The sequence below is a fragment of the Ottowia flava genome, assembly GCF_008017535.1.
Taxonomy (GTDB): Bacteria; Pseudomonadota; Gammaproteobacteria; order Burkholderiales; family Burkholderiaceae_C; genus Ottowia; species Ottowia flava.
In genome coordinates, this window is the sequence record NZ_VRUA01000004.1 from 1 (window position 1) to 225,085 (window position 225,085).

Genomic DNA, 225,085 nt, shown 5'->3' on the forward strand with positions numbered 1-225,085 from the left:
TGGGCAGCAAGACGCCTGTGCAGGCCATGAAACAGTCGTACCAGGAGCACCCCCAGCTATTCCACAAGCGACCCTATGATCGTCCGGGATGCGACATGTAGGCTACGAGGTTCAATGACTCGGTGGATTGCAGTGCTTCAGCCCAAGTCAGTTGGCCCGTGCTGATGGTGACGGGGCAACGCGCGTCACTGAGGCTCTGGCCGAGATAGCACCGATCCCAGGTCAGACCGGTGGCGGCGTCGGTCGCGGTGCCGTCAGCATGGATGGTGAAAGGCGCAGCCCAGGCAACGGGCGCCATCGCCGCTAGAGCGATCGCGCCCGCAAAAAAGCGGGTGACAGGCATGGCGATGGTGAACATGGTTGTCACAGTCCGCTGGGCAGTACAAGCCGCACGTAGGCCGCACTGAGGGTGTTGTAGAGGTTGTTGCCCCAGGTGGCGAAATCGACCACCCACGCAGTATTGGGGCTGGAGGAAGTGGTGGATGTCCAGTAGGCACTGCCCTCTGTCAGCGGAAAGTGGCCCTGATCGATGGCCGGGCTGCTGCCGCCATAGGTGCCCAGCGTCAGAAGTTCGGCCACGGTGGGCAGCCGCCAGCCCGTGGTGCTGCCGCAGCGGTTGATCGCGTTGTGTCCGGTCGCGGCGAAAGCGGGCGTGACGGCCGTAGGCCAAAACTCCAGCCTCGTCTGCAGCGACCACACCAGACCGGTCACGTTGTCACGGGTGCACGCCCATTCCGTGGCGGGAGGGTTGGCGCCGGTGTTGTATGCGGGGCTCGTGGCGCAACTACCCGTTCCCGCCGCTTCGCCGTTCATGCAGATTTTGGTGAAGTCAAAACCTGCACTGCCCGCGCCTTGCTTGACCAACGCGCCGGCCGCGATCGCGGCATCGCGGCCATGGCGGCCATCCTGCCCTGGCCGCCCCGCAACAGCGGCGTTGCAAGCCACGGCAGCGTGGCTGGCGTCGAAGCACTGCGTTTGACCGGTGTCGTTGAGCTGCAGCGCCTGCGCGTCCACATGGCCTGCCGCGGCCGTCAGCGTCAGCGCTGCGAGAAGCGGCCGCACGCGCAGCACGTTCGGGTTGAAATCGCGGTGAGCCCTCATTTCATTCTCTGCATGATTGGCAATGCCGCCAATGTAGGGATCGCGCAGAGGCCATGTAACTCCACCCAGGTGGAGGGTTGCTGGGCAGCCGGTCGTGGCATGCTGCACAGCTGGAACAACCTGAAAGATCACCCTTGCGCTACCAGCTCAGCGGCTTGCCAGCTGTGGAAATCGTTCCAGGTTTCGCGCGCAAGCGCGACTGGTTGGCCCACCTCGATCTGCTGGCGGAACTGCCCTATCCCAGTCTGGCATTGATGCCGAGCATCCTCGCCGCGGTGCGCAGCCGCATCGACTGCACCGTAGGCGGTTTCGGCTGGACCGACGGCAGCTTGAATCCCACAGCGTTCATGACTGAGCACATGAGCCTGCGCGCTTACCAATGGTGGATCGACAACGCCAGCGAGTTTTTTACCCTGTGTCCCATCCAGACACAGTGGAGCAGCGGCGGAGAATCGTTCCGACGGCTCATCGCTGAGCCAGCGTTCGCGCGGACAACGTTCTTCGATGAGGTATTCGGCTCACAGGGCTTGCGCTGGGCGACGCTGGCACCGGTTCGCATCGGCGGAGGTTATGGTTTTCTGAGCGTGTACCGTCCGCTCGAAAGCGGCGCGTTCACTGACGATGAGCACGTCCTCCTGGGGCGCGGTGCACAGGCGCTCGGCGGGCTCGATCGGCGTCAACACCCCTGGCAGACACCAGCACCCGTAGAGACAGCTCTCGCAGGAGAGGCCACGCTGCTGGTGCAAGCCGATGGCGCACTGGCGGCGCGCAGCCAGGAAGCCGCCCGCTTGCTGTACCTGCAGGGTGGCGCCAATATGCACACACTCGAATGGGCACGCATGGACTGGCACGCTCTGCCGACGCTGGTGAAAGAGGCTGTACGCACCCTGTTCGAGCAGCCGGCACCTGAACTAAAGCGACGCATGTCGCTGTACCAGCCCTGGGGCCGGTTCGAATTTGTTCTGGAGAAGATGCCCCATCAGGCCGCGTGCACTGAGCCTCTGGTGGTGGTGGGCATCCGCTATTTCGAGGCGACCGACATCACCGTCGCCCGTCGGCTGGCCGCTCAGCCCCCGCGAAAAGCGGCTGGTGGTGGCCGCCACGCGAAGCACCAGTCTGGCCGAGTTGGCACAGACGCTCGGCATCACCGTGCTGACGCTCAAGACCTACAACCGTGAGCTGATGAGTCGCCTGGGCCTGGGATCGCGCCAGCAACTGATCGAATGGCTGCTTTCCGAAGAAGCCGGACGACGGGATCCGCTGTTCCGGCCACCTTGAAGAGCCGCGCCGACCCTCTTCAGTGCTGCAGGATCTTGCTCAGGAAGTCCTTGGTACGCGGCTGGCGCGCTTCGGGGTTGCCGAAGAACTCGTCCTTCGAGCAGTCTTCCAGGATGCGGCCGCCCACGTCGATGAAGATCACGCGGTTGGCCACCTTGCGCGCAAAGCCCATTTCGTGCGTGACCACCATCATGGTCATGCCTTCCTTGGCCAGCGTGACCATGACGTCCAGCACCTCGCCCACCATCTCGGGGTCGAGCGCGGAGGTGGGCTCGTCGAACAGCATGACGATCGGGTCCATGCTGAGCGCGCGGGCGATCGCCACGCGTTGCTGCTGACCGCCCGACAGCTGACCGGGAAACTTGTCCTTGTGCGCCATCAGGCCCACGCGGTCCAGCATCTTCAGGCCGCGCGCCTTGGCTTCATCCGGCTTGCGGCCCAGCACCTTGACCTGGGCGATGGTCAGGTTCTCGGTCACAGACAAGTGCGGGAACAACTCGAAGTGCTGGAACACCATGCCGACCTTGCTGCGCAACTTGGGCAGATCGGTCTTGGGATCGGTCACCTTGATGCCGTTGACAATGATTTCGCCCTGCTGCACGGGCTCGAGCGCATTCACGGTCTTGATCAATGTGGATTTGCCCGAGCCGGACGGCCCGCACACCACCACGACATCGCCCTTGTTTACCTGAAGCGAGGCGTTGTTGAGCACCTGCACGGGTCCGTACCACTTGGACACGTTGGTCATCTGAATCATGTTGTGTTCAGCCATAAAGGTTCTCCAGGGGATTAGCGAATGATGGCGATCTTCTTGTGCAATCGCTTGACCAGCCAGGACAGCGAGAAGCAGATGATGAAGTAGAGCACGGCCGCAGCCATGTACATCTCGACCGGGCGGCCGTAGTTCTTGCCCGCCGTTTCAAAGCCTTTGAGCAGGTCGTAAGCGCCGATGGCGTAGACCAGCGATGTGTCCTGGAACAGAATGATCGTTTGCGTCAACAGCACCGGCAGCATGTTGCGGAAGGCCTGCGGCAGGATGACCTGCATCATGTTCTGGCTGTAGGTCATGCCCAGCGCCTGACCAGCGAACACTTGGCCGCGCGGAATCGACTGGATGCCGGCGCGCATGATTTCGCTGAAGTAGGCTGCCTCGAACGCGATGAACGTGATGAAAGCCGAATACTCGGCGCCAATGGGACGCCCGATGATGAAGGGCACCAGAAGAAAGAACCACAGGATCACCATCACCAGCGGAATGCTGCGCATACCGTTGACGTAGATGGCAGCCGGGACATCAAGCCACTTCTTGCCCGACAAGCGCATGAGCGCCAGCAGCGTGCCGAAGAAGATGCCTCCGAGGGTGGCAACCGCAGTGAGCGTAATGCTGAACCACAGGCCCTTCAGGATGAAGTTCTGGATCAGCGTCCAGTTGAAGAACGAAAAGTCGAGATTCATGCTCAGTGCCCTCCCGCGCCCGTACCCGAAGTCACAAAGCCCGGCACCCGCGCACGCTTCTCGATGAACGCCATGATGCGGTTGATCACCAGTGCAGAAATCACGTAGAGCACCGTCACCGCGAGGTAAACCTCGATTGGCCGCGCCGTCTCCTCACCGGCCTGCAGGGCAAACTGCGTCAGTTCGGGGATCGACACCGCGAACGCCACCGAGGAGTTCTTGAAAATGTTCATCGACTCGCTGGTGAGCGGGGGAATGATGATCCGGTAGGCCATCGGCAGGATGACGTAGCGGTAGTACTGCACCGTGGTGAAACCCAGCGCCATGCCGGCGTAGCGCTGGCCCTTGGGCAGTGCCTGGATACCTGCCCGCACCTGCTCGGCGATTCGCGCCGAGGTAAAAAAGCCCAGCGCCAGCACCACCAACACAAAAGGCGGCACGCTCTTCATGGCCGGGATCAGCGCCGGCACGGCAAAGTACCAAAGGAAAATCTGCACCAGCAGCGGAACGTTGCGGAAGCCTTCAACCCAGGCGTTGCCAAAGCGCACCATCCAGGGGCTGTCCGGCAGCGTGCGCATCACGCCGATGACCGATCCAACCACCAGAGCGATCACCAGCGCAGACAAGGCCACGGCGACTGTCCAGCCCCAGGCGTTCAGGAGCCAGTTCAGGTAGGTCTGATCCTGTCCGGTGCCCAGGCAACCCTTGACCACCTCGCCCGTCAAGGTGTCCTTGCAGAGCACATCCCATTCCATCGCCATACGCTGATCCTCCTTCCCGCTCTTCAATCATCCCAAAACGCAGTGCGCCCACCCGCATGAGGGGTGGGCGCACTTGCCATCAGGCTAGCCTGTCTCCGAGATTACTTGACGGCGTAGTCTTCCATCGGCTTGTCGTTCGGATGAGCCCAGGCGTCCTTGGTGCTGGCCGAAGCCGGCATGTTCAGGTTCACGTTGTTGGGCGGAATCGGCTGCATGAACCACTTGTCGTACAGCTTGGCCAGCGAGCCGTCCTTGATCTGACGGACGATGCTGTCGTCGATGGCCTTCTTCAGCTTGGCGTCGCCCTTGGGCATCATGCAGGCAATCGGCTCGACCGACAGCACCTCACCCACCACCGCGTAGTCGTTGGGGCTCTTGGACTTGGCAGCGTTGGCCGCCAAAATCGAGCCGTCCATGACGAACGCGTCGGCACGACCGGACTCCAGCAGCAGGAAGCTGTCGGCGTGGTCTTTACCCGTGAGTTCCTTGAAGTCGATGCCTTCGGCGCGCTTGTTCTTGCGCAGGGTCTGCACCGACGTGGTGCCGGTGGTCGTGGCCACGGTCTTGCCCTTCAGGTCGGCAATGCCCTTGATGCCCGAATTCTTCTTGGTCAGGATGCGCACTTCTTCCACATAGGTGGTGACGGCGAAATCCACATCCTTCTTGCGTGCGGTGTTGTTGGTGGTAGAGCCGCACTCGAAGTCGATCGTGCCGTTCTGGACCAGGGGCACGCGGTTCTGCGAGGTGATCACCTGGTAGTTGATCTTCGGCTTGATGCCCAGTTGTTTGCCCAGGTCATCGATGATGCGCTCGGCCATTTCGGTGTGGAAACCCACGTACTTGCCGCCACCAATGGTGAACGCCAGGCCGGACGAATCGCGTACGCCCAGATTGACGGTGCCGCTGGACTTGATCTTGGCCAGCGTGTCGGGCGTCTGTGCCACAGCGCCGCCGGCGACGAGCGCCATCACGGACAGGGCCAGAAGTTGTTTTTTGAACATGCAGATTCCTTTCAAGAATTCCCCGCGCCGAAGTGTGCAGGGCGAGAGTTTCACAACGACATTCTACGAAGCATGGTCTACAGGATAACCCTAGGCCTCACCATGCAATTCGCATGCCATTCGATGCACGGCTGACCGTCGAGTTCAATCGGCAGTGTCGTCGCGTTCGGCACTTTGCTGCAAGGCCCACATCTGGGCATAGCGACCTTGCGCCGCGAGCAGCGCCAGGTGCGTGCCGCGTTCGACGATCCGCCCACCGTCCATGACCAGTATCTCGTGCGCATCGACCACGGTCGACAGCCGGTGGGCGATCACCAGCGTGGTCTTGCCGCGCGCCGCCTGGCGCAACTCGGCCTGGATGGCGCGCTCGTTGGCCGAATCCAGCGCGCTGGTGGCTTCGTCGAAGATCAACACCGGCGGGTCTTTCAGCAGCGTGCGTGCGATGGCGATGCGCTGTTTTTCGCCGCCCGACAGCTTCAGCCCGCGCTCGCCGACCATGGTGGCATAGCCGTTGGGCGTACTCTGGATGAAGTCGTGGATGTGCGCCGCGCGCGCGGCCTGCTCCACCTCGGCGTCCGTCGCCTCAGGCCGGCCGTAGCGGATGTTGTAGGCCACCGTGTCGTTGAACAACACCGTGTCCTGCGGCACGATGCCGATGGCGCAGCGCACGCTGGCCTGCGTCACGCTGCGGATGTCCTGCCCCGCGATCAGGATGCGGCCTGTCGGCTCCTCGGGGTGCCCGGGCCGGCCCACGTCGTAGAAGCGAAACAGCAGGCGCGCCAGCGTGGATTTGCCCGCGCCCGACGCGCCGACCACCGCCACGGTCTTGCCCGCAGGCACGTCGAAACTGATGCCGTGCAGGATCGGCCGCGCCGCTTCGTAGGCGAAATGCACGTCCTCAAAGCGCACGTCCACCGGGCCGTTGGTGCGCAGCGGCTCGGCGCGCGGCGCGTCGGCCACCTCGCGTTCGCGGTCCATCAACGTGAACATCTTGTCGAGATCGGTGAGGTTCTGCTTGATCTCGCGGTAGATCACGCCCAGAAAGTTGAGCGGGATGTACAGCTGGATCATGAAGGCGTTGACCATCACCAGGTCGCCCAGCGTCAGCTTGCCGTCCACCACGCCCTGCGTGGCGCGCCACAGCATCACCACCAACGCCGTCGCGATGATCAGTTGCTGCCCGGTGTTCAGCAGCGACAGCGTGGTCTGGCTCTTTAGCCGCGCGGCGCGCAGGCGCTCCAGACTGTCGTCGTAGCGGCGCGCCTCGAACGCCTCGTTGTTGAAGTACTTGACCGTTTCGTAGTTCAGCAGCGAATCGATGGCCTTGGTGTGGGCCTGCGAATCCGCCTCGTTGGCCTGGCGCCGGAACTGCGTGCGCCATTCGGTCACCACCACGGTAAAGCCGATGTACAGCACCAGCGCGATGCCGGTGATCCAGGCAAAGCTGGCGTCGAACTTCACCGCCAGGATGGTCAGCACCATCACCACTTCGACCAGGGTCGGCACGATCGAATAGAGCGAGAACGACACCAGCGATTCGATGCCGCGCACCCCGCGTTCGATGTCGCGCGTCATGCCGCCGGTCTGGCGCTCCAGGTGAAAGCGCAGGCTCAGCCCGTGTAGGTGCTCGAAGGTCTGCAGCGCGATCTGCCGCGACGCGCCCTGTGTCGCCTTGGCAAACACCAGCTCGCGCAGCTCGGTGAACAGCGAGGTCATCAGCCGCAGGCCACCGTAGGCCAGCAACAGCCCGATCGGCACCACCAGCACCGCGGCCGGGTCGCCGGGTTGGATGCTCATCGCATCGACGAGGTGCTTGAGCAGCACCGGCACGCTGACGTTCGCCACCTTGGCGCCGATGACGAACAGCAGCGCCGCCGCCACACGCCAGCGGTACTGCCACAGGTACGGCAGCAGACGCGCCAGGGTGCGCCAGTCCGAACGCGGGCCGCCCGTTGAAGTAGAAGCCGCTGGAGAGTAGGAACGTTCGCCGCCGCCGCGCATGAAGGACAATTCAGAGCACTGAAGCTGCCGATTGTGCCCATGTCCTCCACCCCTCGCGAAGCCTCCGACCACCTGCGCAAGCCCAACACCACCGCCGTTGACGCGCCCGAGGCCAGCCTGCCCACCGACCACGAACTGGTGCTGAAGGTCATGCCCATGCCGGCCGACGCCAACGGCAACGGCGACATCTTTGGCGGCTGGGTGATGGCTCAGGTCGACCTGGCTGGCTCCGTGCTGCCGGCGCGTTACGCCCAGGGCCGCATGGCCACGGTGGCGGTCAACCAGTTCGTGTTCAAGCAGCCCGTGCGCGTGGGCGACATCCTGAGCTTTCTGGCCAAAGTGGAACGGGTCGGCAAGACCTCGGTCACGGTGAAGGTGAGCGTGTTCGCCGAGCGTTTCGAGCGCCAGGGCCATTTCATCAAGGTCACCGAAGCATCGCTGACCTACGTGGCGATCGACGACACCGGCCGTCCGCGCGCCCTGCCCGGCCGCGAGGACACCGCCGCCCCATCGCCCGCCACGCCAGCATGACGGGCGCGCCGTCGCCCCGCTGGCGGCCGCTGCGCGAGCTGCCACCCGGCGCCTGGCGCGACGTGGTTGGCGTCTTCACCGACATCGACGACACGCTGACGACCGACGGCGCCATCACGCCCGATGCGCTGACCGCGCTGGCGGAGCTGCGTGCCGCCGGTGTGCACGTGATCGCCGTGACCGGCCGCCCGGTCGGCTGGAGCGAGGCCTTCGCCCTCACCTGGCCGCTGGACGCCATCGTGGCCGAGAACGGCGCCGTCGCCCTCGTCCGCACGCCGCCCGCGGAGGGCGCAAGCGGGTCCGCTGGCAGCGCACAGATTTCAAGCCAAATCAGGCCGAAGATGGCGCCAGAGCTGCGCCACCAGCTATCAAAACTGTATATCGATGATGCGCTCACCCGCCAGACCAACTTCGCCCACCTGCGGCGCGTGGCGGCCCGCGTCCTGCGCGAAGTGCCCGGCGCCACACTGGCGCAGGATTCGCCCGGGCGCGAAACCGACATCGCCGTCGATCACAGCGAATTTGCCCATCTGGGCGACGCGCAGATCGCCCAGGTCGTCGCCCTCATGCGCGCCGAAGGCCTGCAGGCCACGGTCAGCAGCATCCACATCAACGGCTGGATCGGCGACCACAACAAGTGGGTCGGCGCCTGCTGGATCGCACGCGAACTCCTCGGCATCGACGACCTGGCGGCGCAGCAGGAGCGCTGGGTCTACATCGGCGACTCCACCAACGACCAGGTGATGTTCGACCACTTCACCCACAGCGTGGGCGTGGCCAACATCGCGCGCTTTGCAGACCAGTTGCAGACACCGCCGCGCTATGTCACGGCGGGCGAACGCGGCGCCGGTTTCGCCGAAATGGCGCGCCTGCTGCTGGCGCAGCGCCAAGGCGACTGAAGCTTCGCGCATCCTTGGGCATGATCGGCGCTGCCATCTCGGCACGACCGAACCATGACAGGAGACAACCGATGCGCTTTCAACGCCTTTCCCGCCTCACCTTGGCCGCCGCCGCCCTGGCCGCCCTCTCTGCCTGCGCCAGCCCGCCGCAATACCTCAACTCCGGCAAGGTGCTGCCGACCACGCTGCCGTTTTCGGAAGCGGTCAAGGTCGGCAACACGCTGATCCTGTCCGGCCAGATCGGCAATCTGCCGGGCACGCTGAACCTCGCTCCAGGCGGCATCGCGGGCGAATCGAAGCAGGTCCTGGAGAACATCAAGACCGCGCTGGAGGCGCACGGCTACGCCATGACGGACGTGGTCAAGTGCACCGCCATGCTGGCCGACATGAAGGAATGGGGCGCCTTTAACGAGGTGTACCAGACCTACTTCCAGAAAGGGCGCTTCCCCGCGCGCAGCGCGTTCGGTGCGTCGGGCCTGGCGTTCAACGCGCGGGTCGAGCTGGAGTGTCTGGCGGCCAAGTAAGGCGCGGGGCGGTGCCGGCGCCCAACCGGCCCGCACGTCAGCCCTGACCGCGCGCCAGCACCGGCTTCAGCGCCTGGCCGGTGTGCGTGCCCAGGCGCACCACGTCCTCGGGCGTGCCGGCCGCCACCAAACGGCCGCCGCCATCGCCGCCTTCGGGGCCCAGGTCCAGGATCCAGTCGGCCTCGGCGATCAGGTCGAGGTCGTGTTCGATCACCACCACGCTGTGGCCGCCGTCGACCAGGCGGTGCAGCACGTGGATCAGCTTTTCGACGTCCTGCATGTGCAGGCCCACCGTCGGCTCGTCCAGCACGTACAGCGTGTGCGGCGCCTTGTTGCCGCGGCGGGTGACGTCGTCGCGCACCTTGGCTAATTCGGTCACCAGCTTGATGCGCTGCGCCTCGCCGCCGCTGAGGGTCGGTGAGGGCTGGCCCAGCGTCAGGTAGCCCAGGCCGACGTCCTTCAACAGCTGCAGCGGGTGCGCGATGTTGGGCATGCTGGCGAAGAATTCCACCGCCTCGTCAACCTCCATCTGCAGCACGTCACCGATGTTCTTGCCACGCCACGTGACGGCCAGCGTCTCGGGGTTGAAGCGCGCGCCGTGGCAGACCTCACACGGCACCTTCACGTCCGGCAGAAAGCTCATCTCGATGGTGCGCATGCCCTGACCTTCACAGCTGGGGCAACGGCCTTCGCCGGTGTTGAAGCTGAAGCGCCCCGGCCCGTAGCCGCGCGCCTTGGCCTCCAGCGTGTCGGCGAACAGCTTGCGCACCGTGTCCCAGAAGCCGATGTAGGTCGCGGGGCAGCTGCGTGGGGTCTTGCCGATCGGCGTCTGGTCGACTTCCAGCACGCGGTCGATCTGGCCAAAGCCTTCCAGCGCGGTGCAGCCGATCAGGCCATTGCTATTGATTTCGTAGCTGATCGCGCTGTCTGCTGTAGGGCTAGACGCCTTTTTCCCTTTCATTTCCTGGCGGACAAAGCGCTGCACGCTGGCCAGCAACACATCGCGCGCCAGGGTGGATTTCCCCGAGCCGGACACGCCCGTCACCGCCACCAGGCGCTTCAGCGGCACGGCCACGTCGACGTCCTTCAGGTTGTGCAGGTACGCGCCCTTCAGCGACAGCCAGCCGTCGCCTTCGGTCACCGCGACAGCCGGTGGCGCGGCACCGACGGCACGGCGCGTGTGCAGCGGGTGACGCATCGCCTCGCGCAGGTAACGCCCGGTGGCCGAATCGGCCGCGGCCGCCACGTCGGCCACCGTGCCTTGCGCGACCAAATGGCCGCCGCGCACGCCGGCGCCGGGGCCGATGTCGATCACGTGCTCGGCGCGGCGGATGGTGTCTTCGTCGTGCTCGACCACCACCAGCGTGTTGCCCTTGCTCGACAGGTTGTGCAGCGCGTCCAGCAGGATCTGGTTGTCACGCGCGTGCAGGCCGATGGTCGGCTCATCCAGCACGTAGCACACGCCCTGCAGGTTGCTGCCCAGCTGCGCCGCCAGGCGAATGCGCTGCGCTTCGCCACCACTGAGCGTGGGCGCGCCGCGGTCGAGCGTGAGGTAGCCCAGGCCCACCTGCTCCAGAAACGCCAGGCGGCTCAAGATTTCCGGCAGCAGGTCGCGCGCGATGTCGGCGTCGCGCCCTTGCAGTTGCAGGCCGTCAAACCACTGGTGCAAATCGCGTACCGACAGGCGCGCCAGGTCGGTGATGGCGATGCCGTCCACGCGGCCGCCGTCGCCGCGCGCGGGCGCGCCGTGCACCGGTGCGTGCAGGCGCACGTGGCGCGCGATCGGGTTCAGGCGCGTGCCCTGGCAGGTTGGGCAGGCGGCGTGGCCGACGTCGTCCACATCGGGTTCGTCAAAGGTCTGTTCGCGCCCTTTCTGGTCGTCGGCCAGCACCGAATCGTCCAGCGCACGGCGCTGCTCCTTGGTCAGCTTGACGCCGGTGCCGACGCAGTCGGGGCACCAGCCGTGCTTGCTGTTGTACGAGAACAGGCGCGGGTCCAGCTCCGCATAGCTGGTGGCGCAGACCGGGCAGGCGCGCTTGGTCGAAAACACCTCCACGCGGCCGATGCGCGCGGTCGATTCGCCGTGCTCCATGGCGTGGCGCAGGCCGGCGATGTCGTGCAGCACGTGCACCACGCCCTTGCCGTGCTCCAGCGCGCGCGTCAGCGATTCGCGCAGCTGCGCTTCGTTACCGGGGATGACCGGCAGGCTCATCACCGGCAGCTCGATCGTGTGCTCCTTGAAGCGGTCGATGCGCGGGAAGCCCGTGGTCGGCAAGAACTCGCCGTCGACGCGCAGGTGCGTGAAGCCGCGCGGGCGCGCCCAATCGGCCAGCTCGGTGTACACGCCCTTGCGGCCGACCACCAGCGGCGCCATCAGACCGATGGTCTGGTCGCGAAAGCGCGTCAGGATCTGCGCGGCGATGCGCTCGGGCGTTTGCGGCTGCACCGTGGCGTCGTCGTGCACGCAGTGCTGCACGCCCAGCTTGACGTACAGCAGGCGCAGGAAGTGCCACACCTCGGTCGTCGTGCCCACCGTGCTCTTGCGGCCGCCGCGCGACAGGCGCTGCTCGATCGCCACCGTGGGCGGGATGCCGTAGACCGCGTCCACCTCCGGCCGGCCGGCCGGCTGCACGATGGAGCGCGCGTAGGCGTTCAGCGATTCCAGGTAACGCCGCTGCCCTTCGTTGAACAGGATGTCGAACGCCAGCGTGGACTTGCCCGAGCCGCTGACGCCCGTGATCACGTTGAACTTGCCCCGCGGAATGTCGACGCTGAGGTTCTTCAGGTTGTGCTCGCGCGCATGCACGATCTCAATCGCGTTGGAAGCTTTTTCGGCCTCTGGCCCTACAGCCACTTGCACGGCCAGCTTCGTTTTGTATAGCGGAACAGCTTCGTGCACGGACAGCGGTACGGCCTCGCGCAGCGCCGCCACGTAGGCACGCAGAGCGGCGCCGGTGTGCGACGTGGGGTGCTGCGCCACGTCATCCGGCGTGCCCTGCGCGACCACGGTGCCACCGGCGTCGCCGCCTTCGGGGCCGAGGTCGATCAGCCAGTCGCTGGCGCGCATGACGTCCAGGTTGTGCTCGATCACGACCAGCGAATGCCCCGCCTCCAGCAGCTTGCGGAAGGCCCGCATCAGCTTGGCGATGTCGTCAAAGTGCAGGCCGGTGGTCGGTTCGTCAAACAGGAACAGTTGGCCCTTCTTGGCCGTGGGTTGGCGGCTGGAGGACTGCGCCTTGGCCGCTTCGGCCAGGTGGCCGGCCAGCTTCAGGCGCTGCGCCTCGCCGCCGCTCAGCGTCGGCACGGGCTGGCCCAGCTTGACGTAGTCCAGGCCCACGTCAACGATGGGTTGCAGCGCGCGCAGCACCTCGCGGTCGCGCGCGAACAGCTGCACCGCTTCGGCCACCGTCAGGTCCAGCACGTCGGCCACGTTGAGGTGGCGCGCGCGCAAATCCTGCGGGCCCTGGCGGTCGATGCGCACTTCCAGAATCTCGGGCCGGTAGCGCTGGCCGTCGCAGTCGGGGCAGCGCAGGTAGACGTCGGAGAGGAACTGCATCTCCACATGCTCGAAGCCCGAACCGCCGCAGGTCGGGCAGCGCCCGTCGCCGCTGTTGAAGCTGAACTTGGCCGCGGTGTAGCCGCGCTGCTTGGACAGCGGCGCGTTGGCGAACAGCGCGCGGATCGTGTCCCACGCGCCGACGTAGCTGACCGGGTTGGACCGCGCCGTCTTGCCGATGGGCGACTGGTCGACAAACACCACGCCGCTCAGGTGGTCGGCGCCGAGCAGGCGGTCGTGCGCACCGGGCGTCTCGGTGGCCTGGCCGAAGTGGCGCATCAGCGCCGGCGCCAGCACGTCCTGGATCAGCGTGGACTTACCCGAGCCGGACACGCCCGTCACCGTGACCAGGCGCTGCAGCGGGAAGTCGACCGACACGTGCTTCAGGTTGTGCTCGGTCGCGCCTTCCAGAATCAGGCGCGGCGTGCTGTCGCTGACCGGGCGCGCCAGGCCGGTTTCAATGCTGCGGCGCCCGCCGAGGTATTCGCCAGTCAGCGTGTCGCTGGCGCGCAGGGCCTGCGGCGTGCCGTCGAACACGATGCGCCCGCCCGCCGCGCCGGGGCCGGGGCCGAAGTCCAGCACGCGGTCGGCCGCCAGCATGACGGCCGGGTCGTGCTCCACCACCACCAGCGTGTTGCCCGCGCGCTTGAGGCGCTGCATGGCTTCGGTGATGCGGTCCATGTCGCGCGGGTGCAGGCCGATGCTGGGCTCGTCCAGCACGAACAGCGTGTTGACCAGGCTGGTGCCCAGCGCGGTGGTCAGGTTGATGCGCTGCACCTCGCCGCCACTCAGCGTGCGGCTTTGGCGGTCGAGCGTGAGGTAGCCGATGCCGACGTCGGTCAGGTACTTCAGCCGCGTCTGGATTTCTTCCAGAATCAGCTTGCGCGCCTGCGCATCGGCCGATTCGGCATTCAATGGGGCGTCAGCCCTTGTAGAATCTGCCCGAACAGCTATCGAATGGGTAGCACCCGCCAATCGGTCAAAGAACTGCCGCAGCCGGTCGATGGGCAGCAGCATCAGATCGTGCAGGCACAAACCCGGCAGGCTTTCCAGCTGCGCGCGGCTCCACGCCACGCCTTGCGGCAGAAAGCGCTGCGCGGGCGGCAGCACGGCGTCGGCGTCCGCCTTGCCCCCGACGCGCCACAGCAGCGGCTCGGTCTTCAAGCGCGCGCCGGCGCACACCGGGCACGGCGTGTAGCTGCGGTACTTGGACAAGAGCACCCGGATGTGCATCTTGTACGCCTTGCTTTCCAGGTACTGGAAGAAGCGGCGGATGCCGTACCACTGCTTGTTCCAGTTGCCCGCCTTGAAGTTGGGCGTGCCTTCGATGACCCAGGCCTTCTGCTCGGCCGTGAGCTTGTTCCAGGCCGTGTCGCGCGGAATGCCGGCAGCTTCGGCGTAGCGCATCAGGTCGTCCTGGCACTCCTTCCAGGCCGGAGTCTGGATCGGCTTGACGGCCCCGGCGCGCAGGGTCAGCCGTTCGTCCGGGATGACCAGACCCCAGTCCACGCCGATGACACGGCCGAAGCCGCGGCAGGTCTCGCACGCGCCGACCGGCGAGTTGAACGAGAACATGGACGGGATGGGCTCGGCGTAGCGCAGGTCGCTGTCGGGGCAGTGGAGCCCCGTTGAAAACTTCCACAGATCTGCCGTCCCACCTTCGTCGTCCAGCACGTAGACCGACAGACACCCGGTGCCCCGATGCAGCGCGACCTCGATCGCCTCCAGCACACGCGCTTTCTCGGCGGTGCCCAGGCGGAAGCGGTCGGCCACCACATCCAGCAGCTTCTTGCCGCCGTCTCCACGCTCCGCCTGTACGCGCGTGTAGCCGCTGGCGGACAGCCATTGCTCGACCTGCTCGGGCGGCGTGCCGGCGGGCAGTTCCACGGCGAAGGTCAGCACCACGCGCGGATCGCCGGCGGCGGTGGCGCGTTCGCGCAGCTCGGCATAGATCGTTTCCGGCGTGTCGTGGCGCACCGGTTGGGCGGTTTGCTTGTCGAACAGCTGGCCGGCGCGGGCGAACAGCAGCTTGAGGTGGTCGTTCAGCTCGGTCATCGTGCCAACCGTGGAGCGCGAGCTGCGCACCGGGTTGGTCTGGTCGATGGCGATCGCGGGCGGCACCCCCTCCACCTTGTCGACCGCCGGCTTGTCCATGCGGTCGAGAAACTGGCGCGCGTAGGCGCTGAAGGTTTCGACGTAGCGGCGCTGACCTTCGGCGTACAGCGTGTCGAACACCAGACTGGACTTGCCGGAACCGCTGGGGCCGGTCACCACCGTCATCTCGCCGGTGCGGATGTCCAAGTCCAGGTTCTTGAGGTTGTGCTGGCGGGCGCCGCGGATGCGGATCAGGGGGCGCGACATGGGTGCGGCTGGGGTGTAACGGCTGGGGGACAAAAATTCTATGCCCGTCCCATGTCGGGGCGCTCCGGCCAAAAAAAAGCCCGCACGAGGCGGGCTTCAAGTGATGTGGCCGAGTGCCGCCGGGCTAACCAGCCCGACTGGCACTCCAGCTTTCCGTCAATCCGTGGCGTAAATGTCCACGTCCTTGGTTTCACGCACGAACAGCACGCCGACGATGAAGGTGATCGCCGCGATCACGATCGGGTACCAGAGGCCGTAATACATGTTGCCGTTGGACGCGACCATCGCGAACGAGATCGTGGGCAGCATGCCGCCGAACCAGCCGTTGCCGATGTGGTAGGGCAGGCTCATCGAGGTGTAGCGAATGCGGGTCGGGAACATCTCCACCAATGCTGCGGCGATCGGGCCGTAGACCATGGTCACGTAGATCACCAGCAGCGTCAGAATGGCGATCATCAGCGGCTTGTTCATCTTGGCCGGATCGGCCTTGGCAGGGTAGCCGTCGGCCTTCAGCGTGTCGCCCACTTCCTTCTTGAACGCGGCGATGGCCTTGGCGCTGGTCTCGTCGAACTTGCCACCCGCCACCACGCCGTTCGGTGCAGGGATCTCCTTCGGCCCGATCTTGACGACCGCCGGACCCGTGCCCACGGCATTCTCATAGCTCACCGACTGCTGCGCGAGGAAACGCTTGGCGATATCGCACGAAGTGTGGAAGTCGATGTCGCGCGCCACGGGGTTGCCGCCGAACGAGCACTCCTTCGGATCGGCCGTCACGACCACCTGGTTGGCCTGCTGGGCCGCTGCGAGGTCGGGGTTGGCCGCGGCCGTCAGCGCCTTGAACAGCGGGAAGTAGGTCAGCACCGCCAAAAGCAGACCGGCCATGATGATCGGCTTGCGGCCAATCTTGTCCGACAGCGTGCCGAAGATCACGAAGAACGGCGTGGCGATCAGCAGCGCGATGGCGATCATGATGTTGGCAGTCGACGCGTCCACCTTCAGCACGCTTGTCAGGAAGAACAGCGAGTAGAACTGACCCGTGTACCAGACCACGGCCTGACCAGCCACCAGACCGAAGAGGGCCAGCAGCACGATCTTCAGGTTCTTCCACTGGCCGAAGGACTCGGACAGCGGGGCCTTGGAGGTCTTGCCCTCGGCCTTCATCTTCTGGAAGGCGGGCGATTCGTTCATCGACAGGCGAATCCATACCGAGATGCCGAGCAGCGCGATCGAGAGGATGAACGGAATGCGCCAACCCCAGTCGGCAAACGCCTCCTCGCCCAGCACCGTGCGCACCACCAGAATGATGATCAGCGACAGGAACAGGCCCAGCGTCGCAGTGGTCTGGATCCACGCGGTGTAGGCGCCGCGCTTGCCGTTGGGGGCATGCTCGGCCACGTAGGTGGCAGCACCGCCGTACTCACCGCCCAGCGCCAAGCCTTGCAGCATGCGCAGGATGATCAGGATGACCGGGGCCATCACGCCAATGGAGGCGTAGGTCGGCAGGATACCGACCACGAAGGTCGACATGCCCATGATCAGGATCGTCACCAGGAAGGTGTACTTGCGGCCGATCATGTCGCCCAGGCGGCCGAACACCAGCGCGCCGAATGGGCGCACGATGAAGCCCGCGGCAAATGCCAGCAGCGCGAAGATGAACGCGGACGTCGGGTCCAGACCAGCGAAGAACTGCTTGGCGATGATCGCTGCCAGCGAGCCGTACAGGTAGAAGTCGTACCACTCGAACACGGTGCCGAGTGACGAGGCGAAGATGACTTTCTTCTCCTCTGCGGTCATCGGCCGATTGGCCGCCGCTGCAGTTGCCATGAGATGTCTCCTTGGGTGGTGAACGCGCGAGCTGCGGACACGCAACGAGTTGTGTCCTGCGTCGAAATGTCCAAGCAGCGGCTGACCGATTTCTGACAAGCCCAGGCAGCGTCGCGAACGCAATCTGAACAAAGCCTGACAACTTTCGGGATAACCCTGCCGGTATTTTTTTTGATGCGAAATTTGGTGGACTCAGAGCGGTCTACGGCTTGCTTTTCTTGCTCCCTTGCCCCCGCGAAAACCCTGATAAAAAAAATTAAGCCACATGGGACACCAACGTCGCGTCAAACCCTCACTGCGCGGGCGCGCTCAGGCGGCCACATCGGCATGCGCCGCGCAGGTTGACTTTGTCTGCCTGTACGGGATTGGTGTTCAGGTGCGGGGAAAAGGCGCCCGCGGCTTTGTCGGCGTCAGCGCGTCGCACCGTGCGATCGCCTGCGTTGGTCGCGCGAAAAACAGGCCGTTCAAGCCCAATCCTGACCCCGCCCGGTACCTGCAGGGCCGCCAGCGTCCGTCACCTCGCGCACGAACCACGCCGACAGTCTGAGCGCTCGACGTTCCGCGCGATATTGGCCTCTAACCTATGCCCATTCTGCGCCAGAAGCTTCTCTTTTAATAGCAACCGCGTATCGCCATCGGCGCGCCGGCACGGGGCGCCGTCACACCGTCAGCGCCTGACCGTACCAGCCCCGACGCGGGCAGCGTCTGCCCAGACAGCGTCCACGCGGTCATCGCCTTCGAGCTGCGCGCGCAGCATGGGCAGCGCGTCCAATCCCCAGAACAGGCGGCCGTCGACGGCCAGGGTCGGCACGCCAAACACACCGGCTGACAGGGCGCCTTCGGTGGCGACCTTCAGCATCTGCTTGACCTCGTCGCTGGCCGGGTCGCGTGCCGGGGCGAGCTGGGCCGTCACCTCCGCCAGCCTATCCGGGTCATCGGCCGCCGCACCGCCTGCACGCCAGACATGGTGCAGCAGGGTTTCGCACACATGGCGATTGGGGGTGCCCTGGCGCGCGCAGGCCCACGCCAGACGCAGCAGCGCCAGCGGATTGAACGGGTGCGCGGCGGGCAGTTGCATCGGGATACCCAGCGCCTGCGCCTGCCAGAGCACCTGACGGTACGTCCAGTCGCGCTTTGGCGGGATCTCGGCCGGCCCCAACTGACCGTGCGCCTTCAGCAGCGCGGCAAACAGGATCGGACGGTACACCACCTCATAGCCCAAGCCCTCCAGCGCGCGCGGCAACTGCTCGAACGCAAGGTACGCATAGGGCGAAATGAAGTCGAGGTAGCAGTCGATGCGTTTCATACAGACTTACGCTCCGGATCGTGCCTGCGGGTGAGCGTTGCGGCGCTCGGCCAGGCGGGCCAGCACCTCGCGTCGCGCGGCGGTGTCCATGGCCCCCCAGCGCGCGATTTCGTCGGTGCGGCGCAAGCAGCCTTCACACCAGCCGGTCGCCGGGTGCAACCGGCAGACGCCTGTGCAGGGTGACGCGATCTCGTCTTGGGATTGGGGATTCAGCGAGCCTTCTGGGTCCGCCCCATCTGCGCAGGCAGCTTCTCTATTCATAGCACTCAAGCAACGTCGACGGCCTGCACGACGTCGGCCACCGGCGCGCCGGTCAGGCGCTCCAGATCCGCCGGACGCAACTGGAACACCCCATGCGGGTGTCCCGCGGCAGCCCAGATGACATCAAAGCGGTAAAGCTCGCGGTCGATCAAGGTGACCGGCGCCTCGGTGTGCGCCAGCGGCGCCACGCCGCCAATGGTGAAGCCGGTGCGCGCCTTCACGAAGTCGGCGTCGGCGCGGCCGATCTTGCCCACCAGCGCCGCCACGCGCTTCTCGTCCACGCGGCGGTCACCGCTGGTGATGACCAGCACGGCCACGTCGTCCTCCTTGCGGCGGAAGATGATGCTTTTGGCAATCTGGCCAACGCCGATGCCCAGCGCGTCGGCAGCCTGCTGCGCGGTGCGTGCCGCGTCGTCCAGCATGACAGGCCCGTGCGCGTGGCCGGCTGCGGCCAGCGCGCGCGCCACGCGCTGCACACCCTCGGGCAGGTTCTGGGATGGGGTTGCGCTCACGTCAGAAAAAGCCTTTCCGGTTGCCCGTATCCGTTGCTCAGTAGCGGAGCATGGACTCGGTGTTCATGCGATCGCGCAGGCGGCGCAATTCGCGCTCGGCACGGTGAAGCCGGTCGCCCACGTTCTCGCCTTTGCGCTGACGCTCCCGCAGCCGGTCGATCTCACGGTACTGACGGTCAATGTCATTTTGCAGCTCGCGCATGCGACGCTGGTACTCGAAGCGCTCGAACGCCGGCCGGTAGTAGTACAGGAATTGCGGCTCGAGCTCGGGAGGACAGTAGCCGGTCTCATAGCGGCCGCCGCGCCGAGCGAAATTCTCTGCGCCCCCGGGCGTGCAGAAAACGCGCAGTCCGTCCTGCCAACCGCGCCCATAGGCGCCCATATCGGCGCCAAAGCCCAGCTCCTGACACGCTTCGGCTCGGCGCCGCCCCGTGGCACTGCCGCTCCCGCTCGAAGCGTCGTTGTAGCCGAGAGACTGCCAGTCGGCTTTCTGACAGTCCTCTGCGTTCATCGTGGCGCAGCCACCCAGAACGCCAACCAAGGCCAGGCAGGCCCCGATGCGCAGCGCGATGCTCAGTCTTTGCATGCTTGCTCCTCACTCCACGTTGTTGTGAGCGAAGCATAATGCGGCGCCCGAAACCCTTGCAAGCCGGCCTTCACCATCGTGCCCGCAAGAAGTGGTGTGCCTGCGCCCATCTTTTGGACGCAGGCAGCTACTTTTTTTGATAGCTTTCAGCCTGCACAGCGTTGTCCTAAACCCGCGGCCAACTGAGGGTGCAGGCGGGCACCGCCGACACCGCAATGCGTGGGCTGGCGGGCAGCCACCAGCTGCAGCGCGGTCAGGCGCGCTTGGCGATCAGGGCCGTGGCCACGCGTGAGCCGGTCTTGCGGCCGAGCTGCTCGCTGACGTAGGCGCCGGCGTCGATCAGTTGGTCCAGATCGATGCCGGTCTCGATGCCCATGCCCTGCAGCATGTAGACCACGTCTTCCGTCGCCACGTTGCCGGTCGCGCCCTTGGCGTACGGACAGCCGCCCAGGCCCGCCACCGAGGTGTCGTACTGCCAGACCCCCATTTCGAGCGCCGCCAGGGTGTTGGCCAGCGCCTGGCCATAGGTGTCGTGGAAGTGGCCAGATACGTCGTTCAGGTCGTAATGCTGCAGTGTGGCCTCGATCGCTGCCTGAACTTTGCGCGGCGTGCCGACGCCAATCGTGTCGGCCACCCCCACGTGCTGAACGCCAATGCCCTTCATCAGGCCAGCCAGGTAACCCACGCGCTCGGGCGCGATCTCGCCCTCATAGGGGCAGCCCACCGCGCAACTCATGGCGCCGCGCACATAAATGCCCTTGGCGCGTGCGGCCTCAACCACCGGCGCGAACCGCTCGATGCTTTCAGCGATGGAGCAATTGATGTTCTTCTGGCTGAAAGCCTCGCTGGCCGCGCCGAAGACGACGATCTCGTCCGGGCGGTCGGCCAGCGCAGCTTCAAAGCCCTTCAAGTTCGGCGTCAGCACGCTGTAGCGCACGCCCGGCTGACGCTGGACGCCGCTCATCACCTCGTGGTTGTCGGCCATCTGTGGCACCCACTTGGGGCTGACGTAGCTGGTGACTTCGATGTCCTTCAGGCCTGCTGCCTGCAGGCGGTGCACCAGCTCGATCTTGACCGCCGCGGGCACGGGCTGCTTTTCGTTCTGCAGACCGTCGCGCGGGCCGACATCGGTGATCTTGACTCGGAGGGGCAGTGTCATGGCAATGTATCGGCTGTGTGGCACGGGAATTGGGCAGTGTAGCGCCGGGGCCGTGCGGGTGCTTCGCCGCCTCTGGCTTGCCCGCAACCTTAAGATGGCAGGCCGCGTCCCGGCGAATGGACCGTTCACGATGAAGATTGCCCTGCTGTCAGACATTCATGCCAATCTGCATGCGCTTGACGCATGCCTGGCCCACGCCGAAGCCGCGGGCGTGCAAGGCTATGCCTTGCTGGGCGATTTGGTCGGCTACGGCGCGTTTCCGGCCGAAGTGGTGCGGCGCGCGATGGCGCTGGTCGCCGCGGGCGCCCCTGCCGTCATGGGCAACCACGACCATTACGCCAATGTGCAGGTCACTGACGCCAAGCAGATGGCGCACACCGGCGTGGCTTGGACGCAGGCGCAGCTGGGCGGCCCCGAACTCGGCTTCCTGGCGCAGCTGCCGATGACCGCCCGCCTGGGCAGCGCACTGCTGGTACATGCCAGCGCCGACGCGCCGCCACAGTGGCGCTACGTCACCAACCCGCAGCTGGCCGCCCTCAGCCTGGACGGCGCGACCGAGCCGCCCACGGGCAGCGACGCCGTGCACTACGTCTTCGGCGGTCACGTGCACGCGCAGACGCTCTACTTTCGCGGCGGCGCAGGCAAGCTGATGCCCTTTGCGCCCACGCCCGGTGTGCCGATTCCGGTGCCGCGCCACCGGCGCTGGCTCGCCACGGTCGGCTCGGTCGGCCAGCCACGCGATGGTCGCGTGGACGCCATGTACGCGATCTTCGACGAGGCCGCCGCGCAGCTCACCTTCCACCGCGTGCCCTACGACGTGCAGGCCGCCGCCGCGGCCATCCGCGCCACCCCGTTGCCGCCCTTCTTCGCCGACCGGCTGGAGACCGGCCAGTGAAGGAGCTGGCGCCCGGCACCGTCGTCGACGGCTTTCGCATCGGCGACCTGCTGCACAAGGGCGGCATGGCGCTGATCTACGGCGTGACCTACGCCGACGACCGCCCCGCGCCCTTCCCCATGGTGATGAAGGTGCCACGCATGACCGCTGGCGACGCGGCCGAGACCATTGTCAGCTTCGAGGTGGAGCACCAGATCCTGCGCACGCTCACCGGCCCGCACGTGCCGCAGCTCGTCGCGGCAGGCGACTTGGCCACGCTGCCCTACCTGGCCATGGAATACGTGCCAGGCCACACGCTGGACCACTGGCTGGCGCAGGCCACCAGCGGCCAGCCGCTGCCCGCCGCCACCTTGGCGGCGCTGGGCGCGGCCGTGGCCACCGCCGCGCATGCGCTGCACCAGCAGAACGCGGTGCACCTGGACTTGAAGCCGGCCAACGTGATCGTCCGCGACCCTTCGGATGCCGCCGCCATCGCGCGCGCCGTGGCCGACCCGCTGGCCATGCTGGATGCGGTGCTGCTGGACTTTGGCCTGTCCTGGCACGCGCACCTGCCCGACCTGCTGGCCGAGGAGATGCGCCCGGCGGTCGGCTCGCCCGCCTACATGTCGCCAGAACAGGTGGTCGGCGTGCGCGGCGACCCGCGCAGCGACGTGTTCGCGATCGGCGTGCTGCTGTACGAGTTGGCCACCGGCACGCTGCCTTTTGGCGCGCCGACCAGCCGCGGCGGCTTGCGTCAGCGCCTGTGGATGGACCCGGTGCCCCCGCGCAAGCTCCGGCCCGACCTGCCGCCCTGGTTGCAGGAGGTGATCCTGCGTTGCCTGGAGCCGACCGCCGCCGACCGCTACCCGTCCGCCGCGCACCTGGCGTTTGACCTGTCGCACCCTGCACAGGTGCGCGTCACCGAGCGGGGCGAGCGCCTCACGGGCACGGGCTTTCGCACGCACTTCAAGCGCTGGCTGCGCGCCGCGGGTGAGCAGTACCGGCCCAGCCCGCTGCCCGCGCGGCAGATCGCCGAGGTGCCGATCCTGATGGTCTGCGTGCCGCACCACGATGTGACCGACGCGACGCTGGAATCGCTGCGCGCAGCGGTCACGCGTTCGCTGGGCATCCGCCCTGGCGCGCGGCTGGCGGTGGTCACCGTCGTGTCGCCTGGCGCCAGCAGCGCCACCGACAGGGCGCGCAGCGAAACCGCGCTACAGCGGCAGATGCTGGCCATGCTCAAGCGCTGGGCCCAGCCGCTGAAGCTGGAGGGGCACCAGGTGTCGTTTCACGTGCTGGAAGACAGCGACCGCGCCGACGCCATCGTGCGCTACGCCAGCACCAACAACGTCAGCATGATCGTCCTGGGTGCCGCCACGCACGGCGTGCAACTGCAGCGCTTCATTGCCACGGTGCCCATCAAGGTGGCCATGAACGCGCCCTGTACGGTGATCCTGGTCAAGCAGACGCAGCCGCCGGCACCGCTGGGCGGTTTATCTGGCTGATCACATCGCTTCAGGAATTCAAAGAAAATCGGGCTGCAGCCCTACAACCCCCTGCGCAGTCAGCTCCTATTTCGTGAGCAAAAAACCACCAACCAACGTACGACGCACTCAGTAGCCGCGGTCGCGCTGCACCACGCCACTGGGCATCTCGCCGCGCGCCAGTGCCTGCAGCGCACGCACGACCTGCGCCACCGCTTCCGGGCGCAGTGTCTGCGCGCTGATGTGCGGTGTCAGCGTCACGTGGGGCTGCGTCCAGAGCCAGTGCTCGGGCGGCAGCGGCTCTTCCTGCATCACGTCCAGCGTGGCACCGGCCAGGTGGCCCTCGTCCAGCAGGGCGCGCAGATCGTCTTCCACCAGCAGCCCACCGCGCGCCACGTTGATGACGTAGCCAGCCAGCTGGATCTGCTCCAGCGTTTGCCGGTTGAGGAGGCCGCGCGTCGCCGGTGTGAGCGGCAGCAAGCTGACCAGCACGCGTGTGCCCTGCAGGAAGTCGGGCAGACCGTCGTCGCCATGGAAGCAGCGCACGCCCGGCAGATCGCGCGGCGTGCGGCTCCAACCCAGCACCGGGAAGTCGAACTGCTGCACCGCCTGTGCCACGCGCGCGCCCAGCGCGCCCAGGCCCATCACCCCCACCGGGAACTCGCTGCGCACATGCGGCCGGCGCGGGCGCCAGCGCGCTTCGCGTTGCTGACGCTCATAGGCGTCGAATTCTCGAAAGAAGCGGATCAGCGCATGGCACACGTACTCGGCCATCTGCACCGCCATGCCCGCGTCTTCCAGCCGCACCACCGTCATGCTGGCCGGCAAAGGCAGCGCCATCAGCTTGTCCACACCGGCACCCAGATTCAGCAGCGCGCGCAACTGCGGTTGCTCGTCGATCAGTTGCCGCGGTGGGCTCCAGACCACGGCCGCGTCGTACACCGGCGGCAAGCCAGGCTGCCACTCATCGAACTGCAGACCGGGCATGCCCCCACGCAGATGGGCCAGCCAGGCTGCGTTGTCCTTGGCTGCGGGTTGGCAGAGCAGCACTTTCATGCCAGCCCCTTGCGTATGGGAACGCTTGCGCGGATAAAAAATGCTGCAGCGCCATCACGGCGACGCGCTTCGGTTCGGTGGGCGACGGTCATGGTGACCGATGGTCGCACACCAAAGATGGCCGCGGAGCATGCGCTGCGCCGTCGGCCGCGCGTTCAGCCCGCGGCCGCTACCAGACGCAGCAACTCGTCGCCGTCCATCACCTGGTCGCCGGGCACGAACAGCAGCTCTTCGACCACGCCGTCCTGCGGCGCGGCGATGGTGTGTTCCATCTTCATCGCTTCCATCACCGCCAGCGGCTGGCCCTTGCTGACCTTGTCGCCGGCCTTGACGGCGAAGCTGACGACCTTGCCGGGCATCGGCGCGGTCAGGCGGCCGCCTTCGGCGCCCGATTCGCCGGCGTGCGACAGCACGTCCAGCTCGGTGATGGCCGCGGCGCCGCGCGTGCCGAACACGTGCTCGACCTCGCCCAGCGGATACACCTGAACGACCTGTCGGTCGGCCCCGTAACGCACGTCGATGGCGCCGCCCGGCAGCGCGGTGAAGGCCAGCGGCGCCGCGTCGGCCTCGCCGACCTTCAGCGACAGGCCGTCGTCGAGGTAGCGCAGCTTGGCGATCACCGGCTCGCCGCGGTAATCAAAGTCCATGCGGCGCGACGCGACGCCGTGCGAACGGAAGCCGTCGCGGCGGCTGAAGGGGTCGTGCGTTTCACCGGCGCGCTCGGCCACCAGGGTTTGCGCCACCGCGGCGGCGACGGCCATCGGCTGACCCAATGGGTCCTGCTTGAACAGCCGGTCGGCCTCGCGCTGGATCAGCGCGGTGTCCAGCTTGGCCTCGGCAAACGACGGCGTGGCCAGCACGTGGCGCAGGAACTGCACGTTGGTCTGCAGGCCGGCGATGTGGGTGGCGGCCAGCGCCTCGTCCAGTTTGGCCAGCGCTTCTTCGCGCGTTTCACCCCAGACGATGAGCTTGGCGATCATGCTGTCGTAGAACGGGCTGATCGCGTCGCCTTCGCGCACGCCGTCGTCCACACGCACCACGTCGATCTCGAAGGCGCTGTGCGGCGGCTTGCGGTAGACGTGCAGCGTGCCGGTGGCGGGCAGGAAGTTGTTGTCCGGGTTCTCGGCGCAGATGCGCGCTTCGATCGCGTGGCCTTCGATCATCAGATCGTCCTGCTCCAGCGGCAGTGGCTCGCCACTGGCCACGCGCAGCTGCCATTCAACCAGATCCTGGCCGGTGATGGCCTCAGTCACCGGGTGCTCCACCTGCAGGCGCGTGTTCATCTCCATGAAGTAGAACTTCATTTCTTCGGGCTTGTCGTAGCCGCCCGGCTGCTCGACGATGAATTCCACGGTGCCGGCGCCCACGTAATTCACTGCGCGCGCCGCGGCCACGGCGGCTTCGCCCATCTGCTGGCGAATGCTTTCGGGCATGCCGGGCGCGGGCGCCTCTTCCAGCACCTTCTGGTGGCGGCGCTGCACCGAACAGTCGCGCTCGAACAGGTAGACGCAGTTGCCGTGCGTGTCACCAAACACCTGGATTTCGATATGGCGCGGGCGCTGCACGTACTTCTCGATCAGCACCGCGTCGTCGCCAAAGCTGTTGATGGCTTCACGCTTGCACGACTCCAGCGCGGCCATGAAGTCTGCCGACTTGTCCACCGCGCGCATGCCCTTGCCGCCGCCGCCGGCGCTGGCCTTGATCAGCACGGGGTAGCCAATGCGGTCGGCCTCCTTGTGCAGCAGCTCGGGCGTCTGGTCGGTGCCGTGGTAGCCCGGCACCAGCGGCACTTTGGCCGATTCCATCAGGCGCTTGGACTCGGCCTTCAGGCCCATGTCCTTGATCGCGCTGGCCGGCGGGCCGATAAAGACCAGGCCGTTGTCGGCGCAGGCCTGGGCGAAGTCTTCGTTCTCGCTCAAAAAGCCGTAGCCGGGGTGAATGGCCTGCGCGCCCGTGGCCTTGGCCGCGTCGATGATGCGCTGCCACTGCAGGTAGCTGTCCTTGGGCGCGCTGCCGCCCACGTGCACCGCTTCGTCACACGCCATGACGTGCTTGGCGTGCGCGTCCGCGTCGGAATACACCGCCACGGTCTTCACGCCCAGGCGGCGCGCGGTGGCCGCCACGCGGCAGGCGATTTCGCCACGGTTGGCGATCAGGATCTTGCTGAACATGGGTCTGTCTCCTAGAAACTCAAAATCAAACTGGGTCCGCTGCGTCCGCCGCATTGGCAGGCAACACGTGGCGGCAATAGCGCCAATCGCTGACCGCCTGGTCGTCGATGTAGGCATCGGGTTTGGGCAGAAAGCCCGCAAAGCCGTCTTCGATGCCCAGCTCTACCGCCGACTGGCGCGCATAGTTGGCGCTGCCGGAACTCCACAAGAACAGGGTCATGCCGCCGGACTTCAAACCCTTCACGGTCTGCACCACGCCCGGCATCGGCACGCGCTTGGCGCCGATGGAGCGCACCAAGGTGTCGTCGACATCCACAAATACGGTACGCGGGCCCATCTACGCCCCTTCCGGCACTGACGCGCCACCGCCGAAGAACGCCCGCAGCTTGCGAATCACCAGTTTCAAGAACTTGTACAGCACCACCAGCAGCAGCACCGACACCAGCAGCATCAGCACCAGCACGATGGCGAAAGCAAGGGGGTGCTGGGTGGCCAGCCACATGACGAAGACGACCAGGCCGTCTTCGAAAAACGAGGCCAGCCAGTTGCTGAAAGGCTCAGGCGAGCTGTTGATGGCCGCGCGTGTGGTGGCCTTGGTGGCGAAAGACGTGGCCGCGAGCGAGCCGCCCAGCAGCCCCGCGACCAGGCCCATGGTGCCGCTGTCGGCGCCGAACACGCCGGCTGCCAGCAGCGCGCCGGCGGGAATGCGGATGACCGCGTTGACGCTGTCCCACAGGCTGTCGACCCAGGGAATCTTGTCGGCAAAGAATTCGACCAGCAGCATGAAGCCGCTGGCCGCCAGCACGGCCGGGTGCATCAGCAGCTTGAGCCCTTCAGGCAGCGGGATCCAGCCGACGTAGCCCATGGCACCGGTCAGAAAAACCACGGCGTACAGGCGAAAGCCGCTGGCCCAGCCCAGCGCCGCGGCCAGGGCCAGCAGCGACGGCATGTCCATCTTGGCGACCACGGGCGCCACCGCGCCGCCCACGGCCGCACCGGCCTGGCCCACCGCGTTGCCGACCGCGGCCGCGCCGTCTGTGGTCGGGTGGATGCCGATGCTGTGCAGCCACTGCACCACGCTTTGCAGCCAATCGTTCATCGTGCCCTCCTGGCGCGCACCGGCGCGCGCACGTGCAGCGCCACAACGCCGCGGGCGGCGGTGGGGACGACAGTGGCGCGGCGACGCGGTGTGTGGCGGGGCATGGTTGCTATATCAACAATAGCTGGGTGCGCAAGTGGTTGTACGGCTGGAAGGCGATTTGATGCTCAAACTGATCTTCAATCCGCCAGCCACGCTGGCTTGCGTTTTTGCAGAAAGCTCTGCACGCCTTCCTTGCCTTCATCGCTGGCGCGGATGTCGGCAATGCCTTCCACCGTGCGGTCGATCAGCAGGCGCGAGATGTCGCGTTCGGCCACGTCCTGCACCAGCTTCTTGCATTCGCGCACGGCATTGGGGCTGGCGCTGGTCAGCGCGTTGACCAACTCGCCCACCTTGGCGTCCAACTGGTCGGCGGGCACCACTTCGTGCACGAAGCCGACGCGCAGCGCCTCGGCGGCATTGAAGCGCTCGGCGGTCAGGAAATAGCGGTGCGCCGCACGCGCACCCATGGCGCGGATCACATAAGGGCTGATGGTGGCGGGGATCAGGCCCAGCTTGACTTCGCTCAGGCAGTAGTGGGCCGTGTCGACGCTGACGGCCATGTCGCAGGCCGCCACCAGGCCCATGCCACCGGCGTACACATCGCCCTGCACCCGGGCGATGGTCGGTTTGGGGCATTCGTAGATGGCGCGCAGCATGAAGGCCAGCTTGCCCGCGTCTTCGATGTTCTCGTCGCGCGTGTAGTCCGCCATGCGGCGCATCCAGTTCAGGTCGGCCCCGGCACAGAAGGCCGGCCCTTCGGCCATCAGCACGATGGCGCGCACCTCGGGCGTTTCACCGAGTTGCACGAAGGCTTGCGACAGCTCGGCGATCACCTCGTCGTTGAAGGCGTTGCGCACGTCGGGGCGCGACAGCACGATGGTGGCCACACGGTTCTGGGTGGCGATGCGGATGGCGGAAGTCATGCGGGTTTTTGCTCCTGTTGCAGCATGTAGACCAGATCGAGCTCAGGGCAACGCTGGCCCAGAGCGGTGAGCGCCGCCGTGATCTGTGCGCGGTGGTGCGTACTGTGGTTGAAGACGTGCGCCAGCGTGGGCGCAAACGGCAACGAGGCGAAGGTGCCCCGATTGGTCACGTAGTCCAGCGTGCTGGCCCAGCGCTCGGGCGCGATGGCGGCGATTACCGACGGCCAGCGCGTCGCGCCTTCCAGCAAGCGCTCACCCAGGCGCGCGCGGTCGGCCTCCAGCTCGGTGTCCAACGGGATGCGCTGCGACTGGCCTTCGATGAAGCGCACCTGCCACAGGTGCACCTCACCCACCAGCAAATGGTTCAGCGTGCCGTGGATGCTCTTAAAGAACAGCCCCACGTCGCGCCGGTAGTCGTCGTCCGGCAGCACCGCCACCGCGTCCAGCAGCCGCTGTGTGGCCCAAACGTTGTATCGCGCGAGCGTGGTGAAGTAAGCGACGAGGTCCATGTCAGTCTCCCATCAGCCGTCGACTCGGCCAGCGCACCGCAACGCAGCGCCAAAGCCCAACCACGCCCCCCACACCCCGGGACGAATGGCCGCAAAGCAGGCCAGCTCAGCGAACGCCGTGCTCGGACCTGCGCCGAGCACTGGCGTTGTCCCCCCTCGTGCAACAGAGGGGGGAAGGCGCGTCAGCGACTCAGGGGGGTGTTCCATCACATCCTGAAGATGCCGAACTTCACGTCTTCAATCGGCGCGTTCTGCGCCGCCGACAGGCCCAGCGCCAGCACGCGGCGAGTGTCAGCAGGGTCGATCACGCCGTCGTCCCACAGGCGCGCGGTGGCGTAGTACGGGTGGCCCTGGTGTTCGTACTGGTCGCGCACCGGGGCTTTGAAGGCCTCTTCTTCCTCGGCGCTCCAGGTGCCCCCCTTGGCTTCGATGCCGTCACGGCGGATGGTGGCCAGCACGCTGGCGGCCTGCTCGCCGCCCATGACGCTGATGCGCGCGTTGGGCCACATCCACAAGAAGCGCGGGCTGTACGCGCGGCCGCACATGCCGTAGTTGCCGGCGCCGAAGCTGCCGCCAATGATGATGGTGAACTTGGGCACGTTGGCCGTGGCAACGGCGGTGACCAGCTTGGCGCCGTGGCGCGCGATGCCTTCGTTTTCGTACTTGCGCCCGACCATGAAGCCGGTGATGTTCTGCAAGAAGATCAGCGGGATCTTGCGCTGGCAGCACAGCTCGATGAAGTGCGCGCCTTTTTGCGCCGATTCGCTGAACAGGATGCCGTTGTTGGCGATGATGCCGACGGGCATGCCTTCGATGTGCGCGAAGCCGCACACCAGCGTGGTGCCAAAGCGCGCCTTGAATTCGTGGAACTCGCTGCCGTCGACGATGCGGGCGATGATCTCGCGCACGTCGAACGGCTTGCGCGTGTCGGTGGGGATCACGCCGTACAGTTCTTCGGCCGCAAACTTGGGCGGCACCGGCACGCGCAAATCGCCGTGCGGCTTCTTGACGTGGTTCAGGTCCGACACGATCTGCCGCGCCAACGCCAGGGCGTGCAAATCGTTCTGCGCCAGGTGGTCGGCCACGCCGGACAGGCGCGTGTGCACGTCGCCACCGCCCAGGTCTTCGGCACTCACCACCTCGCCGGTGGCCGCTTTGACCAGCGGCGGACCGCCCAGAAAGATCGTGCCCTGGTTCTTGACGATGATGGATTCATCGCTCATCGCCGGCACGTAGGCGCCGCCGGCCGTGCAGCTGCCCATGACCACGGCGATCTGGGCGATGCCTTGCGCGCTCATGTTGGCCTGGTTGTAGAAGATGCGGCCGAAGTGCTCGCGGTCGGGGAACACGTCGTCCTGGTTGGGCAGGTTGGCGCCACCCGAATCGACCAGGTAGATGCAGGGCAAGCGGTTCTGCGCGGCGATCTCTTGGGCGCGCAGGTGCTTCTTCACCGTCATCGGGTAGTAGGTGCCGCCTTTCACCGTCGCGTCGTTGCAGACGATCATGCAGTCCACGCCCGACACGCGGCCGATGCCGGCCACCATGCCCGCTGAAGGCGCGGCGTCCTTGCCGTCTTTTTCGACGTACATGTGCAGCGCGGCGAGCGGCGCGATTTCCAGGAAGGGCGTGCCCGGGTCCAGCAGCATCTGCACGCGCACGCGCGGCAGCAGTTTGCCGCGGCCAGTGTGCTTGGCGCGCGCGGCTTCACCGCCGCCTTGGGCCACCTGGTCGATCTGCTGGCGCAGGTCGTCGACTAGGGCGCGCATGGCGTCGGCGTTGGCCTGGAAGTCGGCCGAACGGGGATTGAGCTTGCTCTCGAGTGCGGGCATGAAGACTCCGGTTTGTCTATTGTTTTGATAGCTGTCTGCGCAGGCCCCACTAGGGCTCAGGCCGTCTTTTGTTCAGAAATACCCAATTCTTCGACCATCGCGTCGCGGATCTTGAACTTCTGGATCTTGCCGGTCACCGTCATCGGGAATTCCTCCACGAAGCGGATGTAGCGCGGCACCTTGTAGTGCGCGATCTTGCCCTTGCAGAAGTCGCGCACGCCGTCCTCATGAAGCGTCTGGCCGGGTTTGACGACGATCCATGCGCACAGCTCTTCACCGAACTTGGTGTCGGGGATGCCGACGACCTGCACGTCCTGCACCTGCGGGTGGCGGTACAGAAATTCTTCGATCTCGCGCGGGTACACGTTTTCGCCGCCGCGGATCACCATGTCCTTGCTGCGCCCGACGATGTTGACGTAGCCCTCGTCGTCCATGGTGGCCAAATCGCCCGTGTGCATGTAGCCCTCGGCGTCGATCGCCTCGCGCGTGCGCGTGGGGTCTTCCCAATAACCCTGCATCACCGAATAGCCCTTGGTGCACAGCTCGCCTGTGGCGCCGCGCGGCAGGGTGGCGCCGGTCTCGGGGTCGATGATCTTCACCTCCAGGTGGGGCTGCACCAGACCGACGGTGGATACGCGCTTGTCCAGCGGGGTGTCGGTGCTGCTCTGGCAGCTGACGGGGCTGGTTTCGGTCATGCCGTAAGCGATGGTGACTTCGCCCATGTTCATGTCGCGCTGCACGCGCTTCATCACCTCGATCGGGCACGGGCTGCCGGCCATGATGCCGGTGCGCAGCGTGGACAGGTCGAACTCGGCAAAGCGCGGGTGATCCAGCTCGGCAATGAACATGGTGGGCACGCCGTGCAGGCCGGTGCACTTTTCTGCCTGCACGGTCTGCAGCACGCTGAGCGGCTCGAACGCGTCGTTCGGGTAGACGATGCAGGCGCCGTGCGTCAGCACCGCCAGGTTGCCCAGCACCATGCCAAAGCAGTGGTACAGCGGCACGGGGATGCACAGGCGGTCTTCCTGCGTCAGCTTCATGGCTTCGCCGATGAAGAACCCGTTGTTCAGGATGTTGCGGTGCGTCAGCGTCGCGCCCTTGGGGAAGCCCGTGGTGCCGCTGGTGAACTGCAGGTTGATGGGGTCGGTGTTGTGCAGCAGGCGCGCGGTGCTGGCCAGGCGCGGGTCCTGCGGGTCGCCGCTTTTGAGCAGGTCCGAAAAGCGCGCAAAGCTGGAATGCTCGGCGCCCTCGCCCGCCACGTCAATCCAGAACACGTGCTTCAAATAAGGCAGCTTCTCACTGCTGAGTTCGCCCGACGCCTGGCCGGCCCATTCGGGCGCCAGCTCCCGCAGCATGCCGATGTAGTCGCTGGTCTTGAAGGTGGGCATGGTCACCAGCGCGGCGCAGCCGACCTTGTTCAGCGCGTATTCGACCTCGGCCGTGCGGTAGGCCGGGTTGATGTTGACCAGCACCAGACCGACCTTGGCGGTGGCCAGCTGCATCAGCACCCATTCGGTGTTGTTGTGCGACCAGATGCCGACGCGGTCGCCCGGCTTGAGCCCCAGGCCCAGCAGCGCGCTGGCCAGGCGGTTGACTTCGGTCTGCAACTGGCGGTAGGTGTAGCGGCGCTGCTGGTGCACCACGACCAGCGCTTCGCGCTCGGGCACGCGCTCCACCATGGCGTCGAAGAACGCGCCAATGGTTTGCTCGATCAGCGGCGGCTGATCCGCGCCGCGCGCATAGCTGTCGGAACCGGTGGCCATCTCGCCTGTCTCCTTGTGTTCGCCCTACCCTGGCGCTGGGGGCCACTTTAGCCAATCGGCGTGACCTCGCGCGACAGCTTACGCCGATCGCTCTCGTCTTTGGTGCCAGCACGGTTGCAGATTGCGCCAAGCTTTGCCACACTGCCCACCATGCCCTTGCGCACCGATTCCACGGCCCGCCGTACGCCTTGGCCTTTCGTTGAAGCCGTGCTGCATGCGTACGCGGCGCGCGGGTTGGACCCCGCGCCAGCACTGCTGGCAGCACATATTGCGCCAGACGCCAATGGCAACTGGCCCGCCCGTGTGTCGGCCCTGCAGTTCGAGCGCCTGTGCGCCGCCGCCATGCATGCGCTGGACGACGAGGCGCCCGGCTGGTTCAGCCGCCCGCTGGCCTGGGGCAGCTACGGCCTGCTGGCGCGCGCCTCGCACAGCGCGCCCACGCTGGGCGTGGCGCTGGGCCGCTGGTGCCGCCACCACGGCCTGCTGACGCGCGACGTCACCCTGCAGCTGACCGATGCCGGCGGCGTGGCCGAAGTGCGCATCGACGAACACCGGGCGATGGGTGCGGTGCGCGAATTCGCGCTGACATCGCTCCTGCGCAACGTGCACGGCCTGGCTTGCTGGTGGGTCGATTCGGCCATCGCGCTGCAGCGCGCCGACTTCCCCTTTGCCGCGCCCGCGCACGCCGAGGTGTACGACACGCTGTTCCCCGGCCCGGTGCGCTTCGGCGCGCCGCACGCCGCGCTGCGCTTTGACGCGGCCTACCTCGGGCTGCCGCAGCGCCGAGACGCCGCCGCGCTGGACCAGATGCTGCGCCGCGCGCTGCCGCTGATGGTGCTGCCCTACCGGCGCGACCGCCTGCTGGCGCTGCGCGTGCGCCAGCGCCTGCACGAGCGGCCGACCCACACCGCCACCACGCTGGCGGCCGAGCTGGCGCTGTCGCCGCGCAGCCTGCACCGCCAGCTGGCGGCCGAGGGCACGCAGCTGCAAACCCTGAAGGACGAAGCGCGCCGCGCGCACGCAACAGAGCTGCTGCTGCGCACCCAGCAACCCATGAAGCAAGTCGCGCACGCCGCCGGTTTTGGCAACGACAAGAGCTTCATCCGCGCCTTTCGCAGCTGGACCGGCCAGACGCCGGAGGCGTTTCGCGCACGGGGTACGCGGTGATTGGCGGAGGCAGAGAGGCCACGCGTTCACCGCGCCGCGAGCGTGTGCGAATCGGCCGCCGCGCAGGCCTTGCGCGGCCGCTGTCGCCCGCGCGCCAGTGCGGCCTTGGCGAAGGCGGAGTTTCATGATCAAAATGGCCTCTGGCGCTACAACCATCTGCGCAAGCAGCTTCTGTTTTTGTAGCATTTAGTTTTTATCTGGCGACTGAATTCACCCCGCTGACAGGAGCACGCCGTGTCGACATCCGCCCTGCCCACCGAGCTCTGGCGCCTGGGCGCCACCCAAACCGCCGCTCTGGTGCGCAGCCGCGCCGTCAGCGCGACCGAAGTGGCCCAGGCCGCGCTGGCGCGGCTGGGCGCCGTCAACCCGCGCATCAACGCTGTGGTCGAGGTGCATCCCGACGAGGTGCTGGCGCAGGCGCAGGCCATCGACGCGGCGCTGGCGCGCGGCGACGCGCTGGGGCCGCTGGCCGGCGTGCCGGTGACGACCAAGGTCAACGTCGACCAAGCCGGTTACGCCACCACCAACGGCGTGCACGCGCAAAAAGACTGGCTCGCGCACGACGACGCGCCGATGGTGCGCGGCCTGCGCGCGGCGGGCGCCGTGCTGCTGGGGCGCACCAACACGCCGGCCTTCAGCTACCGCTGGTTCACCAACAACCAACTGCACGGCCACACGCACAACCCGCGCGTGCGCGGGTTGACGCCGGGCGGCTCGTCCGGCGGCGCGGCCAGCGCGGTGGCGGCCGGCATTGGCGCCATCGCACACGGCTCGGACATCGCTGGCTCCATCCGCTACCCGGCCTATGCCTGCGGCGTGCACGGGCTGCGGCCCAGCTTTGGCCGCGTCGGCAACTTCAACGGCACGGCGCCGCGGGATCGGCCCATCGGCGCGCAGATCATGGCCGTGTCCGGCCCGCTGGCGCGCCAGGTGGCCGATCTGCGCCTGGGCCTGCACGCCATGGCCGCGGCCGACGCGCGCGACCCCTGGCAAGTGCCCGCGCCGCTGACCGGCCCCGATGTGCCGCGCCGCGCCGCCGTCTGCCTGCGCCCCGACGGCATGGCCACCGCGCAGGAGATCTGCGCCGCGCTGCTGGACGCCGCCGCGCGCCTGCGCGACGCCGGCTGGGTGGTCGACGAAGTAGATGCGCTGCCGCCGCTGCAGCCGGCCGTGGCGCTGCAGGTCACGCTGTGGATGGGCGACGGCTACGCTGCGCAGGTGCGGGCCGCCGAGACCGAAGGCGACCCCGGCGCCATCGCCGCGCTGGCCGGCAAGGCCGAACTGGCGCGCAGCGTCGGCCTGCCGGAGTATTCCAACGCGCTGGTGCAACGCGCCACCCTGGCGCGCGCCTGGCAGCGCTACCTGGCCGAGGACTACAGCGCCGTGCTGCTGCCCAACAGCGCGGAGCTGCCGTTTGCAGACCAGCTGGATCTGAAAGACGCCGCCAGCTACCAGCGCGTGTGGGCGGCGCAATTGCCGCAAATCGCGCTGGCCGTCACCGGCCTGCCCGCGCTGGCGCTGACCACCGGCCTGCTGCCGAACGGCACACCGGTCGGCGTGCAAATCGTGGCCGGCAAGTTCCGCGACGACGTCTGCCTGGCCGTGGCCGAAGCGATTGAAGCGCGCGGCCCGGCCATCCCGGTGGCCGAGCCGGCGGCGGCCTGAAACCCTACTTCCTCGTCACGATCACACCATGACCCCACTGCCCCGCACCCTTTTCAGCCCCGAGCACGACGCCTTCCGCGACCAGGTGCGTCGCTTCGTCGACAAACACATCACGCCGCAGCACGCCGAATGGGAGGCCGCGCACGGCGTGCCGCGCGAAGTCTGGCGCCAAGCGGGCGAGGCCGGCCTGCTGTGCTGCTGGCTGCCTGAAGAAGAAGGCGGTTTGGGCGCGGACCGGCTGTTTGACTTCATCGTCAGCGAAGAGCTGGGCCGCGCCGGCGCCACCGGGCCGGGCTTTCCGCTGCATTCGCTGATCGTCGCGCCCTACCTGTCGCACCACGCCACGCCCCAGCTCAAGGCCCAGGTGCTGCCCGGCATGACCCGTGGCGAGCTGATCGGCGCCATCGCCATGACCGAGCCCGGCACCGGCAGCGACTTGGCGGGCGTGCGCACGCGGGCTGAGCGCGCGGCGGATGGCGGTTACGTCATCAACGGCCAGAAGACCTTCATCACCAACGGCCACAACGCCGACGTGATCATCGTGGTGTGCAAGACCGACGCCGACAAGGGCGCACACGGCGTGTCGCTGCTGGTGGTCACGGCCGACATGCCGGGCTTTTCGCGCGGGCGCAACCTGCACAAGATCGGCCAGCACGCGCAGGACACGGCCGAGCTGTTTTTTGACAACGTGCACGTGCCTGCCCACCACCTGCTGGGCGAAGAGAACAAAGGCTTCAAGTACCTTATGCAGGAGCTGGCGCAGGAGCGCCTGTTGATCAGCGTGCAGTGCCAGGCGCGCGCCGAAGCCGCGCTGGCCTGGACCATCGACTACGTCAAAGAGCGCAAGGCCTTCCGCCAGCGCATCGCCGACTTCCAAAACACGCGCTTCGTGCTGGCCAAGCTGGCGGCCGACGTGCAGGCCGGCCGCGCGTACTGCGACCGGCTGATGGAGCTGCACCAGGCCGGCCAGCTGGACGCGCCCGGCGCTTCGGCCGGCAAGCTGTGGCACAGCGAACTGCTGGCGCGCGTGACGGACGAATGCCTGCAGCTGTTTGGCGGCTATGGCTACATGCAGGAATACCCGATCGCCCGCGCGTTTGCCGATGCGCGCATCGAGCGCATTTATGGGGGCACGTCGGAGATCATGAAAGAAATCGTCGCCCGAAGCTTGCTGGATACACCCCCCTGAGCGGGGTATTCGGTACACCCCCTGAGCGGCTGCGCCGCTTCCCCCCGCTCTCTCCGCGCTGCGCGCTTCGGGCAGGGGGACAACGCCGGTCGCCGCCGCAGGTGCGGCGACGGCGTTGGCTGGGGCGGCCTGCTCCGCGGCCATTGGAGCGGTGGGGGGCGATGCGGGGCTGGGCACCAGCGACCGGGCACTTGGGATACGTTGACAGCGGCGCCTTTGCATCCGCACTTGAAGTCCTGCAAGACTCGTGTGGATGCGGGCTGATCTCTGACTCATTGAGAATCGTGTTCTCGCTTGCAGATCGATAGCCTCTTTGTGACCCCCATGAACTTCGCCAACCCCGACCAGGCCTTGATCCACCGCTTCATCGACGGTGGCAGCCGGCCGATGCCGTTTGACGCGAACCCGATGGCGCGGGCGCTGGGGGCGGAGTTGCGTGGCGCCGACCTGACGGCGGGGACGGTCGAGCTGGCGTTTGCACCTCAGCCCTTGTTCATCCAGGGCACGGGCGTGCTGCAAGGGGGCGCGGTCACCGCCATGCTGGACTTTGCGATGGCCTTTGCCACGTTGGCGCAGCTGCCGGTGGGCGCGTCCTGCGCCACGGTCAACCTGAACACCGCCTTCTTGCGGCCGGCCCCGCAAGGCCGCTACATCGCGGTGGGTGAGGTGGAGCGGCGCGGCAAGCAGATCGCTTTCACGCACGCGCGGCTGCTGCGCGAGGCCGACCGGCAAGTGGTCGCCACGGCCACATCGACGCTGGCGGTGGTGCCCGCGCCCGCGGCCTGACGGCGGTGGTGCGGCACCACCCGGATTCGATTCTATTTGGCCGCCAGCGCTACAGCCAATTGCGCGAGCAGCTACTTATTTGATAGCAAAAAGTGACTCACAGCGCGTGCGTCACCAACCGGAAGTCGGGGTCGTCCGGGTAGGCCTTGACCTCAAACCCCAGGCTGCGCATCAGCTTGAGCATGCCGTTGTTGTGGGTCAGCACCAGGCCAATGATTTCCTGCAGGCCTTTCTCGCGCGCGACGTCCATGATGCTGAGCATCAGACGCGTGCCCAGGCCCTGGCCAGCGTAGGCGTCGTCGACCACGAGCGAGAACTCGCAGCTGGTCTGGTCGGGGTTGGTGATGTAGCGCGACACGCCGATGATGCGGCGCTTCTTCACCTTCTGACCATCTTCGCCCACCTCCTCGGTGTCGGCCACCGCGCACAGCGCCATTTCGCGGTCGTAGTCGATCAGGGTGAAGCGCGACAGCATGGTGGGCGGCAGCTCGGCCATGCTGGAGACAAAGCGGAAGTAGCGGCTTTCGGGCGACAGGCGCTTGGTCATTTCCTGCAGCATCTGCGCGTCGTCCGGGTGGATCGGGCGCAGCACGTATTCACCGCCGCCACGCATCGGCCAGACCTGCTCGAAGCGCGCCGGGTACGGCAGGATGGCCAGGTGGCCGTAGCGCCCCGCGCGGCCGGGCGCGGTCTGCGCCGCCGCACCGATGACGATGCGCGCGTCGACCGACACGGCGCCGTGCTCATCGACGATGATGGGGTTGATGTCCATCTCGCGCAGTTGCGGCAGCTCGCACACCATTTCGGACACGCGCAGCAGCACCTGCTCCAGCGCGGCCAAATCCACCGCGGGCGCGCCTCGCCAGGCTTTCAGGGTGTCGTGCACGCGCGAGCGCTCGATCAGCCGCCGCGCCAGGAACTGGTTGAGCGGCGGCAGTTCCATGGCATGGTCGTCCATCAGCTCGATCATGGTGCCGCCGGCGCCGAAGGCGATCACCGGGCCGAACGGGTCGTCCGTGACCACGCCGATGTACAGCTCGCGCCCCTGCTTCTTGCGCGCCATGGCCTGCACGGTCACGCCGTTGATGCGCGCATCCGGCTCCCTGGCGCGCACCGCCTCCATCATGTCCTGGTAGATGTCGCGCACGGCGGTGGCGTTCATCACGTTAAGCGCCACGCCGCCGACATCGCTCTTGTGCGGGATGTCGGGCGAATCGATCTTCAGCGCGACGGGAAAGCCGATTTGCGACGCGATCATCATGGCTTCGGTCGGGTTGCGCGCCAGCAGCGTCTGCGTGACCGGGATATGGAAGGCCGCCAGCAGCGCCTTGGACTCCATCTCTGTCAGCACCTGGCGGCGTTCGGCCAGCGCGCTTTCGATCAGCAGGCGCGCCCCATCCACATCGGGCGCCGCCAGGTTCGACAGCGGCGGCGGCGTCTGCTGCAGCATCTGCTGGTTCTGGTAGAAGCTCGCGATGTTGCCGAAGGCGCCGACCGCGGCTTCGGGCGTGCGAAAGCTCGGAATCTGCGCGTCGCTCAGCGCGCGGCGCGCGGGGCCGACGCTGGCGTCGCCCAGCCAGCAGGCGACCAGCGGCTTGCTCATGCGCGGGCGCATCTGCACCAGCTCCTGCGCCACCGCCATCGCGTCACCGCCGAACTTGGGCGAATACAGCGCCAGCACGCCATCGATGCCGCGGTCCTTGTAGGCGGCTTCGAGGGCGGCGCGGTACTGCGCGGGCGTGGCCTCCTCGGTCAGGTCGATCAGGTCGGACAGCGACGCCCCAGGCGCCAGTTGCGGCAGCAGCGCACCGCGCGTTTCCTCGGACAGCACGCCCAGCTTCAGGTTCAGCTCGCTCACCCAGTCTGCCGCCAGCACGCCGGGGCCGCCGCCATTGGTGATGACCGCCAGGCGCGGGCCCACCGGGCGGTAGCGCGAGGCCAGGCATTTGGCCGCGGAGAACAGCTCGACAAAGGAGCGCACCCGCACCGCGCCCGCGCGGCGCAGCACGGCGTCGAACACGTCGTCGCTGCCCACGATGGCGCCGGAATGGGTCTGCGCCGCCGCGTTGCCGGCCTGCTTGCGACCGGCCTTGAGCACCACCACCGGCTTCGCGTTGGCCGCGGCGCGCAGCGCACTGGTGAAGCGCCGCGCGTTGGTGATGCCTTCCATGTAGACCACGATGCCGTGCGTGTGTCGATCAGAAGCCAGGTAATCCAGCGTGGCCGCCAGGTTGACCTGGGTGTGTGCCCCCAGCGCCACCACGGTGGAAAAGCCCACCCGGTTCTGCTTGGCCCAGTCGAGAATCGCGGCCGTCAGCGCGCCCGATTGCGACACCAGCGCCAGTTGGCCCTGCGCGGCCAGTTCGCCCACCGTGCTGGCGTTGAGCTGCAGTTGCGGCCGCTGAAAACCCGGACTGTTGGGGCCCAGCAGCCAGAAGCCGTGGCGGCGCGCCACGCGGTGCATGTCCTGTGCCTTCTGCGCGGACACGCCTGCGGACAGCACCAGCGCCGCGCCCACCTTGATGCGGCCTGCGAGCTCCAGCGCGGGCAGGATCTCGTCGTCCGGCAGCGCGATGATGGCCAGATCGGCCTTGGCCTGCGCCAGATCGGCCAGCGTACCGCTGGTGTGCACGTCCAGCGGCGTGATATGGCCTTTGAACGGCTGCTCGGCCAGATACCCCAGCAGCGCGCGCGCCTGCGGCGTCTGCTGGTCGGGAGCGTCCTGCGCGCCGGTGAACAGCGCGATCGACTGGGGTTCGAACAAGGGGGTGAGAAAGTGCTGGTCCATGGTCTTTGAGCGAGGGTGTGCGCCGCGACAGCAGAGGGTGGTGACAGGCGTCACGCGCCCGGTTGGCGCAGCGCCAGCATCGGGTTGTAGCACGCGCCCGAGGCCGCGGCATGGCAGTGCGGCCCTGCCAGCGCTCCGCGGCCCGCACGACGCGCATGACCTCACAGGTAATTGCCGCCAGGCGCACCGCTCAAGACACTGCAAGCACCCGGATACGCGGGCATTCAGCTTGAAAGGACAACCTCATGGACAAGGCCCAAACCCTGGCAGAACAGTACATCGCCACCTGGAACGCGACCGACCCGGCGCAGCGCCAGCGCCTGCTGCAGCAGGCTTGGACGGCGGACGCACGCTACACCGACCCGATGGCCCAGGCGGACACGCCCCAGCAAATCGACGCACTGATCGGCGCCGTGCAGACGCGTTTCGACGGCTTCCGCTTCGCCCTGACCGGCCAGCCCGACGGCCATGGAGCGCACCTGCGCTTTTCCTGGACCTTGGGGCCGGCGGCGCAACCCGACCTGATCCAGGGCACCGATTTCGCCGAGATCGAAGACGGCAAGCTCAAGTCCGTCACGGGTTTTCTGGACAAGGTGCCGGTCGGGGCCTGAGCCCACGGCAAGTCGCAGGCCGCGCACACGTGGCCTGGGCAAGGGCTGATCGCTGACAATCTTCGGATGGCCCTTGCTTCCCCCCCATCGACGCCGTCCGCCAGTCTGGTCCAGCCGCTTTTCAACGGCCCGCTCGACATCGTGGGCGATTTGCACGGCGAGCTGGGCGCGCTGCAAGCGCTGCTGACGCAGCTGGGCTACGACGCGGAAGGTCAGCACCCGGAGGGCCGGCGCCTGGTCTTCGTCGGCGACCTGTGCGACCGCGGGCCCGACAGCCCGGCTGTGCTGCGCTGGGTGCAGACACTGATCGCCGCCGGGCGCGCCCAGGCCGTGGCCGGCAACCACGAAATCAACCTGATGCGCAACGACGCCAAGGACGGCGCGGGCTGGTTCTTCGATTCGCGCATCGAGCGCGACACCCCCAAGTACGCCCCATTCGCGCGAGCCACGGCGGCCGAGCGCGAAGCGCTCCAGCGTGTGGCCTTCGACTGGCCGGTCGCGCTGGAACGCCCGGATCTGCGCATCGTGCACGCCGCCTGGGATCCCGCCGCCATCGCCCAGGCCCGTCAACTGCCGTTGGGCAGTCTGGTCAGCGCCTACGACGCCTGGGAAGAGGAAGCGCGCGAGCTGGCGCGCACCGAGCACCTGCGCGAGAGCATGGCCAGCGAGCTGGCCGCCTGGGGCGGCGACCTGGAATCGGACCGCGACGCGCCGCCTTTCCTGCTGGCCCACGCGCTGAACGAGGCCAACAAGCAGATGCGCAACCCGCTGAAGGTGTTGACGTCCGGCGTCGAGCGCCAGGGCACGGTGCCCTTCTTCGCCGGCGGCAAGTGGCGCTTTGTCGAGCGCGTGGCCTGGTGGGACGCCTACGCCGACGCCACGCCCGTGGTCGTTGGCCACTACTGGCGGCGTCTGCACCCGATCGACCGCGGCACGGTGGGCAAGCACGACGAAGACCTGTTCGGGCGCATCCCGCCGCTGGCTTGGCACGGGCAGCGCCACAACGTGTTCTGCGTCGACTATTCGGTGGGTGGGCGCTGGGTGGCGCGCCGCGACGGTCAGCCGCCCACGCGCGACTTCAAGCTGGCCGCGCTGCGCTGGCCCGAGCGCGAACTGGTCTTCGACGACGGCAGCCGGGCGATGACCGAGGGTTTTGGCGCCGACGGCCCCGCAGCCTGAGGCGCTCGCGCCCAACCGCCCCGGTCGCCGGCACCGGCCTGGCCTCAGCGCTGGCCGACAATGCGCCCATGCCCCGCACCCCCGACACCATCAGCACCTTGCGCGACGTGCTCACGCGCTGCCGCACCCTGGCCGTGGTCGGCCTGTCGCCGCAATGGCACCGGCCCAGCCACTTTGCCGCCAAGTACATGCAGGCGCACGGCTACCGCGTCATCCCCATCAACCCGCTGGTCGCGCAGGAAGGCGGCAGCATCCTGGGTGAGCGCGCCTACGCCAGCGTGCGCGAGGCCGACGCCGCGGTGCGCGCCGAAGGCGGCCGCATCGCCCTGGTCGACTGCTTCCGCAAGAGCGAGGACATCCCGCCGCTGGCCGACGACGCCGTCGCCATCGGCGCGCGCTGCCTGTGGCTGCAATTGGGCGTCGAGAACGAAGCCGCCGCCGACGTGGCCGAAGCCGCCGGCTTGCAGGTGGTGCGCAACCGCTGCGTGAAGATCGAACACGCGCGCCTGTTCGGCGGGCTGGGCTGGGCCGGCGTGAACACGCGCGTGATCTCGGCCAAGCGGCCCACCGTGCTGCCTTACTGAGGCCCGCACGCCGCCAACGAATACTCTTTATTTCATAGCTGCCCGCGCAGATGGTTGTGGGGCCAGAGCAAGAAATGACTCAAAAACCCGAGAACACCCCCGGCGCCGACCGCGCCTTCGGCTTCGGCACCCGCGCCATCCACGCCGCCGCCGTGCCCGACCCGGTGACCGGCGCGCGCGCCACGCCCATCCACCAGACCACCAGTTTTGTCTTCGACAACGCCGAGCACGCGGCCAGCCTGTTCAACCTGCAGACCTTTGGCAACGTCTACAGCCGCATCAGCAACCCCACGGTGGCGGTGCTGGAAGAGCGCATCGCCAGCCTGGAAAACGGCCGCGCCGCGCTGGCCTGCGCCAGCGGCATGGCGGCGCAGATGTCGGCGCTGCTGGCCATCTTGAAAAATGGCGATCACATCGTCGTCGCCAGTACGCTGTACGGCGGCACCGTCGGCCAGCTGGGCGTGGGCTTTGGCCGCTTGGGCATTGAAACGACTTTTGTCGACCCGTCCGACCCCGAGCACTTCGCCGCCGCCATCCGCCCCAACACCCGCGCGCTGTACGCCGAAACCATCGGCAACCCGCTGGTCAACGTGGTCGACATCGTCGCCCTGGCCGACGTGGCGCACGCGCACGGGCTGCCGCTGGTGATCGACAATACCGTTGCCAGCCCCTACCTGTGCAACCCGCTCGACCTCGGCGCCGACATCGTCGTGCACAGCGCCACCAAGTACATCGGCGGCCACGGCACGACCATGGGCGGCGTCATTGTCGAAGGCGGTAAATTCCCTTGGGACAACGGCAAATTCCCCGAGATGGTCGAGCCCAGCCGCGCCTACCATGGCGTGAAGTTTTACGAGACGTTTGGCGACTTCGGCTACACCATGAAGGCGCGCATGGAAGTCAACCGCACCTTCGGCGCCGTGCTCTCGCCGCTGAACGCCTGGCTGCTGCTGCAAGGCGCTGAAACCCTGCATCTGCGCATGCGCGAACACTGCCGCAACGCGCTGGCCGTGGCCCAGTTTTTGCAAAAGCACCCGCAAGTCGCCTGGGTCAACTACCCCGGTCTGGCCAACTCGCCTTACTTTGACTTGGCCAAGAAGCAGTTCCGCGCCGTGGACGGCCAACCCGGCGCGTCCGGCATCCTCACCTTCGGCATCCGCGGCGGCGCGGCGGCGGGTGAGCGCTTCATCGACGCCTGCGAATTCTTGAGCCACCTGGCCAACATCGGCGACGCCAAGACCCTGGTCATCCACCCCGCGTCCACCACCCACCGCCAGCTGACCGACGACGAGCTGCAACGCGCCGGCGTCAGCGCCGACATGGTGCGCCTGTCCGTTGGCATCGAAGACCTGGACGACATCCTGTGGGACATCGACCAGGCGCTGGCGCGGGCCGCGGCATGAACGCGCCTGCGGAGCGCGGCCGCAGTGCGAGCCCGGCCGGCCCAAGCCACCTTCCCGCCGCGACACGCCATCGGTCCTCCCCAACAAAAACGCCACCCTAAAGGTGGCGTTTTGCTTGCAGGCCAGCGCTGGCCTGTAGCCGCGCTCGCCTCGCCCGGCGGTGCCGGGACACGTTACTTGACGGCTTTCTCGACCTTGTTGGCGATGTCGCCTGCCTTGGCTTCGGCCTTGCCGGCGTTCTTCTCCAGCATGCCTTTCGCTTCCAGCTCTTTGTTGCCGACGAGCTTGCCCGCGGCTTCCTTGACGGCGCCCTTGGCTTCTTCAACGCGGCCGGTGACTTGATGCTTGTTCATGCAATCGCTCCTTATACAGATGGATCGGCTGTCGATCCGGGAAGGGACGTTGCGCAGTCTGCGCGGGGTGTGCATTTCGCCCCATCAGCGCGCGCCGAAAGCGGCTGTAGGTCCGCGCTGACGCACCAGCGCGCCCAAAAAAAAGCCGCCGGCAGAGCGGCGGCTGTTGCGGGCGTGCCGGACGAGCTGCCCGGCAGCGGCGCCCTACTTCTTGACAACGTTGGCGATCAGCGAGACCACGGCCAGCACCAGGAAGATGATGAACAGGATCTTGGCGATGCCTGCCGCGCCTGCGGCGATGCCACCGAAGCCGAACACGGCCGCGATGATGGCGATGATGAAGAAAACCACGGCGTAGTGAAGCATGTCTGTCTCCTCGTTGCGTTAATGACTCTCTGCACGGCGATGAAAAGACGCTGTGCTGTCGGCGCCATTTCTGGTGCAGCGTTTCACATGGCACCAGGCTGACGGTCAGCCGATAGGGGGCAGTGTGGGGCGCGCCGCCAGATACCCCCAGTAGTCAAGCGCTAAAGCTGCTGTCGGCTGGGCGGCATGTGGGTGCGTAGGACATTCGCTCACTGTCCGAAGCGCCGGCTGCACCCCGCCAGACCGGATACGAGGCGACCTCCCCGAAACGTCGTGGCGCGCCTGCGACAATCCCCCCATGAGCTTCGCCCCCTTGACCAACGACACCTTCTTGCGCGCCTGCCTGGGGCAGGCGACCGATCACACCCCCGTCTGGCTGATGCGCCAGGCCGGCCGCTATCTGCCGGAGTACTGCGCCACGCGCGCGCAGGCCGGCAGCTTCATGGGCCTAGCCACCAACGTGGACTATGCGACCGAGGTCACGCTGCAGCCGCTGGCGCGCTACCCGCTTGACGCGTCGATCCTGTTTTCCGACATCCTCACCGTGCCCGACGCCATGGGCCTGGGCCTGTCCTTTCAGCAGGGCGAAGGCCCGAAGTTTGAAAAAGTGGTGCGCGACGAGGCCGCCGTGGCCCAACTGGCCGTGCCCGACATGGACAAGCTGCGCTACGTATTCGACGCCGTGACCAGCATCCGCAAGGCGCTGAACGGGCGCGTGCCGCTGATCGGCTTTTCGGGCAGCCCCTGGACGCTGGCCTGTTACATGGTCGAAGGCGGCGGCAGCAGCGATTACCGCCACGTCAAGACGCTGATGTACGCGCGGCCCGATCTGATGCACCGCGTGCTGGAAATCAACGCCGACGCGGTCGCGCTGTACCTGAACCACCAGATCGACGCCGGCGCGCAGGCGGTGATGGTGTTCGACAGCTGGGGTGGCGTGCTGGCCGACGGCGCTTTCCAAGCGTTCAGCCTGGCCTACACGCGGCGCGTGCTGGCGCAACTGAAGCGCAACGGGCGCGACGGCGCGGTGGTGCCCCGCATCGTCTTCACCAAAGGCGGCGGCCTGTGGCTGGGCGAGATGACGGGGCTGGACTGCGACGTGCTGGGCCTGGACTGGACCATGAACCTGGGCCAAGCGCGCCAGATCGTGCGCCAGGCAGCGGCAAATGCTACACAAAACATAGCTGCTTGCGCAGATGGTTCTAGGGCTGACGTCACAAAAGACACCCCATCGACTGTGCCCAAGGCGCTGCAGGGCAATATCGACCCGAACGTGCTGTTTGCCCCGCCCGACGCCATCCGCGCCCAGGTGCGGCAGGTGCTGGACAGCTTTGGCACGCCGCACACCGACCGCAGCGCGCCCGGAAGCACGCACATCTTCAACCTGGGCCACGGCATCAGCCAGTTCACGCCGCCGGAGCACGTGTCGCACCTGGTGGACGAGGTGCACGCCTATTCGCGCCGTTTGCGTCAAGGCTGAGCGCTGGACGGCCTACGACGACCGAAGGCCCTCGTCAAGCGCCTTAACCCTTTTTTTGGGCAAATAAATGGGGGCTCAGCGCTTGACTTATGCACAAATCGCGCGATGGCTTAAAAAACGGCCCGTGCCGTGCTGCTCCCAGCTTGATAGCCCCGTAAGTGCTTGATTTGTATGGCGCTGAAGGGCTGCCATTTTGCTGAGCAGGCTAAGGGAAGCCTTGTCAGACAAGGGCTTCGGGCGGCTTGACCCGGGTTCTCAACAAAGTTATCCACAGATTCTGGGCATGAACGAACAAGCGATTGCAAATCAAGGACTTAGCCGCCACAGTGCAAGTCGATCCTGATAGCGCAACCGGGCAGCCCCCCGTTCACTGGCTGGCGGTCGCGGTGCCGACCCCTGCGCACAGCAGTCTGGCCGAGCCGCTGACTTACCGCGCAGACCAGGCGCTGGCACCCGGCACGCTGGTGCGCGTGCCCTTGGGCGCGCGCGAAGTGCTGGGCGTGGTGTGGGCCAACGACCTCCCTGCGCCCGCCGCGGAACTGGCGGTGCAGGTGCGCCCCATCGCTGGCGCGCTGGACGGCCTGCCGCCGCTGGACGACCACTGGCGCGCGCTGATCGGCTTTACCGCGCGCTATTACCAGCGGGCACTCGGCGAAGTCGCGCTGGCCGCGCTGCCGCCGCAGCTGCGCACACTGACCAGCGTGCAGTTGGCGCGGCGCCTGAAGCGCCAGAGCGCGGCGGCCACGGTGCAACCGGGCACGCCAACCCTGGAGGCGTTGTCGGGCGAGCAAGCGGCGGCGCTGCAGGCCATCGAGGCGGAACGCGGGCCGTTTTTGCTGTTCGGCGCGACCGGCAGCGGCAAGACCGAGGTCTACATGCGCGCCGCCGCCGATGCCCTGGCGCGCGACCCGGCGGCGCAGGTGCTGGTGCTGGTGCCCGAGATCAACCTGACGCCGCAGCTGGAGGCGCGCTTTGCCGCGCGTTTTGGCGCGGAAGCGGTCGTGTCGCTGCACAGCGGGTTGACGCCGGCGCAGCGCCTGGGCCATTGGCTGGCGGCGCACCTCGGCCACGCGCGCATCGTACTGGGCACGCGCGTGGCGGTGCTGGCGTCGGTGCCGTGGCTGGCGCTGATCGTGGTCGACGAAGAACACGACCCGAGCTACAAGCAGCAGGAAGGCGCGCGCTATTCGGCGCGCGATCTGGCCGTCTACCGCGGCCACCTGTCGGGCGCCAAGGTGGTGCTGGGCTCGGCCACGCCGTCGCTGGAAAGCTGGCACGCCAGTACCCCGGCGCCAGACGGGCCGGGGCGCTACCAGCGCCTGGCGATGCCGCGGCGCATCGGCACCGCCGCGACCGACGACCCCAACGCCGGGCTGCCGCGCGTGCGCCGCGTCGACATGACGCGCCAGCCCAAGGGCACGCTGCTGGCACCGCCCCTGCTGGCCGCCTTGACCGAGCGCGTAGGCCGCGGCGAACAGGTGCTGCTGCTGCTGAACCGCCGCGGCTGGGCGCCCGTGCTGGCCTGCGGCGACTGCGGCTGGAAGAGCGAATGCCCGCACTGCAGCGCCTACCGCGTATTCCACAAGATCGACCGCACGCTGCGCTGCCACCACTGCGGCTTCACCCAGCGCGTGCCGCGCGCCTGCCCGAGCTGCGGTAACCCCGATATCGGCACCCTGGGGCGCGGCACCGAACAACTGGAAGAACGCCTGGTCGAGCTGCTGGCCGAGGTGCGCCGCCCGGATGGCAGCCCGGTGCAGGTGCTGCGCATCGACGCCGATTCGGCCCGCGGCGCCGGTCGGCTGGAAGCGCAGTTGGCGCAGGTCCACGGCGGCGACGTTGACGTGCTGGTGGGCACACAGATGGTGGCCAAGGGCCACGACTTCCGGCGCGTTTCGCTGGTAGCCGCCATCAACCCGGACGGCGCGCTGTACGCCAGCGACTTCCGCGCGCCCGAGCGCCTGTTTGCGCTGCTGATGCAGGCCGCCGGCCGCGCCGGGCGAGATGCCGCCAGCGGCATGGACAGCGAAATGTGGGTCCAGACCCAGCACCCGAAACACGCCTTGTTTGCCGCGCTGAAGACGCACGACTACCCCGGTTTCGCCGCGGGCCAGTTAAAGGAGCGCGCCGAGGCCGGTCTGCCACCCTTCTGCCATCTGGCCCTGCTGCGCGCAGAAGCACGCACGCAGGAAGCTGCGCAGGGGTTTCTGAACGCCGTGGCCGAAACCGCCGCCGAAGCGCTGGCCCAAGGCGAATTGGCCGAGGCCTTCAGCAACCTGACCTGGTACCCGGCCGTGCCGCTGACGGTGCAGCGCGTGGCCAACATCGAACGCGCGCAGATGCTGATCGAAAGCCCGTCGCGCATGGCCTTGCAGCGCGTGCTGGCCGCTTGCCAGCCGCTGCTGCACGCGTTGCGCGCCTCGGCCGAACACAAGGCCGTGGTGCGCTGGGCGATGGATGTGGATCCGCTGGCCGTCTGACCTGGGCCCACGGGCAGTTCGCGGCCTTGTCCGACATGCCCACCATGCCGCCCGGCCTAGACTGCTGCGTGGAAGGTCGGCGGCGTACCCTGCGGTGCGCCCTGATGCCCGTACAAGCGCCGCGCTGGGACGCGGCCCACCCGATTGGAGAAAGGAAATCCCCATGAACAAGCTGTTTGCTGTGATCGCCCTTGGCAGCGCCCTGAGCCTGCCCGCCCTGGCCCAGATGACTCCGGCCGAGACCAACATGGACAAAAGCGCTGCGCGCATGGAAACGCGCAATGCCCGTGGTGCCCAGTTGACCAGTGTGACGGCTGATCAGGCACGTCAGAATGAGTTGCAGCGCTGCGCCAACCTGCCCGCTTTCTACAAAGTCGACTGCGAGAATCGCGTCAACGGCAAGGGCGAAGCTTCTGGCAGCGTGATCGGCGGCGGCATGATCCGCGAAACCGTGACCACCATGCCCAAAACCGAGCTGGATGCCGAAATGCAGAAGATCCAGCCGATGACGCTGCCAGCCCAACGCAACTAACGCCCTCGCTGAGAGGACGCGCTGTGGGCCTCTCCAAAAAAATGGTCTTGCCAACGCGGCAAGGCCGTTTTTCTATTGGGCTGAGCGTGCTGAACGAGCGTTCAGCGCAGCAAGGCGACGAAGCCCGAGAAAGTAAAGAACGCCAACGCGGTGGACCACAGGATCACGCGCGCCACGCGCCCGTTGTCTGCGCCAAAGCGTTCGGCCAGGAGTGACACGTTGCTGGCCGCCGGCAATGCCGCCGCCAACACCAGCGGCACCAACGCGGATGGCGACAGCCATCCCTGGCGCAGTGCCAACCAACCCAGGCCCCAGACCAGCGCTGGGTGCAGCAGCAGCTTGATGGCCGCCAGCACAGGCTCGTCGCCCAGCCGCGGGCCTTCGCCCAACACGCGCGCCTTCATTTGAGAACGCGCCAGCACCGCGCCGATGGTGAACAGCGCCACGGGCGAGGCCGCGTCCGCCAGCAGCGCCACCGTCTTGCCCAGCGGTGCCCACAGGGTGAGCCCAAGTGCGCCCGCCGCGGCGCCGATCAGGATTGACCATGGCATTGGGTTGCGCAACACGCCTTGGAGCGCACGCAGCACAGCCTTGGCCGGGCCATGCTCGCCCGCCGCTCCCCACTGCGACAGACCGATGCACAGCGACGTGGTGACGACCAGATCCACCAACAGCGTCGCCATGACCGGGCCGGCACCACCATCGCCCAGTAGCGCCAGGATCAGCGGCACGCCCATGAAGCCCGAATTGGGGAACGCCGCCACCAGCGCGCCCATGGCCGCATCGGGCCAGCCCGCGCCGCGCGATCGCGCCCAAGCGGCCGCCAAGGCGATCACCGCTGCACCGCACACCAGCCAGAGCAAGGCCACGGCTGGGTTGAACAACTGCGCCGCCGGCGTCGTGCTGCCGAAGCGGTAGAGCATGCACGGCAGCGCAAAGTACAGCACGAACATGTTCAGCCCGGGCACGGCTTCCAGCGGCAGCAGGCGCGAGCGCGCTGCCACGTAGCCACAGAGCACGAGCGCAAAGAACGGGAAGGTGACGGCAAGGATGGCGAGCAAATCGGGGCCGCGCTGAAGCAAGGTGTCCGCGGCGGGTGCGGCATCCCGTGGGCGCCGCGTGCCGTCTGGCCGATCATGCCACGCCGCGCATCAGCCGGTTTCTGGCCGGCGCGCCTCGATGCCCAGCAAGGCGTCCTTGAGATTGCTGTCCACGGGCTTGGGACCCAACCAGATGCGGGCCACGGCGCCGAAGTAGGTCGGGTCGGTCACCACTTCGCCTTTTTGGACGCCGTCGACGTAGAAGATCGTGCCCTTGCCGGGGACGAAGTCGATCACAACCTCGGACCCTGGCGAGACGCTGGGTTCGGCCTGGAAGATGCGGGTCAGCCGGTCCATGTGCGGAATCAGCTTGAGGCGTTCGCCCGGCGCGGCGTTGTCCTGCATGCCCTGCACCATGGCCACGCCGAGCGAATCGCCCGTCAGCGTCCGCAATGGGACGATCAGCAAGCGCTTGGGGCCGGGGGCGGCCAGCAGTTGCTCCAGGCTCGAGACCTTGGTGCCCACGTACAGCCCAATGTCGTACACCTTGATGATGGCGCGGTAGCGTGTGCCCTTGCCGTTCAACCGCAGGTTCTGTCCTGCGAGCTGGAGCGAAGGAGGGAGCCCACCCCGCGCAGAAGCTTCGCGCGCCGGTGCTGCGGCTTGTTGCGCACAGACGGGCCCACCCAACACCGTGGCCGCGGCCACCAGCCATCCGAAAACGCCTACCGATCTCATGTTTGTCCGCTCCTTTGTCCCTTGAGGAAACGTGCTGCCTACCGCAGCGCGCCCGCCAGCGAATTGCTACCAACCGCAGCGCCCAATTTTTAGGCCAATCGCCCCAGGCCTCCCGCTGTCCTGCACACTTTTTTCTACGATTGGTGAACAAGTTGGCGCCTGTGTCGCACGACCGACGGCCGGACGCCGCACGCTAAGATTCGGCTTTTGCCCCAGCCAGCTGTTTTGTCCGATCACGGTCTCAATCTCGCGCAACAGGATGCCGTCAACCATCTGCGGGGGCCGTGTCTGGTTCTGGCGGGCGCCGGCTCCGGCAAGACACGGGTGATCACCCACAAGATCGCCCGCCTGATCGAATGCGGCGTCGCCCCAAAACGCATCGCTGCGATCACCTTCACCAACAAGGCCGCCGCTGAAATGCGCGAGCGCGCGCGCGGCCTCGTCGGCAAGGCGGCGAGCCAGGTGCTGATCTGCACCTTCCACGCACTGGGGGTGCGCCTGATGCGAGAAGACGGTGCGGCCATGGGCCTCAAGCCGCAGTTCAGCATCCTCGACAGCGACGATGTGCTGTCCCTGCTCAAGGACTGCGGTGCCACCACCGATGCCGCCACCGCGCGCCAATGGCAATGGACGATCAGCCGGTGGAAGAACGCGGGCTGGACGTCCGCCGAAGCGCGCGCGCAAGCCCAGTCGGAAGGCGAGCGCCAGACGGCCGAGTTGATGGCCCGTTACGAAGAGCGCCTGGCCGCCTACCAGAGCGTGGACTTCGACGATCTGATCGGCCTGCCCTTGCGTATGCTACGAAAAGATGAGCTGCTTGCGCAGAAATGGCAAGCGCGACTGGCGCATACGCTGGTAGACGAATACCAGGACACCAACGCCACGCAGTACGAATTGATGAAGCTACTGGTGGGCAGCGCGGGCAACTTCACCGCGGTGGGAGACGATGACCAGAGCATCTACGGCTGGCGCGGCGCCACGCTGGACAACCTCAAGCGGCTGCCGCAGGACTACCCGGCGCTGAAGGTGATCAAGCTGGAGCAGAACTACCGCTCCACCAGCGCCATCCTGCGCGCGGCCAACAACGTGATCGGCCCGAACCCGAAACTGTTCCCGAAGACGTTGTATTCCGAATTGGGGGAAGGCGAGCCCGTGCGCGTGGTCGACAGCGACCACGAGCAGCACGAGGCGGACCGCGCCGTGATGCGCATCCAATCGCTGCGTCAAACCTCACCCCACAAGGAATGGCGCGACTTTGCCATCCTCTACCGCGCCAACCACCAGGCGCGCGTGCTGGAACAGGCCTTGCGCCGCGCCCAGATCCCCTACAAGGTCACCGGGGGCCAGAGCTTTTTTGACCGCGCCGAGATCAAGGACCTGTGCGCCTGGCTGCGGCTGTGGATCAACGAAGACGACGACCCCGCCTTTCTGCGCGCCATCACCACGCCCAAGCGCGGCATCGGCCACCAGACGCTGGCGCAGCTGGGCGACTTTGCCAGCCGTTCGCACCTGTCGCTGTTTAGCGCGCTGTTCGCCCAGTCGCTGGCGGGCACACTGCCTGCGCGTGCCGTCGGCAGTCTGCAGGAATTCGGGCGGGAGGTGAACGATTTGCGCTACCGCGCCGGACAGACCCTGGGGCACGAAGCCGCGCGCACGTTCCTCAGCGACTGGCTCAAGGCGCTGGGTTACGAGCAGTACCTGTACGACAGCGAGGACAGTGAAACCGTGGCGGCCTCGCGCTGGTCGAACGTGCTGGAGTTCTGCGACTGGATGGCCGGGCGCTGCGGCGGGCAGATCGACGACACGGCGGGCACCACCACGTCGCGCGAGCTCAGCTCCTTGCTGGAAGTGGCGCAGACCGTGTCATTGATCTCCACCCTGGGGGAGCGTGAGCAGGACCCGAACATGGTCACCTTGTCCACACTGCACGCCGCCAAGGGCCTGGAGTGGCCGCACGTGATTCTCGCCGGCGTCGTCGAGGGCATGCTGCCCTTCCGCCCTGACGAAGACGCCAGCGCCGCCACGCTGGCCGCACGGATCGAAGAGGAGCGGCGCCTGATGTACGTCGGCATCACCCGTGCCCGCAACACGCTCGCCGTGAGCTGGACGCGCCGCCGCAAGAAGGCGCGCGAGCTGGTGCCCGCCCTGCCGAGTCGCTTCATCGCCGAAATGGCGCTGGACCAGGCCACGGTGCGCGAAGATCCGCGCGAAAAGCTCAAGGCCTTGCGTGCCGAATTCGCCCAGCGCGCCCAACAACAAGCCGCCGCATCGGCGGCGCCGCCCAACTGATGCCATTGTCTATTCGCACCTTTGTCGCACGTGCCGCCTTGCTCGCCGCAGTCGCCGCGCTCACCGCCTGTGCCGGCGCGCCGACCTCTGTGGCCAACGACGTCAATCAGTCCGACTGCGCCGACGTGCGCACGCTGCGCGCGGGCCAGTTGTACGGCACCTGGGAGCTGGAGCTCACCGCCTTGAACCAGCGCGGCCAACTCACGCTGCGCCAGCACCCCGAGTTCAGCGAAAGCCTTCGCGGGGAATTCCGCTACGGTGACCAGCGCTCCATTGCTTCCGGCGACGTGGAAGCAGGCGAGTTCAATCTGGACGAATCGCTCGATGGCAAAAGTCTGCACGCGTTCTGGAGCGGGAAGCTGACCCCAAGTGCCTGTGGTGCAGAGATTCGGGGCACCTGGCAGACTTTGGCCCAACCGGGCAAGCCCGCGCAGGAAAGCCCGTTTGTGTTGCGCCGTGGCGGGCATTGAGCGGCACCGCAGGCAAGCCTGATTTGCCCCGACGCCGTCCGCAGCGATCCCAGCGCACGCCGCAGTCATACACACCCTCGCCTCACGGGATTTTGCCGCCCACTCCACACTGCTGAGCCGCCCAACAAAAAAGCCCACCAGATGGTGGGCTTTTTCTTGCAACTTGGTTGCGCGAGGAGGATTTGAACCTCCGACCTTTGGGTTATGAGCCCAACGAGCTACCAGACTGCTCCATCGCGCGGTAAGCTAATAAGTATAACAGATTATTCGGCTTTGGGTGCATCCGTCGCTTCAGCGCGGTCCACCAATTCGACGAAAGCCATCGGCGCGTTATCGCCGACGCGGTAGCCCATCTTCAGGATGCGCGTGTAGCCGCCCGGACGTGCCTTGAAGCGCGGACCCAGATCGGTGAACAGCTTGGCCACGCTGGCGTCATCGCGCAGGCGGGCAAACGCCAGACGGCGATTGGCCACGCTGTCGACCTTGCTCAGCGTGATCATGGGCTCGATCACTTTACGCAGTTCCTTGGCCTTGGGGACCGTGGTCTTGATCGCTTCGTGGGCGATCAGCGAGTTCATCATGTTGCGCAGCATCGCCAGACGGTGCGAGCTGGTGCGGTTGAGTTTGCGAAGGCCGAGACCGTGACGCATGGTGCTTTTTCCTTTATTTGCTTGTTAAGAGGACCGCCGTATCAGGTACGGCCCTTGCACTTGAAAACTACAGTTTTGATAGCTGCCCGCGCAGATTGCACTAGGGCGGAAATCCCAAAACGCTATTAACGCTTGTCCAGGCCGGTGGGCGGCCAGTTCTCGAGCTTCATGCCCAAGGTCAGACCGCGGGAAGCCAGAACTTCCTTGATCTCGTTGAGCGACTTGCGACCCAGGTTGGGGGTCTTCAGCAGCTCGTTCTCGGTGCGCTGGATCAGGTCACCGATGTAGTAGATGTTTTCGGCCTTCAGGCAGTTGGCCGAACGCACGGTCAGCTCCAGCTCGTCGACCGGACGCAGCAGGATCGGGTCGAAGCTCGAAGCACCGCTGCGCGGCGAACTCTGCTCGAACGCGGCGGCCAGTTCGCTGCCTTCCAGCTGCGCGAAGACAGCCAGCTGCTCGACCAGGATCTTGGCCGAGGCACGCACCGCGTCTTCTGCGGTGACGGCGCCGTTGGTTTCGATCTCCATGACCAGCTTGTCCAGGTCGGTGCGCTGCTCGACGCGGGCGTTTTCGACAGCGTAGCTCACGCGCTTGACGGGCGAGAACGATGCGTCCAGCACGATGCGGCCGATCGACTTGGTCGGCTCGTCGGCGTAGCGGCGCAACGTACCCGGCACGTAGCCACGGCCTTTTTCCACCTTGATCTGCATGTCCAGCTTGCCGCCTTGCGACAGGTTGGCGATGACGTGCTCGGGGTTGATGATCTCGACGTCGTGCGGCGTCTGGATGTCGGCGGCGGTAACCACCCCTTCGCCATCCTTGCGCAGGCTCAGCGTGACTTCATCGCGGTTGTGGAGCTTGAACACCACGCCCTTGAGGTTCAGCAGGATGCTGACGACGTCTTCCTGAACACCGTCGATGCTGGAGTACTCGTGCAGCACGCCGGCGATCGTGACTTCGGTGGGGGCATAACCCAGCATCGAGGACAGCAGCACACGGCGCAGGGCGTTGCCCAGGGTGTGGCCGTAGCCGCGTTCGAACGGCTCGAGCGTGACCTTGGCTTTGTTGTCGCTCAGGGGCTCGACGTTGATGGCTTTGGGTTTCAGCAGTTGGGTTTGCATTCTCTAGACTTCCTCTCAATACCCCCGGCTCGTTACACCGGTAAGGCTGGCGAAGCACCAAACCCGCCAGGACGGCGGGTCGGAACAAAGTGGGCGCTGAAGCGCAAAGATCAGCGCGAATACAGTTCGACGATCAGCGATTCGTTGATGTCGGCGCCGAACTCATCGCGGTCCGGCACTTTCTTGAACGTACCTTCGACCTTATCGGCGTTCACTTCGACCCAGGCCGGGAAGCCCACCTGGCCAGCCAGTTGCAGCGCTTCGACCACGCGGTTCTGCTTCTTGGACTGCTCGCGCACAGCGACCACGTCGCCGGTCTTGACCATGTACGACGGAATGTTCACGGGCTTACCGTTGACCGTGACGGCCTTGTGCGACACCAGCTGGCGCGCCTCGGCCCGGGTAGAGCCAAAGCCCATGCGGTAGACGACGTTGTCCAGGCGCGATTCGAGCAGCGACAGCAGGTTGGCACCGGTATTGCCGCGGCGGCGATCGGCCTCTTCGAAGTAGCGGCGGAACTGCTTTTCCAGCACGCCGTACATGCGCTTGACCTTCTGCTTTTCACGCAGTTGCAGACCGTAGTCGGAGGTGCGCTGACCCGAAGTGCGGCCATGCTGACCGGGCTTGGTGTCGAATTTGGCCTTATCGCTGATCGAGCGGCGGGCGCTCTTCAGGAACAGGTCGGTGCCTTCACGGCGGGAAAGTTTGGCTTTGGGGCCGAGGTAACGTGCCACGTGGATTTCCTAGTAATGTCATCTGCCATGGCCAGACTGCCATGGGAGCCGCAGGCGCTTCGCGCTGCGGCGGTGGGCTTAATGGGTCGGCTGAACCGACAAACGAATCAGATACGACGGCGCTTTTGCGGGCGGCAACCGTTGTGAGGAACCGGCGTCACGTCGGAGATCGAATTGATGCGGATACCCAGGGCAGCCAGTGCACGAACGGAGGATTCGCGGCCAGGACCGGGGCCCTTGATCTCGACGTCCAGGTTCTTGATGCCCTGATCCACGGCCGCGCGGCCCGCCACTTCCGATGCCACCTGGGCAGCGAAAGGCGTCGACTTGCGCGAGCCCTTGAAGCCCTGACCGCCCGAAGAAGCCCAGGACAAAGCGTTGCCTTGGCGATCCGTGATCGTGATGATAGTGTTGTTGAACGACGCGTGCACGTGCGCAATACCGTCGGCAATGTTCTTGCGGACCTTCTTGCGAACGCGCTGAGCGGCGTTGGAGGGTGCTTTAGCCATAGTTCAGCAGTTCCTTGATTATTTCTTGAGCGACTGCGCTGCCTTGCGCGGACCCTTGCGGGTACGGGCGTTGGTGCGCGTGCGCTGACCGCGCATGGGTAGACCACGACGGTGGCGGAAACCACGGTAGCAACCAATGTCCATCAGGCGCTTGATGTTCATCGTGGTTTCGCGACGCAGGTCACCTTCGATGATGAAGCCGGCCAGCTGGTCACGCAGCTTTTCCTGGTCCCCATCCGTCAGGTCCTTGACCTTCTTGTCGTAAGGGATGCCGCAGGCTTCGCAAATCTTGCGAGCGCGCGAGCGACCGATGCCGAAGATCGCCGTCAGGCCGATCTCGGCGTGCTTGTGCGGCGGAATGTTGATACCAGCAATACGTGCCATGTGCTCTTATCCTATTAACGTTCGTGCGGGCAACGCGCGCTCAACCTTGGCGCTGCTTGTGGCGCGGGTCGGTGCAGATCACGCGCACCACGCCTTTGCGGCGGATGATCTTGCAGTTGCGGCAAATCTTCTTGACCGAAGCTGAAACTCTCATTTCACTCTCCTAAAACTTTCCCGGACATTGGGCTTGATCGCCCGTACCCGTCTTTTCCTTGACTGTGTCGGTCGGGTCAACCCGGCAACGACGTTTTGAAATTGGCCTTCTTGAGCAGCGAGTCGTACTGCTGGCTCATCATGTAGTTCTGCACCTGAGCCATGAAGTCCATGGTCACCACCACCAAAATCAGCAACGAGGTCCCACCGAAATAGAACGGTACGTTGTAGCGCAGGATCAGGAACTCTGGCAGCAGGCAAACTGCAGTGATGTAGATCGCACCTGCCAGCGTCAGACGCATCAGGATCTTGTCGATGTACTTGGCCGTCTGGTCACCCGGACGGATACCCGGAATGAACGCACCGCTCTTCTTCAGGTTGTCTGCTGTTTCGCGGCTGTTGAACACAAGCGCGGTGTAGAAGAAGCAGAAGAAGATGATCGCGGTGGCGTACAGCAGCACGTAGATCGGTTGACCCGGGGTCAGGGCCGAAGCCATGTCCTTGAGCCAGCGCATCGAATCACCTGCGCTGAACCAACCCACCACCGTCGCCGGCAACAGAATGATCGACGACGCAAAGATCGGCGGGATCACGCCAGCCATATTCAGCTTCAAGGGCAAGTGCGAGGATTGTCCGCCATACACCTTGTTGCCGACCTGTCGCCGTGCGTAATTGACCAATATCTTGCGTTGACCACGTTCGACGAACACGACGAAGTAGGTCACGGCCACCACCAGAACGACGATGAACAGTGCCACGATGATGCTCATCGCGCCGGTGCGCACCAGTTCCAGCAATCCACCAATCGCATTCGGCAGGCCAGCTGCGATACCCGCGAAGATCAGGATCGAGATACCGTTGCCCAGACCGCGCTCGGTGATCTGCTCACCCAGCCACATCAGGAACATCGTGCCAGCGGTCAGACTGACCACCGCAGTGAGGCGGAAACCCCAACCCGGGCTGATGACCAACCCTTGCTGAGCTTCCAGCGCAACCGCAATGCCGAAAGACTGAAACAGCGCCAACGCCAGCGTACCGTAACGGGTGTACTGGGTGATCTTGCGACGACCGGCCTCACCTTCCTTCTTCAATTGCTCGAAGGTAGGCACGACGTAGGTCATCAACTGCATGATGATCGATGCCGAGATGTACGGCATGATCCCCAGTGCAAACACTGTGAAGCGAGACAGCGCGCCACCCGAGAACATGTTGAACAGGTTCAGAATGCCACCTTGCTGGCCCTGGAACAGCTGGCGAAGCTGATCCGGGTTGATGCCTGGCACGGGGATATGCGCACCGATCCGGTACACCACCAACGCGAGCAGCAGGAACACCAGCCGGCGACGCAGGTCGCCGTACTTCCCGGTCTTCGCGATTTGCGTTGCGCTCGTGGCCACTACTCGATCACCTTAAGTTCAAGACAGCTGAGAAAGCCCAAAGTGCTGGTCGCCGATCAGGCCAGCGAGCCGCCGGCCGCTTCGATCGCCGCCTTGGCACCCGCGGTGGCGCCCACGCCCGTCAGTTTGACAGCGCGCTTGAGCTCACCCGACTTGATGACCTTAACGACTTTGGCGATTTCACGGACCAGGCCGGACTTTTTCAGTGCCAGCACGTCGATCTCGGTGATGTCGAGGCGGTCGAGGTCCGACAGCGTCACTTCGGCGTTGTATTTCAGCAAAGCGGATTTGAAGCCACGCTTGGGCAGACGGCGCTGCAGGGGCATCTGGCCGCCTTCAAAGCCGACCTTATGATAGCCACCGGCACGCGATTTCTGGCCTTTGTGGCCACGACCGGCGGTTTTACCCAGACCGGAGCCGATGCCGCGACCGACGCGACGGCGCGGACGCTTCGAGCCTTCGCCCGGCTTGATGGTATTGAGTTCCATGATCCGATTCCTCAGACGATCTTGACCAGGTAGTCAATCTTGTTGATCATGCCGCGCACTGCCGGGGTGTCCTGCAGCTCGCTCACGCTGTTCAGCTTGCGCAGGCCCAGGCCGCGCACGGTGGCGCGGTGGGACTCTTTGCAGCCGATCGGGCTGCGCACGAGCTGAACCTTGATGGTTTTCTGTTCGGTTGCCATGACGAGACTCCGGATCAGGCGGTGAAGATGTCTTCGACCGACTTGCCGCGCTTGGCCGCCACCTCAGCGGGGGTCGTGCTGTTGCGCAGGGCATCCAGCGTGGCGCGAACCATGTTGTAGGGATTCGACGTGCCGTGGCTCTTGGCCACGATGTCGGTGATGCCCAGCACTTCGAAGACGGCGCGCATCGGGCCGCCGGCAATGATGCCGGTACCGCGAGGGGCAGGGGCCATCATGACGCGAGCGGCACCGTGGTGACCGGTCACGTCGTGGTGGATCGTGCCGTCCTTCAACGACACCTTCAGCATGTTGCGGCGGGCCTCTTCCATGGCCTTCTGCACGGCAGCCGGCACTTCCTTGGATTTACCCTTGCCCATGCCCACGCGGCCATCACCGTCGCCGACCACGGTCAGTGCAGCGAAGCCGAGGATACGGCCGCCCTTCACCACCTTGGTCACGCGGTTCACCGCGATCATCTTCTCGCGCAGGCCGTCCTCGGGACCATCACCCTGCGTCTTAGCGTGAAACTTTGCCATTTTTCTGTCCTGCCGTCTTAGAACTGCAGACCCGCTTCGCGGGCTGCTTCGGCGAGCGCCTTGACGCGGCCGTGGTATGCAAAACCTGCACGGTCGAAGGCCACCTTTTCCACGCCGGCGGCTTTCGCGCGCTCAGCGATGCGCTTGCCGATGGCTTCGGCGGCAGCCACGTTGCCACCCTTGCCTGCGGCGCCGAGCGACTTACGCATCTCGGCTTCGGCGGTGGAGGCACTGGCCAGCACCTTGGTGCCGTCTTCGGACACCACGGTGGCGTAGATGTGCAGGTTAGTGCGGTTCACGGAGAGACGCGCCACGCCTTTGTCGGCGATGCGGATGCGCGTCTGACGTGCACGACGAAGACGCTGCGCTTTCTTGGTCAACATGATGCAGGTCCTTATTTCTTCTTGGTTTCCTTGATGACGACGCGTTCGTCGGCATACCGGATGCCCTTGCCCTTGTAGGGCTCGGGCGGACGCACTTCGCGCACCTTGGCGGCCACCTGGCCCACGCTCTGGCGGTCAGCGCCCTTGATGATGATTTCAGTCGGCGACGGGGTCGCAACGCTGATGCCGGCAGGCATCTCGAAGTTCACCGGGTGCGAAAAACCAATGGCCAGGTTCAGCTTGTTGCCCTGGGCCTGGGCACGGAAGCCCACGCCGACGAGGGTCAGCTTCTTCTCGAAGCCTTTGCTGACGCCGACCACCATGTTGTTCACCATTTGGCGCATGGTGCCGCTCATGGCGTTGGCTTCGCGGGACTCGTCGACCGGCACGAACGACAGCTTGCCGTTGTCCGAGGTTATCTTGACCAGCGGGTTGGGGGTCAGCTTCAGCTCACCACCCGTGCCTTTGACCGTGATCAGATTGTCTTTTAGCTGGACATCGACGCCAGTCGGCACCGACACGCCCATTTTTGCGATACGTGACATCTGTGCTTCTCCTTAGGCCACGTAGCACAGCACTTCGCCACCGACACCGGTAGCGCGGGCCTTGCGGTCGGTCATCACGCCTTTCGGGGTAGTGACGATGGCCACGCCCAGGCCGTTCATGACCTGGGGAATCGAAGTGCTGCCTTTGTAGACACGCAGGCCAGGGCGGCTGACGCGTTCGATACGCTCGATGACCGGACGGCCAGCGTAGTACTTCAGCGCGATTTGGAGTTCGGACTTGCCGCCGTCGGACTTGACTTCAAAGCCGTCGATGTACCCTTCGTCCTTCAGGACCTGGGCAATCGCCACCTTGACTTTGGAGGACGGCACCGACACCGTCTGCTTGGCCACCATCTGCGCGTTGCGGATGCGGGTCAACAGGTCGGCAATGGGATCACTCATGCTCATGTTGTTCTCTCCTGCCGATTACCAGCTGGCTTTGGTCACGCCCGGAATCTGGCCTTCGAAGGCGAGTTCACGGATCTTGGCGCGGCCGAGACCAAATTGGCGGAAGGTGCCACGCGGGCGACCGGTCATTTCGCAACGGTTGCGCTGACGGGTCGGGTTGGCGTTGCGGGGGAGCTTTTGCAATCCCAGACGAGCCTGCGCGCGCTCTTCGTCGCTGCGCTTGACATCATTGGCGATGGCCTTCAGCTCGGCGTGCTTTTGGGCGTACTTGGCGACGAGTTTCTCGCGCTTGAGTTCGCGTTCGATCAAAGCTACTTTTGCCACGTCGTTACCTTAGTTCTTGAACGGGAAACGGAAGGCCGACAGCAGCGCTTTGGCTTCGTCGTCGGTCTTGGCCGTCGTGGTGATGCTGATATTCAGGCCGCGCAGCGCATCCACCTTGTCGTACTCGATCTCAGGGAAGATGATCTGCTCTTTGACGCCCACGTTGTAGTTGCCGCGACCGTCGAACGAACGACCCGAAATACCGCGGAAGTCACGCACACGGGGCAGCGCCACGGTGACGAAACGGTCCAGGAATTCGTACATGCGAACGCCACGCAGCGTCACCATCGTGCCGATGGGCTGCTCTTCGCGGATCTTGAAACCGGCGATGGCTTTCTTGGCCTTGGTAACCACGGGCTTCTGGCCGGCGATCTTGGTCAGGTCGGCGACGGCGTTGTCCATCACCTTCTTGTCCGCCACAGCCTCGCTCACACCCATGTTGAGCGTGATCTTGGTGATGCGCGGCACCTCCATGGGCGACTTGTAGCCGAACTTCTTGATCAGTTCGGGCGCCACTTTTTCACGGTAGAGTTTTTGCAGTCGTGCCATTTTTTTAACCTCACGCCGCCTTGATTTCGTCGCCGCTGGACTTGAACACGCGCACGCGGGTTCCGTCTTGCAGGGTCTTGACGCCGACGCGGTCAGCTTTGCCAGTGGCCTTGTTGTAGATGGCCACGTTGGACTGATGGATCGGCATGGCTTTTTCGATGATGCCGCCGGTCACGCCCTTCATGGGGTTCGGCTTGGCATGCTTCTTGACCATGTTGACGCCGTCCACCAGGACGCGCTCTTCGCACACGCGCATCGACACGGTGCCACGCTTGCCCTTGTCGCGACCGGTCAACACGATGACCTCGTCGCCCTTGCGAATCTTGTTCATGACGCGCTTTCCTTACAGGACTTCAGGGGCCAGCGACACGATCTTCATGAACCGCTCGGAGCGCAGTTCGCGCGTCACCGGGCCAAAGATGCGGGTGCCGATCGGCTCCAACTTGCTGTTGAGAAGAACGGCGGCGTTGCCGTCGAACTTGATGAGCGAGCCATCGCCACGGCGGATGCCTTTGGCGGTACGGACCACCACGGCGCTGTAAATCTCGCCTTTCTTGACGCGACCGCGCGGAGCGGCTTCTTTCACGCTCACCTTGATGATGTCGCCAACGCTCGCATAGCGGCGCTTGGAGCCACCCAGCACCTTGATGCACTGGACGGACTTGGCGCCGGTGTTATCGGCCACCTCGAGTCGAGATTCAGTCTGGATCATTTCAAATGTTTCCCAACTTGCACCCAACAAAACGGCCGCTTGAAAAAACGGCGCAGCGCCTTGCTGGATCAGTCTTGGGCCCGCCGCCGAAAAAGCTTGTGCACCGACTGCTGTCAGCGCGCTCCCGGCGATTGGGGCAGATTTTTCCACCCAGATTGGGTGAAGCCCGCCATTGTGGCAGCTTGAAATGGCGATGTCAAGCGCTGCCGTCGATTGATTGTGCACCCGGCGCCGCGTAGGCGGCCGCCAGCGCCTGGAAGGCGGCCAGTTGCATGCCTTCGTCCGGCCCCGCCATGCCCAATTCTTCCCGCAGCAACGCGGCAACGGCCGGTGCGGCGGCCGCGGCCTGGGCCGCGTCCAAAAACAACTGGCGTGAGCGGCGCGCCAGCACGTCTTCCACCGTGCGCGCGTATTCGTGCCGCACGGCAAAACGCACCATGGCTTCGCTCAGGCCGGGCGCCAGCCAGCGCTCGGCGCCCGGCAGGGCGTTGACCTGCTCGGCCTCACTGCCGTACAGGTGCAGCCCAGGCGCCTGGCTGAGCGACACGCGCTGCGCGCCCGCGGGGCCACCGGCGCCAACCAGGTGCAGCCCCGCCGTGGCGCACGGCCCACGCGGCAGCAGTACGCCGGCCTGCGTACAACGCGCCAGCACGTCGGCCGCCATGGCGCGGTAGGTGGTCCATTTGCCGCCGGTCACGCTGACCATGCCCGAGCGCGCGACGACCACCGTGTGTTCGCGACTGATCCCCGCCGTGCCGCCCTCTTCTCCCCCTGGCTTGACCAGCGGGCGCAGGCCGGCCCAGCAGCTCTTGATGTCGGCGCGAGTGGGTGCTCGCTTTAAATAGTTGCCGGCTTCGCGCAGGATGAAGTCCAGCTCCGGCTCGGTCGCGCCGGGCTCCAGCGGCAGGTCGCTGCGCGGGGTGTCGGTCGTGCCCAGGATCAGTTGGCCCAGCCACGGCACGGCAAAGAGCACCCGCCCGTCGGCCGTGCTGGGCACCAGCAGCGCGTGCTCGCCCGGCAGGAAGGCCTGGTCCACCACGACGTGCACGCCCTGGCTGGGCGCGACCAGGGGCGACGCGGTCTGGCCGCCGGCTTCGGCGTCGCGTTCACGCAACGCATCGACCCACACGCCCGTGGCGTTGACCACGCAACCGGCTTCGATGCGGAATTCGCGCCCGGTTTCCGCGTCGCGCGCGACCAGCCCCACGGCGCGGCCCGCGTCGTGCAGCACGTCCACCGCGGCGCAGTAATTCACCAGCAGCGCACCAAAACGCGCGGCGGTGCGCGCAATCGCCAGTGCCAGCCGCGCGTCGTCGAACTGGCCGTCCCAGTACTTCACCCCGCCTTTCAGGCCTTGCGGCTGCGCGCCGGGCAACAGGCGCCGCGTTTCGCCGGCGCTCAGCCACTGGGTTCGGCCCAGGCCAGCGCTGCCGGCCAGCGCGTCGTACATCTTCAGGCCGACGCCATAAAAAGGCGTTTCCCACAGCTTGTAGGACGGCATGACGAAGGGCAGCGGCTGCGCCAAGTGCGGCGCGCTGCTGAGGATGTGCACGCGCTCGTGCAACGCCTCGCGCACCAGGCCGATGTTGCCCTGCGCCAGGTAGCGCACGCCACCGTGCACCAGTTTGGTGGCGCGCGAAGAGGTGCCCTTGGCAAAGTCCTGCGCCTCGATCAGCACCACGCTGTGTCCCCGCTGGGCCGCGTCCAGCGCCACGCCCAGGCCCGTGGCGCCGCCACCGACGATGGCGATGTCGTATTTCTTGGGCTCGGCCAAGCGCGTCAGCAGCGCGGCGCGGTCCGTGGGCAAGGGCGTGTCGGCGGGCATGGTCAAACGATAACGCAGGCGGCAACGGCCCACACGGGTCCGCACAGGCGCTCGACGTCCCGCACCGCCGCACGAGCAAGAACTTCTGCGTGGCGCCCGATCCTGTTCACTACGCATTCGATAGCTGGTTGCGCAGGTGGTTGTACGGCCGGCGGCCGATTTGACTCAAAAACCAGTCCCATCGATGCTTCACGCCCTCAGGCTTCCTCTCGCGCCCATCCCCGCGAGCGCGCCACCGCCTCGCGCCAGCGGGCGATGCGCGCCAGCCGCGCGTGCTCGGGCAGGCGCGGGGCAAACCGCCGGTCGACCGCCCATTGCGCGGCGATGGCGTCGCCGCCCGACCACACGCCGACCGCCAGGCCAGCCAGGTAGGCGGCGCCCAAGGCGGTGGTTTCGGTCACCTGCGGGCGCACCACGGGCACGCCCAGCAGGTCGGCCTGCAGCTGCATCAGCAGGTCGTTGCGGCTGGCGCCGCCGTCAACGCGCAGCTCGGTCAGCGGCAGGCCGGCGTCGCGGCTCATGGCGCCGAACATGTCGGCCGACTGCAGGGCGATGGCCTCCAGCGCGGCGCGGGCGATGTGGGCGCGCGTGCTCCCGCGCGTCAGGCCGACCAGCGTGCCGCGCGCGCGGCCGTCCCAGTCGGGCGCGCCCAGGCCGGTGAAGGCGGGCACCAGGAACACGTCGCCGGTGTCGGGCACGCTGGCGGCCAGGGCTTCGACCTCGGCCGCGCTCTGGATGATTTGCAGGCCGTCGCGCAGCCACTGCACGGTGGCGCCGGCCATGAAGACCGAACCCTCCAGACAGTACGCGGTGCGCGGTGCATCGGCCTGTTCCGGCCCTTGCCAGCCGACAGTGCTGAGCAGTTGGTTGCGGCTGGCGACGGGACGGGCGCCGGTGTTCATCAGCATGAAGCAGCCGGTGCCGTAGGTGTTCTTGGCCATGCCGGGCGCAAAGCAGGCCTGGCCAAACGTGGCGGCCTGCTGGTCGCCCGCCATGCCGGCGATCGGGATGGCCGCGCCCAGCAGGCTGGCGTCCGTCTCGGCCAGCACGCCGCTGGACGGCACGATGCGCGGCAGCAGCGCGCGCGGGATGTGGAACAGCCGCAGCAGCTCGTCGTCCCAATCCAGCGTGTGGATGTTCATCAGCAGCGTGCGCGCGGCGTTGCTGGGGTCCGTCGCGTGAACCCGCCCGCCGGTCAGTTGCCAGACCAGCCAGCTGTCGACGGTGCCGAAGGCCAGTTCGCCCGCCTCGGCGCGCGCGCGGGCGCCGGGCACGCGGTCCAGCAGCCATTCCAGCTTGGTGGCGGAGAAGTACGCGTCCAGCACCAGCCCGGTCTTGCGCTGGATCAGCGCGGCCTTGCCGGCGCGGCGCAGCGCTTCGCAGCGCGCGGTGGTGCGCCGGTCCTGCCAGACGATGGCCGGGGCCACCGGGCGGCCCGTGGCGCGGTCCCACAACACCGTGGTTTCGCGCTGGTTGGTGATGCCGATTGCTACAATTTGCGTAGCTGCTCGCGCAGATCCTTGTAGGGCGCCAGGCAGTTTTTTTATACATTCCTGCGCCACGGCGAGCTGTGTGCGCCAGATCTCCGTCGCGTCGTGCTCCACCCAGCCCGGTTGCGGAAAGTGCTGGGCAAATTCTTGTTGCGCCAAGGCCGCCACGCGACCCTGTGTGTCGAAAGCGATGGCGCGGCTGCTGGTCGTGCCCTGGTCCAGTGCAAGGAGGTAGCGCATGGCGGCGAGCGTAGCCGAAGGCGCCGCGCGCGCCAATCGGGCCGCGCAGCCCACGCGCGGGTGCCATGCCCGTCGCTTAGACTGCGGCGCCATGCCAGACGCCCTGCCCTTGACCCTGTCGCGCCGCCGCTGGCTGGCGGCCCTGGCTGGCGCCAGCACGCTTGGCGCCACAGGCCTGGCGGCCGCGCGCCCGCGCCAGCCACGCAGTGCCACCGCCGCGTTGCCCAAGTTGCGCCTGCTGGCGCACGGCAGCTTGCCCACCGGCACCGAATTCAAGGGCACGCTGATCGGCGGCCTGTCCGGGTTGAGCTGGGACGCGGCGACCAACCTCTGGTACGCCTTGTCGGACGACCGCAGCCGCCACGCCCCGGCGCGCGTCTACGTCTTCCGCCTCCCCTCACCAGCCGACGGCCAGCCCTTCGTGCCGCAGTGGGTCGACGTGATCACCTTGCGCGGCCCCGACGGCCAGCCCTACCCGCGCCACAGCGTCGACCCTGAAGCGCTGGCGCTGCGCCTCGACGCCGCCACCGGCCAGACCACGCTGCTGTGGACCAGCGAAGGCGACATCCGCGCGCGCATCCCGCCGTCGTTGCAGGAGGTGACGCTGGAAGGGCGCTGGCTACGCAGCTTCCACCTGCCGCGCCAGTTGACAGACATCGGCCGCCTGGGGCGCGGCCCGCGCCACAACGACACGCTGGAAGGCCTGGCGCTGACGCCCGACGGCCGCCACGTGTGGGCCGCCATGGAAGGCGCGCTGAACCAGGATGGCGATCACCTGACGCCCGGTGCGCCCCCTGGCCTGTGCCGGATCACGCGCCTTGATCTCGTCAGCGGTGAGGCGGACCGCCAGATCGCCTACCTGCCGGAGGCGCGCCCCTTTGGGCCGCTGATGCCGCAGGGCAGCGTGGAAAGCGGCATCTCCGAGATCCTGATGCCCGACCCCGACCTCCTGTGGGTGCTGGAGCGCGCCTGGCACATGACGACCGGCGTGTCCGCGCGGCTGTACGAAGTCGACCTGACCCGCGCTGCCAACACCCTGACCATTGACACCCTGCGACCGCGCCGCACGCGCGCCGCACCCAAGAGGTTGATCCTCGACCTGCGGCAAAGCGGCCTGCCGCACATCGACAACTTCGAAGCGATGGCCTGGGGCCCGACGCTGCCGAGCGGCCACCGCTGCCTGGTGCTGTGCACCGACGACAACTTCAACCCGCTGCAGGTCACCCAGTTCGCGGCGTTTGAAGTGGCCTGAGGCCGCGGCGCCGCGTCAGCGGCGCACGTCGAAAGCGCGCGGCGGCAGGCCTTGCAGGCTGCGCTCGTCCATGGCGACGTAGGCCGATTCGAGCTGGCGCGCCAATGCCTTGAGGTTGAACAGGGGCGAGGTCTTGCGGGCCGCCAGCAGGCGCTCGCGCAGCGCCGCCCGGCGCGGTGCGTCCTGCGCCAGGGCGATGGCGCGCGCTTCGTAGTCGGCGGCCGACATGGCCACCCCTTCGGCCAGGCCGGCCGCTGTCAGCAGGCTGGCGCCGGTGCGCCCGGACAAGGCCTGGCCTGCCTGCGTCACCACCGGTAGACCCGCCCACAACGCGTCGCCCACGGCCGTGGCGTTGCTGCAGGGCGCGCTGTCCAGCAGCACATCGGCCAAGGCGTAGCGCATCAGCCGCACGTCCGTCGCGGCGCGCGGCGCGAAGACCAAACGCGACGTGTCCACCCCGCGCGCGCTGGCGGCGTCGCGCAGGTGGCCGCTGGCCACGGAGTGCTCGTCCGGCAACCACAGCACGCTGCCCGGCACGGCCTGCAGGATGCGCATCCAGCCGTCGAACGCCGCGGGAGCGATCAGGTGCATGGGGTGGAAGGCGCAGAACACCACGGCATCGGCCGGCAGGCCTTGCGCTTCGCGCGTCGCATCCACCTCGGCCACGCGGCGCTCGGCCTCGCCCACCGGGGCGGTGTGCGGCAGCGAGACCACCTTCTCGGTGAACTGCGGGTGCAGCCCAGCGGGCAAGGCGACGCGGTCGGCGATGACGTAGTCCATGGCGGACACACCCGTGGTGGCGGGCCAGCCCAGCCAGCCCACCTGCACCGGCGCGCAGCGCTGCACGAAGATGCCGGGCCGCCCGCCGCGGGCGTAGCCGTTCAGGTCCACCGCCACGTCCACGCCCAGTTCTCGCGCCAGTTGGGCGATCTCGCGGTCGCCGCGCTCGCGCACCTCCATGAACTGGTGGAACGGTTTGCGCAGCCGGCTGTGCATGTCGTCCGTGGTCACCGGACCGTAGGAAAAAGCCAGCCATTCGAAGTGCTCGCGGTCGTGCCGCTCGAACAGCGCGGCCAGGCGCTCGGCGCCGGCGTGCTCGTGAAAGTCGGCCGAGAAATAGCCGATGCGCAGCTTGCCGCTACCCGGGCGGCGCACCAGCGGCCCGAGCTGCGCCGCGGGCAGGCGCGCGGCCGCCTGTTGGGCACAGACCAGTTGCAGCTCGGGCGAGGCGATCAGAGCAACGGCCACCGCGGGCTGCACACCGCCACGGCCTTCTCGCACGGCAGCCTGCAGGCGCGCCACACCGTCGGTCAGCTGTGTCCAGTCGCCGGCTTCGGCCAGCGTACCAACCCAGTCGCTCAAAGCGCCCGGGGCCTCGGGCGCGAGTTCCAGCACCTTGTGAAATTCGGCCAGCGCACCGTCCAGGTCACCGGTCTCACGCAGCAGCGCGCCCAGCAAGCGGTGCGATGCCGGCTCAGCCGGGTTGCGTCGCACGGCTTCGCGCAGGTCGTGGATCGCCGCCTCATGGTGGTTGAGCTGCAGGCGCAGACCACCGCGGTTGCTGATGGCTTCGGCGTACCCGGGCTTGAGCGCGACGGCGCGATCAAAGGCCTGGCCGGCTTCGGCCGCGCGCTGCAGCAGCATCAGTGCGCTGCCGCGGTTGTTGTGCGCCTCCGCCACGTTTGGCGCCTGCTGGATGACGGCGTCCATGCAGGCCAGGGCCTGTTCGCCCTCGCCGCGCTTCAGGTGCAGCGTGCCCAGGTTGAAGCGCGCCTGCACCTGCGCCGGGTCCAGTGAGAGCGTGCGTTCGTAGCCTGCCATGGCCTCGTCCTCGCGTCCGTTGGCGGCCAAAAGCGTGGCGCGGTTGTAGTGCGCAATCGCCAGCTCGGGCGACAGCGCAATGGTCCGCTCGAACGCCGCCAGCGCTTCCATTGGACGTTGCCGGCGCAGCAGGACGTTGCCGCGGTTGAAATGCGCTTCGAACATTTCCGGGCTCAGCGCAATGGCACGGTCGTAGGCGCGCAACGCGTCGTCCACACGTCCGTCCTGCAGCCAGGTGTTGCCCTTGGCCAGGCAAGCATGGGCGTCGTCGGGCAGTTCGGTCGTCACCGGCACCGCGGGCGGCGCACCCACGCCCCACACGCCCCAGGCACCCGCGCTGGGCGCGCCGGTCTTGGGCAGGTTGAACTGGTACTTTTTTGAATCGGTCATGCTGGCCTGCGTACGGTGGGTGGACGCGAGTCCGGCGCGCGCAGCTTCGAGAGACCGCGTCCGGCGCGGGCGAGTTCCGTGCGCCTCTGGGCGTCAGCGTTGTCGCCTGCGCCCGCCAGCCCACGCGTCCCTTGTGCGCGGGCAGTCTAGCAGTGCGCTGCGCCTACACTTGGCCTCGTTTTTCCCAACCTTTGCCAGCCACGCCATGACCGATTCCGCCCTGCCTTCCGACCTGCATCTGGCCTTCATCGGCGGCGGCAACATGGCCAGCGCCATCATCGGCGGCCTGCGCCGGCAAGGGGTGGCGGCCGAACGCATCGACGTGGTCGAGCCGTTTGAAGCCTCGCGCGACGCGCTGCGCGCCGCGCACGGCATCGAGGCGCACGCCGCCGCAGGCGACTTTCTGGCGCGCGCCGGGCTGATCGTCTGGGCCGTCAAACCGCAAAGCTTTCGCGAAGCCGCCGCGCCCGTGGCGCCGCATGCAGGCCAGGCGCTGCACCTGTCGGTGATGGCCGGCATCCGCGCGGGCGACTTGGCCGCGCAAGGCGGCAGCGCGCGCGTGGTGCGCTGCATGCCCAACACCCCGGCTCTCGTCGGCAAAGGCATGACCGGGCTGTTTGCCAGCGCCGCCGCCAGTGCGCAAGACCGCGCCCTGGCCGAGAGCGTGATCCGCACCACCGGCGATGCGCTGTGGATCGAGCGTGAAGAGCAGTTGGACGCGGTGACCGCCCTGTCCGGCTCCGGCCCCGCCTACGTGTTCTATTTTCTGGAAGCGATGGAGCGCGCGGGCACGCAGATGGGCCTGACGGCCGAACAGGCGCGCCGCCTGGCCGTCGGCACCTTCGCCGGTGGCAGCGCGCTGGCCGCCGACTCGCCCGAAACGCTGGCCACGCTGCGCGAACGCGTCACCAGCAAAGGCGGCACCACCTACGCCGCGCTGACCCATCTGGACCAGGCCGGCATGCAAGACGCCTTTGTCGGCGCGCTGCACGCCGCCGCGGTGCGCGCCAAGGAACTGGGCGACGAGTTCGGGCGCTGAGGCCCAGCGGCAACGCGCCGGTCAGCGCCCGGCCAGCCCCGCTGCGATGCCACAGAACACCGCAAAGCTGATCCAGTGGCTTTTGCTGAAGGCGATGAAGCAACCCTCGCGCGTGCGCCCGCGGATCAGCGTGTAGTGCCAGACGATCTGCGCGGCGGCGATGCCAAACGCTATGCAAAAAAAAGCTGACTGCGCAGATGGGGCGCTAACCAGCAGCCAGATCAACCAATAAGCCGAGAAAAACCCCATCACCGCCGCAACGTCGAAGCGGCCCAGCGTGATGGCCGAGGTGCGCATGCCGATCTTCAGGTCGTCGTCGCGATCGACCATGGCGTATTCGGTGTCGTAGGCCAGCACCAGCGCGATCTTGCCGAGAAACAGCCACAGCGCCTGCAGCGGCACGTGGCCCAGCACGGCGGCGTAAGCCATCGGAATGCCGAAGCCGAAGGCCACGCCCAGCACCGCCTGCGGCATGGCGAAAAAGCGCTTGGTGAACGGGTAGGCGATGGTGACGAGCACGGCCGGGATGGACCACAGCACGACCGCCAGGTTGGTCGTCAGCGCCAGCGCAAACGCCACCAGCGCCAGCGCCGCGCCCAGCAACAGCGCTTCACGCACGCTGACCTGGCCGCTGGTGATGGGGCGCTGGGCGGTGCGCTTGACGTGGCGGTCGTAATCCCGGTCGGCCACGTCGTTGATGCAGCAACCGGCCGAGCGCATCAGCACCGTGCCGGCCACGAATACCAGCAGCAGATGCCAGCCTGGAAAGCCGCCCGACGCCAGCCACAGCGCGCCCAGCGTGGGCCACAGCAGCACCAGCCAGCCGGCCGGTCGGTTCCAGCGGATCAGGTCGAGGTAGAGCGACAGCTTGCTGCGCTGGGGCGGCGCTGCGACGCTATCGTGGGTCTGCGGCGCGGAATGGGGGGGCGCTCTCATACTATTGAAATCATAGCTGTTCGCGCAATTGGCTGAAGGGCCGAGGTCACATTTCCCTCCCATCAGCGGTACAGGCGCGGCACCCGACCGGCGACCGGCTGCAACGCGAACACCGCACAGGCCAGCCACGCGCCAGCCCAGAGAAAGCCCGCCGCCACATCGCTCAGGTAGTGCACGCCCAGCACCACGCGGCTGGTGCCCACACAGACGATCACGGCCGCCACCACCAGGGCGCCCAAGCCCTGCACCGCCGGCGCCGAGCGACGGCACAGCAGCCAGGCCAGCAGGCCGAACACCATCATCGCGCCCGCCGCATGCCCGCTGGGAAAGCTGAACCCGGTCACCAACGTATCGCCCACCGTGCTGGGCCTGGGGCGGGCGATCGCCTGCTTGAGCACCTGCACCCACTGGCTGTTCAGGCTGGTCGCCAGCAACCAGCCCCAGGCCAGCGTGCCCCTGCGACGAAGGGTCAGCACCAGCGCGACCAGCAGGACGAAGGCGATCATCGGCGGCCCACTGGTCAGCTCGCCCAGCCGCGTCGCCGCCGCACCCCAGCCATCGGCGCGCATCGCCGCGCCCCAGGCCGCACCCTGTTGGTCCCAAGCCAGCACGGCCGGGTGATAGCCCTGGGCCACCATCCACGTCAGCGCAACGGCCAGCAAAGCCAGCGCGCCCGCCAGCCAGAGCCAGCCGCTGCCTGCGGCGCGCACGTGCACGCGGCCCGGCGCCGGCCGTCGCACGCGCCAGGCGAAGCCCAGCGCGAGCAGGAACAACAGCACCAGCGCCCAAGGCGCCAAGGGGCTCAGCCAGTGGTGAAGGGTTTGCGCCAGCGACGTCAGGCCGGACCCGGTCGAATTCATCCTTCGGCCCCGCGCGCCGACACCGCCACGCCCCCCAGGGCCGCGCCCACCGCGCCTTGGGTGGCGCTGCCCCACACGGCGAGTGGCATCACTGGCTGAGGCGCGTCACGCCCGGCAGCTCGCAGGCATACACCGCGTTGCGCAAGGCGGCGATCGCCTCGTAGCGGGTGAAGCTGCGGCGCCAGGCCAACACCACGCGCCGCGTCGGCGGCGCGCTGTGTCCGTCGCCATCCAGAATAGGCAGGTAGCGCACGAACTGCTCGTCGCTGTGCGCCCCCATCGGACGGCCATCGGCCGCTCCATCCAATTGGCCCGGCGGCACCGACAGACGCGGCACCAGGGTCACGCCCATGCCAGCAGCGACCATGTGCTTGATGGTCTCCAGCGACGAGCCTTCAAAACTCTTGCGAATGCCTTCCGCATTGCTGGCGTAGCGGGCGAATTCGGGGCACACCTCCAGCACATGGTCGCGGAAACAATGGCCCGTGCCCAGCAGCAACATGGTCTCGTTCTTGAGCTGCTCGCTCGACACCGCCGGCAGTTTTCCCAGTGCATGGCCCACCGGCACCGCGGCGACAAAGGGCTCGTCGTACAGCGGGGCGATCGCCAGGCCGGTGTCGGGAAAGGGCTCGGCCAGGATCGCGCAATCGATCTCACCCATGCGCAGCATCTCCAGCAGGCGGACGGTGAAGTTCTCCTGCAGCATCAGCGGCATCTGGGGCGTGCGCTCAATGATCTGGCGCACCAGGTCCGGCAGCAGGTAGGGGCCAATGGTGTAGATCACGCCCAACCGCAGCGGGCCACCCAGCGGGTCCTTGCCGCGCTGCGCAATTTCCTTGATCTCGGCAGCCTGCTCCAGCACGCTTTGGGCCTGGCGCACGATCTGCTCGCCCAGTGGCGTCACCGTCACTTCGCCCGCGCTGCGCTCGAACAGCTTGATGTCCAGCTCTTCCTCCAGCTTCTTGACCGCCACCGACAAGGTCGGCTGCGAGACAAAGCAGGCTTCCGCGGCCTTGCCGAAGTGCTTCTCACGGGCGACGGCAACGATGTACTTGAGTTCGGTCAGGGTCATGCAATCTCTGCTCGCGAAGCCGGGCGGCCAGCAGCAGCATGATCGCACAACGCCCGCGCATCGCGGAGGCCAAATCCCACTGTCGGTGGGGCCACTCAGGTCGGCACACAAGGGCGCGCGGCGGCGCTCACGCCTTCAGATAATCCGCCCGTTCGCCCAGCCAGCGATCGACGTGGCGTGCGGCGAGATCAGGAAATTCATCCAGCATTCGCGGCGCCGCCTCGCGCGCCCATTCCAGCAGGGGCGCATCGTCCTGCAAATCGGCAAAGCGCAGCAGCGCGGCGCCGCTTTGGCGCGCGCCCAGGAACTCGCCCGGGCCGCGGATGTCCAGGTCGCGCCGGGCGATCTCGAAGCCGTCGGTCGTCTCGGCCATCGCCCGCAGGCGGGCACGCGCCGTCTCGCCCAGACGGCCGCCTTCGGGTGCCGAATACATCAGGACGCAGGCCGATGCCGCAGCGCCGCGGCCCACGCGCCCGCGCAGCTGGTGCAGCTGGCTGAGGCCAAAGCGCTCGCCGTGTTCGATCACCATCAGGCTGGCGTTGGGCACGTCCACGCCCACTTCGATCACCGTGGTGCTGACCAGCACCGCCATCTGACCGGCGCTGAACAGCGACATCACCGCCTTCTTCTCGGCCGGTGGCATGCGCGAATGCAGCAGCCCCACCATCGCCTCAGGCAGCGCTGCAGACAGCTCGGCGTGTGTTTCGGTGGCGTTGCTCAGGTCCAGCGCCTCGCTCTCTTCGATCAGCGGGCAGACCCAGTACACCTGCCGGCCCTGCGCCACTTGCGCGCGGATGCGCTCGATCACCTCAGCGCGGCGCTGTTCGCTGACCAGCTTGGTGACCACCGGCGTGCGCCCGGGCGGCAGTTCGTCCAGCGTCGACACGTCCAGGTCGGCGTAATAGCTCATGGCCAGCGTGCGCGGGATCGGCGTGGCACTCATCATCAGCATGTGTGGCTCTTGCGCGACCTGCTTATCATCCCCTGCCCGCTCCGTTTCCGATAGCTTGTTGCGCAGAGCCAGCCTTTGTTCCACGCCGAAACGGTGCTGCTCGTCGATGATGGCCAACCCCAGGCGGCGGAACTTGACCTGCGCCTGGATGACCGCGTGCGTGCCGATCACCAGCGCCGCCTCACCGCTGTCGATCAGCGCCAGCATCTCGCCGCGCGCCTTCTTTTTCTGGCTACCGGTCAGCCAGGCGACGCGCTGGCCGCGCGCTTCCAGCAGCGGCGCCAGCCAGTCCACCAGTTTCGCGAAATGCTGCTCGGCCAGGATCTCGGTCGGCGCCATCAGCGCGCACTGCCAGCCCGCGTCGATGGCGACGCACGCCGCCAGCGCGGCCACCACCGTCTTGCCACTGCCGACGTCACCTTGCAGCAGGCGGTGCATGGGCTGGGTGCGCGCCAGATCCTGCGCGATCTCCTCGCCCACGCGGCGCTGCGCGCCCGTCAAACCAAAGGGCAACGCGGCCAGCAGCTGCTCATGCAATCCGCCAGCCTGTGATGGCAACACCGGCGCGCGCAGCCGGTGGCGCGCGCGCCGCGCCTGCAACTGCGACAACTGCTGCGCCAGCAGCTCTTCGGCCTTCAGGCGCTGCCACGCTGGGTGGGTGTGGTCTTCCAGCTGCACCAGCGCCACGTCGGGCGCTGGGTGATGCAAAAAAGCTAGCGCCTTGCGCAGTTCCCACAAGGGTTTTCCTCTGATTTCACCCAGAATCTCGGGTGGCACGGTGGCCGACAAGTCGGCCTGCGCCAGCCCGGCGCCCACGGCCTTGCGCAGGTAGGCTTGGGGCAACCCGGCCACCGTCGGGTACACCGGCGTCAGCGCCTCGGGCAATGCGCCGCCGGCCGCGCGCACCGTGGGGTGCATCATGGTCAGGCCGCCAAAGCCGCCGCGCAGTTCGCCCCGCACGCGGATTCGCGTGCCCACCGCCATCTGCTTTTGCTGCGAAGGGTAGAAATTGAAGAAGCGCAGCACGCAGCTGTCGCTGCCGTCGTTAACGCTGACCAGCAACTGCCGGCGCGGGCGAAAGCTGACTTCCTGCTGCGTCACTTCGCCCTCGATCTGCACCGTGTCGCCGTCCAGCGCGTCGGCCAGGCGCACCACGCGCGTCTCGTCTTCGTAGCGCAGCGGTAGGTGCAGCGCCAGGTCGATCGGGCGCACCAGACCCAGCTTGCGCAGCGCTTTTTGCGGAACGCTGAGCTTGTCGGGGGCGGGCTTGGCCGAAGCGGGCATGGGACAATTCTGCCTTCGCCGACACACCTTCTTGGCACGGGCCCGTCCGGCCCTCAAGCCCATGCGCACCTTCACCACGAGCGACTTCGACTTCGCTCTGCCGCCCGAGCTCATCGCCCAGCACCCCGCCGCCGAACGCAGCGCCTCGCGCCTGCTTGATGGCAGCGGCCCCACACCCGTCGACCGCGTGTTCCGCGAACTGCCCACGCTGATGCGCGCGGGTGATCTGCTGGTCTTCAACGACACCCAGGTGGTGAAAGCCCGTCTCTTTGGAGAAAAGGCCACCGGCGGCAAGCTCGAACTGCTGATCGAGCGCGTGCTGCCCGACGGCACCGTGGCCGCGCACATGAAGGTCAGCAAAAAACCGCCGGTGGGCGCACTGCTGCACATGGACGGTGGCGCCACCGCCGAACTGCTCGGCCGCTGGCCCGACGCGCAGGGCCCGCTGTTCCACCTGCGCCTGTCGCAGGACGCCTACCAGCTCATGGCGGCGCACGGCCACATGCCGCTGCCGCCCTACATCGAACGCAACCAGGCGCACGCCGACCCCGACGCGGCCGAGGATGCCGAGCGCTACCAGACGGTTTTCGCCAAAAACCCCGGCGCCGTCGCCGCCCCCACCGCGGCCCTGCATTTCGACGAAGCGGTGCTGGCCGCGCTCGACGCGCGCGGCGTGCAGCGCGCCGCCGTCACCCTGCACGTCGGCGCAGGCACCTTCCAGCCCGTGAAGAGCGACCACATCGCCGACCACGTGATGCACCGCGAGCGCTACCACGTGCCGCCCGCCACGCAGCAGGCCATCGCCGACTGCCGCGCGCGCGGCGGCCGCGTGGTGGCCGTAGGCACGACCAGCGTGCGCACGCTGGAAAGCTGGGCCCAGCGTGGCGAGCCCAGCGGCGACACCGGCATCTTCATCACGCCCGGCTACGACTGGCAGGTGGTGGATGCGCTGATCACCAACTTCCACCTGCCGCGCAGCACGCTGATGATGCTGGTCAGCGCTTTCTCGGGCTACGACCACATCATGGCGCTGTACCGCCACGCCATCGCCGAGCGCTACCGCTTCTTCAGCTACGGCGACGCGATGTGGCTGGTGCGCCAGAGCGCGCCGTCGCCTACCGCCTGAGTTACAAGCCATTTAGGCCTGTAAGCCGCGCGCAGCAAGCGCGGGCAGCTATTCTTTTAGAGACCGCAACGCGGTGTACTGGTGCGCCAAGGCGACCCGTCGCACAGCCCCTGAATTTCAAGCCTTCTAGGCCTCCAAGCCGCGTGCAGCAAGCGCGACGAGCTATTCTTTCAGGAGGAATGGCAGCCTGCGATCTTCAATCGTCCACCCGCCGCCGCAGCGCCTTCACTTGCGAGCGCTGGGCCTTGCCTTCCAGTCGCCGCTGCTTTGAGCCGTAGGTCGGCTTGGTCGGGCGGCGGATTTCGGGCACCTGCGCCGCCTCATCCACGATGGCCTGCAGGCGCTCCAGCGCCAGGGCGCGGTTCTGCTCCTGCGTGCGGGCGGACTGCGCCTTGATCAACAGCACGCCTTCCTTGGTCACGCGGCGCCCAGGCAGCGCCAGCAGGCGCTCCTTCACCGCCGCGGGCAGCGACGAGGCCTGGATGTCGAAGCGCAGGTGCACCGCCGTCGACACCTTGTTGACGTTCTGCCCGCCCGGCCCCTGCGCCCGCACGGCCGTCCATTCGACCTCGCCTTCCTTCACCTGGCACGCCACGCGCCACCCCTAGAAGCGCTCGCCCATCGGCAGGTAACGCCACTGCCCCACCGGCAGCCCCGCCATCGGCACGCGGCCCAGGCGGATGCGCCGCAGCGCCTGCAGTTGCAGCCCCACCTGCGCGCACATCCACTCCACACGCTCGGGCGCGATGCCCTTCATGGCCAAGCGCAGCCGCGTTTCGCTCTGCCAGCTCACGCGCGCAGGCGGCAGCGGCCGACCGGCCCAGACCAGGCCGTGACCCAGGCGCGCCAAGCCGCCAGGAGCCATGCCGTCCCTACCCTGCACTTCGGCGATCAGTTCCTGTTCGACAAACGCCGCGTCTTCCGTCAGCTTGCGCACCACCCCCGGCGCCTGGCTGAACACGCACAGACCGCTGGCCGGTGTGGGCAGCGGCATCAGCGCCTGCAACCCGCGCAGGTGCGCCGTGCTCAAGCGAATGCCCGACGTGTCACCCGACCAGTGCGCCGCTTCGGTCAGCTGATCCAGCGCGGCTTGGGTCGACACCCCCGCGGGTTTGTGCAGCAGCAGCGTGGCAGGCAGCACCGGCTGCAAACGCGTCGGCAGAGGCGCCTGCCCATCCACCTCGACACTCTGACCGGGCGCCACGCGCTCCTGCGGCGTGCGCACGCACACCCCATCCACCCGCACCCAGCCTTCGGCGATGTACTGCTCGGCCTGGCGCCGCGAGCAGGTCAGCAGCGCGGCGACGGCCTTGGCCAGACGCTGGCCTTCGGGTTCGCTGGGTGATGTGCCTGCGGCGGCGGTCACAGCGAGCGCGCCTTGACGGCGGCCGCGGCCTGCGCAATCAAATCGCGCCCGACTAGCGCTGGCGCACGAGCGGCGATCTGGTTGGGAGGAATTTTCAGGAGGTTGAGGCGCTGGCGCTTGTCTTGGGTGGCGGGAGCCGATGGAGATGTCATGGGGTAGATGTTACGCAGCGAAGCCAATCAAGTCTTGCTGATCGTGTGGTGCACACATCCGTGGTCGAAAAACGCAAAGAAGCGGTCACTTAGATCTGAAATCTCAAGATCAGCAGCCAGCCCAATGACGACATTGCGATAGCAAAGACGGTTCTGCAGCGGTTGGGCGTCCGCCTTCGGATGTTTCAACGCAGTTGAAGTCTGTGCAGAAGGAAAACTCCGGCGGGCAGGGCGAGGTGGATGGCCAGCGCCAGTCCACGCGCATGATTGCCACCGTGGGCTCGGTCGCTGAAATCAGCGCCATCCGGTGCCGCTGTCGGATGGCCGCTGGGTGCGGCTGGACCAGATCGCTCGGGTCGAGTCCGGTCACGTGCTGCTGATCGACAGCAATCAGGATGGTCGTGCCGTTTCCATCGGCAACCTGCTGATCACACGCATGGTGATGCGCGGTGTCCATCTGCTTTGTCGTGAGTTCCGAGGATATACAAAAGCTGTAAGCAGTGGCAACATGGAGCGCCCTCGCGCACGCAGGGATTAAAAAAACTATCAAAACCATAGCTGCTTGCGCCTGCCGGATGGGCGCTGGAGGCCAAAAAGATGCCAAGTACCCCGCACCCCGCCCACTTCACCCCCCGCTGGCTTCTACGTTTGGCCTGGTGCCTGTGGGCAATGGCCCTGCTGTTTGCGGGCGCCGCACACGCGCAGGCCGGCCTCTGGACCGCCAGCGGCGACCTGGCGACGGCGCGCACCCGCCACACGGCCACGCTGCTGCCCAATGGCAAGGTGCTGGTCGCAGGGGGGGCCAACGCCAGCGGAGACCTCGTCCAGGCCGAACTGTACGACCCCGCCACCGGCACCTGGGCCCCAGCAGCCGGCATGCTGGCTGCGCGCAGCCAGCACACGGCCACGCTGCTGCCCAATGGCAAGGTACTCATGGCAGGGGGCTTTGGCGCCGGCACCCATGCCGAGTTGTACGATCCGGATGCCGACACCTGGACCGCCACCGGTAGCCTGACTCAAGTGCGCGTGGCCCATACCGCCACGCTGCTAGCCAATGGCAGCGTGCTGGTCGCAGGGGGCATCTCTAGCGCCAGCAGCAGCGCAGAAATCTACAACCCCGCCACCGGTACCTGGACGGCTACTGGCAGCCTGGGCCAGGGGCGCTTCTTTCACGCAGCCACGCTGCTGCCGGGCGGCAAGGTGCTGGTTGCCGGGGGTACGCCCAATGGCGACCTCGGCCTCATCAGCGCCGAGCTATACGACCCCGTCAACGGCACATGGGCTACCACCGGCGCACTGGCCACGGGGCGTTACGGTCCCACGGCCACGCTGCTGCTCAATGGCAAGGTGCTCCTTCTCGCAGGCAACGGGGCGGGGGCAACCTTCCTCAATGCCGCTGAACTGTACGACCCCGCCACCGGCACCTGGGAAGGCACCAGCGCGTTGCCCACCCCACGCTCATTCCACACCGCGAGCCTGCTACCTGGCGGCAAAGTACTGGTCGCATCGGGGCAGGTCGACCTTGTCCCGCCCACCAGCAGTGCGGTGGTGTACGACCCTGCCATCGGCACCTGGGCTGCCACCGGCGCGCTGGCCGAGGCGCGCAGCGAACATACGGCCACCGTGCTGCAAAGCGGCATGGTGCTTGCCGTCGGGGGGAACAACGGCGCCCCATACCTTGCCAGCACCGAGTTGTACCACCCCACCGCTCAGCCCACCCTGGCGCTGGCCGCCAGCGCCAACCCCAGCGTCCTGGGCGCCAGCGTCACCCTGACCGCCACGATGGGCAGCGCCAGCAGCCCCACGGGCACGGTGGCTTTCAGCGCGGACGGCGTGCCGTTGGCCTGCGCCGCCCCGCCCGCCATCAGTGGCAGCACGGCCACCTGCACCGTCAGCGGCCTGCTGGTGGGCGCGCACACCCTCACCGCCAGCTACGCGGGCGACGCCAGCAACTCTTCCGCCACGAGCTTCCCGCTGGCACACACCGTGGACAAGGCCAGTCTGGGCACAGGGCCCACGGGGGTCACCGTCAGCGGCCCGCCCGGCTGCGTGGTTGGCAGCCTAGCACTGGCCGACGCCACCCCTGCCGACAACTTGCCCGCTAACGCCACCGCCCCGCTGGGCGTGCTGCGCTTCACCGCCACGGGCTGCGCGGGCGCCACGCTCACGATCACGGTGGACTACCCTGCAGGCAGCCTGACGGGCCTCACGCCCTACAAATTCGGCCCGGCCAGCGCAGGCGCCACGCCGAATTGGTTTGCCCACGGCGGCAAGACCGGCGACAGCGTGACCTACACCGTGACCGATAACGGCACGGGCGACAACCAGAGCGCGACCAGTGGCCCCAACGTGGGTGTGATCGAAGACCCCCACGCGATGCTGCTGTTGGCGCCGGCACCCGGCGGCGCGCAGGCGATTCCCACGCTCTCCGAGTGGGGGCTGGCGCTGCTGGCGGCAGTGCTGGGGATGCTGGGCGCGCGGGGCTGGCGCAGGCCGCTATCCCTTTGAAGGTATGGCCAGCGTGGCGCAAACTCGCGCTCAATGAACTGCATGACCGCTCCACGCGTCCACAGCGCGAACTCCATCTTCAGCTGTTCGTGCCTGAATCGTCCTGAATCGCCTTGGTTTACCTGCACACCTTTGAGTCAGTGTCTGGAATCAGTCATCGCGGACATTGGCCGAGGAGCTCTGAATGTCCCAAGTCAGCCTTCAGCAGTAGTTAGAGGAAACTGTACAGATACCACTTGGTGACCCAAAGCGGTTTCGCAGATGGCAATGGTGTGCCCTCCGTCAAAACACCGACAACTCCGCCCTCGCCTACTGTTTCTCGCACGCTGGCGACCCAACAGCCAGGCGAGCCGGTAGGGCGACTCAGCAACGGCTCGCCACTAACGCAGCTTTCGCACCGCAGATAGGTGCGGAGTTCGATATCACCCGCAGCACAAGACAAGCCGAGGCATGCGCGGAATGATGGATGCTGTGCTGCGGGCGCAAGAGCGCCAACGCCTCGCGGAAGCTTTTCGATTAAAAACAGCCTTAGCGCTCGCCCGAAAAGCGCGAGAAGCTATGCTTTTTGAAGACTCAAGTCTGAATCTGCAGCCACACCCGCCCGCCCTCAACCTTCACCGGATAGCTCTTTATCGCATCCACGCAGGGCTCCAGCGTGGGTTCGCCGGTGCGGATGTCGAAGCGGCCCTGGTGAAACGGGCACTCGATCTCGTGGCCTTCCAGGAAGCCGTCGCACAGTCGCGCGTAGCCGTGCGAGCAGATGTTGTCGGTGGCGAAGACTTCGCCCGCCTCGGTCTTGTACAGCGCGATATCGCGCCCCTCGGCGCCCACGCCGATGGCGGCGCCTTCGAACAGGTCGCCTTCGGCGGCGACATCGGTCCAGTCTGTGCTCATGGGGTTCCGTGCGTCAGCTCAATCGGGTTTCAGGCCAGCGCGCTCAATAACGGGGCGCCAGCGCGTGCGCTCTTCCTGCATGAACTTGCCCAGCTCGGCAGGCGAGCTGCCGATGGCGTCGAAGTAGGTCGCACGCAGCTTCTCGGCGGTGGCTGGCTCCTTGAGGATCGCCGCCAGCGACTGGCTCATTCGCTGCACGATGGCGACGGGCGTGCCCGCGGGCGCCATGTAGGCGAACCAGGGCGCAGCCTGAATATCGGGCAGGCCAGACTCCTTCAGCGTGGGCACGTCGGGCAGCAGCAGCGAGCGCTTGTTCGAAGTGATGGCGAGCGCCTTGAGCTTTCCCGCCTTGACCTGCGGCATGATCGCCACCGCCGGTAAACAGGCGAAGTGCACGTCGCCCTGCAGCATGGCCGTGACGGCCTGGCCGGACGAAGCGAACGGAATGTGCACGGCGAAGGACCGGGTCTTCAGCTTGATCAGCTCAACGCCCAGATGAGAGATGGAGCCGTTGCCAGTGGAAGCGAAGTTGAACTTGCCCGGCTGCTTGCGCAGAGCTTCCAACCAGCCCTTGACCGAATCCACGCCCATCGAAGGGGCGACCGCGCACACGTTCGGGTTGCTGGCGGCCAGCGACACCGGCGTGAGGTCCTTGAACGGGTCGTAGGGCAGGCTCTTGTAAAGGATTGTGTTGTAGACCAATGGAGCGTTGACCGACAACAGAAAGATATGGCCATCGCCCGCGGCTTTCGCCACGTAGTCGGTGCCGCTGTTGCCGCCCGCACCAGGGCGGTTTTCGACAATGAAGCTCTGTCCCAGCGTGGCGCTCAGCCGGTCACCCAGCAGGCGTGCCAGGAGGTCGGGCGACGAGCCCGCGGCGAAGGGCACCACCACGCGCACCGGCCGCTGCGGCCATTCCTGCGCCTGAGCGGTGAGGTTGGCCATGGCGGCGGCGCCCAGCGCTACTGCCCACAGTTTCAAAGCATTCATTTTGATTCCTCCGGCGGCACATCTTCCATGGCCGCAAAGTCCTGCTGTTCGCGCGCGATGAACCCGGCCACCAGCGCGCGGTATGCGGCTTCCACTACTTCAGGATAGGCACCGCTGGCTTCCGCCAGCGCGCGCACCTTGTCAAACACCTCCTGCTGGCGTGCGGGGGCGGATACCTGGAACGAATCCCGCTTGAAGCGGGCGGCGTCCTTCACGTAACGCCCGCGTTCGGCCAGCAGCGCGACGATCTGGCAGTCCAGCGCGTCGATGCGTTCGCGCACCTCTTGCAGGCTGGCCGCGAGCGGCACATAGGCCGGATCGGTAAAGCGGCGCAACGGCCCGCCGTACGCATCGGGTTCCTGGTTCATATCGGGTAAATGATGGAGTTGGGGATCATCTCGCTGTCGTAGACGACCAGGCGCTGGGCAAACTTCAGGCCGCTGGGCGTGGACACGACGCGGTCGAGGTAGCGGCCGACGTTGAAGACTTCGCTCAGCCCGTTCAGCTTGGTGCGGAACACGGCGTAGTTGCTTTCGCAGCGGATGCCGTCGTCGCCCACGCTGCGAACCACCGGCGCGCCGACGACGTGGCGCTGGTAGTACGGGTCGTGGAACAGGGTTTCCTGGATGCCGTAGACGCGGTCGCGCAGGCTGGGTTTACCGTCAAACGCCAGGGTGCAGAGCGGAAAGCCGCGCTCATGGTTTTCGCGCGGTTGCAGCTTGTAGACGCCGTCTTCGGTGAAGAAGTCGGGCCACAGCGACCAGTCTCCTGAATCGACCGCCGCCGCGTAGTCGGCCTGCAACTGGACGAGCGCCTGCCAGGTGTCGAAGTCGAGCTTCATGCGCTGGCCTCCGCGACCGATCCTGGTGCTGCTGAGGGTTCGGGCGCCTCCATGATTTTTCGCCAGTACTCGTACATGCCGCGGATAAGGGTCTCGGTCACCATGTGATCGGTCTCTTCCACCCCGCGGCCGCCCAGCTCGGCCAGTGCGCGGTGCTGGGGCTTCTGCTGAAAGCCGCATTGCGACAGCTCGATCGCCTCGCCGTCGTCGGCGCTGACGAAGCCCGCCGGGCCGAACAGGTTGGCTTGGCGCAGGCGGCGCGCGGTCATCTCAGGCGTGTCGTCGCCGTAGCCGAAGTGCGTCCAGACGAAGTCGAAGTTGCCGTGGCCATCCGGCTGGATGTGGCGCGTGGACACGCTGTTGACCTGCTGCTGGAAGATCACGCTGGGGAAGATGGTGGTCATGACCGCCGTGGGTTCGCCCCACCAGGGCTCGTGCACGATGTCGAGGAAGCGCTTGTCCTCCAGCTCCATGGTCGACTTGAAGCTGGACACCTTCGACACGTCCGACTGCGTGCCCGCGTTGCCGCGCGTGGAGATCATGGCGGCGTGGCGGTGGTGCGCGTCCATCTTCAGCGCCGATTTGTTGTCGGCGCGCCAAAGGCCAAAGGTGACGAACCAAGTGTGCAGCAGGCCCGGGTGGTACGGGTCCTTGATGTTCTCCTGCATCAGCTTCCAGTTGCCGGGGATGCGCTGGCGGTTGTAGCCCAGGATCTTCAGCTCGCGGCCGTCGAACATGCGGTCGAAGTACGCGAGGATGGTCGGGCCGAGGTAGTCCTCCAGCGACTCGACGCCGTGGTCAAAGCTGGCAAACACGACTCCGCCGCGGCTGGCCACCTTGAGCTTGGTCAGTCCGTGGTCCTTGGGGTTGAAGTCGCTGGGCATGCCGCCCTTCACCTGGCCATCCTGGCGCACGCCGCGGCGCAGCGGCACGCCTTGCAGGTCGCCGCTCAGCGTGTAGCTCCACTGGTGGTACGGGCAGACGAATTCCTTTCGGTTGCCGTGGCGCGCGCGGCAGAACTGCATGCCGCGGTGCGCGCACACGTTCTCGAAGCAGTGCAGCGTGCCGTCGGCAGCGCGGCTCAGGATGACGGAGCGTTCGCCAACCACGGTGCGCTTGAAGTCGCCCGGGTTGGGCACCTCGGCCTCCAGGCCGACGTAGCACCAATGGCCGTTGTAGAACAGGCGCTCCATCTCTTTTTGATGCAGCTGCGCGTCGGTGTAGACGGCAAACGGGATGCGGCTGGTGTCGCCCGCTTCCCAGTGCACGGGGTGTTCGGCCCGCTCGGGCGCGTTTGTGGGGGTCATGCAGTCTCCTCGGCCTCTGGGGGCCATGTGTCCGAACATGATGCAGATCAAGCCATCATTCAGCAAGGCAAGCACCGTGATAATCGGCATTCACTTGGTGAATACCCATGACGGATCTGGCGCGCATCGACCTGAACCTGCTGCTGGTGCTGCACCGGCTGCTGCAACTGCGCCACGTGTCGCGCGCAGCCGAGGCGCTGGGGCTGACGCAGCCGGCTGTCAGCAACGCGCTGCGGCGCCTGCGCCGCCTGCTGGGCGACGAACTGCTGGTGCGCACGCCCGCGGGCATGCAGCCTACGCCCTACGCGCTGTCGTTGGCCGAACCCCTGGCGCACGCGCTGGCCACGCTGGAAGACGCGCTCAGCCAGCGCGCCGCCTTCTCGCCCGCCAGCAGCACGCGCGTGTTCACGCTAGCGATGTCGGACGTGGGCGAGATCTATTTCCTGCCGGTGCTGGTGCCCGCGCTGGCGCAGGACGCGCCCGGGGTCACGCTGCGCACCGTCACCCTGCGCGAGCCCGAGTTGCCCGAGGCGCTGGCCAGCGGCGCCATCGACCTGGCGCTGGGTTCGCTGCCGCAGCTGCGCGCGGGCTTCTACCAGCAGGCGCTGTTTCGCCAGGCCTATGTGTGCCTGATGCGCGCCGGGCACCCTGCGGCACAACAGCCGCTCGGCCGTGCGGCGTTCCAGGCCTTTGACCATGTGCGGGTCGAGGCGCCGGGCACCGGCCATGCGCAGGTCGAGGAGCACCTGGCGCGGCTGGACCTGCGGCGGCGCGTGCGCCTGACGGTGCCGGACTTCGTCGCCCTGGGCCATGTGCTGGCCAGCACCGACCTGGTCGCCACCGTGCCCGAGCGCTTTGCCGAACGCGTGTGTGCGCCGCTCGGCCTGCTGGCGCGGCCGCTGCCGGTGCGGGCGCTGGTGTCGGCCATCCACCAGTTCTGGCACGCGGGCATGCACGGCGACGCCGGGCACCAGTGGCTGCGTGCGCGCATCGCCGCGCTGTTCGGCGACGGCCACGCCAGCGCGCCCGCGCCCCATCCCTGACAATCTCGCCCATGCTGAACTTCGAGATCCTGGGAACCGACGCCGGCTCCCACGCCCGCCGCGGCCGCCTGACCCTGAACCACGGCGTGGTGCAGACGCCGATCTTCATGCCCGTGGGCACGTACGGTACGGTGAAGGGGGTGATGCCGCGCAGCCTGCACGAGATGGGCGCGCAGATCATCCTGGGCAACACCTTCCACCTGTGGATGCGCCCGGGCCTGGACATCATGAAAAGCTTTGGCGGCCTGCACGGCTTTGAGAAGTGGGACAAGCCCATCCTGACCGACTCAGGCGGCTTTCAGGTCTGGTCGCTGGGCGCCATGCGCAAGATCACCGAAGAAGGTGTGCACTTCCAAAGCCCGGTGAACGGCGACAAGCTGTTCATGTCGCCCGAAATCAGCATGCAGATCCAGACGATTCTGAATTCGGACATCGTCATGCAGCTGGACGAGTGCACACCCTACGAGACCAACGGCAAGAAGACCACCGAAGCCGAAGCGCGCAAGTCCATGGAAATGAGCCGCCGCTGGGCCCAGCGCTCCAAGGACGAGTTCGAGCGCCTGGGCAACCCCAACGCGCTGTTCGGCATTGTGCAAGGCGGCATGTTCACCAACCTGCGCGAAGAGTCGCTGCAGGCGCTGGTCGAGATGGACTTTCCCGGCTATGCCGTCGGCGGCGTGTCGGTAGGCGAGCCCAAGGACGAGATGCTGGAGATCATGGCCCACACGCCGCATCTTCTGCCCGCCAACAAGCCCCGCTACCTGATGGGTGTGGGCACGCCCGAAGACTTGGTGCAAGGCGTGGCCGACGGTGTGGACATGTTCGACTGCGTGATGCCGACGCGCAATGCGCGCAATGGCACTCTCTTCACCCGCTATGGCGATTTGAAGATCCGCAACGCGCGCCACAAGACCGACCACCAGCCCATCGACACCACCTGCACCTGCTATGCCTGCGCCGGAAGTCCGGGCGGCCCCTCCGGTAGCGGCGGCGTGAGCTGGGACGACGGCGGGCGCAACGGCTTCAGCCGCGCCTACCTGCACCACCTGGACCGCTGCGGCGAAATGCTCGGCCCCATGCTGACCACCATCCACAACCTGCACTACTACCTCAACCTGATGCAGGAAGTGCGGGATGCGCTGGACGCCGGCCAGTTCAGCCACTTTCGGGCCCGTTTTGCGGCGGACCGCGCGCGGGGTGTCTAAGGCCGCGTTGATCCGCACACCCCTTGCGTGTCCTCGGTCATAACCGAACGGGTGCTGCAGTACGCCAACCACCTTAAGCCCAACCCGCTGCCGCCCTCGGCGCCCCTTGCCGGCAGTCGCGCACGAAGCGGCTGGGCGGGGGCGCCGGCGTTGCCCGCATGCAGGGTGAACGCCGCGCCGTTGTTCGGCCAGCCGTTACCGGGGCCAGCGTGCTGAAGTTCATCGCGTACTTGCACGCCAAGTAGCTGCCGCGGTTGCCCGACGGCGTCAAAGGCGGCTTGCCGTGATACTTCCCCGAGCTTTGCGCGCGGCGGTTGCTCGCCCAGGCACCGACGCGCACGCCAGTTGTCCGCGTGACAGCGGTGGCGTGCACGGCACGCCTGGCCCTTGGCCGACGACGGGGGCGCTCTCCGCCGAACGGTGTCGGCGGCCACAAGGTCCTGCGCGTTGCAGAAAATTAAGCCTAATCCAGCGCTGGCCCTACAGCAATCTGCGCAGACAGCTACCAATAAATGAGTAAAAAAAGGCTTTCCACGTTGCAGCCGCTGCGCCCGCGCCACCGCAGCGCACGCGCAGCCGCCGCACTGGCTGGCGCGCTGGTCTGCGCAGCGCAAGCCCAACCCGCGCCGGCCACCGGTGAGCACCCGGTCAGCGCCAGCCCAGCAGCCGCCGCCGCGTCGGCGCCAGCCAACGCGAGCACGCCGGTGGGCGGTGCATCCGCGCCCCCGGCGGCCGTCGCCAGGCCGCCAGACCTGCGCGAGCTGTGGGCCGCCTTCCAGAAGGTGGGCGTCAAGGAATCCGAAGTCGCGCTGCTGGCCCAGCCGCTGGCCGCGGGCAGCCCGTTGCTGGCGTCGCACAACGAAAAGCTGGCGCTCACGCTGGCGTCGACCACCAAGGTGATCACCACGCTGGCCAGCCTGCAGACGCTGCCCGGCAGCTTCCGCTGGCGCACGCGCGCGTGGCTGACCGGCACGCCGCAAGATGGGCACTTGGCGGGCGACCTGATCCTGGTGGGCGGCGGTGACGCCACCTTGAACAGCCAGCGTCTGGTCGCCTGGTTCAAGAGCCTGCACGCGCAGGGCCTGCGCGACGTGCGCGGCCACATCGTGCTGGACCAGCGCCTGTTCCGCCTGAGCGAGAAAGACCACGCGCGAACCCCATCGCCGACGGACGCCAACCCGCACCACGCCTGGCCGGACGCGTTGGTGGTGGACGACAGCCGCTTCAAGGTGACGCTGCGCGCAGGCGAAAGCGGGGCGCTGACGGCGCAGTTTGACCCGCCGCTGGGGCAGGTGGACGTGGTCAACCGCCTGAGTGGCGGCGCGCGCTGCGCGGCGCAGCTGGCGTTGGAACCGGCGGCCACGCCTGCGCCGAAACCATCCGCGCCTCCAGCAAAGGCCCCAGCGCCCGAGGTGACGCCGAGCCCCGTCGTGCCGGTGGTGTTGCCCGCGCCCGCTGGCAGCCAGCCTGCCGCGGCCACTGCGATTGCGGCGGCAGCGACGGCGTCGGCCACCACACCCGCAGCGCCCCCCACCGCCTCCGCGTCGGCACCCCAAGCCGTGGCCGCCGCCGCGCCGCAACCGATTCCACCCGTGGCCCGGCTGGTCGTCAGCGGCCAGTGGTCACCGCGCTGCGCCACCCCTTTGGCGCTGGAAGCCGTGCCCAGCCGCGCGCTCAGTGCTGCGCTGGTCGCGGGCGCATGGCAGGCCTCCGGCGGCACGCTGGGCGCGCAGGTGGTCCACCGCGACGGCGCAGCGCCCGCGCCGGCCGCGCGGCGTGCGCGCCAGCCGGCCACGCCCTACCCCGGCAAGCCCTGGGCCACGCTGGAATCGGCACCGCTGCCCGAGTTGGTGCGCGCCATCAACAAGGACAGCAACAACCTGATGGCGCGCAACCTGCTGCTGTCCATCGCGCCCGGCTTTTCGCCGACCACGTCGACCCTGCAACTGGCCAAACAGCGCCTGGGCCAATGGTTCAAGAAAGTCGGTCTGGCGCAAGGCGCGCCGACGGTGGACAACGGGTCTGGCCTGGCGCACAGCGAACAGGGCAGCGTGTTCAGCATGGTGCAGCTGCTGCAAACCGCGTGGGGCGACCCCAAGGTGCAGAAGGTGTTTTTGGCGTCGTTGCCCGTCGCCGGGGCCGACGGCACGCTGGCCGGGCGCTTCAAGGGCTCGCCCGCGCAGCGCAACGCCTTTTTGAAGACCGGCACGCTGAACGGCGTGCGCTCGCTGGCCGGTTATGTGCGGACCCAGTCGGGGCGCATGGTGGCTGTCAGCATCGTGGTCAACAGCGACAACGCCAGCGCGGCCGTGCCGGTGATGGACCGCTTCATCGAATGGGTGGTGCGCAACGGGTGATGCTTTTGGGCTCGCGCAAAACAAAAAACGGCCGCAAAAGCGGCCGTTTTTTGTGGCTAAGCGGGTGTCACTCCGGCTGGCGCTTGCACGCCAACCGGCTCTGACCTTACTCGCCAGCAGCGTGCGTCGGGGCCACGCGGTGTTGCTGGGCAACCGTGGAGCCGTCGAACACGCCCGAAGCAGGCGGGTTGGCAATGGCTTGGGCACGCACTTCAGCGCGGGTCAGGCTGGCGTTGTTTTGAGCAACCGTCTGGCCGTCGAAAACACCCGAAGCGGGGCGCTGGGCCACAGCTTCGTTGCGCACGCTGTCGCGGGCAACGGTCGACACGGCCTTGGCTTCGTTCAGGAACAGCGGGCCTTCGCCGCTGGCGGGCACTTGGGCCATGGCGTTGCCGGCGAACAGAGCGGACAGGGCAGCAGCGGCGGCGATGGAAGCGAACTTGGTCATGATGAATATCCTCAATTAACTGGTCTTCAAAGTGCCAGCAGACTTTGCTGGCGGTGCTTGTGGCCGGGGCGCTGAGAGAAGCCTTTTTGAGGGGCTTGGCCTTGCGCTGCTGCCATGACCTGTACTTTGCGCCTAAGGATCGGTTTGAAAAATGACCTGCGAGGCAAGGCACTGTTTCGGGGCTGGAAACAATGGAGGTGGTGCGCCGCCGCGCGCGCGTCACGACGCCCTGAAGCCTGCGCACTCAAGATTTCATGAGAAATCGGCCTCTGACGATACAGCCGCCTGCGCGAGCAGCTATCTTTTTCGAAGTAATAAAGCTACGCTACTTCGTCATGCCAGCCCCACCAGACGCCGGTGGCATCATCGCGCCATGCTTCGCCTGACGGACTTTTTCCTCGCCCGATCCCTCGCCCCCTGGTCGCGCCTGCGCGCGCTGGCCTTGCTGGTGGCGACCTGCGCGCTGACACTGCCGGCAGCGGCGCAGGACGTGGTACAGGCGATCACCGCGCTGACGCAAAGCAGCCGCCCATCGGCCGCCGCGTCCGAAGCGCCGCCGCCGCAGGCCGACCCGAAGCTGGTGCAGCAGGCCGCGCGCGCCACGCAAAAGGACGACGAACGTATCCTCGCGCAGGTCACGGCGCGGCTGGCCCGAAGCGCGTCGTTTCGCCTCGTCAGCGCGTCGGTGCAGGCGGGCGTGGCCGTCTTGTCCGGCAGCGTGCCGGACAACGAATCGCGCCAGTTGGCGGCCAAGGTGGTGGGCGCAGTCGACGGCGTGGTGGCGGTAGAAAACCAGCTCACGCTGGCTGCCGACTTCAACGCGCGCCTGCGCGAGACCTGGGAGATCTTCAAGGACCGCGTCACCCGCTTCGTCGCCGCCATTCCGCTGATGGGGGTGGCGGTGCTGATCGTCTTCATCGCCAACGGCCTGGGCGGCTGGCTGTCGCGCCACCTGGGCGTGGTGCGGCTGGACAGCCACAACCCTTTCCTGGGCACGGTGGTGCGCCGCGGTGTGCGCGCCGGCTTTCTGATCGTCGGGCTGCTGCTGGCGCTCGACCTGCTGGGCGCCACCTCGCTGGTCACGGCGCTGCTGGGCTCGGCCGGCGTGGTCGGCATCGTGCTGGGCTTTGCCTTCCGCGACATGGCGGAAAACTACCTGTCGGGCATTCTGCTCAGCCTGCGGCGCCCGTTCGAGCCGCGCGACCACGTGCGCATCGACGCGCACGAAGGCCGCGTGGTGTCGCTGTCCACGCGCAACACCGTGCTGATGACGCTGGATGGCAACGAATTGCTGCTGCCCAACGCCACCGTGTTCAAGGCGGTGATCCTCAACTTCACGCACAACCCCAAGCGGCGCCTGAGTTTTCAGCTCAGCATCGGCAGCGACAAGGACTTGCAGGCCGCACAGGACCTGGGCGTCGCCACCCTCGCCGCGATGACCGGCGTGCTGAACGACCCGGGCCCCAGCGCCGCGGTCGACGCGGTCACCAGCGCATCCGTGGCGATCAACTACTACGCCTGGGTCGACCAGCGCGAGACCGACTTCGGCAAGGCCCGCAGCGAGGCGATCCGCCTGGTCAAGCTGGCGCTGGAACAGGCCGGCATGGGCATCGCCACCACCGTCTACCAGGTGAAGATGCTGCCGCCCGACGCCGCTTCGCCCGCGCCTGACCCGATACCGGCGCCCGTGCAAGCTGCCGAAGTGGCCAGCGCCCAGGGCGATGTGTCTCCCAGCACCGAGCTGGAAGACCAGCTGACCCAGGAGCGCGCCCGAAAAGCGGGGCAGGACATGCTCAACACGCCTTCACCTCGCAAGGCAGACTGAGGACGGAGCACGGCGCTCGGCGCCGACCTGTTGCGCGCGTGAACCCCACATGCGCAGCTCGCTTCTCGTCGCTGTCACACATGAAACTGGCGGTTTGCGTTCGCCTCCTGTCAGATACCTCCACCACTTTGTCCTTTGCGCACCCCGCTGGTTTCCCGAATGGCATCTTTCGGGGCGGGTGCTACCGTAGGCGGCAAAAGACGACGAGGGGCGCAGGTGGAATTCGAACTGTTGCGGCGGTTCAGTGCGACGGTGGAATCCATCCACGCTGCGGCACTGCGACCTGAACTCTGGACGCAGGCAATGGCGTCCATCGCCCACCTGCAGCACGCGCAACGCGCCCTCCTGTTCACGCCTGCCACCGCGCCCCAAGCCGGTGGCTTCGTCATGGCACACGACATCCCTGAAGCGATGATCGCCGAGTGGGGCACGCGCTATCTGGCGCACGACCTGTGGACCACGGAAGCCCAGCGCATAGGTGCCATCCATGATGGCAACGTCATGCTCGGCACCCAGCTGGTGCCCGACGAGCAGCTCGTGCGCTCGGTCTTCTACCGAGAGTTTCTTTCCAGGTTGAACATCCGGCGGATGTGCACCAGCGTCGTCTTCGCCGGCACCGTCGCCAGGCTGCCGATGACGGCCTGCGCCATCTACCGTGGCAGCGAATACGACGATTTCGACGCGTCGCATTGCCACCTGCTGCAACTGACCGCGCGCCACCTGTCGCAGGCGTTGGGCGCCATGCTCCAGTTGCGCGACACCGAGTTTCGCCTCGCCACCAGCCTGCAGGGGCTTGACCGCCTTACGGTCGGCGTGCTCCTGCTCGGCCAACGCGGGGAAGCCCTGTTCGCCAACCGCAGCGCGCTGGCCCTGCTGTCGCGCGGTCGCGGGCTCTCGCTGCGCGCCGGCCACCCGCTGCAGGACGGCATTGGCTGGCTCCAGGCGGCCGACGACCGTTCACACACGGCGCTCCACGCGGGCATCCGGGCTGCATTGGCCAACGATCCGCTGCAGCCAACGCACTTCTCGCACGGCCTGCGCATCGCACGCGGCAGCGCCACGGGCGAGCTGGTGGTGCAGATCGTGCCGGTCATCGAGCAGGACCCGGTGTGGGGCATGCTGCAGCCGGGCGCACTGGTCTTCGTTACCGACGCCGAGCAGACGCCCCGGCTGGACGCGTCCATGCTGCAGCGCCTGTATGGCGTGTCCGCGGCCGAATGCCGCGTAGCGCAGGAGTTGCTGCACGGCGACACCCTGCAGGACGTGGCGCAGCGCCTGAATCTGGGCGAGAACACGGTGAAATCGCACCTGCGCCAACTGTTTGCCAAGACAGGCACCCACCGCCAGCCCCAGTTGGTGCGACTGCTGCTCGCCCTGATCCACCAGCCCTGACGCCGGCCATCTGCGCGCGGCGGGCGCCCACGCATTCACCCGAACGGGTGATGCGCGGTGAGCATGGCATCGCGATCATCGTGTCATCTTCCATCCAAGACCCCGGAGAACACGATGTCTGCCTGCACCCTGCCCCTGCGATTCGCCCTGACCAGCGTGTTCATCGCCACTCTGGCCGCCTGCGGCGGGGGCGATGACAGCGACGGGGGCGGCGATACGCCCGGCTCGGTCGCGCTGAAAGGAACGGTGGTCATCGATCAGCCAGTGGCCAAGGCGGCCGTCTGCCTGGACTTGAACGCCAACGCCGCCTGTGACGCAGGCGAACCCACGACCCAGACCGCCGCCGGTGGCACCTACGAGCTCACCGCCACTAGCGAGCAGGTCGGCGCTGGGCCGCTGATCGCCCTGATGACCCCGGACGTCGGCGCGGCCGCGCCCTACGCGCTGCGTCAGGTGCGTGGCAAAGCGGGCCAGATCAACCCATTGACCACGCTGGTCGCCGCCGGTGTTCAGGCCGGCATGACCGAATCCTCGGCGCGCGCCAATGCGGCGCTTCAGCTCGGCATAGCCGAAGCCAAGATCGACAACTATCAGGACGACGCGGCGCTGTCTGCCGCACGCGTGCAGGACAGCGCCCGCACCATGGCCAGTGTGGTGGCCGCGGCGCTGGCGGCGGGCGCCACGCTGGAAGTGGGCGACCAGACCGCGGCGTCGGACGCCCGCCCTGGCGACCTGCTCCAGCTGCGCTTTGGCAGCCCTGCGGACTACTTCCTGCGCACCGCTCAAAACAACGCCAAGGCCGCCGGCCCGGTCAACCCGACCTACCGCGACGTTCGCACCGGTGCCGACCGCAGCGTGCCGATCACCGAACTTCCCCAACTGTATCCGACGCTTTACCTCACCTCGTCCGGGTGGAAGCGCTGCACCAGCGAGGATGCGCACATCTCCACACGCGGCAACCCGAACCGCGGTGTCTACTGCAGCGTCAATGCCGCCGTCGCCTACGTGGTGGCCGCGGACGTGGCGGGCCAGCGCATGGCGGACGTGATCACCACCATGCACGCCGACGCCGCCACCAACACCTTGAACAACGGCCTGAGCACAAAGCCCCTGCTCGACGCGGTGGCCGATGCCACCTTCCCCGCCGGTGCCACTTCGCGCCTGCGCACGGGCACCAACCTGAACACCTACTACTTCATCAACGACAGCCGCAACGACTTCCGTCCCGCCGCTGAAGCTGCCACACTGGAAGCGCTGATCGACGCCAAGCCCGCCGCCAAGGTGAACTTGGCCACCGCCGCGGGCTCGCTGACACTGGGCCTGAGCACCGGCGCACAGCGCAATCTGCGCGTCGCCTTCACCGGCACCAACAGCGCCACCAGCGGCACGGTTCAGTTCTACGACTGCGCGCTCAACGCCGACGCAACCGTCGCCTCCGACTGCAGCGCCACTCAGACCGGCACCTACACCATCGAGACCGTGAACGGCGCGCGCATCATGAGCTTCGCGGGGCACGCACCGACCACCGCGTCGGGCCAGATCAACTACTACGGCCAGGTCACCACGGCGAGCGGAGAACGCGTCGCCCGCGTGCGCCAGACCAAGCCGGACCGCGCCTACGCCGGGTCTGTCTCCAGGCGTCTGAATCCGGAGGCCTGGGCCGCGATGAAGGCACGCCTGGGGGTGTAAGCGACGGTCTGAAGGCGCGCCGCTGCACGGGACTGAGAGGACAGTCCCCATGGCCCCGACAGCGGGGCCATGCCCGTTTCAGCGCGCCGCTTTTTCGGCGCCCGGCGCCAATGCCGTGGCGACATCGGTCGCCGTCGGCCACGCAGGCTGGGCGTCGGCGGCCAGTGCGCCACAGGCGTGGCAGAAGCGCGAGAACGCGTTCTTGCGTGCATGGCACACGCCGCACTGGTCGAACAGGCCGATGCCGCAGTGCGGGCAGAAGTCGATCAGCGGGTTCTTCAGGTCGACCGTGCGTTCGCAGCCCGGGCACACCCCCTTGGCCATGCGCGCGACGGCGGTGTCGTAGCTCAGCTCGGCGCGGCGCAGCTGGTCGGGCTGTGCCTCGGCGGCGCGCTGGCGTTCCAGGTAGCGCTGCAGCGCCACGATGGCCCAGCGCCCGACCACCACGGTGAGCACGATGCCGACGATGTAGCGCACGTAGCCGCCGTAGCTGGGCAGGTAGGGCACCAGTTCGAAGAAGAAGGCGAACACCGCAAAGATGATGAAGCCCCACACGAACGGCCACCAGCGGCTTTGGCGGTGGCGCTTGAACAGCCAGCCGGCCACGCCCAACAGCGGCAGCGTCAGCGCCAGGCGGTAGCCGAAGACGCGCAGCTCCTGCGCGCGCAGCGCCTTTTCGTAGCTGGCGCGGGCGCCCTCTTCCAGTGCGCTCAGCTGGCGCTGCGCCTGCTCACCGGCTTGCTGGCTGTCCAGGCGGCGCTGCTCCTGCCGCTCGACCTCGGCGCGGGCGGCGCGTTCGCGCGCCTGCAGCGCGTCCAGCGCCTGCGTGCGCGAGATGACTTCCGGGTCCTGCTCGGCGCGCGCGGTGGCGGTGCGCGTGGCCAGCCAGTTGTTGAAGCCCTGGCGCGTGGTGCTGACGTCCGACTGCGCCACCTTCAGCTTCATGCGCGCCTGCTCCAGCGCGTCCACCGCCGTGCGTTCGTCGACCTCGGCCTTGGCGATCGCGGCGCGCGCCGCCTGGCTGGCAGCCGGGTCCATGTAGTCTTCCAGCGCGCGCGCGCTTTCCACGCGCGGCAGGTCGCTGACGATGTTGCTGCCCAGGCCGATCAGAAAGCCCGCGAAGATGAAGGCCACCAGCCACAGGCCGCGCTGAAACCATTTCTCCGACAGACGCAGTGCTTTGCTCATACCCAGTCCTTGTTCCTTGGAGCTATGTTTTCAATAGCTGCCAGCGCAGATCCATCTAGCGCCAGATGGCATTTTCGTTCAGATCGTCATACCCCCGCCCTTGGGCGCAGCGGCTGCGCTCAGCCGGTCCAGCCAGGCCAGCACCGAATCGGCGGTGACGGTTTCGATGCGGTCGGCAAAGCGCTGCGCGCTGGGGTGGTCGTCAAACGCGATGTTGCCCGCCGTGATGCGCCCGCCCAGCCGCGTCAGCGCGCCGACGCGCAGCGTGGCCGGCCGGTAGTCCTTCAGCCGCAGCCAGGCCTGCGCCTGCACGCGCTGGTGCACCTGCGGGTCGGCCGCCAGCGCCAGCGTCTCGATCGCCCACTGGTTGGACTGCTGGTAGCGCGTGCCCCAGGCGTAGCTGACCATGTTGTAGCGCCGCTCGTGCAGCGCCACGGCGCGCCGGTTGTCCTGCAACAGCTGCCACAGCGCGTCCTGCCAGGCGCGCGGCGCGGCACGCCAGCTGGCCTGGTAGCGCCACAGGTCGTCCAGAAAGAATTCGCCCAGCCCCTGGCGCATGACCACCGACTGGTCGCTGCCACAGCTGTTGAGCTTGTGCACCACGCGCCACGCGCCCTGCGGCGTGCGGTACGCCCAGCCCACGTGCGACCACTGCTGGCCGTAGCGCGTCAAATCCTGCCCGGCGCGCGCCAGCAGCACGACGCGCGTGCCGTCCCGGGCGTAGGCTTGGTCCAGCTCGGCCGCGGTGCGCTGGGCCAGGCCCAGGCCGCGTTCGATCACCGGCGCAGTGGGCTTGGCCACGTCGCAGCGGCGCCCCGCCTGGGCGGCACCTGCGGTCAGCGCCAGCGCGGCGGCGACGGTCAAAAGGGTCTGCTTTTGCATGGCGCGCTCCTCAGATCAGGCGCTCGTCGTGCAGCAGCGCACGCCCGATCGCGTTGGGAACGAAGGCAATGGCCTGGCCAGCGGCCGAGAGGATCACGCCGCTGGCGATCACGGTGGTGACCACCGTGGCGCCCACGCTCAGCACCACGCCACCGGCCGCCGCGCTGGCGACTTCGACGCTGACGGTGGCCGCATCGCTGGCGCGCTCCAGCACGATCACCGTGCCGCGCGCCGAGGCCTCGACCGCCTTGACGGTCAGCACTGCGCCGCCGACAGACAGCGCCAGCGGCACCGCCGCCACCGCGCTGGCCGCCGCACCGGCGACCGAGGCCGTGCCGACCACCGAGGCGATCGGCAGCATCGACAGGCCGACCGACACCTCGCTCTGCGCCACCGCGGGCGCCGTGGCCGCCATCAGCACCGCACTGGCACAGAGCACGGCAGCGGTGGCGCGGCGCAAGGCCTGCAGGGGAGACGGGTAAACGTCTGTTGGGTTCATGGTTTGCTCCTGAAAGCGCAGCTGTCTGCGCAGGTGGTTGTAGGGCTTACGGCCAATTTGGCTTCATTCCGCGGCCACGCCGGCGTGGCCGCGGGCATCGCGCCGGCCGCGCCATTCCGCTTCGGCCAGATCGGCTTCCTGGCGGTCGCGCAGCATCTTGGCCAGCGTCAGCGCGGTGGTGATCAGGTACAGCCAGCTCACCCCCAGGAAGACCTTGTAGGTGCTGTTGACGTCCATGCGCAGCAGGCCCCAGGCCGTCAACGCCATGGCCAGACCGAAGCCGCCCCACACCACCAGGCGGAACAGCGGCGTGTCCGGCACGCGACGCGCGCTGCCGCCTTGCTGCGCGGCTTCGCCATCCCGCACAAACTTCGACAGCACGAAGGCCGTCGACAGGCAGAACAGATAGCCCATGAACATGAACGCGCGGTCCAGGTCCTGCCCTGGCAGGTAGGCCAGACCGATGGCGCACAGCACCAGCGCGATGCCGAACGACACCCACACCTGCAATTGCCAGGGCTTGGAGTCACGACGAATGAGGTTTTGCATGGCGAATCCCTTAACGGGGTTGAACATGCGGCGGAGTGTGAGCGGCGCGGGCTGGATTCGTGCCTCATTGACTGCGAAGCAGCGCACGAACACCCAGTCGGTATCTCATGGCGGTACTTTTAAGCCAACGCGGCATGCGGCCACAGCGCTGCTCACTGCGCGGTCGGCTCCGCCCATCGTCGTGCGTTGCGCTGCGCAACCAGCGCGACGAAGTCGCGACGGTCCACGCCGCCCAGCGCATGCCGGCGAGCCAGAACCGCAATTCGGCCGGGGATGGGGCCGAGCGCAGCGGATGCGCTCGAAAGTCCGGTCGGTCGTGTCTGACGTTCAGCGCCGAAGTTCGACGCCGCCCAAGCCCCAGTGGTGCAGCATCTCGCGCAGCGCGATCAAGCGCGGCGCTGCCTGGGTCGACCGGCAACGCGTCTTGCGTCGCGGGCCGGCCTTCGGCGCGGGCGACGAGGCGGTTGAAGAGGTGCTCGACGGCGTCGATGTTGAGCCAGACCGATTCCGCGTCAGGCAACTCGGCACCGTCCTCGGCCATCGCGCGCAGCAGCGCGTCGTCGATTTGCAGGGTGAAGGCTTCGGGCAGCTGGGCGCGCGCCGGCATGACGGCATCTTCGACCTGCTCAATGGCGCGCTCGATCTCGAGCGGACGCGGCGGTGCGTGGCGCAGCACCTCGCGCGCCAGCGCATCGACGCTGAGCGGCACACTCAGATTCACAGCCAAATCGGCCTTTGGCCCGCTCTGTATCTTCGCTGTCAGCTCCTGAAAACGTAGCATCAGCGCGTCGCCATCCGCGCTCATGCCGCGCTGCGCTGCCAGTCCCAGGTGTAGGTTTCATCGCGCGCCATGCGCTGGGCGTGGTCGGCGACAACCTGTTCCAGCCGGGCGACGTCGGCGTCCGGCTGGGCTTCCACGCGAAAGCTGAGTTGGCCGTCTCCGGCGCGCATCAGCAGCAGGGCAGAAGGCAGTTCGACACGGCCCTGGGTGTCGTCGTAGCTGACGGAGAACTTGTGGCCCCAGTGCTTGCACAGGCGCAGGATGATGCGCGCAGGCTCGACGGTGGTGATGGTGGCCTCGGTGGTGCGGGGTTCTGTCATGGCGAAGATCCTTCAAGAAGTGGCCTGCGGCGCGTTCGCAGCGTCCAGCGCCGCGATGTCGGCCGGCGTCAGCGTCAGTTGCATGGCGCGCACCAGGCTGTCGAGTTGGGCGAGGCTGGTGGCGCTGGCAATCGGCGCGGTGACGCCAGGATGGGCCATCAACCAGGCCAGCGCGACTTCGCCCGGCTGCGCGCGGTGCTGGTCGGCCACCGCGTCCAACGCGGCCAGGATGGCCAGGCCGCTCGGGGTCAGGTAACGCCTGACCCAGGCGCTGCGTGCGCTGTCGGCCAAATCGGCCTCGGTGCGGTACTTGCCGGTCAAGAAGCCGCTGGCCAGGCTGAAGTAGGGCACGACGGCCAGGCCTTCGGTCATGGCGACGTCGCGCAGTGGGCCGTCGTAGCCGTCGCGGTCAACCAGGTTGTAGTGCGGTTGCAGCACGCTGTAGCGCGGCAGGTGGTGTGCGGCGGCGACATCCAGCGCGTCGCGCAGCTGCGGCGCGCTGAAGTTGCTGGCACCGATGGCGCGCACCTGGCCGGCGCGCAGCAGGCGGTCGAACGCGGCCAGCGTGTCGGCCTGGGGAACGCTGTCGTCGAACGCGTGCGAGAAGTAGACGTCGATGTAGTCGGTGCCCAAGCGGCGCAGGCTGGCCTGGATGGCGCGTTCGATGTACGCGGGCGACAGGCCCTGGCCGGGCGCCGGGTTGACGGGCGCGGGCTTGCCGACCTTGGTCATGATTTCGACCTGCGCGCGCACGCGCGGGCCGCGCGCACGCAGCCAGTCGCCGATGACGCTCTCCGACTCGCCGCCCTGGTGGCCTGGCGCCCAGGCCGAATACATGTCGGCGGTGTCGATGGTGGTGATGCCTGCGTCCACCAGCCGGTCCAGCAGCGCGAAGCTGGTGGCGCGGTCGACCGTCCAGCCCAACACGTTGCCGCCAAAAACCAGGCGCGACAGGCGCGGGGCGGCAGCGGGAACGGCAGGTTCGGTCAAGATGTTTGCTCCTCATTCAATAGCTGTTTGCGCAGGTGGCCGTAGGGCCAGAGGCACAAAATACCATGCAAACTGCAACGCGCTGCCGGCAGGGCCATCGGCCCTTTCCGGCAGCGCGGTCGCCGTCAGTCGAAACGGAAAGCCGAAAGGGTCGTGGCCAGCACCTGGTCGCTGAAGACCTTGCGCCCCACGCTGTCGCCCGCGGCACCGGCCACCACGTGCAGCGGCAGCAAATGCTCTTCGGCGCGCGGCGGGTGCGACAGGCGCCCAGCCGGGCCGCTGGCGGTGTCCCACTGCGCCAGGCGCGTGTTGCGTTCGGCCGCGGGCAAGGCCACGGTGTCGGTCAACCAGCGGTCGAATTCGGCACTGACGGGGGTCGAGCGTGGGTCGCCATAGCCGCGCATGTTGTGGTAGCTCATTCCGCTGCCGATGATCAGCACGCCTTCGTCCCGCAACGGCGCCAGCGCACGGCCATAGTCGATGTGCGCCTGTGCGTCGAGGCTGCCCAGCAGCGAGACCTGCAGCACCGGCACGTCGGCGTGCGGAAAGGCGACCTTCAGCGGGATGAAGGTGCCGTGGTCGTAGCCGCGCTGCGTGTCGACAGTGGCGGCAATGCCGGCGTCGGCCAGCAGGCCGCGCACGCGCTCGGCCAGTGCCGGAGCGCCAGGCGCGGGGTAGCTCAGCTCGTAGGTGTGCGGCGGAAAACCGTAGTAGTCGAACAGCATGCCGGGGCGCGCGGCGCCCGTCAGCGTGGGCTGTGGCGCCAGCCAATGCGCGGTGACGAGCACGATGGCCTTGGGCGTGGCCGGCAGGCTGCCTGGAATGCTGCGCAGGAACGCGGCGGTCTTGTCCCAGGCGTCGGCCGGGTTCCAGTCCATGAAAAAGCACGGCCCCGCCCCATGCGGGATGAACAGCGCGGGCATGCGCGTGGCCGTGGCGGTGGGGGTTGTGGTGATGGTGCTCATGGTGAATAAGTTTGGGCTTTGAGCGGGTTTTTACAAAGCCCCAGAATCCTCATTCAGTTTCAACCCCCAGTGTGAAGTGGAGCCCCTCCCGTGGACCGTTTGACCAGCATGCGCGTGTTTGCGCTGGCCGCCCAGGCCGGCACCTTGTCGGGCGCGGCGCGCATTCTCGACATCTCCCCCGCCATGGCGACCAAGCACGTGGACGCGCTGGAGGCGCGCCTGGGCGTGAAGCTGCTGCACCGCACCACGCGCAAGCTGACGCTGACCGAAACCGGCGAGACCTACCTGGACACGGTGCAGCGCGTGCTGGCCGAGCTGGACGAGGCCGACGCCAGCGCCACGTCGCAGCGCACGCTGGCCACCGGGCTGCTGCGCTTCAACACGCCGCTGGCCTTTGGCGTGCGCCACATTGCGCCGCTGATGCCGGCCTTCAACCGGGCGCACCCGGCCGTCACGGTGGAGCTGGGCATGACCGACGCCGCCGTCAATTTGGTGGACGAACGCTGGGATCTGGCCGTGCGCATCGGCCCGCTGCACGACGACAGCCTGCAGGCGCGCCGCCTGGGCGACTGCCAGATGATGCTGTGCGCCGCGCCCGCCTACCTGGACGCACACGGCGAGCCGCGCAGCGTGGCCGATCTGGCCCAGCACAACTGCTTGGGCTACACCTTGTCGGCCACCAACTCCGCCAGCCTGTGGCGTTTTGGCCGTGACGGCAGCGTGCGCCAGCCGATCCAGGGCAACCTGCGCGCCAACAGCGGTGACGCGCTGCGCGCCGCGGCCATCGGCGGCCAAGGCCTGGTGTACGAGCCCAGCTTCATCGTCGGCCACGACGTGGCGCAAGGCGCGCTGCAGGTGCTGACGCTGGACCACCCACCGCACGACCTGGGCGGCATCCACGCCGTGTGGCCCGCCAACCGCCACCCGCCGGCCAAGGTGCGCGCGATGGTCGACTTTCTGGTGCAAGCCCTGGGCGATGTGTCGAACCCCATCTGCTCGGCCGTCGCCACCGCCCAACCCGCCAAGCCGAAGCGCAGCCGCGCCACGCAGTCTGGCTGACTGGACGAAGTGCACGACGACGCACCGCCCTCGGCCGAAGAGAAGGCCTTCTTGGCGTTGGCCTTGAACGCTTGGCGGGCGAGCTCGGCGGCGCAGCGGCGGGCGTGAGCGAAACAACTGAAGGCAGCGATCAGTCGGACTACATGACAGCAAGCCGTCCGCGCCTGAAGCAGCGGCGCTCGCAACTGCAGTTCTGGATTGATCAACACCAACGGCGAGGGCTAGGACTCACATCTACCGTCTCCGTCTCCGTCTCCGTCTCCGCCGAGCAAATCACTGAACTCTTGGAATGCAGTGGGCCAAATGTAAAGATGATTGATAAGCGCAGCAACGAACGTCTCGATCATTCGAACGTGGTTTTCAGTGAAAGATACCTCAACGCTATGCGCTGCAGCGTTTCCAAGAAGACGGATATAGGTTGCCGCTTTTGCCAACAACGGCGGAATCGCTTCCTGGTCGGCAAGGATTGCTAAGCCTTGCGCGAGGTTGCGCTGCTCGACGCCCCGGTCCCTAACAATTGTTTCGAGTACTGCGCGTGCTTTAACAGCATAGGCCTCGTTTGACACAGACCTCACTCGCTCGGCTTGATGGAATGCTTTCCGAACCAATGCTGGGGCCTCAGATAGCTCTGGCACCTTGCCCGGATATTCGCGCTCGCCGAACTGAGAATGCGGGCTGTGTAGCGCGGACCAGACGTAGACTGAGACTCTGGAGCAACCATCGCATTGAAGTAGCCGATAGGTAGCCGGCTCGTGCCCCTTGTAGCCGTCGGCGTCACAGAACTCAACATCAGACTCCACCGTATGGAGTAGCGTGTGAACAGTCGCGGTACGGCAACGGTCGCATTCAAGAAAAGTCTTGGCTGGTTTGGAGTCCATGTCAGCAGATGAACACTTTCTGGTTATCTAGCGTCAGAACATCTATTCTTGCTCGCTTCGTGCGCGCACACCGCCGTTCAACACCTACGGTTAGTCTGCTAGGAGTCGTGCCACCTTGCCCTGCAACACCTCCGGCGTCACCTGCGCCGCCGACACCGGCTCGCCCACATTCAGGCCCACGCGGTTGAACAGGCCGCGGCGGAAGGGGCGGGTCATGGCGCCGTCTTTTTCGATGCGGCTGAAATACGAGCCCCACAGATTGGTCAGCGCCATGGGCACCACGGGCACGTCCAGGCCGTCGGCCTTGGCTTGCTCCAGGATCTTCATTACGCCGCCCTTGAAGGGCTGCAGTTGGCCATCGCGGGTCAGGCCGCCTTCGGGGAAGATACCCAGCAGATCGCCTTCGCGCAGCACCTTGGCGGCCTCGTCAAACGCGTGCTGGTAGACGGTGGGGTCTTCCTTCTGCGGGGCCACCGGGATGCACTTGGCCAGGCGGAAGATCCAGCCCAGCACCGGCACCTGGAAGATGCGCGAATCCATGATGAAGCGGATCGGCCGCGGGCTGGCCGCCATCAGCAGCACGGCGTCGACAAAGCTCACGTGGTTGGCCACCAGGATGGCCGCGCCTTCGCTGGGGATGTGCTGGTCGCCCCGCACCTTGAAGCGGTAGACGATGCGCGTCATCACCCACGCGATGAAGCGCAGCAGGTATTCGGGCACCAGCAGGAAGATGTAGCCCGCCACCACCGCGTTGGCCAGGCCAACGATGAGGAAGATCTGCGGAATGCTGAACCCGCTTTTCAGCAGCGCACCGGCGATCACGCTGCTGGCGATCATGAACAGCGCGTTCAGGATGTTGTTGGCGGCGATGATGCGGGCCCGGTGCGTGGGCGCGCTGCGCAGCTGGATCAGCGCGTACATCGGCACGCTGTACAGGCCGGCAAACAGACTGAGCAGCAGCAGATCGGCCATCACGCGCCAGTGCGCCGGCTGTGCAAGAAAGCTCCGGAGGGTGTGCCCCGCGTGCGGCGGCAGCCCGCGGGAAGCAAAGTACAGGTCCACCGCGAACACCGTCATGCCGATGGCGCCCAGTGGCACCAGGCCGATCTCCACGTGGCGATGCGAGAACTTTTCGCACAGCAGCGAGCCCACGCCGATGCCGACCGAGAACACCACCAGCAGCAGCGAAGCCACCTGCTCATTGCCGTGGAGCACCTCCTTGGCGAAAGCCGGGAAGTTGCTGAGGAACACGGCGCCAAAGAACCACATCCACGAGATGCCCAGCAGTGAGCGGAACACGACGACGTTGCCGTGGGCCAGCTTCAGGTTGCGCCAGGTTTCGGTGACCGGGTTCCAGTTGATCTTCAGGCCCGGGTCGGTCGCCGGGGCGTTGGGAATGAACTGAGCCACCACGCGGCCAGCGATCGCCAACGCTACACAAGCGATAGCTACCGACGCATGCCCCACCTGCGGCAGAGCCACCAAAAGACCGCCAACCACGTTGCCCAGCAGGATGGCGACAAAGGTGCCCATCTCGACCATGCCGTTGCCGCCCGTCAGCTCGCGCTCATTCAGCACCTGCGGCAGGTAGGCAAACTTCACGGGCCCAAACAGGGTGGAATGCAGACCCATCAGGAACACGCAGCCCAGCAGCACCGGCACATTGGCCACCATGAAACCCCAGGCCGCCAGCAGCATGATGGCGATCTCCAGGTTCTTGACGAAGCGGATCATCCGCGTCTTCTCGAACTTGTCGGTCAGCTGCCCGCTGGTCGCGGAAAACAGCAGAAAGGGCAGGATGAACAGCGCGCCGATCACCAGGCCCGCCATCGCCGGCTCCAGCCAGCTGACGCTCAGTTGGTACGTCACCATCACGGTGAAGGCGAACTTGAACAGGTTGTCGTTGGCCGCGCCGGCGAACTGCGTCCAGAAGAACGGCGCAAAGCGGCGCTGGCGCAGCAGGGCGAACTGGTTCGGTGCGGCGCGCGCGGCGACAGGTTGGTGCGCGGCGCGGGCGAAGTCGGTCGAAGTCATGCGGGCGGATCCTTCAAAGGACACGACGTTGCGACGACGTGCCGTTGGGCGTGCATTGTGCGGTGTCGCCGTGTCTGGCCGACGCCACCCGCTTGCGCGCCAGAGCACACACCACCGGCCAGACCGCCAAGGCCGCGACGACGTGCTTCAGGCTGTGGCCCGAGACGGCGCCCGCCGTCCATGCAAACACCGGCGCGTCGGCCAGTTCCAGCCCCTTGGCTGCCGCGTACGTGAGCACCACCGCCAGCAGCGAAAAGCCCAGCGCCTGCGGGCGCGGCCGCTGCGTCGCCAGCGCCAGCAGCAGCACCAGGCCGCTGGTCTGCAGCACCGTCCACGGCGTCATGTTGCCGGTCAGCGCGTCGAGCAAAGCCGAAGTCGGCGCCGCCACCGCAATCACCAGCGCCAGCACCACGCCCGCGCGGGCGCTGATCCGGTCGGCTGCCGCCAGGCCCAGCAGCGCGGCAAATGGCAGCGCCATGCCCAGGCGGTCCAGCGTCAACCCGGCGTTGTCCGGCGCCAGGTGGTAGAGGCTGGAGCCGACGGCCGTCCCCAGCAGCCCGATGAAGAGCAGCACCGCCAGCACGCGCTGCACCACCGGCAAAGCGCCGCGCGGCACCCGGCACGCCACCCACAAGCCCCACGTCGCCACGCCCCCGAAGGCCAGGTTGGTCAGCACATCCAGCGCGTGCGGCACACCCGCCAACATGCGCTGGTCGGCAAACCGGTGGTAATCGGCCGGCAGCGCCATCGGCGGTAGCCACAAGGCCAGCGCCATCAGCAAGGGCACGGCCGCCAGCAGAAGGCATTCGGCGACGGACGCGCCGCCGGTCGTGGGCGCCGCTTCGGCAGCAGCGAGGGGGAAATCGGCAGGTGTCGGCATGGTGAACAAGGGCCGCGGCGCGGCAGGGAGTGAGAGCTGCGCGACTGTGCATGTCGGATCGCCGAACGGGCGCATCGATCAGTGCCAGACACCTGTGATGACGCGGGGCGTATCTCCCAGCGATACCGTGAAGCCGCTCTGCGGCGCGCGGCCCGCGTCCGAAAACGCTGCTCATGCTGCCTGTCGCTGGCGCCAGGATAGCGTGCTTTTGCTACTCTTTATATAGCTTCTCGCGCAGTGCATGATTGCGCTACAGGCTGATCTGTTTATCGATTGCTGACCCTGGCAAATCGGTCGACGGGCGGCGGTTCGGCACACGCAGAAGCCGCGCTGCCAAGGCGATGCTCTAATCCCACCGCATGAGCACCACCGCCGACCTGATCACGGTCCTGAAGAAGGAGCTGAAGGCCGCCCACATGACCTACGCCGATCTGGCGCAGGCTTTGGACATGGCCGAATCCAGCATCAAGCGCATGCTGGCCAAGGGCGACATGCCGCTGTCGCGCATCGACGCGATCTGCCGTGCGCTGAAGCTGGACTTTGCCGAGCTGGCGCAGCGCGTGGCCGACACGCAGCCGCTGCTGACCGAGTTGACGGCCGAGCAGGAGCGCGCGGTGGTGGCGGACGAAAAGCTGCTGCTGGTGGCCATCAACGTGCTGAGCCAGTGGACGCTGGATCAGATGACCACGTCGTACCGCCTGAGCGAGGCCGAGGTGGTGAAGTACCTGGCGCAGCTGGACCGCGTGGGCATCATCGAGCTGAAGCCGCTGAACCGCTACCGCCTGAAGGTGGCCAAGACCTTTCGCTGGCGCCCCCACGGGCCGGTGATGCAGTACTTTCGCGAACACATCGTGCTGGACTATTTTGGCGGCGGCTTTGACGGGCCGGCCGAAGGGCTGGTGCTGGTGCACGGCAACGTGAGCCGCGCGCTGGCGCCGAGCTTCATGGAGCGGCTGCAGCGCGTGGCGCAGGACTTTGCGCAGCAGCACCAGATGGACCAGAAGCTCAAAGCCAGCGAGCGCGAAGGCTACACGCTGGTGATGGCGATGCGCGGGTGGGAGCCGGAAGCCTTCCTGCGTCTGCGCCGCTGATACTCTTTTTTTGATAGCTGGTCGCGCAGTATGCTGTAGGGCTAGATGGCGATTTCATTCAGATCCGCCATCCCAAGGTGACAGGCCCCTGCGCTGCGCGCCGCTAGCATGGCGGCATGAACACCTCCGCCCCCGACGAGGGCCGCATCGACACCGAGGTGCGCGGCCACCTGCTGCTGATCACCATCAACCGCCCGGCCAAGCGCAACGGCTTCACACCCGCCATGTACCGCCAGCTGGCCGCCGCGTACACGCGCCTGGACGACGAACCCGCGCTGCGCGTGGGCGTGCTGATGGCGGCGGGCGATCACTTCACCGCCGGCCTGGACTTGCCCACGTTTGCGCCGCTGATGCAGCGCGGCGAACAGGCCGCACCCGCCGGCGGCGTGGAGCCGACCGAGCCGGGCATGGCGGGGTACCGACGCCGGCAAAAGCCGGTGGTGGTCGCCGTCAAGGGCATCACCTACACGCTGGGGATCGAGCTGATGCTGGCCGCCGACGTGGTGGTCGCAGCCGACAACTGCCGCTTCTCGCAACTGGAGGTCAAGCGCGGCATCATGGCCACCGGCGGCGCCACGCTGCGCATGGCCGAGCGCGCTGGCGCCGGCAACGCGCTGTTGCATCTGCTGACCGGCGACGAGTTCGGCGCGGCCGAGGCGCTGCGTTTGAACTTCGTGCAGAAAGTCGTCCCGCCGGCGCAGGTAGAGCAGGAAACGCTACAGATTGCAGAGCAGATCGCGCAGCAAGCGCCGCTGGCCGTGGTCGCCACGCGGCTGAACGTGCTGAAGGCGATCGAGCACGGCCCGCTGGCGGCGATGGAAGAATTTGAAGCCACCCAGCAGCGCCTGTCGCGCAGCGAAGACGCGGCCGAGGGCGTGCGCTCCTTCGTCGAAAGGCGGCCGGCGAAGTTCACCGGGCGCTGACGCCTGGGTTCGGCCACGCGCTGGCGTGGGCCGGCGGATCAGCGCATCACGCCGCCTTTTCCATGTGCACCAGCGACACCGCGGGCGACACGACTTCGGTGCCCACGATGCGGTAGCCATGGCGCTGGTACAGGCGGATGTTGCCCTCGCTACGCGCGCCGGTGAACAGGGTGAAGCGGCGTACGCCCGCAGCCTGCGCCTCAATCGCTTGCAGCAGCGCCGCCCCCAGGCCCTGGCCCTGGTTCTGCGGATGCACGATCAGCCGCGCGATGGCGCATTCACCTGCCAGCACCCGCGCCCGCACCGAGCCGACGATGCGGCCGCCCGCATCCACCGCCTTCAGCACGGTGTGCGTGTCCCAGTCGGCCAGCGACACGGCCAGCGTTTCCGTCAGCGGCGGGATGGACCAGTCGTTGTAGAGGCGCGCTTCGGACTGAAAAGCCAGGTGCTGCAAGGCCAGGATGGCGGCGGCGTCTTCGCGCAGGGCGAGTTGGATGTCGGGCATGGGCGCGTCAGTTTGCGGCAGCGTCGTCGGGCTCGACCGGTGACAGGTACTGCGCGTCGCTGACCTGTTCCAGCCAGTTCACGGCCACGCCGTCCTGGGCTTCCTGAATGGCGATGTGGCTCATGGCGGTGGTGTCGGTAGCGCCGTGCCAGTGTTTCTGGCCGCAGTCGCAGTGCACCACGTCACCCGCGTGAATCGCCTTCTTGGGGCCGCCCCAGCACTGCGTCCAGCCGCTGCCGGCGGTCACGATCAGGTGCTGGCCGAGCGGGTGCGTGTGCCAGGCGGTGCGCGCGCCGGGCTCGAAGGTGACCAGCGTGGCAGAGGTGCGTCCGGGCTCGGTCGCGCCAAACAGCGGGTCCATGCGCACGGCGCCGGTGAAGCGGTCGGCCGGCCCTTTGGCGGAAGGGCGCGAACCGACGCGGTAGATCTGCATGGGCATGGGTGGGCTCCGTCTCAAGGTCCGGCAGACGTGGGCGTGGCGATCTCGTCGTAGCCACGGCCCAGGAACTGCAGCAGGCAAAAGCCGTGGCCGAAGGGATCGGCCAGCAGCGCGATGCGGCCCCAGTCGTGGCTGCGCGCCGCCTGCTCCAACACCGCGCCCGCCGCCACAGCGCGCGCAACGGCGGCGTCGACGTCGGGCACCACCAGATCCAGGTGCACCGGGGTCCAGTGACGGGCGTAGTCGCGCGGCGTTGGCGCGCTGGCCGTCGCGGGCGTGCCGGCGGCCTTGCGCAGCAGGTAGATGGGCGCACCGGCGCCCAGCAATTCAAGACCGTCGTCGCCGAAGCGGCGGCCCGTCGTCAGCCCCAGTGCGGAGGTGTAGAAGGCCTCGGCGCGCGCCAAGTCATCGACGTCGATGTTGACGAGCAACTGCACGCCATCAATCCTCTGGCGCGTCACCGTCCACGGCCGCCGGGGCGACGAACACGGTCAGCACGCCGGTGTAGCCGTACAGGTGATGGCGCGCGATTTCGCCGCCGGCAAAAAAGCCGACCAGTGGCACATCGCCCAGCGCGTGGCGCACGATCTGCAATTCCGCCCCCGGCGCGCCAAAGTGCGCGCCACCACGGCCCGCGCAGCTGATGTAGACCGCGCCGGCGATGCGCCGCGCCGGGTGCGGCGCCGACAGCGCGTGCGGCGCGGCCAGGGCGGCGGCGGTGAGCTCGGGCACCTCTTCGGGCTCCAGCTCCTCGCGGATTTCGGCGCAGATGCGCGTCAGGTCGGCGCGGGCCGCCTGCACGTTGCGCTGACAGAAGGCGATGCGCTGGCCGACGCGCGGGCGCTCGGCGATGGCAACGCCGCGCCGGCCAGGGTCGACGCCGATGATGTGGCGCACCACCACGTCGGGCCCGAAGTGGCCGCTGCGGCCCACGCCTTCTTCGCCGGGGCTGGACAGCCCAACCAGGGTCTGACGCACCACGTCCAGCGCTTCACGCGGGGCCTCCAGGCTGATGCGCAGATCGGCCAGCATCACGTCCAGTGCCGGTTGGCCATCCAGGGACAGCAGCACGTTGCCGTCGGCCCCGGTCACTTCGTGTTCCGGCGATACGGGAAGGCAGCCTTGCGTGACGCGCGCCACCAAGTCCACCCCTGCGCCGAATGCGACGCCGGACAACCCGCCCGAGATCACACCGCCCACGCCGCCTTGCCCGGCCACATGGCCCTGGCTGCCCACGGCAAATTGCAGCACCCGGCTGCGGCTGGACGACAACCCGCCGAACAGGTAGCCGGTGTCGGTGCGCTGGGCCAGCTCGGCCACCAGATCGGGCACGTCGGGCGTTTGCGCATCGGCGTGCACGAGTGCGGTGTGGGGCCGAAAGCGCGCGCCCGCTGTCAGCGGCATGACGCCCGAGAACACCCGGATCTGGTCTGCCGGCAAGTCGCACAGCATCACGCTGAGCGCCGGCTCGTCGATGTATTCGGCGTTGCTCGCACACACCCCCACCCCGACGGTCCCGGCCCAGTCGGTGACCTCGGGCAGTTCGGCGCCGAGAAGGTCCAGGATGTCCTGCGCAGCGCCGGCGTAATGATCGGTGATGTAGAGCAGGCCGAGCGCGGGTGCGTCGGCGTAATCGGCGCTGGCCATCTGCGCGCGCAACTGCGCCAGCACCAGGCCACAGGCCATCTGCCACTGGGGATGCGTGGCGTGGCCATAAGGAAACAGGTTCATGCGACTGGCGGGCGCTCTCGCCCGAATGGGTTGGACGCCTCAGCGCGGCTTGGCCGGTGGCGGCAGCGGCCAACCGGCGTTGCGCGCGGGTGCGGGCTCTCGCGCAGCGGCTTGCTTGCGCGGGGTCGCTGCCTTCTTGCGCGCCGCGCCGGTCTGCTTGGCGCCACGCTTGGCCGCTGGCTTCTTCTTGGCGGCGGTCTTGCCCGCGGGTTTGGCAGGGGTGGCTGCGGCGGTGGGGCCGGCGCCCTTGGCGGGGGCGGCTTCGCGCAGGGCGTTGGCAGCGATCTGCTGGAACTGCTGGGTCAGGGCACCCCACCACTGCATGCCATCGGCCAGACTCTTGGCCGCGGCGGTATGGGCCTCTTGCCCGGCATCCGCCTCCGGCGAAGCGGTCGACCCCTTGGGCTTGCGAGGACGCGCAGGCGGCGGCTCGACCACAGGCGCCGGGGCAGGTTCCGGCGCTGCCTCGGGCGGCGTCGGCTCGGGTGAGGCGACTGGCGCGGGCGCTGCCGCAGTCTGGTCAAAAGGCCATTGCGGTGCGGCCGCATCTGCCTTCGCTGCCGGCGCCTGCGCGGCAGGCGATGGCACCGGGACGGTAAACGCCTTCGCGACTTCCGCCATGCTGACGTTCATTCCCTGGAGCGTCGCCAGCGTCATCTTCTGCACCTCGAGCGCCTGCACCGTGGCCTTCAGTGCGGTGGCGTTCTGGTCCAGCCAGAACTGCACCGCCTTCAGCTCGGTGATGCGTCGGTCGAGCTCCTCGACGCTGACGGTGGGTGCCACCCATTGACCGAGCCCGGGCACGGTGCCGCCACCGGCTTTCTGCGCACTCGACAACTGCTGAAGGAAGTCGAATCCGGGGATGAACTTGCCGAAGGCTAAGGCGTTGGCGTCGCTCATGGATGCACCTCAGAACGGTGGGAGCCAGGTGGTCGCCGCGAGCCCGTCGAAGGCAGCGCAGCGGGTGTGGCCACAGCTTAACCGATCACCCTTTGGCATCGCCACCTTCTGCCACCTTCTGCTCTCCACGCTTGCGCGCGGGTGCGGACTTCAGTGCTTGTGCCCGCCGCCGTGGCCAGGGCTTGCGGGGGCGGTCGCCGCGGCGCGAACGGGCACCTTGAGGTCGGTACGCGACTCTTGGCCCTGCGCGTCGCGCCAGGTCAGCGTGAGTGGCACCGTCTCGCCCGCCTTGAGCGGGTGCTTCAGGTCCATCAGCATCAGGTGGTAGCCACCCGGCTTGAGTTCGACGGGCTTACCGGCGGGCAGCGCCAGCGAACCGATGGCGCGCATGCGCATGACCTCGCCTTGCATCGCCATTTCGTGCACCTCGGCCACGCCCGCGACATCGGTCGCCACACCCACCAGTTGCATCGGTGTGGCGGCCGTCAGCGTCATGAAGGCGCCCGTCGCCTTCTGGCCCGGAACGCTGGCCCGCGCCCAGGCGTCCGTGACGCGAACGGCCTCGGCCTGAGCCACAGCAGAGGTTGCTGGCGCCGCAGTGGCGGGAGACTGGGCCCAAGCCGTCAGGCTGCCTGCAAAAAGGCCAACACTGGCCAGCACGCGGAGGGGAATGCGGAGAAAAGTCATATCGGTTCCTAGGAAATTCGGGAAAAGGGCCGTGCGCAAGGTCGGCCCGGAAAGGGCGTGCAACGGGATAGCCGCGCAGGCGGCCCGGCATATGTCAGTTAAGGCGCGCGCAAGCGCCTCTGGCGCAATTCGATCTTCGGGCCGCCGCATGCCGCCAAGTCGCCGCGTGTCTGCCCGAACGTACCGTCGTCAGGAAACCACGCGATTTGGCAGACCGATCAAGCCCGCCCGACCGGCGGCCCCCGGGCGAGCAGCGGCGCCCAGGTCTCTGCCAACGGCGGCGCATCCACGTGCGTCCACCTCGGCACCTGCGCCACGGCGACGCGCTGCGCCACATGGGCCTGCAAGTCCAACGGCGGTGTGCCGGTCACCAGGCACAGCGCGCACTCCAGGGTGTGGCCGGACGGCGCACCGGCCGCGCCATCGTCGTCGTCCAGCGCGACCAGCTTGACCGCACCGTCCGTGCACACCAGCTGCATCGCGCGCGGCGCCACCCAGGGCGATGCGGCCGCAGCGCCCAGCGCCAGCGCGAACGCCACCAGCATGCAGCGGGCGATCCAAAGGCGCAGGACACGGGTCGACATGCACCCATTATCGGCCGGCGTCCGTTCGGCGACTGACGTGGGGGCGGCGGCGCGCTAGGCTGGCGGATTCATCCACACCGGAAAGACCCCACCACCATGTTCCAACTCTGCGGATTTGCCGCCAGCAACTACTACAACAAGGTCAAGCTCGCCCTGCTCGAAAAGGGCTTGCCGTTCGAGGAAAAACTGGCCTGGATCGGCGAAACCGACGCCGCCGCCAGCCCGCTCGGCAAGGTGCCCTACGCCATCACCGACGATGGTCCCTTGAGCGAATCGACCATCCTGCTGGAGTACCTGGAAGCCAAATACCCCACCCCCGCGCTGCTGCCCGCCGACGCCTACCAGGCCGCCAAGGTGCGCGAGCTGGTGCGCTACATCGAGCTGCACCTGGAGCTGGTCGCGCGCAACCTGTACCCGCAAGCCTTCTTCGGCGGCCAGATCAGCGAAGGCGCCAAGACCAAGACGCTGCCGCAGCTGCAGAAGAACGTCGCCGCGTTTGCCAAGCTGGCCAGGTTTTCGCCGTACGTCGCGGGCGAGCATTTCACGCTGGCCGATTGCGCCGCCATCGTGCACCTGCCGCTGGTGTCCAGCGCCAGCAAGATCGTCTACGGTGAAGACGTGCTGGCCGGGCTGCCGCTCAAGGACTACCTGAAGCAGATGGGCGAGCGCCCCGCTGTGCAAAAGGTGCAGGCCGACCGCAAGTCCAACACCGAACTGATGATGGCGCGGATGAAGGCGAAAGCCTGAGGCCCTTCCCCAACGCGCACCGCAGGCGCAACGCGCCGGGTGCGCTGCGCGGATGGCAGGTCCGCGCCTGAGCGGTCACGCAGCTCGCGAAGTGCAGGCGAGAAATTTGAACCAAATCACCCGCCAGCTCTACAACCACCTGCGCAACCAGCTATTTAATCAATAGCAATCAGTACTTCGGCGCGCGGCGCTCGCGCAGGCTGGCCACGCCCTCGTGCACGTCGGGGCCGCCAAAGCCCATGAATTCGAGCGCCAGCGAGGTGTCGAACGTCGGCCCTGCCTGGCGGTACCAGTTGTTGAGCGAATACTTGGTCCAGCGGATCGCCGTGGTGCTGCCGGCGGCCAGCTTGTCGGCCACTTCGTAGGCTTTGTCCAGCAGCTGGTCGTCGTCCACCGCCAGCGACACCAGGCCGATGCGCTCGGCCTCTTCGCCGGTCACGGCCTCACACAGCATCAGGTAGTACTTGGCCTTGGCCATGCCGCACAGCAGCGGCCAGCAGATGGCCGCGTGGTCGCCCGCCGCCACGCCCAGGCGCGTGTGGCCGTCAACGATCTTGGCGGACTTGGCGGCGATGGACACATCGGCCAGCAGGCCCGCCACCAGGCCCGCGCCCACGGCCGGCCCGTGCATCGCGCTGACGATGGGCTTTTCGCAATTGATCACGTTGTAGACCAGGTCGCGCGCTTCCTTCCACACGCGGGTGCGCACAGCAAAATCGGTCGCCATGTCCTGCACCAGCGCCAGGTCGCCGCCGCCGGAAAAGCCCATGCCTTCGCCGCGCAGCACAGCGCAGCGCACGGTCTCGTCCTTGTCGATGTCGCGCCAGATCTCGGAGAGCTCCCAGTGGCCTTCGTGGCCGGCGGTGGGCAGCTTGCCGTTCTTGGCCTTCATCTGCAGATCGATCACCGAGCCGTCGGGGCCGCGGCGGGTGATGGTCATGGTCTGGTAGCGGCTGTAATCGATCGCGGGCGTCGTCGTGCTCATGCGGTGGTCTCCTCGGGACGTAAAACCTTGGATCGTAGCGGCCCTGGCCATAATGCCCCGCATGCCGCCCGACGCTGCCCCCGCCACCGACACCTTGGGCGCGGCGTTGCGCCACGCCGCGCGCACCGCGCCCGGCCGGCCGCTGCTGCGCATGGCCGAGGGCGAATGGACCACCGCCGCGCTGGACGCGCAGTCCGACCGCGTGGCGCGCGGCCTGCGCGACCTGGGCGTGGCGCCGGGCGACCGCGTCAGCGTGATGCTGCCCAACCTGCCCGACTTCGTCGTCATCTGGTTCGCCCTGGCCAAGCTGGGCGCGGTGATGGCGCCGGTCAACACCGCCTTCACCGGCCAAGGCCTGGTGGACGCCATCCACCTGGTGCAAAGCCGCGTGCTGATCGCGCACGACAGCCTTGCCGCGCAATGGCGCGCCGCACGGCCTGCGCTGACGCAGCTAACGCATGTGCTGGTGCTGGGCGAAGCCGGCGCGGGTGAACAAGCCTTTGCCGCCGTGCCGCGCGACGCCCGCGCGGACGACCCGCCCTGGCCCGACGTGCAAGCGGCCGACCTGTGCCTGCTGCTGTACACGTCGGGCACCACCGGGCGGTCCAAGGCCGTCATGCTGGCGCACCGCTTTGTGCTGAGCCAGGCCGCCGCCTTCGGCCAGCAGCTGGGCTTGCGCGCGGACGACGTGCTGTACTGCCCGTACCCGCTGTTCCATCTGGACGCGTCGGTGCTCACCGTGGCGCCGGCCCTCGTGCTGGGCGCGGTGGCGGCCATTGGCGCGCGCTTTTCGGTGTCGCGTTACTGGGACGAGATGCGCGCCTTTGGCGCCACTGTGTTCGACTTCATGGGCGCCACGCTGACGCTGCTGTACAAGCAGCCGCCCTCGCCGAGCGACCGCGACCACCGCGCGCGCCTGGGCTGGGGCGTGCCCATGCCCGGCTGGGCCGACGACTTTGAACAGCGCTTTGGCTGCCGGCTGGTGGAGATCTACGGCTCGACCGAAGTCGGCCTGATCATGGCGCCCACGCCGGGCGAGGCGCGCCGCACCGGATCGTGCGGGCGCATCGGCCCCCTGTGGCGGGCCGAGCTGCACGACGCGGATGGCTTTGCCGTGCCCGTGGGCGCCAGCGGGGAATTGGTCGTGCGCCCGCGCGCGCCTGACGCGCTGATGCGCGGCTACTGGGCCATGCCCGACGCCACGCTGGCCGCGCTGCGCGACCAGTGGTTTCACACCGGCGACGTCATGCGCCAGGACGCCGACGGGCATTTCTACTTCGTCGGCCGCACCAAGGACATGGTGCGCCGGCGTGGCGAGAACATCTCCGCCGCCGAAGTCGAACAAGGCCTGGAGACACACCCCGCCGTGCAGGAAGCCGCCGTGTTCGGCGTGCCCAGCGAGCTGACCGAAGAAGAGGTGATGGCCTGCGTCGTGCTTCAACCCGGCGCCGCGCTGGCCGCTGCCGACCTGGCCACGCACGCCCGCGGCGCCATGGCGCGCTTCATGGTGCCGCGCTACATCCGCTTCATGGACGCGCTGCCGCGCACGCCCACCGACAAGGTGGAAAAATTCCGCCTGGCCGCCGAAGGCGTGACGGCCGACACCGTCGACACCGACTCCTTTCAACCGCCCACCACCCGCCCATGACCGCCACCGTCACCCTGCACCAAGACGGCGCCATCAGCGTCGTCACCCTGAACCGCCCCGAGCGCCTGAACGCGATGAACGCCGACCTGCTGCGCGACCTGCACGCGCAGCTGGAAACCGCGCAGGCCGACCCGGCCACCCAAGTCATCGTGCTGACCGGCGCGGGTCGTGCCTTCTGCGCGGGCGACGACCTGAAGGACTTTGGTGACCAGTCCGACTCGCCCGCCACCGTCGCGCAGACCTGCGAAGACATCCAGCGCGTCACCCGCGCCATCATGGGCGGCCCCAAGCTCGTCATCGGCGCAGTGCACGGCTATGCCGTCGGCGGCGGCTTTGAATGGGTGCTGAACTGCGACATGGTCGTCGCGGCCGACGACCTGATCGCCTTCTTCCCCGAGATGCAGCTGGGCCACTTCGTTACCGGCGGCGTCACCTACCTGCTGCCGCTGGCCCTGGGCCACCAGCGCGCTATGGAATTGATGGTGCTGGGCGAACGCCAGACGGCGCAACGCCTGCTGGACCTGGGCCTGGTCAACCGCGTCGTCCCCGCCGGTGACGCACTGCCGCAGGCGCTGGCCCTGGCGCGCACCGTTGCCGAACGCTCGCCGGTCGCCACGCGCCTGCTCAAGAAAGCCCTGGTCGGCCAGTCTGCTGCGCTGGCCGCCGCCATGGAGACCGAGCGCCAGAACGCCATGACCTGCTTTGCCAACCCCGACACCGCCGCGCGCATCGCTGCGTCGCTGCCCGGCAAAGGCTGACCCACGTCCACGGATGCACGCCATGCCCCAAGCCCTGTTCCACCTCGCCTACCACGTCACCGACCTGGACGAAGCCCGCCGCTTTTACGGCGGCGTGCTCGGCTGCCGCGAAGGCCGGAGCACCGACACCTGGGTCGACTTCGACTTCTTCGGCCACCAACTCTCGCTGCACCTGGGCGAGCCGTTTCACACCGCCGACACCGGCAAAGTCGGCGACCACTGGGTGCCCATGCCGCACCTGGGCCTGATCCTGCAACGCCAGGACTGGCAAGCCATGGCCGACCGCCTGCAAGCCGCCGGCACGGAATTCGTCATCGCGCCGCACCTGCGCTTTGAAGGTCAGCCGGGCGAGCAGTGGACGATGTTCTTCCGCGACCCGTTCGGCATTCCGATTGAGATCAAGGGGTTTGAGGATTTGGGGGCGGTGTACGCAAGGTGAGCTCTCGATGATTCGATTGGGGCCGTTCTTGGACCAGATTCACGTGAGCTTTGCTGCGAATAGGTTCATCAATTGTGGCGCCGTTACCGGCCAGAAGCAGACGTAGGCGTCATTCAGCTGGAGTAAAAAAAGTGGTGAAGTCGATTGGTGAGCATGTTGATCTTTATCTAAGTCACATCACGCCCAGACCCAATGACCCGACTTATTCGGTACTCAAAGCACATCTATTATTCGAGGAAATGCTGAGGGGCTATCTAAGAAGAAAACTACCGAATGCCGCTGCCCTGGATGGGGCGCGACTTAGTTTCAGTCAAAGGTTGGCCCTATGTCGCTCGTTAACACCTGTCGAGCAGGTTCAAGGCTGGTTGTGGACCGGAGTAGAGAAGCTCAATACTTTACGAAATTACCTTGCACATGGTGCCGGCAGCAAAGATCTAGAAAAAGAAATCGACAAATATGTCAAATTTGTTGTCGATGCGGCTGGCACACCGCTCCCCGAACCTACAGCTCATGCTAATAGCTCGACTCCCGACATGCAGGCTAATTCGCTGAATTATCTCGCTGTAGATATGGTAACAATTCGGCTGTATTACCTTTTGGCAGGGGAATTAGGCTTTAAGGTTGATTAAATTCGAAAACTAACCACCGAAATGCCCGCTTTGACTCGAAAGCTGACTGCGTGAATTTTCATCCTGAACGAGCGAAGAGCAACCATTCCACAATGGCAAAACTTGGCCGCCCTTGAAGAAAAAAAGAGCCGTTTTTACGGCTCTTTTTATTCAACGTCGGTTTCTCACACCAACAACGCATTCACCCGTCGCACATACGCCGCCGGGTCCTCCGGCAGCCCGCCTTCAGCCAGCAGCGCCTGATCAAACACCACGTGCGCCAGGTCGTTGAACTGCGGCGTGTTCGCGTCCATGCCTTCGAGCTTTTTGACCAGCGGGTGCTCGGCGTTGATTTCCAGCACGGGCTTGGTCTCGGGCACGGGTTGGCCGGCTTGTTTGAGCATGCGGGCCAGCTGCATGCTCATGCCTGCATCCTTGACGACCAGGCAGGCGGGTGAGTCGACCAGGCGGGTGGTGACGCGCACGTCTTCGGCCTCGTTCTTCAGCACGTCCTTGAGCTTTTCCAGCAGCGGCTTGACGGTTTCGGCGGCGGCTTCGGCAGCTTTCTTTTCGGCCTCGTCTTGCAGGTCGCCCAGGTCGACCGCGCCTTTGGCGACGGACTGCAGCGGCGTGCCGTCGAATTCGCGCAGGAAGGACAGCGCCCATTCGTCCACGCGGTCGGTCATCAGCAGGACTTCAATGCCCTTTTTCTTGAACAGCTCCAGCTGTGGGCTGTTGCGCGCGGCGGCGGCGGTGTCGGCGGTGATGTAGTAGATGGCCTTCTGGCCTTCCTTCATGCGCGCCTTGTAGTCGGCGAAGGACACGGTTTCGGTGTCCACGGTGCTGGAGGCGTAGCGCAGCAGCTTGGCGATGCGCTCGCGGTTGGCGGTGTCTTCGCCGAGGCCTTCCTTCAGCACCGCGCCGAATTCGCGCCAGAAGGTGGCGTACTTGCCGGATTCGTTGTCTTCGGCAAACTTGGCCGCCGCGTCGGCCGCGGTGGGCGCGTCGTTCTTGTCGACCACGTCGGTCACGGCGTCGCCTTGCAGCTCGGTCGGCTCGGGTGCGGGGGTGGAATCACCACTGCCGACGTCGATCTTGCCTTCTGAGGCGGGCGCTTCGGTGGCCGCAGCGGTGCCGGCGGTATCCTGCGCCTTGGCCATGTCTTCCAGCATGCTGAGCACGCGGCGCGTGTTGCCGTCGCGGATGGCGCGCACGTCGCGGCTTTCTTGCAGCAGCTCGCGGCTGACGTTCAGCGGCAGGTCGGCCGAATCGACCACGCCCTTGATGAAGCGCAGGTAGCGCGGGATGAGCTGCTCAGCGTCGTCCATGATGAACACGCGCTTGACGTACAGCTTGATGCCGGCCTTCTTGTCGCGGTCCCACAGGTCCATGGGCGCGTGGCTGGGCACGTACAGCAGCTGCGTGTACTCGGTGCTGCCTTCAACGCGGTTCAGGCTCCAGGCCAGCGGCGGCTCCCAGTCGTGGGCGATCTGCTGGTAGAAGTCCTTGAACTGCTGGTCGGTGATGTCTTTCTTGGGGCGCGTCCACAGCGCGTTGGCCTGGTTGACGGTTTCCCATTCGCCGGTCTTGACCATCTGGCCCGGCTGGCCTTCTTCCTTGCCCTCCTCCCACTTCTCGCCTTCCATCTTGATGGGCAGGGAGATGTGGTCGGAATATTTGTTGATCAGCTCCTTCAGGCGCCAGCCGTCCGCAAAGTCCAGCGCGTCTTCACGCAGGTGCAGGATCACGCTGGTGCCGCGCGCTTCGCGGGTGATGGTTTCGACCTCGAAGTCGCCATCGCCCTTGCTGGTCCAGCGCACGCCTTCGCTGGCGGGCAGGCCGGCGCGGCGCGATTCGACGGTGATCTTGTCGGCAACGATGAAGCCCGAGTAGAAGCCCACGCCAAACTGGCCGATCAGCTGCGAATCGGCCTTCTGGTCGCCCGACAGCTTGCTCATGAACTCCTTGGTGCCGCTCTTGGCGATGGTGCCCAGGTGGGCAATCGCCTCGGCTTCGCTCATGCCGATGCCGGTGTCGGTCACCGTGAGCGTCTTGGCGGCCTTGTCGAAGCTGATGCGCACTTCCAGCTCGGGCTGGTCGCCGTACAGCGACGGGTTGGCCAGCGCCTCAAAGCGCAGCTTGTCGCAGGCGTCGGACGCGTTGGAGATCAGCTCGCGCAGGAAGATCTCTGGGTTGGAATACAGCGAATGGGTGACCAGGTGCAGCAGCTGGGCCACTTCGGCCTGGAAGGCGTGTTTTTGGGTACTCATGGTGGATGGATCAGGTCAAAGACAAACAAAAAAAGGATCGCCATGGGGCGAAAGGGGCAGCGGCCAGAAAAAAGCGCGCCCGCTGGGGCGCTAGGTTAGGGCGGGAAGCGATTTTTCAAGCCTGCCGGCCCAGGAAGCAGCCTGGGCCACCACGCACAGTCCCGCGCGAATGGGGGCAGCCCCGCTTAAAACCGCTCGCCCGGCCCCAGGTAGCGCCACTGCCCCACTGGCAGGTGGCCCAACACCACGCCGCCGATGCGCACGCGTTTCAGGCCGGTCACCTTCAGGCCCACGGCTTCGCACATGCGGCGGATCTGGCGCTTCTTGCCTTCTTTCAGGATGAAGCGCAGCTGCTCGGGGTTTTGCCAGTCGACGCGCGCGGGCAGCAGCGGCTTGCCGTCCAGGCTCAGGCCGTGGCGCAGACGCGCCAGCTGCGCGGGCGGGAAGGCGCGCTGCACGTCCACGGCGACGTCGCCAAAGGCCACGCGCACCAGGTATTCCTTTTCGACGTCGGAGTCTTCGCCGATCAAATGGCGCGCCACGCGGCCGTCCTGCGTCAGCACCAGGAGGCCGGTCGAATCGATGTCCAGCCGGCCGGCCGGTGCCAGCCCACGCAGTTGCGACGGCGCAAAGCGCGTGCGCGATGCGTCGTCACGCCAATGGTTGCGGCCCTGCACCAGCACGACGGCGGGCTCGTAGCCGTCTTCGGCCTGGCCGCTGACGTAGCCGACGGGCTTGTGCAGCAGGATGGTCACGCGCTGCGCTTGCGATTCGTCGGCGCGGCGGTCCACCGTCACGCGGTCTTGCGGGCCGACCTTGGTGCCCATGGGCGCGACCTCGCCATTGACCTTGACCCAGCCGCGCTCGATCCATTCGTCCGCCTCGCGGCGCGAGCACAGGCCCATGTCGGCCAGGCGCTTGTTCAGGCGGACAGTGCCCGCGTCGCCGCCGGACGGTCGGGCGTCGGGCGGCGCGGCGCGGCGAAAACGGGGAGCATCGGACATGGGCGAATTATCGGCGGCGGGCGTGCCGCACCGCCTGGACGCGGCGAACGTTCACCGCCATCAGGCGCGGCGGGGGTGTTCACATGCGCGTGCGCAGCAGGTGCGTTTTGCTTTATTGTTGATAGCTGCTCGCGCAGATGGTTGTAGGGCTATCGCCACAAAACACCCTCAAATCGCCACCGCGTAGGCCACCAGGATCAGGGCCACCACCAACGCCAACGTGCCCATCAGCAGGCGGCGCCACAGCGGTGGCGCATGGCCCAGCTCCATGAACGCCAGCACCACGCCGAGCCCCTTGAACCAGGCCAGCCCGAACACCAGCGCCATCAGCGGCAGGCTGGACTGGCGCAGCGCGCCGCTGGAGCCCAGCCACGCGGTGAAGCCAGTGGCCGCCAGCAAGAGCAGCCAGACGAGGTTGAGCCAGTGCGTGGGTTTCATCGGTGCTTCAACGCATCACGTAGACCAAGGGGAACAGCACCAGCCACAGCAGGTCCACCAAGTGCCAGAACGCGGCGGCTGTCTCCAGCCCGTGCACCTGCGCGTCGGCCTGCGGTCGGCGCGCGATGGCCACGCCCACCACCGCCAGCGCGATCAGGCCGACCAGCACGTGGGCCAGATGAAAGCCGGTCAGGATGAAGTAGAAGTCGAAGAACAGGTTGGTCGACAGGCCAATGCCCTGCGCCGCCTTGTCGGCGTATTCGCCGATCTTGACCACCACAAAGCCCGCGCCCAGCAGCCAGCCAGCGCCCAGCCAGCCCAGCGCCGCGCGGCGCGATGCTGCATCGCGCAAGGCGTGCACGGCGCGCGCCACGCACCAGCTGGCCGTGAGCAGCAGCGCGGTGTTGAGCGCACCGGTCGACAGGTCAAGGTGCTGCTGAGCGGCGTTGAACAGCTCGACGTGCCGCGCCCGGGTGAAGGCAAAGGCCACGAACATGACGCTGAACGTGGCCAGCTCCAGCGCAATGACGTACCAGATGAACAGGTCGCCGGGCAGGCGTGGGGCGCGTTGCGCGGTGGCGGTCGCCATGGTCTTCAGACGCGCGGGGACGTGTGCAGCCGAACCTGGGGGGGTTCCCTATGTTCGCCGCTTATGCTATTTTTAAGATAGCTGTCAGCGCAGGTGGTTCTAAGGCCAAGTCGCAAAATCACTTCAAAAACCTCGGTTCACTGCGGCCCCGGCGGTGTCTGTGCGCCTGGCATGGCCACGATGGCGACCGGCTCGGGTTGCAGCAGCGAACCTTCGCGCCAGCCCTTCCACGTGGCGATGGCGAGCAGCACGATGACGACCGACGCGACCGCCAGTGTCAGCATGGCCAGCATTTGCATGCCAGGGTGCTGCACGGCCAACCGCAACGTCAGCGTGGCGAAGGCCGCCAGGGGGAAGCCCATCGACCAGAACGCGATCGAGAACGGCTGCGCCAGCATGCGCCGCACCAGGTGGCCGCTCCACAGCACGAAAAACAGCGCCATGCCCCAGCACATCCACGCCAGCACCACCGGTCCGCCCAGCACCAGCACGCTGCTGCCGATCACCGCCGGCGGCGCCACGGTGATGAAGGTCAGCGGCAGCAAACGCTCGGCCCACAGCCCCTGCGTGGCGATGCGCACCACCAGCAGCGCCAGCACCAGCGGCCACAGCAGCACGCCGATGCCGAACTGCGCCGCTGACCACGCCGGCGCGCCCAGCGCCACGCCGGCGAGCGGCGCCAGCACATTGCCCACCACCGGCAGGATCAGCCCCGGCGTCACCGCGGGCCAGCCCAGCGCCTGCGCCTTGTCGGCGCTGAGCCAACGCCCCAGCACCCACAGCGTGACGGCGAACTGCGCCAGCGACCCGAGCCACCACAGCACCGCGACCCAGGGCTCGACCCCGACCAGCGACACCGCTGCCGTGGCCAACAGGATCAGGGAGATCGGCAGCGTTGCGACAAAGGTGTGGCGCACCGGGTGCTTCAGGTCGGCCGCCAGCGCCGGCGCGTGGTGCTGCCAGCGCAGCACCGAAAACAAAAGCAGCACCGCGAACATCACCGCCGCCAGCACCGCCAGCACCATCGCGCCCGCCCCCGCCATGTCGCCCAGGATCGGCGCAGCGCGGCCCCAGGCCAGCGACAGGCCCGTCAGCCCCATCACGATCGCGAACCAGTTGGGCGCGAGGTACTTCAAGGCATCGGGAGCGTGTGGCATGCGGGGATGATGCCACGCGTTCCGCTGCCGTTTTTGCGGCGGATCAGCGAAGTGCTCGGGGGACTATCGGCGCTGAAAGTCGGGTTGGCGCCGTTCCGCCATCGCCGCCACGCCCTCCTTGAAGTCCTCGGTGGCGTACTGGACCTGCTGGATGACCAGTTCGCGCTCGTTGGCCTTGCGCACGCGCTCCGCGAGGCCCAGGCGCAAGGTTTCGCGCGTGCTCTCGACCGCCAGCGGCGCGGAAACGGCGATGTCCGCCGCCAGATCCAAAGCCCGTTCACGCACCTGATCGAGCGGTGCGAGCACGTCCGCCAGGCCGATGCGCACGGCCTCCTCGCCATCCACGCGCCGCCCCGTGTAGAACAGTTGCGCCGCCTGTTGCTCGCCGATCAGGCGAGGCAGCGTGACGCTCAAGCCAAAACCCGGATGGAAACCGAGGCGGTTGAAGTTGGCACTGAAGCGCCCCTCAGGGCAAGACACGCGAAAGTCCGCCGCCACCGCGAGGCCCAGGCCTGCGCCGACCGCAGCCCCCTGTACCGCTGCCACGATCGGCTTGCGGGTAGCGAACAGGCGCATCGCCTGCGTGTAGAAGCGCGCGGTGTCGCGCGCGGCGCCGTCGCCGGCACCGCTGAAATCGGCCCCGGCGCTGAAGACCTTGCCGCTGGCCGCCAGCACGATGGCGCGGCAGCGGTCATCGCCGTCCAGGCGCTCCAGCGCTTCGGCCAATTCGGTCAGCCCATCGACGTTCAGGTGGTTGTGCGGCGGCCGGTTCAGCTCCAGAAGGGCGACGAAGGGGCGAAGACCGTGCGCCTCGGCAACCTGGCTCACTGGACCTCCAGCTTGGCAATGGCGACGTACTTCGGCCACTTGGCCCTTTCGGTGCGCTCGAAGTTCGCGAGCTCTGCCAGGCTGACCTTGTGCGGCGTGAAGCCAAACCCTTCCAGCCGCGACTTGATCGGGTCGGTGGTCACCGCCTCGTTGATGAGATCGTTCAACTGCTGTTGAATGGCGACCGGCGTGCCTGCGGGCACCGCGACGCCGAGAAAGCCCGCGCTGACGTCGAAATCGGGGTACGTTTCCCGCACCAGCGGCACCTGCGGAAACCGCTTGAGCCGTTCGCCGCTGTGCACGGCCAGCGCGCGCAACTGCCCCGACGCGACGAACGCATCGCCCTGAACGGTGTCGGTGAACACCACCTGGAGCTGACCGGCCATCAGCTCCGTCATGGCCTGACCCACCTGCTTGTAGGGAACGCCGGTCATGGTGATGCCGGCGGTGGCCGCAAACATCGCGGACGAGACGCTCGAGGTGGCGTTGAAGTACCCGTAGTTCAGCTTGCCAGGCTCCGCCTTGGCCGCCTGAACGAACTCCGCCACCGTCTTGTAGAGCGAGCTGGGGTTGACGAGCAGGTAGAACGAACCCTGTCCAAAGCTGCCGACCAGGCGGAAGTCCTTGCCCGGGTCGTAGGGCAGCTTCTTGAACAAGCTGGGGTTGGCCAGGTGGGTGGACGTGGTGGCCAGCAGCAGCACCGTGCCATCCGCAGGCCCCTTGCGAGCGGCTTCCACGCCGATGATGCCGTTGGCACCAGGGCGGTTGTCCACCGTCACCGGGCGGCCTGTTTTCTTCGTGAGCCATTCCCCCAGCATGCGCGCGGAGATGTCGCCCGAGCCCCCGGGGCCAAACGGCACGATGATCTGGATGGGTTTTCCTTCCGCCCAGGCTGGCGTTCCTGCGGCCAGCGTGGCCCCGAATGCAGCGCCGCAGCGCAGCAGTTGACGACGATTCATAGGCATCTTGATGTCTCCTTAGGATGAGGTTTCACGGTTCCAGAGTTCGGCGTTGTGCTCGCCCAGCCCGGGCGCCCGACCTTTCACGGGCGGACGCACGCCATCGAACGACACGGGCAGCCCGACCACCTTGAGGTCCACTTCCGGCAGCGTGTGAAGGATGTCGATGGCGGCGGTCTGCGGATCGGCAAGCACCTGCTCGAAGTCCTGGATCGGCGCGCAGGGAATACCCACCGCTTCGAGCGCCTCGATCCAGTGCTGCGAGGGCTGCGTCAAGAAGATCGCCTCAAGTTCGGGCAGCAGAGCGGCCTTGTGCTTCACACGCGAAGCATTGCTCGCATACCGCTCGTCCGCCACCCAGTCCGGGCGCCCCACGACGCGCGCCAGCTTGGCGAACAGGCGGTCGTTGGCGGCGGCCACCACCACTTCGCCGTCCTGCGTCGACAGCGCCTGAAACACCACCACGTTCGGGTTGCCGCTGCGGTGCCGCTCGGGCTGGCGACCGGTCGCGTGGTAGCCCGCCATCATGACCTGGAGCCAACCCAGCGCGGTCTCGAACAGCGAGGTATCCACGGTGCCGCCCAGCCCCGTCTCCTTGCGCCGGTACAGCGCCGCGAGGCAGCCCAAGGCGGCCCAGATACCCGTGCCCAGATCAAGCACCTGCATGCCAACACGCGTGGAGGGACCATCCTGCGTTCCGTTCACACTGAACATGCCGGAGAACGCCTGCACCATGGGTTCGTACCCGGGACTCAGGTGGCGCGGCCCTGTGTGACCGAAGGCCCAAAGTGAGCAGTAGATCAGTTTCGGGTGCTGCGCACAGACCTCTTTCGCGCCCAACCCCAACTCTTCCAGCGAGCCCGGCCGCATGTTCTGGATCAGGACGTCGCATTCGCCGAGATAGGCCTTCAGCCTGGCGAGATGCTCCGGGTTCTTCAGGTCGGCGGTGACGCTGCGCTTGCCGTGGTTCATGGCCTGGAACGTCGTCGCCGTTCCGCGCCAGAAAGGCGGCCCCCAGCCGCGCGCGTCGTCGCCGGTTTCGGGGCGCTCGATCTTCACAACATCGGCGCCCAGCGAAGACAGGATCTCGCTGGCGTACGGCCCGGCGATGTTCTGCCCGATCTCCAGCACCTTGATGCCCGCCAGCGGAAGGGATGAAAGGTTCACGCTCATCTTTTTCAACGTCCTGTGAATCGGGGGGCGCGCTTTTCGAGGAAATGCGCCACCCCTTCCTTGAAATCCTCGGTGCCGCGGCATGCCGCCACCGCGGCGTCCGCGGCGCGCGTGGCCTGTCCCAAGGTCTGGTAGCGCGCCTCCAGCAGCTGCCGTTTCATCACCCGCACCGAACGCGGAGAGGAAAGCTGCGCAATGTCACGCGCCTGGGCCTGCACATGCTCCAGAAAGCCATCCGCCGGCAATGCCCGCGCAAGGCCGAGCTGGTCGGCCTCGGCGCCCAGGAAGGTTCGCCCCGTGAAGAGCAGATCGGCACAGGCCATCGGTCCGACGAGCCGGGGCAGCAGCCACGCGATGCCGTGCTCCGCGGCGAGCCCGCGTCTGGCGTAGGGGAAGCTCAGCTTGGCGTCCGCGACGACGTAGCGGAGATCGCAAAACAAGGCCAGGCAAAGGCCAACGCCCGACGCGGGGCCGTTGATGGCGGCGATCAAGGGCTTGTCGATGTCCCAGAAATAGCCGTACCGCTGCTGGCTGTCGTCGTCGCTGGCTTCTTGCGTCGCTGCTGGGCTGGCCGGCGCACGCTGGAGCACCTCCATGTCCATGCCGGCACAGAAAGCCCGCCCCGCGCCGGTCAGGACGATGCAGCGCACCGACTCGTCGGCCTGCGCCGCCCTCAGCGCATCGCGAAGTTCCCGCTCCAGGGTGGGGGTCCACGCATTGAGGCGCTCCGGCCTGTTGAAGACCAGGGTGGCGACGCCCTGGTCCGACATGTACCTCAGTTCCTCGTAGGCATTCATGCTTGTCTCCGTTGGGAGAAAGTGTTCCGTGAAGGCCAAATCGAGGCAATATGGCAATTTCGATGTGCGAAATTACGTAGATGACCAAACCACGCCACGCTTCGACGCGCACCACCACGAGAACCACTGGCCAGTTCGTGCGGACAACGAGCGGAAGCCGGTCGCTTGAGCGCGGGCTTTCTCTGCTTCGGGCTTTTCGCCTGGGCACGGGCGTGCTGACGAACGCGGAGCTCGCGGCCCGAACGGCGCTGCCGCGGCCGACGGTCAGCCGGCTGACGCGGTCCCTGGTGGATGCGGGCTTTCTGGTGTACGACCTGGACGAACAGGGTTACCGGCTCGGCGTCGTCGTGCAGAGCCTCGCGCTGGCCCACCGCTCGTCCCAGAGCGCGCTCGATCTGGCGCTGCCGCTCATGCGTGGCCTCGCCGAAGGTCGGCGCATCAACGTCGGCCTGGCCATTGCCGACCAGACGGACATGGTCTACCTGGACTCGGTCCGTTGGAGCCGAATGGGCTTGTTCCGTCGGCTCGTTCCGGGTTCACGCATTCCCATCGCGATCACCTCGCTGGGCCGCGCGCACCTGGCCGGATTGACGGCCACGGAACGCACTGCGTTGTTGGCCCGGCTGGCGCCGGAGTACGGCGCCGATTGGCGCAGGGTGGCAGCGTCAATCCGCCAGTCTTCGGCCCAGATCAAGCGCATGGGGTACTGCTGGGCCGAATGGCAAGCGGGCTCGGTGGCGATCGCAACGCCGATGCGCGATCCAGGTGGCCAGCGGTATGCGCTCAACATCAGCCTGCCCACCTACGAAGCCGCCGCGGAACCCCTGGCGACGGAGCACGGTGCGCTGCTGATGGCACTGGCCGGCGACATCCATGCCCGCTGGCGAGAGGCCTGGTCGTAGCGAGCGCACACAAGTGCCGTCCGGTCGTGTAGAGCGCGACGCTGCGACGGCACCAGATGGACGATGCATAAGCAAACAAAAAATGAATCGTTCGCTTTTGCGGCGCGAGGGCCCAGGATTGCAGGCCTGATTCCTCTCGTTTTCAAAGGCTCGAACATGACTTTCCACCGCCGCAACGCATTGCACGCGCTGGCCGCCACCGCCCTGCTCGCCAGTGGCGCACCCGCCTTCACGCAGCCGGCGCCGGTCACGCTGCTCAACGTCAGCTACGACCCGACGCGCGAGTTCTATGTGGACTTCAACAAGGCATTTGCTGCCCATTGGAAGGCCAAGACCGGGCAGGTGGTGACCGTCAAGCAGTCGCACGGCGGCTCGGGCAAACAGGCACGCTCGATCATCGACGGGCTGGACGCCGACGTCGCCACGCTGGCGCTGGCCGGCGACACGGACGCGCTGCACACGCACGGCCAGTGGGTGCCCAAGGACTGGCAAAAGCGCCTGCCGCACAACAGCTCGCCCTACACGTCGACCATCGTGCTGGTGGTGCGCGCGGGCAACCCCAAAGGCATCAAGGACTGGGACGATCTGGTCAAGCCCGGCATCAAGGTGATCACGCCCAACCCCAAGACCAGCGGCGGCGCACGCTGGAATTACCTGGCCGCGTGGGAATACGCCAAGCGCAAGTACGGCGGCGACGCCAAGGCCAAGGCCTTTGTGGCGCAGCTGTACCAGAACGTGCCGGTGTTGGACACGGGCGCGCGCGGCTCCACCATCACCTTCGGCCAGCGCAACCAGGGCGACGTGTTGATCGCGTGGGAGAACGAGGCCTACTTGCTGGAAAAGGAATTCGGCACCAAGTTCGACGTGGTCTACCCCAGCCTGTCGATCCTGGCCGAACCCGCCGTCACCGTGGTCGACAAGGCGGTGGACAAGAAGGGCACGCGCGCCGTGGCCCAGGCCTACCTGGAGTACCTGTACAGCGACGAAGGCCAGGACCTGGCGGGCAAGCATTTCTACCGCCCGATCTCGGACAAGGCGATCGCCAAGTACGCCAAGCAATTTCCGAAGCTGAACCTGTTCACCATCGACCAGGCGTTCGGCGGCTGGTCAACCGCCAGCCAGCAACACTTTGCCGACGGCGCCCAGTTCGACCAGATCTACACCCAGAAGTAAACCCGGGCGCACCCAGCGCCCACCTCAGGAGCCCCGCATGAGCAGCCGCAAGCCCTTTCCCGACCTCCGCACCACCGCGCGCACCCTAATCGGTGTGACCGCGCAAGCCTGGCAGGTGGAGATGGGCATGGGCTGCGGCCAGCCAACGCTCGTCCCCGGGCCACGGCGCCTGCGCAGCACCCGCGCGCGCCCTGCGGCGCGAGCGACAGCGCCGGTGGACGTCAGCGCCGGCCAGTGGCCTTACTGGCCAGCCTACCCCGGCCTGGCTGCGCACTGGCGCTGAGCGCACGTTGACACACGGGTCACCCATGCCCTTCACCCCACCGTTGACCCACTGGCACGCCGGCGAGCGCCGGCCCGGCGCCTGCGGCCAACGCGACGTCAACCCAGGCGTTGCCCGAGCAGCCGCTGTCGCCGGTCGACCCCATTCGCCCTCGCCTGCGGGGTGCGCTGCCACTTTGCACGCCATCGGTCGCAGCGAACGGATCGCCACCCTGGCCGCAGCCCGCATCGCCGTGCTGTTGGCCGGGTGGTGGCGTTGACATCGACAGGTGGACGCGGCCGTTCGTCGGTCGCTGCCTGACGGCACGCCGCGGCGAAGCCGCGAGCGGCACGCCCGCCTGGAGCCCCTTCATACCCCAATCGATATAACAAAACAAAAACAAAGTCGTTTGTTTTTGAAGGCCCGACTTCGACAATTTCGTTTTGCTCTATCGCAAGCTGCATTTCCATGAACAAAACCCTTCGAATCGGCCTCGGTGCCGTGGCCCTGGCCACAGCCTCCTTGGCGTCCGCGCAGACCAGCCTGCTGAACGTGTCCTACGACGTCGCGCGTGAGTTCTACAAGGACATCAACCCCGCCTTCATCGCGCACCACAAGAAGGCCACCGGCAAGGACATCAAGATCGACCAGTCGCACGCTGGCTCTAGCGCGCAGGCGCGCGCCGTCGCCGACGGGCTGGCCGCCGACGTGGTGACGATGAACACCACCACCGACATCGACTTCCTGGCCGACAAGGGCGTGGTGGCCAAGGACTGGCGCAAGCAATTCCCCAACGGTGCGGCGCCAACCACGTCGACCATGCTGTTCCTGGTGCGCAACGGCAACCCGAAGAACATCAAGGACTGGGACGATTTGATTCGCCCCGACGTGAAGGTCGTCGTCGTCAACCCCAAGACCGGGGGCAACGGCCGGCTGGCCTACCTGGCCGCCTGGGGTCAGGTGCGCGCCGAGGGCGGCAGCGACGCGCAGGCGCTGGACTACGTGACCAAGCTGTACAAAAACGTGCCGGTGCTGGCGCGCGGCGGGCGGGACGCAACCGGCGTGTTCCTGCAGCGCAACATCGGCGACGTGCTGATCACGTTTGAATCGGAAGTGGTGTCGGTCGACAACGAGTTCGGCAAGGGCAAGGTCGACGCGATTCACCCCAGCGCCAGCATCGTGGCCGAAAACCCGGTGGCCGTCGTCGAACGCACCGTGGCCAAGAAGGGCACGGCCGCCGACGCCAAGGCCTACCTCGACTTCCTGTACACGCCCGAAGCGCAGGAGATCGCGGCCAAGCACAACATCCGCCCGCGCAACGAAGCGATCTTGAAGAAGTACCCGCAGTTCAAGCCGCTGAAGCTGTTCACGGTGGACCAGTATTTCGGCTCGCTGGCCGAGGCGCAGAAGGTGCACTTCAACGACGGCGGGCAGTTCGACAAGTTGTATAGCGGGAAGTGATTCCCCCCCTGAGGCGCTGACGCGCCTTCCCCCCGCTCTCTTCGCGCTGCGCGCTGCGGGCGGGGGGACGCCGCCAGCGCCGCGGGAGCGGCCCTTGCGCAGCGGCTGCTGGGGTGGGTTGCGCTGGCTCGACATGCAGTGGGCTTTGGCCGCTGTTGTCGGGCTCACATGAACGGCCCACCTTTAACCGAATTCAAAGCCAAATCGGCCTCCAGCCCTACGCCCACTTGCGCAGCCAGCTATCAAATTGATATGAGCACCGCGATTCTTTCTTCACCCGGCATTGCGCCGCCGCCGCGTCGGCGCGCGGCGCGGCGCGTGTTGCCGGGCTTCAACCTGACGCTGGGCTACACGCTGCTGTACCTGGGCCTGATCGTGCTGATCCCGCTGTCGGCGCTGGTGTTCAAGACGCTGTCGATGAGCTGGGCGGACTTCTGGGCCGCCATCAGCGCGCCGCGCGTGCTGGCCTCGTTCCGGCTGACGTTCGGCGCCTCGCTGATCGCGGCGCTGGTCAACGTGGTGTTCGGCCTGCTGATCGCCTGGGTGCTGGTGCGCTACCAATTTCCAGGCAAGAAAATCGCCGACGCACTGGTCGATTTGCCCTTTGCGCTGCCCACCGCCGTGGCGGGCATTGCGCTGACCGCCATCCTGGCCGGCAACGGCTGGATCGGCCAGTATCTGGAGCCGCTGGGGATCGAACTGGCCTTCAAGCCCGCGGGCATCGTCGTCGCGCTGATCTTCATCGGTCTGCCCTTCGTCGTGCGCACGGTGCAACCGGTGCTGGAAGACACCGAGAAAGAACTGGAAGAGGCCGCCGCCTGCCTGGGCGCCACGCGCTGGCAGACCTTTTGGCGCGTGATCTTTCCGGCCATCGCGCCGGCGCTGCTGACGGGCTTTGCCATGGCGTTTGCGCGGGCGGTGGGCGAATACGGCTCGGTCATCTTCATCGCCGGCAACATGCCGATGGTCAGCGAGATCACGCCGTTGATCATCATCGGCAAGCTGGAGCAGTACGACTACGCCGGCGCCACCGCGGTCGCGTCGGTGATGCTGCTGATTTCCTTCATCCTGCTGCTGATCATCAACGGCCTGCAGGCTTGGGGCCGACGCCGCTACGGAGGTGCCGCATGAGCGCGGCTGTAGGCATCCCCAAGCGCGTGCGCACCACCGAATCGCGCGCGGTGCGCGCGCTGCTGATCGCGCTGGCGCTCGGCTTCATGGCGCTGTTTCTGGTGCTGCCGCTGGCGGCCGTGTTTGTCGAAGCGCTGCGCGGCGGCTGGGCGGCGTATTGGGACGCGCTGAAGGAGCCCGACGCGCTGGCCTCCATCCGCCTGACGCTGCTGACGGCCGCCATCGCCGTGCCGCTGAACCTGGTGTTCGGCGTGGCCGCGGCCTGGTGCATCGCCAAGTTCGACTTCCGCGGCAAGGCGTTTTTGACCACGCTGATCGACTTGCCGTTTTCCGTGTCGCCCGTGGTCGCCGGCCTGATCTACGTGCTGGTGTTCGGCGCGCAGGGCTGGCTGGGCCCGTGGCTGGCCGAGCACGATATCAAGATCGTGTTCGCCGTGCCGGGCATTGTGCTGGCCACGGTGTTCGTGACCTTCCCTTTCATCGCGCGCGAGCTGATCCCGCTGATGCAGGCGCAAGGCAGCGACGAAGAGCAGGCCGCGCAGGTGCTGGGCGCCAGCGGCTGGCAGACCTTCTGGCACGTCACCCTGCCGAACATCAAATGGGGCCTGATCTACGGCGTGATCCTGTGCAACGCGCGCGCCATGGGCGAGTTTGGCGCCGTGTCGGTGGTCAGCGGCCACATCCGCGGGCAGACCAACACCATGCCGCTGCACGTGGAGATTCTCTACAACGAATACCAGGGCGCGGCTGCGTTCGCGGTGGCGTCGCTGCTGGCGCTGCTGGCCATCGTCACGCTGGTGATCAAGACACTGGTCGAGTGGCGCCACGCGCGCGAGTTGAAGGCCAGCACCGAGCTGCCGCCCGAGCCGATCGTCGCGCCACCGCTCGCCACTTGAACATTTGAGTCAAATCCTGCTTCAGCGCTACAGCCACCAGCGCAAGCAGCTACAAAATCAAGAGTAATGACATGAGCATCGAGATCCGCCACGTCAACAAGAACTTCGGCAACTTTCGCGCGCTGAACGACGTCAGCCTGGACATCGGCTCGGGCGAACTGGTCGCGCTGCTCGGCCCCTCGGGCTGCGGCAAGACCACGCTGCTGCGCATCATCGCAGGGCTGGAATCGGCCGACGCGGGCAGCATCCTGTTCAGCGGCGCCGACACCACCAACGTGCACGTGCGCGAGCGCCAGGTCGGCTTTGTGTTCCAGCATTACGCGCTGTTCCGCCACATGACGGTGGCCGAAAACGTCGCCTTCGGCCTGCGCGTGAAGCCGCGCAGCCAGCGCCCGAGCGACGCGCAGATCCGGGCCAAGGTGACCGAGCTGCTGAAGCTGGTGCAACTCGACTGGCTGGCCGACCGCTACCCGTCGCAGCTGTCCGGCGGCCAGCGCCAGCGCATCGCCCTGGCGCGCGCGCTGGCCGTCGAGCCCAAGGTGCTGCTGCTGGACGAGCCCTTCGGCGCGCTGGACGCCAAGGTGCGCAAGGAACTGCGCCGCTGGCTGCGCCGCCTGCACGATGAGCTGCACGTCACCAGCATCTTCGTCACGCACGACCAGGAAGAAGCGCTGGAAGTGGCCGACCGCGTGGTCGTCATGAACAAGGGCCAGATCGAGCAGGTCGGCACGCCGCAGCAGGTGTGGGAACAGCCGGCCAGCCCCTTTGTGTACGGCTTTCTGGGCGATGTGAACCTGTTCCGCGGCCGCGCCAGCGGTGGCCAGATGCAGGTGGGCGACTGGCAAATCGCCGCGCCGGAGGTGGCGGGCGCGCTGGACGCCGACGCCATGGCCTTCGTGCGCCCGAGCGATCTGGCCGTCGTGCCCGACCTGCCCGGCGCCGAAGGCCTGCCGGTGCGCCTGGACCGCGCCCTGGTGGTCGGCCCGATGGCGCGATTGGAGCTGCTGGCCAATGCCGGCGACGCGCACGAACAGATCCTGGAAGCGCACCTGCCCGCCGACGAATACCGCCGCCTGGGCGTGGGCGAAGGCGACACCGTGCGCGTGGCCCCGCGCAAGGCGCGCGTGTTCCTGGAAGTGGCAGACGACCCGGCGACGATGATCTGACGCGCGGCGCTATCGCTGCAGTATCGATAGCTGCTTGCGCAGGTGGTTGTAGCGCCAACGCCGTTTTTGGCATGAATTGCCGGCACTGGGCGCCACGGGCACCGGCCACCACGCCGGGCCTTGTCGCTTTCCCTCATCGCCAAGTGCGCGGGGCCGCGCTATGCTGCCGGGCGACGCGCGCGCCGCGCGCGCATTCCATGCACTGACCGCATCTCACACAAGGAAGCCGCCATGACCATCCTCGTCGCCTACGTCGCGCGCCCCGAAGGCAAAGCCGCCCTGGACAAAGGCATCGAAATCGCCACCCGCCGCAATGAACCGCTGGTCGTCGTCAACGCCGGCCCCGGCGGGCGCGACGACGCGAGCGTGGTCGATGGTTACGAAGGTGAACGCGTGGCCGAACGCCTGGCCACGCTGTCGGTGCCGGCCGAGTTCAAGCACTTTGTGCGCGGCAAAAGCGCGGTGGAAGAAATCGACGAGCTGGTGCACCAGCTGCAGGTGTCGGTGTTGGTGATCGGCCTGCGCCGCCGCTCGGCCGTGGGCAAGCTGCTGCTGGGCAGCACGGCGCAGGAGATCCTGATGACCGTGTCCTGCCCCGTGCTGGCCGTGAAGGCCGACTGATCCTGTCTATCACCGTCGGCAATTCATTTTGGGCCAGAGGCACCTGTGACTGCAGATGCTTCCGGCCAACCAGTTCCCTGACTGATAAAACCATGAGCACTTACGAAGTTGTCAGAAAAGCCATTTCGAATAGGCAGATCGTTGTAGCCACGTACAAGGGACACCTTCGAGAAATGTGCCCCCACGTGATTGGGAAAAAGAACGGCCGCACTCAAGCGCTGTTCTATCAATTCGGCGGTACTAGTAGTAGTGGCGCAATCATCCCCGGCTCTCCCGAAAACTGGCGATGCATTCCGATCGACGACCTTATCAACGTATCCGTGAAAGACGGTCATTGGAGGACGGCCGACAATCATTCTCGCGCTCAAACATGCGTAGACGAGATTGATCTCGAGGTCGCCCTCTAACACTAGACGTTTGAGTCAAAGCCTCTTTGCGACGCAAGGAGGTTTGCCAATAAGCGCTTACTTTTTGATCAACGGGCAGCGCGACTGCGCCAGCGGCTGGAAGGCCTGATCGCCCGGAATGGTCTGCTGGATCTTGTAAAGATCCCATTCGCCCTTGGATTCGGTCGGCGTCTTGACCTGCACCAGCATCATGTCGTGCACCAAGCGGCCGTCGTCGCGGATCCTGCCCTTGCGCACCACGGCGTCGTTGACCTCGGTCGCCTTCATCCTGGCCATCACGGCCTGCGCCTCATCGGTGCCGGCGGCCTGCACGGCCCTCAGGTAGTGCAGCACGGCCGAGTACACGGCCGCCTGCATCATGGTCGGCATCTTCTTCATGCGGTCGAAGTAGCGCTTGGAAAATGCCCGCGTCTGCGCGTCCTGGTCCCAATAGAAGCCGGTGGTGATGTACATGCCCTGCGCGTTGGGCAGGCCCATGCCGTGCACCTCCGTCAACAGCGCCAACAGCGGCGTGAAGACCTGCTTGTTGGCGCCCGTGCCCAGGCCGAATTCGCGTGCCTGCTTGACGGTGTTCAGCGTGTCCGCGCCCGAGTTGGCCAGCCCGATCACCTGCGCCTTGGAGTTCTGCGCCTGCAGCAGGTAGGACGACATGTCGCTGGTGCCCACCGGGTGCTTGACGCTGCCCAGCACCTGGCCGCCGTTGGCCTGAACGATGGCGCGCGCGTCCTTTTCCAGCGCGGCGCCAAAGGCGTAGTCGGCGCTGATGAAGTACCAGCTCTTGAGCCCCTGCGCACTGAGCGCGCGTGCCGTACCCGTGGCCAGCGCGTAGGTATCGTACATCCAGTGCACGGTGCTCTTGTTGCACTGTTCGTTGGTGATGGCGGCCGAGCCGGCGCCGGTGACCAGGGCCAGCTTGCCCTTGTCGTCGGCGATTTTCTGCACCGCCAACGCCACGTTGGAAAAGGTCAGGTCGGTGATCATGTCGACCTGCTTGGTGTCGAACCACTCGCGCGCCAGGTTGGCGCCGATGTCGGTCTTGCCCTGGTGGTCGGCGCTGATCAGCTCGATCGGCTGACCCAGCACCTTCTTGTCCTTGGCGAAGTCCGCGATCGCCAGTTCGGCCGCGACCACCGAGCCGCGCCCCGAGTTGTCGGCCGACACGCCGGACATGTCGGTCAGCACGCCGATCTTGACCACGTTGTCGCTCGCACCCGCCGCGTGGGCCGCGGTCGCGGCCATCAACACCGCAGCCGCGCACCACGCCCCCACTTTGACCGTCTGCCGTTCGCCCTTGCCCATACCTGCTCCTCTCCAGTTGGTGAATTAGGTGCCTACGCTAGTCACGCACGACGGTCCCGTCAACCCGGAAAGAACCTGTCGCACTGGCGGAACGGGGCTGGGCAGCTTCATGCCGGCCGAAAAACGAGCACAAAAAAGCCCACCGGCGGGTAGGCTGCTTGGCTCGGCTCCGCGCCGATCAGAAGGGGATGTCGTCGTCCATGTCGTCGAAACCCGACGAGGACGATGGCGCAGGCGCGGGGGCTGCGCGGGGCGCGGGCGGGCGCGAAGCGGGTGCGGGCGCGGCGCGGCGCGGCGCGTCGTAGCCGCCACCTCCACCGCCGCCGCCGTAACCGCCCTCGTCTCCGGCACCTCCCATGCCCTGGCGGCTGCCCAGCATCTGCATGGTGTCGCCGCGGATTTCGGTGGAATAGCGGTCGGCGCCCGACTGATCCTGCCACTTGCGCGTGCGCAGGCTGCCTTCGACGTAGACCTGCGACCCTTTGCGCAGGTACTGCGCGGCGATTTCGGCCAGGCGGCCGTTGAACACGACCGAATGCCATTCGGTGTGCTCACGCATTTCGCCGCTCTGCTTGTCCTTCCACTTGTCGGTGGTGGCGATGCGCACGTTGCAGATCTGATCGCCACTCGGGAAGGTGCGCGTTTCAGGGTCGCGGCCCAGGTTGCCGACGATGATGACTTTGTTGACGGAGGCCATGGGATGGGTTCGCAGGTGCGGATCTCGGAAACGGCCAATTCTGACATGTCCGGCGAAACCCGCGTGTCAGAATGACCCGGCATGTCCGACGGCCAGAACCAAGACCCCGACTTCTACAGCCACCTGCGCAGCGAGCTCTCGGACGGCTGGCGCTGGGTGGACCGGGCGGTGGTACTGGCCTACGGCGCGGTCGCGGGCCTGGTGGTGGTGGCGTTCACCCTGCTCAGCTACATGGCCTACGGTTTCTATGAATCGCTGGCCGACACCGCACCCAAGTGGTTCCTGCTGCTGTGGACGCCGGCCGTGACCGCCGGCATCGTCTGGGTCACGCGGCGCTATTTCCCGCTGGCGGCGGGCTCGGGCATTCCGCAGGTGGTGGCGGCGCTGGACCCCGGGCTGGACGACGCCGGGCGTTCGCGCTTTGTCTCCCTCAAGTTGTCGGCGGCCAAGGTCGCACTGGCCTCCGCCGGACTGCTGGGCGGCCTGTCGGTCGGCCGTGAAGGGCCGTCGGTGCAGGTGGCCGCCGGCGTCATGCTGCACTGCCAGCGCTGGATGCGGCACCGCCAGGCGCTGATCAACCCCTACATGCTGCTGGTGGCGGGCGGCGCGGCGGGGATCGCCGCCGCCTTCAACGCGCCGCTGGCGGGGGTGGTGTTCGCCATCGAAGAGCTGTCGCGCAAGTTCGAGGCGCGCTACAGCGGCGTGATCATCGCGGCCATCGTGCTGGCCGGCCTGATGGGTGTGTCGGCCTTCGGCAACTCGGCGTACTTCGGCTCGATCGAGGTCGCCCCGCTGGGGTTGCGGCACATCGTGCCGTCACTGCTGGTCGCCATGGTGTGTGGCCTGGCGGGCGGGCTGTTTTCCAAGCTGCTGATCATTTCGCTCAGCGGCCAGTCGACCGACCGGCTCAGTGCGTTGCGGCGTGCGCGGCCGGTGGCCTTTGCGGCGCTGGTCGGACTGCTCATCGCCATCATCGGCTTGTCCACGGGCGGCATGACCACGGGCAGCGGCACCGAAGCAGCGCGCCACCTGCTGCACGCCGAGTCGCCCGTCCCCGGCGCCGAGGTGTTCGGCGTGATGAAGTTCATCACCACCTGGCTGACGGCCTGGACCGGCGTGCCGGGCGGCCTGTTCGCGCCGTCGCTGTCGGTCGGTGCCGGGCTGGGTTACGACGTCTCGCTGCTGACGCAGGGCGACGTCAACGTCGCCCTGGTGGCCATGGGCATGGCTGGCTTTCTGGCCGCGGTGACGCAGGCGCCGCTCACGGCCTTCATCATCGTGATGGAGATGATCGACGGGCGCCCGGTGGTGCTGTCCCTGATGGCGGTGGCGATGATCTCGGCCGCCATCTCGCGCATGATCAGCCGTCCGCTCTATGAAACGCTGGCCTCACGCATGCTGGCGGGCGCGATCGCCGCGCAGGCCAGCGAAGCTGCGGCTAAGGCGCGGGCGGCGGGGGCGTTGACGGATCCCCCTGCTGCGCCTGAGCCGGCACCGGCTGACCCCAGCCCAGCAGCAGCCACACCAGCGCCAGCGCCGACGTCGCCGCAAACACCCCCGTCGGCCCCCACGCCTTGAGCGCCAGACCGCCCAAGGCGCCGCCGGCAAACAGGCCCAGGGACTGCAGCGTGTTGTAGACGCCCAGCGCCGCACCGCGCGCGTGGGCCGGCGCCATGCGCGAGATCAGGCTCGGCTGGCTGGCCTCCAGGATGTTGAAGGCCACAAAGAATCCGAACAGCGCGATGCCCAGCGCCCACACGCCCGGCTGGCGCGGCGCCAGCACCAGCAGCGCCACCTGCACCACGAACAGCAGCGCCACCGCACCCCGCAGCACCAGACGCAGCTGGCCGCGCCGCTCCAGCGCGAAAAGGCCGCCCAGCAACAGGAAGGACACGCCCACGGCGGGCAGGTAGACGTGCCAGTGCTCGGCCTTGGGCACGCCGGCCTGTACCAGCAGTGCCGGCACCACGCCCCACATCGCCATCTGCACGGTGTGCAGCACGAACACGCCCAAATCCAGCCGCCACAACTTGGGGTGCAGCCACACGTCGGACAGCTTGCCGCGCGGCATGTCGGCGTGGCGCGCGGGCTCGGCCGGGGTCCACAGCAGGACCACGGCGATGCCGGCCAGTGCCAGCAGCGCGGTCAGCCAGAACAGGCCCGACAGCCCGATGGCGCCGGCCAGCGGCGGCGCGGCCATCAGCGAAATCGCAAACGTCAGCCCGATGCTGGCACCCACCAGCGCCATGCCCTTGGTGCGCACCTCGTCGCGCGTCAGGTCGGCCAGCAGCGCCGTCACCGCGGCCGACACCGCGCCGGCGCCCTGCACGGCGCGGCCGACCGCCAGCCATTGCACGGTGGGGGCCAGCGCGGCCAGCGCGCTGCCCACGGCGAACACCACCAGGCCCAGCACGATGATCTTCTTGCGCCCGAAGCGGTCGGACGCCAGACCCAGCGGCACCTGCATCACCGCCTGCGTCAGGCCGTACACGCCCATGGCCAGGCCGATCAGCGCCGGGTCGTTGCCGCCGGGCAGCTTGGCCGCCTCCAGCGCGAACACGGGCAGCACCAGGAACAGACCCAGCATGCGCAGCGCGAAGATCGCCGCCATCGAGAAGCTGGCGCGCCGTTCGGCGGGGGTCATGCGGTGGGCAGGGGCGGCGTCGGCCGCGGAGCGGGAAGCGTGGGGAGCGGACATGCAGGCAAAGGCGTGTGGGCGCCAAGGGGCGCCAGCCGGGGGCTATTGTCCCGCATCGATGTGCGGGGGCGCCCGGCGCGCCTGCGGTCGGTGGCGGCTCAGGCGGCGAACAGGTGGGTGCGAGCCCCGAGCGTCTGCCGAGCCATCTTCATTTTGCTATGTTTTCAATAGCTGCTTGCGCAGATGACTGTAGGACTGGAGGCATATTTCCCTAAAAACCTTGCGGTTGATGCCGCGCCAGGTATCGGCGGGCAGCAGCGGCCGCTCAGCCGGCCAGCGGCGCGCCGTCGACGAACACGCGCAGCTCGCCCGGCGCGAACGTCGTCCAGGTCTCGTTGCGCGTCAGCGGCGTGGTGGCGACCACGGCCACGCGGTCCTGCGGCGTGGTGTGCTGGGCGAAATCGATGGCCAGGTCTTCGTCGGCCAGTTGGGCGCTGGCAAAGGGGTGCTGGCGCACGATGTAGCACAGCTTGGTCGACGCGTGCGCCCACAGCGCCTCGCCGTTGGACAGCAGAAAGTTGAAGGTGCCGTGGCGCGCCACCCGCGGCACCAGTTCGCGCAGCGTGCGCGTCAGCTCATCCACCGGGGGCAGGCTGGCGTGCGACTTGGCCAGCTCCTGCATCAGCCAGCAGAAGGCCTGTTCGCTGTCGGTGCTGCCGACAGGATGAAAGTGGCCGTGCAGGTGCGGCGCGTAGTCCTTGAGGTCGCCGTTGTGGGCGAACACCCAGTAGCGGCCCCACAGCTCGCGCACGAAAGGGTGGCAGTTTTCCAGCCGCACCTCGCCCACGGTGGCCTTGCGGATGTGCGAGATGACGTTGCGGCTCTGGATCGGGTAGCCGCGCACGAACTTTGCCAGGCCGGAGTCGCAGGCCGGCTCGACGTCGACGAACTGGCGCACGCCGGCGCCTTCAAAAAAAGCGATGCCCCAGCCGTCGGCGTGGTGGTCGGTGCGGCCGCCGCGCTGGGCGAAACCGGCGAAGCTGAAGGTCACGTCGGTCGGCGTGTTGCAGTTCATTCCGAGCAGCTGGCACATGGCGACGAGTCTAGTCCCTTGGCGTCAGGCGGCTGTGCCCGCCGAGGTGCCGCGCCGCCAGCATGGCCAGCGCGCACAGCGCGGCCAGCATCAGGAACACCTCGTCGAACGCCGCCAGACGGGCGGCGGCGTGGGCGTTATCTGTCAGCGTGGTGCCGTGCGCCGACAGGCGCCATTCGAGCGCGATGCCGCACAGGCTGACGCCGGCGGCACCGCCCAGCATGCGGATGAAGTTGATGGCGCTCGGGCCCTGCGTCAGCAGGTCCTTGTCGAGCCCCCGCATGGCGCCCAGGTTGAGCGACGGCAGGATGAAGCCCAGGCCGATGCGGCCAACGATGCTGAAGGTGATCAACATCCACAGCCCGCTGCGCAGATCGATCAGCACCATCAGCGCGAACGACAGCGCCAGCAGCGCCAGCCCCATGTTGACCAGCCAGCTGGCGGGCGTGGTGTCGGCCCAGCGCCCGACGATGGCGATGGCCGCGGCCAGCACCAGCCCGGACGGCAGCAGCACCGAGCCGACGCTGGACGCCGACAGGCCCAGCGCCATCTGCATGTAGACCGGCAGCAGGTAGGTCGAGCCAAACAGCGCCGTGCCGTAGATCAGCGCCACCAGCGAGCCCATGGCGAACGGCCGCCAAGCAAACAGGCGCAGGTCCATCAAGGGCGCCTGCCCCAGGCGCGCGCGCCGCCGCTGCCACCCGATGAACGCGGCGAAACACACCAGCGCCAGCGTCAGCAGGCCCCACGCGCGCATCGGCGGCCCCTCGCGCAGCGACACCAGGCCGTCCAGCAGGCTGAGCGTGCCCACCGTGCCCAGGGCCAGCCCGCCCCAGTCCAGCCGCTCGCTGGCGCTGGCCATCACGCCGCCGGGCCCGGTGATCGGCACGTACCGCCGCGCCAGCCACATCGACGCCAGGCAAAACGGCACCACCATGAAGAAGATCGAGCGCCAACCGAACCAGTCGACCAGCAGGCCACCGATCGACGGCCCCACGGCAGGCGCCAGGATCACGCCCACGGTGAATAGCGAAATCGCCCGGCCCTGCTCGTGCGGCTGGAAGGCCCGCATGATGATGATGGCCGGGATCGGCTGCAGCACGCCGGCCGCCAGCCCCTCGGCCACACGCGCCACCAGCACCAGCGGAAAGTTCTGCGCCAGGCCGCCCAGGATGCCGCCGGCCATCAGCAGCCACATGCAGCCCACGTACGTCCTGCGGTAGCCAAAGCGGCCCAGCAGCCAGGGCGTGGTGAGCATCGTCACCGTGCTGGCCACCATGAAGCCGCTGGACACCCATTGCGCCATCGATTGCGGCAGGTGGAACTGGTGCGCCAGCGCCGGAATGGCGACGTTGACCACCGTGGACGACATGATGGAAGCGATGGTGCCGACCATCACCGCCATCAGCATCAGCCAGCGCAGGCGCTCGCCGTGGCGCGCCCGCAGTGCCTCCAGCGTGCCGGGCGCGCCAGCGAGGGTGGAGGGGGGAGTTTCGGGAGAAGCGGGCGGGCCGGACATGAAGGACAAAAGCATAGCGCTTTGGCGTTTTGGCGCTTTCGTTGGGCCAAGCGCAGGTCTATCATGGCTCGCATGTCCACCGCACCCATGAACCTCTTGCGAGCCCCGATCGGGCGTCGCGTGGCGTCGGGCCTGCTGATGGCCCTGACACTGGCCGCGCCCGTCGCCCGGGCAGACGCCAACCTGGCCGCCAACATGGGTTGCCTCAACTGCCACGGCAGCGTGCCGCGCGGCGAGGCGCCTTCCTTCGAGCGCATGAAGCAGCGTGCGGCCAGGGGCAACAAGGAGCCCAAGGCCATCGCCGACCACTGGCTTGAAGAAATGCGCGCCACGGCCAGCGGCCCCCGCGCCATTGTCGGTCACCGCGAAGTGACCGACCGGACCGCGCAGGACATCGTCGGCTGGCTGCTGGCGCCGACCAGCCAGCCGGTCAAGTAAGGCCGCCCGGCTTCAGCGATCCACGGCGGCGGCGGCCACGCAGGCCGCGCAGATGCACGCGCGCCGCCGCGCCTCGGGCGGCACCCGCGCCAGCAGCTCGGGCGCAAAGTCGGCGTCCCGGCACCAGCAGGCGACCGGTGCCGCGCCCGCGACGACCTGCGCCATGGCGCAGCCGTTCGGGCCACCGCACAGCGGGCAGCGCGCCGTATCGACGGGATCAATATCCGCTTTCATGGGGATGGTATTCTGATCCATGACCTCGCCGCGCCCGGTGCGCGGCTTTTTGACGACTGAACGGAGAACCGCGATGAGCGATGGACTGAGTGCCGCCCAATTGAAGGAATTGAAGGATCTGCTGCTCGCCAAGCGCAAGGCCCTGACGGCCGAGATGGACCAGAACATCGAGAACCTGGCGCCGCCCGAAGTGAACGCCGGCAGCGTCTCGCAGGACGACAACGCGCGCCTGCGCAACCAGACCCGCGAAGTGGACGCTGCCCTGACCAACCTGGACGCCGCCGACATCGCCCGCATCGACCGCGCGCTGGAAGCCATGGACGACGGCAGCTACGGCTTTTGCGCCCGCTGCGGCTGCGCCATCCCCTTCGAGCGCCTGAAGATCGAACCGATGACGCAGCACTGCGTCAAGTGCAAGTCCGAGTTGGAAAAGGAACAGGCCGCCGCGCGCGGCTGACCGGCACCGGCTGACACCCGCAACGCCGCGCGCGTCGACACGCTTTTTCCATGAGCCGTTCCACCTGGCTGACAGGCGCCGTGGTGCTGCTGCTGGGCGCGGCGGCCGCCGCCTGGTGGACAACCTGGCTGGACCCGTACGTGCCGCCGCTGGCCGACTGGCGCCAGCAACTGCGCCAGACCGCTGCCGGGCAGGCGCTGTCGCCGCCACCACCGCCCCGCTGGGTGACGGTGCCACCGGGCGACAAGGCCACGTGCCTGAAGCGCGCGGGCGGCGAGTTGAACGCCGACTTCGTGCAATGCCGCGCGGGCCGGCGCGAGCTGGTGCGCACGAACTACGACGGCACGCGCACCGTGCTGGAAGTCAAGCCGCTGGAGTGAGGCGATCACCGCGCCGCGCTGACGGGCCCACACGGTCGTTCGCGCAAAAAGAAGAACCGCGCCGAAGCGCGGTTTCAAGTCAAATAGGCCTCCAGCCCTACAACCATCTGCGCAAGCAGCTACGATTTTGATACCGTAGCTGCCGTGCGCTGACCGGCCTCAGGCGCCGGCCTTGACCTTCTGACGCCAGGCGTGCAGCAGCGGCTCGGTGTAGCCGTTGGGCTGCTCAATGCCCTTGAAGACCAGGTCGCACGCGGCCTGGAAGGCGGCCGATTTGGCGAAGCTGCCCTTCATCTTGCGGTAGGCCTTGTCGCCACCGTTCTGCTGGTCGACCAGCGCGGCCATGCGCTCCATCGTGGCCTGCACCTGGCCCTTGCTGACGACGCCGTGCAGCAGCCAGTTGGCCATGTGCTGGCTGCTGATGCGCAGCGTGGCGCGGTCTTCCATCAGGCCGATGTTGTGGATGTCGGGCACCTTGGAGCAGCCCACGCCCTGGTCGACCCAGCGCACCACATAGCCCAGGATGCCCTGCGCGTTGTTGTCCAGCTCCTGCTGCTTTTCCTGCGCCGTCCACTTGGGCGAGGGCACGACGGGGATGGTGAGCAGGCCGGTCAGCAGCTCGTCGCGCAGCGCTTGAATGTCGGCGTGGGCCAACTCCTGCTCCAGGCCTTTTTGCACGTCGCTCACCAGCACCTGGTGATAGTGCATGGCGTGCAGCGTGGCGCCGGTCGGGTTAGGCACCCAGGCGGTGTTGGCGCCGGCCTTGGGGTGGCCGATCTTGACTTTCATCATCTCGCCCATCAAATCGGGCGCGGCCCACATGCCCTTGCCGATCTGCGCCTTGCCGCGCAGGCCGCAGGCCAGGCCGACCAGCACGTTGTTGCGCTCGTACGCCTGGATCCAGGCGCTGGTCTTCATGTCGCCCTTGCGGTAGACGGGACCGGCCATCATGCAGCTGTGCATCTCGTCGCCCGTGCGGTCGAGGAAGCCGGTGTTGATGAAGGCCACGCGCGCCTTGGCCGCGTCGATGCAGGCCTTGAGGTTGACGCTGGTGCGGCGCTCTTCGTCCATGATGCCCAGCTTGACGGTGTTGTAGGGCAGGTGCAGCAGCTTCTCGACGCGGCCGAACAGCTCGCTGGCAAAGCCGACTTCGGCCGGGCCGTGCATCTTGGGCTTGACGATGTAGACGCTGCCTTTGCGTGAGTTGCGCAGGCCGTCCTGGCCCTTGCCCTGCAGGTCGACCAGCGCGATGGCGGTGGTGACCACGGCGTCCATGATGCCTTCGGGGATTTCCTTGCTGCTGCCGTCGGCGGCCTTGTACAGGATGGCCGGGTTGGTCATCAGGTGGCCCACGTTGCGCAGGAACATGAGCGAGCGGCCGTGCAGCGTCACCTCGCCCTTGCCGTTCGGCGCGGTGTAGACGCGGTCGGGGTTCAGGCCACGCGTCAGCGTCTTGCCATCTTTCTGGAAGCTCTCGGTCAGCGTGCCGCGCAGGATGCCCAGCCAGTTGCGGTAGCCCAGCACCTTGTCGGCGGCGTCGACCGCGGCCACAGAGTCTTCCAGGTCCAGGATGGTCGACACGGCGGCTTCGACCACCAGGTCGGCCACGCCAGCCGGGTCGTTCTTGCCGATCGGCGACTTGGGGTTGATCTGGATGTCGAGATGCAGTCCGTTGTGCGCCAGCAGCACCGACGTGGGCGCCTGCGGCTTGCCCTGGTAGCCGACCAGTTGACTCGGGTCGGCCAGCTTGCTGCTCTTGCCACCCTTGAGCTTGACCACCAGCTCGCCATCCTTGATGACGTAGCCGGTCGAATCGATGTGCGAGCCCTTCTTGAGCGGCGCGGTGCGGTCGAGTACGTAGCGCGCCCATTCGATCACCTTGGCGCCGCGCTTGGCGTTGTACTTGCCGCCTTTTTCCAGGCCCTTGGTTTCGGGGATGACGTCGGTGCCGTACAGCGCGTCGTACAGGCTGCCCCAGCGCGCGTTGGCGGCGTTCAGCGCGTAGCGCGCGTTCAGGATCGGCACCACCAACTGGGGGCCGGCCTGCACGGCCAGTTCGTCGTCGACGTGTTCGGTCGTCACCTGCACCTTTTCGGGCACGGGCACCAGGTAGCCAATGCCTTCCAGGAACTGGCGGTAGGCGCGCATGTCGGTGATCGGGCCGGGGTTGGCGCGGTGCCAGGTGTCCAACTCCGCCTGCAGGCGATCGCGCTCGGCCAGCAGCGCCAGGTTCTTGGGCGCCAGCTCGGTCACGATGTCCGAGAAGCCGCGCCAGAAGGCGTCAGGCGCCACGCCAACTTCGGGCAGCACTTCCTGGTTGACGAATTCGTACAGCTCGTTGGCGACTTGCAAGTCGTGGGCTTGGGTGCGTTCGGTCATGGCAAACCTCGTGAAAGCGAATCTGAAAAAGCCGTCGCGCCCGCCAGGGCGAGCGCTTCATTCGACTGTATTCGATTTGTTTTGGTTAAAAAACAAAGCAAAGATCGCAAAACCTGTGACCAAAACGCAAAGATAGGCCAAAAATGCTGGGGTAGGCGACGCAAGGCCACGGGCGGGAAAGCCACGTCAGACACCTGCGCCTGACCGCAACGGCGCAAAAATACTATGCTTTTGGTAGCTGCCTGCGCAATCAGTTCTAGCGCCGGAGTTCGATTTCTTATAAAACTGAGGTGATCTGCAGGGACAACGTTGCGCCCCCAGTGTCAATCCAGGCCTTCTCTCACCGGCCGGATCGCCATCCACAGTGCTGCGATCCACACCGGCGCAGCCTGGACCAGCGCCAGCCCGACGCTGGCGTCCGAACTTCGCCAGGCCCAGCCCAGCGCGATCAGCAGCAGCACGCCGTGCACCACCATCGCCCAGCGGCTGCAGCGCATCAGCAACCAGCCGATCGCGGCCGAGCCCAGGCCGCAGAACAGGTAGTAAACGCCGCCCCCGTGGGTGAGCGAAATCAGCCCGCCCACCAGCAACAGCGCACCCCAGGCGATCATCACCATGCCCAGCAGGCGGGGTGGCCCCGAGGCACGCGAGGCGGAACCTTCCTGCTGAGCGATCAGCTCCAGTTGCTTCTGCAGCGCCTCGTTCAACTGCGCAGGGCCGGGCGCACCAGCCGCCGGTGGGGCCATGTGGGCAGTCAAAGGCGCTGAGCCCGACGGGTGCGCGCGCTCGGTCAGGGTCGGCAGATCGGCCGGCGGCCCTGCCGGAGTGCGCAACACGGCGGACCCCGCGGCGACGGACCGCTCAGCGGGAACGAACCCGTCGTTCATGGCGCGCCGCTCGTTCCGCCCTGGGCCACCATGGCCCATTGGCGCTGGCGCAGGACTGGCCGCGCGCATGCGCCCTTCCAACTCGGCGCGCGCACGGCGGCTGCCCCGCTCGGCCAGTAGCTGGAGCTGGGCGAGACTCAGCGTGCGCACGTCAATGCGCGAGGCAGAAGGAGGGTTGGGGGCTGGCGGCATGTCCGTTCGTCACCTTGCCGGGGCAGGTGCAACCTGATGATCGCACAGCCCCTGCCCCACTGACGACCCCCACACCAAGGGGAGGACTCAAGAACGTGGCGACTGCGCATAATGCCCGCTCCATGGACAAGCTCAAGGCTTTCGAGACCTTCGCCTCGGTGGCCACGCGCGGCTCGCTGAGCGCCGCGGCGCGCGCCGAAGGGGTGGCGCCGGCGGTGATCGGGCGGCGGTTGGACGCGCTGGAAGAACACCTGGGCGTGAAGCTGCTGGTGCGCACCACACGGCGCATCGCCCTCACGCACGAGGGCACGGCCTTTCTGGACGACTGCCAGCGCATCCTGGCCGAGGTGGCCGGCGCCGAAGCCAGCGTGTCGGCCGGCGGCGTGCAGGCCAGCGGCCACCTGCGCCTCACGGCGCCAGCGGGCTTTGGGCGACGGCACGTCGCGCCGCTGCTGCCGGCCTTTCACGCGGCGCACCCGCGGCTGCGCATCTCGCTGAACCTGTCGGACCGGGTGATCGACCTGGCGGCCGAAGCCTACGACTGCGCCGTGCGCGTTGGCGACTTGCCCGACTCGTCCCTGGTCAGCATCCGCCTGGCGGACAACCGGCGGCTGGCGGTGGCCGCGCCCGCCTACCTGGCGCGCCGCGGCACACCGGAGCACCCGCGCGATCTGACCGGGCACGACTGCCTGGCGCTGTCCAGCGACGCCTCGCAGACGCGCGGCTGGGCGTTTCGCGTGCCGCACACCGACCTGGCCAAGCGCGCCGAGGGCAGCCCGACCGAACCGTTGGCCGACAGCGACGCCAGCAGCGAAGTCATCTACCTGCGCCCCAGCGGCCCGCTGGATTGCTCGGACGGTCAGGTGCTGCACGACTGGTGCCTGGCCGGCCACGGCATCGCCTGGCGTTCGACCTGGGAGGTGGAGCACGAAATCGCCACCGGCCAACTGGTGCCGGTGCTGGAGGCCTTTGCCGCGCCGCCCAACGGCATCTATGCCATCCTGCCGCACCCCACCAAGCACCTGCCGCTGCGCGTGCGCTTGTGGGTAGACCACTTGCGCGAGCGCTATGCCGATCCCGGCTACTGGCATGGCAGCGCCAATGGCACCCGGCGCTAGGTAAGCCCCTGTAACAATCCTCGCGTACGATGCACGTCATGCAGGAAGCGTGGCTCGCCTTCTTTCACATCAGCGCGGTACTGGGATGGATTGTTTTCGCCTCCAGTGAGGCCGCCCTGTGCCGGCGCGAATGGCTCAACGGGGCGATCGTGCAGCGCCTGGTACGGCTTGACCGGATCTTGTGGATCGCCACCGCTGCGGTGCTGGTCACCGGTCTGTTGCGCGTCTACCTGGGCGCCAAGGGCGCCGCCTGGTATTGGGGCAACTGGCTGCTGCACCTCAAGCTGACACTGTTCGTGGTGACCGCCGTGCTCATGCTCGGCCCCACGCGACGCTTCCTGCGCTGGCAAGCGCGATGGCTGAGCGATGGCGCACTGCCGCCCGAGCAGGACATCGCCGGCGCTCGCAGGCTCGTCATGCTGGAAACCCACCTCGTCGCGGTGATCCCCCTGGCGGCGGTGTTTCTCGCTCGCGGCTTCGGCCACTGAAGGACTCCCGTGATCCGTTCCGACGCTGCAACGCGGCGCTTGGTGGCATGGTTGCTGGCCTTTGTTGGCGCATGGACGGCGCTATCGGTTTGGCTGTACCCCACGCCGCCCATTGACAACGTTGAGCAACTGGTCTGGCGCGAAGCCCTTGCGTGGGGTTACTACAAGCACCCGCCTCTGCCCACCTGGCTGCTGGCCGCTGCCAGCCCTGCCTGGCCCGCAACACCGCTGCTGACGTACGCCCTGAGCGCTGGCTCTATGGTGCTCACGCTGTTGCTGTTCCACGCCACAGTGAGGCGTCTGCTGGGGCGTGGCGACGCCTTGCTGGCAGTGCTGGGGGCGCTGTGCCTGACGTACGCGACCGACCGCTTGCCGATCTACAACCACAACGTGGTGATGCTGCCCCTCATCGCCGGAACACTGTCCCTGTTGTGGCGCGTCACCGAACGCCCGAGAGTGCGCACCTGGGCCGCCATCGGCGTGCTGTTGGGCCTGGGCATGCTGGCCAAGTACCAGATGGCGCTGGTCGCCCTCTGCATGCTCGCGTGGTGGGTGCGCATTGGCGGCTGGCGCTCACCGGCGCATCGAAGAGGGTTGGCACTGGCGGTCTTCTTGGCCACCCTGGTCTTCGCACCGCACCTGCTGTGGCTGGCGCATGCAGACTGGGCGCCGCTCAGCTACGCCAGCGACAGCTCGCTCGGCGCGCATCTGCCCCTGGCTGACCGGCCTGCTCACGTGCTGCTCTGGGTGGCCGACTGGATGGGCAACCGCCTGGCGCCTGCGTGGGTACTGGTGTTCTCGGTCGCCGGTATGCTGGGTTGCTCGCGGGCCCGCGCGGTGCACCCGCCTGGCTCGGCGCCGGGGCGCTTGAAACGCGATTTCCTGCTGCTGGCTGGCTTTGGGCCCATGGCGATCATGGCGTCGCTCTGCCTGGCGGGCGGCATCTTCCTTCAGATGAAATGGAGCACCGCCTTCGCGCTGTGGACATTGCCCGCCGTGCTGGTCCTTTTGCCACGGCGGTGGCGCCTGGGGGACGCGGCGCCGCCACCTGCGACCTGGTGGCTTTGGGTCGCCCTGCAGGCGGCACTGTTCTTTTACACGCTGAGGATGTCGGAGGTCAGTGCGCGCGGCCCCATGGACACTGGCGGCTGGAAGCAGCGCGACTTCGCGGTGCTGGCCCGCACGATCACGGGCGAGACGGACAGAGTCGACCTCATCAACGGACCTTATGGCATGGCCGGCATGCTCGCGCGCCACCTGCCGGGCCGGCCACGTGTGCTGATCGACGGCCAACTGGCGCGCAGTCCCTGGCTCAGCGCGATCGATCTGGAGAAGGGGCGCATCATCAGCGTCTGGCCGACCTGCCATCCCCCGGCCGAAGCGAGCGCCTTGGCACCGGGCTGGGCTTGGTGGCCCCATCCGGCGCCGCCCCCATTGGACCCGCGCTACCGCGCGGCTGAAGACCGGTTGCGCCGCGCCGCGCAGCACAGCGGCGGGACTGCGGTGGTGGCATGTCCATGACCGCCTGCACGCTCAAACCACTGGTGCTGTGCGCTGACGACTACGCGCAAAGCGCCGGCATCAGCGCGGCCATTCGCCGCCTGGCTGGCATGGGGCGGTTGACGGCGACCAGCGCCATGGTGCTGTCTCCGCGCTGGCCGCAGGACGCGGCCGCGCTGGCCCCGCTGCGTGGCCACATCGACGTCGGCCTGCACCTCGACTGGACCAGCCCGTTTGCGCAGGCCCGCGGCCACGGCATGGGTTTGCAGCAGGCCATGCGGCGCGCATTGATCGGCGGCTTTGACCGCACCGCCGCGCGCGCCGAAATCGAGCGCCAGCTCGACGCCTTCGAAGCCGCCTGGGGCGCGCCACCCGACCACGTGGACGGTCACCAGCATGTGCAGCAATTCGCCGGCATCCGCCAAGCGCTGGTCGACAGCCTGCGTCAACGCTACGGCGGCCAGGCACGGCCGCCATGGCTGCGCCTGTCGTGCGCGCCCGCGGGCCAGCGCGACCTGAAAGCGCGCATCATCGGCGCGCTCGGCGGCAACTCTCTCAAAAAGCTAGCTGCTCGCGTAGATCTGCCTACCGCTACAGCCCTGTCCGGCATCTACAACTTCGAAGGCAGTACCGATGCATACGCCGCGCACATGGCGCGCTGGCTGGCCGGCAGCGCCGCCGGCACCGTGCTGATGTGCCACCCGGGCGATGCGCAGGCGTCGGGCACTGCCGAACCCGATGACCCGATCGCCCTCGCCCGCAAGCGCGAAGCGCAATTTCTGGCCAGCGAGCGCTTTGCCGCGCAGCTCGCCCAGCACCGCATCCAATTGGTCAGGGGCAGCACGCTCTTCTCGGGCACGACCTGAAGCGCCGCATGAACGGCCGTGCGGCCTGGATCGCCGCGCCCTGGTTCCTGCCGGCGGCTCGCGACCACGCCGGCCTGTGGAGCTACCTGTTTGGCCGCTGACCGGGCCGCGCTGCGCACCGGAAACGCTCGCTGGCACCTATAGCCGCAGGGACTGGCGCCCCGAGTACGACCGGCGCTGGACGATCCGGCGGTCAGCGCCGGAAAGCCCAGAAGCGGCTGAGCAGGAACGTCTGCCCGGCTGCCACCAGCAGCCCCGCGACGAGCGCCGGCCATGACGAACAGCCGAGGCCGCGCAGCAGCAGCACAAACACCAGCTCGTTGGTCGCAAACCCCAGCAACGCGGTCGCGGCAAAGCGCCCCAGGCTTTGCCGCACGCCAGTGCCGGCATCGCGAAAGCTGAGCCAGCGGTGCCCGACGAAGCTGACCACGAACGCGACGCCAAAGCCCGCGGCGTTGGCCAGTTCAGGCCAGGCACCCGGCTGTACCAACCCGAACACCAACGCATGCGTCAGCGCTGCCGTTGCGCCCACCACACCAAACCAGAAGCCCGTGCGCAGCGCGCTCACCGCCGGGCGCCTTCGCTCGCGGCGTCTGGGACGTCGGGCAGGCCATGCCCGGTCTGCCGCGCCACCAGGTACAGCGGGCGCCGTTTGACCTCGTCGTAGATACGCGCGACGTACTCGGACAGCAGGCCAATGGACATCAGTTGCACGCCGGCCAGGAACATCATGCCAGCCACGATGGTGGCGTAGCCAGGCACGTCGATGCCCAGAAAGTGGTATTCAAAAACGACCCAGCTACCGTAAAACAAGGCCGCCAGCGACAACAGGATGCCCCCCACGCCCATCAGACGCAGCGGCGTGGCCGAAAACGCCAGCAGGCCGGTCGCACCCAGGCCAAACGCGCCCCGCAGGCCAAAGCGCGTTTCACCGGCCAGGCGCGGCAGCGGCTCGTAGTCCAACGCCAGGCTGCGAAAGCCGACCCAGGCGTATAGGCCCTTCATGAAACGGTGGCGCTCGGGCATCAGGCGCAGCGCCTGCACCACCCGCGCATCCAGCAGCCGGAAGTCGCCCGCGTTGGGCGGCACCTTCACGCGCGCCTGCCAGTTCACCAGGCCATAGAACAGGCGCGTCAGCCGGCGTTGCAGGACAGACTGGTCGGTGCGGGTGCGGCGCACGGTGTAGACCACGTCAAAGCCCCGCGTCCACGCCGCCAGCATGTCGGCCAGCAGGGCCGTAGGGTGCTGGCCATCCGCATCCATGATGAAGACCGCGTCGCCGCGCGCATGGTCCAGGCCGGCCGACAGCGCCGCCTCCTTGCCGAAGTTGCGTGACAGGTCGATCAACACCAGTTGCGGGTGCTGCAGGCACAGCTGGGCCGCAACCGCCCACGTGTCGTCGCGGCTGCCGTCGTTGACCAGGATCAGCTCCACGTGCGGCGACAGCCGCGCCAGAGCGGCCAGCACCTCGGGTACGACACGCGGCAGATTGGTCGCCTCGTTGTAGGCCGGCAGGATGCAGGACAGACGGGGAGCAGCGGTGGCGCGGTCGATCATGGCGCGCATCATGCCGCCGAACCGTGGCGCGCGTACGGCACGACCCCGCCAGAATGCGGGCTGAGCGCATGGATAATTCACGCCATGCCCTCCGTTAAGCAAGATTTGCTGGCCGCGTTGACCGGCGAGCTGGAAAAACTATCGCCCGGCGCTGGCGACAAAGCCGCGTTCGAATCGCCCAAGCAGGCCGCGCATGGCGACCTGGCCTGCACGGCCGCCATGCAGCTGGCCAAGCCGCTGAAGGCCAACCCGCGCGCGCTGGGTGAACAGCTCAAGACCGCGCTGGAAGCCGCGCCCGCGTTCCAGCACTGGGTCGACGCGATCGAGCTGGCCGGCCCCGGGTTTCTGAACATCCGCCTCAAGCCCGCCGCCAAGCAGCAGGTAGTGCGCGAAGTGCTACAACAAAAGGAGCTGTTCGCGCAGATTCCTGTAGGGCCAGACCGCGTTTTGGTTGAATTTGTCAGCGCCAACCCGACCGGGCCGCTGCACGTCGGCCACGGCCGCCAGGCGGCGCTGGGCGACGCGATCTGCAACCTGCTGGCCACGCAAGGCTGGCAGGTGCACCGCGAGTTCTATTACAACGACGCCGGCGTGCAGATCGAGACGCTGACCCAAAGCACGCAGCTGCGCGCCAAGGGCCTGAAACCGGGTGACGCCGGCTGGCCCGAAGCGGCCTACAACGGCGACTACATCCAGGACATCGCCAACGACTTTCTGGCCAAGAAAACGGTGAAGGCCGACGACCGCGAGTTCACGGCCAACGGCGACGTCGAGGACACCGACAACATCCGCCAGTTCGCCGTCGCCTACCTGCGCAACGAGCAGGACAAGGACCTGCAGGCCTTCCGCCTGAAGTTCGACGAGTACTACCTGGAATCCAGCCTGTACACCAGCGGCCGCGTCGAGAACACCGTGCAGCGCCTGATCGCCAACGGCCACACCTACGAGCAGGACGGCGCGCTGTGGCTGAAGTCGACCGACTACGGCGACGACAAGGACCGCGTGATGCGCAAGCAGGGCGGCGGCTACACCTACTTCGTGCCGGATGTGGCCTACCACATCAGCAAGTGGGAACGCGGTTACCCGAAGGTCATCAACATCCAGGGCACCGACCACCACGGCACCATCGCCCGCGTGCGCGCCGGCCTGCAGGCGGCCGATGTCGGCATCCCGCAGGGCTACCCCGACTACGTGCTGCACACCATGGTGCGCGTGGTGCGTGGCGGTGAAGAGGTCAAGATCAGCAAGCGCGCTGGCAGCTACGTGACCCTGCGCGACCTGATCGAATGGACCAGCGCCGACGCCGTGCGCTTCTTCCTGCTGAGCCGCAAGCCCGACACCGAATACACCTTCGACGTGGACCTGGCGGTTCAGAAAAACAACGACAACCCTGTGTACTACGTGCAGTACGCGCACGCGCGCATCTGCTCGGTGCTGGAAGCTTGGGGCGGGGAGGTGGCCTCGCTGGTGGACGTTGACCTCAGCCCACTGGACAGCCCGGCCGCGCAGGCGCTGATGCTCCAGCTGGCCAAGTACCCCGACATGCTGGCCGCCGCGGCGCAGGATTTTGCGCCACACGATGTCACCTTCTACCTGCGCGATCTGGCCGCGAGCTACCACAGCTACTACGACGCCGAGCGCATCCTGGTGGACGACGAGCCGGTCAAACTGGCCCGCCTGGCGCTGGTCGCCGCCACCGCGCAGGTATTGCACAATGGCCTGTTGGTGCTCGGCGTGTCCGCGCCGACCAAGATGTAAGCGTTATGTCCACCATGATGAATTCGAAGCAACGCGGCGGCACCTTTCTGGGCGTGATCCTGGGCATGATGGTCGGCTTGGCGGCCGCGCTGGCCGTGGCCATCTACGTGGCCAAGGTGCCTATCCCGTTCGTCAACAAGAACACCTCACGCACCAGTGGCCAGGACGCCGCCGAAGCCGAGAAGAACCGCGACTGGGACCCCAACAGCCCGCTGCGCAACCGCAACGGCGCGCGCCCGGCCAGCCCCAGCGCTGCCGGCACGGTAGCCCCGGCGCCCGAACCCGCCCCGGTCCCCACGCCGGCTGAGGTGGCGCGTCCGTCGACCCGCCCGATCCCGCCGCCTGCCGAAGTAACGCCGCCCAGCCGCACCGCCGCCGCTTCGGCCGCGCGCGCCGCCAGCAAGCCCGACACTGCGACTGCAGCCACCAAGCCCCCCGCGGAAACCACGGCACGCACGCCGCCGCCCAAGCCGTCTTCCTCGTCCGATCCGCTGGGCGACTTGGCGGCTGCACGCGCCGGCTCGTCGACCACGGCTGCGCCCAGTGCCGCGGCCGATCCGTTCACCTATTTCGTGCAAGCCGGGGCGTTCCGCACTTCGGACGACGCCGACGCCCAGCGCGCGCGGCTGTCGCTGATGGGCGTGGAAGCGCGTGTGACCGAGCGCGAACAGGCCGGCCGCACCGTGTATCGCGTGCGCGTCGGCCCCTTCCAGAACAAGGACGCCGCCGACCGCGTGAAAGGCCGGCTGGACGGCAACGGCTTTGATTCCGCCCTGGTGCGGGTGCAGCGTTAATCCGTCACATGGGTTGATGGAAACCTGAGCGCAGCGGAACTTCGCGGGCGTGGGTTCACTCCATAGCTCGCTACCCCTGAATTGGAGAACAAGATGAAACGTCGCGAATTCGCCCTTGGCGCCACCGTCGCTGCCCTGCCGGGCCTGCTGGCACTGCCCGCCCACGCCCAGTCCAAGTCGGACAAGGGTTACCTGGACGTCAAGCCGCGCGCGCCCGTGGCAGCGCCGGCCGGTCAGATCGAAGTGGTGGAGTTCTTCTCGTACGGCTGCGTGCACTGCATGAACTTCGACCCGATGTTCCAGGCCTGGAAGAAGGGCGCGGCCAAGGACGTCGTGGTGCGCCTGGAGCACGTGGGCTTCAGCCCCAGCTTTGAGCCGCTGCAGCGCATCTTTTATGGCCTGGAAGCGGTTGGCAAGGTCGACGCCCTGCACGCCAAGGTGTTCGAGGCGCTGCAAAAGCAGCGCGTGCGCCTGGACAAGCCCGACGTGCTGTTCCCGTGGGTAGCCGAGCAGGGCGTGGACCGCGCCAAGTTCGAAGCCGCCTACAAGTCGTTTGGCGTGGCCACCAAGATTCGCCAGGCGGGCCAGCTGCAGGAGGCCTACAAGGTCGAAGGCACGCCCGCACTCGGCATTGCCGGCCGCTACTACACCGATGGTTCGCTGGGTGGTGGCTTCGAGCGCATGATGCAGGTGACCAACAACCTGATCGCGCAGGAACGCAAGGGCGCCTGATCGCCTGACGCACATCCCGAGAGCCCGCGCCAGCGGGCTTTTTTCATGGGGCGTCGCCCGGCGTGCACGCCCTCAGCGCGTACAATGAATCGACTGAGCAAAGCAAAAACCGTGCCCCAAATTTCCCATCTCCTGCGCCGAATGGTCGGTGGCGTCGCAGCAGGTCTGCTGGCGCTGGCGCTCACCCCCCTCGCCCATGCGGAACGCGCCGACCGCGACAAACCCATGAACATCGAGGCGGACACCGGCCGCTACGAAGACCAGTCCCAGGTCACCACGTTCACGGGACGCGTGGTGGTGACCAAGGGCACCATCGTCATGCGTGGTGCCCGCCTTGAAGTGCGGCAGGACGCCGCCGGCAACCAGTCCGGCACGATGTTTGCCGAACCCGGCAAGCGCGCGTTCTTTCGCCAGAAGCGCGAAGGCGTGGACGAATACATCGAAGGCGAAGGCGAAACCATCGAATACGACGGCAAGAGCGACATCGTGCGCTTCGTGCGCCGCGCCGAAATGCGGCGCCTGGCCGGCGCCACGGTGCAGGACGAGGTCATGGGCAGCCTGATCGTCTACAACAACGTGACCGAGGTCTACACCGTCGATGCCGGTGCGCGCGCTTCTGGCGCCCCCTCGGCCGCGCCGGGCGGCCGCGTGCGGGCGATCCTGGCGCCGCGCAACAGTGGGGCCGGGGCCGCCCCCGCTGCCACGGCGCCGGCCGCTGGCGCCAGTGCGCCGCTGCGTTCTTCCACCACCTTGCCGCCCGCTTCGGGAACGCCGCGGTGAACGAAGCCAGCGCGGAAGAACTCGCCTCCCGTTTCGGTGCCACCGCGCCGGTGCCGCTGCTGTCGGAGCAACCGCTGAGCCGGCTGGAGGTGCGCGGCCTGCGCAAAAACTACGGCGCGCGCCGCGTGGTGCACGACGTCTCGCTCGACGTGGCCAGCGGCGAAGTGGTCGGGCTGCTTGGCCCCAACGGCGCCGGCAAGACCACCTCGTTCTACATGATCGTGGGCCTTGTACGGGCCGACGCCGGCACCATTAGCATTGATGACCAGCCGATCGAGCACATGCCGATCCACAGCCGCTCGCGCCTCGGTTTGTCCTACCTGCCGCAGGAAGCCTCGATCTTCCGCAAACTGACGGTTGCCGAGAACGTGCGTGCGGTGCTGGAGCTGCAGCAGGACGCAGATGGCCGCACGCTGAGCCGCACCGAGATCGAACGCCGCTTGACCGAGCTGCTGGAGCAGCTGCACGTCAACGACTTGCGCGATTCGCCCGCACCCGCGCTGTCGGGCGGTGAACGCCGGCGCGTCGAAATCGCGCGGGCGCTGGCCACCCAGCCGCGCTTCATCTTGCTGGACGAGCCGTTCGCAGGCATCGATCCGATCGCGGTGATCGAGATCCAGCGCATCATCGCCTTCCTCAAGAGCCGCGGCATTGGCGTGCTGATCACCGATCACAACGTGCGCGAAACCCTGGGCATCTGCGACCACGCGGTCATCATCAGCGAAGGGCGAGTGCTGGCCACCGGCACGCCCGAGCACATCGTCGAAGACCCGCAAGTGCGGCGCGTGTACCTGGGAGAGCACTTCCGCCTGTGAAGCCCGGTCTGTCGCTGCGGGTTTCGCAGCACCTCGCGCTCACACCCCAGTTGCAGCAGTCGATCCGGCTGCTTCAGCTTTCCACACTCGAGCTGTCGAGCGAAATCGAGCAGATGCTCGACGACAACCCGTTCCTGGAGCGCGAAGACGACGCCGCGCCGCGCGAGGAATTTGGGCTGCAGCACGCCGACAGCCGCACCAGCGAAGGCGACCGGGCCAGCGAAAATGCTATCGAAACAGAAGCTGCTCACGCAGATGGTTCTAGCGCAGAGGCCGAATTTGACTCAGATTCCCTCGCAACTGAAGGTTGGGATGGCGACGGCAGCGTGGAAGTCAGCGCCGACGACGGCGAATGGGGCGGCGATGCGCCGGCGCGCGGCGCACAGGCTCCGGATGAAGACGAACTGGACGCGGGCGATCGCGCGGAAGCGCCTGAAAGCCTGACCGCTCACCTGCACCAACAGGCACTGGCGCTGCGCCTGTCACCCGAGGACGCGGCGGCCTTGCGCTTTCTGATCGAGTCGCTCAACGACGACGGCTACCTAGAGGATTCGCTGGCCCAGTTGGCGGCCACGCTGATGGACGACGACGACGATGTCGATCAGATGGAAGAAGCAGTGCACCGCTTCACCCTCGCGCTCAAGCTGCTGCAGTCGCTCGACCCGCCGGGCGTGGGCGCGCGCCATCTCGCCGAATGCCTTGGCCTGCAGCTGCGCGAGCGTCGGCGCGCCCTGGGCAGCAGCGCAGACGAATCCGACTGCCTTGCTGCGGCACTGAAAGTCTGCGCGCAACATGGCGTCATCGATCTGCTGGCCAAGCGCGACGCGAAGCGCCTGGCCGTGCTGACCGAGCTGCCGGAACCGGATGTGCGCGCCGCCATGCAGCTGATCGCTACGCTGGAGCCCAAACCCGGCCGCCGCTTTGCCGACGTGGAACGCAACATCGTCGTGCCCGACGTCATCGTCAGCGTGAGCGGCAGTGGCGCGCAACAGCGCTTTCGGGTGCAGTTGAACCCGGACGTGATGCCGCGCCTGCGCGTGCACGACGTCTACGCCAGCGCCCTGCGCGGCGGCAAGGGCGGCGAGCACCACCAGGCGCTGGCCCAGCGCCTGCAAGAGGCGCGCTGGTTCATCAAGAACATCCAGCAACGCTTTGACACCATCCTGCGCGTGTCGCAGGCCATCGTCGAACGGCAGAAGAGCTTCTTCATCCATGGCGACCTCGCCATGCGACCGATGGTGCAGCGCGAACTGGCCGATGAGCTCGGCGTGCACGAGTCGACGATTTCTCGCGTGACCACCGCCAAGTACATGGCGACCCCACGCGGCACCTATGAACTGAAGTACTTCTTCGGCTCGGCGCTGGGCACCGAATCCGGTGGCAACGCCTCCAGCACGGCGGTACGCGCACTGATCAAGCAACTGATCGGGGCGGAGAATCCGGCCAAGCCCCTGTCGGACAACCAGTTGGCCGAAATGCTCAAGGAACAGGGCATCGATTGCGCCAGACGTACCGTGGCGAAATACCGAGAGAGCCTTCGCATCCCGGTCGCCAGCCTGCGCCGCGCTGCACAGTAAAAACGGAACTGCGCGGCTCATTCATCAGCCACGGGCCTATGCCGATCTTCAGAGCGTCGCGCATCTGGCGCCTATACACTGAAAGCCAATCTCTACCCTGCCTGCGCGCCCACCTACCGAACCTTCGCCCGATGACCCCTGACGTCCCGCCTTTTCTTCATTTCGGGACTGCCTGATGCGCGCTCTCCCCACCGTCATGGCAGGCGCGCCCAAATCGCTGGGAGAGGGCACCGCCGCCAGCATCCAGGCTCACGGCGTCCTGGCTGGGCTAGATTCGGAGGGCCTCGTCACCCATTTGAGCGCCAACGCCTGCGAATTGCTGGGTCGTTTGGCGCCGGTGTTGGGCGAGCGTCTGCGACTGGAGCATGTGGCCGGCGATGCGCAACTGCTCGCCAGCCTCAGCGGCCCTCAGAGCACCAATTTTTTCGAAGCAGATGCCCTGCGCCACCGTCAGGTGGCACTGAACGGCAGGAGCTTCGACCTCCTCGTGCACCGGCATCCAGGTCCCACGCTGGTGGAGTGGGAGTGGTGCCAGCAGGAACCAATGCGTCAGGAACTCGGCCCCGCCCTGCACCGCATCGTTCAAAACCTGCGGCGCCAGGACACGGCACAGGCGCTGCTGGAAGAAGCCGTTCGCTCGGTGCGCGCCGTGACCGGTCTCGATCGCACCATGGTCTACCGCTTCCGACGCGAGGATGTCGGCGGCGGAGGCGATGTGGTGGCCGAAGCCTGCATCCCGGAGTTGCCTTCATTTCTCGGTTACAGCTTTCCCGACGAAGCCATCCCGCAAGCCACGCGGCGTCTTTGTCAGCTCAATGCGGTGCGCCTCATCGCCGACGCCCACAGTCAACCCGTGCCGGTGTTCAACCTCGATCCCAGTGCACGGCCGCTGGACCTGACTTACGCAGTGTTGCGCAGCCCGGAGCCATTGCCGGTCGACTACCTGCGCCAGTCCGACATGGGCGCCGCGATGACGCTGCCACTGATGATCGAAGACCAACTGTGGGGAGTCATCATCAGCCACCACCGGACGCGCTTGCAGGTGCCCTATCCAACCCGCTCGATCTGCGCGGTGCTGGCCGAGTTGGTGTCCGCGCAACTGCAGTCGCAACTGGCGCAGGACCGGATCGCCCGCGAGCGCCAGCTCGAGCACTTGCGCAGCACCTTGCTGGATCAGATGCAATCGGCGGTCGAGACGGCCCAGGTGCTGTCGGCCCGCTCCCAGGAAATCGCCGAGGCCTTTGGCGCCGAAGCGATGCTGGTCAGCCACCAGTCCAGCCTGCACGCCCACGGACCGGTAACGCCGCAGCTGTGGTCGACCTTGCGTCGGTGGCTCAGCGAAAGTGGCGTCGATGACGGGCACGCATACGCCACCGATTCGCTCGCCCTTGCCGCACCGGCGCTGGCCGACGAGCTCGGCGGCTGGGCTGGCCTGCTCTCCATAAGCTACGACGCTTCCAGCCAGGGGCGCATTCTGTTGCTGCGGCGCGAACGCCTGGACACGGTCACCTGGGGCGCTTGGCCAGTGCTGTCCGAGCGTGCCCGCACACTGCACCTAGTCCAATCGAGCGAGGAAACGCTGCGCGGATTCTCCAAGCCATGGGCACATGAAGACGTGGCTGCGCTCGACGCCTTGGGCGCCGACTTGCGCCGGTTGGTGGCAGCACGGGTCGCGGAAATGCACCGCTACCGGGATGCCGTCAGTGCGATGCTCCATGCACGGCCCGACACGGCGGCCTCGCCGGGAACAGACGAACCGGAAGGCCGGTTCGAGCGTGTGCTTCACCAGGCCATGGAATTGAGCCTGCTGCGCCAGGGTGTGCGCCCGCTCATCCGGACCCCGGTCGACTTGGGCGAACTGCTGGCGGAGAGGATCGGGGCGGCACAGCAACGTCACCACGGCACCTCGATCTATTTCGAGACTCCGGCGGTCCACGAAGGGGAGGCAGCCATTGCGGTGCAAGGCGAACCGGATCGTCTGGCGCGACTGTTCGACGGCTTGCTGGAAAACGCCGTCCGGCACGGCCATGCCGGAGAGTCGGTGGTGGTCCGCGTCGGTCGCGAAGGGTCCGAGGCGCTGGTCGAAATCAGCAACATCAGTCCACCGATTGCGGAGTCGGTGGTGGCAGCCCTCTTCAGCCCGACCGTGCCCGCCGCGATCGACGATTCACGCTCGGGCCTGGGCTTCGGTCTCTATGTGGGTCAGACCATCGCCCTAGCCCATGGCGGCACGCTGACCTACACCTACGACGATCCCTTCGTCACGATGGCGGTCCGGCTGCCGCTGGAGCCCGCGCCCTAACCGGGTAGGTCACAATGCGCGGCCATGGCGACATCTTCTCCCGCGGCCGTCCAGATGCGTGCCGCGCTGCACCTCTTTTTGCCCTGTGCCGGCGGCGTTGAAGGCTACCTGGCCGACGAGGTCCACGGACTTACTGGTCTGGTGGGCCAGGACCTGTTGACCGACCGCGGTGGTGTGCGCGTGCGCGCTGACTGGGCCACCGCCCTGCGCCTGAACCTGCACAGCAGGCTCGCCCAGCGCGTGTTGATCGAGCTGGCGGACGGTGCCTATCGGGACGAGCAGGACCTGTACGCGTTGGCCTCGGGCGTGGATTGGGAGCAATGGTTCAGCGCCCAGCAGACCCTGCGTGTCGACCTGACGGCGCACGGCAGCCCGCTTAAAAGCCTGAACTTTGCCACGCTGCGGGTCAAGGACGCGGTGGTCGATCACTTTCGCGCGCGCACGGGTGCGCGTCCCAGCATCGACACGCAGATGCCGCAGGTGCGCATCCACACGCACCTGAGTGCGACCCATGCAAGCCTGTACATCGACACCAGCGGCGAACCTCTCTTCAAGCGCGGCTGGCGCCAGGACAAGGGGGACGCGCCGCTGAAGGAAACGCTCGCTGCCGCCATGCTGGCCGCCAGTGGCTGGTGGCAACCGGCGGAGCGGCGGGTCAGCAAGGAGCCGCTGTATGACCCCTGCTGCGGCAGCGGCACGATCGTGATCGAAGCCGCACAGTTGCTGCTGAACCTGCCCGCAGGCGGCGAACGTCGCTTCGCGTTTGAGCGGCTTCGGCCCTTCGATGCCCGCGCCTGGGCAGCGATGAAAGCCGAAGCGCGCGCCGCCGCCCAGCCCCCTGAAGGGGCACCGCGTGTATTCGGCAGCGATGTCGCGCACCGCATGGTCGATTTCGCGCAGCGTAATGCCGAACGGGCTGGCGTTGCACACGCCGTGCAACTGCGTGGCGGCGATGCGCTGCAGCGGTTGCCGCCAACGCCGCAGCCCGGGACGATGTTGATGAACCCGCCGTATGGCGAGCGGATCGCCGCCGCCGGCGTGGCGGGACAGAAGGCGCGTGGCCGGGAGGCCTTCCAGAGCGCCCCCCTGGGACGCGCGCCCTCCCACCAGCCCAGTGCTGGCGAACGCGACGCCGGCGATGCCTTTTTCACGCGCCTGGCGGCGCACTGGAAAAGTCACTACGCAGGCTGGACAGCCTGGTTGCTGACGCCGGATTTGAAGTTGCCCGGCCGCCTGCGCCTTAAGGAAAGCCGTCGCGTGCCCATGTGGAACGGCCCCATCGAGTGCCGGCTGTTTCGTTTTGATCTCACGGGCCGGCGCGAAGATCCCAGGTCGAATCAGACCTCAGCCTAGGTCAGCATTGCGCTGACAGCTCTTATTTTAATAGCAATCAAATTGTCCGAACCGTTGTTCACACCCGGTCGCCCAGTGGTGATCGACACCAACTGCGTGCTGGACCTTTGGGTGTTTCAAGACCCCGGTGCCACCGGGCTGCTGAACGCCGTGACCGCGGGACGATTGCACTGGTGCGCCACACTCGTGATGCGCGAAGAGCTCGCACGCGTACTCGGTTACCCACAGGTTGAGCGCCGGCTGGGAGGCACTTCGCTGTCGGCGCAGGACGTGCTGGCGAAGTTCGACGCCCATGCGCATATCGCGCCCCCGCCGCCAACCAGCACCGTGCGCTGCCGCGATGCGGATGACCAAGTCTTCATTGATTTGGCCGTGCAGCACCGCGCGATTCTGGTGAGCAAGGACGCGCGGGTGATCGAGTTGGCGCGGCGCCTGGCGCCCTGGGGTGTCGCACAGGTGCGCCCTTGGCCGCTCATTTGAGCGCTGGACGCACCTAGACGGCCTACACTGCGCCGGGGCATGCGCCCCTATGGCTCAAATAACAACAGGAGATGTGAAAGATGCCGGACGGCAACGCGTTCAAGCTGACCTATTCAACGATGTTCAACCCGCCAGCGGAGTTGCATGCGCGCTTCGACGCGGCCCTGCAGCACTTCAAGCAGCATGGCATGGGCAAGGACCACGCGCAGTGGGTGAACGACCAGGCTCTTATGGAAGGCGAGCGCTTTGAAGTCCGCTCGCCGATCAATCAGGATTGGTTAATCGGCCGTTTCGTGCAAGGCTCGACCGCACAGGTCGATCAGGCCGTACAAGCGGCCCGCGCTGCTTTCCCGGCCTGGGCTGCCACGCCGTGGCCCGATCGCGTTGCCCTGCTGCGGCGAGCGGCCCGCCTGATCGAGGAGCGCGTGTACACCATCAGTGCCGCGGTCGCCGTGGAAGTCGGCAAGAACCGCATGGAATCGATCGGCGAGGTGCAGGAGACCGCCGACCTCATCGACTGGTACTGCGACCAGATGGAACAGCACGACGGCTTCGACCGGTTGCTGGCCGACGACCCGCTACCCAACTTCCGCAGCCACAACCGTACCGTGCTCAAGCCCTACGGTGTCTGGGCGTTGGTCGCGCCGTTCAACTTCCCGTTCGCCCTGTCGGGCGGTCCGGTCGGCCCCGCCCTCATCGCGGGCAACACGGTGGTCTACAAAGTGTCGCCTGAAACATCGCTGTCGGGCTGGCTGCTGCTGGAATGCCTGCGTGACGCAGGCATTCCGCCCGGCGTGGTCAATTTCGTCACCGGCGGTGACGCCACCGGACGCGCGCTGGTCCAGCACCCGCAGGTCGCGGGCGTTACCTTCACCGGCTCGCATGCTGTAGGCATGGAAGTGCTGCGCGCCAGCGTCATGGGCCGCTACCCTCGCCCCTGCATCACCGAGATGGGAGGCAAGAACGCCACCATCGTGACGCGCCACGCCGACATCGAACGGGCGGCGCTGGGCATCGTGCGCTCGTCCTTCGGCTTGTCAGGGCAGAAGTGTTCGGCCTGTTCGCGCGTCTACGTCGAGCAGGAAGTGGCCACGCCGCTGAGAGAGCGGCTGGTGGCCTTGACCACCGCGCTCGCAGTCGGCGATCCCACGGTCGCCGAAAACTGGATGGGCCCGGTGATCAGCCGCAGCGCCTACGAGCGGTACGACCGCCTGGTTGAGCATTTGAAGGCGGTGGGCACGATCGACGCTGGCGGCGCCACATTGACCGCCGGCGCGCTGGCGCGCGGCTTCTTCGTGGCGCCAACGGTGGCGCGCGCGCCCCTGGACGACGTCGCCTGGGTAGACGAGCACTTTCTGCCGATCGTTCTGGTGGGAGAGGTGGCCTCGCTGGACGAAGCGCTGCGGCGCGCCAACGCCACCGATTACGGCCTGACGGCGGGCTTCTATGGCAGCACCGAGGAGACCGCGCGCTTTCACCGCGAGATCGAAGCCGGCGTGACCTACGCCAACCGCCCGCAAGGCGCCACCACCGGTGCCTGGCCGGGCTACCAGCCCTTTGGGGGCTGGAAGGGCAGCGGCAGCACCGGCAAGGCCATCGGTTCTTTCTACTATCTGCAGCAGTACATGCGGGAGCAGTCGCAGACCGTGGTCGAATGACCGAAGAGGCGGCAGGCGCCTTGCCGAGCTGCCGCCTTCATAGGTTGGCGTGCACCAAAACAAAAGCCAGCCCGGTTGCCCGCGCTGGCTTTTTGCTTTTCGGGCGCGCGCCGGATACGGGCAGCCGGTTCAGAGCGACTTCTTCAGCAGCGCACCTAGCTCGCCCATGATGCCGCGCCGGAACAGCAGCACGCAAATGACAAAGATCGCACCTTGAATCACCGTCACCCAGGCGCCCAGCTCGGCCAGGTAGTTCTGCATGGTCACGATCACGGCGGCGCCAACCACGGGGCCAAAGATGGTGCCCATGCCGCCCAGAATGGTCATCAGGACGACCTCACCGGACATGCTCCAGTGCACATCGGTGAGCGAAGCCAACTGAAACACAATGGCCTTGGTCGACCCGGCGAGGCCGGCCAGTGCCGCTGAGATCACAAACGCGCGGTGCTTGAACTTGTCGGCGTCGTAGCCCAGGGAGATGGCGCGCGGCTCGTTCTCGCGAATGGCTTGCAGCACCTGACCAAACGGCGAGTACACCACGCGGTGGATGATCAAAAAGCCAATCAGGAAGATCGCCGTTACGAAGAGGTACATCGCGGTGGTGTTCGTCAACTCGATCAGGCCGAACAAGCGACCCCGCGGCACCGCTTGGATACCGTCTTCACCCCCGGTGAACGGCGCCTGCAGGCTGAAGAAGAAGATCATCTGGGCCAGTGCCAGCGTGATCATGGCGAAATAGATCCCCTGGCGACGGATTGCGAGCAGCCCCACCACCCAGCCGAGTACGGCAGCGCACGCCGTGCCCAACAGGATGGCCAGCTCGGGCGTCAGGCCCCAGATCTTGGCCGCGTGAGCGGTCACGTAGGCTGCGCCACCGAGAAACATGGCGTGGCCGAAGGACAGCAGGCCGACGTAGCCCAGCATGAGGTTGAAGGCGCACGCGAACAGCGCGAAGCACATCACCTTCATCATGAAGACTGGGTACACCCCCATCACGGGTGCCAGGATCAGGATGGCGACCATGATGAGAAAGGCGATACGGTGTGTCCGGGCGACACTCCGGCTGGTGGCCACCTGGGCCGATGCGCCATCGGCGCTGATGGAGGAATTCGAGGTCACGGCGTTCATGTTCGGTCGTTCACTTCTGAGTGCCGAACAAGCCGGCCGGACGGATCAAGAGCACGATAGTCATGATCACGAAGATCACCGTCGTCGAAGCTTCAGGATAGAACACCTTGGTCAGACCTTCGATCAAGCCCAAGCCAAAACCCGTGACGATGGCGCCCATGATGGAGCCCATGCCCCCAATGACCACGACCGCGAACACCACGATGATGAGGTCGGCACCCATCTGTGGGCTGACCTGGTAGATGGGTGCAGCCATCACGCCAGCCAATGCAGCCAGGGCCACGCCGAAGCCGTAGGTCAGCGTGATCATGCGCGGCACGTTGATGCCGAAAGCCTGCACCAACTGTGGGTTCTCGGTCGCAGCGCGCAGGTAGCCACCCAGACGGGTGCGCTCGATCACGAACCAGGTCCCGACGCACACCACCAGCGACGCCAAGATCACCCAACCCCGGTATTTGGGCAGGAACATGAACCCGAGGTTGTAGCCTCCGGAGAGTTGCTCGGGGATCGCATAAGGCAAGCCCGTCGAGCCGTATTCGTTGCGGAAGAATCCCTGGATCATCAGCCCCAGGCCGAAGGTCAGCAGCAGGCCATAGAGGTGGTCCAGCTTGTACAGCCGCGCCAGCATGGTGCGCTCGATGATCACGCCGGTGATACCAACCAGCAGGGGCACCAGCAGCAGTGACCACCAGTAGCCCAGGCCCAGCTTGTTCAACAGCAGGTATGCTCCGAAGGCGCCCAGCATGTACTGGGCTCCGTGGGTAAAGTTGATGATGTTGAGCAGGCCGAAGATCACGGCCAAGCCCAGCGAAAGCAAGGCGTAGAACGAACCGTTGATGAGGCCGATGAGCAATTGCCCCATCATCGCCTGAATAGGAATGCCAAAGATATCCATGCGTGTCCTACGCCTTGCTTGTACCTGTCGCTGACGCGTCCGAGTGCTTTACTTCTTGGCGACCAAGGGGCAACTGCCCTGGTCCACCGGACGGAATGCCTTGTCAGCCGGAATCTCCGCGACCTTCTTGTAGTAGTCGTACGGGCCCTTGGACTCGCTGGGCTTCTTCACCTCGAACAGGTAAGCAGGATGCAGCTTGCGACCGTCAGCGCGGATCGTACCCTTGCCGAACAGGATGTCGTCGGTGGGCATCTCCTTCATCTTGGCGATGGCCTTGGTGCCGTCATCGGTCTTGCCTGCGTCCACGGCCTTCAGATAGTGGATCAAACCCGCGTAGACACCAGCGTGGTCAGAAGACGGGTACTTGCCGCCGTTGGCAGCCGCAAAACGCTTGCTCCAGGCGCGCGTCTGGTCATTCAGGTCCCAGTAGAAGGTTTCGGTCAGGTTCAGGCCCTGCGCCTTGTCCAGACCCAGACCATGGACGTCCGGCAGGAACACCAGAAGACCAGCCAGTTTCTGGCCACCCTTGGTGATGCCGAATTCAGACGCCTGCTTGATCGAGTTGATGGTGTCACCACCCGCATTGGCCAGGCCGATGACCTTGGCCTTGGACGATTGCGCCTGCAGCAGGAAGGACGAGAAGTCTTGCGTGTTCAGCGGCACCTTGACGCTGCCCAGCACCTTGCCCCCGGACGCCTTGACGACCTCGGACGTATCGCGCTCCAGCGCGTGGCCGAATGCGTAGTCGGCGGTCAGGAAGAACCAGCTGTCGCCACCGTTCTTCACCACCGCACTGCCGGTGCCATGCGCCAGCATCCAGGTGTCGTACACCCAGTGCACCGTATTGGGCGAGCAGTCCTTGCCGGTCAGGTCGGACGTGCCTGCACCGGTGTTGACGTAGGCCTTGCCTTTTTCCTTGGTGACCTGGTTGATCGCCAGACCGACCGAAGAAGTCGGCACGTCGATGATCATGTCCACGCCATCGGAGTCGTACCACTTGCGGGCAATGCTGGAGCCCACGTCCGGCTTGTTCTGGTGGTCGGCCGATACGATTTCCACCTTCAGGCCAGATTTGGTGGCCTTGAGGTAATCCTCCACGGCCATCTTGGCCGCGACGACCGAGCCCGGGCCGCCGATGTCGGCGTACAAGCCCGACATGTCGTTCATCACGCCGATCTTGACCACGTTGCCGGATATCTGAGCCTGAGCCACGCCAGCGGCCCCCACACCCATACCCGCGATCAGGGCGCACAGCAATTTGCGTTTCATACAGACTTCTCCTTCAGGTAGTGGACTGTCAACAAAAAAACGGTTTGGGGTCCTCACACGCCCAGGTATTCATGCAGCATGTGCATGTTGGCCTGCAGCTCTTCAGCACTGAACTCGCGCACGATCAGCCCGCGCTCCATGATGTAGAAGCGATCGGCCAGCGGCGCCGCAAAGCGGAAGTTCTGCTCCACCATCAACACCGTGAAGCCGCGCGCCCGCAACTCGCGGATCATGCGGGCAAGGGCTTGCACGATCACCGGTGCCAGGCCTTCCGATATCTCGTCGAGCAGGAGGATCTTGGCGCCGGTGCGCAGGATGCGCCCGACTGCCAGCATCTGCTGCTCGCCGCCCGATAGGCGCCCCCCTGGGCTGTTGCGGCGGGCCTTCAGGTTGGGGAACATGTCGTAGATTTCTTCCACGCTCATGCCGCCTTCGGCCACCTTGGGCGGCAGCATCAGATTTTCCTGGCAAGTGAGCGAGGTCATGATGCCGCGCTCTTCCGGGCAGTAGCCCACCCCCAGCCGAGCAATGTGGTGCGGCGCCATCTTCACGGTTTCGACACCGTTGATCTGGATCGAGCCGGTGCGTTTGCCCACCAGGCTCATGATGGCGCGCAGCGTGGTCGTGCGGCCAGCGCCATTGCGGCCCAGCAGGCTGACCACCTCGCCTTGGCGCACGTCGACGTTGACACCGTGCAGGATGTGCGACTCGCCGTACCAGGCGTGCACGTCCTTGATCTGGATGGCGAATGGGTTGGAGGATGTACTCATGATTTCTGACTTCAACCGTGCGCGCCCACCAGCGCTTCCTCAGCGCTGCCCATATAGGCCTCCAGCACCTGCGGATTGCGCGAAACCTCGGCGTACGGTCCTTCGGCGATCACCTGGCCAAACTGCAGCACGGTGATCATGTCGGCGATGCTGCCGACCACGCTCATGTTGTGCTCCACCATCAGCACGGTGCGGTTGGCCGCCACCTTCTTGATCAACTGCGTGACCATGTCCACGTCCTCGTGGCCCATGCCCTGCGTCGGCTCATCAAGCAGCATCAGCTTCGGGTCCATCGCCAGCGTGGTGGCGATCTCCAGCGCGCGCTTGCGGCCGTAGGGCAATTCCACGGCAGCCAGGTGGGCGTACTGCGTTAAACCCACTTCGTCGAGCAACTCCATGCACCGCGCATTGAGCTGATTCAACGAACTTTCAGGTTTCCAGAAATGAAAAGCGGTGCCGAGCGTTTGCTGCAGTGCGACACGAACGTTCTCCAGCACGCTCATGTGTGGGAATGTCGATGAGATCTGGAACGAGCGCACCACGCCGCGGCGAGCGATCTGCGCGGGCTTTTCCTTGGTGATGTCGGCACCGTCAAACAGGATCTGACCGCGCGTTGGCTCGAGGAACTTGGTCAGCAGGTTGAAGCACGTCGTCTTACCTGCACCATTGGGACCGATCAGCGCATGAATGCTGCCGCGGCGAACCTTGAGGTTCACGTCGTTCACGGCCACAAATCCCTTGAACTCCTTGACGAGCCCGCGTGTTTCCAGAATGTTGTCCGAACTCATGTGGCTCGACGCACCCAATAGATTGAAAAACGGGCGGATTATGCGTTGCGCACTGCAGCATGCCGATAGGGGTTTTCACTCGTCAAATCAACCGCTTGCAACGGGAACTTCCCACACCGCCGACGTGGGGATGCGAAAGCTGACGCCGGTCTTGCAACAGACGCAGCCATCGATTTTCTTCTGTGCTCCATGCCCCCGACCGTGTCACCAAGCGCCCCAGCGTGAAGTCGTCGACGACAGACCAACACACTGCCTGGGCGCACACAGCAAATGCTTCATTTTTCATAGCATTCAGCGCTTTCTACAGGCCGCACAGACGCTAAAAATGCTTCAAAATGTTGGTTACCGATCACGCATCGGATCGTCCGCTGACTGGCCGTCTGCAAGGGCTGGCGCAGTCGCTGCGGTGTGCGCATCTGACGCGTTCCATGTGGAAGGCACCTCGGTCGGCGAGGGCGGCGCGGCGATCGGCGCTGGGGCCTGCTTCGGCGTCACCGGCGTGGCGCTGCGCGCTGGCGATCCACCCTGCCGCTGCAACTGGCGCGCCACTTCGGCCGCCGATGCCGGCGCGTTGCTCTTGCGGTGCGCCGATCCGTCGCGCAGGTCGCGCGGCGCCTCGCTCTCTGATGGCTGCTGGGGAGCAAAGCTGTGTGCGCTGGCCAGCGGCCAGTACAGCCGGAACACGTTGGGCAGGTGCGCAAGATCGGCCAGGATGGCGCCGGGCGCTACCTGCGGCATGAGCGATGACAGCAGCCGCACCTCGGCGTCGTCGATGCGGCGCACGATGTGGTGGGTGGTCACTTCGTCGGTGTGCTTGAGCCCAGCCGCCTGCAGCAGTTCCTTGAGCGCGTGCATCGTGTTGGCGTGGTACTGCGCTACGCGCGGCGCCTTGTCCGCGACCACCAACGCGCGCTGGCGCATCGGGTCCTGCGTGGTCACGCCGGTAGGACAGCGTCCGGTGTGGCAGGTCTGCGCCTGCAGGCAACCCACGGCCATCATGAAGGCGCGGCCCGAATTGCACCAATCGGCTCCCAGCGCCAGCATGCGCGCGATGTCAAAGGAGTTGGTGACCTTGCCCGCGCAGCCCACCCTGATGCGCTCGCGCAAGCCCACGCCGACCAGCGTGTTGTGCACCAGACGCAGCCCTTCCTGAAGCGGCGTACCCACGTGGTCGGTGAATTCCACCGGCGCCGCTCCGGTGCCGCCTTCTGCGCCATCGACAACGATGAAGTCGGGCGTGATGTCGGTTTCGAGCATGGCCTTGACGATGGCAAACCATTCCCAGGGGTGGCCAATGCAGAGCTTGAAACCGGTGGGCTTGCCGCCTGAGAGGTCACGCAGTCGGGCCACAAATTGCATCAACTCGACAGGCGTCGTGAACGCGCTGTGCGCCGAGGGCGAGATGCAGTCCACCCCCACCGGCACACCGCGCGCCGCCGCGATCTCGGGCGTGACCTTGGCCCCCGGTAACACGCCGCCATGGCCCGGCTTGGCGCCCTGGCTGAGCTTGATTTCGACCATCTTCACCTGCGCGTCGCGCGCCTGTTCGGCAAAGCGCTCGGGGCTGAACGTGCCATCCGGGTTGCGGCAGCCGAAGTAGCCCGACCCAATCTCCCAGATCAGATCCCCGCCGTGCACGCGGTGGTACTGCGAAATGCTGCCCTCGCCCGTATCGTGCGCAAAGCCGCCGATCTTGGCGCCCTGATTCAAGGCCAGGATGGCATTGGCCGACAGCGCGCCGAAGCTCATGGCAGAGATGTTGAACACGCTGGTGCTGTAAGGCTGCGTGCACGGGGCAACCCCCTCGCGCGCACCGCCCGGCTGGCCGCCGATCCAGATGCGGAAATCGTGCGATTCGATGCGTGTCGGGTGCAGCGAATGGTTGACCCATTCGTAGCCCTCGGCGCCCACATCCAGTTGCGTGCCGAAGGGCCGGTTGTCCGGGTCGCCCTTGGCGCGCTGGTAGACGATGGAGCGCTGCGCGCGCGAGAACGGTTGCGCCTCGGTGTCGCTTTCGATGAAGTACTGGCGGATTTCGGGCCGAATGAACTCGAGCGCGAAGCGCAGATGCCCCAGGATCGGGTAGTTGCGCAGGATGGCGTGGCGCGTCTGCTGAAGGTCGTAAATGCCGACACCGATCAACGCCAGCGCCAGCAGGAACCACAGCAGCCCGGTGCCGAACGCGATCATGGAAAACAGGCTCAGCACGGCCACCAGCGCGCACAAGGCCAGCGTGCTGTAGCGCACGGTGTTGGTGAAGGTGATGTTGGGCGTCACAGGCGCTCCAAGGTTGGCTGGATAGCAGGACAGGTGGGAACCGCTTTTCAGGGCCCGGTGATGACGCGCCAGAAGAACCGATGCCGACCCGGGCGCCGACGCATCTTACCTACCGCGTGTGACGCTGCCGCCAAGCATCCCGCGCACTGGATGAATCGACATACCGCATTTGTGGGATAGGCGCCGTTGCGTAGGCGTGGCCGAATACCCCAGAGAGACATTGTGTCGCTCTCAGGAACTTTTACTTGCAACTCGCCGGGAGATATTTCATACCCAAGCCCGCCCTCCACCATCTGCTGTCACTCACTGCCGCCGCCGCACTTGGCCTGAGCGCCTGCGGTGGCGGCGACGACAACGACGACCCGTCGCCGCCCCCCGCCCCGGAAGCCAACACGCTGACCGGTCAAGTCGCCCGCTCCGGCGCGCTCAAGAACGTCGTGGTCTGTCTTGATTTGAACGCCAACAAGGCGTGCGACGCCGACGAACCAGCTTCTGGCCCGACCGGCGCGGACGGCAAGTACACGGTCAAGTACGACCCGACCAAGGTCACGCCAACCGCCCTGACTGCCGCCGCTTTGATTGCCCAGGTCAAGGCCGGTGACGCAGCGGCTGCTACCACGGCCATCGACGCTGACTTTCCTACCGCAGCGGCCACCACCGCGGACTACGTTTTGACGCGTCCCGCCGGCACCGGCGGCGCGATCAACCCGCTGACCACGCTGGTGACTGTGGGCATGGCCGGCGGCATGACCGAAGCCGTGGCGCGCGAGAACGTGGCCATTCAGCTGGGCATTGCCGTCGCCAAGATCGACAACTATCAGGACGATCCGCCTCAGGATCCCAACAAGGTGCAGGACACCGCGAGGTTGGCCGCGGCCTTCACCTCGTCAGCCATCCGCGTCAAAGCACCCTTGCGAGTCGCGGATCAAAAAGCCGCCGCGTCGGAGTCGCTCGGCGATTTGACGTCGCTGGTTTACACGGACGCAGCCAATTACGCCTACAGCCAAAATCTCGATCTGCAAAAGACTGTCAACACGACCGAAACCCGGTCTCGCACCTTGTACAAGTGGGTCAAAGCGGGTGCGCTCAATTCGGACCCGTTTGACACGGCCTACCTCACAGCCACCGGGTGGACCATTTGCCGTACCAACGTTCCGTTTGTGGGAACGGCGGGGAACCCCAACAGAGGCACCAACTGTGGCGCAGACACATCCATGACCTTTCGGATGAATCCGACCGACTTGGGGGGCAAGGTCATGAAGAATGTGGTCACTGAGATGGCCAGCGGTCTGGGCAACACCATCAACGTTGGCGCCGGCTCCGCTTCAGCCTTGGCCAGCGCGGTTGGAGAGGCCCAGTTTCCTGCCGCAAGCACTTCAACCCTGCGCATCAGGATGAAGCTCAATACCCCCGTCTACACCGTTTTCGGCAATGGCTTCGACCGCAAGACCGCAACGCAGCTGGAACAGCTCATCCCCATCCGGCAAGCCAGCACGGTCAATCTTTCCACCGGTAGCGGCATGCTCAGCCTCGGCGCCTTGGAAAACGACAAACGCAACCTGCGCGTCTCGTTTACGAGCACCGCCACAGCAGCGACCGGGCCGGTGCAGTACTACGGTTGCGATTTGACCGACGGAGTGAATCCGTCCAACTGCACGGTACTCAATACGGGCACCTACACGATTTCGACTGAAAACGGTGTGCGGCTCATGCGCTTCGAAGGTCACCCCGTGACGTTCATGAACCACATCCGCGGCTACACCGAATTCGACTGGGGCAATGGCGACAAGCAGATTTTCGGGTTCCGCCAACTCAAGCCGTCACAAAACGCGCGAACGTCTTACGCGAACCGCATCAACGCCACGGGGTGGGCAGCCATGGCAGCGCAGCTGGGTATCTGACAAATCACCTGAGACCGACGTTGTCCCCGTGGGGCGCGCCCGTCCACCCCAATCGCCCGGCAAACCACGCTTTCCAACTGGAATGGAGACTCACATGACGTACCGTTTTTCTTACCCATTGGCCGCCCTCGCCGTGGTGCTCGTTTCGGCTTGCGCATCGACGCCGCCCGCGTCTGATTTCCCTGCCGGCGTACGCACGCCGACGAAGGCCGAAGTCGCCAACGCGGTCAAAGGCAAGTCGTTCAACTTCGCCACCGGCAACATCCGCACCGACTACGGCGCTGCAAGCAACGACGTCACGGCCTACTTTTCAGGCCGGTCAGAAAAAGGCACCTGGCGTGCCGAGGACGGCCGCATCTGCTTCGAGTTCAAGACCATCGCGTCGACCTGCAACGAAGTGCGACTGCTCGGCAGCGACATTTACCTGAAGCGCGACAACGGCCAGGTCACGCAGCTGGTGCCACGGACGTAGCCTGAGTCAGGCCGTGGGCTGCCCGGCGCAGCGGAGCAGCCCGGCCAGCGCATGGCACACGGTCTGCGCGCGCACGGCGGCGCGGTCGCCGTCGAAGCGGACGCATTCACTCTCGGTCCGATCGGCGACACACCAGCCGAACCACACGGTGCCCACCGGCTTGTCGGCGCTGCCGCCGCCCGGGCCGGCCACGCCGGTCACGGCAACCGCCGTCTGGGCGCGCGAATGGCGCACGGCGCCCTCAGCCATGGCCCGCACGACCGCCTCACTCACCGCGCCGTGGCGCGCAATCAGCTCGGCGGGCACCCCCAGCAACTCGGTCTTGGCGGCGTTGCTGTAGCTGACGAAGCCGCGCTCAAACCAGTCGCTGCTGCCCGCCAGGTCGGTGCAGGCGCCCGCGATCAGGCCACCGGTGCAGCTCTCGGCCGTGGCGAGCATCCAGCCGGCGGCGCGCAGGCGTTCGGCCAGCTTCAGGACCAAATCGGCCTGCAATGACCGCCCACCGGGCGCAGCCAGCTCTTGTTTTGAGAGCGATGGTTTCACCATGCGCGCCACACTGCGATCACGAACAGCGTGCAGAACGCCGCCACCAGGTCGTCCAAAACAATGCCCCAGCCCCCCTTCCAGCCGCGCGCGCCGTGCAGCAGGCGATCGGCCCAGCCCACGGGGCCGGGCTTGGCCGCGTCGAAGTAGCGAAAAAGCGCGAACGCGGCGCATTGCGCGCCGAACGAGGCCGGCGAAATCAGCCACAGCACGATCCAGAAAGCCACCACTTCGTCCACGACGATCGCCCCCGGATCGGCGGTGCGCAGGTGTCGCGCAGTCACCGTGGCCGCCCACCATGCCAAGGGCACGCCGAGCGCAACAACCACCGCCTGCGCCGTGGGACTGAGGCCGCTCAGGAGCAGCGCCCACACCAGCCAAGCCCAGAGCGTGCCCACCGTGCCCGCCGCGAAGGGCGACAGCCCCGCGCCGAACGCGAGCGCGATCCAATGCGCCGGGTGCGCACGCATGAAGCGCGCCGACGGCCGCACGCTGGCTGCGGGCGATGGCCCACCAGGGTCGCCCATCGGTTCCAGCACGGCGGGTTGCGTGGGTGACGGGGCGCTCGCAGGCTCAGGCGGCAGGGGGCGTGAGGTCACGTCCTGCACGTCATCGCGCGGGGTGTTGGCCAGGCTCATGCTGCCCCCCCCGCGGCAACGCACAGGAGAGCAAGGCCAGGGCAGGAAATCAACATGCGGCGCATTCCAGACGGTGAGCCCCGCATTGTGCCGAACGCTCATGGCGTGCTGGCAAGACGGAACGCGCGCCTCAGAAACAAATGTTTTTGGTCATTCGCCTTACAGCCACCTGCGCTAACAGCTATTCAATCAATAGCAATCATCGCGCATCACCTACCCGCCACGGCGCCAGACCGGCGTCGATCAACCCCGCTTTTCCAGGATCGGCCCGTCCAGCTCGTTCGCGCGCTGGGCCGCGGGGCGGTTGCGGTGCAGTTCGACAAAGCGGATGAAGGCCGGGCGCGGCTCCAGCAGCTTGAACTGCAGATACCAGCCGATGCAGGACGACACCAGCAGGTCGGCGGCGGTGAAGGTGTCGCCGGCCAGGTGGTCGCGGTCTTTCACGGCGCCTTCCAGTGCATTGACCAGATCCGCTTCGGTGCCGAAGCCAGCCAGCCATGCCCGGCTCGGGCAGCGCGCCGCCGGTGGTCTTGGCGACCATCAGTTGCTCCAGCGGGCCCATGAAGCTGATCCAGCGGTAGTACGGCCCGCGCGCGTGGCTGCCGACGGGGGGCGCCAGCTTCTTCTCGGGCACCAGGTCGGCCAGGTACATGCAGATCGCCGCGTTTTCGGTGACCACAGTGTCGCCGTGCTTGAGCGCCGGCACCTTGCCCATGGGGTTGATCGCCAGGAATCCCGGCGCTTTCATCGTGGTGCCGTACTCCAGCACCTGGGTCTCGTAAGGCAGGCCGGTTTCCTCCAGCATCCAGCGCGCGACGCGGGCGCGGGACATGGGGTTGGTGTAGAAGGTCAGGGTGTCGCTCATGGTCGTCCTTGGTGGTGAAGTCAAACAAGACAGCGCCAGTGTGCGGGCGCTCCGTGTCAACTTCTGTCAGCAGCGGTTTCCAGCTGCGGGTGCTCGGCGTGCATGTGCGCGCGCCAACGGCGGATCAGCGCATGGCGGCGCTCGGGGTAGCGCGCCCCGGTGTCGGCCAGGTCGACCACGCGGTCGGCGCGGAAATGGCGAAAACCCTGGCGCAACTCGCACCACGCTGCGATGAGGCGCGCGTGGTCGAAAAAGGCCATGGCGAAAGGCCAGACGCGTCGGCGCGTGGCGGCGCCCGATTCGTCGCGGTAGTCCAGCCACAGCGCGTGCTCGGCGCGGATCGCCTGGCGCAGCGCCGGCAGCCAGGGCGCCGCGGGCACCGCGTGAGCCCGTCGCGGCACGAACAGGCCGCTGGTTTCCACCCCCAGGCGCAGCGCCGTCGGCAGCGTGGCGCCGATGCGGTTCATCACGCCTTGCGCGGCGCGCGCCAGTTCGGGGTCGGCCGCCTGGCTGGCGACCCAGCGCGCGCCCAGCACCAGGGCCTCCAGCTCGTCTTCGCTGAACATCAGCGGCGGCAGCGTGAAGCCCGGCCGCAGCACGTAGCCGACGCCCGGATCGCCCTCGATCAGCGCACCCTGTTCGCGCAGCGTGGCGATGTCGCGGTACAGCGTGCGCAGGCTGATACCGGCCTGCTCCGCCAGCACGGCTCCCGGCACCGGCTGACGGCGCGCGCGCAGGTGTTCGAGCAGTTGCAGCAGGCGGGCGGCGCGAGACATGGGCCGCAGTGTAGGCGCGTGGCGGCGAACGGCGCGACCTTGTCTGGCGCCGTTGCGCGGCGTGCCAGCGTGCAGCGTTCACGGCGATGCTGGCACCATCCATTGCTTCGACATTGATAGCTGTTCGCGCAGATGTAGCCAGGGCTGACGGGCGTTTTGACCTGAAGCCCAGGTCATCAACCGCTACCGGCGCCGCGCCTGGCAGTGCATGCCTGCCCCATCGCGGCTCAGGTGCCGCCGCCGGCTGCCATCAGCTGCCGCTGCAGGCGCGACTGCAGCGCCGGATCCAGTTGCAGGCGCTTGGCCAGCTCGTCGAGGTAGGCGCGTTCCATGAAGCCCTGCTCGTCGGCCACCAGCAGGCTGGCCAGGTACATCTCGGCCGCCAGTTCGGGCGTGGTGGCCGCGCGGGCGACTTCGGCGGGGTCGAGCGGCTTTTCCAGCTCGGCGCGCAGCCACTGTTGCACGTCGGTCGGCAAGCCTTGGCGGGCGACTTCGCCTTCGATCAGTTCGCGCTCACGCGCGTCAATGTGGCCGTCGGCCTTGGCGGCGGCGACGATGGCCTGCAGGATGGCGGCGCTGTGCGCGTCGGCTTGCGGCGCGGGCAGGCGGTCCACGGTCTGCGGCGTCGCCGGCACCGGCTGGGCTGAGGGCGCCTGGCCGGCCGTGCCTTGCTGCTGGCGCTGGTACTCGCCGTAGGTGTTGTAGACCATCATGCCCAGCGCGGCCAAGCCGCCATAGCCGGCCAGTTTGCGCGCTTTCTTGTTCTTGCCCAGCAGCAGGCCGAGTGCGCCGCCCGTGAGCGTGCCGCGCCCGAAGTCGCTGTTGATTGCGCCGCCGATCCCGCTGCCGCGGTTGGTCTGGTTGGCGCCGCTGACGGTGGCGCCGGCGGATTTGAGCAGGTGGTCGAGAAAGCCGGTGAGCTGGTTCATGGGCAGGTGCAGATCGGGAGTGGAAACCTTGCACATGGCGCCCGCCGTGCCGATCTCAACCGGCGGTTCGCAGCGCGGCGATCACCTTATCGCTTCTTTTTTTATAGCTTTTCGTGCACGTGTCTGTAGGGCTACAGGCCGATTTTCTTTCAATTCAGCGCTCGGAAAAAATGCAAGCGAATGCGTCGCCAGCGCGTGCTTCTCTCACTGGCCGACGATCCAGCGCGCGGCCTTCTCGGCCATTGCTGCCGCAGCACCGACGCTTTCAAGGCCGCGAACTGGTTGGAGATCGCCGTGGTGAATTGCGCCCGGCAATCCTGCTGCTGCTCGTGCCCGCCTACGGCGTGCTGATGGCCATCGCCATCACTTACGCCGGTTCACGCCGTGGCGGGCGTTAACGGGTAGGACTTGACCAGCGCGGCGGACTGAGGCGGCCAGCGAAGACACGCGTTAGGCCAAATTTCCTCAATGAAGAAATTATTCCGCACAATTAGAAATGAGACTTATTCTCGTTTATAGTGGCGCCGCAGTTTTGACCGCCTTGTTAGGAATCACCCATGTCCGTGCCGTTGCGTACCGCCGCCCCGTATTCCTTGTTCTTTCTCGCGCTGACAAGCGCCCATGCCCAGAGCGTCAGCGACACCGTCCCCACGCTGGACGAAGTGGTTGTCACCGGCGAAAAGGTCGAGCGCAAGCTGCGCCACACGGCGGCAGCGGTGACGGTGAAATCGGCCACCGAGCTGGAGAACGAAGTTCATCGCGCCTCGGTAACTGAATCGTTGGCCGACGTGCCCAATGTGGTGTTCCCCGACACAGTGAGTGCGCCGGTGATTCGCGGGCAGGATACGCAGGGGCCGAACTTCGGTGCTTCAGCCTTCCTGGGCGGCACGCTGCCGCGCGCCAGCATCAACGTCGATGGTCACTACCTGGGCCACAACGAGATGGTGTTCGGCTCGTATTCGTTCTGGGATCTGGACAGCATCGAGGTGTTCCGCGGGCCACAAACCACCTCACAGGGCGCCAACAGCATCGCGGGTGCGATGATCGTCAAGACCAAGGACCCGACTTTCCACCGCGAGGGCGCGGCGCAACTGGAGGCGGGCAGCCTGAACATGCGGCGCGCATCGGCCATGTTCTCCACGCCGTTGATCGAGGACGAACTGGCGCTGCGGCTGGCGGCTGATCGCTTCTCGCGGGACACTTTCATCGACTACGTGAGCCCCCGGTTCGTCAAGGGCGCTAGCGACCAGGACTTCATGAGCATGAACCTGCGCGGCAAGCTGCTGTGGCAGCCCAAGTCGCTGCCAGGCCTCAAGGCCAAGTTGACCTTCTCGCACAGCAAATCCAACCGACCCACGTCGGAGACGGCCTCACCGCCCTATGAAGACAACAACAACGCCACCGCGTCGATGCCCAGCTTCGACCAGAAGGCGAATACCGTCGTGGGCGACGTGACCTACCAGATCAACGGCGGCGTACAGTTCATCAACCGCATGGAGTTCACCAAGCTGGACGTGCACCGCGTAAGCGAGCCAGCCGCCAACGGCAATGCCGACATTTATCAGAAGAACTTCTCGAACGATGCGCGCTTCGTTTTCAGAAACGGCGATTCGCCGTGGAGTGGCGTGGCCGGGATGTTCGTGAGCCGCGTCGCCGGCGACGACACGCTGAACAACCGGGGCATTTCGTCTTTCGACGACGTGAAGAAAAGCCAGGGCGTCTATGGCGAGCTCACACGCCGCCTAGGCGAGCGCTGGCACCTCACGGGCGGGCTGCGCTACCAGCGCGACGAGGTGCAGCGCAGCGGGACGACGCCATATGCGCGCACGGCGCTGGACTATGGCCAAACTTTCCATTCATGGCTGCCCAAGCTGTCGCTGGCCTATGACGTGAACCGTGAATGGACGGTGGGCGGCCTCGTCAGCAAGGGCTACAACCCCGGCGGCACGGGCCTGAGCTTCGCCAACGCAGCTTATATGCCGTTCAAGCCCGAAACAGTGATGAACTACGAGCTGTTCACGCGCGGTACGTTGATGGACGGGCGCATGAGCCTGGAAGCCAATGTGTTCTACGCAGACATCAAGAACTCGCAGCGCCTGCAGCCGGACTACTTGAACGGGTTGCTGTACGGCATGGTGGTGGTCAACGCCGACAAGGCGCGCGCCATGGGCGCGGAGATCAGCACCAGTTGGCGTGCGACCCGCGCCTTGCGCCTGCGCGGTAGCCTGGGCCTGCTCGATACCGAGATCAAGAGCGGCGTACACGCGGGCAACCAGTTCGCCAAGTCGCCCAAGCACACGCTTTCAGTGGGCGTGGACTGGCTGGCCGGCCCGGGCCTCAAGGTCAGCGCCGACCTGCGCCACGTCGGCAGCACGAAGTCGGACGACGCCAACGCACCGGCCTACCGCGTCGGCTCCTATACGCTGGTCAACGCCCGCCTCAGCTACGCACCGGCATCCTGGCGCACCGTGGAGCTGTTCGCGTTCGTCAACAACCTGTTCGACGCGCGCCGCCCGACCTGGAAATACGACGACCGCAGCGTGGGCGGCATCGTCGCCTCCATGGTGGCGCCGCGCCACTTCGGCGTCGGCGTGAGGGCGAGCTTCTGAGCATGGCGGATCAGGCAGGCCTGCTGACCTGCCAGGGGTTGTCGGTGCACTACGGCACTCGCCTGGTGCTGGATGGTGTATCCGTCGCCTTCGCGTCGGGGCGGCTGACGGCACTGATGGGACCCAATGGCTGCGGCAAATCAACACTGCTCAAGGCCGTGATGGGTATCGTGCGAAGCCAGGGCATTGTGACGCTGGGTGGCGCGCCGGTGCGCAGCATACCGCGCCGTGCGCTGGCCACGCGCATAGCCTGGCTGCCCCAGGATAACCACTGCCCCGACTACCTGACGCTGGCCGAGTTGGTGGCGCTGGGCGGCTACGCGCGCGAGCGCTTTCTGCGCGGCACGAGCGATGCGGACCAGCGGCGCTTTGCGCAGGCACTGCGCACCGTAGGCCTGTTCGATCAGGCGCGCCAGCAGGTGAACACCTTGTCCGGCGGCCAGCGCCAGCGTGCCTGGATCGCCATGATCCTGGCGCAAGACACGGGCGTGGTGCTGCTGGATGAGCCGGTCAACCACCTCGACCTGCGATACCAATACGCGGTGCTGGAGCTGATCCACGCCCTGGCCGCGCAGCACGGCAAAACAGTGGTCTGCGTGCTGCACGATTTGAACCTAGCCGCCGCCTTTGCCGACGACGTGGTGCTGATGCAAAGCGGTGTGGTGTTCGCCCAGGGCGCAACCCGGTCCGTGCTGACGCAGGCAAACGTGCAGGCGGTGTTCGACCAGCCGGTGGACATGCTGGAATGGAACGGGCGGCAAGTCTGCGTGCCCCGGCGCTGCGCATGAGGGCAAGGCTGCTTTTTGCCTGCGCCCTGGCAGGCGCGCTAGCGCTGGCGGGCGCAATGCTGCTGAGCCTGATGCTGGGCGCCACGCACTACGGCTGGCGCCAGGTGGCAGCGGCGCTGCTGGCTTTTGACGATGCTGACTACGACCAGTCCGTGATCGTGCTGCAACGCCTGCCGCGCGCGCTGATGGCGATGTTCGCGGGCGCGGCCACCGCCTGCGCGGGCGCGGTGCTGCAAGCCATGCTGCGCAACCCGCTGGCCTCGCCGTCGCTGCTGGGCGTGAGCTCGGGCGCAGCCATGTGCGTGCTTCTCGTGGCCGCCGCGCTGCCCGGAGCCATCGACTGGCAGGGGCTGGCCGCCATGGCGGGTGGCTGTCTGGGCTTGTTGGCCAGCATGGCCGTGGCGCGTTGGGTGGGCAGCGTGGATGGAAACGGGCGTGGCCTGTCGCTGGTGCTGGCCGGGGCGCTGGTGTCCATGTTCTGCACCGCCATCGCCAATGCGCTGATGCTGACCGACCCGCAACGGCGCGACGCCTTTATGCACTGGCTGCTGGGCAACATCAATCATGTCTATGCCGATCGGCTGGCACAGTTCTGGCCGTTGGGCTGCGCGGGCATGATGCTGCTGCTGGTGCTGGCGCGGCCGCTGACACTGTTGTCTCTAGGTGAAGATAAGGCCGCCGCCGCAGGTGTGAACGTGCCGCTGCTCTCACGCTTGGCGCTACTGGGCGTGGCGCTGGCGTGCAGCGCAGCGGTGGCAGTGTGCGGACCGCTGGGTTTTGTCGGGCTGGCCGTGCCGCACATGGTGAGGCCCGTGATGGGCGCGGCGCTTACCCGGCTGCTGCCGGGCTGCATGCTGTCCGGGGCGCTGGTGTGCCTGCTGGCCGACATGGCGGCGCGCACCGTATTTGCACCCCATGCGCTGCATACCGGGGTGCTGCTCGAGCTGTGCGGCGGGCTCGCCTTCATCGCCATCGTGAGGCGCATTTATGTGGCGCGACCCGCTTAGTCTGGATGGCCGTCGCGCGCTGCGCCTACCCGGCGACCTGCGGCTAGCGATGCACAACTTAGCGGCGGCGGGCGCGCTGCTGCTGGCGCTGACTGCGGCGGTGGGTGTGTCGCTGGCAACGGGCGTGACCGAGATCGAATGGGCCAGCGTCTGGCGCGCCGGGCCGGATGGCTCTGATGCACAGGCGTTCGCGCTGTGGCAGGTAAGGCTGCCGCGCGTGCTACTGGCGGTCATGGCGGGCTGGTGCCTGGCCGTGACAGGGGCGGCGCTGCAATCGACAGCGCGCAACCCGTTGGCCGACCCCGGCCTGCTGGGCATCAGCCAGGGGGCGGCCGTGGCGATTTTACTGACCATGGTGACCGCGCCGGCGTGGGCCGCAGGAATGGGTCTTTCAGCGGCGGCCATGGGCGGCGCACTGGCGGCGGCGCTGGCGCTAGCGGCGCTCACGCGTGGCAGTTCGGCAGGCGGGCTGGTACTGGTGCTGATGGGCATTGCGCTGGAGAGTGCGCTGTCGGCCGTCACCGGCATCCTGCTGCTGTATGCGCCGGCGGAGGCATCGCTGTCGCTGTCGCGCTGGATGGCGGGCTCGCTCGACCAAGCCAACAGCCGCACCGCGCTGGCACTGCTGCCCTGGGTGCTGGCCAGCCTGCTGGCCTTGCCCGCGCTGGGCCGCCGGCTGCGCAGCCACGAGCTCGGCGACGCGCTGGCGCAGGCGCTGGGCGAGGACGTGCGCCGCTCGCGCACAGCGGTGCTGCTGGCGGCCGTGCTGCTCACCGCCGTGACGCTGCCCGCCGTGGGGCCGCTGATGTTCCTGGGCATCATGGCACCGCACGTGGCCGGGGCGCTGTCGCCCGCCACCGGCGGCATGCGGCTGCTGTTATCGGGGCTGATGGGGGCGCTGCTGCTGGTGGGCGCGGATTGCCTGACCCGCGCCGCCGTGTCCGCTGGCACGCTGCCCGTGGGCCTGAGCCTGGCGCTGATCGGCGTGCCCTTGTTTTTATTGGTGCTGCGCCTGCGCAAACTGCGCAGCGCACGCATGTCTTGATGGAGATGAAATGCGATTTCTGTGGTTGATGGCGGGCCTGCTGTTTTCGGCGCTGGCCTGGGCGCAGCCGGTGCGCGAGGTCAAGGACGACACCGGGCGCACGCTGCAAATCCCCGCGCAGCCGCAGCGCGTGCTGGTGCTGCACGAGGCGCTGCTGGGCGTGCCGCTGCTGGAGCTGGGCGTGAACGTGGTCGGCGCCTATGGCCGCGACGACGCGGGCCGCAGTCTGATGGGGGTGGACGCCATCCGCAACGTGCTGGGCGAGCGCCCTGGCGCGACCCAGGTGCGCGGCATTGGCGCGGTGGGTAGCATCGACCTGGAGCGGGTGCGCGCCCTGAAGCCCGACCTGATCATCGGCACCGAGCTGGACGCGGGCCACGTCGCCACCATGTCGGCCATCGCGCCCGTCTACTTGCAGCGCAGCGCGGCCGGCGCTGCCCAAGGCTTTGCCGCGCAGAAGGCGCTGGCTGCGCTGCTCGGGCGCGAGGCCGCCTACGCAGCGCTGCTGCGTGACTATCAAAGGCAGCTTGCCAGTGTGAAGGCGCAACTGCCGCCACCCGCGCAGCCTCCGGGCCGCTACCTGGCGATCTTTCTGCACGACCGTATCAACGTCGTCGGCACCATGTCGGGCATGGTGCAGGCCATCGAAGACCTGGGCCTGCGCCGCCAGCCGCTGTCCGATGGCAGCGTGCAGGCCACGGGCCAATCCACGCTGATGGAGCCGATCAGCACCGAGACCTTCGGCCGACTGAACCCAGACTTGCTGTTCGTCATGCGCACCTTCACCGCGCAGCCGCAGGGCGAGGCGGGCGTGGCCGCCGATCTGGACAAGCTCACGCCCGGCTGGCGGCGCTTTCTGCGCCCTGCGCGCCAGAGGCGCGTGGTGTATCTGGATTCCGTCAAGGTGACGACGCCGACCGTTGCCAGCGCGCGCCATACGCTCACCGCTATCGAGCAATGGTTGGACAAACGCCATGCGAAATGAACGCCTGCACATCGGCTTTTGCCTGTCGGCCACCTGGCTGCGCGGCCAGGCTGCAAGCCCTAGCGATGCAGGCCGCGACCTACCCTCCTGGTATGGTGAGCTCGCGTGCCGCGCGGAGACCGCGTGCCTCGACTTCGTCTTCAAGCCCGACGCTCTGTTCTTCCACCCAGCGATGTGCCGCGGTGCGCTGGCGCTCGATGGTGTCGATCCCACACTGCTGATGGCGGCGATCGCAGCGCAGACGCAGCGCATCGGCCTGGTCACCACGCTCTCGACCACCTTTGTGCCACCCTACGTCGCGGCGCGGCAGTTGATGTCGCTGCACTGGCTGAGCCAGGGACGGGCGGGCTGGAACATCGTCACCGCACTCGACGGCGCGGCGAATTTTGGCGCGCAGCCCATGCCCGATGCCGACAAGCGCTACCGCAAGGCCGCCGAGATGACGGCGCTGGTGCGCGCGCTGTGGCGCAGCTACCCGCACGAGGCCATCGCCAGTGGTGAAGGCATCCGCGCTGTCGATCACCAAGGTGCATTCTTCCAGTGCCAGGGGCCGCTCAATCTACCCGCGTACCCATTGAGCGAGCCGGTGCTGATGCAGGCAGGCGCATCGGACACGGGCCGCACCTTTGCCGCCAGCGTGGCCCAGGCCACTTTTGCCGCCACGCCCGACATGGAGGCTGGCATCGAGTTGTGCGCCGACCTGAAGCACCGCGCACGGCTGCAGGGCCGCGCGCCGGGTGACATCCGCGTGCTGCCGGGCCTGCATTTTTTTCTCGGCCGCACACGCGAGGAGGCACACGATCGGCACCGCAATGCCTTTGCCGGCATCGGCGTGGAGCAACGCCTGCAATCGCTGTACACCGCGGTGGGGCTGGACGCTCGCGCGCTGGCGCCGGATGCGCGTGTCGATGCCGCTTTGCTGCCGCCCGCCGGCACCCCGGTGCGCAGCCGCACCCACGCCCAACTGCTGCGCGCATTCATTGCGCGCGAGCGCCCCACGCTGCGCGAATTGCTGGAGCGGCCCGAGTTGGTCGGCTCGGCACACTGGGTGGCCGTGGGTACGGCGGAGGACGTGGCCGATGACGTTGCCGCCTGGTTCAATGCGCGGGCGATGGACGGTTTCGTCGCGCTCCCCGGCGGCGGCGCGCAATCGGTCGACCTGTTCTTTGCCGAGCTTGTGCCCGAGCTGGCGCGACGCGGCCTGCTGCGCCAGCGCTACAGCGGGCGCACACTGCGCGAGCACCTCATGGAGGACTGAAACGCCAGCCAGTTTGCGCGCAGATCTGCGCCGCCGCCTGCCGCAGCGCGTCGGCGTGGTTCTCGGTCTGCGCGGCTTCCACGGTCGATACCGTGGTAACCACGCAAACCAGCTCGCCCTGCGCATCAAAGATGGGGGCAGCCTTGCCGATCAGCGAGGTGAACAAGTGCTCCACACGCTCGGCAAAGCATGTGCTGCGCACCTGCTCCAGCGATTGTCCATCGCCGCGTGGGCGGCGAAAGGCTTCGGGCTGGCGCTGCCGAGCAGCTTCCACACGCTGCGCGGGCAGGAATGCCTGGAACACCTGCCCGCTGGCAGTGTTGTCGAGCGGTAGCACGTCGCCCAGCGTGACGGTGCTGATGACGAAGCGCGCACTGCGGTACCAGCGCACGATGACCGGACCAACGTCCGTCCAGATCACCACTCCGCAGCTCGCGGCAATGCGACCAGCCAGCGCCTTCATCAGGCTGGCGGCCACTTCCACCGGCTCGATCTGTCGCAGCGCCGACAGGCCGATGCTCAGGGCCGCGTGGCCCAGGCTATATCGGCCGCTTGCGCCGTCTTGCTGCACCAGCCCTTCCTTGTTCAGGCTTTGCAGATAGCGATGCGCCGTAGGCGCGCCGATGCGGCAGGCGCGTGCCAGCTCGGTCAGCGCCATCGGCCCGTCGGCGGCGGACAGCGCCTGCAAGACGCGCGCGGCGATTGAGACGGACTGGATCAGACCCGAGCGCTTGGGGTCGCCAGTGGCGCTGCGGGTTTTGGCGGAGGACGGAGGGAGCGCCATGCGATGGGAGGGTATTCTGCTAACGTTTTGATAGCTAATTACGATTTCCTGAAGCGCACCACAGGCCGATTTTCTCTATTGCTCAGCGTTCTGGAAAGGTGCCAGCGAATGCGTCGCCAGCGCGTGCTGCACTCAGCGGCCGACGATCCAGCGCGCCGCCTTCTCGGCCATCATCAGCGTCGGGCTGTTGGTGTTGCCGCTGGTGATGGTGGGCATGGCGCCAGCGTCGACGACGCGCAGCCCGGCAATGACGCCACCAGCGCCGTCGCGCGCCTGCAGGCGGGGGGTCAGCACCGCCATCGGGTCGTCGTCCCGGCCCATTTTGGTGGTGCCGACCGGGTGGAAGATGGTGCTGGCGATGTCGCCGGCCAGGCGCGCCAGTTCTTCGTCGGTCTGGTACTGCACGCCGGGTTTGAATTCTTCCGGCGCAAAGCGCGCCATGGCGGGCTGCGCCATGATGCGCCGCGTGACGCGCAGGCTGTCGGCGGCCACGCGTCGGTCTTCGTCCGTGGCCAGGTAGTTGGGGGCGATGGCGGGCGCGTCCTGGTAGCGCGCGCTCTTGATCTGCACGGTGCCGCGGCTGGTCGGGTTGAGGTTGCAGACGCTGGCCGTGATCGCCGGAAAGCTGTGCAGCGGCGAGCCGAAGGCGTCCAGGCTGAGCGGCTGCACGTGGTACTGGATATTGGGCCACTGCCGCTCGTCGGATGAACGCGTGAAGGCGCCGAGCTGGCTGGGCGCCATGCTCATGGGGCCGGTGCGGCGCAGCAGGTATTCCAGCCCGATGCTGGCTTTGCCCCAGGGCGTGGCGGCCAGGCGGTTGAGGGTGCGTGCGCCCTGCACCTTGTAGACGCTGCGAATCTGCAGGTGGTCCTGCAGGTTGGCGCCCACGCCGGGCACATCGGCCAGCACCTCGATACCGTGCTGCCGCAGCAGCGCAGCCGGGCCAATGCCCGACAGTTGCAGCAATTGCGGGCTGCCGATGCTGCCGCTGCTGAGCACGACTTCGCCGCCCGGCGCCAGGCGCGCCTGCAGGCGCTCCAGCCCGTCCCACACTTCGATGCCAGCGCAGCGCAGGGCGCCGCCATCGTGCGGATCGCGCTCGATCAGCAGGCGCGTGGCCTGGGCCATCGTCCAAAGCTCGAAGTTGGGGCGGCCGTAGCAGGTGGGGCGCAGAAAGGCCTTGGCGGTGTTCCAGCGCCAGCCGTTCTTCTGGTTGACCTCGAAATAGCCCACGCCTTCGTTGCTCCCGCGGTTGAAGTCGTCGGTGGCGGGGATGCCGGCTTCCACCGCCGCTTCAGCGAACGCGTCCAGCACTTCCCAGCGCAGACGCTGCTTGTCGACGCGCCATTCGCCGCCATGCCCGTGCAGGGCACTGAATTCAGGTGAAATCGGGCTCTGGCCCTTACCAGAACTGCGCGACGAGCTATCACCTTTGTAGTGATCTTCGTGCGCCTTGAAGTCGGGCAGGCAATTGTCCCAGCGCCAGGCGTCTTCGCCGGTGAGCGCCGCCCACTGGTCGTAGTCGCGCGACTGGCCGCGCATGTAGATCATGCCGTTGATGCTGCTGCAACCGCCCAGCGTCTTGCCACGGGGGTAGAGCAGGCTGCGCCCGTTCAGGCCGGCAGCGGGCTCGGTCTTGTAGCGCCAGTCGGCGCGTGGGTTGTCGATGCAGTAGAGGTAGCCCACCGGCACGTGGATCCAGTGGTAGTCGTCCTTGCGGCCGGCTTCGAGCAGCAGCACGCGCTTGGCCTTGTCGCGCGACAGGCGGTTGGCCAGCAGGCAGCCGGCGGTGCCGGCGCCCACCACGATGTAGTCGAACTCTTGCTCACTCATGAACGTTCCTGCGTTGGCGCGGCGGAGGGGCGGGAATGCGCCGCGCTGCGCCGTGTGTGCCTGGCCGCTGCCGCGGTAGCGACGGATTCCTGTTGCCATTGTGTCAGTTGCGCGGTCGGGGCTGCCGCGCCACGCGCCAACCCACGCCATGCAACGGGGTGCCTCAACGCGCGGCGCGGAGGCACACCTCATAATGATTTGGTTTTAACTTCAACACGCCACCATGTCACTTCGGACCTTTTCTCTGCTCGCTTTGTCGGCCGCTGCCGTGTGGACGACCGCTCAGGCGGCGCAACCCGCGCCCGCCTCGGCGGTGTTCCTGGATGAAGCGCAAGCCGTTCCGCTGCGCAACGGCACCGCGGCCATCTACCAGGACGAGCAGGGCCGAGCCCGCGCCGCCGACGCCGTCTGTGTGCAGGCGCGCAGCGGCCGCGCAGTGGCCGGATCGCCCAAGGCCTGCCCGCGCGGCGCGGCGCTGGGCTATGTGGACCGGGCCACGGGCCGCGTGGCTTCGCGCGACCATGGCCTGAGCGAGTTCATGACCTACCGCCTGGCCGGCTCGGTGCCCGCGCCATCGCTCGAGTTCCGGGGCGCGGACGGGCAAGCCCGCACGGCCGTGATCGTGGTGCAGGACGGCGCGGGCAGCGGCACGTTCTACGCGCTCGGCGTCGTGTCGGGGGCGGATGGCGGCACGCAGGGGTCGCAGTTGGTGCCGCTGGGCGACCGCGTCATTCCGTACTGGATGGAGTTCGATCAGCGGCACGGGGTGCTGAGCGTGTCTTACCTGGACCGCGCCGACAACACCCCCATGACGGCCGAGCCGACAGTGCGCAAGCACCGGCGTTTCCGCGTGGAAGGGCGCCGACTGGTTGAAGTGCGCTGACACGGGCGGGGTGCGCGTCAGCGCGCGGGCCCTGTCGCCGCCCGCGTGGCCAGCGGGCGAAAGGCGTCCATCGGCCGCCATGTGCCCACGGGTGCGCCCGACACCGCCTCAAATGCGCCGACAATAGGCGGTTTACCAACGCCATTCGTCCGCTGTGCGCGGGCGCATCCGCTCGCGAACCTGCCCATGTCCCACACCATCCTGCAATCGCTTCCCGCCGGCCAGAAGGTCGGCATCGCCTTTTCCGGCGGCCTGGACACCAGCGCCGCGCTGCTGTGGATGCGCCAGAAAGGCGCCGTGCCCTACGCGTACACCGCCAACCTGGGCCAGCCGGACGAAGCCGATTACGACGCCATCCCGCGCAAGGCGATGGAGTACGGCGCCGAGAAGGCGCGTTTGGTGGACTGCCGCACCCAACTCGCCAACGAAGGTATCGCGGCGCTGCAGTGCGGCGCGTTTCACATCCAGACGGCGGGCGTCACCTACTTCAACACCACGCCGCTGGGCCGCGCCGTGACGGGCACCATGCTTGTCAACGCGATGAAGGAAGATGACGTCAATATCTGGGGCGATGGCAGCACGTTCAAGGGCAATGACATCGAGCGGTTCTACCGCTACGGCCTGCTGACCAACCCCTCGCTGAAGATCTACAAGCCCTGGCTCGACCAGCGCTTCATCGACGAGCTGGGCGGCCGCAAGGAGATGTCGGAATTCATGCAGAAGGCCGGTTTTGACTACAAAATGTCGACCGAAAAGGCCTATTCGACCGATTCCAACATGCTCGGCGCCACGCACGAGGCGAAAGACCTGGAAGAGCTGAACAGCGGCATCCGCATCGTCAACCCGATCATGGGCGTGGCTTTCTGGAAGCCCGAGGTCGAAGTCAAGCCCGAAGAAGTGCGCGTGCGCTTTGAAGAAGGTCGCCCCGTCGCGCTGAACGGCAAGGAGATCGCCGACCCGGTCGAGCTGTTCCTTGAGGCCAACCGCATCGGTGGGCGCCACGGCCTGGGCATGAGCGACCAGATCGAGAACCGCATCATCGAAGCCAAGAGCCGCGGCATCTATGAAGCCCCGGGCATGGCGCTGCTGTTCATCGCCTACGAGCGCCTGCTGTCCGGTATTCACAACGAGGACACGATCGAGCAGTACCGCATCAACGGCCTGCGCCTGGGCCGCCTGCTCTACCAGGGCCGCTGGTTCGATCCGCAGGCCATCATGCTGCGCGAGACGGCCCAGCGCTGGGTGGCCGGCGCGATCACCGGCGAAGTGACGCTGGAGCTGCGCCGCGGCAACGACTACAGCCTGCTGAACACCGAATCGCCCAACCTGACCTACGCGCCCGAGCGCCTGTCGATGGAAAAGGTGGAAAACGCACCGTTCACGCCGCTCGACCGCATTGGCCAGCTGACCATGCGCAACCTCGACATCACCGACACGCGCGGCAAACTCGGCGTTTACGCGCGCACCGGCCTGCTGGAGCTGGGCGAAGGCTCGATGCTGCCGCAGCTGGGTCTGGAGCGGGACGGCGCCAAAGGGGAGTGAAACCTCTTGGCGCTTGGTCGCGCGCCACAGGGAGTGTCGCGCAGCGATCTGACTGAGTTCTGAGCACTGCAACGACCCACGCGGCCGTTGTTCGCACCAATCCAGTGCATTCCTAGGGAACAACCCCAATTTTCGCCGCCCGGCTTCGGTGCTACATTGAAACAACTTGGGCGGCGCAGGCAGTGGGTGCGACGACCAAGGGGCCGAGGAGACGACACAAGCGAGACCACCGCGACAGCAAGAACTCCAATCCAATCCGTCACAATTTTGGTTTTTGAAAGGGCACCTCCGGCCGGTGCCCTTTTTCTTTGGTGCGAGACGAAAACGTGCCGGCAGGCGCGGCGCCACTCCGCTCAATTTCAGCGCACTGGCCACACATCCGACATTGGCGCTCCATTCGCGCCCTGCCCTCCAGGGGACTGCGTTTCACGGCGAGTCAGGCCGATCCCCTGCAAGCCTCTGCCTCCAACTACCCGACTGTCCACCATGATTGATGCCGCTCCCAAGGGGCCGCCTGCCGTCGGCGCATAATACGAGCCAAACACCTCTCTGCGCCTACCAGTCCTGCGCAGGCAGCTATTGATTTCATAGTCACCATGGAACTGCTTCTCGCGTCGCTGGCGTCGTTGCTGGCTGGCGGCATCGACTCGATCGTGGGCGGTGGCGGCCTGATCCTGGTGCCGGCACTGTTCGCCATCTACCCGTCCGCGCCCCCTGCCACGCTGCTGGGCACCAACAAGAGCGCCTCGGTGTGGGGCACGACCATCGCCACCTGGCAATACAGCCGCCGCGTGCAGATGCGCTGGGGCGTGATCCTGCCGGCGGCGCTGGCGGCGCTGGTCGGCTCGTTCATCGGCGCGTGGGTGGTGACGGTGATCAACCCCGACTTCCTGCGCCGGCTGCTGCCGTTCGTGCTGCTGGTGGTGCTGCTCTACACCCTGGCCAAGAAGGACATGGGGCGCGTTCACGCGCCGCGCCACACGCCCGGCCGCGAAACCGCGCTGGCCTGCCTGATCGGCGCCACCATTGGCTGGTACGACGGCTTCTTCGGGCCCGGCACAGGCAGCTTCTTCATCTTCTTGCTGGTGCGCGTGCTGGGGTATGACTTCCTCAACGCCTCGGCCTCGGCCAAGCTGCTGAACGTCGCGACCAACCTGGCGGCGATCGCGCTGTTCGCCATGAAGGGGCACGTCTGGTGGCACATCGGTTTGACCATGGCCGTGGCCAACGTGGCCGGCAGCCTCATCGGTACGCGCCTGGCGCTGAAGCACGGCGCAGGCTTTGTGCGCGGCGTGTTCATCTTCGTAGTGTCTGCGCTGATCTTGAAGACGGGCTACGACGCGTTTGTGCGCGGCGGCGTGTAGCCACGCTCGGCGACGACCCGGTGCTCGGGCCGGTCAAGCCCGTGCCCAGAGGCGATGGATATACCAACGCATCGGCAGGCGCGCGAGTGAACTATTGATTTCGCAGCAATCTCCGTAAGTGGAGCCAACCCGGAAGAAGTATTTAGCTTGAAATCACTCAACCACCACTGGCACCCGGCGGGCCAGCGCTGTCATCAGCTCATAACCCACCGTGCCGGCCGAGCGCGCCACCTCGTCGATCGATAGCGAGGCGCCGTTGCTGGCCACGCCCCACAGCGTCACCTCGCTGCCCCTCTGCGCCTGGGGCACCGGGTTGAGGTCGACCGCCAGCATGTCCATGCTGACACGTCCCAGCGTGCGGGTGCGCACGCCGTCCACCAGCACCGGCGTGCCGGTGGGCGCAACGCGCGGGTAGCCGTCGGCGTACCCGCAGGCCACGATGCCGACGCGCATGGGCCGCTCGGCAGTGAACAGGCCGCCGTAGCCGATGCGCTCGCCGGCCGCGAGGGTGTTGACCGCCAGCAGTTGCGCGCTCAGCGTCATGGTCGGCCGCAAGCCCCAGTGCGCCGCGTCGTGCGCGGGGTAGTCCGGCGAAGAGCCGTAGGTCGCGATGCCGGGGCGTACCCAATCACCGCGCAGCGCGGCGTCCTGGCCAAACCGGAGAGCGGCGGCGCTGTTGCACACGCTGCGCTCGCCCGCCAGGCCGTCGGTGGTGCGCGTGAAGACGTCCCACGCGGCGGCCACCCCGCGCTCGCCATCGGCGTCGGCAAAGTGGGTTATCAGCGAGATCTCATCCACCTGCGGCAGCGCGGCCAGCCGCGCGTAGGCAGCGCGGTAGCGCTCGGGCGCAAAGCCCAGACGGTTCATGCCGGAGTTCATCTTCAGGAAGACGCGGTGCGGCTGGTGCGTCTTGTGCGTGGCCAGCCAGTCGATCTGCGCGTCGCAGTGCACGGCATGCCAGAGGTTCAGGCGCGAACACAGCTCCAGGTCGCGCGGCTCGAACACGCCTTCCAGCAACAGAATGGGGCCACGCCAGCCGAGTTGGCGCACCCGTTCTGCCTCTTGCAGATCCAGCAGCGCAAAGCCGTCGGCGCTGCGCAGACCGTCAAAGGCGCGCTCGATGCCATGGCCATAGGCGTCGGCCTTGACCACTGCCCACAGACGCGCACCCGGCGCCGCCTCCCGCAGGCGCGCCAAGTTGTGGCGCAGGGCGCCGGCATGAACAGTGGCTTGTATGGGGCGAGGCATGGCAGAGCGGGCGCGCGGCGGTCGGCGCGCAAGTGACGGATATCACGGATTCTGGCACCTTCGCCCCCCTGAAAAACCCGTCACCAAATGCTGGAGGGCGCATGCTATAACCCCCGGTCAGCATCGAATTGCAACGACTTTTGTTTCTGCATCGCACCGGTCCGGCACGCCGGACCACGCACCCATGAAGCGCGGCTTCTACACCATCATGGCCGCGCAGTTTTTCAGCTCGCTGGCCGATAACGCGCTTTTTGTCGCCGCGGTGGAGTTGCTGCGTGCCGATGGCGCCGCCGAATGGCAGCGCGCCGCGCTGGTGCCGATGTTTGCGCTGTTCTACGTCGTGCTCGCGCCCTGGGTCGGCGCGTTCGCCGATTCGCGGCCCAAGGGCGGCGTCATGCTGATCAGCAACGCCATCAAGATCGTGGGCTGCGCGCTGATGCTCTTTGGCGGTCACCCGCTGCTCGCCTACGCTGTGGTCGGCCTGGGCGCTGCGGCGTACTCGCCCGCCAAGTACGGCATCCTGACCGAGTTGCTGCCACCGTCGCAGTTGGTCAAGGCCAATGGCTGGATCGAGGGGTTGACCATCGCCTCGATCATCCTTGGCGTGCTGCTCGGTGGTCAGCTGGTGGGGCCTCGGCTGTCGTCCGCGCTGCTGGGCATCGATCTGCCAGGCATCGACACGCCCATCGACACGCCGCCGGAAGCCGCCATCGCCGCATTGATCGCTGTCTATGTGATCGCCGCCATCTTCAATTTCCGCATCCCGCACAGTGGCGTCGAGATGCGCGCCATGCCGTCCAACCCGATGGCGCTGCTGCCCGACTTCTGGCGCTGCAATTCGCGCCTTTGGCGCGACAAGCTTGGCCAGATCTCGCTGGCCACCACCACGCTGTTCTGGGGTGTGTCGGGCAACATGCGCTACATCGTTCTGGCGTGGGCGGCCGCCGCGCTGCACTACAGCACCACGCAGGCAGCCAGCCTGGTTGGCGTGGTGGCGCTGGGCACCGCGGTGGGGGCCATCGCGGCCTCGATGCGGGTACGGTTGGAACGTGCGACCACGGTGATGCCGCTGGGCATGATCATGGGCGCGCTGGTGATCGCCATGGTGTTCGTGCGCGACCTGTGGGTCGCCGTGCCCCTGCTGATCGTGATGGGCGGCCTGGGTGGCTACATCGTGGTGCCGATGAATGCGCTGCTGCAGCACAGGGGACACAACCTGATGGGCTCGGGCCGCTCGATCGCGGTGCAGAACTTCAACGAACAGGCCTGCATCCTGGGCCTGGGGGCGCTCTACAGCTTCTCGACCGGGGCGGGCCTCTCGGCCTTCGGCGCCATCGCGCTGTTTGGCGCCGTGGTGGTCGCCGCGATGCTGCTGATCCAGCTCTGGTACCGCTACAACCTGCGCCACCACACAGCCGAAGTCAAGCAGCTGATGCGCATCGCGCGCGGCCAGCGCCACGACGGATGACACGCCCGCTCACCGCGGGCACCACGCTGCCAGCTCTGGCGCTGCTCTTCAACGCCATGGTCTGGGGCCTCACCTGGATCGCGTTCAAGGCCCTGCACGACCACGGCCTGCACCCGCTGTGGTCGACCGCGATCGTCTACGGCGGCGCGTTGACCGTGCTGTTGGTCACGAGACCCAGTGGCCTGCGCGGCGTAGGGCAACACCCGCACTTGCTGATGCTCGCGTTGGCGGCCGGGCTGACCAATGTGAGCTTCAACTGGGCAGTGACCATCGGCGATGTGGTGCGCGTGGTGCTGCTGTTCTACATGATGCCGGTGTGGTCAACCGGGCTGGCGTGGTGGCTGCTGGACGAGCGCCCAACGGCCGCAGCCGTGGTGCGCATGGGGCTGGCGCTGATGGGCGTGGTGCTCGTGCTGTACAAGCCCGGCGCCCTAGGCGCTGCACCCACCGGCCTGGCCGACGCGCTGGCGCTGCTGGGCGGCTTCAGCTTTGCGCTGACCAATACGCTGCTGCGCCGTTGGCGCGGCACACCCAAATCCGCCCGCGCTACCGCCATGTTCATTGGCGGCGTCGGGCTGTCGGCCGTGCTGGCCTGGGCGCTGGCCGTTGAGCCGGTGCCCTGGGCCCACTGGACGGCCTGGCTGCCCTGGGCTGCTGCGCTGGTGGCCGCCTTCCTGTGCGTGAACCTGGCGCTGCAGTACGGTGCGGCACGCCTGCCCGCGCAAACCACGTCACTGATCATGCTGTCGGAAGTGGTGTTCGCGACCGTTTCGGCGGTGATGCTGGGCGCCACCCACCCCAGTGCGAGCACCTGGTTGGGCGGTGCACTGATCATGGCTGCGGCGCTGCTGGCTGTGGTGCGCCAGCGCGTCGGCTAATGCATCTTGCCCCGGGCACCCGGCGAAGGGTTGTCAGTCGGCCTGGGCAGACCGCGGCGCTCCAGGTACTCGGCCAGCCGATCCCGATTGATCGGGACTGGCATCCAGGCGCAACCCGCGAGGCGCACGCGCAGGCGGTCCAGAGGACTGCCGCGACGCGCTACGACGGCCAGGTGAGGCGGCTGGGTCGGCGCCGTGCGCAGGGCGTTGAGCGCACGCGCCAGCGGCAACAGTTGCGCACCCAGCGAAGCCTGATCAAGGAACACGAACAAGGCGGGCTGGTGTGCCATTTCCGTCAACGCCTGGTCGGGCGAATTCACTGCCTTGACCGCGTAACCCATGCGGCGCAGGCCACGCGCCAGCGAAGGGCTCTGCCCGCCCCTTCGCGCATGCACCACCAGCACGTCGGCGGGGCGCACCGGGGGCCTCGGCGGCTCCTCGGCGGGGCTCGGCCGGGCGCGCAGCGCTGGCGCAGCGTCCGGTGGCTCCAGCTCGGACATCGCCCAGGCCAGTCGGGCCGACAAGGGCTGGGTGGGTGGCGGAGCGCTTCCTGACAGCAGAGGCGCCGACGCGGTCGTCGGCGCAAAGGCCGAGGACATCGCCTCGGAAGGAAACGCCGTCGACGGCGGGCGCGTCACCGGCGCGGCGTGCACGCTGTCTTGCCCCATGTCGTCCTGGGTCGGCGCGGGCAGTGGCGCGCCGGACTCGGGTTCGGGCCAGTCCAGCGCGCTCAGCACCGCCACCGCTCCCTGCAAGTCAAGCGGGCGGCGCATCACTGGCCAGCGCACCGCCTGCGCGCCGCGCGGCTCACCGACCAGCACCAGCAGCGCGCGCGGGTAGGCCTCGCTGAGCCGCTGCGCCACCGCCAGGTCGTCGCCGTTGACGATCAGCAGATCAGGCGCACTGGCGGCCTCGTCCAGACCCACGGGCACCAAGGCATCGCCCGGGCCTTCATCGGCATCGAGCGCAAAGATCGATGCCAGCAGCGAGCGTTCGCTGGGCGTCAGTCCGATGAAGACGTAGGTGTGGGTCACAGGCAGAAAGGGCTGGGGATCGCAGGCCGACGGGGTACTGGGGCTGGCGGTCGCGCATTCTGCTTGCGCATGGCGGCTTTGACTTTGATCCAGCGCTGCAAACGCGTTCGCCGCTGCCGTTGGCGCAGATTCGTACACTGGCGCGTGGCTGACTCACCGCAACCCTGTGAAGAATTCACGCTCGCCATGACCCTCACCGCGCTCCCCGATTTGTCCCTCACCACCCTGAGCGGCAAGACCGTTCCCCTGCACTACTGGGCGGGGCAGGTCCTTCTGGTCGTCAACACCGCCAGCGCCTGCGGCTTCACGCCACAACTGGCCGGGCTGCAGGCGCTGCAGCAGCGCTACGCCTCGCGCGGTTTCACGGTGATCGGCTTTCCATGCAACCAGTTCGGCCACCAGGAGCCTGGCAGCGCCGAAGACATTGGCGCCTTCTGCACGTCGCGGTTCAGCGTCGACTTTCCCCTGATGACCAAGACCGACGTCAACGGCGCAAGCGCGCACCCGCTGTACGTCTGGCTCAAGCGCGCCGCGCCCGGCGTGCTCGGCACCGAGGCCATCAAGTGGAACTTCACCAAATTCCTGGTCGGCCGCGACGGCCAGGTGCTGCGCCGCTACGCCCCGCGCGACCGGCCTGAGACGCTGGCGCCCGACATCGAGGCCGCACTGGCGGCCTGAGGGCACGGAAAATCTGAAGATTTCGGCCTCTAGCCCTACAACCACCTACGCAAACAGCTACTGTTTTTGCAGCGCTTCGTCCAGCAGCTCGATCCAGTGGCGCACCGGCACGTCGGTGCCGGACTGCAGGTGGGTGATGCAGCCGATGTTGGCCGACAGCACGGCGCTGGGGCGGTCGGCCTGGCGTTCGCCCAGCAGGTGGCCGAGCTTGCGGTCGCGCAGGCGGGTCGACAGCTCGGGTTGCAGCACGGAATAGGTACCGGCCGATCCGCAGCACAGGTGCGGCTCCGTGGCCGCGGGGCGCAGGTCGAATCCGAGCGCCCGCAGCTGCTGCTCCAGTGTGGGGCCCAGGCGCTGGCCGTGCTGCAGTGTGCAGGGCGCGTGCCAGGCCAGCGCGCCGGCGGGCGCCTTCACGCGCGGGGCGAGCGTGGGGACGATGTCGGGCAGCAGCTCGCACACGTCGCGCGCCAGGGCCGACACCTGGGCCGCCTTGTCGGCGTAGCGCGCGTCGTCCTTCAGCAAATGGCCGTAGTCCTTGACCATGACCCCACAGCCCGAGGCGTTGACGACGATGGCCTCGACGCTGCCGGCGCTGACGTGCGGCCACCAGGCGTCGATGTTGGCGCGCATCTGGGCGCGGCCGCCTTCGGCATCGGCCAGGTGGAACTTGACCGCGCCGCAGCAGCCCTGCCCGCGCGCCAGCACGCACTGGATGCCGGCGGCGTCCAGCACGCGCGCGGTCGCGCTGTTGATGTTGGGCGCCATCGACGGCTGCACGCAGCCTTCCAGCAGCAGCACCTTGCGCGCGTGCTGGCGCTTGGGCCAGGCGCCGGGGTCGCGCCGCGGCGGCACCTTGGCCTGCAGCCTGGCCGGCAGGAAGCCGCGCACCGACTGGCCCAGGCGCATGGCCGGGCCGAACAGCGGAGAGCTCAGGCCCTGGCGCAGCCAGCGGCGCTCGCGCGCTTCGTCCGCCGGGCGCGGCACCCTGCGCTCGACCACCTCGCGGCCGATGTCGACCAGGCGGCCGTACTGCACACCGCTGGGGCAAGTGGTTTCGCAGTTGCGGCAGGTCAGGCAGCGGTCCAGGTGCAGTTGCGTGTCGCGCGTGGGCATTTCGCCTTCCAGCACCTGCTTGATCAGGTAGATGCGCCCGCGCGGGCCGTCCAGCTCGTCGCCCAGCAGCTGGTACGTCGGGCAGGTCGCAGTGCAAAAGCCGCAGTGCACACACTTGCGCAGAATAGCCTCGGCCTCGCGCCCTTCGGGCGTGCCGAAAAATTCGGGGGCCAGCTTGGTTTGCATCAGAAATCCGTGGACAGGCGGCCGGGGCTCAGCACGCCCGCCGGGTCAAACGCCGCCTTGAGCTGCGCCTGGATGCGCGCCATGGCGGGGGCCAGCGGCGTGAACACCGGCACGCGCCCGTTGCCGCCGCGCACCAGGGTGGCGTGGCCACCGGCGCGGGCGCAGGCTTCGCGCACGGCGGGCGCGGCTTCCGGCGGCAGGCGCAGCCAGCGCTGCGCGCCGTGCCATTCGACCAGCGTTGGCCCCAGGTTGAGCGGGCTGGCGGTGTCGGGCACGCTGGCGCGCCACAGCGCCTCGCCCTGCGCCAGGCGGAAGAAGGGCAGCGTCTGGTCGCGCAGCGCCTGCCATTGGCGCGTGGCGCGGTCGGCCTCCAGCTCTTGCCCGCCCATGGTCTTGCGCGCCGACGCGATGGCAGCCTGCGCACCACGCAGACGCACGGCCAGGTGGCCATCGGCCCAGCAGCTGGCGTTCAGCGGCAGCGGCTGGCCGCCCCAGCGGTTGAGCTGCTGGCGCGCGCTGGTCTCCGACAGTTCAAACAGCAGCGTGCATTCGGCCGGCGCCACCGGCAGCACCTTCAGGCTCACTTCGGTGATCACGCCCAGCGTGCCCATGGAGCCCGCCATCAGCCGGCTGACGTCGTAGCCGGCCACGTTCTTCATGACCTGGCCGCCGAAGGTCAGCACCTCGCCCTTGCCGTTGACCAGTTGCACGCCCAACACGTAGTCGCGCAGCGCACCCACGCTGGCGCGCGCCGGGCCGGACAGGCCCGCGGCCACCGCGCCGCCGATGGTGCTCCCCGCGCCATAGCGCGGCGGCTCGAAGGCCAGGTGCTGGTTCGCCTCGGCCAGCAGCGCTTCCAGCTCGCGCAGTCGTGTGCCCGCGCGCACGGTGACGACCAGCTCGCTCGGCTCGTAACTGACCACGCCCGCCAGAGGCCGCACGTCCAGCAATTCGCCGTGCAGCGTTTGGCCGTAAAAGTCCTTGGTGCCGCCACCGCGCACGCGCAGGGGGCGCGCGCGTTCGACGGCCTTGCGCACCTTTTCGACAATGGCTTCAAGTGCCGGATCCATGGGGCGCAATGGTACCTGCTGGACCGCAACTGGCCGTCTCAGACAGACTTGACGCTCACCATCTGATTCACTTTTTGATAGCTCGCTGCGCAGATGGTTGTAGGGCCAATGGACGAATTTTCATCCAACCCTGAATCGTTGGCACTGTGCGAAACGCCCACGACCGCAACGCCCGACGTCGCCGTTTTGCCAGCTGGCGTTCAGCCCTTGAGCGCCCGCGGCCTCCCCGCACGGCGACGCGCCAGCACCCAACCCAGGCCCACGATGCCGCCTGTTGTCATCAGCCGGCCAACCGGGCCCCACGTTGACACTGAGACAGGTGGTGGTGCGATACAGCTGTGTGTGAGGCTGATGTCGTCCAGCGCCAGATCGTTGCCGGCACCGCCGGTGAAGGCGCGCCGCTCCAGCACCTGAAGCGCCTGCGTGGGCGCCGTGGCGGTGAAGGTCAACCTGGCTTCTTGCCAGGCCAGCGCGTCCGGCCCGGTCAGCGGCGTTGCTGTGTCCACGTCCAGGGCCTGGCCCGTGCCCGGCAGTTCGACCGTGACCTGCGGCAAGAGCCTGGGGTCCGCGCTGGCAAGCCACAGGCTGACTGTGTAGCTTTGGCCCACCTCCAAACCTGTCAAGGTATTGGTGTACACCGCATGACCCTGCCGGTTCGTTCTAATATCCATCAGCACGAAGTAACCGGTGCCCGGGTTGGTATGGTCACCCCCGGTGTTTGTCCACCAACCCGCGCGAGCCTGCCGAGGCGACTGGGCCAGCCAACGCTCGTTCACCGCGGCGGTGACCGTGCCCATGGCAGGCGACAGCGACGTGCTTCCGGAGCCGCTGCCGAAGTCCTGCAGCGCCGTGCCGCAACGCACGGCCTGGATATCTGCCTGGGCCTGGCCTGCACCCACTGTCATAGCAAGCGCCAAGGCCGTCGCCCCCCAGAAGCGCGCTGCAGTTGTGTCCTGTTTTTCTGAAACCCTCATGGGCTGTTTCCCCCCTTTTTTTGCGCCCGGCACAGAGCGGCCTGGCAAGCTTGAGACGCACCGCGCGGCCGGTCGGCCATCGGCATGAAGCGATGCAGGGAGACTCTCACGGCCGGTCATCGCCCTCCCGGGACGGCCGGTGCTCTCTGCATACCCCCAGCCCCAGATCTTGCCGCCCTTTACCAACAGCGCGGCGCCACCATGGAAAAAGCCCGCCGCGCGGCGGGCCCATGGATGCATTTCGCCCTTTTTAGATGTGCGCAAAGCGGGCCAACCACCTTGCGCACCTGCCGCTCACCGGTTGTACGCCGTCTCGCCGTGGCTGGAGATGTCCAGGCCCTGGCGTTCCTGCTCTTCGGTGACGCGCAGGCCGATGGCCATGTCCACCAGCTTGTAGAGCACGACCGAGACGACGCCGGACCATACGATGGCGAACAGCACGCTCTTGGTCTGGATCCAGACCTGTGCACCCATGCTGAAGGTGTCGGGCGTCAGGCCGCCCGTGCCGCCCAGGGCGGGGGCGGCGAACACGCCGGTGAGGATGGCGCCGATGATGCCGCCCACGCCGTGCACGCCGAACACGTCGAACGCGTCGTCGGCTTTCAGCAGGCGCTTCAGGCCGCCCACGCCCCAGATGCACACGAAGCCCGCGATGGCGCCGATGACGATCGCGCCCATCGGCCCGACGAACCCGGCCGCTGGCGTCACCGCCACCAGACCCGCCACCGCGCCCGAGGCGCCGCCCAGCATCGAGGCCTTGCCCTTGTGCAGCGCCTCGCCCGCCGACCAGGCCAGGGTGGCCGCGGCCGTGGCCAGCACGGTGTTGATGAAGGCCAGGCCTGCGGCGCCGTTGGCGGCCCCGGCCGAGCCGGCGTTGAAGCCGAACCAGCCCACCCACAGCAGCGACGCGCCCACCATGGTCAGCGTCAGGCTGTGCGGGGTGAAGGCCTCACGGCCCCAGCCCAGGCGCTTGCCGACCATGTAGGCGCCCACCAGCCCGGCGATGCCGGCGTTGATGTGCACCACGGTGCCGCCGGCAAAGTCCAGCGCGCCGTCCTTGGCCAAGAGGCCGCCGCCCCACACGATGTGAGCCATGGGCACGTAGCTGAAGGTGAACCACAGCGCAGCAAACGCCAGCACGGCGGCGAACTTGATGCGTTCGGCAAAGCTGCCGACGATCAGCGCCACGGTGATGGCGGCGAACGTGCCCTGGAAGGCGACGAAGACGTATTCCGGAATGGTGGTCAGCGCGCCGAAGGTCTCGGTGTTCACGCCCTTGAGGAACAGCTTGTCGAAGCCGCCGAAGAAGTTGCCTTCGCCGCTGAACGCCAGGCTGTAGCCGTACGCCGCCCACAGGATGCTGATCAGCGAGAACACGACGAACACCTGCATCAGCACGCTCAGCATGTTCTTGCTGCGCGCAAGCCCCCCGTAGAACAGCGCCAGACCGGGCACGATCATCAGGATGACGAGCAGGGTGGACGTCAGCATCCACGCGGTGTCGCCCGAATCGACCTTGGGTGCGGGCGCGGCGGCCGAGGCACCGGCCGCGGGGGCCGCCGCGGTGGCAGCGCTCGCCAGCGTGATGGCGACGGCGCGCGCCTCGTCCGGGTTGCCGGTCTGCGCCGACGCCTCGGGCTTGACCAGCAGCACCGCGTCCGGCGCCACACCGGCGGCGGCCAACGCGTCGCGCACGGCGAACGCGCGCTGCTTGGCCAGCTCGGCGTTGGCGGCCGCGTCGCCCGTGGTGTCGGTGAAGCCCGACAGTTGCACCGTGGCGCCGGCGTGGGCCTTCACGTAAGCGGCCACGGCCTGGATGGCGGCCTGGCCCTCGGCGCCCACCTCGGCCTTGCCGGTGTCGAACAGCACCTTGGCGGCCGGGAAGTCGGTCGCAGCGTCCGCCGCGAACGCGGGCGCAGCCAGGAAGCTCAGCGCCAGCAGAAGAAGGGTGATCAGTCGTTTCATGGTGATGGGCTTTCTGCGAGGCTTCAGATCGCGGCGGGGCCGGTTTCGCCGGTGCGGATGCGGATGACCTGTTCCAGATCGGCGACAAAAATCTTGCCGTCGCCGATCTTTCCGGTGCGCGCCGCGCCTTCGATGGCTTCGATCACGCGCTCGACCAGTGCGTCGTCCACGGCGATGTCGAGCTTGACCTTGGGCAGGAAGTCGACGACGTACTCGGCGCCGCGGTACAGCTCGGTGTGGCCCTTCTGGCGGCCGAAGCCTTTCACTTCGGACACGGTGATGCCCTGCACGCCCAGCGTGGACAGCGCTTCGCGCACTTCGTCCAGCTTGAAGGGCTTGATGACGGCGGTGATGAGTTTCATGATGCTTCTCTTTTCATAGCTGCTCGCGCTGTTGGCTGTAGCGCCAGCGCCCGATTCGGCTTAAAAGTTGTACTTGAGCCCCACCACCAGGCCGGTGCGCCCGGTGAAGCGCCCGCTGGGCGTGGTGTAGAGCGCCTTGTCGGCGTTGGTGCCCTGCACGCCTGCGCTGGCGACCAGGCCGTTGCCGAAGTCCTTGTTCACCGTCACGGCGTAGTCCGTGTACGACGACGCGCTGTTGTGCCGCACCCACTGGCGGCCGACGTGCGGCACCACCGACCAGCCGTCGCCCAAGTCGAACGTGGCCGACAGGTCGAGGTAGCCGCTGTGCCTGCTGTCGGCAAAGCCGAACAGGTTGGTCAGCGCGTGCGAGTACTTCAGCGTCAGCACGTTCCAGGTCAGCGCGCCGTAGACCTCGGTGGTGTTGGGGCTGACGCCCAGGCGGTGGCGCGGGTAGTTGTAGTGCAGCAGGCCCACGTCGTAGCCCAGCGGTCCGGCCGTGCCCTTGTAGCCGCCGTACAGGTCCCATTCCAGCGGCGCATCGCCGCCCGCGTCCTTGATCCAGCGGATCGAGGTCAGCCAGGTGCCGACGTAAAAGCCGCTGGCGTGACTGTAGTCGGCGCCGGCGCTGATGGCGGGCTTGAGCCGGCTTTGCGAGATGCCGCGGTAGCGGTAGTCGCTGGTCAAGGCGACGTTGAAGCTGAGCGCATGGGCGGACGCTGGCGCCGCGGCGGTATCGGGCGCGGCTTGCGCGGCTGCGCCGGTGGCCCAGGCGGTCAATGCGGCGGTCAGTGCCACGCGGCGTGCGCAGCAAGAAATGGGGTTCATGGCTTCCTCCAGCAACTGTATGTGAAGGACAAAGCAAAGGCCGTGCCACCATGTCCACCGCCGCGGCCCCATCGCTCAAGCCAGGGCGGCCGCACCACTCGCCCGTGCACTCAGGTGCGCGCGCCGCACCGTTTTCGGTCGCTGCCGCCGCGGCCGCACTGTGTTGGGGCGCGCACCACACTAGCGCCCGAAACCACCACGAAATACGCGCCGATGGCCCGGCGACGGGGCACCTGGCGCCACACGCCGGAAAACTCGCGTAACAATGTGTGGCAATCGGACACCGGGCGCCGCGCGCCCATTCCAGTTCAAACCCCATGAGCACTGCCGCCGCCATCTCGACAGTCGACACCTTCCTGCACGTCCGGGTGCTGCTGGGCATGGTCATCAGCCTGGCGCTGGCGCGCCTGTTGAACGGCATCGTGCGCATCGTCCAGCACCCGCACGACGTCAAGCTCTACCCCGTGCATCTGGCCTGGGTGCTGGTGCAACTGCTGCAGCTGCCGCTGTGGTGGTGGTGGGAAATCCGGCTGATGGACGTGCAGCAGTGGACGTTCTGGATCTTCGCCTTCGTCGTGGCCTACGCCATGACGCAGTTCCTGATTACCGCCATGCTCTTCCCCGACTCGATGCGCGGCTACGAGACCTACGCCGACTACTACTTTGACCGGCGGCGCTGGCTCCTGGGCTTCATCACCCTCAGCTTTCTGCTGGACCTGGGCGACACCTGGCTCAAACTGCCGGCCGGCGTCGGCCTGTTCACCGACCGGCAGTCGATCGGCGTGGCGCTGATCGCGCTGCTGTGCATGGTGGGCGGCATGACGCGCTCGCGCCTGTACCACGCATTGTTGGTGGCGGTGGTGCTGCTGCACCAGATCTCGCTGTTTGCCTACTACACACGCCTGGTCGACGTACCGGGCGTGCACTGAGCCGCCACCATGGGTCTCGCCCAAGTCCAAAGCCGCGCCCTGCTCGGCCTCGCCGCGCCCGCCGTCACTGTGGAGGTGCACCTGGCCAACGGTCTGCCCAGCTTCACCTTGGTGGGCCTGGCCGATGTGGAGGTGAAGGAAGCGCGCGAACGCGTGCGCTCGGCCATCGTCAACAGCGGCCTCAACTTCCCGCACAACCAGCGCATCACCGTCAACCTGGCACCGGCCGACTTGCCTAAGGACTCGGGCCGCTTCGATTTGCCGATCGCCCTGGGCATCCTGGCCGCCAGCGGGCAGATCGACGGCGCGCGGCTGGCCGGCTGGGAATTCGCCGGCGAGCTGTCGCTGTCCGGCCAGCTGCGCCCGGTGCGCGGCGCGCTGGCCATGAGCGCCGCGCTGCACCAACGCGGCGCCGACGTGCAGCTGGTGCTGCCGCCCGGCAGCGCCGAAGAAGCCGCGCTGGTGCCCGGCATGCCCGTGTACCGCGCCGCGCATTTGCTGGACGTGGTGGCGCAGTTTCTGCCGACCATCGCCGAGGACGCTGCCCCGGCGGACGGTTGGGCGCGCGTGCCGCCCACGCAGCGCCGGCCCGACCCGCCCTACGCAGATCTGGCCGACGTCAAAGGCCAGGCCGCCGCGCGGCGCGCTCTTGAAATCGCAGCGGCTGGTGCCCATTCCGCCTTGCTCATCGGCCCGCCGGGCACCGGCAAGTCGATGCTGGCCCAGCGCTTTGCCGGTCTGCTGCCGCCGATGAGCGAGGCCGAAGCCCTGGCCAGCGCCGCCATCGCCAGCCTGGAAGGCAGCTTTTCGCTCGACCACTGGGGCCAGCGCCCCACGCGCGCGCCGCACCATTCGGCCAGCGCCGTCGCGCTGGTGGGCGGCGGCTCACCGCCGCGGCCGGGCGAAATCTCGCTGGCGCACCAGGGCGTGCTGTTCCTGGACGAGTTGCCCGAGTTCCCGCGGCCCGCGCTCGAAGCCCTGCGCGAGCCGCTGGAGTCTGGCCGCATCACCATCAGCCGCGCCGCCCAGCGCGCCGACTTCCCGGCGCAGTTCCAGCTCATCGCCGCCATGAACCCCTGCCCCTGCGGCTACCTCGGCTCGCGCGTGCGCGCCTGCCGCTGCACGCCCGATCAGGTCGCGCGCTACCAGGGCAAGTTGAGCGGCCCACTGCTCGACCGGATCGATTTGCACGTCGAAGTGGCCGCCCTGCCCGCCGACGAGCTGCTGGCCGCCCCGCCCGGCGAGCCCAGCGCCGAAGTCCGCGCCCGCTGCGCCGCGGCGCGCGCCCGCGCCGTGCAACGCCAGGGCATACCCAACAACGCCCTGCACGGCCAGGCCATCGACACCTATGCGAACCTGGACGACGCCGCGCGCCAGTTCCTCACCACCGCCGCCACCCGCCTCGGCTGGAGCGCCCGCGCCACGCACCGCGCGCTCAAGGTCGCCCGCACCATCGCCGATCTGGCCGGCAGCGACGCTGTTGGCACCGCCCACATCGCCGAGGCGGTGCAGTACCGGCGGGGGTTGGTGGGTGGGGCTGGCTGAAGCGCCAGCTGCTGCCCTGCGACGAGGAGCGTGGCGAGGTGCATCAACCGCTACGACATAGATAGCTGGCTGCGTAGGTGGTTGTACGGCTGGAGGTCGATTTAACGGCTTTTTCCGTCCTAACAAATACTCCTCAAAATACCTGAACTCAGGGATAGGCATGCCTGCATTCCACGGGCAGACTCGCGCGCAACACCACACCTGCAACAAATCGTTGCGCCGTGTACAGCTTTTTGATCAGAACCGTCCCTCATGTCTATTCCCCCGCTTGCATCACTTTGGCGCCTCTCACGCGTTCCCGGCCCTGGCCTGGTCCGCCGACGCCTGCTCTTTGGGCGCGCCACGCTGGCACTCAGCTTGGCCGCGCTGGCCTGGCCCGCAGCGCAGGCTCAGATTGCGGCCAACGTGTCAGATCGCTGGGGGGCTGATTCCTTCTCCGTTTACGGCGGCAACCTTCCTCCCATTGGACAGAGCTTTACGGCCCAGCGATCCGGCAACTGGACCGGCCTGCGCGTTGCGCCGCTTGTCAACAGCGATGCTACGGGGATAAAAGTCAGAGTCGACATCTACAGCGGGGACGGCCTTTCGTCGGGCACGCCCCTGGCGACCGTCGCCGACATCCCTGCGCACGCACTCAGCGGGCGAGGGGCCCCAGTGGGCTGGGAAACGGCCATGTTCGACAGCCCGGTCCCCGTCGTTCAAGGCAACCAGTACAACTTCAAGCTGACATTTACCGGCGACAACATCTCTGGCATAGGCCTGAGGCAACGAGACAACCCGACAGTGGGGGGCAATTTGTTGATGGGCTTTTCTACCTCCGGCTTCCCCAATGCCACCGCCCTGTTCGTCGCCCTGGACGATCAGCCTTGGCTCACCGGTAGCCCCGGCGCGGCCACGGTCGGCACGCCGTTCAGCTTCACGCCCACCGTGACAGACAACGCCGTGCCGGCGATCAGCTTTGCGCGTGCCGCAGGCACCACATTGCCCAGCTGGCTCCAGCTGAACACCGTCACTGGTGAGCTGTCAGGCACCCCGCCCGCGCCGGGCAGCACCCTGGTCACGCTGGTCGGCACCGACGCGGTGGGCCGCCAGTCGACCTTGCCGGTCACCATCGTCGCGGCACCAGCGCCGGTGCAAGCGGTGCTCAGCGGCACGGCAGGACCGGCCACAGCCGGCGTGCTGTTCAGCTTCACCCCCACCGTGAACGCCGACGCCACGCAGCCGCTCGGCTTTGTCGAAGCGCCCGGCACGACGCTGCCCAGCTGGCTGCAGCTGAATGCGGCCACGGGCGAACTGACGGGCACGCCGCCCGCGGCGGGCACGACCACGGTGCAGATCATCGCGTCCAACGCGCTGGCAGGCGATTCGGCGCCATTGACGGTGACGATCGTGGCCAACGCCGCCGCCCCGGTCGCCGTGCCGACACTGAGCGAGTGGGGCTTCGCGCTGCTGGGCCTGCTGGCCGCGGCCTTGGGCGGGCGGCGGCTGCGCCAGCGCAGGGCATAAGGGGCGGGTCGCGCCGGCTGGCTGCACCTGCGGCCAGCGGGCCGATGGACCGACTGCCGCGCCCGCGTTTTGCTACAACTTCAGAAGCTGCCTGCGCAATTGGCTGTAGGGCGGCAGCCGCTTTTCTTCATCCATCAGCGCTTTCTTCGCACACCCGTGCGATTTGTACCCAGGGACTGTGGGCGGACCTGTGGACAAGCACGGGGACAAGCCGCGCAGGCCGCGCCGGGCCTGGGCTGGCGGGGGGTGCTGAAAGAATGGGCAGCTTGCCGCGGGCGGTGACGGCAAAAATTATGAAATTGCTAGCTGCCCGCGCAATCTGCTGTGGGGCCAGCGGGCGATTTGGCTCAAAAATCGCCGATCAGCGGCGGCGCCGGGCGGCGCGGCGCAGTTCGCGCAAGTCCGCATCCAGCGCGCGGCGGGCTTGCGCCAAGGCGTGGCGTTCGCGCCAGGCGTTGGCCTGGGCCAGCAGTTGCGAGGCGCCGCCGAGCGCGCCCTTGCGCCGCAGGCCCAGCCGGGCCACGGCTTCGCTGCGGGCGGTGCGCGTGCCCTGCCACAGCCAGCGCGCACCCTGGCGGGCCGCGCCGCTGCCCAGCAGCGCCAGGCCGAGGCCGCGCACGCTGCGGCCTGGGGCATCGGGCAGCGTGTCGGCAGCCTGGCGACGGGCGGTCTGCAGGTCGTCGGCCGCGCGCTGCTGGCGCTGCGTGGCCAAGCCGCGCAGGCCGGTGCGCACGTCGGCCATGGCCTCGGCCCGCGCCTCGCCGCCGCGCGGGCGCAGCACGAAGTAGCTGGCGACGCCGACCAAGGCGGCCATGGCGAGGTCCTTGCCGCGCACGTTGAGGATGGCGTCGCCCAGCGCCTCGCCGACCAGCGCCGTGGGCCGCAGGGCGCGCGCCGCGCGGGCCGCCTGGGCAGCGCGCGCAACGGCGCCGGACGCAGCGGCGGCAGAGCCCGGCGCTGGCGGTGCGCCTGAACCGCTGGGCGCGCCGGTCATGTCCGACAGCACGGCAGCGGCTGCCGCGGTGCCGACGGTGCCCTCGTCCGCCCCGATGGCGCGCCGCACTTCGCCCTGCACCGCGGTGACGGCGGCGGCCGGGGGCGGCGTGGCGGCGGCGGCAAAGTCGCCCTGGCGTTCGGCGAGCACGCGCGCGCAGCTGGCGCCGTACAGCAGCACGGCCGAGGCAAAGTAGATCCACATCAGCAGCACCACCAGCGAACCGGCCGCGCCGTAGGCCGAGACCACTGCGGCGGTGGACAGGTACCAGGCCAGCGCGTATTTGCCGACGCCGAACAGCAGCGCGCCGACGGCGCCGCCGGCGATGAGGTAGCGCAGGCGCGGCTGTGGCCCGGCGCTCATGCGCATCAGGGCGACGAACAGCGCGGTGGTGATGGCCAGCGACAGCAGCTGGTTGAGCACGATCAGCGCGGTCTCCATCTCGTAGCGGCTGCCGGCCCAGGTCTGCAGCAGGTTGACGGCGCTGGCGATGACCAGCGACACCAGCATCAGAAAGCCGAAGGCCAGCACGTAGGCGATGCCGCGCAGGCGCAGCGTGGCGCTGTGCCACCAGGCGTCGACCGCGGCGGTGCCGGTGCCCTGCGTCCACAGGCGCTCCAGCGCGGATTGCAGCTCGGCAAACACGCCGGTGGCACCGACGACCAGCAGCACGAAGGCCAGCACCGAGGCGAACAGCCCCTCGCCCGGCTGCTGCGCACTGGCGATGGCGGCCTGGACCACCTCGGCGCCCTTGGCACCGACCAGGCTTTCGACCTGGTGGATCAGGCTGGTCTGCAGCACCTCGCGGTCGACCACGTAGCCCAGCACGGCGACCAGCACCAGCAGCAGCGGGGCGATGCTGAACATGCCGTAGAAGGCCATGGCGGCGCTCATGCGCAGGCCGTCGGCGTCGGACCACAGCTCGAACGAGCGGTACAGCGGGTACAGCGGACGCAGGCGGCCCTTGAACAGCTTGGGCACCACGGTTTCGTTGACGGCGCGGTTGGCGGCCTGCTCGCCCGGCGTGGGTACGTGCTCGGCCGCATCGGCCAACGCAGCGGCCGCGGCGCGGCTGGAAGGGGAGGAATAGGCGGTGTCGGCGTCGGGCATTGCCCGCAGTCTAGGCGCTGGCGCCGCCAGCCCGGGACAGCGCGCGGCCCCAGCGCGTGTCAGCGCGCGCCGACGCGCGCACCCCGCTGCCTGGCGCCTACCAGCCCAGCCCCAGGCGCAGCGGCAAATACACCGCCATGCCCACGGCAATGGTCAGCGGCAGGGCAAAGCCCTTGTGGCGCCGCCAGAAGTAGAACGCCGCCGCGACGACCGCCGCCCACACCCGCGCGTCGCGCCAGGGCGCGGTGAAGGCGCCGCCGGTCATCACGATGTCGGGCGCGATCACGGCGGTCAGCGCGGCAATCGGCGCGTACTGCAGGCCGCGCTGGGCCCAGTCGGGCAGGTTCCACTCGCGCTCGCTGATGAAGAAGAAGCAGCGCGTGACGACGGTGATCACCGTCATGCCCACGATGACGAGCAGCGTCCAGCCGTCGGTCTCAGCCATGGCCGATCTCCTTGGGCGGCGGGCGCGGCGTTACCTTGTGCTCCAGCAACAGGCACAGCGCCACCGCCACGGCGATGGCCGAGACGATGTTCAGCCGGTACGGCAGCCCAAAGGCCGCCACGGCCGCCGCCGCCGCGATGAGCGCCGACAGCGCGCGCAGCCGCGTGGTGGCCAGCGAACAGGCCACCGCCAGCAGCGCCAGCGTGCCGGCGAATTCCAGCCCCCAGCTGGCCGGCAGCGCGTTGCCCAAAAAGATGCCCAGCATGCTCAGCGTCTGCCAGAACAGCCAGTTGCAGACGTTGCCGCCCCACAGGTAGGCCATCTGCGCGCGGCGCTGGGTCTCGGTCTCGGCGGGCTTGGGAAAGCGCCGCGTGTAGAGCACGTAGGTCACGTCGCCGGTGAAGTAGCCGAGGTACAGCCGCTTGAGGCGCGGCAGGAACATGAAGTAGTCGCGCAGGTGCAGGCTGAACACGACAAAGCGCAGGTTCACGCAGAACGCCGTGGCCAGGATGACCCACAGTGGCGCGCCCGCGGCGATCAGCGGAATGGCGGCCAGCTGCGCGCTGCCAGCGAACACCAGCAGCGACATCAACACCGCCTCGGTGATGCTCATGCCGCTCTTGATCATGGCCACGCCGGTCATGAACGACCAGGCCGTGAGGCCGACCGAAATGCCCGCCATCTCGCGCGCGCCGACCCAGAACATCGGGTGGCGTGCCGTGCGCGCATAGCTGTCCACGCGGTGCGCCAGCCAGGCGCCGATGCGTCCGCGCGGCGACAGATCGCGCGGCGGATCGGGCAAAGGCATGTTCATGGCTGGGCGCCTTGTGCGGTGGCAGGCGCCGCGTCGTCCGCGCCGAAGCGCTGGCCCGGCGCCAGCGGAAAACCGCGCAGGAAGTCGCGCGCCGGCAAGCGCTTGCCGCCGGGGCGCTGCAGCTCGGTCAGCCGCAGGCAGCCTTCGCCGCAGGCGACGCCGATGCCATCGTCGTTGATGAACACAATCTGCCCGTCGCGCACGTCGGGCTTGCGCGGGCAGCTATCGATTTCAGAGCGCCACACCTTCACCGTGTCGCCGCCCAGCGTGGTGCTGGCGCCGGGAAAGGGGTCGAAGGCGCGCACCCGGCGCTCGATCTGCGTGGCGGGCAGGTGCCAATCGATGGCGGCTTCGTGCTTTTCGATCTTGTGCGCGTAGGTGACGCCCTCGCCCGGCTGCGGCTCGGGGCGCAGACCGCCACAGGCAGCCAGTTCCAGCGCTTCGACGATCATGCGGCCGCCCAGCGCGGCCAGCGCGTCGTGCAGGCTGGCGGTGGTGGCGCGCGCGCCAATGGGCAGGCGCTCGGTCAGCAGCATGTCGCCCGTGTCCAGGCCGGCGTCCATCTGCATGATGGTCACGCCGGTGTCGGTGTCGCCCGCCTCGATGGCGCGGTGGATGGGGGCGGCGCCGCGCCAGCGGGGCAATAAGGAAGCATGAATGTTCAAGCACCCCAAGCGCGGCACATCCAGCACCCACTGCGGCAGGATCAACCCGTAAGCGGCGACGACCATGACGTCGGCCTGCGCGGCCAGCAGCGCGTCGCGCGCGGCGGCGGCGTCCTCGGGGTACTTGCCGTCCAGGCGCAGGCTGCGCGGCTGGGCGACGGCGATGCCGTGGTCGAGCGCGAACTGCTTGACGGGCGAGGCCTGCAGCTTCATGCCGCGGCCTGCGGGGCGGTCGGGCTGGGTCAGGACCAGGGGCACCTCGAAACCGGCGCGGTGCAGGGCCTCGAGCGCGACACGCGCGAATTCCGGCGTGCCGGCAAAGACAACTTTCATGCTACTTATTGCATAGCTGCCTGCGCTGATGGTTGTAGCGCTGGCGGCCTTTTTCTTATCAATTTCTGGACGATCCGCTCAGCGCGGATCGGGTGGGTCGGGCAGGGATTCGTCGCCCACGGAATAGTGCCGCACCACGCCACCCGGGTCGATGTCGATGTACAGCAGGCGCCACACCGGGCCGTCGGCGTAGCGCCAGACCCAGATCACGCCCTTGAAGTTGTGCACGCCCATGGTTTGCGCGGGCGGGCCGTATTCGCGCAGCACGTCTTCGCGCGACCAGCGGTCGGGCTGGATGCGCTGGGCGAACAGGCCCTCGTTCAGCGCCTGCTCAACCCGCGCGACGCGGCCCTGGGCGTCGAGATCGACGTTGAACACCTGCTGACCGGCGGGCTGACGCGAATACTGCAAGCGTTCCCCGCCGCCGGGCAGCGGGTAGCGACCGGTGGGCGCGCCAAGCGTGTGCACCACGTCGGCCATGGGCGTGCCAGGGGTAATCTGGTCGGGATTGGCACAGCCGGTCAGCAGCGCCACGCCCGCCGCGAGCGAGGCGCGCAGCAGCCAGCCAGCGACGGCGCCGCGCGCGGCCATGTCAGACGCGCTCCTGCTCGCGCGCCTTGTCTTTCTGGTCCTGGCGCTCTTCCTTGAGCAGCTTGGTCTTGATGCGGTTGCGCTTGAGCGGTGACAGGTATTCGACGAACACCTTGCCCATCAGGTGGTCCATCTCGTGCTGGATGCACACGGCCAGCAGGCCATCGGCCTCGATGTCGCGCGCCTTCCCCTCACCATCGAGGGCGCGCACCTTGACCTGCGCGGCGCGCTCGACGCCGTCGTAGATGCCGGGCACGGACAGGCAGCCTTCGTCGCCGCGGATGCGCTCGTCGCTGGCCCACAACACTTCAGGGTTGATCAGCACCATGGGGTCGTCGCGGTCTTCCGACACGTCGATGACGATCAGGCGCTCGTGCACGTCGACCTGGGTGGCGGCCAGGCCGATGCCCTTGGCGTCGTACATGGTTTCGAACATCTGGGCAATCAGGGCTTTCAGACGGTCGTCCACCGCAGCAACGGGCTTGGCCACCTTGTGCAGGCGGGCGTCGGGATAACGAAGAATCGGGAGCAAGGCCATGGGAGGAAGTTCCAAGATGTGGCTATTTTCGCGACTTTTCCCGTTTCACGCTGACCGCTTGGGGCAATTTCGTTGCCGTAACAAGGGCTTGAATGCAGAATGTCCAGTGCTTTGTCAAGTCAATAGACGCGCCTCGCAAAACAATGAAACACACTTTTCCTGGTGCCACGCGCGCCTTGACCGTGCCCCTCGGCCTGCTGGTGGCCGCCATGTTCGCCGCCCTGCCTGCGCAGGCGCAGCCGGCGTCGCAACGCCCTGTCAGCCCTCAGCAACGCGCCACGGCGCAGCAAGTGGCGAGCGCGGGCGTGCCGCTGTCCGCGCTGGCGCGCAACGCGCCCGAGGAATACACGGTGCGCCGCGGCGACACGCTGTGGGGCATTTCCGGCAAATTCCTCAAGTCCGCCTGGCGCTGGCCTGAGCTGTGGGGCATGAACCTGCAGGACATCCGCAACCCGCACCTGATTTACCCCGGCCAGCAGCTCTATCTGGAGCGCGTGGGCGACCGCGCCTTCCTGCGCGCGCGCCGCGGCGGCGATGGTCAGGAAGGCAACACCGTGCGCGTGTCACCGCGCAACCGCGTCGAAATGCTGGGCAACGGGCCGCTGCCCACCCTGCAGCCGCACCTGATCGAGCCGTTCCTGACCGAGCCGCTGGTGGTGGATGACGACACATTCAAACGCGCGCCACGCATTGTTGCGCTGGCCGACCGCGACCGCGTGCTGGTCGGCAAGGGCGACCGCGCCTACGTGCGCGGCCCCGCCGACGCACCGCTGCTGATGGCGCCCGGGCTGCCCACCGACTTTCGCGTGTTCCGCACGGCCAAGCCGCTCAAGGACCCGGTCTCGGGTGAGATTTTGGGCTACGAAGGCCAGTACGTCGGGCAGGCGCAACTGGCGCGCGGCGAGAGCGAGTCCGAGGAAGTGCTGGCGCCAAGCTACGACCAGCCGCGCACACCGGCCGCTGGCGAGCGCTTCTCCGAGCCACCTACCGCCGCAGATGCCCGCCGCAACCTGCTGCCGGTGCCCGCCACCGTCGACGTGGTCAGCAGCAAGGAGGAGATGCGCGCAGGCGACCGCCTGCTGCCCGAGCCACCGCGCGAATACCGCAACTACGTGCCGCACGCGCCCGACATGCCGGTGGACGCGCGCGTCGTCGCCATCTACGGCAACTCGGTGCGCTTTGCCGGCCAGAACCAGATTGTTGTGATCAACAAGGGCCTGCGCGACGGTGTCGAGAATGGCCACGTGCTGTCGATGCTGTCGACCGGCCCTCACCTGGCCGACAAGACCGAGCGCGGGCGCACGCTGATGAAGCTGCCGGACGAACGCAACGGCGTGGCCATGGTGTTCCGCCCGTTCGACCGCGTGTCCTACGTGCTGGTGATGGAAGCCGCTACCCCGGTGCAGGTCGGCGACAAGCTGACCAACCCGCGCTGACGAGCCTGCGCGCGCGGGCGCGCCTGCCTACCACTTTCGCCCGCGCACCGTCCTGCGAGCCTTTGCGCGCATGAGCCCTGGAGAACTGTCCGCCTGGCTGCGCCTGACGCTGACACCGGGCGTCGGCAATGACGCGGCGCGCCGGCTGCTGGCCGCGTTCGGTCTGCCCGAAGCCGTGTTCGAGCAAAGCGACGCGGCACTCCGGCAAGTCGTCACCGCCGCGCAGGCACAGGCCCTGCACACCGAGCCCGACGGACTGGATCGCCTGCACGGCGCCACGCTGGCATGGCTGACGGGCGGCGACGGTGAGCACGGCCGCCGCCAGGTCGTGACTCTGGGCGACTGCGCCTACCCCGTGAGCCTGCTGGCGATGGAGGATCCGCCCTTGCTGCTGTATCTGCAGGGGCAGACGCAGGCATTGGCAGGCGTGGCAAACCCTGCTGCAGGGCCACACAACATCCTGGGTTGGCCGGAACGCGCACTCGCCATTGTCGGCAGCCGCAATCCCACCCCGCAGGGCGCTGAAAACGCGCGTCAGTTTGCGCGCAACTTCAGCGCGGCGGGTATGACCGTGGTTTCCGGCCTTGCCCTGGGCGTGGATGGCGCCGCTCACGAGGGCGCCCTGTCTGCCTGGCCTGAGGAGGGTCAGCCTTCTGGCCGGATCTGCACCGTGGCCGTGGTTGGCACCGGCATCGACCGCGTCTATCCGGCACGGCACCACGCTCTGGCCCAACGCGTTGCCCGCCAAGGCCTGATCGTCAGCGAGTACCCGGTGGGAACGCCACCGTTGCCACCGAACTTTCCCAAGCGCAACCGGCTGATCGCCGGCCTGTCTCAAGGCACGCTGGTGGTCGAAGCGGCGCTGCAGTCCGGTTCGCTGATCACCGCTCGGCTCGCATCCGAGCAGGGCAAGGAGGTGTTTGCCATTCCCGGCTCCATCCACAACCCGCAGTCGCGCGGCTGCCACGCGTTGATACGCCAAGGCGCCAAGCTGGTCGAAAACGCTCAGGATGTGCTGGAAGAGCTGCGTTGGCCAGCGCCTGCAGTTGCTATCAATAGAGAAGCTGATCACGCAGACTCATCGGGGGCTGCAACCTCATTGCGCGCAGAAGATGAAATCTTGCGGGCGATGGGCAGCGACCCGGTTGGCCTGGACGCGCTGCAAGCGCGCACAGGCCTGCCTACACCCCAACTGCAAGCCCGCTTGCTCGAACTGGAACTGGCTGGCCATGTCGCCCGTCTCCCGGGCGGCTTGCTGCAGCGCATGGCGCTGGGCTGACGTCGAGCCGTGCCTCGGCCACCCTGTGGTGGCGTGGCAACGCTTCCATTTCGCGAGCGAGCTGCCACACGCATGGGCTATATTGGGCCCATGTATGAAGTCCTCGCCTACGTCTACGAAACCTTCTGGGGCGGAGAGGACTGCCCGGGACGGGAACAACTCGGACGGCGCCTGAGCAACGCTGGTTTCGAACGTGAGGAAGTCCAATCCGCACTGGCTTGGCTTGACGGGCTAAACGTGGCGGCCCAGTCGCTGGCGGAAAGCCCGATCACAGGGGCCGACCTCTCTCTCGCGGACGCACGCCCAACCGATAGCCTGCGCATCTACACACCGCGCGAGTTGGCCCACCTGGGGCCCGACGGCATCGCCTGCCTGCACTTTCTCGAACGTGCAGGCGCACTGCCGTTGGAATTGCGAGAGCTCGTGATTGACCGCGCAATGGCTGTGTCGGAGTCCCCGCTAGAGCTGGACGAGCTGAAAGTCATCATCATGATGGTGTATTGGCGCACCGGCGTCGAGCCGGATGTGCTCATCCTAGATGAGCTGTGCGACAACCCAAACAGGCGCCTGGCCCACTGACACTCGTGCGGGCCTGAAGACGGTCAGGTGTTTGGATGGGCTCCTGCCGCGTGGCGCACTGGGCGCCAGACAGCTTGCATCAGTGCAGCAGACGTTCCGGGTCGGCGTTGAGCTTGGCCAACGCCTCACGGGTGGCACGCACCGTGAGCGCTTCGTCCTCGATCGGCACGAGCAGGCCGGCCTGCAGGTAGGCGGCCATGCGTCGCGTCTGCACCAAATAGCTCTTGCCCACACCCGCGGAAAACAGGTGCAGCTGACCGCGCGCACTGCGCCACACGTACTGCACCTGCACCACGGCACCGTTCAACTCGAGCGAGAACCAGGCGCCCAACTCGAGCGCCCGCGCCCATTCCAGCATGCCGTCGCTGGGCAGCGAACCCCCGGCTGCAATGACCTCCAGCGCCGATTCGTCGACACCGAACATCAACTCGATCATGCCGGGGTCGAGCAGCAGATCGCCCTCGGGGTCATCGGTGACAACGTCTTCGAGGCCCGCCAGCCCACGCGCCAGATCGTCCAGCTTTTCCTGCGGCAAGCCTTCGTCGCGTGACACAAAAGCCGCCATGACGGCGTCGTTGACCAGCTTAATGTGGCCGTCCTGCTCTTCCTCTGGCATGGCCAGCATGGTCATGCCGCCTCGCAAGGCCTGCAGCAGGCTGGACAGCTGTTGGACGACGCGCCGGCGCTCTTCCCGATCGGGCTTGGGGCTGACCGCCCACAGCAGGTCGGCTGCCGCCTGCTTCAAGCTCAAGGTCTGCGCATGCTGCGCGCCATGCCGCACGGCGGCGAGCGCCAACACCTCCGACCAGACGCGGAACAGGAATTCGCGCACCTCGTCGGCCACAGGCACCGGGTCCAGCATGCGGCGCAATTCAATGGTGTACTGGATTGAAAGGGCCTCCTTCTGCTCGACCTGCTGAGCCAATGTGGCCGCTTGCTGGACAGCACCCGTGTCGGACAGCGAGCGTCCCAGGAATTTCTTGAACTCATCGAGCACCAGCTGGTAAACGCGTCGACCGGTTTCAGGGTATTGCTCAATGACCTGCACCACCCGCTTGACCTCACGCTCCAGCCGATTGCCGAGCACTTGCGAGCCATCGAAGCCCAGCACGCATGCACCCATGCGGTCGATCAGCTGACGCGCCGGGTGCTGAATGGAAGCAAAGAAATCAGGCTCGGCCAGCGCCAGGCGCAGCACCGGAATCTGCAAGCGCGCAAACCAGACCCGGATCGACGCGGGTATGCGTTCTTCCGCCAGGATCGCCTGGAACATCAGAGCGACGATTTCAATGATGGCCTTCTCGCTGGGCTTCTCGGCCTTTTCCTTGAGATCCGATGCCCGCCGACGCAGTTGCGTCGCAACGCGCTCGACCTCCATCAGCGGTTGCGTGACACTGCCGCCAGGCGCGCCAGGTCGGCTGACCCACTCCGTCGTGGCAAAAGGCGTCACCTGCTCGCCGAGGGCACGCGCTAAACGCGGGGAGGGTGCCCCAACCGCCGCAGTCTCGTCAAAATCGGCGACGCGGTCCGAAATCAGGCGGCGCAACTGACCGAGCACACCCTGGGCCCGCTGCCGGACCCGCGCCATCGGCGTGACGCCGGTCATCATGCGGGTTTCCTGCGACGCGCGCGCCAAAGCTGAAGCCTGCACGGTAGGGGTCTGAGTCGCTGGACCTGCCGCGCCGGACGACCGCGCCTGACCTGGCGAATGATTTGCAGCGATGGGCGCGCCGTACCAACTCGCCGTCGGCACTCCAGCGCTGCGCGCCGTTGCCTGATGGCCAAAATCGGAAGGGACAGGCGCTCGGCCAGCGACCGGTCCATCACCGGCGTACCCTTGCATAGCGCCGGAATAGCCACGGCCACTCTGCGCCACTGGCGCGCCACCAGCGCCCGCTGGCCCACCCTCGCCGCCGTCATCTTCTGACCTTCGCACGCGCGACTTCATGTCGATCTCGGCCATCACGCCCTGGTCGACCAAAAATTCGTTGGCTTGTCGATAAGCCTGCGCCATGCTGGCGCAGAGCAACTCGTTGACCGGCGCCTGAATCAGGCCCCACATGGGCCGCGTCAACCCGCAGCCGGTCCAGGCCTGCACCAGAATCTGGGCCAGCGTCTCCGGCGGAAAGACTTCATGCCGACCCCACTCGCTGACGCGTTCGAGCCGTTGCACCCGTATCCGCAGGTCGTTGAGGTCACTGCCGGCAGCCTCGATGACTGCAGAAGCCAGTCGGGACGCGATGATCTTGCGCTCGACAACCTCATCGTCCACCAGGCCCAGAGCACCTACACCGCTGTGACTCCCCGCGTCCCGCACACGCCCCAGCGTGGCCTGCCATTGCTGGCGAGATTGGGCGACCCAGTGATCGTGTTCGCGGCGGAAAGCTGCAACCGTATCCAGCGCGAGCCGAGACTCAGCGACGCTGCCGAAACGCCCCGCAGTCGTCAGCGACGACAAGTGGAGTTGGACCTTGCTCCCCAAGGCCAGCAGCGCCCGATCCATGTCGAGCACAAAACGCTCGCGCGCTTGCTGCGCAAGTCGGTGCGGCGTGGCGGAGGATTGGCGCGGTGTGACCATGCACTGTCGGGGCGAATGCGGCTCAGTATCGCATGGCCACCGCGGGTGGCCTCAGGGCGCAACGCAGCTATACCACAGCGCCTGCGTTCGGATCGTTGGGGTCGCCTTCCTTGCGGCCAGGCTTGATCAGGTCTTCGCGCTTGACACCCAGCCACATGGCAATGGCAGCCGCCACGAACACCGAAGAATAGATGCCGAAAAGAATGCCGATCGTCAGCGCCATCGCGAAGTAGTGCAGCGTATCGCCACCGAACCACAGCATCGACAGCACCATGGCCTGGGTAGACGCGTGCGTGATGATGGTTCGGCTGATCGTCGACGTGATGGCGTGGTCGATCACCTGCACCGGCGTCATCTTACGGTAACGCCTGAACGATTCGCGAATCCGGTCAAAGATAACCACCGACTCGTTCACCGAGTAACCGAGCACGGCCAAGACCGCCGCCAACACGGCCAGTGAGAACTCCCACTGAAAAAAGGCAAAAAAGCCCAGAATGATCACAACGTCGTGCAGGTTGGCAATGGCTCCCGCCACGGCGTACTTCCACTCGAACCGGATCGACAAATAGATCAGGATACCCACGACCACAAAGGCGAGCGCCTTAAGTCCGTCGGCGGCCAGTTCCTGCCCCACCTGCGGCCCCACGAACTCGGTTCGCCGCATCTGCACCGTGGGCTCGTCCGCCCGCAATGCCTTCATCACCTGCTCACTGACCTGCGCCGAAGACTCACCCTGCCGAACCGGCAGGCGAATCATGACGTCGCGCGAGGTCCCGAAGTTCTGCACCTGGACATCGGCGTAGCCCAGTCCGCCCAGCGCGTTGCGCACCTTGGTCAGGTCGGCGGTTTGCTGGTAGCTGACTTCCATCACCGTTCCACCGGTGAATTCCACCGACAGATGCAGGCCGCGCGTGACCAGAAAGAACACGGCAAGGACAAATGTGATGATCGAGATCGCGTTGAGGATCAACGCGTGCTTCATGAACGGGATGTCGCGCCGGATGCGGAAAAATTCCATGGCTCAGCTTCTCCTAGGCAGTCTGGGGGCGCAGATCAAAGGGCTTCGTCGGCAGGACCGCCGCGTTGGTAGCCCTCTTCAGGCCGCCACACCGTACCGACCGACAGATTCTTGAGCTTCTTCTTGCGCCCGTACCAGAAGTTGACCAAGCCACGAGAGAAGAACACGGACGAGAACATCGAGGTCAATAGTCCCAGACAGTGCACCACCGCAAAGCCGCGTACCGGGCCTGAACCAAAGGCCAGCAGTGCAATACCGACGATAAGTGAGGTAACGTTTGAGTCCAGGATCGTCGCCCATGCACGGTCGTAACCGGCATGGATCGCCGCCTGCGGCGAGGCGCCCGCGCGCAATTCTTCCCGCACACGTTCGTTGATCAGCACGTTGGCGTCGATCGCCATGCCGATGGCCAGCGCCATGGCCGCCATACCAGGCAGCGTCAGCGTCGCCTGCATCATCGACAGGATGGCAACCAGCAGCAGCAGGTTGAAGGCCAGCGCGACGCTGGAGAACACCCCGAACAGCCCGTAGTACACGCACATGAACAGGCAGATCACGATGAAGCCGCCCACCACACTGTGAAAGCCCTTGGTGATGTTCTCGGCGCCCAGGCTGGGGCCGATGGTGCGCTCTTCAATGATCTCCATGGGGGCGGCCAGCGAACCGGCGCGCAGCAACAGTGCCAGGTCGTTCGCTTCGACCACGCTCATCGAACCCGAAATCTGGAAGCGGTTGCCCAGTTCGGCCTGAATGACGGGTGCCGTCAGCGCCTCGCCCTTGCCCTTTTCGAACAAGATGATGGCCATGCGCTTCTTCAGGTTCTCGCGGCTGACGTCGCGCATGATGCGGCCGCCCTGCGCGTTGACCGTCAGGTCGACCTTGGGCTGCTGCGTCTGCGAATCGAAGCCGGGCTGCGCGTCCGTCAGGCTCTCGCCGGTCAGAATGACCTGGCGCTTGACGATCACAGGCTGGCCGTCGCGCAGCAGGAATTTCTCCGAGCCGAACGGCACCGTCCCGTTGCTCATCTCTGCGGCACGGCCTTCGGCGCTTTCGTCCACCAGACGCATCTCCAGCGTGGCGGTTCGGCCCAGAATGTCCTTGGCCTTGGCTGTGTCCTGAACGCCCGGCAACTGCACCACGACACGGTCGGCACCCTGCTGCTGGATGACCGGCTCGGCCACACCCAGTTCATTCACCCGGTTGTGCAGCGTGGTGATGTTCTGCTTGACGGCGTCGCTCTGCACCTTCTGCAGCGCCTGGGGCTTGAAGCTGGCAACCAGCTTCGGCTCCGTGCCTTGCACTTCTTCGACCTGCAGGTCAGGCACCTGATCAGTGACCACCCTGCGTGCGGCTTCCAGCGTTGCCGCATCGCGCGCGCGGATCTCGATGTTGTTGCCCTCACGGCTGATGCCTCCATGCCGCACATCCTTCTCGCGCAAAGCCAGACGAATGTCGTTCGACAAGGTGTCCAGCCGCTTGGTGATGGCCGCGCGCATGTCCACCTGCAGCATGAAGTGCACGCCACCGCGCAGGTCCAGCCCCAGGTACATCGGCTTGGCGTTGATGGCGGCCAGCCAGGCCGGCGAACGAGACACCAGGTTCAGCGCCACCACGTAGGCAGGGTCGGTCGCGTCAGGATTGACGGCATGTTCGATCGCATCCTTGGCCTTGAGCTGGTCGTCCGTCGTGTCGAATCGGGCCAGCACCGAAGTGCCTTCCAGCGCCAATTGGTTCGGCGCCAGGTTGACCGCCTTCAGCGCCTCTTCCACGCGTGCAAGCGTGCCGCTGTCCACCTTGGCCGTCACTTTGCCGGCCGACACCTGCACCGCTGGCGCCTCGCCAAAGAAGTTGGGCAAGGTGTAGAGCACCGCCACCACAAAGGTGATGGCGATGATCACGTACTTCCAGATGGGGTAGCGGTTCATGGTGCAAAAAATTGGGGGATTGCGCCGACCGGCGCGACGGGCTGGGCGCGAGGCCGCTCAGGCCCTGCCCGCATTGCGATTCGTTTGCTTACTTGATGGTTCCCTTGGGCAGCACCTGCACGACGGCACTGCGCTGCATCTGGATCTCGACGCCGCTGGCCACCTGCAGGCCGATGTGGCTATCGGAAATCGATGCCACTTTCCCCAGCATGCCCCCGGCGGTGACCACCTCGTCACCCTTGGCCAGCGCGTCGATCATCGCGCGGTGTTCCTTCTGTTTCTTCATTTGCGGGCGAATCATGATGAAGTACAGCACCACGAACATCAGCACCAGCGGCGCCATGCTCATGAGCGAGGAAGTCATGTCGCCACCTGCAGCGGCTGCGGGGGCGGTCTGGGCAAAAGCGTTGGAGATGAACATCGGCGGACTCCTGAAGGTCGATGATGCGCAAGCGCGGCGCGAAGGCCGGATGCCGGGCGGCGCAAAGCCCAGCCCGTGCGCGAGATAACCGCATATTGTATGCGGCTGTGCAGGTGGTCCAGTGACCCGCGTGGACAGGCAGTTCGCCCATGAACGTCGACCACTGTAGCCGGCGTTTTGCTTCGTTATTGATAGCTGTACGCGCTCACCCCATAAGCGCCAAGGCCGGATTTCTCTCGAAATCCGGCCTTGGCCTTTTGCAAATGCCCGCCGTCAGGCGACTTGCTGCGCCGATGTACTGGCCGGTTGCCGATACGCCTCCATCAGCTCGGCCCAGCGCGCGCGCGCCGCCTTCAGGTACCGTTCCTTGACGTGGCCGTAGCCCTTGATCTGCTCGGGAATCCGCGCGATCTCGACCGCCGTGGCGTGGTTGCCGGCGTTCAGCGACTTCAGCACTTCCTCGATGCTGGCGCGGTACTGCTGGATCAGCGCGCGCTCGGTCTGGCGCTCCTCGGTCTTGCCGAAAAGGTCGAATGCCGTGCCGCGCAGGCCCTTCAACTTGGCCAGCATGCGAAAGTTGCGCAGCATGCTGGGGCCGTACTTCTTCTTGATCAGCTCGCCCTTGTCGTTGCGGTCGGCCGTCATCGGCGGCGCCAGGTGGTAGTTCAGCGTGTAGTCGCCCTCGAACATACCTTCAATGCGCTTGAGGAAAGCCGGGTCGCTGTGCAGGCGCGCGACCTCGTACTCGTCCTTGTAGGCCATCAGCTTGAACAGGTAGCGCGCCACCGCTTCGCTCAGCGTGGTCTTGCCCAGCGCGCTTTCAGCCTGCTGGACTTTCTGCACAAAGGCCTTGTAGGTATCCGCGTAGGCGGCGTTCTGGTAGCCAGTCAGGAATTCGACGCGGCGACCAATCAGGCTGTCCAGCGTCTCGCGCTTCTTGAACTCGATCACCTGCGCACCGGCAGAAGCACCGGCCAGCAGTTTTTCAACACGCGCCCAGTCGTGCGCCGCCTGGCGGCCCCACTCGAAGGCGATCTTGTTGTTCTCGACCTGCACGTTGTTCAGCTCGATCGCACGCATCAGCGAATCGCGCGTCAGTGGCACCCAGCCCTTTTGCCAAGCGTAGCCCAGGATCATCGGGTTGACGTAGATGGTGTCGCCCATCAGCTTGCCGGCCACACCGTCCGCGTCGAACGCCGCCAGGCCCTCGGCGCCCACGGCACGGGCGATGTCCTCGGCGCAGCGCGCTTCGGGGTTCTGCCAGGCGCTGTTCTTGACGAAGGCAGCCGTTGGCGTGGCGTGCGAGTTCAGCGCCACGTGCGTGCGCCCTTCGCGCATGCGGGTCACGGTTTCCTTGTTGGCGGCAACGATCGGGTCGCAGCCGATGATCAGGTCGGCCGCGGCCATGCTCACGCGCGTGGTGCGAATGTCGTCCTGCGAACGCCCGATGAGCACGTGGCTCCAGGTCGCGCCGCCCTTTTGCGCCAGGCCTGCCGCGTCCTGCGTGACGATGCCCTTGCCTTCCATGTGCGCAGCCATGCCCAGCAGCTGACC

The 225,085-nt window shown here is 67.1% G+C and carries 215 protein-coding genes, 1 tRNA gene and 2 pseudogenes (1 of these 218 cut by a window edge); 86 read left to right on the forward strand and 132 right to left on the reverse strand.

Annotated features, from left to right (window positions below):
* Positions 1-73: 73 nt before the first annotated feature.
* Together FVQ98_RS06070 and FVQ98_RS06075 are read right to left on the reverse strand one after the other, a co-directional pair.
* Complete coding sequence (locus FVQ98_RS06070; protein ID WP_147912547.1) at positions 74-358, reverse strand: DUF1566 domain-containing protein; 285 nt, start codon at positions 356-358, stop codon at positions 74-76.
* A gap of 5 nt (positions 359-363) precedes the next feature.
* Complete coding sequence (locus tag FVQ98_RS06075; protein ID WP_147912548.1) at positions 364-1,101, reverse strand: Lcl C-terminal domain-containing protein; 738 nt, start codon at positions 1,099-1,101, stop codon at positions 364-366.
* 134 nt (positions 1,102-1,235) lie between these two features.
* Between FVQ98_RS06075 and FVQ98_RS19600 the strand changes: the two genes are divergently transcribed.
* Positions 1,236-2,279, forward strand: coding sequence for a hypothetical protein (locus tag FVQ98_RS19600; RefSeq protein ID WP_187265647.1), 1,044 nt, complete (start codon positions 1,236-1,238; stop codon positions 2,277-2,279).
* A complete protein-coding gene (locus FVQ98_RS19605; RefSeq protein ID WP_187265648.1) occupies positions 2,194-2,379 on the forward strand; it encodes a helix-turn-helix domain-containing protein in 186 nt (61 codons plus the stop codon). The genes FVQ98_RS19600 and FVQ98_RS19605 overlap by 86 nt, the downstream gene beginning before the upstream one ends.
* A gap of 19 nt (positions 2,380-2,398) precedes the next feature.
* Here FVQ98_RS19605 and FVQ98_RS06085 read toward each other — a convergent pair whose 3' ends face one another.
* From FVQ98_RS06085 to FVQ98_RS06105, 5 genes are all read right to left on the reverse strand, one after another.
* Positions 2,399-3,136, reverse strand: coding sequence for an amino acid ABC transporter ATP-binding protein (locus FVQ98_RS06085; RefSeq protein ID WP_147912747.1), 738 nt, complete (start codon positions 3,134-3,136; stop codon positions 2,399-2,401).
* Positions 3,137-3,168: 32 nt separating this feature from the next.
* Positions 3,169-3,834, reverse strand: coding sequence for an amino acid ABC transporter permease (locus FVQ98_RS06090; RefSeq protein WP_147912550.1), 666 nt, complete (start codon positions 3,832-3,834; stop codon positions 3,169-3,171).
* Between the two features lie 2 nt (positions 3,835-3,836).
* Complete coding sequence (locus tag FVQ98_RS06095) at positions 3,837-4,595, reverse strand: amino acid ABC transporter permease (RefSeq protein WP_147912551.1); 759 nt, start codon at positions 4,593-4,595, stop codon at positions 3,837-3,839.
* 101 nt (positions 4,596-4,696) lie between these two features.
* On the reverse strand, positions 4,697-5,596 hold the full coding sequence (locus FVQ98_RS06100; protein ID WP_147912552.1) for a transporter substrate-binding domain-containing protein: 900 nt from the start codon (positions 5,594-5,596) through the stop codon (positions 4,697-4,699).
* A gap of 144 nt (positions 5,597-5,740) precedes the next feature.
* Positions 5,741-7,597, reverse strand: coding sequence for an ABCB family ABC transporter ATP-binding protein/permease (locus FVQ98_RS06105; RefSeq protein WP_147912748.1), 1,857 nt, complete (start codon positions 7,595-7,597; stop codon positions 5,741-5,743).
* A gap of 39 nt (positions 7,598-7,636) precedes the next feature.
* On the opposite strand from FVQ98_RS06105, the gene FVQ98_RS06110 reads away from it, so the two are divergent.
* From FVQ98_RS06110 to FVQ98_RS06120, 3 genes are all read left to right on the forward strand, one after another.
* Positions 7,637-8,128: an acyl-CoA thioesterase gene (locus tag FVQ98_RS06110; RefSeq protein WP_147912553.1), complete on the forward strand. Its 492-nt coding sequence runs from the start codon at positions 7,637-7,639 to the stop codon at positions 8,126-8,128.
* On the forward strand, positions 8,125-9,027 hold the full coding sequence (locus FVQ98_RS06115) for an HAD family hydrolase (RefSeq protein ID WP_147912554.1): 903 nt from the start codon (positions 8,125-8,127) through the stop codon (positions 9,025-9,027). The genes FVQ98_RS06110 and FVQ98_RS06115 overlap by 4 nt, the downstream gene beginning before the upstream one ends.
* Before the next feature lie 71 nt (positions 9,028-9,098).
* Positions 9,099-9,551, forward strand: a complete 453-nt coding sequence (locus FVQ98_RS06120) for a RidA family protein (protein ID WP_147912555.1) — start codon at positions 9,099-9,101, stop codon at positions 9,549-9,551.
* Between the two features lie 37 nt (positions 9,552-9,588).
* Here the strand turns inward: FVQ98_RS06120 and uvrA are convergent, their stop codons facing one another.
* The 7 genes from uvrA to FVQ98_RS06155 form a co-directional block, all read right to left on the reverse strand.
* Entirely contained in the window at positions 9,589-15,468 is a 5,880-nt protein-coding gene (gene uvrA / locus FVQ98_RS06125; protein ID WP_147912556.1) for an excinuclease ABC subunit UvrA, read from the reverse strand.
* Positions 15,469-15,624: 156 nt separating this feature from the next.
* Complete coding sequence (locus FVQ98_RS06130; RefSeq protein WP_222707572.1) at positions 15,625-17,292, reverse strand: MFS transporter; 1,668 nt, start codon at positions 17,290-17,292, stop codon at positions 15,625-15,627.
* A gap of 667 nt (positions 17,293-17,959) precedes the next feature.
* Positions 17,960-18,598, reverse strand: a complete 639-nt coding sequence (locus tag FVQ98_RS06135; protein WP_147912557.1) for a 2-hydroxychromene-2-carboxylate isomerase — start codon at positions 18,596-18,598, stop codon at positions 17,960-17,962.
* A gap of 6 nt (positions 18,599-18,604) precedes the next feature.
* The gene (locus tag FVQ98_RS06140; RefSeq protein WP_147912558.1) at positions 18,605-18,859 is read right to left on the reverse strand and encodes a DUF1289 domain-containing protein; all 255 of its coding nucleotides are present in this window, start codon (positions 18,857-18,859) and stop codon (positions 18,605-18,607) included.
* Positions 18,860-18,864: 5 nt separating this feature from the next.
* Entirely contained in the window at positions 18,865-19,371 is a 507-nt protein-coding gene (locus tag FVQ98_RS06145; protein ID WP_147912559.1) for a YbaK/EbsC family protein, read from the reverse strand.
* Between the two features lie 37 nt (positions 19,372-19,408).
* The gene (locus FVQ98_RS06150) at positions 19,409-19,957 is read right to left on the reverse strand and encodes a DUF2799 domain-containing protein (protein ID WP_147912560.1); all 549 of its coding nucleotides are present in this window, start codon (positions 19,955-19,957) and stop codon (positions 19,409-19,411) included.
* A gap of 253 nt (positions 19,958-20,210) precedes the next feature.
* Complete coding sequence (locus tag FVQ98_RS06155) at positions 20,211-21,116, reverse strand: hydroxymethylglutaryl-CoA lyase (protein ID WP_147912561.1); 906 nt, start codon at positions 21,114-21,116, stop codon at positions 20,211-20,213.
* A 130-nt stretch (positions 21,117-21,246) separates the two neighbouring features.
* Here FVQ98_RS06155 and FVQ98_RS06160 point away from each other — a divergent pair, with 130 nt between their 5' ends.
* Entirely contained in the window at positions 21,247-22,011 is a 765-nt protein-coding gene (locus tag FVQ98_RS06160) for a metallophosphoesterase family protein (protein WP_147912562.1), read from the forward strand.
* Positions 22,008-23,495, forward strand: a complete 1,488-nt coding sequence (locus FVQ98_RS06165) for a serine/threonine protein kinase (RefSeq protein ID WP_147912563.1) — start codon at positions 22,008-22,010, stop codon at positions 23,493-23,495. Before FVQ98_RS06160 ends, FVQ98_RS06165 begins: the two co-directional genes overlap by 4 nt.
* 108 nt (positions 23,496-23,603) lie before the next feature.
* Here FVQ98_RS06165 and FVQ98_RS06170 read toward each other — a convergent pair whose 3' ends face one another.
* The 8 genes from FVQ98_RS06170 to FVQ98_RS06205 all read right to left on the reverse strand — a co-directional run bounded on the left by FVQ98_RS06170 (position 23,604) and on the right by FVQ98_RS06205 (position 32,866).
* The gene (locus FVQ98_RS06170) at positions 23,604-24,530 is read right to left on the reverse strand and encodes a 2-hydroxyacid dehydrogenase (protein WP_147912564.1); all 927 of its coding nucleotides are present in this window, start codon (positions 24,528-24,530) and stop codon (positions 23,604-23,606) included.
* A gap of 155 nt (positions 24,531-24,685) precedes the next feature.
* Entirely contained in the window at positions 24,686-26,701 is a 2,016-nt protein-coding gene (locus FVQ98_RS06175) for an acetyl-CoA carboxylase biotin carboxylase subunit (RefSeq protein WP_147912565.1), read from the reverse strand.
* 25 nt (positions 26,702-26,726) lie between these two features.
* A complete protein-coding gene (locus tag FVQ98_RS06180; RefSeq protein ID WP_147912566.1) occupies positions 26,727-27,038 on the reverse strand; it encodes a hydrolase in 312 nt (103 codons plus the stop codon).
* Positions 27,039-27,800, reverse strand: a complete 762-nt coding sequence (locus FVQ98_RS06185; protein WP_147912567.1) for a DUF4126 domain-containing protein — start codon at positions 27,798-27,800, stop codon at positions 27,039-27,041.
* A 179-nt stretch (positions 27,801-27,979) separates the two neighbouring features.
* Positions 27,980-28,765, reverse strand: a complete 786-nt coding sequence (locus tag FVQ98_RS06190) for an enoyl-CoA hydratase/isomerase family protein (protein WP_147912568.1) — start codon at positions 28,763-28,765, stop codon at positions 27,980-27,982.
* Positions 28,762-29,274, reverse strand: coding sequence for a DinB family protein (locus FVQ98_RS06195; RefSeq protein WP_147912569.1), 513 nt, complete (start codon positions 29,272-29,274; stop codon positions 28,762-28,764). The genes FVQ98_RS06190 and FVQ98_RS06195 overlap by 4 nt, the downstream gene beginning before the upstream one ends.
* Before the next feature lie 206 nt (positions 29,275-29,480).
* Positions 29,481-31,103 (reverse strand): carboxyl transferase domain-containing protein, encoded by a 1,623-nt coding sequence (locus FVQ98_RS06200; protein WP_147912570.1) that lies wholly within the window; start codon positions 31,101-31,103, stop codon positions 29,481-29,483.
* 56 nt (positions 31,104-31,159) lie between these two features.
* Positions 31,160-32,866, reverse strand: a complete 1,707-nt coding sequence (locus FVQ98_RS06205) for an AMP-binding protein (protein WP_147912571.1) — start codon at positions 32,864-32,866, stop codon at positions 31,160-31,162.
* A gap of 150 nt (positions 32,867-33,016) precedes the next feature.
* Between FVQ98_RS06205 and FVQ98_RS06210 the strand changes: the two genes are divergently transcribed.
* The 4 genes from FVQ98_RS06210 (at position 33,017) to FVQ98_RS06225 (ending at position 37,673) form a co-directional block, all read left to right on the forward strand.
* The gene (locus tag FVQ98_RS06210) at positions 33,017-34,033 is read left to right on the forward strand and encodes an AraC family transcriptional regulator (RefSeq protein WP_147912572.1); all 1,017 of its coding nucleotides are present in this window, start codon (positions 33,017-33,019) and stop codon (positions 34,031-34,033) included.
* A 234-nt stretch (positions 34,034-34,267) separates the two neighbouring features.
* On the forward strand, positions 34,268-35,698 hold the full coding sequence (locus tag FVQ98_RS06215) for an amidase family protein (RefSeq protein WP_255507657.1): 1,431 nt from the start codon (positions 34,268-34,270) through the stop codon (positions 35,696-35,698).
* A gap of 28 nt (positions 35,699-35,726) precedes the next feature.
* Positions 35,727-36,887 (forward strand): acyl-CoA dehydrogenase family protein, encoded by a 1,161-nt coding sequence (locus FVQ98_RS06220; protein WP_147912573.1) that lies wholly within the window; start codon positions 35,727-35,729, stop codon positions 36,885-36,887.
* Between the two features lie 324 nt (positions 36,888-37,211).
* The gene (locus FVQ98_RS06225; protein WP_147912574.1) at positions 37,212-37,673 is read left to right on the forward strand and encodes a PaaI family thioesterase; all 462 of its coding nucleotides are present in this window, start codon (positions 37,212-37,214) and stop codon (positions 37,671-37,673) included.
* A 97-nt stretch (positions 37,674-37,770) separates the two neighbouring features.
* Here the strand turns inward: FVQ98_RS06225 and FVQ98_RS06230 are convergent, their stop codons facing one another.
* Complete coding sequence (locus tag FVQ98_RS06230) at positions 37,771-40,461, reverse strand: bifunctional acetate--CoA ligase family protein/GNAT family N-acetyltransferase (RefSeq protein WP_147912575.1); 2,691 nt, start codon at positions 40,459-40,461, stop codon at positions 37,771-37,773.
* Positions 40,462-40,706: 245 nt separating this feature from the next.
* On the opposite strand from FVQ98_RS06230, the gene FVQ98_RS06235 reads away from it, so the two are divergent.
* The 4 genes from FVQ98_RS06235 to FVQ98_RS06250 all read left to right on the forward strand — a co-directional run bounded on the left by FVQ98_RS06235 (position 40,707) and on the right by FVQ98_RS06250 (position 44,238).
* Positions 40,707-41,072, forward strand: coding sequence for a nuclear transport factor 2 family protein (locus tag FVQ98_RS06235; RefSeq protein ID WP_147912576.1), 366 nt, complete (start codon positions 40,707-40,709; stop codon positions 41,070-41,072).
* 66 nt (positions 41,073-41,138) lie between these two features.
* Positions 41,139-42,251: a metallophosphoesterase gene (locus FVQ98_RS06240; RefSeq protein WP_147912577.1), complete on the forward strand. Its 1,113-nt coding sequence runs from the start codon at positions 41,139-41,141 to the stop codon at positions 42,249-42,251.
* A gap of 68 nt (positions 42,252-42,319) precedes the next feature.
* Positions 42,320-42,835, forward strand: coding sequence for a CoA-binding protein (locus FVQ98_RS06245; protein WP_147912578.1), 516 nt, complete (start codon positions 42,320-42,322; stop codon positions 42,833-42,835).
* A 74-nt stretch (positions 42,836-42,909) separates the two neighbouring features.
* Entirely contained in the window at positions 42,910-44,238 is a 1,329-nt protein-coding gene (locus FVQ98_RS06250) for an O-acetylhomoserine aminocarboxypropyltransferase/cysteine synthase family protein (protein WP_147912579.1), read from the forward strand.
* A gap of 173 nt (positions 44,239-44,411) precedes the next feature.
* Here the strand turns inward: FVQ98_RS06250 and FVQ98_RS06255 are convergent, their stop codons facing one another.
* Both FVQ98_RS06255 and FVQ98_RS06260 read right to left on the reverse strand, forming a co-directional pair.
* Positions 44,412-44,591, reverse strand: coding sequence for a CsbD family protein (locus FVQ98_RS06255; protein ID WP_147912580.1), 180 nt, complete (start codon positions 44,589-44,591; stop codon positions 44,412-44,414).
* A 204-nt stretch (positions 44,592-44,795) separates the two neighbouring features.
* Positions 44,796-44,957, reverse strand: a complete 162-nt coding sequence (locus FVQ98_RS06260) for a DUF1328 domain-containing protein (RefSeq protein WP_147912581.1) — start codon at positions 44,955-44,957, stop codon at positions 44,796-44,798.
* Positions 44,958-45,255: 298 nt separating this feature from the next.
* Between FVQ98_RS06260 and hemE the strand changes: the two genes are divergently transcribed.
* The 3 genes from hemE to FVQ98_RS06275 all read left to right on the forward strand — a co-directional run bounded on the left by hemE (position 45,256) and on the right by FVQ98_RS06275 (position 49,449).
* Positions 45,256-46,437, forward strand: coding sequence for a uroporphyrinogen decarboxylase (hemE, locus tag FVQ98_RS06265; protein ID WP_147912582.1), 1,182 nt, complete (start codon positions 45,256-45,258; stop codon positions 46,435-46,437).
* A gap of 386 nt (positions 46,438-46,823) precedes the next feature.
* Positions 46,824-48,917, forward strand: a complete 2,094-nt coding sequence (gene priA / locus FVQ98_RS06270; protein WP_255507658.1) for a replication restart helicase PriA — start codon at positions 46,824-46,826, stop codon at positions 48,915-48,917.
* A 163-nt stretch (positions 48,918-49,080) separates the two neighbouring features.
* Complete coding sequence (locus FVQ98_RS06275; protein ID WP_147912584.1) at positions 49,081-49,449, forward strand: hypothetical protein; 369 nt, start codon at positions 49,081-49,083, stop codon at positions 49,447-49,449.
* 101 nt (positions 49,450-49,550) lie between these two features.
* Here the strand turns inward: FVQ98_RS06275 and FVQ98_RS06280 are convergent, their stop codons facing one another.
* Together FVQ98_RS06280 and FVQ98_RS06285 are read right to left on the reverse strand one after the other, a co-directional pair.
* Positions 49,551-50,510 carry an AEC family transporter gene (locus FVQ98_RS06280; RefSeq protein WP_147912585.1) on the reverse strand — a complete coding sequence of 320 codons (960 nt, stop codon included), beginning with the start codon at positions 50,508-50,510 and terminating at the stop codon, positions 49,551-49,553.
* A gap of 90 nt (positions 50,511-50,600) precedes the next feature.
* Positions 50,601-51,227 (reverse strand): chalcone isomerase family protein, encoded by a 627-nt coding sequence (locus FVQ98_RS06285; RefSeq protein WP_147912586.1) that lies wholly within the window; start codon positions 51,225-51,227, stop codon positions 50,601-50,603.
* Between the two features lie 225 nt (positions 51,228-51,452).
* Here FVQ98_RS06285 and FVQ98_RS06290 point away from each other — a divergent pair, with 225 nt between their 5' ends.
* Both FVQ98_RS06290 and FVQ98_RS06295 read left to right on the forward strand, forming a co-directional pair.
* Positions 51,453-53,516, forward strand: coding sequence for an ATP-dependent helicase (locus FVQ98_RS06290; protein ID WP_147912587.1), 2,064 nt, complete (start codon positions 51,453-51,455; stop codon positions 53,514-53,516).
* A 38-nt stretch (positions 53,517-53,554) separates the two neighbouring features.
* On the forward strand, positions 53,555-53,986 hold the full coding sequence (locus FVQ98_RS06295) for a hypothetical protein (protein ID WP_187265649.1): 432 nt from the start codon (positions 53,555-53,557) through the stop codon (positions 53,984-53,986).
* A 164-nt stretch (positions 53,987-54,150) separates the two neighbouring features.
* Here FVQ98_RS06295 and FVQ98_RS06300 read toward each other — a convergent pair.
* The 20 genes from FVQ98_RS06300 to glpK all read right to left on the reverse strand — a co-directional run bounded on the left by FVQ98_RS06300 (position 54,151) and on the right by glpK (position 66,631).
* Positions 54,151-54,227, reverse strand: a tRNA-Met gene (locus tag FVQ98_RS06300).
* A 22-nt stretch (positions 54,228-54,249) separates the two neighbouring features.
* Positions 54,250-54,636, reverse strand: a complete 387-nt coding sequence (rplQ, locus tag FVQ98_RS06305) for a 50S ribosomal protein L17 (protein WP_147912589.1) — start codon at positions 54,634-54,636, stop codon at positions 54,250-54,252.
* 125 nt (positions 54,637-54,761) lie between these two features.
* Entirely contained in the window at positions 54,762-55,757 is a 996-nt protein-coding gene (locus FVQ98_RS06310) for a DNA-directed RNA polymerase subunit alpha (RefSeq protein ID WP_147912590.1), read from the reverse strand.
* Positions 55,758-55,867: 110 nt separating this feature from the next.
* A complete protein-coding gene (rpsD, locus tag FVQ98_RS06315) occupies positions 55,868-56,491 on the reverse strand; it encodes a 30S ribosomal protein S4 (protein WP_147912591.1) in 624 nt (207 codons plus the stop codon).
* 107 nt (positions 56,492-56,598) lie between these two features.
* Positions 56,599-57,000, reverse strand: coding sequence for a 30S ribosomal protein S11 (rpsK, locus tag FVQ98_RS06320; RefSeq protein ID WP_106702400.1), 402 nt, complete (start codon positions 56,998-57,000; stop codon positions 56,599-56,601).
* 18 nt (positions 57,001-57,018) lie between these two features.
* Positions 57,019-57,384: a 30S ribosomal protein S13 gene (rpsM, locus tag FVQ98_RS06325; RefSeq protein WP_147912592.1), complete on the reverse strand. Its 366-nt coding sequence runs from the start codon at positions 57,382-57,384 to the stop codon at positions 57,019-57,021.
* Between the two features lie 40 nt (positions 57,385-57,424).
* Positions 57,425-57,538, reverse strand: coding sequence for a 50S ribosomal protein L36 (rpmJ, locus tag FVQ98_RS06330; RefSeq protein WP_011481465.1), 114 nt, complete (start codon positions 57,536-57,538; stop codon positions 57,425-57,427).
* Between the two features lie 76 nt (positions 57,539-57,614).
* Complete coding sequence (gene secY, locus FVQ98_RS06335; protein ID WP_147912593.1) at positions 57,615-58,934, reverse strand: preprotein translocase subunit SecY; 1,320 nt, start codon at positions 58,932-58,934, stop codon at positions 57,615-57,617.
* 56 nt (positions 58,935-58,990) lie between these two features.
* On the reverse strand, positions 58,991-59,422 hold the full coding sequence (rplO, locus tag FVQ98_RS06340; RefSeq protein ID WP_147912594.1) for a 50S ribosomal protein L15: 432 nt from the start codon (positions 59,420-59,422) through the stop codon (positions 58,991-58,993).
* Between the two features lie 11 nt (positions 59,423-59,433).
* The gene (gene rpmD / locus FVQ98_RS06345) at positions 59,434-59,619 is read right to left on the reverse strand and encodes a 50S ribosomal protein L30 (protein ID WP_147912595.1); all 186 of its coding nucleotides are present in this window, start codon (positions 59,617-59,619) and stop codon (positions 59,434-59,436) included.
* A 14-nt stretch (positions 59,620-59,633) separates the two neighbouring features.
* On the reverse strand, positions 59,634-60,155 hold the full coding sequence (gene rpsE / locus FVQ98_RS06350; protein ID WP_147912596.1) for a 30S ribosomal protein S5: 522 nt from the start codon (positions 60,153-60,155) through the stop codon (positions 59,634-59,636).
* A 17-nt stretch (positions 60,156-60,172) separates the two neighbouring features.
* Positions 60,173-60,538 (reverse strand): 50S ribosomal protein L18, encoded by a 366-nt coding sequence (rplR, locus tag FVQ98_RS06355; protein ID WP_147912597.1) that lies wholly within the window; start codon positions 60,536-60,538, stop codon positions 60,173-60,175.
* Positions 60,539-60,549: 11 nt separating this feature from the next.
* On the reverse strand, positions 60,550-61,083 hold the full coding sequence (gene rplF / locus FVQ98_RS06360) for a 50S ribosomal protein L6 (RefSeq protein ID WP_147912598.1): 534 nt from the start codon (positions 61,081-61,083) through the stop codon (positions 60,550-60,552).
* A gap of 12 nt (positions 61,084-61,095) precedes the next feature.
* On the reverse strand, positions 61,096-61,491 hold the full coding sequence (gene rpsH / locus FVQ98_RS06365; RefSeq protein WP_147912599.1) for a 30S ribosomal protein S8: 396 nt from the start codon (positions 61,489-61,491) through the stop codon (positions 61,096-61,098).
* A gap of 18 nt (positions 61,492-61,509) precedes the next feature.
* Complete coding sequence (rpsN, locus tag FVQ98_RS06370; protein ID WP_147912600.1) at positions 61,510-61,815, reverse strand: 30S ribosomal protein S14; 306 nt, start codon at positions 61,813-61,815, stop codon at positions 61,510-61,512.
* A gap of 9 nt (positions 61,816-61,824) precedes the next feature.
* Entirely contained in the window at positions 61,825-62,364 is a 540-nt protein-coding gene (rplE, locus tag FVQ98_RS06375) for a 50S ribosomal protein L5 (protein WP_147912601.1), read from the reverse strand.
* Between the two features lie 10 nt (positions 62,365-62,374).
* Positions 62,375-62,695, reverse strand: coding sequence for a 50S ribosomal protein L24 (rplX, locus tag FVQ98_RS06380; protein WP_147912602.1), 321 nt, complete (start codon positions 62,693-62,695; stop codon positions 62,375-62,377).
* Between the two features lie 12 nt (positions 62,696-62,707).
* The gene (rplN, locus tag FVQ98_RS06385; protein ID WP_147912751.1) at positions 62,708-63,076 is read right to left on the reverse strand and encodes a 50S ribosomal protein L14; all 369 of its coding nucleotides are present in this window, start codon (positions 63,074-63,076) and stop codon (positions 62,708-62,710) included.
* 196 nt (positions 63,077-63,272) lie between these two features.
* Positions 63,273-64,901 (reverse strand): glycerol-3-phosphate dehydrogenase/oxidase, encoded by a 1,629-nt coding sequence (locus FVQ98_RS06390; protein ID WP_147912603.1) that lies wholly within the window; start codon positions 64,899-64,901, stop codon positions 63,273-63,275.
* A gap of 197 nt (positions 64,902-65,098) precedes the next feature.
* On the reverse strand, positions 65,099-66,631 hold the full coding sequence (gene glpK, locus FVQ98_RS06395) for a glycerol kinase GlpK (protein ID WP_147912604.1): 1,533 nt from the start codon (positions 66,629-66,631) through the stop codon (positions 65,099-65,101).
* A gap of 91 nt (positions 66,632-66,722) precedes the next feature.
* On the opposite strand from glpK, the gene FVQ98_RS06400 reads away from it, so the two are divergent.
* Positions 66,723-67,883 carry an esterase-like activity of phytase family protein gene (locus FVQ98_RS06400; protein WP_187265650.1) on the forward strand — a complete coding sequence of 387 codons (1,161 nt, stop codon included), beginning with the start codon at positions 66,723-66,725 and terminating at the stop codon, positions 67,881-67,883.
* Positions 67,884-67,898: 15 nt separating this feature from the next.
* On the opposite strand, the gene FVQ98_RS06405 is transcribed toward FVQ98_RS06400, so the two are convergent.
* The gene (locus FVQ98_RS06405) at positions 67,899-70,094 is read right to left on the reverse strand and encodes a tetratricopeptide repeat protein (protein WP_147912606.1); all 2,196 of its coding nucleotides are present in this window, start codon (positions 70,092-70,094) and stop codon (positions 67,899-67,901) included.
* A 205-nt stretch (positions 70,095-70,299) separates the two neighbouring features.
* Here FVQ98_RS06405 and proC point away from each other — a divergent pair, with 205 nt between their 5' ends.
* Positions 70,300-71,133, forward strand: coding sequence for a pyrroline-5-carboxylate reductase (gene proC / locus FVQ98_RS06410; protein ID WP_147912607.1), 834 nt, complete (start codon positions 70,300-70,302; stop codon positions 71,131-71,133).
* A gap of 21 nt (positions 71,134-71,154) precedes the next feature.
* On the opposite strand, the gene FVQ98_RS06415 is transcribed toward proC, so the two are convergent.
* The 4 genes from FVQ98_RS06415 to recG form a co-directional block, all read right to left on the reverse strand.
* Entirely contained in the window at positions 71,155-72,069 is a 915-nt protein-coding gene (locus FVQ98_RS06415; protein WP_147912608.1) for a UbiA family prenyltransferase, read from the reverse strand.
* A 62-nt stretch (positions 72,070-72,131) separates the two neighbouring features.
* Positions 72,132-72,929: a phosphatase PAP2 family protein gene (locus FVQ98_RS06420; protein WP_147912609.1), complete on the reverse strand. Its 798-nt coding sequence runs from the start codon at positions 72,927-72,929 to the stop codon at positions 72,132-72,134.
* Between the two features lie 88 nt (positions 72,930-73,017).
* Positions 73,018-74,001 carry a LysR substrate-binding domain-containing protein gene (locus FVQ98_RS06425; RefSeq protein ID WP_147912610.1) on the reverse strand — a complete coding sequence of 328 codons (984 nt, stop codon included), beginning with the start codon at positions 73,999-74,001 and terminating at the stop codon, positions 73,018-73,020.
* A 127-nt stretch (positions 74,002-74,128) separates the two neighbouring features.
* Positions 74,129-76,237, reverse strand: coding sequence for an ATP-dependent DNA helicase RecG (gene recG / locus FVQ98_RS06430; RefSeq protein ID WP_147912611.1), 2,109 nt, complete (start codon positions 76,235-76,237; stop codon positions 74,129-74,131).
* A gap of 61 nt (positions 76,238-76,298) precedes the next feature.
* Here recG and queA point away from each other — a divergent pair, with 61 nt between their 5' ends.
* A complete protein-coding gene (queA, locus tag FVQ98_RS06435) occupies positions 76,299-77,363 on the forward strand; it encodes a tRNA preQ1(34) S-adenosylmethionine ribosyltransferase-isomerase QueA (protein WP_147912612.1) in 1,065 nt (354 codons plus the stop codon).
* Between the two features lie 196 nt (positions 77,364-77,559).
* On the opposite strand, the gene arfB is transcribed toward queA, so the two are convergent.
* From arfB to FVQ98_RS19615, 4 genes are all read right to left on the reverse strand, one after another.
* The gene (arfB, locus tag FVQ98_RS06440) at positions 77,560-77,958 is read right to left on the reverse strand and encodes an alternative ribosome rescue aminoacyl-tRNA hydrolase ArfB (protein WP_147912613.1); all 399 of its coding nucleotides are present in this window, start codon (positions 77,956-77,958) and stop codon (positions 77,560-77,562) included.
* Positions 77,959-77,967: 9 nt separating this feature from the next.
* Positions 77,968-78,729, reverse strand: coding sequence for an RNA pseudouridine synthase (locus FVQ98_RS06445; RefSeq protein WP_147912614.1), 762 nt, complete (start codon positions 78,727-78,729; stop codon positions 77,968-77,970).
* Entirely contained in the window at positions 78,726-78,881 is a 156-nt protein-coding gene (locus tag FVQ98_RS19610; RefSeq protein WP_187265651.1) for a hypothetical protein, read from the reverse strand. The genes FVQ98_RS06445 and FVQ98_RS19610 overlap by 4 nt, the downstream gene beginning before the upstream one ends.
* A 109-nt stretch (positions 78,882-78,990) precedes the next feature.
* Positions 78,991-79,338, reverse strand: coding sequence for a hypothetical protein (locus FVQ98_RS19615; RefSeq protein ID WP_187265652.1), 348 nt, complete (start codon positions 79,336-79,338; stop codon positions 78,991-78,993).
* Positions 79,339-79,550: 212 nt separating this feature from the next.
* On the opposite strand from FVQ98_RS19615, the gene FVQ98_RS06455 reads away from it, so the two are divergent.
* On the forward strand, positions 79,551-81,389 hold the full coding sequence (locus tag FVQ98_RS06455; RefSeq protein ID WP_222707573.1) for an IPTL-CTERM sorting domain-containing protein: 1,839 nt from the start codon (positions 79,551-79,553) through the stop codon (positions 81,387-81,389).
* 573 nt (positions 81,390-81,962) lie between these two features.
* On the opposite strand, the gene FVQ98_RS06460 is transcribed toward FVQ98_RS06455, so the two are convergent.
* Genes FVQ98_RS06460 through FVQ98_RS06480 form a run of 5 tightly spaced genes read right to left on the reverse strand, consistent with a single transcriptional unit; the run spans position 81,963 to position 85,421 of the window.
* Entirely contained in the window at positions 81,963-82,283 is a 321-nt protein-coding gene (locus FVQ98_RS06460; protein ID WP_147912616.1) for a non-heme iron oxygenase ferredoxin subunit, read from the reverse strand.
* Between the two features lie 18 nt (positions 82,284-82,301).
* A complete protein-coding gene (locus FVQ98_RS06465; RefSeq protein WP_255507659.1) occupies positions 82,302-83,273 on the reverse strand; it encodes a Bug family tripartite tricarboxylate transporter substrate binding protein in 972 nt (323 codons plus the stop codon).
* Positions 83,270-83,641: a chorismate mutase gene (locus FVQ98_RS06470; RefSeq protein ID WP_147912617.1), complete on the reverse strand. Its 372-nt coding sequence runs from the start codon at positions 83,639-83,641 to the stop codon at positions 83,270-83,272. The genes FVQ98_RS06465 and FVQ98_RS06470 overlap by 4 nt, the downstream gene beginning before the upstream one ends.
* The gene (locus tag FVQ98_RS06475; RefSeq protein ID WP_147912618.1) at positions 83,638-84,114 is read right to left on the reverse strand and encodes an aromatic-ring-hydroxylating dioxygenase subunit beta; all 477 of its coding nucleotides are present in this window, start codon (positions 84,112-84,114) and stop codon (positions 83,638-83,640) included. The genes FVQ98_RS06470 and FVQ98_RS06475 overlap by 4 nt, the downstream gene beginning before the upstream one ends.
* Positions 84,111-85,421, reverse strand: a complete 1,311-nt coding sequence (locus tag FVQ98_RS06480; protein ID WP_147912619.1) for an aromatic ring-hydroxylating dioxygenase subunit alpha — start codon at positions 85,419-85,421, stop codon at positions 84,111-84,113. Before FVQ98_RS06480 ends, FVQ98_RS06475 begins: the two co-directional genes overlap by 4 nt.
* A 107-nt stretch (positions 85,422-85,528) precedes the next feature.
* On the opposite strand from FVQ98_RS06480, the gene FVQ98_RS06485 reads away from it, so the two are divergent.
* The 3 genes from FVQ98_RS06485 (at position 85,529) to dacB (ending at position 90,026) form a co-directional block, all read left to right on the forward strand.
* Complete coding sequence (locus tag FVQ98_RS06485; protein WP_147912620.1) at positions 85,529-86,464, forward strand: LysR family transcriptional regulator; 936 nt, start codon at positions 85,529-85,531, stop codon at positions 86,462-86,464.
* An 11-nt stretch (positions 86,465-86,475) separates the two neighbouring features.
* Positions 86,476-87,669 carry a tRNA guanosine(34) transglycosylase Tgt gene (tgt, locus tag FVQ98_RS06490; protein ID WP_147912621.1) on the forward strand — a complete coding sequence of 398 codons (1,194 nt, stop codon included), beginning with the start codon at positions 86,476-86,478 and terminating at the stop codon, positions 87,667-87,669.
* Positions 87,670-88,181: 512 nt separating this feature from the next.
* A complete protein-coding gene (gene dacB / locus FVQ98_RS06495; protein WP_147912622.1) occupies positions 88,182-90,026 on the forward strand; it encodes a D-alanyl-D-alanine carboxypeptidase/D-alanyl-D-alanine endopeptidase in 1,845 nt (614 codons plus the stop codon).
* A gap of 106 nt (positions 90,027-90,132) precedes the next feature.
* Here dacB and FVQ98_RS06500 read toward each other — a convergent pair whose 3' ends face one another.
* Positions 90,133-90,474, reverse strand: coding sequence for a hypothetical protein (locus FVQ98_RS06500; protein ID WP_147912623.1), 342 nt, complete (start codon positions 90,472-90,474; stop codon positions 90,133-90,135).
* A gap of 373 nt (positions 90,475-90,847) precedes the next feature.
* Between FVQ98_RS06500 and FVQ98_RS06505 the strand changes: the two genes are divergently transcribed.
* The 3 genes from FVQ98_RS06505 to FVQ98_RS06515 all read left to right on the forward strand — a co-directional run bounded on the left by FVQ98_RS06505 (position 90,848) and on the right by FVQ98_RS06515 (position 95,380).
* Positions 90,848-92,299: a mechanosensitive ion channel domain-containing protein gene (locus tag FVQ98_RS06505; protein WP_187265653.1), complete on the forward strand. Its 1,452-nt coding sequence runs from the start codon at positions 90,848-90,850 to the stop codon at positions 92,297-92,299.
* Positions 92,300-92,515: 216 nt separating this feature from the next.
* Positions 92,516-93,691 (forward strand): helix-turn-helix transcriptional regulator, encoded by a 1,176-nt coding sequence (locus tag FVQ98_RS06510; RefSeq protein ID WP_147912625.1) that lies wholly within the window; start codon positions 92,516-92,518, stop codon positions 93,689-93,691.
* Positions 93,692-93,805: 114 nt separating this feature from the next.
* Positions 93,806-95,380 (forward strand): hypothetical protein, encoded by a 1,575-nt coding sequence (locus tag FVQ98_RS06515; protein ID WP_147912626.1) that lies wholly within the window; start codon positions 93,806-93,808, stop codon positions 95,378-95,380.
* Positions 95,381-95,458: 78 nt separating this feature from the next.
* On the opposite strand, the gene FVQ98_RS06520 is transcribed toward FVQ98_RS06515, so the two are convergent.
* The 8 genes from FVQ98_RS06520 to FVQ98_RS06555 form a co-directional block, all read right to left on the reverse strand.
* Positions 95,459-96,568 (reverse strand): zinc ribbon domain-containing protein, encoded by a 1,110-nt coding sequence (locus tag FVQ98_RS06520; RefSeq protein WP_147912627.1) that lies wholly within the window; start codon positions 96,566-96,568, stop codon positions 95,459-95,461.
* Positions 96,569-96,646: 78 nt separating this feature from the next.
* Entirely contained in the window at positions 96,647-97,450 is an 804-nt protein-coding gene (locus FVQ98_RS06525; RefSeq protein ID WP_147912628.1) for a DUF2145 domain-containing protein, read from the reverse strand.
* 10 nt (positions 97,451-97,460) lie between these two features.
* The gene (locus FVQ98_RS06530; protein WP_147912629.1) at positions 97,461-97,949 is read right to left on the reverse strand and encodes a hypothetical protein; all 489 of its coding nucleotides are present in this window, start codon (positions 97,947-97,949) and stop codon (positions 97,461-97,463) included.
* A 63-nt stretch (positions 97,950-98,012) separates the two neighbouring features.
* Entirely contained in the window at positions 98,013-98,498 is a 486-nt protein-coding gene (locus FVQ98_RS06535) for a YiaA/YiaB family inner membrane protein (protein ID WP_147912753.1), read from the reverse strand.
* Positions 98,499-98,562: 64 nt separating this feature from the next.
* Positions 98,563-99,303, reverse strand: coding sequence for a hypothetical protein (locus FVQ98_RS06540; RefSeq protein WP_147912630.1), 741 nt, complete (start codon positions 99,301-99,303; stop codon positions 98,563-98,565).
* Positions 99,300-99,599 carry a DUF2218 domain-containing protein gene (locus tag FVQ98_RS06545; protein ID WP_147912631.1) on the reverse strand — a complete coding sequence of 100 codons (300 nt, stop codon included), beginning with the start codon at positions 99,597-99,599 and terminating at the stop codon, positions 99,300-99,302. Before FVQ98_RS06545 ends, FVQ98_RS06540 begins: the two co-directional genes overlap by 4 nt.
* Positions 99,600-99,611: 12 nt before the next feature.
* Positions 99,612-100,589: an aldo/keto reductase gene (locus tag FVQ98_RS06550; protein ID WP_147912632.1), complete on the reverse strand. Its 978-nt coding sequence runs from the start codon at positions 100,587-100,589 to the stop codon at positions 99,612-99,614.
* Positions 100,590-100,714: 125 nt separating this feature from the next.
* Positions 100,715-101,554 carry a DODA-type extradiol aromatic ring-opening family dioxygenase gene (locus FVQ98_RS06555; protein ID WP_255507660.1) on the reverse strand — a complete coding sequence of 280 codons (840 nt, stop codon included), beginning with the start codon at positions 101,552-101,554 and terminating at the stop codon, positions 100,715-100,717.
* Positions 101,555-101,644: 90 nt separating this feature from the next.
* Between FVQ98_RS06555 and FVQ98_RS06560 the strand changes: the two genes are divergently transcribed.
* Complete coding sequence (locus tag FVQ98_RS06560; RefSeq protein ID WP_222707574.1) at positions 101,645-102,613, forward strand: LysR family transcriptional regulator; 969 nt, start codon at positions 101,645-101,647, stop codon at positions 102,611-102,613.
* Positions 102,614-102,834: 221 nt separating this feature from the next.
* On the opposite strand, the gene FVQ98_RS20270 is transcribed toward FVQ98_RS06560, so the two are convergent.
* From FVQ98_RS20270 to FVQ98_RS06575, 3 genes are all read right to left on the reverse strand, one after another.
* Positions 102,835-103,491 (reverse strand): DUF4145 domain-containing protein, encoded by a 657-nt coding sequence (locus tag FVQ98_RS20270; RefSeq protein WP_147912633.1) that lies wholly within the window; start codon positions 103,489-103,491, stop codon positions 102,835-102,837.
* Between the two features lie 90 nt (positions 103,492-103,581).
* Positions 103,582-105,525: an MFS transporter gene (locus FVQ98_RS06570; protein ID WP_147912634.1), complete on the reverse strand. Its 1,944-nt coding sequence runs from the start codon at positions 105,523-105,525 to the stop codon at positions 103,582-103,584.
* A 13-nt stretch (positions 105,526-105,538) separates the two neighbouring features.
* On the reverse strand, positions 105,539-106,405 hold the full coding sequence (locus FVQ98_RS06575) for a hypothetical protein (RefSeq protein WP_147912635.1): 867 nt from the start codon (positions 106,403-106,405) through the stop codon (positions 105,539-105,541).
* Positions 106,406-106,764: 359 nt separating this feature from the next.
* Between FVQ98_RS06575 and FVQ98_RS06580 the strand changes: the two genes are divergently transcribed.
* Both FVQ98_RS06580 and FVQ98_RS06585 read left to right on the forward strand, forming a co-directional pair.
* Entirely contained in the window at positions 106,765-107,496 is a 732-nt protein-coding gene (locus FVQ98_RS06580) for a helix-turn-helix domain-containing protein (protein ID WP_147912636.1), read from the forward strand.
* A gap of 116 nt (positions 107,497-107,612) precedes the next feature.
* Positions 107,613-108,419 carry a crotonase/enoyl-CoA hydratase family protein gene (locus tag FVQ98_RS06585; RefSeq protein ID WP_147912637.1) on the forward strand — a complete coding sequence of 269 codons (807 nt, stop codon included), beginning with the start codon at positions 107,613-107,615 and terminating at the stop codon, positions 108,417-108,419.
* Positions 108,420-108,465: 46 nt separating this feature from the next.
* Here the strand turns inward: FVQ98_RS06585 and FVQ98_RS06590 are convergent, their stop codons facing one another.
* The 7 genes from FVQ98_RS06590 to FVQ98_RS06620 form a co-directional block, all read right to left on the reverse strand.
* Positions 108,466-108,924: a GNAT family N-acetyltransferase gene (locus tag FVQ98_RS06590; RefSeq protein WP_147912638.1), complete on the reverse strand. Its 459-nt coding sequence runs from the start codon at positions 108,922-108,924 to the stop codon at positions 108,466-108,468.
* 7 nt (positions 108,925-108,931) lie between these two features.
* Positions 108,932-109,357: a (R)-mandelonitrile lyase gene (locus FVQ98_RS06595; RefSeq protein WP_147912756.1), complete on the reverse strand. Its 426-nt coding sequence runs from the start codon at positions 109,355-109,357 to the stop codon at positions 108,932-108,934.
* Between the two features lie 20 nt (positions 109,358-109,377).
* Complete coding sequence (locus FVQ98_RS06600) at positions 109,378-109,800, reverse strand: VOC family protein (RefSeq protein ID WP_147912639.1); 423 nt, start codon at positions 109,798-109,800, stop codon at positions 109,378-109,380.
* Between the two features lie 4 nt (positions 109,801-109,804).
* On the reverse strand, positions 109,805-111,094 hold the full coding sequence (locus tag FVQ98_RS06605; protein WP_147912640.1) for an FIST signal transduction protein: 1,290 nt from the start codon (positions 111,092-111,094) through the stop codon (positions 109,805-109,807).
* A 39-nt stretch (positions 111,095-111,133) separates the two neighbouring features.
* Positions 111,134-111,994 (reverse strand): PhaM family polyhydroxyalkanoate granule multifunctional regulatory protein, encoded by an 861-nt coding sequence (locus FVQ98_RS06610; RefSeq protein ID WP_147912641.1) that lies wholly within the window; start codon positions 111,992-111,994, stop codon positions 111,134-111,136.
* A 150-nt stretch (positions 111,995-112,144) separates the two neighbouring features.
* Positions 112,145-112,681 carry a copper chaperone PCu(A)C gene (locus FVQ98_RS06615; protein ID WP_147912642.1) on the reverse strand — a complete coding sequence of 179 codons (537 nt, stop codon included), beginning with the start codon at positions 112,679-112,681 and terminating at the stop codon, positions 112,145-112,147.
* A 218-nt stretch (positions 112,682-112,899) separates the two neighbouring features.
* Positions 112,900-113,265 carry a DUF2946 family protein gene (locus tag FVQ98_RS06620; protein ID WP_147912643.1) on the reverse strand — a complete coding sequence of 122 codons (366 nt, stop codon included), beginning with the start codon at positions 113,263-113,265 and terminating at the stop codon, positions 112,900-112,902.
* Positions 113,266-113,361: 96 nt separating this feature from the next.
* On the opposite strand from FVQ98_RS06620, the gene FVQ98_RS06625 reads away from it, so the two are divergent.
* A complete protein-coding gene (locus FVQ98_RS06625; RefSeq protein WP_147912644.1) occupies positions 113,362-114,012 on the forward strand; it encodes a glutathione S-transferase in 651 nt (216 codons plus the stop codon).
* A gap of 169 nt (positions 114,013-114,181) precedes the next feature.
* Here the strand turns inward: FVQ98_RS06625 and FVQ98_RS06630 are convergent, their stop codons facing one another.
* A complete protein-coding gene (locus FVQ98_RS06630) occupies positions 114,182-114,997 on the reverse strand; it encodes an enoyl-CoA hydratase/isomerase family protein (RefSeq protein WP_187265654.1) in 816 nt (271 codons plus the stop codon).
* A gap of 61 nt (positions 114,998-115,058) precedes the next feature.
* On the opposite strand from FVQ98_RS06630, the gene FVQ98_RS06635 reads away from it, so the two are divergent.
* From FVQ98_RS06635 to FVQ98_RS06650, 4 genes are all read left to right on the forward strand, one after another.
* Complete coding sequence (locus FVQ98_RS06635; RefSeq protein ID WP_187265655.1) at positions 115,059-116,645, forward strand: AMP-binding protein; 1,587 nt, start codon at positions 115,059-115,061, stop codon at positions 116,643-116,645.
* Positions 116,642-117,403, forward strand: coding sequence for an enoyl-CoA hydratase/isomerase family protein (locus tag FVQ98_RS06640; protein ID WP_147912646.1), 762 nt, complete (start codon positions 116,642-116,644; stop codon positions 117,401-117,403). Before FVQ98_RS06635 ends, FVQ98_RS06640 begins: the two co-directional genes overlap by 4 nt.
* 22 nt (positions 117,404-117,425) lie before the next feature.
* Positions 117,426-117,842 (forward strand): VOC family protein, encoded by a 417-nt coding sequence (locus FVQ98_RS06645; protein WP_147912647.1) that lies wholly within the window; start codon positions 117,426-117,428, stop codon positions 117,840-117,842.
* A gap of 131 nt (positions 117,843-117,973) precedes the next feature.
* The gene (locus FVQ98_RS06650) at positions 117,974-118,471 is read left to right on the forward strand and encodes a hypothetical protein (RefSeq protein ID WP_147912648.1); all 498 of its coding nucleotides are present in this window, start codon (positions 117,974-117,976) and stop codon (positions 118,469-118,471) included.
* Positions 118,472-118,635: 164 nt separating this feature from the next.
* On the opposite strand, the gene htpG is transcribed toward FVQ98_RS06650, so the two are convergent.
* From htpG to FVQ98_RS06695, 9 genes are all read right to left on the reverse strand, one after another.
* Positions 118,636-120,720, reverse strand: a complete 2,085-nt coding sequence (htpG, locus tag FVQ98_RS06655) for a molecular chaperone HtpG (protein WP_147912649.1) — start codon at positions 120,718-120,720, stop codon at positions 118,636-118,638.
* Between the two features lie 185 nt (positions 120,721-120,905).
* The gene (locus tag FVQ98_RS06660; protein ID WP_147912650.1) at positions 120,906-121,724 is read right to left on the reverse strand and encodes a pseudouridine synthase; all 819 of its coding nucleotides are present in this window, start codon (positions 121,722-121,724) and stop codon (positions 120,906-120,908) included.
* Positions 121,725-121,892: 168 nt separating this feature from the next.
* Positions 121,893-122,162, reverse strand: a complete 270-nt coding sequence (locus FVQ98_RS06665; protein ID WP_147912651.1) for a cytochrome C oxidase subunit IV family protein — start codon at positions 122,160-122,162, stop codon at positions 121,893-121,895.
* Between the two features lie 7 nt (positions 122,163-122,169).
* Entirely contained in the window at positions 122,170-122,751 is a 582-nt protein-coding gene (locus FVQ98_RS06670; RefSeq protein WP_147912652.1) for a cytochrome c oxidase subunit 3 family protein, read from the reverse strand.
* Between the two features lie 137 nt (positions 122,752-122,888).
* The gene (locus tag FVQ98_RS06675) at positions 122,889-123,908 is read right to left on the reverse strand and encodes an SLAC1 family transporter (protein WP_147912653.1); all 1,020 of its coding nucleotides are present in this window, start codon (positions 123,906-123,908) and stop codon (positions 122,889-122,891) included.
* A 63-nt stretch (positions 123,909-123,971) separates the two neighbouring features.
* Complete coding sequence (locus FVQ98_RS06680; protein WP_147912654.1) at positions 123,972-124,736, reverse strand: enoyl-CoA hydratase/isomerase family protein; 765 nt, start codon at positions 124,734-124,736, stop codon at positions 123,972-123,974.
* Positions 124,733-125,701, reverse strand: coding sequence for a Bug family tripartite tricarboxylate transporter substrate binding protein (locus FVQ98_RS06685; RefSeq protein ID WP_147912655.1), 969 nt, complete (start codon positions 125,699-125,701; stop codon positions 124,733-124,735). Before FVQ98_RS06685 ends, FVQ98_RS06680 begins: the two co-directional genes overlap by 4 nt.
* 12 nt (positions 125,702-125,713) lie before the next feature.
* On the reverse strand, positions 125,714-126,862 hold the full coding sequence (locus FVQ98_RS06690; RefSeq protein ID WP_222707575.1) for a CaiB/BaiF CoA transferase family protein: 1,149 nt from the start codon (positions 126,860-126,862) through the stop codon (positions 125,714-125,716).
* An 11-nt stretch (positions 126,863-126,873) separates the two neighbouring features.
* Positions 126,874-127,665: an enoyl-CoA hydratase-related protein gene (locus FVQ98_RS06695; RefSeq protein ID WP_147912657.1), complete on the reverse strand. Its 792-nt coding sequence runs from the start codon at positions 127,663-127,665 to the stop codon at positions 126,874-126,876.
* 80 nt (positions 127,666-127,745) lie between these two features.
* On the opposite strand from FVQ98_RS06695, the gene FVQ98_RS06700 reads away from it, so the two are divergent.
* From FVQ98_RS06700 to FVQ98_RS06745, 10 genes are all read left to right on the forward strand, one after another.
* On the forward strand, positions 127,746-128,567 hold the full coding sequence (locus FVQ98_RS06700; protein ID WP_147912658.1) for an IclR family transcriptional regulator: 822 nt from the start codon (positions 127,746-127,748) through the stop codon (positions 128,565-128,567).
* 156 nt (positions 128,568-128,723) lie between these two features.
* The gene (locus FVQ98_RS06705) at positions 128,724-129,740 is read left to right on the forward strand and encodes a sulfate ABC transporter substrate-binding protein (RefSeq protein WP_147912659.1); all 1,017 of its coding nucleotides are present in this window, start codon (positions 128,724-128,726) and stop codon (positions 129,738-129,740) included.
* A 37-nt stretch (positions 129,741-129,777) separates the two neighbouring features.
* Entirely contained in the window at positions 129,778-130,023 is a 246-nt protein-coding gene (locus FVQ98_RS06710) for a hypothetical protein (protein ID WP_147912660.1), read from the forward strand.
* Positions 130,024-130,048: 25 nt separating this feature from the next.
* Positions 130,049-130,282 (forward strand): hypothetical protein, encoded by a 234-nt coding sequence (locus tag FVQ98_RS06715; RefSeq protein ID WP_147912661.1) that lies wholly within the window; start codon positions 130,049-130,051, stop codon positions 130,280-130,282.
* 188 nt (positions 130,283-130,470) lie between these two features.
* Complete coding sequence (locus FVQ98_RS06720) at positions 130,471-131,463, forward strand: sulfate ABC transporter substrate-binding protein (protein ID WP_147912662.1); 993 nt, start codon at positions 130,471-130,473, stop codon at positions 131,461-131,463.
* Between the two features lie 252 nt (positions 131,464-131,715).
* Positions 131,716-132,594 (forward strand): sulfate ABC transporter permease subunit CysT, encoded by an 879-nt coding sequence (gene cysT, locus FVQ98_RS06725; RefSeq protein ID WP_187265657.1) that lies wholly within the window; start codon positions 131,716-131,718, stop codon positions 132,592-132,594.
* Entirely contained in the window at positions 132,591-133,490 is a 900-nt protein-coding gene (gene cysW / locus FVQ98_RS06730; protein ID WP_147912663.1) for a sulfate ABC transporter permease subunit CysW, read from the forward strand. Before cysT ends, cysW begins: the two co-directional genes overlap by 4 nt.
* Positions 133,491-133,561: 71 nt before the next feature.
* Positions 133,562-134,656 carry a sulfate/molybdate ABC transporter ATP-binding protein gene (locus FVQ98_RS06735; protein ID WP_147912664.1) on the forward strand — a complete coding sequence of 365 codons (1,095 nt, stop codon included), beginning with the start codon at positions 133,562-133,564 and terminating at the stop codon, positions 134,654-134,656.
* A 231-nt stretch (positions 134,657-134,887) separates the two neighbouring features.
* Positions 134,888-135,277 (forward strand): universal stress protein, encoded by a 390-nt coding sequence (locus FVQ98_RS06740; protein ID WP_147912665.1) that lies wholly within the window; start codon positions 134,888-134,890, stop codon positions 135,275-135,277.
* A gap of 92 nt (positions 135,278-135,369) precedes the next feature.
* Positions 135,370-135,684, forward strand: coding sequence for a hypothetical protein (locus tag FVQ98_RS06745; RefSeq protein ID WP_147912666.1), 315 nt, complete (start codon positions 135,370-135,372; stop codon positions 135,682-135,684).
* Between the two features lie 57 nt (positions 135,685-135,741).
* On the opposite strand, the gene FVQ98_RS06750 is transcribed toward FVQ98_RS06745, so the two are convergent.
* Both FVQ98_RS06750 and ssb read right to left on the reverse strand, forming a co-directional pair.
* Positions 135,742-136,983, reverse strand: coding sequence for an ABC transporter substrate-binding protein (locus tag FVQ98_RS06750; RefSeq protein ID WP_187265658.1), 1,242 nt, complete (start codon positions 136,981-136,983; stop codon positions 135,742-135,744).
* Positions 136,984-137,161: 178 nt separating this feature from the next.
* A complete protein-coding gene (ssb, locus tag FVQ98_RS06755) occupies positions 137,162-137,680 on the reverse strand; it encodes a single-stranded DNA-binding protein (protein WP_147912667.1) in 519 nt (172 codons plus the stop codon).
* 81 nt (positions 137,681-137,761) lie between these two features.
* On the opposite strand from ssb, the pseudogene FVQ98_RS06760 reads away from it, so the two are divergent.
* Positions 137,762-139,183, forward strand: a pseudogene (locus FVQ98_RS06760) (chloride channel protein); the annotation flags it as partial.
* Here FVQ98_RS06760 and FVQ98_RS06765 read toward each other — a convergent pair.
* The 3 genes from FVQ98_RS06765 to FVQ98_RS06775 form a co-directional block, all read right to left on the reverse strand.
* Positions 139,119-140,324, reverse strand: coding sequence for an MFS transporter (locus FVQ98_RS06765; protein WP_147912760.1), 1,206 nt, complete (start codon positions 140,322-140,324; stop codon positions 139,119-139,121). The pseudogene FVQ98_RS06760 and the gene FVQ98_RS06765 sit on opposite strands and share 65 nt — an antisense overlap.
* 319 nt (positions 140,325-140,643) lie before the next feature.
* On the reverse strand, positions 140,644-141,411 hold the full coding sequence (locus FVQ98_RS06770; RefSeq protein ID WP_147912668.1) for a class II glutamine amidotransferase: 768 nt from the start codon (positions 141,409-141,411) through the stop codon (positions 140,644-140,646).
* Positions 141,412-141,421: 10 nt separating this feature from the next.
* On the reverse strand, positions 141,422-142,930 hold the full coding sequence (locus FVQ98_RS06775) for an MFS transporter (protein ID WP_147912669.1): 1,509 nt from the start codon (positions 142,928-142,930) through the stop codon (positions 141,422-141,424).
* Positions 142,931-143,002: 72 nt separating this feature from the next.
* Between FVQ98_RS06775 and FVQ98_RS06780 the strand changes: the two genes are divergently transcribed.
* Positions 143,003-143,368 (forward strand): hypothetical protein, encoded by a 366-nt coding sequence (locus FVQ98_RS06780; RefSeq protein ID WP_147912670.1) that lies wholly within the window; start codon positions 143,003-143,005, stop codon positions 143,366-143,368.
* Between the two features lie 12 nt (positions 143,369-143,380).
* Here the strand turns inward: FVQ98_RS06780 and FVQ98_RS06785 are convergent, their stop codons facing one another.
* Positions 143,381-143,623 carry a cysteine-rich CWC family protein gene (locus tag FVQ98_RS06785; protein WP_255507663.1) on the reverse strand — a complete coding sequence of 81 codons (243 nt, stop codon included), beginning with the start codon at positions 143,621-143,623 and terminating at the stop codon, positions 143,381-143,383.
* A gap of 52 nt (positions 143,624-143,675) precedes the next feature.
* Between FVQ98_RS06785 and FVQ98_RS06790 the strand changes: the two genes are divergently transcribed.
* Both FVQ98_RS06790 and FVQ98_RS06795 read left to right on the forward strand, forming a co-directional pair.
* On the forward strand, positions 143,676-144,059 hold the full coding sequence (locus FVQ98_RS06790) for a TraR/DksA family transcriptional regulator (RefSeq protein ID WP_187265659.1): 384 nt from the start codon (positions 143,676-143,678) through the stop codon (positions 144,057-144,059).
* A 50-nt stretch (positions 144,060-144,109) separates the two neighbouring features.
* On the forward strand, positions 144,110-144,439 hold the full coding sequence (locus FVQ98_RS06795) for a hypothetical protein (RefSeq protein ID WP_147912672.1): 330 nt from the start codon (positions 144,110-144,112) through the stop codon (positions 144,437-144,439).
* A 159-nt stretch (positions 144,440-144,598) separates the two neighbouring features.
* Here the strand turns inward: FVQ98_RS06795 and FVQ98_RS06800 are convergent, their stop codons facing one another.
* Positions 144,599-146,818 (reverse strand): malate synthase G, encoded by a 2,220-nt coding sequence (locus tag FVQ98_RS06800; protein WP_147912673.1) that lies wholly within the window; start codon positions 146,816-146,818, stop codon positions 144,599-144,601.
* Between the two features lie 323 nt (positions 146,819-147,141).
* Positions 147,142-147,897 (reverse strand): hypothetical protein, encoded by a 756-nt coding sequence (locus FVQ98_RS06805; protein ID WP_147912674.1) that lies wholly within the window; start codon positions 147,895-147,897, stop codon positions 147,142-147,144.
* Between the two features lie 122 nt (positions 147,898-148,019).
* Between FVQ98_RS06805 and FVQ98_RS06810 the strand changes: the two genes are divergently transcribed.
* Genes FVQ98_RS06810 through FVQ98_RS06825 form a run of 4 tightly spaced genes read left to right on the forward strand, consistent with a single transcriptional unit; the run spans position 148,020 to position 151,869 of the window.
* Positions 148,020-149,015 carry a LysR family transcriptional regulator gene (locus FVQ98_RS06810; RefSeq protein ID WP_147912675.1) on the forward strand — a complete coding sequence of 332 codons (996 nt, stop codon included), beginning with the start codon at positions 148,020-148,022 and terminating at the stop codon, positions 149,013-149,015.
* A 29-nt stretch (positions 149,016-149,044) separates the two neighbouring features.
* Positions 149,045-149,503 carry a DUF2214 family protein gene (locus FVQ98_RS06815; protein ID WP_147912676.1) on the forward strand — a complete coding sequence of 153 codons (459 nt, stop codon included), beginning with the start codon at positions 149,045-149,047 and terminating at the stop codon, positions 149,501-149,503.
* A 9-nt stretch (positions 149,504-149,512) separates the two neighbouring features.
* Positions 149,513-151,024 carry a glycosyltransferase family 39 protein gene (locus FVQ98_RS06820; protein WP_147912677.1) on the forward strand — a complete coding sequence of 504 codons (1,512 nt, stop codon included), beginning with the start codon at positions 149,513-149,515 and terminating at the stop codon, positions 151,022-151,024.
* The gene (locus FVQ98_RS06825; RefSeq protein WP_255507664.1) at positions 151,015-151,869 is read left to right on the forward strand and encodes a ChbG/HpnK family deacetylase; all 855 of its coding nucleotides are present in this window, start codon (positions 151,015-151,017) and stop codon (positions 151,867-151,869) included. Before FVQ98_RS06820 ends, FVQ98_RS06825 begins: the two co-directional genes overlap by 10 nt.
* 193 nt (positions 151,870-152,062) lie before the next feature.
* Here the strand turns inward: FVQ98_RS06825 and FVQ98_RS06830 are convergent, their stop codons facing one another.
* Both FVQ98_RS06830 and FVQ98_RS06835 read right to left on the reverse strand, forming a co-directional pair.
* Positions 152,063-152,437 (reverse strand): GtrA family protein, encoded by a 375-nt coding sequence (locus FVQ98_RS06830; protein WP_255507665.1) that lies wholly within the window; start codon positions 152,435-152,437, stop codon positions 152,063-152,065.
* Complete coding sequence (locus FVQ98_RS06835; protein WP_147912678.1) at positions 152,434-153,426, reverse strand: glycosyltransferase family 2 protein; 993 nt, start codon at positions 153,424-153,426, stop codon at positions 152,434-152,436. Before FVQ98_RS06835 ends, FVQ98_RS06830 begins: the two co-directional genes overlap by 4 nt.
* Positions 153,427-153,510: 84 nt before the next feature.
* Between FVQ98_RS06835 and argS the strand changes: the two genes are divergently transcribed.
* The 10 genes from argS (at position 153,511) to FVQ98_RS06885 (ending at position 165,675) form a co-directional block, all read left to right on the forward strand.
* Positions 153,511-155,184, forward strand: a complete 1,674-nt coding sequence (gene argS / locus FVQ98_RS06840; RefSeq protein ID WP_147912679.1) for an arginine--tRNA ligase — start codon at positions 153,511-153,513, stop codon at positions 155,182-155,184.
* Between the two features lie 5 nt (positions 155,185-155,189).
* Positions 155,190-155,978, forward strand: coding sequence for an SPOR domain-containing protein (locus FVQ98_RS06845; RefSeq protein ID WP_255507666.1), 789 nt, complete (start codon positions 155,190-155,192; stop codon positions 155,976-155,978).
* 93 nt (positions 155,979-156,071) lie between these two features.
* Positions 156,072-156,710 carry a thiol:disulfide interchange protein DsbA/DsbL gene (locus FVQ98_RS06850; RefSeq protein ID WP_147912681.1) on the forward strand — a complete coding sequence of 213 codons (639 nt, stop codon included), beginning with the start codon at positions 156,072-156,074 and terminating at the stop codon, positions 156,708-156,710.
* Positions 156,711-156,851: 141 nt separating this feature from the next.
* Positions 156,852-157,490, forward strand: coding sequence for a lipopolysaccharide transport periplasmic protein LptA (gene lptA, locus FVQ98_RS06855; protein WP_147912764.1), 639 nt, complete (start codon positions 156,852-156,854; stop codon positions 157,488-157,490).
* Positions 157,491-157,540: 50 nt separating this feature from the next.
* Positions 157,541-158,305, forward strand: coding sequence for an LPS export ABC transporter ATP-binding protein (lptB, locus tag FVQ98_RS06860; protein WP_147912765.1), 765 nt, complete (start codon positions 157,541-157,543; stop codon positions 158,303-158,305).
* Positions 158,302-159,882, forward strand: coding sequence for an RNA polymerase factor sigma-54 (locus tag FVQ98_RS06865; protein WP_147912682.1), 1,581 nt, complete (start codon positions 158,302-158,304; stop codon positions 159,880-159,882). Before lptB ends, FVQ98_RS06865 begins: the two co-directional genes overlap by 4 nt.
* Positions 159,883-160,057: 175 nt before the next feature.
* The gene (locus tag FVQ98_RS06870) at positions 160,058-162,184 is read left to right on the forward strand and encodes a sensor histidine kinase (RefSeq protein WP_147912683.1); all 2,127 of its coding nucleotides are present in this window, start codon (positions 160,058-160,060) and stop codon (positions 162,182-162,184) included.
* Between the two features lie 24 nt (positions 162,185-162,208).
* Positions 162,209-163,537, forward strand: a complete 1,329-nt coding sequence (locus FVQ98_RS06875; protein WP_255507668.1) for a THUMP domain-containing class I SAM-dependent RNA methyltransferase — start codon at positions 162,209-162,211, stop codon at positions 163,535-163,537.
* A 42-nt stretch (positions 163,538-163,579) separates the two neighbouring features.
* Positions 163,580-164,017 carry a putative toxin-antitoxin system toxin component, PIN family gene (locus FVQ98_RS06880; protein WP_255507669.1) on the forward strand — a complete coding sequence of 146 codons (438 nt, stop codon included), beginning with the start codon at positions 163,580-163,582 and terminating at the stop codon, positions 164,015-164,017.
* An 80-nt stretch (positions 164,018-164,097) separates the two neighbouring features.
* On the forward strand, positions 164,098-165,675 hold the full coding sequence (locus FVQ98_RS06885; protein WP_147912684.1) for an aldehyde dehydrogenase family protein: 1,578 nt from the start codon (positions 164,098-164,100) through the stop codon (positions 165,673-165,675).
* 129 nt (positions 165,676-165,804) lie between these two features.
* Here the strand turns inward: FVQ98_RS06885 and FVQ98_RS06890 are convergent, their stop codons facing one another.
* The 6 genes and pseudogenes from FVQ98_RS06890 to FVQ98_RS06915 form a co-directional block, all read right to left on the reverse strand.
* Entirely contained in the window at positions 165,805-166,698 is an 894-nt protein-coding gene (locus FVQ98_RS06890; protein WP_255507671.1) for a branched-chain amino acid ABC transporter permease, read from the reverse strand.
* 115 nt (positions 166,699-166,813) lie between these two features.
* Complete coding sequence (locus tag FVQ98_RS06895) at positions 166,814-167,698, reverse strand: branched-chain amino acid ABC transporter permease (protein ID WP_147912686.1); 885 nt, start codon at positions 167,696-167,698, stop codon at positions 166,814-166,816.
* A 48-nt stretch (positions 167,699-167,746) separates the two neighbouring features.
* Complete coding sequence (locus FVQ98_RS06900; RefSeq protein WP_147912687.1) at positions 167,747-168,967, reverse strand: ABC transporter substrate-binding protein; 1,221 nt, start codon at positions 168,965-168,967, stop codon at positions 167,747-167,749.
* 53 nt (positions 168,968-169,020) lie between these two features.
* Complete coding sequence (locus FVQ98_RS06905; RefSeq protein ID WP_147912688.1) at positions 169,021-169,737, reverse strand: ABC transporter ATP-binding protein; 717 nt, start codon at positions 169,735-169,737, stop codon at positions 169,021-169,023.
* A gap of 11 nt (positions 169,738-169,748) precedes the next feature.
* Positions 169,749-170,525 (reverse strand): ABC transporter ATP-binding protein, encoded by a 777-nt coding sequence (locus FVQ98_RS06910; RefSeq protein ID WP_147912689.1) that lies wholly within the window; start codon positions 170,523-170,525, stop codon positions 169,749-169,751.
* Between the two features lie 555 nt (positions 170,526-171,080).
* A pseudogene (locus FVQ98_RS06915) lies at positions 171,081-172,802 on the reverse strand (FMN-binding glutamate synthase family protein); the annotation flags it as partial.
* 245 nt (positions 172,803-173,047) lie between these two features.
* Here FVQ98_RS06915 and FVQ98_RS06920 point away from each other — a divergent pair.
* Together FVQ98_RS06920 and FVQ98_RS06925 are read left to right on the forward strand one after the other, a co-directional pair.
* Complete coding sequence (locus FVQ98_RS06920) at positions 173,048-174,703, forward strand: hypothetical protein (protein ID WP_147912690.1); 1,656 nt, start codon at positions 173,048-173,050, stop codon at positions 174,701-174,703.
* A gap of 94 nt (positions 174,704-174,797) precedes the next feature.
* The gene (locus FVQ98_RS06925) at positions 174,798-175,175 is read left to right on the forward strand and encodes a hypothetical protein (RefSeq protein ID WP_147912691.1); all 378 of its coding nucleotides are present in this window, start codon (positions 174,798-174,800) and stop codon (positions 175,173-175,175) included.
* A 6-nt stretch (positions 175,176-175,181) separates the two neighbouring features.
* On the opposite strand, the gene FVQ98_RS06930 is transcribed toward FVQ98_RS06925, so the two are convergent.
* From FVQ98_RS06930 to FVQ98_RS06950, 5 genes are all read right to left on the reverse strand, one after another.
* Positions 175,182-175,721, reverse strand: a complete 540-nt coding sequence (locus FVQ98_RS06930) for a CinA family protein (RefSeq protein ID WP_147912692.1) — start codon at positions 175,719-175,721, stop codon at positions 175,182-175,184.
* Positions 175,715-176,245, reverse strand: coding sequence for a phosphatidylglycerophosphatase A family protein (locus FVQ98_RS06935; RefSeq protein WP_147912769.1), 531 nt, complete (start codon positions 176,243-176,245; stop codon positions 175,715-175,717). Before FVQ98_RS06935 ends, FVQ98_RS06930 begins: the two co-directional genes overlap by 7 nt.
* 310 nt (positions 176,246-176,555) lie before the next feature.
* Positions 176,556-177,221 carry a glutathione S-transferase N-terminal domain-containing protein gene (locus FVQ98_RS20390; protein WP_458329479.1) on the reverse strand — a complete coding sequence of 222 codons (666 nt, stop codon included), beginning with the start codon at positions 177,219-177,221 and terminating at the stop codon, positions 176,556-176,558.
* 56 nt (positions 177,222-177,277) lie between these two features.
* Positions 177,278-177,997, reverse strand: a complete 720-nt coding sequence (locus tag FVQ98_RS06945) for a helix-turn-helix transcriptional regulator (protein WP_147912693.1) — start codon at positions 177,995-177,997, stop codon at positions 177,278-177,280.
* A 227-nt stretch (positions 177,998-178,224) separates the two neighbouring features.
* Positions 178,225-178,926: a tellurite resistance TerB family protein gene (locus tag FVQ98_RS06950; protein WP_147912770.1), complete on the reverse strand. Its 702-nt coding sequence runs from the start codon at positions 178,924-178,926 to the stop codon at positions 178,225-178,227.
* 557 nt (positions 178,927-179,483) lie between these two features.
* Between FVQ98_RS06950 and FVQ98_RS06955 the strand changes: the two genes are divergently transcribed.
* From FVQ98_RS06955 to FVQ98_RS06980, 6 genes are read left to right on the forward strand one after another with little or no spacing between them, the layout of a single operon-like run.
* Positions 179,484-181,535: a TonB-dependent receptor gene (locus FVQ98_RS06955; protein ID WP_147912694.1), complete on the forward strand. Its 2,052-nt coding sequence runs from the start codon at positions 179,484-179,486 to the stop codon at positions 181,533-181,535.
* A gap of 2 nt (positions 181,536-181,537) precedes the next feature.
* On the forward strand, positions 181,538-182,323 hold the full coding sequence (locus tag FVQ98_RS06960; RefSeq protein ID WP_147912695.1) for an ABC transporter ATP-binding protein: 786 nt from the start codon (positions 181,538-181,540) through the stop codon (positions 182,321-182,323).
* 56 nt (positions 182,324-182,379) lie between these two features.
* The gene (locus FVQ98_RS06965) at positions 182,380-183,330 is read left to right on the forward strand and encodes a FecCD family ABC transporter permease (protein ID WP_222707576.1); all 951 of its coding nucleotides are present in this window, start codon (positions 182,380-182,382) and stop codon (positions 183,328-183,330) included.
* Between the two features lie 49 nt (positions 183,331-183,379).
* Positions 183,380-184,375, forward strand: coding sequence for a FecCD family ABC transporter permease (locus FVQ98_RS06970; protein ID WP_222707577.1), 996 nt, complete (start codon positions 183,380-183,382; stop codon positions 184,373-184,375).
* Between the two features lie 10 nt (positions 184,376-184,385).
* Positions 184,386-185,360 carry an ABC transporter substrate-binding protein gene (locus tag FVQ98_RS06975; RefSeq protein WP_147912698.1) on the forward strand — a complete coding sequence of 325 codons (975 nt, stop codon included), beginning with the start codon at positions 184,386-184,388 and terminating at the stop codon, positions 185,358-185,360.
* Positions 185,350-186,618 carry an NtaA/DmoA family FMN-dependent monooxygenase gene (locus tag FVQ98_RS06980; protein ID WP_147912699.1) on the forward strand — a complete coding sequence of 423 codons (1,269 nt, stop codon included), beginning with the start codon at positions 185,350-185,352 and terminating at the stop codon, positions 186,616-186,618. The genes FVQ98_RS06975 and FVQ98_RS06980 overlap by 11 nt, the downstream gene beginning before the upstream one ends.
* Here FVQ98_RS06980 and FVQ98_RS06985 read toward each other — a convergent pair.
* On the reverse strand, positions 186,605-187,402 hold the full coding sequence (locus FVQ98_RS06985; protein WP_147912700.1) for an IclR family transcriptional regulator: 798 nt from the start codon (positions 187,400-187,402) through the stop codon (positions 186,605-186,607). The two genes, FVQ98_RS06980 and FVQ98_RS06985, sit on opposite strands and share 14 nt — an antisense overlap.
* A 132-nt stretch (positions 187,403-187,534) precedes the next feature.
* Complete coding sequence (locus FVQ98_RS06990) at positions 187,535-189,235, reverse strand: GMC family oxidoreductase (RefSeq protein WP_147912701.1); 1,701 nt, start codon at positions 189,233-189,235, stop codon at positions 187,535-187,537.
* Between the two features lie 223 nt (positions 189,236-189,458).
* Between FVQ98_RS06990 and FVQ98_RS06995 the strand changes: the two genes are divergently transcribed.
* From FVQ98_RS06995 to FVQ98_RS07005, 3 genes are all read left to right on the forward strand, one after another.
* A complete protein-coding gene (locus tag FVQ98_RS06995; protein ID WP_147912702.1) occupies positions 189,459-190,118 on the forward strand; it encodes a hypothetical protein in 660 nt (219 codons plus the stop codon).
* Positions 190,119-190,304: 186 nt separating this feature from the next.
* The gene (argG, locus tag FVQ98_RS07000; RefSeq protein ID WP_222707578.1) at positions 190,305-191,660 is read left to right on the forward strand and encodes an argininosuccinate synthase; all 1,356 of its coding nucleotides are present in this window, start codon (positions 190,305-190,307) and stop codon (positions 191,658-191,660) included.
* Positions 191,661-192,256: 596 nt separating this feature from the next.
* The gene (locus tag FVQ98_RS07005; RefSeq protein ID WP_147912703.1) at positions 192,257-193,024 is read left to right on the forward strand and encodes a sulfite exporter TauE/SafE family protein; all 768 of its coding nucleotides are present in this window, start codon (positions 192,257-192,259) and stop codon (positions 193,022-193,024) included.
* A gap of 153 nt (positions 193,025-193,177) precedes the next feature.
* Here FVQ98_RS07005 and alr read toward each other — a convergent pair whose 3' ends face one another.
* Positions 193,178-194,272: an alanine racemase gene (gene alr, locus FVQ98_RS07010; protein WP_147912704.1), complete on the reverse strand. Its 1,095-nt coding sequence runs from the start codon at positions 194,270-194,272 to the stop codon at positions 193,178-193,180.
* 184 nt (positions 194,273-194,456) lie between these two features.
* On the opposite strand from alr, the gene lplT reads away from it, so the two are divergent.
* On the forward strand, positions 194,457-195,740 hold the full coding sequence (gene lplT / locus FVQ98_RS07015) for a lysophospholipid transporter LplT (protein ID WP_147912705.1): 1,284 nt from the start codon (positions 194,457-194,459) through the stop codon (positions 195,738-195,740).
* Positions 195,737-196,618, forward strand: a complete 882-nt coding sequence (locus FVQ98_RS07020) for a DMT family transporter (RefSeq protein ID WP_147912706.1) — start codon at positions 195,737-195,739, stop codon at positions 196,616-196,618. Before lplT ends, FVQ98_RS07020 begins: the two co-directional genes overlap by 4 nt.
* On the opposite strand, the gene FVQ98_RS07025 is transcribed toward FVQ98_RS07020, so the two are convergent.
* The gene (locus FVQ98_RS07025; RefSeq protein ID WP_147912707.1) at positions 196,615-197,652 is read right to left on the reverse strand and encodes a response regulator; all 1,038 of its coding nucleotides are present in this window, start codon (positions 197,650-197,652) and stop codon (positions 196,615-196,617) included. The two genes, FVQ98_RS07020 and FVQ98_RS07025, sit on opposite strands and share 4 nt — an antisense overlap.
* Positions 197,653-197,838: 186 nt before the next feature.
* Between FVQ98_RS07025 and FVQ98_RS07030 the strand changes: the two genes are divergently transcribed.
* Complete coding sequence (locus FVQ98_RS07030) at positions 197,839-198,330, forward strand: glutathione peroxidase (RefSeq protein ID WP_147912708.1); 492 nt, start codon at positions 197,839-197,841, stop codon at positions 198,328-198,330.
* Between the two features lie 57 nt (positions 198,331-198,387).
* On the opposite strand, the gene glcF is transcribed toward FVQ98_RS07030, so the two are convergent.
* From glcF to FVQ98_RS07060, 6 genes are all read right to left on the reverse strand, one after another.
* Complete coding sequence (gene glcF, locus FVQ98_RS07035; RefSeq protein WP_147912709.1) at positions 198,388-199,629, reverse strand: glycolate oxidase subunit GlcF; 1,242 nt, start codon at positions 199,627-199,629, stop codon at positions 198,388-198,390.
* A complete protein-coding gene (gene glcE, locus FVQ98_RS07040; RefSeq protein ID WP_147912710.1) occupies positions 199,629-200,699 on the reverse strand; it encodes a glycolate oxidase subunit GlcE in 1,071 nt (356 codons plus the stop codon). Before glcE ends, glcF begins: the two co-directional genes overlap by 1 nt.
* Positions 200,700-200,899: 200 nt before the next feature.
* On the reverse strand, positions 200,900-201,604 hold the full coding sequence (locus FVQ98_RS07045; protein ID WP_187265660.1) for a hypothetical protein: 705 nt from the start codon (positions 201,602-201,604) through the stop codon (positions 200,900-200,902).
* Positions 201,605-201,967: 363 nt separating this feature from the next.
* Entirely contained in the window at positions 201,968-203,638 is a 1,671-nt protein-coding gene (gene amt / locus FVQ98_RS07050; protein WP_187265661.1) for an ammonium transporter, read from the reverse strand.
* Positions 203,639-203,661: 23 nt separating this feature from the next.
* On the reverse strand, positions 203,662-204,000 hold the full coding sequence (glnK, locus tag FVQ98_RS07055; protein ID WP_147912712.1) for a P-II family nitrogen regulator: 339 nt from the start codon (positions 203,998-204,000) through the stop codon (positions 203,662-203,664).
* A gap of 60 nt (positions 204,001-204,060) precedes the next feature.
* Positions 204,061-204,825, reverse strand: a complete 765-nt coding sequence (locus FVQ98_RS07060) for a TorF family putative porin (protein WP_147912713.1) — start codon at positions 204,823-204,825, stop codon at positions 204,061-204,063.
* A gap of 317 nt (positions 204,826-205,142) precedes the next feature.
* On the opposite strand from FVQ98_RS07060, the gene FVQ98_RS07065 reads away from it, so the two are divergent.
* The 3 genes from FVQ98_RS07065 (at position 205,143) to FVQ98_RS07075 (ending at position 208,805) form a co-directional block, all read left to right on the forward strand.
* On the forward strand, positions 205,143-205,754 hold the full coding sequence (locus tag FVQ98_RS07065) for a hypothetical protein (RefSeq protein ID WP_147912714.1): 612 nt from the start codon (positions 205,143-205,145) through the stop codon (positions 205,752-205,754).
* Between the two features lie 9 nt (positions 205,755-205,763).
* Positions 205,764-207,299, forward strand: coding sequence for a YifB family Mg chelatase-like AAA ATPase (locus FVQ98_RS07070; RefSeq protein ID WP_147912715.1), 1,536 nt, complete (start codon positions 205,764-205,766; stop codon positions 207,297-207,299).
* A 672-nt stretch (positions 207,300-207,971) separates the two neighbouring features.
* Positions 207,972-208,805 (forward strand): IPTL-CTERM sorting domain-containing protein, encoded by an 834-nt coding sequence (locus tag FVQ98_RS07075; protein ID WP_187265662.1) that lies wholly within the window; start codon positions 207,972-207,974, stop codon positions 208,803-208,805.
* A gap of 361 nt (positions 208,806-209,166) precedes the next feature.
* On the opposite strand, the gene FVQ98_RS20275 is transcribed toward FVQ98_RS07075, so the two are convergent.
* The 6 genes from FVQ98_RS20275 to def form a co-directional block, all read right to left on the reverse strand.
* A complete protein-coding gene (locus tag FVQ98_RS20275) occupies positions 209,167-210,909 on the reverse strand; it encodes a YihY/virulence factor BrkB family protein (RefSeq protein WP_147912717.1) in 1,743 nt (580 codons plus the stop codon).
* Between the two features lie 97 nt (positions 210,910-211,006).
* Positions 211,007-211,354 carry an AzlD domain-containing protein gene (locus FVQ98_RS07085; protein WP_147912718.1) on the reverse strand — a complete coding sequence of 116 codons (348 nt, stop codon included), beginning with the start codon at positions 211,352-211,354 and terminating at the stop codon, positions 211,007-211,009.
* Positions 211,347-212,060, reverse strand: a complete 714-nt coding sequence (locus FVQ98_RS07090; RefSeq protein WP_255507674.1) for an AzlC family ABC transporter permease — start codon at positions 212,058-212,060, stop codon at positions 211,347-211,349. The genes FVQ98_RS07085 and FVQ98_RS07090 overlap by 8 nt, the downstream gene beginning before the upstream one ends.
* A 104-nt stretch (positions 212,061-212,164) precedes the next feature.
* Entirely contained in the window at positions 212,165-213,166 is a 1,002-nt protein-coding gene (gene fmt / locus FVQ98_RS07095; protein ID WP_147912719.1) for a methionyl-tRNA formyltransferase, read from the reverse strand.
* A 78-nt stretch (positions 213,167-213,244) separates the two neighbouring features.
* A complete protein-coding gene (locus tag FVQ98_RS07100; RefSeq protein ID WP_147912720.1) occupies positions 213,245-213,757 on the reverse strand; it encodes a hypothetical protein in 513 nt (170 codons plus the stop codon).
* Position 213,758: 1 nt separating this feature from the next.
* Positions 213,759-214,295, reverse strand: coding sequence for a peptide deformylase (def, locus tag FVQ98_RS07105; protein ID WP_147912721.1), 537 nt, complete (start codon positions 214,293-214,295; stop codon positions 213,759-213,761).
* A gap of 143 nt (positions 214,296-214,438) precedes the next feature.
* On the opposite strand from def, the gene FVQ98_RS07110 reads away from it, so the two are divergent.
* The 3 genes from FVQ98_RS07110 (at position 214,439) to FVQ98_RS07120 (ending at position 217,589) form a co-directional block, all read left to right on the forward strand.
* Entirely contained in the window at positions 214,439-215,731 is a 1,293-nt protein-coding gene (locus FVQ98_RS07110) for a LysM peptidoglycan-binding domain-containing protein (RefSeq protein ID WP_147912722.1), read from the forward strand.
* A gap of 70 nt (positions 215,732-215,801) precedes the next feature.
* Positions 215,802-217,010 (forward strand): DNA-processing protein DprA, encoded by a 1,209-nt coding sequence (gene dprA, locus FVQ98_RS07115; protein WP_147912723.1) that lies wholly within the window; start codon positions 215,802-215,804, stop codon positions 217,008-217,010.
* Positions 217,011-217,100: 90 nt separating this feature from the next.
* Complete coding sequence (locus tag FVQ98_RS07120; RefSeq protein ID WP_147912724.1) at positions 217,101-217,589, forward strand: Smg family protein; 489 nt, start codon at positions 217,101-217,103, stop codon at positions 217,587-217,589.
* A gap of 79 nt (positions 217,590-217,668) precedes the next feature.
* Here FVQ98_RS07120 and FVQ98_RS07125 read toward each other — a convergent pair whose 3' ends face one another.
* From FVQ98_RS07125 to FVQ98_RS07145, 5 genes are all read right to left on the reverse strand, one after another.
* Entirely contained in the window at positions 217,669-220,167 is a 2,499-nt protein-coding gene (locus FVQ98_RS07125) for a DUF1631 family protein (RefSeq protein ID WP_147912725.1), read from the reverse strand.
* A 67-nt stretch (positions 220,168-220,234) separates the two neighbouring features.
* Positions 220,235-221,185 carry a protein translocase subunit SecF gene (gene secF / locus FVQ98_RS07130; RefSeq protein WP_147912726.1) on the reverse strand — a complete coding sequence of 317 codons (951 nt, stop codon included), beginning with the start codon at positions 221,183-221,185 and terminating at the stop codon, positions 220,235-220,237.
* 35 nt (positions 221,186-221,220) lie between these two features.
* The gene (gene secD, locus FVQ98_RS07135; RefSeq protein WP_147912727.1) at positions 221,221-223,110 is read right to left on the reverse strand and encodes a protein translocase subunit SecD; all 1,890 of its coding nucleotides are present in this window, start codon (positions 223,108-223,110) and stop codon (positions 221,221-221,223) included.
* Positions 223,111-223,198: 88 nt separating this feature from the next.
* On the reverse strand, positions 223,199-223,531 hold the full coding sequence (yajC, locus tag FVQ98_RS07140; RefSeq protein WP_147912728.1) for a preprotein translocase subunit YajC: 333 nt from the start codon (positions 223,529-223,531) through the stop codon (positions 223,199-223,201).
* A 273-nt stretch (positions 223,532-223,804) separates the two neighbouring features.
* Positions 223,805-225,085: the 3' portion of an indolepyruvate ferredoxin oxidoreductase family protein gene (locus FVQ98_RS07145; protein WP_147912729.1), read on the reverse strand. Its footprint extends 2,325 nt past the window's final position; only the last 1,281 of its 3,606 coding nucleotides appear in the window; its start codon lies beyond the right edge, outside the window; the stop codon is at positions 223,805-223,807.

Bases quoted from the DNA above. Each gene is read 5' to 3' on its own strand.
- rplO (WP_147912594.1), bottom strand. From the start codon at position 59,422: ATGGAACTCAATACCATCAAGCCGGGCGAAGGCTCGAAGCGTCCGCGC.
- FVQ98_RS06590 (WP_147912638.1), bottom strand. From the start codon at position 108,924: ATGCCCGACATCCAACTCGCCCTGCGCGAAGACGCCGCCGCCATCCTG.
- glcF (WP_147912709.1), bottom strand. From the start codon at position 199,629: ATGCAAACCAAGCTGGCCCCCGAATTTTTCGGCACGCCCGAAGGGCGC.
- FVQ98_RS06485 (WP_147912620.1), top strand. From the start codon at position 85,529: ATGACGGATCTGGCGCGCATCGACCTGAACCTGCTGCTGGTGCTGCAC.
- FVQ98_RS06685 (WP_147912655.1), bottom strand. From the start codon at position 125,701: ATGCCTATGAATCGTCGTCAACTGCTGCGCTGCGGCGCTGCATTCGGG.
- FVQ98_RS06980 (WP_147912699.1), top strand. From the start codon at position 185,350: ATGCGAAATGAACGCCTGCACATCGGCTTTTGCCTGTCGGCCACCTGG.
- FVQ98_RS06810 (WP_147912675.1), top strand. From the start codon at position 148,020: ATGGACAAGCTCAAGGCTTTCGAGACCTTCGCCTCGGTGGCCACGCGC.
- FVQ98_RS06635 (WP_187265655.1), top strand. From the start codon at position 115,059: ATGCCGCCCGACGCTGCCCCCGCCACCGACACCTTGGGCGCGGCGTTG.
- FVQ98_RS06815 (WP_147912676.1), top strand. From the start codon at position 149,045: ATGCACGTCATGCAGGAAGCGTGGCTCGCCTTCTTTCACATCAGCGCG.
- FVQ98_RS06515 (WP_147912626.1), top strand. From the start codon at position 93,806: ATGTCTGCCTGCACCCTGCCCCTGCGATTCGCCCTGACCAGCGTGTTC.
- FVQ98_RS06990 (WP_147912701.1), bottom strand. From the start codon at position 189,235: ATGAGTGAGCAAGAGTTCGACTACATCGTGGTGGGCGCCGGCACCGCC.
- glpK (WP_147912604.1), bottom strand. From the start codon at position 66,631: ATGCGCTACCTCCTTGCACTGGACCAGGGCACGACCAGCAGCCGCGCC.
- FVQ98_RS06975 (WP_147912698.1), top strand. From the start codon at position 184,386: ATGCGATTTCTGTGGTTGATGGCGGGCCTGCTGTTTTCGGCGCTGGCC.
- argS (WP_147912679.1), top strand. From the start codon at position 153,511: ATGCCCTCCGTTAAGCAAGATTTGCTGGCCGCGTTGACCGGCGAGCTG.
- recG (WP_147912611.1), bottom strand. From the start codon at position 76,237: ATGCCCGCTTCGGCCAAGCCCGCCCCCGACAAGCTCAGCGTTCCGCAA.
- queA (WP_147912612.1), top strand. From the start codon at position 76,299: ATGCGCACCTTCACCACGAGCGACTTCGACTTCGCTCTGCCGCCCGAG.
- FVQ98_RS06140 (WP_147912558.1), bottom strand. From the start codon at position 18,859: ATGAATAGAGAAGCTGCCTGCGCAGATGGGGCGGACCCAGAAGGCTCG.
- FVQ98_RS07060 (WP_147912713.1), bottom strand. From the start codon at position 204,825: ATGAACCCCATTTCTTGCTGCGCACGCCGCGTGGCACTGACCGCCGCA.
- FVQ98_RS06620 (WP_147912643.1), bottom strand. From the start codon at position 113,265: ATGTCGACCCGTGTCCTGCGCCTTTGGATCGCCCGCTGCATGCTGGTG.
- glnK (WP_147912712.1), bottom strand. From the start codon at position 204,000: ATGAAACTCATCACCGCCGTCATCAAGCCCTTCAAGCTGGACGAAGTG.
- FVQ98_RS06530 (WP_147912629.1), bottom strand. From the start codon at position 97,949: ATGAACCCAACAGACGTTTACCCGTCTCCCCTGCAGGCCTTGCGCCGC.
- FVQ98_RS06075 (WP_147912548.1), bottom strand. From the start codon at position 1,101: ATGAGGGCTCACCGCGATTTCAACCCGAACGTGCTGCGCGTGCGGCCG.
- FVQ98_RS06630 (WP_187265654.1), bottom strand. From the start codon at position 114,997: ATGAGCACGACGACGCCCGCGATCGATTACAGCCGCTACCAGACCATG.
- FVQ98_RS06900 (WP_147912687.1), bottom strand. From the start codon at position 168,967: ATGAAACGCAAATTGCTGTGCGCCCTGATCGCGGGTATGGGTGTGGGG.
- FVQ98_RS06150 (WP_147912560.1), bottom strand. From the start codon at position 19,957: ATGCAAAGACTGAGCATCGCGCTGCGCATCGGGGCCTGCCTGGCCTTG.
- FVQ98_RS07030 (WP_147912708.1), top strand. From the start codon at position 197,839: ATGACCCTCACCGCGCTCCCCGATTTGTCCCTCACCACCCTGAGCGGC.
- secF (WP_147912726.1), bottom strand. From the start codon at position 221,185: ATGGAATTTTTCCGCATCCGGCGCGACATCCCGTTCATGAAGCACGCG.
- rpsE (WP_147912596.1), bottom strand. From the start codon at position 60,155: ATGGCAAAGTTTCACGCTAAGACGCAGGGTGATGGTCCCGAGGACGGC.
- FVQ98_RS06740 (WP_147912665.1), top strand. From the start codon at position 134,888: ATGACCATCCTCGTCGCCTACGTCGCGCGCCCCGAAGGCAAAGCCGCC.
- FVQ98_RS06275 (WP_147912584.1), top strand. From the start codon at position 49,081: ATGAACAAGCTGTTTGCTGTGATCGCCCTTGGCAGCGCCCTGAGCCTG.
- rplF (WP_147912598.1), bottom strand. From the start codon at position 61,083: ATGTCACGTATCGCAAAAATGGGCGTGTCGGTGCCGACTGGCGTCGAT.
- FVQ98_RS06695 (WP_147912657.1), bottom strand. From the start codon at position 127,665: ATGAATGCCTACGAGGAACTGAGGTACATGTCGGACCAGGGCGTCGCC.
- FVQ98_RS06785 (WP_255507663.1), bottom strand. From the start codon at position 143,623: ATGGATCAGAATACCATCCCCATGAAAGCGGATATTGATCCCGTCGAT.
- FVQ98_RS07125 (WP_147912725.1), bottom strand. From the start codon at position 220,167: ATGGTCACACCGCGCCAATCCTCCGCCACGCCGCACCGACTTGCGCAG.
- FVQ98_RS06180 (WP_147912566.1), bottom strand. From the start codon at position 27,038: ATGGGCCCGCGTACCGTATTTGTGGATGTCGACGACACCTTGGTGCGC.
- rplR (WP_147912597.1), bottom strand. From the start codon at position 60,538: ATGTTGACCAAGAAAGCGCAGCGTCTTCGTCGTGCACGTCAGACGCGC.
- FVQ98_RS06255 (WP_147912580.1), bottom strand. From the start codon at position 44,591: ATGAACAAGCATCAAGTCACCGGCCGCGTTGAAGAAGCCAAGGGCGCC.
- FVQ98_RS06110 (WP_147912553.1), top strand. From the start codon at position 7,637: ATGTCCTCCACCCCTCGCGAAGCCTCCGACCACCTGCGCAAGCCCAAC.
- FVQ98_RS06735 (WP_147912664.1), top strand. From the start codon at position 133,562: ATGAGCATCGAGATCCGCCACGTCAACAAGAACTTCGGCAACTTTCGC.
- FVQ98_RS07120 (WP_147912724.1), top strand. From the start codon at position 217,101: ATGTATGAAGTCCTCGCCTACGTCTACGAAACCTTCTGGGGCGGAGAG.
- FVQ98_RS06520 (WP_147912627.1), bottom strand. From the start codon at position 96,568: ATGAGCAAAGCACTGCGTCTGTCGGAGAAATGGTTTCAGCGCGGCCTG.
- FVQ98_RS07070 (WP_147912715.1), top strand. From the start codon at position 205,764: ATGGGTCTCGCCCAAGTCCAAAGCCGCGCCCTGCTCGGCCTCGCCGCG.
- alr (WP_147912704.1), bottom strand. From the start codon at position 194,272: ATGCCTCGCCCCATACAAGCCACTGTTCATGCCGGCGCCCTGCGCCAC.
- FVQ98_RS06675 (WP_147912653.1), bottom strand. From the start codon at position 123,908: ATGCCACACGCTCCCGATGCCTTGAAGTACCTCGCGCCCAACTGGTTC.
- FVQ98_RS07100 (WP_147912720.1), bottom strand. From the start codon at position 213,757: ATGGCCGCGCGCGGCGCCGTCGCTGGCTGGCTGCTGCGCGCCTCGCTC.
- FVQ98_RS06390 (WP_147912603.1), bottom strand. From the start codon at position 64,901: ATGCCCGCCGACACGCCCTTGCCCACGGACCGCGCCGCGCTGCTGACG.
- FVQ98_RS06190 (WP_147912568.1), bottom strand. From the start codon at position 28,765: ATGACTTCCGCCATCCGCATCGCCACCCAGAACCGTGTGGCCACCATC.
- FVQ98_RS06225 (WP_147912574.1), top strand. From the start codon at position 37,212: ATGAACTTCGCCAACCCCGACCAGGCCTTGATCCACCGCTTCATCGAC.
- FVQ98_RS19615 (WP_187265652.1), bottom strand. From the start codon at position 79,338: ATGGACACCGCGCATCACCATGCGTGTGATCAGCAGGTTGCCGATGGA.
- dprA (WP_147912723.1), top strand. From the start codon at position 215,802: ATGAGCCCTGGAGAACTGTCCGCCTGGCTGCGCCTGACGCTGACACCG.
- FVQ98_RS06425 (WP_147912610.1), bottom strand. From the start codon at position 74,001: ATGACCCTGACCGAACTCAAGTACATCGTTGCCGTCGCCCGTGAGAAG.
- lplT (WP_147912705.1), top strand. From the start codon at position 194,457: ATGAAGCGCGGCTTCTACACCATCATGGCCGCGCAGTTTTTCAGCTCG.
- FVQ98_RS06955 (WP_147912694.1), top strand. From the start codon at position 179,484: ATGTCCGTGCCGTTGCGTACCGCCGCCCCGTATTCCTTGTTCTTTCTC.
- FVQ98_RS06555 (WP_255507660.1), bottom strand. From the start codon at position 101,554: ATGAGCACCATCACCACAACCCCCACCGCCACGGCCACGCGCATGCCC.
- FVQ98_RS06575 (WP_147912635.1), bottom strand. From the start codon at position 106,405: ATGCCGACACCTGCCGATTTCCCCCTCGCTGCTGCCGAAGCGGCGCCC.
- FVQ98_RS06525 (WP_147912628.1), bottom strand. From the start codon at position 97,450: ATGCAAAAGCAGACCCTTTTGACCGTCGCCGCCGCGCTGGCGCTGACC.
- FVQ98_RS06460 (WP_147912616.1), bottom strand. From the start codon at position 82,283: ATGAGCACAGACTGGACCGATGTCGCCGCCGAAGGCGACCTGTTCGAA.
- rpsH (WP_147912599.1), bottom strand. From the start codon at position 61,491: ATGAGCATGAGTGATCCCATTGCCGACCTGTTGACCCGCATCCGCAAC.
- amt (WP_187265661.1), bottom strand. From the start codon at position 203,638: ATGAAACGACTGATCACCCTTCTTCTGCTGGCGCTGAGCTTCCTGGCT.
- fmt (WP_147912719.1), bottom strand. From the start codon at position 213,166: ATGAAAGTTGTCTTTGCCGGCACGCCGGAATTCGCGCGTGTCGCGCTC.
- FVQ98_RS06615 (WP_147912642.1), bottom strand. From the start codon at position 112,681: ATGACTTTTCTCCGCATTCCCCTCCGCGTGCTGGCCAGTGTTGGCCTT.
- FVQ98_RS06240 (WP_147912577.1), top strand. From the start codon at position 41,139: ATGGCCCTTGCTTCCCCCCCATCGACGCCGTCCGCCAGTCTGGTCCAG.
- FVQ98_RS06250 (WP_147912579.1), top strand. From the start codon at position 42,910: ATGACTCAAAAACCCGAGAACACCCCCGGCGCCGACCGCGCCTTCGGC.
- FVQ98_RS06580 (WP_147912636.1), top strand. From the start codon at position 106,765: ATGAGCACCACCGCCGACCTGATCACGGTCCTGAAGAAGGAGCTGAAG.
- FVQ98_RS06670 (WP_147912652.1), bottom strand. From the start codon at position 122,751: ATGGCGACCGCCACCGCGCAACGCGCCCCACGCCTGCCCGGCGACCTG.
- FVQ98_RS06155 (WP_147912561.1), bottom strand. From the start codon at position 21,116: ATGACACTGCCCCTCCGAGTCAAGATCACCGATGTCGGCCCGCGCGAC.
- rplQ (WP_147912589.1), bottom strand. From the start codon at position 54,636: ATGCGTCACGGTCTCGGCCTTCGCAAACTCAACCGCACCAGCTCGCAC.
- FVQ98_RS06710 (WP_147912660.1), top strand. From the start codon at position 129,778: ATGAGCAGCCGCAAGCCCTTTCCCGACCTCCGCACCACCGCGCGCACC.
- FVQ98_RS06595 (WP_147912756.1), bottom strand. From the start codon at position 109,357: ATGCAGATCTACCGCGTCGGTTCGCGCCCTTCCGCCAAAGGGCCGGCC.
- FVQ98_RS06905 (WP_147912688.1), bottom strand. From the start codon at position 169,737: ATGAGTACATCCTCCAACCCATTCGCCATCCAGATCAAGGACGTGCAC.
- FVQ98_RS06070 (WP_147912547.1), bottom strand. From the start codon at position 358: ATGTTCACCATCGCCATGCCTGTCACCCGCTTTTTTGCGGGCGCGATC.
- FVQ98_RS06545 (WP_147912631.1), bottom strand. From the start codon at position 99,599: ATGACAGAACCCCGCACCACCGAGGCCACCATCACCACCGTCGAGCCT.
- FVQ98_RS07085 (WP_147912718.1), bottom strand. From the start codon at position 211,354: ATGGCTGAGACCGACGGCTGGACGCTGCTCGTCATCGTGGGCATGACG.
- FVQ98_RS06605 (WP_147912640.1), bottom strand. From the start codon at position 111,094: ATGAACCTGTTTCCTTATGGCCACGCCACGCATCCCCAGTGGCAGATG.
- FVQ98_RS06640 (WP_147912646.1), top strand. From the start codon at position 116,642: ATGACCGCCACCGTCACCCTGCACCAAGACGGCGCCATCAGCGTCGTC.
- FVQ98_RS06850 (WP_147912681.1), top strand. From the start codon at position 156,072: ATGAAACGTCGCGAATTCGCCCTTGGCGCCACCGTCGCTGCCCTGCCG.
- FVQ98_RS06770 (WP_147912668.1), bottom strand. From the start codon at position 141,411: ATGTGCCAGCTGCTCGGAATGAACTGCAACACGCCGACCGACGTGACC.
- FVQ98_RS06570 (WP_147912634.1), bottom strand. From the start codon at position 105,525: ATGACTTCGACCGACTTCGCCCGCGCCGCGCACCAACCTGTCGCCGCG.
- rpsK (WP_106702400.1), bottom strand. From the start codon at position 57,000: ATGGCTAAAGCACCCTCCAACGCCGCTCAGCGCGTTCGCAAGAAGGTC.
- FVQ98_RS06775 (WP_147912669.1), bottom strand. From the start codon at position 142,930: ATGTCCGGCCCGCCCGCTTCTCCCGAAACTCCCCCCTCCACCCTCGCT.
- FVQ98_RS07075 (WP_187265662.1), top strand. From the start codon at position 207,972: ATGTTCGACAGCCCGGTCCCCGTCGTTCAAGGCAACCAGTACAACTTC.
- FVQ98_RS06200 (WP_147912570.1), bottom strand. From the start codon at position 31,103: ATGCCCGCACTCGAGAGCAAGCTCAATCCCCGTTCGGCCGACTTCCAG.
- FVQ98_RS06505 (WP_187265653.1), top strand. From the start codon at position 90,848: ATGCTTCGCCTGACGGACTTTTTCCTCGCCCGATCCCTCGCCCCCTGG.
- FVQ98_RS06720 (WP_147912662.1), top strand. From the start codon at position 130,471: ATGAACAAAACCCTTCGAATCGGCCTCGGTGCCGTGGCCCTGGCCACA.
- rplN (WP_147912751.1), bottom strand. From the start codon at position 63,076: ATGATCCAGACTGAATCTCGACTCGAGGTGGCCGATAACACCGGCGCC.
- FVQ98_RS06160 (WP_147912562.1), top strand. From the start codon at position 21,247: ATGAAGATTGCCCTGCTGTCAGACATTCATGCCAATCTGCATGCGCTT.
- FVQ98_RS06610 (WP_147912641.1), bottom strand. From the start codon at position 111,994: ATGAGCGACGCCAACGCCTTAGCCTTCGGCAAGTTCATCCCCGGATTC.
- secD (WP_147912727.1), bottom strand. From the start codon at position 223,110: ATGAACCGCTACCCCATCTGGAAGTACGTGATCATCGCCATCACCTTT.
- FVQ98_RS06765 (WP_147912760.1), bottom strand. From the start codon at position 140,324: ATGACCCCCGCCGAACGGCGCGCCAGCTTCTCGATGGCGGCGATCTTC.
- FVQ98_RS06705 (WP_147912659.1), top strand. From the start codon at position 128,724: ATGACTTTCCACCGCCGCAACGCATTGCACGCGCTGGCCGCCACCGCC.
- FVQ98_RS06475 (WP_147912618.1), bottom strand. From the start codon at position 84,114: ATGAAGCTCGACTTCGACACCTGGCAGGCGCTCGTCCAGTTGCAGGCC.
- FVQ98_RS06400 (WP_187265650.1), top strand. From the start codon at position 66,723: ATGCCAGACGCCCTGCCCTTGACCCTGTCGCGCCGCCGCTGGCTGGCG.
- FVQ98_RS06895 (WP_147912686.1), bottom strand. From the start codon at position 167,698: ATGGATATCTTTGGCATTCCTATTCAGGCGATGATGGGGCAATTGCTC.
- FVQ98_RS06100 (WP_147912552.1), bottom strand. From the start codon at position 5,596: ATGTTCAAAAAACAACTTCTGGCCCTGTCCGTGATGGCGCTCGTCGCC.
- glcE (WP_147912710.1), bottom strand. From the start codon at position 200,699: ATGGATCCGGCACTTGAAGCCATTGTCGAAAAGGTGCGCAAGGCCGTC.
- FVQ98_RS06535 (WP_147912753.1), bottom strand. From the start codon at position 98,498: ATGCAAAACCTCATTCGTCGTGACTCCAAGCCCTGGCAATTGCAGGTG.
- rplX (WP_147912602.1), bottom strand. From the start codon at position 62,695: ATGAACAAGATTCGCAAGGGCGACGAGGTCATCGTGTTGACCGGTCGC.
- FVQ98_RS06285 (WP_147912586.1), bottom strand. From the start codon at position 51,227: ATGAGATCGGTAGGCGTTTTCGGATGGCTGGTGGCCGCGGCCACGGTG.
- FVQ98_RS06470 (WP_147912617.1), bottom strand. From the start codon at position 83,641: ATGAACCAGGAACCCGATGCGTACGGCGGGCCGTTGCGCCGCTTTACC.
- FVQ98_RS06825 (WP_255507664.1), top strand. From the start codon at position 151,015: ATGTCCATGACCGCCTGCACGCTCAAACCACTGGTGCTGTGCGCTGAC.
- FVQ98_RS06965 (WP_222707576.1), top strand. From the start codon at position 182,380: ATGCTGCTGAGCCTGATGCTGGGCGCCACGCACTACGGCTGGCGCCAG.
- FVQ98_RS06220 (WP_147912573.1), top strand. From the start codon at position 35,727: ATGACCCCACTGCCCCGCACCCTTTTCAGCCCCGAGCACGACGCCTTC.
- FVQ98_RS06795 (WP_147912672.1), top strand. From the start codon at position 144,110: ATGAGCCGTTCCACCTGGCTGACAGGCGCCGTGGTGCTGCTGCTGGGC.
- FVQ98_RS06780 (WP_147912670.1), top strand. From the start codon at position 143,003: ATGTCCACCGCACCCATGAACCTCTTGCGAGCCCCGATCGGGCGTCGC.
- FVQ98_RS06405 (WP_147912606.1), bottom strand. From the start codon at position 70,094: ATGACCGATTCAAAAAAGTACCAGTTCAACCTGCCCAAGACCGGCGCG.
- FVQ98_RS06465 (WP_255507659.1), bottom strand. From the start codon at position 83,273: ATGAATGCTTTGAAACTGTGGGCAGTAGCGCTGGGCGCCGCCGCCATG.
- FVQ98_RS06420 (WP_147912609.1), bottom strand. From the start codon at position 72,929: ATGAATTCGACCGGGTCCGGCCTGACGTCGCTGGCGCAAACCCTTCAC.
- def (WP_147912721.1), bottom strand. From the start codon at position 214,295: ATGGCCTTGCTCCCGATTCTTCGTTATCCCGACGCCCGCCTGCACAAG.
- FVQ98_RS20270 (WP_147912633.1), bottom strand. From the start codon at position 103,491: ATGGACTCCAAACCAGCCAAGACTTTTCTTGAATGCGACCGTTGCCGT.
- cysT (WP_187265657.1), top strand. From the start codon at position 131,716: ATGAGCACCGCGATTCTTTCTTCACCCGGCATTGCGCCGCCGCCGCGT.
- FVQ98_RS06875 (WP_255507668.1), top strand. From the start codon at position 162,209: ATGGCGACATCTTCTCCCGCGGCCGTCCAGATGCGTGCCGCGCTGCAC.
- FVQ98_RS06910 (WP_147912689.1), bottom strand. From the start codon at position 170,525: ATGAGTTCGGACAACATTCTGGAAACACGCGGGCTCGTCAAGGAGTTC.
- FVQ98_RS06715 (WP_147912661.1), top strand. From the start codon at position 130,049: ATGCCCTTCACCCCACCGTTGACCCACTGGCACGCCGGCGAGCGCCGG.
- FVQ98_RS06310 (WP_147912590.1), bottom strand. From the start codon at position 55,757: ATGCAAACCCAACTGCTGAAACCCAAAGCCATCAACGTCGAGCCCCTG.
- rpsM (WP_147912592.1), bottom strand. From the start codon at position 57,384: ATGGCACGTATTGCTGGTATCAACATTCCGCCGCACAAGCACGCCGAG.
- FVQ98_RS06230 (WP_147912575.1), bottom strand. From the start codon at position 40,461: ATGGACCAGCACTTTCTCACCCCCTTGTTCGAACCCCAGTCGATCGCG.
- FVQ98_RS06500 (WP_147912623.1), bottom strand. From the start codon at position 90,474: ATGACCAAGTTCGCTTCCATCGCCGCCGCTGCTGCCCTGTCCGCTCTG.
- FVQ98_RS06750 (WP_187265658.1), bottom strand. From the start codon at position 136,983: ATGGGCAAGGGCGAACGGCAGACGGTCAAAGTGGGGGCGTGGTGCGCG.
- FVQ98_RS06790 (WP_187265659.1), top strand. From the start codon at position 143,676: ATGAGCGATGGACTGAGTGCCGCCCAATTGAAGGAATTGAAGGATCTG.
- FVQ98_RS06625 (WP_147912644.1), top strand. From the start codon at position 113,362: ATGTTCCAACTCTGCGGATTTGCCGCCAGCAACTACTACAACAAGGTC.
- FVQ98_RS06845 (WP_255507666.1), top strand. From the start codon at position 155,190: ATGTCCACCATGATGAATTCGAAGCAACGCGGCGGCACCTTTCTGGGC.
- FVQ98_RS06130 (WP_222707572.1), bottom strand. From the start codon at position 17,292: ATGGCAACTGCAGCGGCGGCCAATCGGCCGATGACCGCAGAGGAGAAG.
- FVQ98_RS07005 (WP_147912703.1), top strand. From the start codon at position 192,257: ATGGAACTGCTTCTCGCGTCGCTGGCGTCGTTGCTGGCTGGCGGCATC.
- FVQ98_RS07065 (WP_147912714.1), top strand. From the start codon at position 205,143: ATGAGCACTGCCGCCGCCATCTCGACAGTCGACACCTTCCTGCACGTC.
- FVQ98_RS06120 (WP_147912555.1), top strand. From the start codon at position 9,099: ATGCGCTTTCAACGCCTTTCCCGCCTCACCTTGGCCGCCGCCGCCCTG.
- FVQ98_RS06585 (WP_147912637.1), top strand. From the start codon at position 107,613: ATGAACACCTCCGCCCCCGACGAGGGCCGCATCGACACCGAGGTGCGC.
- lptA (WP_147912764.1), top strand. From the start codon at position 156,852: ATGGTCGGTGGCGTCGCAGCAGGTCTGCTGGCGCTGGCGCTCACCCCC.
- FVQ98_RS06090 (WP_147912550.1), bottom strand. From the start codon at position 3,834: ATGAATCTCGACTTTTCGTTCTTCAACTGGACGCTGATCCAGAACTTC.
- FVQ98_RS06805 (WP_147912674.1), bottom strand. From the start codon at position 147,897: ATGCCGCCAGCCCCCAACCCTCCTTCTGCCTCGCGCATTGACGTGCGC.
- FVQ98_RS06195 (WP_147912569.1), bottom strand. From the start codon at position 29,274: ATGGACCTCGTCGCTTACTTCACCACGCTCGCGCGATACAACGTTTGG.
- FVQ98_RS06645 (WP_147912647.1), top strand. From the start codon at position 117,426: ATGCCCCAAGCCCTGTTCCACCTCGCCTACCACGTCACCGACCTGGAC.
- rplE (WP_147912601.1), bottom strand. From the start codon at position 62,364: ATGGCACGACTGCAAAAACTCTACCGTGAAAAAGTGGCGCCCGAACTG.
- FVQ98_RS06660 (WP_147912650.1), bottom strand. From the start codon at position 121,724: ATGTCCGATGCTCCCCGTTTTCGCCGCGCCGCGCCGCCCGACGCCCGA.
- dacB (WP_147912622.1), top strand. From the start codon at position 88,182: ATGAGTAAAAAAAGGCTTTCCACGTTGCAGCCGCTGCGCCCGCGCCAC.
- FVQ98_RS06115 (WP_147912554.1), top strand. From the start codon at position 8,125: ATGACGGGCGCGCCGTCGCCCCGCTGGCGGCCGCTGCGCGAGCTGCCA.
- FVQ98_RS06210 (WP_147912572.1), top strand. From the start codon at position 33,017: ATGCCCTTGCGCACCGATTCCACGGCCCGCCGTACGCCTTGGCCTTTC.
- FVQ98_RS06235 (WP_147912576.1), top strand. From the start codon at position 40,707: ATGGACAAGGCCCAAACCCTGGCAGAACAGTACATCGCCACCTGGAAC.
- cysW (WP_147912663.1), top strand. From the start codon at position 132,591: ATGAGCGCGGCTGTAGGCATCCCCAAGCGCGTGCGCACCACCGAATCG.
- FVQ98_RS06095 (WP_147912551.1), bottom strand. From the start codon at position 4,595: ATGGCGATGGAATGGGATGTGCTCTGCAAGGACACCTTGACGGGCGAG.
- ssb (WP_147912667.1), bottom strand. From the start codon at position 137,680: ATGGCCTCCGTCAACAAAGTCATCATCGTCGGCAACCTGGGCCGCGAC.
- FVQ98_RS06800 (WP_147912673.1), bottom strand. From the start codon at position 146,818: ATGACCGAACGCACCCAAGCCCACGACTTGCAAGTCGCCAACGAGCTG.
- FVQ98_RS06950 (WP_147912770.1), bottom strand. From the start codon at position 178,926: ATGAACCAGCTCACCGGCTTTCTCGACCACCTGCTCAAATCCGCCGGC.
- FVQ98_RS06415 (WP_147912608.1), bottom strand. From the start codon at position 72,069: ATGAGAGCGCCCCCCCATTCCGCGCCGCAGACCCACGATAGCGTCGCA.
- FVQ98_RS06970 (WP_222707577.1), top strand. From the start codon at position 183,380: ATGCACAACTTAGCGGCGGCGGGCGCGCTGCTGCTGGCGCTGACTGCG.
- rpmD (WP_147912595.1), bottom strand. From the start codon at position 59,619: ATGGCAACCGAACAGAAAACCATCAAGGTTCAGCTCGTGCGCAGCCCG.
- FVQ98_RS06945 (WP_147912693.1), bottom strand. From the start codon at position 177,997: ATGTCTCGCGCCGCCCGCCTGCTGCAACTGCTCGAACACCTGCGCGCG.
- FVQ98_RS07090 (WP_255507674.1), bottom strand. From the start codon at position 212,060: ATGTTCTGGGTCGGCGCGCGCGAGATGGCGGGCATTTCGGTCGGCCTC.
- FVQ98_RS06995 (WP_147912702.1), top strand. From the start codon at position 189,459: ATGTCACTTCGGACCTTTTCTCTGCTCGCTTTGTCGGCCGCTGCCGTG.
- rpmJ (WP_011481465.1), bottom strand. From the start codon at position 57,538: ATGAGAGTTTCAGCTTCGGTCAAGAAGATTTGCCGCAACTGCAAGATC.
- FVQ98_RS06135 (WP_147912557.1), bottom strand. From the start codon at position 18,598: ATGAAACGCATCGACTGCTACCTCGACTTCATTTCGCCCTATGCGTAC.
- FVQ98_RS07020 (WP_147912706.1), top strand. From the start codon at position 195,737: ATGACACGCCCGCTCACCGCGGGCACCACGCTGCCAGCTCTGGCGCTG.
- tgt (WP_147912621.1), top strand. From the start codon at position 86,476: ATGCTGAACTTCGAGATCCTGGGAACCGACGCCGGCTCCCACGCCCGC.
- FVQ98_RS06935 (WP_147912769.1), bottom strand. From the start codon at position 176,245: ATGGGCGACCCTGGTGGGCCATCGCCCGCAGCCAGCGTGCGGCCGTCG.
- proC (WP_147912607.1), top strand. From the start codon at position 70,300: ATGACCGATTCCGCCCTGCCTTCCGACCTGCATCTGGCCTTCATCGGC.
- FVQ98_RS06700 (WP_147912658.1), top strand. From the start codon at position 127,746: ATGACCAAACCACGCCACGCTTCGACGCGCACCACCACGAGAACCACT.
- FVQ98_RS07110 (WP_147912722.1), top strand. From the start codon at position 214,439: ATGAAACACACTTTTCCTGGTGCCACGCGCGCCTTGACCGTGCCCCTC.
- FVQ98_RS06175 (WP_147912565.1), bottom strand. From the start codon at position 26,701: ATGTTCAGCAAGATCCTGATCGCCAACCGTGGCGAAATCGCCTGCCGC.
- FVQ98_RS06480 (WP_147912619.1), bottom strand. From the start codon at position 85,421: ATGACCCCCACAAACGCGCCCGAGCGGGCCGAACACCCCGTGCACTGG.
- FVQ98_RS06835 (WP_147912678.1), bottom strand. From the start codon at position 153,426: ATGATCGACCGCGCCACCGCTGCTCCCCGTCTGTCCTGCATCCTGCCG.
- hemE (WP_147912582.1), top strand. From the start codon at position 45,256: ATGAGCTTCGCCCCCTTGACCAACGACACCTTCTTGCGCGCCTGCCTG.
- FVQ98_RS06245 (WP_147912578.1), top strand. From the start codon at position 42,320: ATGCCCCGCACCCCCGACACCATCAGCACCTTGCGCGACGTGCTCACG.
- FVQ98_RS06205 (WP_147912571.1), bottom strand. From the start codon at position 32,866: ATGGCCACCGGTTCCGACAGCTATGCGCGCGGCGCGGATCAGCCGCCG.
- FVQ98_RS06985 (WP_147912700.1), bottom strand. From the start codon at position 187,402: ATGGCGCTCCCTCCGTCCTCCGCCAAAACCCGCAGCGCCACTGGCGAC.
- yajC (WP_147912728.1), bottom strand. From the start codon at position 223,531: ATGTTCATCTCCAACGCTTTTGCCCAGACCGCCCCCGCAGCCGCTGCA.
- FVQ98_RS06960 (WP_147912695.1), top strand. From the start codon at position 181,538: ATGGCGGATCAGGCAGGCCTGCTGACCTGCCAGGGGTTGTCGGTGCAC.
- FVQ98_RS06925 (WP_147912691.1), top strand. From the start codon at position 174,798: ATGACGTACCGTTTTTCTTACCCATTGGCCGCCCTCGCCGTGGTGCTC.
- FVQ98_RS06890 (WP_255507671.1), bottom strand. From the start codon at position 166,698: ATGGTCGCCATCCTGATCCTGGCACCCGTGATGGGGGTGTACCCAGTC.
- FVQ98_RS06745 (WP_147912666.1), top strand. From the start codon at position 135,370: ATGAGCACTTACGAAGTTGTCAGAAAAGCCATTTCGAATAGGCAGATC.
- FVQ98_RS06170 (WP_147912564.1), bottom strand. From the start codon at position 24,530: ATGAAAGTGCTGCTCTGCCAACCCGCAGCCAAGGACAACGCAGCCTGG.
- FVQ98_RS07045 (WP_187265660.1), bottom strand. From the start codon at position 201,604: ATGACAGTGGGTGCAGGCCAGGCCCAGGCAGATATCCAGGCCGTGCGT.
- FVQ98_RS06455 (WP_222707573.1), top strand. From the start codon at position 79,551: ATGGCCCTGCTGTTTGCGGGCGCCGCACACGCGCAGGCCGGCCTCTGG.
- FVQ98_RS06105 (WP_147912748.1), bottom strand. From the start codon at position 7,597: ATGCGCGGCGGCGGCGAACGTTCCTACTCTCCAGCGGCTTCTACTTCA.
- FVQ98_RS06930 (WP_147912692.1), bottom strand. From the start codon at position 175,721: ATGGTGAAACCATCGCTCTCAAAACAAGAGCTGGCTGCGCCCGGTGGG.
- FVQ98_RS06885 (WP_147912684.1), top strand. From the start codon at position 164,098: ATGCCGGACGGCAACGCGTTCAAGCTGACCTATTCAACGATGTTCAAC.
- FVQ98_RS06540 (WP_147912630.1), bottom strand. From the start codon at position 99,303: ATGAGCGCGGATGGCGACGCGCTGATGCTACGTTTTCAGGAGCTGACA.
- uvrA (WP_147912556.1), bottom strand. From the start codon at position 15,468: ATGTCGCGCCCCCTGATCCGCATCCGCGGCGCCCGCCAGCACAACCTC.
- FVQ98_RS06665 (WP_147912651.1), bottom strand. From the start codon at position 122,162: ATGAAACCCACGCACTGGCTCAACCTCGTCTGGCTGCTCTTGCTGGCG.
- FVQ98_RS20390 (WP_458329479.1), bottom strand. From the start codon at position 177,221: ATGAGCGACACCCTGACCTTCTACACCAACCCCATGTCCCGCGCCCGC.
- FVQ98_RS06185 (WP_147912567.1), bottom strand. From the start codon at position 27,800: ATGAACGATTGGCTGCAAAGCGTGGTGCAGTGGCTGCACAGCATCGGC.
- FVQ98_RS06085 (WP_147912747.1), bottom strand. From the start codon at position 3,136: ATGATTCAGATGACCAACGTGTCCAAGTGGTACGGACCCGTGCAGGTG.
- argG (WP_222707578.1), top strand. From the start codon at position 190,305: ATGTCCCACACCATCCTGCAATCGCTTCCCGCCGGCCAGAAGGTCGGC.
- FVQ98_RS20275 (WP_147912717.1), bottom strand. From the start codon at position 210,909: ATGCCCGACGCCGACACCGCCTATTCCTCCCCTTCCAGCCGCGCCGCG.
- FVQ98_RS06260 (WP_147912581.1), bottom strand. From the start codon at position 44,957: ATGCTTCACTACGCCGTGGTTTTCTTCATCATCGCCATCATCGCGGCC.
- FVQ98_RS19610 (WP_187265651.1), bottom strand. From the start codon at position 78,881: ATGACATCTCCATCGGCTCCCGCCACCCAAGACAAGCGCCAGCGCCTC.
- FVQ98_RS06870 (WP_147912683.1), top strand. From the start codon at position 160,058: ATGCGCGCTCTCCCCACCGTCATGGCAGGCGCGCCCAAATCGCTGGGA.
- htpG (WP_147912649.1), bottom strand. From the start codon at position 120,720: ATGAGTACCCAAAAACACGCCTTCCAGGCCGAAGTGGCCCAGCTGCTG.